The 176,630-nt window shown below is 42.5% G+C and carries 151 protein-coding genes, 2 tRNA genes and 1 pseudogene (1 of these 154 running past the window's edge); 79 read left to right on the top strand and 75 right to left on the bottom strand.

The window, feature by feature from the left end:
- The 3 genes and pseudogenes from F0145_RS08630 to F0145_RS08620 all read right to left on the bottom strand — a co-directional run.
- Nucleotides 1-426, bottom strand: a pseudogene (locus tag F0145_RS08630) (hypothetical protein); the annotation flags it as partial.
- A gap of 193 nt (nt 427-619) precedes the next feature.
- Nucleotides 620-2,125, bottom strand: a complete 1,506-nt coding sequence (locus F0145_RS08625) for an ATP-binding cassette domain-containing protein (protein ID WP_150087909.1) — start codon at nt 2,123-2,125, stop codon at nt 620-622.
- Between the two features lie 142 nt (nt 2,126-2,267).
- Nucleotides 2,268-2,675 carry a lipocalin family protein gene (locus F0145_RS08620; protein ID WP_190277503.1) on the bottom strand — a complete coding sequence of 136 codons (408 nt, stop codon included), beginning with the start codon at nt 2,673-2,675 and terminating at the stop codon, nt 2,268-2,270.
- Between the two features lie 290 nt (nt 2,676-2,965).
- Here F0145_RS08620 and F0145_RS08615 point away from each other — a divergent pair, with 290 nt between their 5' ends.
- A complete protein-coding gene (locus F0145_RS08615) occupies nt 2,966-3,253 on the top strand; it encodes a LysM peptidoglycan-binding domain-containing protein (protein ID WP_150087905.1) in 288 nt (95 codons plus the stop codon).
- 366 nt (nt 3,254-3,619) lie between these two features.
- Here F0145_RS08615 and F0145_RS08610 read toward each other — a convergent pair whose 3' ends face one another.
- From F0145_RS08610 to F0145_RS08595, 4 genes are all read right to left on the bottom strand, one after another.
- A complete protein-coding gene (locus F0145_RS08610; RefSeq protein WP_150087904.1) occupies nt 3,620-6,508 on the bottom strand; it encodes a PD-(D/E)XK nuclease family protein in 2,889 nt (962 codons plus the stop codon).
- 363 nt (nt 6,509-6,871) lie between these two features.
- Entirely contained in the window at nt 6,872-7,498 is a 627-nt protein-coding gene (locus F0145_RS08605) for a hypothetical protein (protein ID WP_150087902.1), read from the bottom strand.
- A 327-nt stretch (nt 7,499-7,825) separates the two neighbouring features.
- Nucleotides 7,826-9,145: a hypothetical protein gene (locus tag F0145_RS08600; protein WP_150087900.1), complete on the bottom strand. Its 1,320-nt coding sequence runs from the start codon at nt 9,143-9,145 to the stop codon at nt 7,826-7,828.
- A 190-nt stretch (nt 9,146-9,335) separates the two neighbouring features.
- A complete protein-coding gene (locus F0145_RS08595; RefSeq protein ID WP_150087899.1) occupies nt 9,336-12,698 on the bottom strand; it encodes a UvrD-helicase domain-containing protein in 3,363 nt (1,120 codons plus the stop codon).
- 418 nt (nt 12,699-13,116) lie between these two features.
- Between F0145_RS08595 and F0145_RS08590 the strand changes: the two genes are divergently transcribed.
- On the top strand, nt 13,117-13,878 hold the full coding sequence (locus F0145_RS08590; RefSeq protein WP_150087898.1) for an OBAP family protein: 762 nt from the start codon (nt 13,117-13,119) through the stop codon (nt 13,876-13,878).
- 276 nt (nt 13,879-14,154) lie between these two features.
- Nucleotides 14,155-15,903: a DEAD/DEAH box helicase gene (locus F0145_RS08585; protein ID WP_150087897.1), complete on the top strand. Its 1,749-nt coding sequence runs from the start codon at nt 14,155-14,157 to the stop codon at nt 15,901-15,903.
- Nucleotides 15,904-16,265: 362 nt separating this feature from the next.
- Here the strand turns inward: F0145_RS08585 and F0145_RS08580 are convergent, their stop codons facing one another.
- The 4 genes from F0145_RS08580 to F0145_RS08565 form a co-directional block, all read right to left on the bottom strand.
- Nucleotides 16,266-16,712, bottom strand: a complete 447-nt coding sequence (locus F0145_RS08580) for a ferritin-like domain-containing protein (RefSeq protein ID WP_150087896.1) — start codon at nt 16,710-16,712, stop codon at nt 16,266-16,268.
- Between the two features lie 112 nt (nt 16,713-16,824).
- Complete coding sequence (locus F0145_RS08575) at nt 16,825-18,063, bottom strand: BaiN/RdsA family NAD(P)/FAD-dependent oxidoreductase (protein WP_150087895.1); 1,239 nt, start codon at nt 18,061-18,063, stop codon at nt 16,825-16,827.
- A 15-nt stretch (nt 18,064-18,078) separates the two neighbouring features.
- A complete protein-coding gene (locus F0145_RS08570) occupies nt 18,079-18,900 on the bottom strand; it encodes an SDR family oxidoreductase (protein WP_150087894.1) in 822 nt (273 codons plus the stop codon).
- Nucleotides 18,901-19,324: 424 nt separating this feature from the next.
- Nucleotides 19,325-19,759 (bottom strand): DUF1232 domain-containing protein, encoded by a 435-nt coding sequence (locus tag F0145_RS08565; protein ID WP_150087893.1) that lies wholly within the window; start codon nt 19,757-19,759, stop codon nt 19,325-19,327.
- A 98-nt stretch (nt 19,760-19,857) separates the two neighbouring features.
- On the opposite strand from F0145_RS08565, the gene F0145_RS08560 reads away from it, so the two are divergent.
- Complete coding sequence (locus F0145_RS08560) at nt 19,858-20,391, top strand: DinB family protein (protein WP_150087892.1); 534 nt, start codon at nt 19,858-19,860, stop codon at nt 20,389-20,391.
- Between the two features lie 49 nt (nt 20,392-20,440).
- Here F0145_RS08560 and F0145_RS08555 read toward each other — a convergent pair whose 3' ends face one another.
- Nucleotides 20,441-21,820, bottom strand: a complete 1,380-nt coding sequence (locus F0145_RS08555) for a PhoH family protein (protein ID WP_150087891.1) — start codon at nt 21,818-21,820, stop codon at nt 20,441-20,443.
- A 556-nt stretch (nt 21,821-22,376) separates the two neighbouring features.
- On the opposite strand from F0145_RS08555, the gene F0145_RS08550 reads away from it, so the two are divergent.
- Nucleotides 22,377-22,898: a toxin-antitoxin system YwqK family antitoxin gene (locus tag F0145_RS08550; RefSeq protein ID WP_150087890.1), complete on the top strand. Its 522-nt coding sequence runs from the start codon at nt 22,377-22,379 to the stop codon at nt 22,896-22,898.
- A gap of 12 nt (nt 22,899-22,910) precedes the next feature.
- Here the strand turns inward: F0145_RS08550 and F0145_RS08545 are convergent, their stop codons facing one another.
- The 3 genes from F0145_RS08545 to F0145_RS08535 all read right to left on the bottom strand — a co-directional run bounded on the left by F0145_RS08545 (nt 22,911) and on the right by F0145_RS08535 (nt 24,999).
- Entirely contained in the window at nt 22,911-23,537 is a 627-nt protein-coding gene (locus tag F0145_RS08545; protein ID WP_150087889.1) for an AlbA family DNA-binding domain-containing protein, read from the bottom strand.
- Nucleotides 23,534-24,406 (bottom strand): SDR family oxidoreductase, encoded by an 873-nt coding sequence (locus F0145_RS08540; protein ID WP_150087888.1) that lies wholly within the window; start codon nt 24,404-24,406, stop codon nt 23,534-23,536. The genes F0145_RS08545 and F0145_RS08540 overlap by 4 nt, the downstream gene beginning before the upstream one ends.
- A 197-nt stretch (nt 24,407-24,603) precedes the next feature.
- Nucleotides 24,604-24,999, bottom strand: a complete 396-nt coding sequence (locus F0145_RS08535) for a DUF3127 domain-containing protein (protein WP_150087887.1) — start codon at nt 24,997-24,999, stop codon at nt 24,604-24,606.
- 176 nt (nt 25,000-25,175) lie between these two features.
- Between F0145_RS08535 and F0145_RS08530 the strand changes: the two genes are divergently transcribed.
- Entirely contained in the window at nt 25,176-26,102 is a 927-nt protein-coding gene (locus F0145_RS08530) for an isoaspartyl peptidase/L-asparaginase family protein (RefSeq protein ID WP_150087886.1), read from the top strand.
- 176 nt (nt 26,103-26,278) lie between these two features.
- Here F0145_RS08530 and F0145_RS08525 read toward each other — a convergent pair whose 3' ends face one another.
- Complete coding sequence (locus F0145_RS08525) at nt 26,279-27,169, bottom strand: cyanophycinase (protein WP_150087885.1); 891 nt, start codon at nt 27,167-27,169, stop codon at nt 26,279-26,281.
- Nucleotides 27,170-27,397: 228 nt separating this feature from the next.
- Here F0145_RS08525 and F0145_RS08520 point away from each other — a divergent pair, with 228 nt between their 5' ends.
- On the top strand, nt 27,398-27,892 hold the full coding sequence (locus F0145_RS08520) for a YciE/YciF ferroxidase family protein (RefSeq protein ID WP_150087884.1): 495 nt from the start codon (nt 27,398-27,400) through the stop codon (nt 27,890-27,892).
- 60 nt (nt 27,893-27,952) lie between these two features.
- Here F0145_RS08520 and F0145_RS08515 read toward each other — a convergent pair whose 3' ends face one another.
- A complete protein-coding gene (locus F0145_RS08515) occupies nt 27,953-29,743 on the bottom strand; it encodes a M1 family metallopeptidase (protein WP_150087883.1) in 1,791 nt (596 codons plus the stop codon).
- 223 nt (nt 29,744-29,966) lie between these two features.
- On the opposite strand from F0145_RS08515, the gene F0145_RS08510 reads away from it, so the two are divergent.
- From F0145_RS08510 to F0145_RS08475, 10 genes are all read left to right on the top strand, one after another.
- Complete coding sequence (locus F0145_RS08510; RefSeq protein WP_150087882.1) at nt 29,967-31,652, top strand: L,D-transpeptidase family protein; 1,686 nt, start codon at nt 29,967-29,969, stop codon at nt 31,650-31,652.
- 93 nt (nt 31,653-31,745) lie between these two features.
- Nucleotides 31,746-32,114, top strand: a complete 369-nt coding sequence (locus F0145_RS08505; RefSeq protein WP_150087881.1) for a hypothetical protein — start codon at nt 31,746-31,748, stop codon at nt 32,112-32,114.
- 31 nt (nt 32,115-32,145) lie between these two features.
- On the top strand, nt 32,146-32,298 hold the full coding sequence (locus F0145_RS26155; protein ID WP_190277502.1) for a hypothetical protein: 153 nt from the start codon (nt 32,146-32,148) through the stop codon (nt 32,296-32,298).
- Nucleotides 32,299-32,420: 122 nt separating this feature from the next.
- Entirely contained in the window at nt 32,421-33,791 is a 1,371-nt protein-coding gene (gene xseA / locus F0145_RS08500) for an exodeoxyribonuclease VII large subunit (RefSeq protein WP_150087880.1), read from the top strand.
- Nucleotides 33,775-33,990 carry an exodeoxyribonuclease VII small subunit gene (xseB, locus tag F0145_RS08495; protein ID WP_150087879.1) on the top strand — a complete coding sequence of 72 codons (216 nt, stop codon included), beginning with the start codon at nt 33,775-33,777 and terminating at the stop codon, nt 33,988-33,990. Before xseA ends, xseB begins: the two co-directional genes overlap by 17 nt.
- 520 nt (nt 33,991-34,510) lie before the next feature.
- On the top strand, nt 34,511-34,672 hold the full coding sequence (locus F0145_RS26150) for a hypothetical protein (RefSeq protein ID WP_190277501.1): 162 nt from the start codon (nt 34,511-34,513) through the stop codon (nt 34,670-34,672).
- Between the two features lie 478 nt (nt 34,673-35,150).
- A complete protein-coding gene (locus tag F0145_RS08490; RefSeq protein ID WP_150087878.1) occupies nt 35,151-38,189 on the top strand; it encodes an outer membrane beta-barrel family protein in 3,039 nt (1,012 codons plus the stop codon).
- A 272-nt stretch (nt 38,190-38,461) separates the two neighbouring features.
- Nucleotides 38,462-39,133, top strand: a complete 672-nt coding sequence (locus F0145_RS08485) for a YceI family protein (RefSeq protein ID WP_150087877.1) — start codon at nt 38,462-38,464, stop codon at nt 39,131-39,133.
- An 89-nt stretch (nt 39,134-39,222) separates the two neighbouring features.
- Nucleotides 39,223-39,681 carry a heme-binding domain-containing protein gene (locus F0145_RS08480; RefSeq protein WP_150087876.1) on the top strand — a complete coding sequence of 153 codons (459 nt, stop codon included), beginning with the start codon at nt 39,223-39,225 and terminating at the stop codon, nt 39,679-39,681.
- A gap of 248 nt (nt 39,682-39,929) precedes the next feature.
- Nucleotides 39,930-40,700 (top strand): TerC family protein, encoded by a 771-nt coding sequence (locus tag F0145_RS08475; protein ID WP_150087875.1) that lies wholly within the window; start codon nt 39,930-39,932, stop codon nt 40,698-40,700.
- 218 nt (nt 40,701-40,918) lie between these two features.
- On the opposite strand, the gene F0145_RS08470 is transcribed toward F0145_RS08475, so the two are convergent.
- The 6 genes from F0145_RS08470 to F0145_RS08445 all read right to left on the bottom strand — a co-directional run bounded on the left by F0145_RS08470 (nt 40,919) and on the right by F0145_RS08445 (nt 44,331).
- Entirely contained in the window at nt 40,919-41,344 is a 426-nt protein-coding gene (locus F0145_RS08470; protein ID WP_150087874.1) for a hypothetical protein, read from the bottom strand.
- Between the two features lie 72 nt (nt 41,345-41,416).
- The gene (locus F0145_RS08465; RefSeq protein WP_150087873.1) at nt 41,417-41,656 is read right to left on the bottom strand and encodes a hypothetical protein; all 240 of its coding nucleotides are present in this window, start codon (nt 41,654-41,656) and stop codon (nt 41,417-41,419) included.
- Between the two features lie 193 nt (nt 41,657-41,849).
- Nucleotides 41,850-42,272, bottom strand: a complete 423-nt coding sequence (locus F0145_RS08460; protein WP_150087872.1) for a helix-turn-helix domain-containing protein — start codon at nt 42,270-42,272, stop codon at nt 41,850-41,852.
- 596 nt (nt 42,273-42,868) lie between these two features.
- Entirely contained in the window at nt 42,869-43,297 is a 429-nt protein-coding gene (locus tag F0145_RS08455; protein ID WP_150087871.1) for a hypothetical protein, read from the bottom strand.
- A gap of 447 nt (nt 43,298-43,744) precedes the next feature.
- Complete coding sequence (locus F0145_RS08450) at nt 43,745-44,080, bottom strand: hypothetical protein (RefSeq protein WP_150087870.1); 336 nt, start codon at nt 44,078-44,080, stop codon at nt 43,745-43,747.
- A gap of 177 nt (nt 44,081-44,257) precedes the next feature.
- A tRNA-Asp gene (locus F0145_RS08445) sits at nt 44,258-44,331 on the bottom strand.
- Between the two features lie 239 nt (nt 44,332-44,570).
- On the opposite strand from F0145_RS08445, the gene F0145_RS08440 reads away from it, so the two are divergent.
- From F0145_RS08440 to F0145_RS08420, 5 genes are all read left to right on the top strand, one after another.
- Nucleotides 44,571-45,521 carry an acetyl-CoA carboxylase carboxyltransferase subunit alpha gene (locus F0145_RS08440; protein WP_150087869.1) on the top strand — a complete coding sequence of 317 codons (951 nt, stop codon included), beginning with the start codon at nt 44,571-44,573 and terminating at the stop codon, nt 45,519-45,521.
- A gap of 279 nt (nt 45,522-45,800) precedes the next feature.
- A complete protein-coding gene (locus F0145_RS08435; RefSeq protein ID WP_150087868.1) occupies nt 45,801-46,646 on the top strand; it encodes an MBL fold metallo-hydrolase in 846 nt (281 codons plus the stop codon).
- Between the two features lie 2 nt (nt 46,647-46,648).
- On the top strand, nt 46,649-47,428 hold the full coding sequence (locus F0145_RS08430; RefSeq protein ID WP_150087867.1) for a patatin-like phospholipase family protein: 780 nt from the start codon (nt 46,649-46,651) through the stop codon (nt 47,426-47,428).
- Between the two features lie 81 nt (nt 47,429-47,509).
- The gene (locus F0145_RS08425; RefSeq protein ID WP_150087866.1) at nt 47,510-48,193 is read left to right on the top strand and encodes a hypothetical protein; all 684 of its coding nucleotides are present in this window, start codon (nt 47,510-47,512) and stop codon (nt 48,191-48,193) included.
- Between the two features lie 100 nt (nt 48,194-48,293).
- A complete protein-coding gene (locus tag F0145_RS08420) occupies nt 48,294-48,842 on the top strand; it encodes a 1-acyl-sn-glycerol-3-phosphate acyltransferase (protein ID WP_190277500.1) in 549 nt (182 codons plus the stop codon).
- Between the two features lie 768 nt (nt 48,843-49,610).
- Here F0145_RS08420 and smc read toward each other — a convergent pair.
- A complete protein-coding gene (gene smc / locus F0145_RS08415) occupies nt 49,611-53,138 on the bottom strand; it encodes a chromosome segregation protein SMC (protein ID WP_150087865.1) in 3,528 nt (1,175 codons plus the stop codon).
- Nucleotides 53,139-53,682: 544 nt separating this feature from the next.
- Between smc and F0145_RS08410 the strand changes: the two genes are divergently transcribed.
- Nucleotides 53,683-54,123, top strand: a complete 441-nt coding sequence (locus tag F0145_RS08410) for a VOC family protein (protein WP_150087864.1) — start codon at nt 53,683-53,685, stop codon at nt 54,121-54,123.
- Between the two features lie 148 nt (nt 54,124-54,271).
- Here F0145_RS08410 and F0145_RS08405 read toward each other — a convergent pair whose 3' ends face one another.
- The 3 genes from F0145_RS08405 to F0145_RS08395 all read right to left on the bottom strand — a co-directional run bounded on the left by F0145_RS08405 (nt 54,272) and on the right by F0145_RS08395 (nt 56,380).
- A complete protein-coding gene (locus F0145_RS08405) occupies nt 54,272-54,835 on the bottom strand; it encodes a class I SAM-dependent methyltransferase (protein WP_150087863.1) in 564 nt (187 codons plus the stop codon).
- Nucleotides 54,836-54,991: 156 nt separating this feature from the next.
- Entirely contained in the window at nt 54,992-55,654 is a 663-nt protein-coding gene (locus F0145_RS08400) for a DUF4159 domain-containing protein (RefSeq protein ID WP_150087862.1), read from the bottom strand.
- A 15-nt stretch (nt 55,655-55,669) separates the two neighbouring features.
- Complete coding sequence (locus tag F0145_RS08395; protein ID WP_150087861.1) at nt 55,670-56,380, bottom strand: 16S rRNA (uracil(1498)-N(3))-methyltransferase; 711 nt, start codon at nt 56,378-56,380, stop codon at nt 55,670-55,672.
- Nucleotides 56,381-56,756: 376 nt separating this feature from the next.
- Between F0145_RS08395 and F0145_RS08390 the strand changes: the two genes are divergently transcribed.
- Both F0145_RS08390 and F0145_RS08385 read left to right on the top strand, forming a co-directional pair.
- The gene (locus tag F0145_RS08390) at nt 56,757-58,109 is read left to right on the top strand and encodes a peptide MFS transporter (protein ID WP_150087860.1); all 1,353 of its coding nucleotides are present in this window, start codon (nt 56,757-56,759) and stop codon (nt 58,107-58,109) included.
- A 347-nt stretch (nt 58,110-58,456) separates the two neighbouring features.
- Nucleotides 58,457-59,014: a hypothetical protein gene (locus F0145_RS08385; RefSeq protein ID WP_150087859.1), complete on the top strand. Its 558-nt coding sequence runs from the start codon at nt 58,457-58,459 to the stop codon at nt 59,012-59,014.
- A gap of 98 nt (nt 59,015-59,112) precedes the next feature.
- Here the strand turns inward: F0145_RS08385 and groL are convergent, their stop codons facing one another.
- The 10 genes from groL to F0145_RS08335 form a co-directional block, all read right to left on the bottom strand.
- Complete coding sequence (gene groL, locus F0145_RS08380; RefSeq protein WP_150087858.1) at nt 59,113-60,753, bottom strand: chaperonin GroEL; 1,641 nt, start codon at nt 60,751-60,753, stop codon at nt 59,113-59,115.
- A gap of 71 nt (nt 60,754-60,824) precedes the next feature.
- Entirely contained in the window at nt 60,825-61,115 is a 291-nt protein-coding gene (groES, locus tag F0145_RS08375) for a co-chaperone GroES (RefSeq protein WP_146898221.1), read from the bottom strand.
- Nucleotides 61,116-61,410: 295 nt separating this feature from the next.
- On the bottom strand, nt 61,411-61,830 hold the full coding sequence (secG, locus tag F0145_RS08370; protein ID WP_150087857.1) for a preprotein translocase subunit SecG: 420 nt from the start codon (nt 61,828-61,830) through the stop codon (nt 61,411-61,413).
- 1 nt (nt 61,831) lies between these two features.
- The gene (locus tag F0145_RS08365) at nt 61,832-63,280 is read right to left on the bottom strand and encodes a hypothetical protein (RefSeq protein WP_150087856.1); all 1,449 of its coding nucleotides are present in this window, start codon (nt 63,278-63,280) and stop codon (nt 61,832-61,834) included.
- Nucleotides 63,281-63,387: 107 nt separating this feature from the next.
- Nucleotides 63,388-63,918 carry an LptE family protein gene (locus tag F0145_RS08360; protein ID WP_150087855.1) on the bottom strand — a complete coding sequence of 177 codons (531 nt, stop codon included), beginning with the start codon at nt 63,916-63,918 and terminating at the stop codon, nt 63,388-63,390.
- Nucleotides 63,902-65,176 (bottom strand): sigma-54 interaction domain-containing protein, encoded by a 1,275-nt coding sequence (locus F0145_RS08355; protein WP_150087854.1) that lies wholly within the window; start codon nt 65,174-65,176, stop codon nt 63,902-63,904. The genes F0145_RS08360 and F0145_RS08355 overlap by 17 nt, the downstream gene beginning before the upstream one ends.
- Nucleotides 65,177-65,285: 109 nt before the next feature.
- Nucleotides 65,286-66,716: a tRNA (N6-isopentenyl adenosine(37)-C2)-methylthiotransferase MiaB gene (miaB, locus tag F0145_RS08350; RefSeq protein WP_150087853.1), complete on the bottom strand. Its 1,431-nt coding sequence runs from the start codon at nt 66,714-66,716 to the stop codon at nt 65,286-65,288.
- Nucleotides 66,717-66,919: 203 nt separating this feature from the next.
- Entirely contained in the window at nt 66,920-68,212 is a 1,293-nt protein-coding gene (locus tag F0145_RS08345; RefSeq protein WP_150087852.1) for an anthranilate synthase component I family protein, read from the bottom strand.
- A gap of 473 nt (nt 68,213-68,685) precedes the next feature.
- Nucleotides 68,686-69,417, bottom strand: coding sequence for a zinc ribbon domain-containing protein (locus tag F0145_RS08340; protein ID WP_150087851.1), 732 nt, complete (start codon nt 69,415-69,417; stop codon nt 68,686-68,688).
- Between the two features lie 8 nt (nt 69,418-69,425).
- A complete protein-coding gene (locus F0145_RS08335; RefSeq protein ID WP_150087850.1) occupies nt 69,426-70,523 on the bottom strand; it encodes a Nif3-like dinuclear metal center hexameric protein in 1,098 nt (365 codons plus the stop codon).
- A gap of 69 nt (nt 70,524-70,592) precedes the next feature.
- Between F0145_RS08335 and lpxK the strand changes: the two genes are divergently transcribed.
- The 3 genes from lpxK (at nt 70,593) to miaE (ending at nt 74,425) form a co-directional block, all read left to right on the top strand.
- The gene (gene lpxK / locus F0145_RS08330; RefSeq protein ID WP_150087849.1) at nt 70,593-71,633 is read left to right on the top strand and encodes a tetraacyldisaccharide 4'-kinase; all 1,041 of its coding nucleotides are present in this window, start codon (nt 70,593-70,595) and stop codon (nt 71,631-71,633) included.
- A 25-nt stretch (nt 71,634-71,658) separates the two neighbouring features.
- Nucleotides 71,659-73,578: a putative porin gene (locus F0145_RS08325; protein WP_190277499.1), complete on the top strand. Its 1,920-nt coding sequence runs from the start codon at nt 71,659-71,661 to the stop codon at nt 73,576-73,578.
- Between the two features lie 238 nt (nt 73,579-73,816).
- Nucleotides 73,817-74,425 (top strand): tRNA-(ms[2]io[6]A)-hydroxylase, encoded by a 609-nt coding sequence (gene miaE / locus F0145_RS08320; RefSeq protein ID WP_190277498.1) that lies wholly within the window; start codon nt 73,817-73,819, stop codon nt 74,423-74,425.
- 145 nt (nt 74,426-74,570) lie between these two features.
- Here miaE and F0145_RS08315 read toward each other — a convergent pair whose 3' ends face one another.
- Nucleotides 74,571-75,836 carry an asparagine synthetase B gene (locus F0145_RS08315; RefSeq protein ID WP_150087847.1) on the bottom strand — a complete coding sequence of 422 codons (1,266 nt, stop codon included), beginning with the start codon at nt 75,834-75,836 and terminating at the stop codon, nt 74,571-74,573.
- Nucleotides 75,837-75,976: 140 nt separating this feature from the next.
- Between F0145_RS08315 and F0145_RS08310 the strand changes: the two genes are divergently transcribed.
- From F0145_RS08310 to F0145_RS08280, 8 genes are all read left to right on the top strand, one after another.
- Nucleotides 75,977-77,215: an ABC transporter permease gene (locus F0145_RS08310; RefSeq protein WP_150087846.1), complete on the top strand. Its 1,239-nt coding sequence runs from the start codon at nt 75,977-75,979 to the stop codon at nt 77,213-77,215.
- A 14-nt stretch (nt 77,216-77,229) separates the two neighbouring features.
- Nucleotides 77,230-78,474 carry a family 1 glycosylhydrolase gene (locus F0145_RS08305; RefSeq protein WP_150087845.1) on the top strand — a complete coding sequence of 415 codons (1,245 nt, stop codon included), beginning with the start codon at nt 77,230-77,232 and terminating at the stop codon, nt 78,472-78,474.
- 19 nt (nt 78,475-78,493) lie between these two features.
- Complete coding sequence (locus F0145_RS08300) at nt 78,494-80,944, top strand: TonB-dependent receptor (RefSeq protein ID WP_150087844.1); 2,451 nt, start codon at nt 78,494-78,496, stop codon at nt 80,942-80,944.
- 112 nt (nt 80,945-81,056) lie between these two features.
- Nucleotides 81,057-81,218, top strand: a complete 162-nt coding sequence (locus F0145_RS26145) for a hypothetical protein (RefSeq protein WP_190277496.1) — start codon at nt 81,057-81,059, stop codon at nt 81,216-81,218.
- On the top strand, nt 81,208-81,579 hold the full coding sequence (locus F0145_RS08295) for a type II toxin-antitoxin system VapC family toxin (protein ID WP_150087843.1): 372 nt from the start codon (nt 81,208-81,210) through the stop codon (nt 81,577-81,579). The genes F0145_RS26145 and F0145_RS08295 overlap by 11 nt, the downstream gene beginning before the upstream one ends.
- 20 nt (nt 81,580-81,599) lie before the next feature.
- On the top strand, nt 81,600-82,187 hold the full coding sequence (locus F0145_RS08290; RefSeq protein ID WP_150087842.1) for a YdeI/OmpD-associated family protein: 588 nt from the start codon (nt 81,600-81,602) through the stop codon (nt 82,185-82,187).
- A 269-nt stretch (nt 82,188-82,456) separates the two neighbouring features.
- Nucleotides 82,457-83,095 carry a hypothetical protein gene (locus F0145_RS08285; RefSeq protein WP_223815893.1) on the top strand — a complete coding sequence of 213 codons (639 nt, stop codon included), beginning with the start codon at nt 82,457-82,459 and terminating at the stop codon, nt 83,093-83,095.
- Between the two features lie 65 nt (nt 83,096-83,160).
- Nucleotides 83,161-84,009 (top strand): GNAT family N-acetyltransferase, encoded by an 849-nt coding sequence (locus F0145_RS08280; protein WP_150087841.1) that lies wholly within the window; start codon nt 83,161-83,163, stop codon nt 84,007-84,009.
- 100 nt (nt 84,010-84,109) lie between these two features.
- Here the strand turns inward: F0145_RS08280 and F0145_RS08275 are convergent, their stop codons facing one another.
- Nucleotides 84,110-86,539, bottom strand: a complete 2,430-nt coding sequence (locus F0145_RS08275) for a TonB-dependent receptor (protein ID WP_150087840.1) — start codon at nt 86,537-86,539, stop codon at nt 84,110-84,112.
- Nucleotides 86,540-86,663: 124 nt separating this feature from the next.
- On the opposite strand from F0145_RS08275, the gene F0145_RS08270 reads away from it, so the two are divergent.
- Entirely contained in the window at nt 86,664-87,296 is a 633-nt protein-coding gene (locus F0145_RS08270; protein ID WP_150087839.1) for a MarR family winged helix-turn-helix transcriptional regulator, read from the top strand.
- Between the two features lie 61 nt (nt 87,297-87,357).
- On the opposite strand, the gene mtaB is transcribed toward F0145_RS08270, so the two are convergent.
- Nucleotides 87,358-88,680: a tRNA (N(6)-L-threonylcarbamoyladenosine(37)-C(2))-methylthiotransferase MtaB gene (mtaB, locus tag F0145_RS08265; protein ID WP_150087838.1), complete on the bottom strand. Its 1,323-nt coding sequence runs from the start codon at nt 88,678-88,680 to the stop codon at nt 87,358-87,360.
- 464 nt (nt 88,681-89,144) lie between these two features.
- Nucleotides 89,145-90,986 (bottom strand): LTA synthase family protein, encoded by a 1,842-nt coding sequence (locus F0145_RS08260; RefSeq protein ID WP_150087837.1) that lies wholly within the window; start codon nt 90,984-90,986, stop codon nt 89,145-89,147.
- Between the two features lie 256 nt (nt 90,987-91,242).
- Here F0145_RS08260 and F0145_RS08255 point away from each other — a divergent pair, with 256 nt between their 5' ends.
- A complete protein-coding gene (locus tag F0145_RS08255) occupies nt 91,243-93,432 on the top strand; it encodes a glutamine synthetase III family protein (RefSeq protein ID WP_150087836.1) in 2,190 nt (729 codons plus the stop codon).
- 92 nt (nt 93,433-93,524) lie between these two features.
- Here the strand turns inward: F0145_RS08255 and F0145_RS08250 are convergent, their stop codons facing one another.
- Nucleotides 93,525-93,983: a hypothetical protein gene (locus tag F0145_RS08250; protein ID WP_150087835.1), complete on the bottom strand. Its 459-nt coding sequence runs from the start codon at nt 93,981-93,983 to the stop codon at nt 93,525-93,527.
- A gap of 210 nt (nt 93,984-94,193) precedes the next feature.
- Between F0145_RS08250 and ispG the strand changes: the two genes are divergently transcribed.
- The 5 genes from ispG to F0145_RS08230 all read left to right on the top strand — a co-directional run bounded on the left by ispG (nt 94,194) and on the right by F0145_RS08230 (nt 97,660).
- The gene (gene ispG / locus F0145_RS08245; protein ID WP_150087834.1) at nt 94,194-96,173 is read left to right on the top strand and encodes a (E)-4-hydroxy-3-methylbut-2-enyl-diphosphate synthase; all 1,980 of its coding nucleotides are present in this window, start codon (nt 94,194-94,196) and stop codon (nt 96,171-96,173) included.
- 23 nt (nt 96,174-96,196) lie between these two features.
- Complete coding sequence (locus tag F0145_RS08240) at nt 96,197-96,715, top strand: hypothetical protein (RefSeq protein WP_150087833.1); 519 nt, start codon at nt 96,197-96,199, stop codon at nt 96,713-96,715.
- A 197-nt stretch (nt 96,716-96,912) separates the two neighbouring features.
- The gene (locus tag F0145_RS26140) at nt 96,913-97,080 is read left to right on the top strand and encodes a DUF6728 family protein (RefSeq protein ID WP_190277495.1); all 168 of its coding nucleotides are present in this window, start codon (nt 96,913-96,915) and stop codon (nt 97,078-97,080) included.
- Entirely contained in the window at nt 97,080-97,460 is a 381-nt protein-coding gene (locus F0145_RS08235; protein WP_150087832.1) for an MmcQ/YjbR family DNA-binding protein, read from the top strand. The genes F0145_RS26140 and F0145_RS08235 overlap by 1 nt, the downstream gene beginning before the upstream one ends.
- Nucleotides 97,461-97,471: 11 nt before the next feature.
- Nucleotides 97,472-97,660 (top strand): hypothetical protein, encoded by a 189-nt coding sequence (locus F0145_RS08230; RefSeq protein ID WP_150087831.1) that lies wholly within the window; start codon nt 97,472-97,474, stop codon nt 97,658-97,660.
- A 367-nt stretch (nt 97,661-98,027) separates the two neighbouring features.
- On the opposite strand, the gene F0145_RS08225 is transcribed toward F0145_RS08230, so the two are convergent.
- The 3 genes from F0145_RS08225 to F0145_RS08215 form a co-directional block, all read right to left on the bottom strand.
- On the bottom strand, nt 98,028-100,910 hold the full coding sequence (locus tag F0145_RS08225; RefSeq protein WP_150087830.1) for a leucine--tRNA ligase: 2,883 nt from the start codon (nt 100,908-100,910) through the stop codon (nt 98,028-98,030).
- 252 nt (nt 100,911-101,162) lie between these two features.
- Complete coding sequence (locus tag F0145_RS08220) at nt 101,163-101,870, bottom strand: spheroidene monooxygenase (RefSeq protein ID WP_150087829.1); 708 nt, start codon at nt 101,868-101,870, stop codon at nt 101,163-101,165.
- Between the two features lie 107 nt (nt 101,871-101,977).
- Nucleotides 101,978-102,475: a pyridoxamine 5'-phosphate oxidase family protein gene (locus F0145_RS08215; RefSeq protein WP_150087828.1), complete on the bottom strand. Its 498-nt coding sequence runs from the start codon at nt 102,473-102,475 to the stop codon at nt 101,978-101,980.
- 138 nt (nt 102,476-102,613) lie between these two features.
- Here F0145_RS08215 and F0145_RS08210 point away from each other — a divergent pair, with 138 nt between their 5' ends.
- The 6 genes from F0145_RS08210 (at nt 102,614) to F0145_RS08185 (ending at nt 109,558) form a co-directional block, all read left to right on the top strand.
- Nucleotides 102,614-103,195, top strand: coding sequence for an acyl carrier protein phosphodiesterase (locus F0145_RS08210; protein WP_150087827.1), 582 nt, complete (start codon nt 102,614-102,616; stop codon nt 103,193-103,195).
- Nucleotides 103,196-103,570: 375 nt separating this feature from the next.
- On the top strand, nt 103,571-104,953 hold the full coding sequence (locus F0145_RS08205) for a hypothetical protein (protein ID WP_150087826.1): 1,383 nt from the start codon (nt 103,571-103,573) through the stop codon (nt 104,951-104,953).
- Between the two features lie 11 nt (nt 104,954-104,964).
- Nucleotides 104,965-106,041 carry a hypothetical protein gene (locus F0145_RS08200; RefSeq protein ID WP_150087825.1) on the top strand — a complete coding sequence of 359 codons (1,077 nt, stop codon included), beginning with the start codon at nt 104,965-104,967 and terminating at the stop codon, nt 106,039-106,041.
- A 1-nt stretch (nt 106,042) separates the two neighbouring features.
- Nucleotides 106,043-107,584 (top strand): membrane dipeptidase, encoded by a 1,542-nt coding sequence (locus tag F0145_RS08195; RefSeq protein WP_150087824.1) that lies wholly within the window; start codon nt 106,043-106,045, stop codon nt 107,582-107,584.
- 10 nt (nt 107,585-107,594) lie between these two features.
- On the top strand, nt 107,595-107,912 hold the full coding sequence (locus F0145_RS08190) for a hypothetical protein (RefSeq protein ID WP_150087823.1): 318 nt from the start codon (nt 107,595-107,597) through the stop codon (nt 107,910-107,912).
- Between the two features lie 11 nt (nt 107,913-107,923).
- Entirely contained in the window at nt 107,924-109,558 is a 1,635-nt protein-coding gene (locus tag F0145_RS08185) for an FAD-binding protein (protein ID WP_150087822.1), read from the top strand.
- A 245-nt stretch (nt 109,559-109,803) separates the two neighbouring features.
- Here F0145_RS08185 and F0145_RS08180 read toward each other — a convergent pair whose 3' ends face one another.
- The 3 genes from F0145_RS08180 to F0145_RS08170 form a co-directional block, all read right to left on the bottom strand.
- On the bottom strand, nt 109,804-110,319 hold the full coding sequence (locus F0145_RS08180; RefSeq protein WP_150087821.1) for an FKBP-type peptidyl-prolyl cis-trans isomerase: 516 nt from the start codon (nt 110,317-110,319) through the stop codon (nt 109,804-109,806).
- 204 nt (nt 110,320-110,523) lie between these two features.
- Nucleotides 110,524-112,488, bottom strand: coding sequence for an AAA domain-containing protein (locus F0145_RS08175; RefSeq protein WP_150087820.1), 1,965 nt, complete (start codon nt 112,486-112,488; stop codon nt 110,524-110,526).
- Nucleotides 112,489-112,611: 123 nt separating this feature from the next.
- Complete coding sequence (locus tag F0145_RS08170; RefSeq protein WP_150087819.1) at nt 112,612-113,211, bottom strand: hypothetical protein; 600 nt, start codon at nt 113,209-113,211, stop codon at nt 112,612-112,614.
- Between the two features lie 238 nt (nt 113,212-113,449).
- Here F0145_RS08170 and F0145_RS08165 point away from each other — a divergent pair, with 238 nt between their 5' ends.
- Nucleotides 113,450-114,244 (top strand): thymidylate synthase, encoded by a 795-nt coding sequence (locus tag F0145_RS08165; protein ID WP_150087818.1) that lies wholly within the window; start codon nt 113,450-113,452, stop codon nt 114,242-114,244.
- A gap of 585 nt (nt 114,245-114,829) precedes the next feature.
- Here F0145_RS08165 and F0145_RS08160 read toward each other — a convergent pair.
- The 5 genes from F0145_RS08160 to F0145_RS08140 form a co-directional block, all read right to left on the bottom strand.
- Nucleotides 114,830-117,772 carry an FAD-binding and (Fe-S)-binding domain-containing protein gene (locus F0145_RS08160; protein WP_150087817.1) on the bottom strand — a complete coding sequence of 981 codons (2,943 nt, stop codon included), beginning with the start codon at nt 117,770-117,772 and terminating at the stop codon, nt 114,830-114,832.
- A gap of 575 nt (nt 117,773-118,347) precedes the next feature.
- Nucleotides 118,348-119,169, bottom strand: a complete 822-nt coding sequence (locus tag F0145_RS08155; RefSeq protein WP_150087816.1) for an aminotransferase class IV — start codon at nt 119,167-119,169, stop codon at nt 118,348-118,350.
- A gap of 1 nt (nt 119,170) precedes the next feature.
- The gene (gene dprA, locus F0145_RS08150; RefSeq protein ID WP_150087815.1) at nt 119,171-120,286 is read right to left on the bottom strand and encodes a DNA-processing protein DprA; all 1,116 of its coding nucleotides are present in this window, start codon (nt 120,284-120,286) and stop codon (nt 119,171-119,173) included.
- Nucleotides 120,287-120,323: 37 nt separating this feature from the next.
- On the bottom strand, nt 120,324-120,776 hold the full coding sequence (locus F0145_RS08145) for a YybH family protein (protein ID WP_150087814.1): 453 nt from the start codon (nt 120,774-120,776) through the stop codon (nt 120,324-120,326).
- A 76-nt stretch (nt 120,777-120,852) separates the two neighbouring features.
- Nucleotides 120,853-121,191, bottom strand: a complete 339-nt coding sequence (locus F0145_RS08140) for a MerR family transcriptional regulator (RefSeq protein WP_146903602.1) — start codon at nt 121,189-121,191, stop codon at nt 120,853-120,855.
- A gap of 218 nt (nt 121,192-121,409) precedes the next feature.
- On the opposite strand from F0145_RS08140, the gene alaS reads away from it, so the two are divergent.
- The 3 genes from alaS to F0145_RS08125 all read left to right on the top strand — a co-directional run bounded on the left by alaS (nt 121,410) and on the right by F0145_RS08125 (nt 126,825).
- Nucleotides 121,410-124,052, top strand: a complete 2,643-nt coding sequence (alaS, locus tag F0145_RS08135) for an alanine--tRNA ligase (RefSeq protein ID WP_150087813.1) — start codon at nt 121,410-121,412, stop codon at nt 124,050-124,052.
- 83 nt (nt 124,053-124,135) lie between these two features.
- A complete protein-coding gene (gene gatB / locus F0145_RS08130) occupies nt 124,136-125,596 on the top strand; it encodes an Asp-tRNA(Asn)/Glu-tRNA(Gln) amidotransferase subunit GatB (RefSeq protein WP_150087812.1) in 1,461 nt (486 codons plus the stop codon).
- A gap of 101 nt (nt 125,597-125,697) precedes the next feature.
- On the top strand, nt 125,698-126,825 hold the full coding sequence (locus F0145_RS08125) for a TlpA disulfide reductase family protein (protein WP_150087811.1): 1,128 nt from the start codon (nt 125,698-125,700) through the stop codon (nt 126,823-126,825).
- Nucleotides 126,826-127,186: 361 nt separating this feature from the next.
- On the opposite strand, the gene F0145_RS08120 is transcribed toward F0145_RS08125, so the two are convergent.
- The 3 genes from F0145_RS08120 to F0145_RS08110 form a co-directional block, all read right to left on the bottom strand.
- Nucleotides 127,187-127,756, bottom strand: coding sequence for a hypothetical protein (locus F0145_RS08120; RefSeq protein ID WP_150087810.1), 570 nt, complete (start codon nt 127,754-127,756; stop codon nt 127,187-127,189).
- Between the two features lies 1 nt (nt 127,757).
- On the bottom strand, nt 127,758-128,282 hold the full coding sequence (locus tag F0145_RS08115; protein WP_150087809.1) for an acyl-CoA thioesterase: 525 nt from the start codon (nt 128,280-128,282) through the stop codon (nt 127,758-127,760).
- Between the two features lie 70 nt (nt 128,283-128,352).
- Nucleotides 128,353-129,006 carry a protein-L-isoaspartate(D-aspartate) O-methyltransferase gene (locus tag F0145_RS08110; protein WP_150087808.1) on the bottom strand — a complete coding sequence of 218 codons (654 nt, stop codon included), beginning with the start codon at nt 129,004-129,006 and terminating at the stop codon, nt 128,353-128,355.
- A gap of 273 nt (nt 129,007-129,279) precedes the next feature.
- Between F0145_RS08110 and F0145_RS08105 the strand changes: the two genes are divergently transcribed.
- Nucleotides 129,280-129,867: a riboflavin synthase gene (locus F0145_RS08105; RefSeq protein WP_150087807.1), complete on the top strand. Its 588-nt coding sequence runs from the start codon at nt 129,280-129,282 to the stop codon at nt 129,865-129,867.
- 214 nt (nt 129,868-130,081) lie between these two features.
- On the opposite strand, the gene F0145_RS08100 is transcribed toward F0145_RS08105, so the two are convergent.
- The 3 genes from F0145_RS08100 to hemF form a co-directional block, all read right to left on the bottom strand.
- Complete coding sequence (locus F0145_RS08100) at nt 130,082-130,348, bottom strand: hypothetical protein (RefSeq protein ID WP_150087806.1); 267 nt, start codon at nt 130,346-130,348, stop codon at nt 130,082-130,084.
- Between the two features lie 94 nt (nt 130,349-130,442).
- The gene (locus tag F0145_RS08095; RefSeq protein WP_150087805.1) at nt 130,443-131,027 is read right to left on the bottom strand and encodes a phosphatase PAP2 family protein; all 585 of its coding nucleotides are present in this window, start codon (nt 131,025-131,027) and stop codon (nt 130,443-130,445) included.
- Nucleotides 131,028-131,032: 5 nt separating this feature from the next.
- Entirely contained in the window at nt 131,033-131,929 is an 897-nt protein-coding gene (gene hemF / locus F0145_RS08090) for an oxygen-dependent coproporphyrinogen oxidase (RefSeq protein ID WP_150087804.1), read from the bottom strand.
- A 360-nt stretch (nt 131,930-132,289) separates the two neighbouring features.
- Here hemF and F0145_RS08085 point away from each other — a divergent pair, with 360 nt between their 5' ends.
- Both F0145_RS08085 and F0145_RS08080 read left to right on the top strand, forming a co-directional pair.
- A complete protein-coding gene (locus tag F0145_RS08085) occupies nt 132,290-134,302 on the top strand; it encodes an alpha-ketoacid dehydrogenase subunit alpha/beta (protein ID WP_150087936.1) in 2,013 nt (670 codons plus the stop codon).
- A gap of 124 nt (nt 134,303-134,426) precedes the next feature.
- Nucleotides 134,427-135,254, top strand: coding sequence for an energy transducer TonB (locus tag F0145_RS08080; RefSeq protein WP_150087803.1), 828 nt, complete (start codon nt 134,427-134,429; stop codon nt 135,252-135,254).
- Nucleotides 135,255-135,275: 21 nt separating this feature from the next.
- On the opposite strand, the gene tamL is transcribed toward F0145_RS08080, so the two are convergent.
- A complete protein-coding gene (gene tamL / locus F0145_RS08075) occupies nt 135,276-137,756 on the bottom strand; it encodes a translocation and assembly module lipoprotein TamL (protein ID WP_449369390.1) in 2,481 nt (826 codons plus the stop codon).
- A gap of 14 nt (nt 137,757-137,770) precedes the next feature.
- Between tamL and F0145_RS08070 the strand changes: the two genes are divergently transcribed.
- The gene (locus tag F0145_RS08070; RefSeq protein ID WP_150087801.1) at nt 137,771-138,523 is read left to right on the top strand and encodes a TrmH family RNA methyltransferase; all 753 of its coding nucleotides are present in this window, start codon (nt 137,771-137,773) and stop codon (nt 138,521-138,523) included.
- Between the two features lie 239 nt (nt 138,524-138,762).
- Here the strand turns inward: F0145_RS08070 and F0145_RS08065 are convergent, their stop codons facing one another.
- From F0145_RS08065 to F0145_RS08035, 7 genes are all read right to left on the bottom strand, one after another.
- Nucleotides 138,763-139,878 carry an outer membrane beta-barrel protein gene (locus F0145_RS08065; RefSeq protein WP_150087800.1) on the bottom strand — a complete coding sequence of 372 codons (1,116 nt, stop codon included), beginning with the start codon at nt 139,876-139,878 and terminating at the stop codon, nt 138,763-138,765.
- A 13-nt stretch (nt 139,879-139,891) separates the two neighbouring features.
- Nucleotides 139,892-140,719 carry a hypothetical protein gene (locus F0145_RS08060; RefSeq protein WP_150087799.1) on the bottom strand — a complete coding sequence of 276 codons (828 nt, stop codon included), beginning with the start codon at nt 140,717-140,719 and terminating at the stop codon, nt 139,892-139,894.
- 3 nt (nt 140,720-140,722) lie between these two features.
- Nucleotides 140,723-141,256: an RNA polymerase sigma factor gene (locus F0145_RS08055; protein WP_150087798.1), complete on the bottom strand. Its 534-nt coding sequence runs from the start codon at nt 141,254-141,256 to the stop codon at nt 140,723-140,725.
- Nucleotides 141,257-141,569: 313 nt separating this feature from the next.
- The gene (locus tag F0145_RS08050) at nt 141,570-141,929 is read right to left on the bottom strand and encodes a CoA-binding protein (protein WP_150087797.1); all 360 of its coding nucleotides are present in this window, start codon (nt 141,927-141,929) and stop codon (nt 141,570-141,572) included.
- Nucleotides 141,930-142,051: 122 nt separating this feature from the next.
- Nucleotides 142,052-143,620: an NAD(P)/FAD-dependent oxidoreductase gene (locus F0145_RS08045; RefSeq protein ID WP_150087796.1), complete on the bottom strand. Its 1,569-nt coding sequence runs from the start codon at nt 143,618-143,620 to the stop codon at nt 142,052-142,054.
- Nucleotides 143,621-143,828: 208 nt separating this feature from the next.
- A complete protein-coding gene (locus tag F0145_RS08040) occupies nt 143,829-144,173 on the bottom strand; it encodes a hypothetical protein (RefSeq protein WP_150087795.1) in 345 nt (114 codons plus the stop codon).
- Between the two features lie 66 nt (nt 144,174-144,239).
- On the bottom strand, nt 144,240-145,202 hold the full coding sequence (locus F0145_RS08035) for a tryptophan 2,3-dioxygenase family protein (RefSeq protein ID WP_150087794.1): 963 nt from the start codon (nt 145,200-145,202) through the stop codon (nt 144,240-144,242).
- A 273-nt stretch (nt 145,203-145,475) separates the two neighbouring features.
- Here F0145_RS08035 and sdaAB point away from each other — a divergent pair, with 273 nt between their 5' ends.
- The 9 genes from sdaAB to F0145_RS07990 all read left to right on the top strand — a co-directional run bounded on the left by sdaAB (nt 145,476) and on the right by F0145_RS07990 (nt 153,456).
- Nucleotides 145,476-146,150, top strand: a complete 675-nt coding sequence (sdaAB, locus tag F0145_RS08030) for an L-serine ammonia-lyase, iron-sulfur-dependent subunit beta (RefSeq protein WP_150087793.1) — start codon at nt 145,476-145,478, stop codon at nt 146,148-146,150.
- Nucleotides 146,151-146,153: 3 nt separating this feature from the next.
- The gene (locus tag F0145_RS08025; RefSeq protein ID WP_150087792.1) at nt 146,154-147,629 is read left to right on the top strand and encodes a TolC family protein; all 1,476 of its coding nucleotides are present in this window, start codon (nt 146,154-146,156) and stop codon (nt 147,627-147,629) included.
- A gap of 11 nt (nt 147,630-147,640) precedes the next feature.
- The gene (locus F0145_RS08020; protein ID WP_150087791.1) at nt 147,641-149,023 is read left to right on the top strand and encodes an efflux RND transporter periplasmic adaptor subunit; all 1,383 of its coding nucleotides are present in this window, start codon (nt 147,641-147,643) and stop codon (nt 149,021-149,023) included.
- Between the two features lie 14 nt (nt 149,024-149,037).
- On the top strand, nt 149,038-150,027 hold the full coding sequence (locus tag F0145_RS08015) for an NAD(P)H-dependent glycerol-3-phosphate dehydrogenase (protein WP_150087790.1): 990 nt from the start codon (nt 149,038-149,040) through the stop codon (nt 150,025-150,027).
- 128 nt (nt 150,028-150,155) lie between these two features.
- Nucleotides 150,156-150,863 carry a TIGR04282 family arsenosugar biosynthesis glycosyltransferase gene (locus tag F0145_RS08010; RefSeq protein ID WP_190277494.1) on the top strand — a complete coding sequence of 236 codons (708 nt, stop codon included), beginning with the start codon at nt 150,156-150,158 and terminating at the stop codon, nt 150,861-150,863.
- 93 nt (nt 150,864-150,956) lie between these two features.
- Nucleotides 150,957-151,292: an arsenosugar biosynthesis-associated peroxidase-like protein gene (locus F0145_RS08005; protein WP_150087788.1), complete on the top strand. Its 336-nt coding sequence runs from the start codon at nt 150,957-150,959 to the stop codon at nt 151,290-151,292.
- Nucleotides 151,293-151,298: 6 nt separating this feature from the next.
- Nucleotides 151,299-152,351: an arsenosugar biosynthesis radical SAM (seleno)protein ArsS gene (gene arsS, locus F0145_RS08000; protein WP_150087787.1), complete on the top strand. Its 1,053-nt coding sequence runs from the start codon at nt 151,299-151,301 to the stop codon at nt 152,349-152,351.
- A gap of 12 nt (nt 152,352-152,363) precedes the next feature.
- Nucleotides 152,364-152,864, top strand: coding sequence for a rhodanese-like domain-containing protein (locus F0145_RS07995; protein WP_223815889.1), 501 nt, complete (start codon nt 152,364-152,366; stop codon nt 152,862-152,864).
- On the top strand, nt 152,857-153,456 hold the full coding sequence (locus F0145_RS07990; protein WP_150087785.1) for a TIGR04282 family arsenosugar biosynthesis glycosyltransferase: 600 nt from the start codon (nt 152,857-152,859) through the stop codon (nt 153,454-153,456). Before F0145_RS07995 ends, F0145_RS07990 begins: the two co-directional genes overlap by 8 nt.
- Here the strand turns inward: F0145_RS07990 and F0145_RS07985 are convergent.
- Nucleotides 153,453-154,250, bottom strand: a complete 798-nt coding sequence (locus tag F0145_RS07985) for an SDR family oxidoreductase (RefSeq protein ID WP_317133169.1) — start codon at nt 154,248-154,250, stop codon at nt 153,453-153,455. The two genes, F0145_RS07990 and F0145_RS07985, sit on opposite strands and share 4 nt — an antisense overlap.
- An 88-nt stretch (nt 154,251-154,338) precedes the next feature.
- On the opposite strand from F0145_RS07985, the gene F0145_RS07980 reads away from it, so the two are divergent.
- Nucleotides 154,339-155,541 carry a lysophospholipid acyltransferase family protein gene (locus tag F0145_RS07980; protein ID WP_150087783.1) on the top strand — a complete coding sequence of 401 codons (1,203 nt, stop codon included), beginning with the start codon at nt 154,339-154,341 and terminating at the stop codon, nt 155,539-155,541.
- A 194-nt stretch (nt 155,542-155,735) separates the two neighbouring features.
- Here the strand turns inward: F0145_RS07980 and F0145_RS07975 are convergent, their stop codons facing one another.
- On the bottom strand, nt 155,736-156,794 hold the full coding sequence (locus tag F0145_RS07975) for a VOC family protein (RefSeq protein ID WP_150087782.1): 1,059 nt from the start codon (nt 156,792-156,794) through the stop codon (nt 155,736-155,738).
- Nucleotides 156,795-156,796: 2 nt separating this feature from the next.
- Nucleotides 156,797-157,495, bottom strand: a complete 699-nt coding sequence (locus F0145_RS07970; protein ID WP_150087781.1) for a TIGR04283 family arsenosugar biosynthesis glycosyltransferase — start codon at nt 157,493-157,495, stop codon at nt 156,797-156,799.
- Nucleotides 157,496-157,690: 195 nt separating this feature from the next.
- On the opposite strand from F0145_RS07970, the gene F0145_RS07965 reads away from it, so the two are divergent.
- The 3 genes from F0145_RS07965 to ggt are packed head-to-tail and all read left to right on the top strand — an operon-like array spanning nt 157,691 to nt 161,142.
- Nucleotides 157,691-158,431, top strand: a complete 741-nt coding sequence (locus F0145_RS07965) for a DUF547 domain-containing protein (protein WP_150087780.1) — start codon at nt 157,691-157,693, stop codon at nt 158,429-158,431.
- 49 nt (nt 158,432-158,480) lie between these two features.
- Nucleotides 158,481-159,452, top strand: a complete 972-nt coding sequence (arsM, locus tag F0145_RS07960; RefSeq protein ID WP_150087779.1) for an arsenosugar biosynthesis arsenite methyltransferase ArsM — start codon at nt 158,481-158,483, stop codon at nt 159,450-159,452.
- A gap of 58 nt (nt 159,453-159,510) precedes the next feature.
- Nucleotides 159,511-161,142, top strand: coding sequence for a gamma-glutamyltransferase (ggt, locus tag F0145_RS07955; RefSeq protein WP_190277493.1), 1,632 nt, complete (start codon nt 159,511-159,513; stop codon nt 161,140-161,142).
- A 200-nt stretch (nt 161,143-161,342) separates the two neighbouring features.
- Here ggt and F0145_RS07950 read toward each other — a convergent pair whose 3' ends face one another.
- A complete protein-coding gene (locus F0145_RS07950; RefSeq protein ID WP_150087777.1) occupies nt 161,343-162,314 on the bottom strand; it encodes an aldo/keto reductase in 972 nt (323 codons plus the stop codon).
- A gap of 155 nt (nt 162,315-162,469) precedes the next feature.
- Here F0145_RS07950 and F0145_RS07945 point away from each other — a divergent pair, with 155 nt between their 5' ends.
- A complete protein-coding gene (locus tag F0145_RS07945) occupies nt 162,470-162,880 on the top strand; it encodes a T9SS type A sorting domain-containing protein (RefSeq protein ID WP_150087776.1) in 411 nt (136 codons plus the stop codon).
- Nucleotides 162,881-162,952: 72 nt separating this feature from the next.
- Here the strand turns inward: F0145_RS07945 and F0145_RS07940 are convergent, their stop codons facing one another.
- The 3 genes from F0145_RS07940 to pdxH form a co-directional block, all read right to left on the bottom strand.
- The gene (locus F0145_RS07940; RefSeq protein ID WP_150087775.1) at nt 162,953-163,519 is read right to left on the bottom strand and encodes a Maf family nucleotide pyrophosphatase; all 567 of its coding nucleotides are present in this window, start codon (nt 163,517-163,519) and stop codon (nt 162,953-162,955) included.
- On the bottom strand, nt 163,455-164,783 hold the full coding sequence (locus F0145_RS07935) for a DUF1015 domain-containing protein (protein WP_150087774.1): 1,329 nt from the start codon (nt 164,781-164,783) through the stop codon (nt 163,455-163,457). The genes F0145_RS07940 and F0145_RS07935 overlap by 65 nt, the downstream gene beginning before the upstream one ends.
- Before the next feature lie 253 nt (nt 164,784-165,036).
- Nucleotides 165,037-165,693 (bottom strand): pyridoxamine 5'-phosphate oxidase, encoded by a 657-nt coding sequence (gene pdxH / locus F0145_RS07930; protein WP_150087773.1) that lies wholly within the window; start codon nt 165,691-165,693, stop codon nt 165,037-165,039.
- 334 nt (nt 165,694-166,027) lie between these two features.
- Here pdxH and F0145_RS07925 point away from each other — a divergent pair, with 334 nt between their 5' ends.
- The 8 genes from F0145_RS07925 to F0145_RS26820 all read left to right on the top strand — a co-directional run bounded on the left by F0145_RS07925 (nt 166,028) and on the right by F0145_RS26820 (nt 175,460).
- Nucleotides 166,028-166,579: a YqgE/AlgH family protein gene (locus tag F0145_RS07925; RefSeq protein WP_150087772.1), complete on the top strand. Its 552-nt coding sequence runs from the start codon at nt 166,028-166,030 to the stop codon at nt 166,577-166,579.
- Between the two features lie 35 nt (nt 166,580-166,614).
- Nucleotides 166,615-169,083, top strand: coding sequence for a DUF349 domain-containing protein (locus F0145_RS07920; protein WP_150087771.1), 2,469 nt, complete (start codon nt 166,615-166,617; stop codon nt 169,081-169,083).
- A gap of 123 nt (nt 169,084-169,206) precedes the next feature.
- Nucleotides 169,207-169,279, top strand: a tRNA-Thr gene (locus F0145_RS07915).
- A 300-nt stretch (nt 169,280-169,579) separates the two neighbouring features.
- Nucleotides 169,580-169,891 (top strand): N-6 DNA methylase, encoded by a 312-nt coding sequence (locus F0145_RS07910; RefSeq protein ID WP_150087770.1) that lies wholly within the window; start codon nt 169,580-169,582, stop codon nt 169,889-169,891.
- 59 nt (nt 169,892-169,950) lie between these two features.
- Entirely contained in the window at nt 169,951-170,790 is an 840-nt protein-coding gene (locus F0145_RS07905) for a Hachiman antiphage defense system protein HamA (protein ID WP_150087769.1), read from the top strand.
- Complete coding sequence (locus tag F0145_RS07900; protein ID WP_150087768.1) at nt 170,787-174,158, top strand: DEAD/DEAH box helicase; 3,372 nt, start codon at nt 170,787-170,789, stop codon at nt 174,156-174,158. Before F0145_RS07905 ends, F0145_RS07900 begins: the two co-directional genes overlap by 4 nt.
- Nucleotides 174,159-174,685: 527 nt before the next feature.
- Nucleotides 174,686-175,063: a type I restriction enzyme endonuclease domain-containing protein gene (locus tag F0145_RS26825; protein WP_317133168.1), complete on the top strand. Its 378-nt coding sequence runs from the start codon at nt 174,686-174,688 to the stop codon at nt 175,061-175,063.
- Nucleotides 175,041-175,460, top strand: coding sequence for a type I restriction enzyme endonuclease domain-containing protein (locus F0145_RS26820; protein WP_394349577.1), 420 nt, complete (start codon nt 175,041-175,043; stop codon nt 175,458-175,460). The genes F0145_RS26825 and F0145_RS26820 overlap by 23 nt, the downstream gene beginning before the upstream one ends.
- A 537-nt stretch (nt 175,461-175,997) precedes the next feature.
- Here F0145_RS26820 and F0145_RS07890 read toward each other — a convergent pair.
- A protein-coding gene (locus F0145_RS07890) for a sterol desaturase family protein (protein WP_150087767.1) crosses the window boundary here: on the bottom strand, nt 175,998-176,630 show its 3' portion. Its footprint extends 246 nt past the window's final position; the window shows 633 of its 879 coding nt (coding positions 247-879); its start codon lies off the right edge, out of view — the gene reads right to left on this strand; its stop codon occupies nt 175,998-176,000.

Below are 176,630 nucleotides of genomic sequence, written 5' to 3'. Positions count from 1 at the left end.
ATCTGGCGCCATTGCTTCTCTACTCCAGACCTGCACATGGCTGTAGCCCAGGCAGCGGCCAGTATCCGCTTGCACCACCAGCGAAGGATGCAGGAAAAAGCCCAGCGACTGCTTATCTCCAATCACCCCGAGCTGCTGCTGGTCGGAAATGTTGTGCCGGTTGCGTTCAAAGTTAGGCTGCGTCGTATCCTGAAATACTAAATAATGGGCGCCCACCTCCACTTGCCGCGCACAGTCCGCTTCCAAGTACGAAATGATTTGACTGGTCTGCAAACGGGGGTTATGCAGCAGACGGTAGTAACTCCGCTGCTCGGCTTCGCTCGCACTTAGCTGATGTATCACCACACTTTGCTTTTCTATTATCTTTTCTACTACTTGCTTGACCCGTCGCGCTATCCGAATGTTGCTAAATATTGCATCTGCCATTTACCTCCAACAGCTCCCCGCTCCATTTTGTGTCCTAATCGTAGCTCCTAAAGGCGAGGGACTTGAGTTACCTTTATCTGATAAATTGTTTTCTAAATAATCTATTATCTATCTTAGCCAGAAGAGTTGTAATTCAATAACCGTCAGGCGGTCTCCCCTTCGCCTTGAGGAGAAGGGGTTGGGGGATGAGGTGCTAAATCAACTCTTTCATTTGGCCTTGTTCCAGGTATATTCTTTTGTTTATCCAGGTGGGTATTTCGTGCTCGTAGTGGCTCACAAATATTACGGTTTTGGCGGGTGTGGCGTAAGCAGATAATAATTCCTGGGTTTTCTGAATTAAATCAGCGCTTAATCCTTGAAAAGGCTCGTCCCAGATTAACATTTCCGGATTTTTCACCAGCGACCGGATTAACAATACCAGCCGTTGCTCACCGGCCGAAAGCTGCAGAAAATGCTTTTTTTGCAGATGTCCTATTTCGTAATAGGCGAAAAAATGATGCAAGGTTTGTTCCTGTTGTGGGGTTAATTGCCCTTTCGGAAATAAAGTATCGGTGTAACCGGTGGCGGCTACGGTTTCGGCCAGCAAATTCTGCCGGAAATACAGGTGCAGTTCCGGCGAAATAAAACCTATTCTTCTTTTAATATCCCAGATACTTTCGCCGGTACCTTTGCGCCGATCAAACAAATATATTTTATTCGCAAAAGCCTGCGGATTGTCGCCATTAATTAAACTTAGCAAAGTTGTTTTGCCGGAACCATTAGGACCCAATAACACCCACTTTTCGCCTTGATTTACCGTCCAGGTTATATTATTTAATACTCTTTTTCCATCGTAGGTAATAGTGGTGTTTTCCATTTTTACCGCCACTTTAAAATCAGGCGCGGCTTGGTGGTTTTGAAATATAGTATTTACCCCCGGTAAATTATTTCGCTTTTCTTCTGCGGTATCAGCAATATTTTTATTTAAATATTCGGCCCGGGTATAAGCCCCTTGAATGCTAAAATTATTTAAGTGCAACACGTGGGTGGCCCAAACCGGAATATCGTGCTGGTCGGTTATTAAAATTAATTCGGTGTCGTGCTGAATCAGGTTTTTAACTAAGGCCTCTAAATCGTGGCGGGCCTGCTTATCTAGTCCGGCAAACGGATTATCCAGGATAAGTAATTTGGGTTGCCGCAACAGCGCCTGGGCAATGAGCATTTTCCGGGTTTGCCCATTCGACAGCTTTATTATTTCCAGGTGAAGCAAATCCCGGAGATTCATTAATTTAACTACGTGTGCCCATAGTTCATCCTGAGCCGTTACGCCGGTTGTATTCTGTAAAAATTCAGTTACCGAAACAATGCCTTCGGTATCGGAGCTGTTGAAGCGTTGCTGGTAATAAAATTTGCCGTAGTTAATCAGGCGTTCGGAAGGCGGAAAAGAAATAAAGCCCACGTATTTTTTGAGGTTCCAGGTATTTTCCTGTTCCGGCAGAAAGTAATATTTTAAAGTACCTTTGGTAATCCGGTGCTGACCCACCAATGCTTCGGCCAAGGTAGTTTTGCCGGAACCGCCGGGGCCTGTAATCACCCAGGTTTCGTTTTGCCGCACATGCCAGTTCAGGTTATTAAAAACCGGTCCCTTAAATTTATTAAACGAAACATCCTGTAAACTTAGAAAAGGCTTATTAATATTTGCTGTTGGCGGGTTACGCATGTATAATATTTAAGTAATATATCAACCGCAATTTAAAAATTAAGCTGTAAAAACGGCGCATTTCCAGGTTTATTGATTGGTTGGATTAAAAAACAAAGGCCGGAAATTTCCGGCCTTCAGGTAATATATTTTTCAGGTTTAATTATTCTGCTTCCAGGTTCATGGTGCCGCTAGGGCTTTGCAGTTTCATTTCATCCTCGGTTAAACTTACCACCTGGAAATTTTCAGTCATGTCGGAGCCCACAAATTGCAGCACTAAACTCCGGGCCATAGCATCGTAAGTCCATTTGCCCGAAGCATTTTGGGAACTGGAACGCATGCTAAAAGAACCGTTCGCGTAAAATTGAATTACTTCGCTCTTTTCGGCCCCGGTTATTTTGTCTTTATCGCCGGCAGCATTGGTTTCGCGGGTAGCTTTCCAGGTTTTACTGGTGTCGCCGGAAATCATGGAAGCCGTAGGTGTTTTATTTTTATCCTGACAACTGGCAAGTACCAGCATAATAAATAAAGTTAGATAAGTGAAATAATTTTTTAAGGTTAATAGCTTCATAGTTTTAGGTTTATAGTTAGAATTCATCTTGGTTAGGTGCCCTTAATTGCACTAAAATACATAACGTTTTTTGAATGTTACGGCACTCTTCTGCTTTAGGTTGAACTCCTGGTTTGTTTTTGTTTATAGCCATCCGTAATAATTCAGCTAATAAAAATAAATACGGGTGGTTCTATGAGAATACAAGTTTAATGATAGAACAAATTCTGAGATGGGGGCGTATGGTTTAGAGAGAAAGCCTTGTAAAAAGCTTTTAATAAATAGGTTAAAAATATTAAAGAAATAAAACTATGGGATTATTTGATTTTCTTAAAAAAGGTGAGGAGAAACCGGCCCAGCCGCAAGCCAAACCAGTTCAGCAGGTGCATCAGCCCGCTGCCCAACCCGCTCAACCGGCACAACCTGCTTCGCCGCAAAAAGAATATTATACCGTAAAAAGTGGCGATTCTTTATCTAAAATTGCCAAGCAATTGTACGGCGACGCTAATAGCTGGCACAAAATTCACCAGGCTAACACAGACCAGATTAAAGACCCGAACCTGATTCATCCGGGACAGAAACTGGTTATTCCACGCTAAGTATTGGTATTTATAAAACAGAAAAGGAGCTCCGTGAAGCTCCTTTTATTATTTTAAGGGAGTCTATCTCTCCATACTATGGCGCGGAAGTTACTTCCGTGACTTTTGAATAGTTCACTAAAAAGTATTCATCCATTTTTTAGCTATTTTCCAAAAAACATTAGAAAATCTATTCACAGTTATTTAATAAGTCACGAAAGTAACTTCCGCGCCATAGTAGTCTCACACCTGTCATTCATGAGGAATCTATTTGGCAGCCTGCTACATAGTTTCTTTCTGAATGACAGGTGTGTACATCTGGGACTCACTGTTAACTAAATTTTAAAGATAACCTTTTTCTAATATAAATTACTTTTAAACTTGATTTTACCTCGCGCAAATACCGCGATAAGGGCAATACTGGCAAACTTCTAAATCCTGCGTTTTATGAATGGGTACATTCGGGTCCAGCATGTTGCGCACAAATTCTGTTAAATATTCTTCGGTGGTTCTGATAAAATCGACCTGGCTACCGGTTGTTTCGTCGGTAAAAGCAATATCGGAGGTCATTAAACCGGCGTTCAGGTTCCGGAACGAAATAATGCCGGCTTCAACTTTTTGGGCCGGAATATTACCATCTAATTTTCCATCCGCCTCCAGTTGTTTAGCCATTAAATAACGGTATAGCCACAATTGGCGCACTTTGGCGTATTTGCGGTCGATGAGCAGGTGTTCTTTTACGTGTTCGGGTTTAATTTTAAGGTCGGCGGGTTGAACCAAACCGGTTTTATAATCGATTACCCGTACGGCTTTTTCGTTGGCATCAATGCGGTCGGCTTTACCAGCAATTTTTACCGGCACCATATCGCCATCTATTTCAACCGCCAGAATGGTTTCCATGGTTTGTTCCAGGCTTAAAATATGCAGCGGCAAATCCGGTGAGGCGGCTTGTTTTTGCAGATAGTTTTCCAGCACCTGGGTAGCAATTTTGGCGAGCAAATAATTCATACCTTGTTCCGGCATGTGCTGCAGCGGCCCAGCTTTAAAAGCTTTTTTTACCTGCTGCGGCAAAGTCGCCAACATTTTGTTTATGTCGGCGGCGGTCAGTAATATTTTCCCTTCTTGGAATGGCCGGAAATAATCTTCGAGCACTTTGTGCACAATATTTCCGAACTGGTCGGCGCCAATTTCTTCTTCCACTTCCACCGTTTCCTGGATGCCGGCAATTTTCGCGAAATAATATTGCAACGAGCAGTTAATGTACATGTTTAAATGAGAGGGGTACAAGCCTTTGGCCAAAGCTTTTTTCAGGCTGGCCAGCACCTGCTCGTCTTTCTGAATAATAATATCGGGCTCGTAATTTTTGCTTTCCTGCTGATCCACCACGGCGGTTAAATCGCGGAAAGTAATATTGGGGTTAGCCGGAACCAGGTGGTGCTGCAGTTGCAATATAAAACGGCTTTTTTCGCCGGACCCGTAGGTATCGGATGGCAGTACGTAGAGCAGGTTTATCTTTTTGGCCCGCTGCAACAGCCGATAAAAATAATACGAGGTCATACTTTCCTGCTCGGCGTAGGTGGGCAGCCCGAAGGTTTTCAGTACATCGAAGGGCATCAGCGACTTATGCTTTTTGGGCTGCGGCAATATATTCTCGTTTACCGATAAAATAATCAGGTTCTCAAAATCGAGCGCCCGGGTTTCCAGAAAACCCATTACCTGGATATCCGAAATGGGTTCGCCGCTGAAAGGCAAACGGGTTTGAGCAATATTTTCGTAGAGGAATTTCTTAAAACTGCGTACCGATATTTTCTGCTGCCGGCAATCGAAAATGGTGTCCAGCTTTTTTACCAGCGTGTAAAAAATATACAGGTATTCGGTTTCAATATGGTTCTCCTGCTGAAATTGGTACACCGTTTTGAGTAAATCAATCAGGTCGTAGAACGAGGCCACAATATCGTCGCAGTTGCGCCAGGTTTTAAACAGGGCCACAAACAACGGGTGCTCCTGGCCCAGTTGCAATAATTCCCGCGCCGACAACAGCACCCGGTTTGTCCGGATTATTTCGGCGGCAGCGTTACTAATCAGGTTCTGGTGGTTTTCGTCTTCTTTGCTGTTTAGGTAAGCTTCGTAGCGCCGGATAAACGGGTGACTCAGGATTTTATTTACCGTGAGGTGGTGGTACATGTTTACCTTGTACCCGCTGGCGTGGGGCTGCAACACACTGGTCAGGTGCAGGTCGAAAAGTAAATCAATCAGGTTAAAAAGAGGCGTACCTTTAAAGGTTAAACCCATGGTTACGTTGTAATCCGGAATGTCTTCGCTGATAGAGTGCAGCACCGACAGCAGCATGGTTTCGTCGGGCAGCACAATGGCTACCTGCGCGTTGGGGTTTTCGCGCCGAATATCCTGGAGTAACTGGCCTGCAATTTTGCCCTGCATGCTGGCGTTGGCTACGGCTATGGCGTTTATTTCTTTGGTGTCGGTTTGCAGCAGGTTTTGCTGCCATTTCCAGTCGGGCAGGGGCCACCGCTTTTTGTACCGTTTAAGAAAATGGCCGGCGCGGTTCTGCGAATCTCCCTCCATGTAAAAATCATCCGAATCAAACAGCACTTCCGCTTTTTTGTCGTTCAGGAGCGTCCGGATAATGATTTCTTCGGAGCGGGTTATGGCATTGAGCCCGATAAAAACAAATTGGTGGCAGGTGGTGCGGGAAACGAGTTCGGTAATGTGTTCGGCTACGTAACGGTAAGCCATGCCGCTATAGGCCTGCTTTTCGGCTTTCAGTTTTTGCCGCAGCTTTTCGTAGGTTTTCTCCAGGTTATCCCAGAGCTTAAAATATTTCTGCACCAGCGGCGAAATTTCGAAGCCCATCCGGTGCGGGTCCCAACGCTCCAAAGCTTTAGCTTCGCTTACGTATTCAAACAGCTTTTTCGTATCTACCACTTCCTGGTCCATGCGGCTGAAATCCTCGAGCAGGGTACTCGCCCAGGTAACAAACTGGTCGAAATCCAGGTGCTGGTCCAGGTCCAGCATGATATCGAATAAATCGAGTTGCAGGTGAATGGGTTCGAGTACTTCTACCTTGGCCAGCCGGCAGATAAAGTCTTCCATAGAAGATACCTCCGGCGACCAGATGCCTTCGGTGGCTACCTGGGCCAGCGCATTTTTAAAATAAATGCTCGCCCGGCGGGTAGGCAGTACCACGCAAATTTGGCTAATGGTTTCGGGGTATTTGTTGTAGATATATTCGGCTGCCTGGTGCAGGAATGATTTCATTTATTTAATTTTTGTAATGGCTGCTGGTTGGTACATCTAAAATAATGGTTTTTAGAATATGAAAGGGGAGGCAGGCCTGGTAAAATTAGTTATTTTATAAAGTTAATAAGAATTGAAGTATCGTCGTTTCCAGTATCTAGAAGAAAAGCCAGGATTACGTAAGCTGCTTAACTTGATTAATCCAACGTACAGATAATACGGTTTGATTTTCATAGTAAAGAAAACTGACTTGGATTTGTGCAGTGGCGGTATTCTTTGTTTCGTTGACCCTGAAATAAAGTTTAAAATAATTTACTGATGAAGTTACATTTATTGTTCAAAAGCATTGGTTCAGCCGCATTTGTTCCCTACTGGCTGTAGTAATTAGTCGGCTTTAAGAATCATTGTGCTATCATTAACTACATCAATATTGAATTTCCCTTTATTAGCTGCTAAAAAGCCATAAACAATATCTTGTGAAAAATAATTTTTTACATTTCTAATAGTTGAGTCATCTTGAAATAGTAGCATTACATTAACCATTTTTTCCGATTTAAGCTTTTCTCTGATGTAAGCATCAAAAAGTGCATAGTTATGGTTAGTGACATGCTTCTTTACTAAAGAATCAACACATACAATATTAGGTCCGCTCTCAAGGAATTCATTAGGATAATTATATAGGATTTTGTCTAAAGTTTCATCTGAATAACCTCTTTCGTTTAATGAAGTCCTATAATAATAAAGATAGCCGTCATTTTCATAAAGATGTTTTAGGCTTAAAGCCTTTTGCCGAATTGTTTCCTCTTTGTATTCACCAATTTTAAGAATAATTCCTCCTATAATAAAAAGTGTTAAAGAGGAATAAAATACAGCCTTGTCACCTTCATTTGAAAGCCCAAAGAGCTTTTTAAAAATAATCCAAATTATCGGAAAAATAAGAGAAATAAGAAGAGGAAACGCAAAGCGATTTACAGATTCTATTAAATCAAAAACTGATTTGGCTTGGTTCACTGAAAATTACATAAATGTTAATTTGAAGGTCGTAAGTTATTGTAGTCAACGTTCGAGGCTGACAAAAGAATGAATAGCTCTTTCATATTTGTTTCTTTTGATTAAGAAAGAGGATAATTATTTTAGGTCATTATGTTCCAGCAACTCTTTAATTAGCTTAATATTGATTACACACACTTCAGCTAATGTGTAAAATGACTTTGTAATAAAAGTGAATTATTATTTTTTATTAAGCTTATTTGAAGTAGGCCACTAATATTTTTTAAATATTATCTTTAGTATTCAGTAGAGCATTGTGAAGTATTTGTAAAGCATAATACAAAATACTTACTTAGCTTTATTTAAATTTAGTGAAGAAACAGGTGTTAAAACATCTAAGAAGTTTCTTAAATCAAATACTTTTGATAATGTATAGTTAAATTGTGGGAAAATGCCTAATCTATTGTACATGTCGAAACCAAAACTAATTCCTTGTTTTTTGGCTGTTGCAAAAACTCTAATTTGATGATAAAATTGTGGCTCACCCTTCTGGTAACTTACGGTAGGTTGAGTAGAACCACGTGGAGTATATATTCTTGCACCCTGGAAAAAGCTGGTTCCAATGGTTACATGCGCTTTTATATTAAAACTACTATTATCAAGTATCCACAATAAACCTAAATTATAATTGTATACAGGCAATTGAAATGATAAACGTTCATCTCGAACTGGAAGTGGGAAGAAGACTTCACCTCGCCCTCCGGACCTAGGCTGTTTTAGTAGAATAGTTGTCGTATCAATATTCGTAAACTTATTTTCAAGTGTAATAAGTTTTGTACTTATATCAAAACCTACTGTACCAAAGAAGTTTGAGTTACCCTTCGTTTCTTCATTTGTTATTTTGTAAAAAAAATCAAGTTGAGCACCTACAGGGTCAATTTTTTGAGATATATTTCTCTGGTAAGTTCCCTGAGTATAACTATATGAGGTATCGGTACCTTGAATAATTCGATTTGGTGAGTTAGGATAAAATACTTGAATACTGGCGGTCGAGTCAGCCGTAAAGTACCTGTTTTTGTAAAATCCAATTTGACCATATAATTTATTTGAAATTTTAAAAACAGTGTTAGCTCTAAAAAAGAATTCTTGAGGTTTGGCTCCTACGAACGGGTCGAAGTTCGTTCCGGTGAACAGCCAAAGTTCCCATGTGTCATTTGTCGTCAGCGAATCTGCAATCAGTGGCTTTATGTAAATAGTAGTTTTTGTATTACCCTCGGCTAATTCTACTCGCCTACCCAAGCTATCATAAGCTTGTAGTTCCAAGCGTACAAATTTATCGTCAATTGCATCTCTAGGAACCCTAATTGCATATCGTGCCCGCAAAGTATCTTCAAGGGCTCCAATTTTAATATCATTTCCTATTTGCACTTTGACGGCCCTGAGGTTAGCTGAAGATGCATCCTCGTTTATGGAAATCACAACTTTTCCATTTTGCAAGCTTTGCCCTTTAGGAACAATCACATATATAGCTGTATCAATTGTAGTGGCTGATGAGGAGCTAAGCCTTATTATATTGCTCTTGAAGTAAGCTTTAAATTTATTCTGGGCGTTTGAAACATTGAACAATAAGCAGAAGAAAATTACAATAAGCAACCTGAGCGCTCTCATTTAATTATATGTTTGATTGTAAATTTTATTCAATGAAAATACTAAAGCAGTTTAATTATTTAGGAATAGCGGTGCAATACTGAAAAATCAGTATTTTTAGTTCTCATAAACAAAAAACCTCCCTGTTAAGGAGGCTATCCATTTTAATTTAAATTCTAATGACTTATGGTTTACGAATACAATAAAACTTTTAACGCTTTACCTCTTCCACATAAACCCATTGCTCCACTTCTTCCACATCAAAGTAATACAATACACATTTAATCTCTGCAAAAAGTAAATCCTTAAACAAGCTAGCATAGTAGTTCAGGTTATCGATGTGTTCCTGCACCAAAGGGGGGGCTTTAAAGTCCAGGAGAACGACGCGGGTGCCGTCGAAAACTATGCGGTTGGGTTTGTAGCGGGTGGCTTTGGCGTGCAGGATTTCTTTTTCGTTTTCGAAGGCTACGTCTTTGCTGAAATAGCGGGCCAGTTGCGGGTGCTTTACTACTTTCTTCAGCATGTCGCGGAGTTCCGGCAGTTCTTTGCTGCTGATAATGCCTTCGTTTACCAGCATTTTCGTGACGAAATTCAGCTCGTCGGCGGTGGTAATGCGGGAGAGGGCGTAGTGCAACCGGCGATTCCATTTGCGGTGTTCCTGCTGGGTCTGGAAATCGAATACGTTGTTGGCGTGCTGTTTTATCTGGAGCCGCTGCTGCCAGTTGTAGGAGCTAAAGGTATCGAGGTGAAAAACGGCTTCGGTAACAGGGGCCGCGGCCTTTTGTGAAACGTGGCCTTTGGCTAACTGGTAGCACAACTGGTCGTCCTGCCACAGTTCTTTGTGCTGCAGGTACAGGTAAAGCAGGTAGCTGATGGTTTTCTGGTTGGCACCCGAATTAAAATCTTTTTTCTGGCTCACGATGTAAAGGCGGTCCTGGGGACGAGTAAAGCCTACGTACAGCATGTTCAGGTTTTCGATAAAGGTTTTTTCCAGTTCGGCCTGGTACTGGGCGGCTAAAGGCGTTTCGTCCAGCTTTTTACTCATGGTTACCACCGCCGAGGCCATTTTACCTAAACCCGGCAGAGCCTCCGGGAGGTTACCCCACAGCAAAGCACCCCGCTGCGGCTCAATAGACCAATCGGCAAACGGAACGATAACCACCGGGTAGGCCAGACCTTTGGCTTTGTGAATGCTGGTAATGGTGATGGCGTTGCGGTTTTTGGGCGAGTTGATGCTCAGCTTTTCTTTGTGGGTTTCCCAGTACTCCAAAAAATTGTTCAGGTTATTGCTTTGGTTCAGGCTGTACTCCAGCACCACATCCAGGAACCGGAAAATATATTCGCACTCGTTGTTTTTGCCCAGCAAATCAAAAATCCGGATGAGTTTTTCGGTGAGCTCGTACAGCGATAAATTGCCGGTTTCTTTTTCTTCGAGGTTAAAACTCAGGGTGCGCAACTGGTCGAAGAAGAGCTGGTTACTGCCGTAATTGGCCACATCGGCAATCAGCTGGGTCATCTGGTTATCGGGTTGCACCTGTAGCACCACTTTACAAACCAGGTACATGGCTTCGGAGCGGGCCAGGGTATCGTCGGGACGGTTAAATACCCGGAACAGCGATATAAGTAGGTTCACCACTTCGGCAAACTGCAGGGCCAACGAATCCTGTGAAATAATATCGAACTTCTTTTCCTTTAAATAGTTAGCCACCAGCTTGCTGTTGCGGTTGGTGCGGCACAGCACGGCAATATCCTGGGGTTCGTAGCCATCGGTCTGAGCCTGTCGCACCAATTGTAGAACAATTTGTAGCGTGCTTTCCTGGTAAGTCAGGATTTCAGGTTTTTCGTAGCCTTCGTACAGGGTTTCGGTGCGGCAGCAGTTGTCCAGGTCGTGCTGATAGTTAGAATCGTCGGGGTGGGTAAAGAGCAATTGAATGTGGCCGCCGGTGCGGGCCGCGCCATCGGGTACCGCCTGCTTGAAGTTCTCGTCGTAAATATTCCGCAGCATCTCGTAGTTGGGGTACGACGCGCTGATGAACTCAAACAGTTCGTTGTTGAAGTCGATGATTTCGCGGGTGCTGCGGTAATTGGTATTCAGGTCGGCCGGGGTGAGGCTTAAATCCAGGGTGTCGTAGCGGCTTTCGAGTAAGTCCTGGTATTTGCGGTTCTGGTACAACGCCGGGGTATTGCGTTTGTACAGGTGTAAAATCTGGTCCATGTCGCCGCCGCGCCACCGGTAAATAGCTTGTTTAGCATCGCCCACGGCCATGTTAAAGTAGCCCGAAGCCAAAGAGTTTTCGATGAGCGGCAACAAATTATTCCACTGGAGCGAGGAGGTGTCCTGAAACTCATCAATCAGGATATGGTTGTATTTCTCGCCGAGGCGCTCGTAAATAAAAGGCACCGGCTCTTTCAGTACAATTTCCGAAATGCGCTTGTTAAACTCCGAGATGTGCACCAGGTTTTTATCCTGCTTTATTTCCTGGATGCATTTTTCCAGTTCGTTCAGCACCGAAACCTGGTACAGGTGCTTCAGCAGCTCGGTAATCAATATATAATAAGGTGCCTGCTCTTGCCGGATAGCTTCAATCTCCCGGAAATATTTTACCAAAGTAGCCTTGATGGTATCAAGCCGGGCTTCTACGTCTTTCGGTACTTTGGCGCCGGTCCACTTATCGTCGTTAATAGCCTGCCACGCGTAAGCGTTGGGTTCGTAAAATTCAAAAGCTTTCAGGTATTTACTAAAGAAGCCAAAAATGCCACGCTCCTTGTAATGCAAATGCGCCGGTTCTACCTGGGCCTGTTGGAACAAATCTATGGCAGCTTGGGCCCTTTCTAGAATTGATTTTTCAATTTGATTTTTCTGCGCGTACAAGTCCTGCCGGATTTTCTTAAAATCTTCCAGGCTTAGCTTCTGCAATTCCGAAATGGCTTCGTAAACCTGTTCGTTCAGGAGATTGTTTGCAAAAGCGGCCAGTTCGGCAGGTAAATTATTCCAACTACGGCCTTCGTCGGCTTTTTCCAAGGCATAATTTTCGAAGGTGCGCGACAGCAGTTCGTTGTCCTGGGAGTTGTTTACTTTATCCAGCAGCAACGACACGGCCGTGTTCAGCAGGGTAGTGGTATCCAGGTCTACTTCAAAGTTGTAAGGAATATTCAGCTCGCGGGTAAAAGCCGTAACCACCTTGTTTACAAAAGCATCGATGGTACTCACGGCAAACTCCGAGTAGTTATATAAGATTTGCTCAAAGGTGCGGGCCGCCCGCGCCCGGATTAGCTCTACCGAAACTTCCTGGCCGGAATATTCCTCCTGAATTTCGGCGGTAATAGAAGTCAGCAAAGTTTCGCTCTGGGCTTTTTGCTTTTCGCCCAGGTTCGGATCGTTGAACTGCCGCAAGGCCGACATAATCCGTTCTTTCATTTCATTGGCCGCATCGTTCGTAAAAGTAATGGCCAGCACCGAGCGGTAATAACTGGGATTGTCGCTTTGTAGCGCCAGTTTCAGGTATTCTTTGGTTAGGTGATACGTTTTGCCGGAACCCGCCGAGGAAGAGTAAATTTTAAATTGCTGAGGCACAGATGGTAGTTGCTTAAGGCTGTAGGAGGGAAGCTTTCACTTGGTATGGCTTCCGAATGCAATATTAAAATTACGCCTTTTCCGGTTGATTTAAAAGCGGAATGTTGATTGAGCCTTTATACAAACATTATATGTGGCAGAAATTACTTCCGTGACTTAAAGGAAAACTTTTTTAGATGGTTTATTATGTTTTTAGTGAAAAGTAAAGTCAATATTTGATCTATATAGATACATCCAGGCCTAAACAGAAAATCCTTAAATTTTTAAATGAGACAATCAGCTTAATTTAAGAAAGGCATGAAAGTAACTTTCGCGCCATAATAAACAATATTGGTGGTTACGGACTAAATACTTCTAAGAAAGTGAAAAACCTATAAAATTTACTGCCGTTGATTTTAGAATACTAATCTCAACAACTATGAAAAAATTATCTTCTCTGGTGGGCAGCTTTTTTTTAGGTTTATTGTTGCTAGGCTGCGGCGGCGAGAATACTGGTTCCAAAGTAGAGGCTCCGGGAGCGGAAAAATCAACCAAATCTGAGGTGTTGGAAACCGGCGCGGCCTTGTTGCAGGATAAATCGCCGCTGAAGAAAGTGAATATGTATTTGGATGGCTTTCATTTTTACGGCGGCCAACTAGCAGGACAAATGGAAGCTCACCATTATGTAACGCAGCTGAACGAAGATGTGCACCAAGCCATTATTTTCGACGGCAACGACGAAAATGCGAAGCTGATGGGGGTGGAATATATTATATCCGAAAGACTATTCCAGAAATTACCCGCAGAAGAAAAGAAACTCTGGCACAGCCACCACCACGAAGTTAAATCCGGTACGTTGATAGCTCCTGGTATACCAGAGGCAGCAGAGCACGAATTAATGGAAAAATTGGTATCTACGTACGGCAAAACCATACATACCTGGCACACCGACCGCGATTTGGAGTTACCCATGGGAGGACCGATGCTGATGATGGGCTTTACGAAAGAAGGACAATTAAAACCCGGACTGGTAGCCGAACGGGATAAAAGGTTTAATATTTCTACGGCCGAAAAGAAAAAGAACCGTGCCGATATCCCTGTACCAAATATTGACCCATTAGCAAATGCTTGGGAAAAAGGCGAAATCAGGCAATTTGAAATAACGAATAAAGCACCAATTTTACACAGTCCGGGTCATTAAGCCCGCAATTATAAGCACTTTAAGTTATCGCCAAAACAACCTTCCGAAATAAATTATTATTTTATAAATATATATTATTTATTCAGGCTAAATAAGCGTACCTTTGTGCATTATTTTGAAATCAGCAGTCGAATTTCCGTTTGCGGCTTGTATAGTAGCCACGTTTCCGTTAGCATCAATTTTCTCCTCGTCGGTAATTTTCTTACAAAACGTAGTTAGAATAAGTATCTGCTCATTTCAGATAGCGTATAACCTTTTTTTAACAAAACAATTTTTATGAACAAATTACGATTTGATGAGCTTTCGCTTTCCCCGGAAATGCAGCGTGCTATTGCCGACATGGGTTTCGAAGAAGCTTCTCCAATACAAACCGAAGCCATTCCGGTTATTATGCAGGGCCGCGATGTAATTGGCCAGGCGCAAACCGGAACCGGTAAAACAGCGGCCTTTGGTATTCCAGCCATCGAAAGCATCGATCCGAAAGATCGTCGGGTACAAACCCTGATTCTTTGCCCTACACGCGAATTAGCCGTACAGGTTTCTGAAGAAATAAGCAGATTAATAAAATATAAAAACGGTATAAGTGTGGTGCCTATTTACGGTGGCCAATCTTACGACCGGCAATTACGCGCTCTGAAGCAAGGCGTGCAAATAGTAATTGGAACGCCTGGCCGGGTGATGGACCACATTGAGAGGGGCACCCTGCAACTGGATGCCGTTAAAAAAATTATCTTGGATGAGGCCGACGAAATGCTGGACATGGGTTTCCGGGAAGACATTGAATTTGTCCTGACCAAAATACCCGCCGAACGCCAGACCATTTTCTTCTCTGCTACCATGTCGAAGCCGATAATGGAGCTGACAAAGAAATATCAGCGCGATCCGCAGATTGTAAAAGTGGTTCACCAAACCTTAACGGTAACCAATATTGAGCAGGTTTACTACGAAGTCCGCAACAACATGAAAATGGAAGTGCTGTCGCGGATTATCGACATGTACAACCTGAAGTCGCTGATTGTGTTTTGTAACACCAAGCGGATGGTAGACGAACTGGTTAGCAACCTGCAAGCCCGCGGTTATTTTGCCGATGGTTTGCACGGTGACATGAACCAGACGCAGCGGACGAATGTAATGGCCAAATTTAAAGCCGGCACCCTGGAAATATTAGTAGCTACCGACGTAGCTGCGCGGGGCATCGACGTGGAAGATTTGGAAGCCGTATTTAACTACGACTTACCGCAAGACGAAGAAGCTTACGTACACCGCATTGGCCGGACTGGTCGCGCCGGTAAATCTGGCCGTGCTTTCTCGTTTGTGTCTGGCCGCGATATTTACAAACTGAAAGATATTATGCGGTTTACCAACGCCAAAATTAAACTGGCGCCGGTACCGAGTTACGAAGACGTAGCCGAAATTAAAACCAATTTATTCCTGGATCAGATTAAAGAAGTTATTCAGCAAGGCAAATTAGAGAAACAAATTGCCCGGATTGAACGCTTACTGACCGAAGATTTTACTTCTCTGGAAATTGCGGCTGCTTTACTTAAAATGAACCTGAAAGAAGCAAAAGCTCAGGCTGCTTCCGAAGAAATGAAAGGTCCGCGTGAAGGCTTTAACCGGTTGTTCGTTACAATGGGTAAAAAAGATCGCATACACCCCAAAGATATTATTGAAGCCCTGACTGAAAACACCAGCATTCCGAGCAGCAAAATCGGCGACATTGATTTGTACGATAAATTCAGCTTTGTAGAAGTAGCTAAAGAATATACCTCCGAAGTATTGGATCGCCTGGGCCGCACCACTTTATTGGGTAAACCGGTAAGTTTCGAAAAAGCGCAAAGCAAGAACGCGATGGGCGAGAAAGAAAGAGATCGGGATGGCGGTAGAGAAAGGGACAGAGACAGAGAAGGTAGCCGTGGTAGTTTTGAAGAAAGACCCCGTAGCGGTGGTGGTAGCTTCCGCGACCGGAACGACCGGGAACGCAATAGCCGTTTTGGCAAAAGAGAAAAAACAAGAAGATGGTAACTTTTTTTCCTGAGGCTCGTAAAATAATATATTAAAAGAGCATAAGGATTAAAAGAGGAACTGCTCTAAAAAAATAGCTTAACTTAAAAAGTTAAGCTATTTTTTTAGTGCCCTACCAAGCGCAAAATTTTATAAATACATTTTTATATAATCTGGCGAGAGGCTCTGCCTCGTGTCTTTTTATTTTCAGGTTTCTAGCCTGTTTGATTACAAATTTTGGGTAATTTAGTCTAATAAGTAGTGGCCATAGGCTAGAAGAAAAACTCACAAGCGGGACGCTTGCGGGATAAAATTTAGACCTGTTTTCAGAAAATAAAAAAAGGAGCTTACAGGCTCCTTTCTTAATTTTCTGAAAACAGGTATTATTTTGTTTGATCCCGTAAATCCCGGATGGTATCGTGGGCTTCTTTTACCTGCTGGTATTGTTTCTGCACAATCGTTTTTAGTTGGCCAGGCAAATCGGCTTTTAAAGCTTTATCGTAGGCGGCAACCGCATAATCTTCGCCACGTTCGCATTCGTTTAATACTTGTTTGCGGTCCTTGCTTAATAAAGCCGAAGACAAATCCATCCAGGTCCGGTGCACTTTCCCCTCTAAAGAAGGAGCCTCACTTTGGGTTTGACCAATCTGGTGCAGGGCATCCTGCAGTTCGGTAATCATAGTATCGCGCTGAACAGCATACTTACGGAATAATTGTTTCAGGTCCTGATCTTCCACATCATCGGAAGCGTGCTTGTATCCAACAGAGCCGTCTTTGCAGCGTTCAATCAGGTGGCTTACCACCGATACGTATTCATTATTTCTTTCCATAGGTTTATAGTGACGAATGACACATTAAGGTTCTGGCCTATTTTACTACGGAACCGGGTATTTTGTTTTACCCCAAATGAATTTAATGTATTTACATCAAATTAAGTAAGGATTAACTGGCCATTGCTTTGCCCGCCAGGTAACCAGTAGTCCAGGCGGCCTGAAAATTAAAGCCTCCGGTAACGCCATCTATATCCATTACCTCGCCGGCGAAATACAGATTGTTTATTAATTTACTTTCCATGGTATCCGGATTAATTTCTTTCAGGTCCACGCCGCCACAGGTTACAAATTCTTCTTTAAAAGTAGTTTTACCTTTTACCTCGAATGGTGCGCGCAATAAATGTTCTACCAATTTATTCTGATTTCTGGCCGGCAACTCGGCCCAAATAGTTTTGTCCGGAATTGCAGCCAATTCGGTTAAAGCTTTCCAAAGACGTTGGGGAATATTAAATAATGGGTTGCCGGCTACTATTCGTTTCGGATATTGCTGCCGGTAATCGGCCAGTTCCTGGCGCAAATTATTTTCGGTAAAAGCAGGGGCCAGGTTCAATAAAACCTGAAATTTGTAATCTAAATCGTGCAAGGCGCGGGCGGCCCAGGCCGAAAGCTTTAGCACGGCTGGTCCACTGAAACCCCAGTGCGTAACCAGCAAAGGTCCTTCGTTTTCCAATGCTTGGCCAGCAATTTTTACTTTGGCCTGATTTACCGATATACCTTGCAATTCTTTCAGTGGCGAACCGGGCACATTGAAAGTAAACAAAGAAGGTACCGGCCGATTAATGGTGTGGCCCAAGGCCTGCAACCAGGCATAACTTTCGGGTTTGGGATTTCCGCCGGTACTTACTAAAACTTTGACTACATTCATTTCCTGTCCGCCCGAAAATATTAGTTGGAAGCCGGCAGCACCTTTTTGGAGTGGAATAATTGCCTGTACCGCCGTACTAATATTTATTTTAACCCCAACTTTTTGCGCCTGGTTTAAAAGGCAGTTTACAATGGTAGCGGAGTCGTCGGTTACCGGGAACATACGGCCATCGGCTTCTGTCTTTAGCTGTGCACCGCGTTGCTGAAACCAATTTACCGTATCTTCTGCACCAAATATTCTGAACCCGGTTTTCAGAAATTTACCACCGCGCGGATAATATTGGGTAAGCTGGTGCGGATTAAAACAATGGTGCGTAACGTTACAACGACCACCACCCGAAATTTTCACTTTCGAAAGCAGCTTGGAAGTTTTTTCGAACAGGTAAACGGTTAGATTAAGGTTTTGCTGGGCACAGGTAATCGCGGCAAAAAAGCCGGCTGCCCCGCCGCCAATTATGGCCACTTTAGTTTTATTTTCCGGCATTATCTTTTAAATAAATTATAAGAACAACATCGGATCCGGATGTTTAAACACGTACGACAGCAGGTTCTTTACTTTTTCGTTGCTGATTATTTTAAAACCATCTGCGGGAGAAGCCGGAGCAAAATGCGGAGCTGGTAAATTTAGTTTTTGCGCCGCTGCGGTGTAAAAAGACATGCGGCTGGGATGCTCATCGGCGCAACCGTTAAAAATTTCGCCCCATTTATTTTTTTCTATAATAGCCGAAATAATTCCTACACAATCTTCCTGATGAATCAGGTTAACGGGCGCTTCAGGGTTAGGAATATTTTGTTTACCAGCTAAAAAGCGACCGGCTTGCCGGGTACCGCCTACCAAACCACCCATCCGCAAGATGCTAACCTTTTTGTTTTCCGAACTAGTCAAAAGGTTTTCGGCTTGCAGCAAAATATTATCTGGTAAGTACGGGCGCAAATCTTCGGTTTCGGTAACTACCCGTTTTAAATCCGGATAAACAGAAGTTGAACTTATAAATAATATTTTTTGAACAGCAGCTGTTCTTAAATGCTGGTTTAAGATTACAATTTGTTCTAAATATTTAACTCCGTTGCCAGCGCGCAAACCGGGCGGGAAAGAAATTATTAAAATATCAGTTTCCAGAAAGGCTGGTAAATTTTCTGAAGGCGGATTATAAGCTAAATCTATTAAATAAGCCTTAATCTTTTTCTCACGCAAATAATCTAGTTTAGCTGGGGTAGTAGTAGACCCATGAACTTCGTAACCGGAAGCTAATAAATGCTCAGCTACCGGTAAACCCAGCCAGCCACAACCCAAAATACTTATCTTATTTTCTTTTGCCATACAATCGGCAAAATTACAAAATGCGCCAGGAATAATCCGAGTTTTGTTTCGACTTGTTTTGACTCACTCTTGCTTATACAAAAGCTTTAATTTCTGGAGGAATGAATAATAACAGGTGTTAATTAAAAAATTTAAGAAATAATGGTTAAAGAAATCCATCCCTGTCATTCAGGAGGAAACTATTTAGCAGGCAGCCAAATAGTTTCCTCCTGAATGACAGGGATGGACACCATAGCCTTGTAAATATTATATAAGCAAATTTTGCGTATCACCAGTTTTTAGTTCAACCACAAAAGCAACTAGCCGGTCAAAGGACACGGCCAGGGCTGAGGTTAAACCAGATCAGACAATTAATAATATATTCAGGTAAGTTTAGAAGGTAGATTTTATGCTTAAGCGTTTTGACATTTTTCAAGACAATAAATTAAGTTGGCATAATGCCCTGGGTTTGTTCCCACTCGCGGTATTTGGTTAGCTCTTCCTGAAACGATTTGATAAACCAGGCCATTAAACTAATATCATCGGCGTAGCCCAGAATCGGAATAAAATCAGGAATGATATCAATCGGAAATATAAAATACAGCAAAGTGGCAATTCCAACTATGATAGATTTTTTAGATACATTCCGGTAATCGCCCCGGAAATAACTCCGTACCAGCCGGATAAAGGAAAACATGATTTCCCGAATTTGGCCAAAGCCAGATTTATCGCTTTTTACATCAATCAGCTTGGTATAAGCATCGCGTAGGAGCAAAAGTACTTTTGCTTTCTTGCCAAATAAACCCGTTGCTTTGCGGAGGAAATAAGAGAATATTGCGTTCTGTGATATTTTTAGTCCTTGTTCTGCCAGGCTTGCCATAATATTTTATCTTTATTTTTGTATGCCCACCTATACGATTTGGTTTCTATTTAGGTAATATTTGCTTAAATTAAATTTAGTTTTAAAATCCTGCCGCCATGCTCACAAAAAACCAACCCGGACAATACCCCGAATATTTTGACCGCTATGTTTCGCAGTTACCCAACAACACGGATGTATTCGAAATATTAGCAGCGCAGCCCCAGCAACTAAGCGACCTTTTAACAAATATGAGCGAACTAAATGCCGAAAAAGGTTATGCCCCCGGCAAATGGAGCATTAAAGAAGTTATCGGTCATTTAATTGATGCCGATCGGGTTTTTGCTTACCGCTGTTTATGCATCAGCCGCCGAGAAGGCCAGTCGTTGCCAAGTTTCGACGAAAATACCTACGTGGAATACGGCAATTTTAATAGCCGCTCTTTAAGCAACTTACTCGAAGAATTTAGCATAGCCCGGCAATCGCACCTGGCGTTGTTTAATAGCCTCGACGAAGAAATGCTAAACCAAATGGGAGTTGCCAGCAATAAACCCATAATGGCCAAAGCCCTGATTGTAATTACGGCGGGCCATGCGCTGCACCACCTAAAAATATTAGAAGAACGCTACCTGAATAAATTATTACCGGCATAAAAAAAGCCGCCTGCCGGGCCGGCTTTTTTATGATTTTATTAGCAACTCATTATAATAACTCGTTGGCCAAATTAGCCAGCTCCGAACGTTCACCTTTTAGCAAAGTTATGTGAGCGTATAAAGGATGGTTCTTGGCTTTATCGATTAAGTAAGACAAACCATTACTTTGGGTATCGAGGTAAGGCGTATCTATCTGGTAAATATCGCCGGTAAACACAATTTTGGTATTTTCGCCGGCCCTGGAAATAATGGTTTTAATTTCGTGGGGCGTTAAGTTCTGGGCTTCATCTACGATAAAGAAAATATTAGACAAACTCCGGCCGCGGATGTAAGCCAGCGGCGTTATCATGAGTTTTTCCTGTTCTACCAGTTCTTTTATTTTTTGGTTTTCTTTCGTGTTCTCCGGAAACTGGTTCTGAATAAATTTCAGGTTGTCCCAGAGCGGCTCCATGTAAGGGTTCAGTTTCGATTTTATATCGCCGGGCAAATAACCAATGTCTTTATTACTCAAGGGCACAACGGGCCGGGCCATATATATTTGCTTGTATTCGCGGCGCTGCTCCAATGCTCCGGCTAAAGTTAGCAAGGTTTTGCCGGTACCCGCCATGCCCTGTATAGTTACCAGCCTAATATTGGGGTTCAGGATGGCGTGTAAGGCAAAGGTTTGTTCGGCGCTGCGGGGTTTTATGCCGTAGGCCATTAACTTATCTACCCGTTCTATCTTTTTATGGGTGGGGTTGTAGTAAGCCAGTATAGAATTTTTGTAGCTTTTCAGTACAAAATAATGATTATCGGTAGGGGGCTCCGCTAATACGGCGCTGCTTTCGCAACTACCGTGGTCGTACAACTCGTCAATGGCTTCGGGTGCTACATCGTTTAATATATCGTTGCCGGTATATAAATTATTAACGTTTTGTACCTTGCCGGTTTCGTAATCTTCGGCGTTTAAATTTAAAGCCCGGGCTTTCAGGCGAAGGTTAATATCTTTGGTAACCAAAATTACCTTGCGCTCGGGGTACTCGTGCTGCAGTTGCAACGCCGAGTTTAATATTTTATGATCTGCTTTTTTCTCCCCGAATATTTTTTCGGCATCTACCTGGGTATTCTGGATCATAAGCACTTTAAAGTTGCCTTTCTCGGAACCATTAATGGGCAGCCAGTTTTGCAGCATCATTTCGTGCGATAACTTATCGATGAACCGGATAAACTCCCGGGCCTCAAAGTTTTTGATTTCGTTCCCTTTTTTAAAGGTATCGAGTTCCTCCAGCACGGTTATGGGTATAGCTACATCGTGTTCCTGAAAATGCTCGATGGCGCTGTGATCATAGAGAATAACCGAAGTATCTAAAACAAATATTTTTTTATTGATTGCCGGATCTGCCTGTTGCTTCCGGGGAGCCGCCGACCGGGCCTTTTTGGTTTCACTCATAAGGTAACTTAAACGGTAAGAAATCGGTAATTGCAGGTTATTAAGCAAAACAGCTTAAACGGATTTATTATACGTAAAACCTTGGGCTAGTATAAGATTTAATATTTAGATTTTAGGCGGCAGTTGCATAAATATTTTTGCTGCGTTTAATACCTTATTTTATTGCCTTGATAATGAACAAAATGTATATTTAAACTTTCGGCGGGATATTTACCCCAGCTAACAAGAAACCTTTTTGCTTAAATTATTTATCAGGTATTAAGCAATTATGGTATAAAATTCCGTTAATTAATTTTCTACATCTTAAATTAAACATAAAGTTATGGCCAAAGCACAAGACGCTCGTAAAGAAGACAAGAAAAAGCCCCAGAAAACTGCTAAAGAGAAAAAAGCAGAGAAACAGGAAAAGAAAAAATCTTACGATTAATCCGGAATAAATAACAAGAAGTCTCGTTTTAAACGACGAGACTTCTTGTTATTGAAGCTATTCGGCATTATTTAAAGGCATACCCAAAAGAGCATATATTTAAAAAATTATTCAGCATAATTAATGAGCATGAAAAAGTTTGTGGGATTGGCGCTGTTGCTGCTTTTTTGGGCTAAAGCTCCGGTGCAGGCGCAGTTTCTGAAAGGTATTATTATAAACCGCTACGATCGCAATGCCATGCACCATGGTAAATGGAAATACCTGGATCGCTCGCATGGCCGCCGCTTAATTTGCTTTGGCCGGTTCGACCACGGCAAACAGGTGAATGAATGGAAATATTTTTACCCGAGCGGTAAGTTGCGGATGGAAGAAAAATATACCTGGGAAGGCACTAAACGCTTGGTAGACGTAACTTTTTACCACGAAAACGGTCAGGTTTCTAATAAAGGATTGGCCCGGGTAGAAATACAAAATGATAAAACCCATTATTACTGGTTCGGCGATTGGGTTTATTTTGATACAGAAGGTTCTTTTGAAAAAACCGTAACTTACAACAATGGTCAGCCTATCCAATATTTATACCCCGATGGCCGGGTGGAAGTAATTCCCCAAAAATTACCTTCTACAACGGTAGAATTTATGGGCCGCTAATCTTTAAGGAAATTATTTGAGGGTATAATAAGGTTCTTTTTCCTGGTCGTGCACCCGGATAATATTATGCAGTACCAGGTTTACCAAAATGCGCGAAGCCCGCTCCTGCGAGATATGCGCTAAACTCATAAACTGCTTTAACGTAATGCGGGGTTGTTGCTGCAATTGCAACAGCAACATACTTTCCTGATAGTTTTCCGGCTTATACGGCTGCTGCGTAACTTCTTCGGCTGGCGCTGTTCGCAACAACTGTTTATTTGTTTGCACCGATTCGTCTTTTATTCGCACGTAATTTCGCCAGTCGTTATCTTTTGATTTGGCCAGGTGGGGTTTGTACTGGCTTTCGGGTACAATGGTTTTTAATACGGTAAGGCCATCGGCATCTTCTACTTCTTTAAAAAATAACCGCACTGGCGGAGCGCAATAAAATTGAGCGGCTTTTTGCAAACTATGTTTTTCTTCTTCCGGATCGATGCCGCAAATTTTGCCGTTATCCAGTACACCCACCAATATTACCCCGCCTTTGGTATTGGCAAAAGCCGTAAGGGTGCGGGCAATTTTATCTAAGTGGTTAATGGTTTTCTTAAATTCCAACCGGTCGCCTTCCCCGTGGGCAATTAATTCTTCTAAATCACTCATGTTAAAATTTCTTCTTCGTCTTCGTGGCCAACGTATAAACCGGTTTGGGCCGCGCTAAACCGCCAAAGGCGTTTTGCCAAAGCAGTATTATAAGTTTCTTTAGAAGATTTAACAGGTTTTTTCTTTTTAAAATATTTGCCGGTTACTCCCGTTACTTCCGGCGAAGTGGCCAGGTAAATTACGGTTTCGGCCCCTTTGGCAGCACTTTGCATAAAAGGTCGCCCCAAGCGGAATATCCATTTAAGCAAGCCAAACGAGGTAGTACCAAAATTACTCGCAATAACGCCGGGGTGCAGGCAATTGGCCGTAATACTGGTTAACTCCAGGCGCTGCGCCAGTTCGTAAGTAAATAAAATATTAGCCAGTTTAGAATCGCAGTAAGCTGTAAACGAAGAATAATTTTTAACCGTATGGGTTTGGTTAACATCTATTTGGCCCAGCCGGTGCGCTTCCGACGAAACATTAATAATGCGGGCGGCTTCGGCGTTCAGGAGCTGCTGCCACAATAAATTGGTTAATAAAAATCCCGATAAATAATTGGTGGCCCAGCTTAGTTCATAGCCTTCGGGGGTTAAGGTAAACTTGCCCGGCAAAATTCCGGCATTATTTATTAGTACATCTATATGATTAAACCGGCTTTGAATTTCCAGGGCCAATATTTTTACGTTAGCCATGCGCGATAAATCGCAGGGAATAAAAGTAACCTGCTGGTTGCGGGTCTCCTTTATAATTTCGGTCATGGCGGCATTACCCCGGGCTGCATCGCGGCTAACCAGCACAACCTGGGCGCCCTGGCGGGCTAATTCTGTTGCGGTTACTTTGCCTATGCCGGTGCTGCCGCCGGTTATAATAACTATTTTGTTCTTCATAGAATTTTTAACGGTAAGTTCGGCGGTACTTACCTCATAAAAGAGCTGTAAACATTCCGCAAAGAATATACCATTATATTAGTTTAAGGTTTTGTAAACCGGATTATTGCCTTTGGCATTCGCCTTATTTAAAATATTGGCATACAAAAAAAGCGGGCTTTCGGCCCGCTTTCGTATAAATATCTAATTGTTAATAATTAGAAAGGAAGGTCGTTGTCTGCTTCGTCGGAAAGGAAAGAGTTTGCGGCTGGTTGCGCGGCCGGGGCTGCCCGGAAGTTACCATTATTATTGCCGGTGTTGGCCGGAGCCGCTCCGTTAGCACTTTCTACGCGCCAGGCGCTTAAGTTGGTAAAGTACATGGTGGTGCCGTTTTTGGTAAATGGCTTGCCCGACAGATTAAAAGTTACTTTTACTTCGTCGCCTATTTTGTATTGATCCAGCACGTTGCACTTATCCTGGGTAAGCTGAAACTTGATATATTGGGTATAGGAACCGTCCGGAATTTCCAGAACAAACTCTCTTTTCCGGAATTTGTCGCTTACCTGGGTCTCGTCGAATATTTCGTGCAATCTACCTTGAACATCAAAAGACATAATATTTTAATTTAAATTTTAGCTAATTGTTATTTACAAATATACGAATTTCAGCGCACAATAATTCCTTTCGGGATTATAAATTTAGTTGGTTTTATGCATCGGAGCGGGGCCGATTGCCGTAGTTGTAGCTTTAAAAAACTGGTTTTTCGGCCTGATATATAAACTAAAATTACATGAAAAATATTGCTCTTGCTATTCACGGCGGCGCCGGTACCATTTTACGAACAGCCATGACACCGGAGAAGGAACGGCAATATTTAACTGCCCTGGAACAAGCCATAGAAGTGGGTCACCAAATATTACGTTCGGGCGGAACAGCCGTGGAAGCAGTAATTAAAGCGGTTCAGCGCCTGGAAGACAACCCGGTTTTTAACGCCGGTAAAGGTTCGGTTTTTACCCACGATGGTCACCACGAGATGGATGCCGCTCTGATGTGCGGCCGAACCTTGGAAGCCGGTGCCGTAGCCGGCGTGAAAAATGTGCGCAATCCTATAATATTGGCTAACGAAATCAGAGTTCACTCGGAGCACGTTTTATTAACCGGCAGTGGCGCCGAAGAATTTGCCCGGGAAAGAAATTTACCTTTTGAGCCTGATACTTTTTTTTACGACGAATACCGCTATCAGCAATGGGTACAGGCCCAAGCCACTAACACCGTTTCATTGGACCACACCGAAGATCGCAAATTTGGCACAGTAGGAGCAGTGGCCGTAGATTTGGAGGGAAACTTAGCCGCTGCTACATCTACCGGCGGCATGACGAATAAAAAATACAACCGCATCGGCGATAGTCCCATTATTGGTGCTGGTACTTACGCCAATAACGAAACCTGTGCGGTATCTTGTACCGGCCACGGCGAATATTTTATGCGGGCCGTAGTGGCCTACGATGTTTCGTGTTTAATGGAATACAAAGGTTACTCGTTACAGCAGGCTTGCGATTACGTGGTAAACGATAAGCTGGTAAAACTAGGCGGCGAGGGCGGCTTAATAGCCGTAGATGCCCAGGCCAATATTGTTTTAAGTTTTAATTCCGAAGGCATGTACCGCGCCGCCCGTCGCAACCAGGAACCAACTTACCTCCGCATTTATAATGATTAGCCCGTTTATAGCAATTATACTTGTTTATTATTATAAGGCTATGGTGCCCATTGTTGTCATTCAAGAGGAAACTATTTGGCTGCCTGCTTAATAGTTTCCTCCCGGAATACTTGTATTCCCAGGATGACTCGTGTGGATTGCTTGAATTCTATTTTGTAAGATTTGCTTAACAATAGTTAATAGGCAATATCTTCCCGTTTCAGGTGGGTTTCTTTATCTCTATAAAATGTGCGTTCAATAATATCGTACAAATTACCTTTAGCCAGCACGTGCATAATCAGGTTTTCGATGGATAATGCCGTGCCTTTCGGAACCTGGCTGGTATTATTATGATTAATATGATGCCCATCGATAATAATAACCAGGTTAGAGCCAATGGTTTCTATTTGGTTGCCGTTGGTAATGAGCACGCCGGTATCTTCGCCTAAGCCAATACCAATGGCTTTGGGGTGGGTGCTTACGGCTTCAATTAACCGGCCAAACCGGCCACGTTTTACAAAATGCGAATCGATGATGACGTTGCGAATTAAGCCTAAGCCTTCGCGCAGCTTTACAGCGCCTTTCATTAAAGCTTCGGTGCTGCTGCCGCCTTTTATCATTATTTCGGACATGGCCATAGCCCCGGCGCTGGTACCCGCAATTACAAAAGTAGGTTCCTGCAAATAACGCTCCTGGCAAACCTGTAAAAACTGGCTTTGCCCAAAAATATTCACGAGCCGCGACTGATCGCCGCCGGTAAATAAGATGCCATTGGTGGCGCGGAGCCGCTCCAGGTATTCCGGCAAAAGGGCATCTTCGGGCGTGCGGATATGCATGAGTCCAATATTGGTACAACCCAAAATACTAAAAGCCCCAATGTACCTGTCGCCAACTTCTTCCGGAATCATGGATGCCGACGTAATTACCTCGATGCGCGGATTCGGAACCTGCAATTCGGTTATGATCCTTTTTAAAATACCGAGTTCAAAAAAATCGAGGTAATATTTTTTTTTAGAAGTAGGGTTCGGATAAGTGCCTTTATCCTCATTTCCGCCAATAGCAATTAGTTTTCCTTTGGGTATAGTCACGTAATAAATTAAATAATTGTAAGCCGCCGTTCAGCTAATAAAAAAATATTCTTTGCAAAAGTAAAAATAAACCTTTTATAAACTTCTTTAAACCCATTGTTATTCGCAAATAACTAAACAGGAGTCGCCTGGTAGATAAGTGCCTTGCATTTAAACAAAGGTTTATAAACCTATATTAAAAGCAGGGCGTATAGAAAGGCAAACGGAAGAGATTTAAAAACTACAACTATGGAATTGAAAACATTGAACGACCTGTTTGTGCATCAGTTAAAAGATTTATACGGTGCCGAACAACAACTGCTGAAAGCAATGCCGAAAATGCAGGCCAAAACTACTTCAAAAGATTTGCAGCAAGCCTTTACCAAGCACATGGAAGAAACCCAAAACCAGGTAAAACGCCTGGAACAGGTATTTCAGGCATTAGGCATTAAGCCCGAAGCCGAAAAATGCAAAGCCATGGAAGGTATTTTAAAAGAGGCCGAAGAGTTTATGACTTTTGATGCCGATAAAGCAGTAATGGATGCCGGCTTAATTGCCTGCGCCCAACGCGTAGAACACTACGAAATTGCTGGTTATGGTACAGCTTGTACTTACGCTAAATTTTTAGGCCATACCGAAGCTTTAAATTTATTGCAGGAAACTTTGAGCGAAGAAAAGAAAACCGATGAAAAACTTTCTTACCTCGCCGAGACTTCCATTAATATTAAAGCGGAAAATCATTAAGCCGCTTGAATAAACAAAAAAGCCCTGGTTCGTTAAAAATGGACCAGGGCTTTTTTTTGTTTAGGTTAGCAATAATTTATCGAGGGAACTGGTGGCTACGGCGTGGTAATTAGCACGCGCCGATTTATATATTTGCGTAGCCCAACCAGGATTTTTAGCTTTTAAGCCTTTGTATAAAGGCATCAGAAATTTACGACGGCCTACGGTGCTCAGGAATTTTTCCAGGGCCGGGTAAGCTGGTTTATAATCGTGCTGAATGGCAAAGCCAAACCATACGGCCAATATTTCGGCGTTGCCCGAATTGGTTAAGTTAAAAGCCGCGTCTAAATCCTTAAGTTGTTTTGGATCTAAGGTTGGCTCCAGCAGGTGTAAAAAATAAAGCCACTCGTGCGTAGACCAGGCAGTTGTGTTTAGTTCGGTTACCAACCAGTCTGTTTTATATTTTTCAGATTGCCCTGCAACTTCGCCAAAGCGCCGGGATTTTAGTTCGGGTTTATTCTCCGGTAAATTAGCTTTATAAATCCATTCTTCTGGTTGTACCTGCAGTTCCAGTTTGCCGGGCTGGGTTAGCAAATTTTCCTGTAAAAATTTCAGAAACAACTCCGTATCCATCGCCCGGAAGGCATGCTGCGTAAAATATTCCCTAATAAACTTATCTAAATATTCCCGGCCATATTTTTCTTCCAGCGCCAGCAAAAAGTAGTTTCCTTTTTCGTACGCTATTTCGGTTAGCCCTTCGTCAGGGTCGCGGTTAGTTAAATTTAATTTTAAATGCGTATCCGGCGAATCTGGTCCAAGTTCCTGTAGGATTTGTTTTAAATCCTGGTACCCCAGCACTTTTAGCATATCCGCGTAATCCTGGCCGTTTAAAGCCTCCATAATACGTCGTTCAAAATAAACCGTAAACCCTTCGTTCAGCCAGAAATCGTTCCAGGTAGCATTGGTAACCAAATTTCCCGACCACGAATGCGCCAGCTCATGGGCCACCAAACTTGTAAGCGAACGATCGCCGGCAATAATAGTAGGTGTTACAAAGGTAAGCATGGGGTTTTCCATGCCGCCAAAAGGAAAACTCGGGGGCAGCAACAGCAAATCGTAGCGGTTCCATAAATAAGTGCCGTATAAATTTTCGGCGGCGGTTACCATATCGGGTAATTGGGCAAATTCCTGGTAAGCAGCTGCCAACTGCTCAGGTTCGGCGTAAACGCCCGTGCGGTTATCTAACGGCTTAAACTCCAGGTTGCCAACCGCCAGCGCCATTAAATAAGACGGAATAGGACGCTCTTGCTTAAAAGTGTAAATACCAGTTGGGTTTTTACGCTGGGGATTCAGGGCACTCATTAAGGCTAAAAATTGAGGCGGCACTGCTACCTGGGCTTCGTACGTAAACCTGATGCCGGGGCTATCCTGGCAGGGTAACCAGGTTCTGGCCAGAATTGCCTGCGATTGGGTAAATAAAAACGGATATCTTTTACCGCCGGTTTGCGCGGGACTAAGCCATTGTAAAGCTGCCGCATCGGTTGGGGTTTCGTACCAGATGGTAACTTTTTGGGTACCAGGCAGCAGTTTTATTATTAATGGCTGGCCCAGATAAGGCTGCGAATTGCCCACTTTATAGGTGGCTTCCGTTTTATCATCCAGCAATATTTTTAATATTTTTAAATTATTTATATCGAAAATAATTTCGTCAGCATTTGGAGCAACCTTAATGTTGTAGGTTGCCTGGCCGCTAATTTTTTGGTTATCAAAATCTACTTTTATGGCTAAGTGCAGGTGAGTTACAACTGCTTTTTGCGGTTCGGCAAAAGAATGGGTATCCGTTGTTTGCTGGTATAAATATTTATCGTGCATCAGAAAAAGAAATAATAATTATTAAAATTAAAACTTGGTACGAGCCTGTTTAAGCCTTAAAACAGCAGGATTAAAGGTAAAGTATTAGGATTTAGCATTATTTCTATAATAACATTTTTGGGTTTAAAACAGTAATAGTAGAAGTATCGGAGAAAGTACATATAAAGTTTTTAATCTTTAAAAAGTACAGTTCCGGTTTAATATTCTTACAGTTTTATAACATATGCATCACCCAAAAGATAGAACATTTTTTTATTGTTTGTTTTTACTCATTTTAGCCATTGCTTTTAGCTGCGGCAAAAATAAAGGCAATAAAGGCGGTAATACGGCCCAAAAAACTCTAGAACAAAAAGAGGCCCACACCGATAGCGCTTTTGTAGAAACTTATGTGCGGCAGGAGCCCGAATTTAAAAAGCACCGCAATATTGTAATGAAGTTTTACCGGGACAGGAACTTTAGGTTAGGCTGGTTTAAAAAAGATAAACTGGTACCCCAAGCCAATACCTTAATTTCGGTGGTAAACCGGGCTTACCGCGAGGGCTTAAACCCCGAAGATTATAAAATAAAAAACTTTACCCAGCTATTTAAATCTTATGAACAGGTTAAAGAGAATGATTCGCTGCGGTTTAAATTAAAACAGGAGATAGATGTTGCGCTAACCGCCTCTTACATGCATTATGCTTCGGATTTTTACCGCGGTACGGTTAACCCCAAAGAAATAGACCAAATAGATTGGAGCGTCCGGAAAAATAAAATTAAACTGAACAAAGCTTTAGAAACTATTTTACGGGAACGCGACAGCCGTTATCCGTATTATCAGTTCGAGCCGTTGCACGAAGAGTATAACCGTTTGCGCACCGCCCTGCAGCAATACCGCGAAATAAGTAAAGCCGGAGGGTGGCCAAATATTCCTAATGTTAAACGACTTAAGGTAGGCGATACCACCCGGGTGGTGCCACTCCTCCGCAAACGCCTGCTTCCCCGGGAGCGGTGGGCTGTTGCCGGTCCGGATTCAAACCGGTTTACCGAAGAAGTTAGAAATGCAATTATGGATTTTCAGGTAAGGCATGGCTTAAACGCCGATGGTTCTTTGGGCAAAGAAACCCTGAAAGCCATGAATGTGAGCATAGACGATCGCATAGACCAGATTATTATCAATATGGAACGCTGGCGCTGGATACCGAAACCCAAGAAATTTGAAGAAAAACACATTTTTGTAAACGTGCCCGAGTACATGCTTTATGCCCGCGAAAATGGCGAAACGGTCTTGGATATGAAGGTAATTGTTGGGAAATCCATCAGTTCGACGCCGGTTTTCAGCGATAAAATTGAATATATTGTTTTTTCGCCTTACTGGAATGTGCCTAACTCTATTATTTTTGAAGAGTTCCTGCCCAAACTACAAGCCGACCCGGGTTGGTTGGAAAGAATGGATATGGAATTGCTCAACGGGCTCGGTAAAAATGCCCAACCCATTTCGCCTTATTCCGTCGATTGGTTTGCGGTAAATGAAAAAGCGTTTAAATACCGCATCCGGCAACGGCCCGGCCCGGAGAATCCTTTAGGCGATGTAAAATTTATATTTCCGAACGAACACGAGGTATACCTGCACCATACCGCTTCCGAAACACTGTTTAGCCAATCGCAGCGCGGTTTTAGCCATGGCTGTATTCGGGTAGAAAAACCGGTAGAACTGGCAAGATTTTTATTATCCGATCAGCCCAGTTGGACCGAACCGCTAATACTGGAAGCCATGCACGCCGGCGAAGAAAAGTACGTAAATCTAAAAGCAGAAGTACCAGTATATATTGTATACTTTACCAGTTGGGTAGATGATAGAGGCGGTGTTCATTTCCGGGACGATATTTACGGACACGACAAAGTACTGGAAAAGGAATATTTTAATTAATTGTAAGTGAATTATTTAACCTTTTCAAGCAACTATTTGTAAAACTAAAGCAGTAATATTTTCTAGAATCTTAAAATTTAAATAAACACGACTATGAAAAAAACAGCATATATTATATTAATTTCGCTCGCGTTTTTAGGGTCAAGTTGCGGCGGCGCGGGCCAGAATGCGCAGGCGCCCAAAGAAGGATACGGTGCTAACGAGAGCGGATTGCAGGATGATAACCAATCGGGCGGTGGCCAGGTAGATGATAACCAGCGGGGAGCCAATGCAAGTAGTAACGGCGGCACCATGAATAATACGGCTGCTTCTGACACTATGCACGCACCGGGTAGGGTAAACGAAACAGAAGCGGCCCGGGCAACCGAGAAAACCCAGCAACAGGTAGGCTCATCGGTTACCAGAGGTGAAACCAACGAGTCGAAAAGCCGGACTACTGAAAACAGAGAAATAAAAAAATAAAGAAGATTTATATATTTATTTAATTGTTTTTATGAAGAGAAAAGTAATAATGATGTTTTGCCTGGGCAGTTTGCTGCTGGTACAAGCTTGTGGTTCTATTCCGGAAACCGATCCGGATAAAGATGCGGCTCATAAAAGAGCCAACCGGGAAGAATATTCCGAGCAGGCTCAGTCTTCTCAGTAAACCCAAAATATTAAAAGGCAGCCCACCGGCTGCCTTTTTTATGTATCTTTATTATCTGAAATATTCTTTTGTTTTTAAAAACGGCTATACAAGCTATTGTACAAGCGTACGTTTAACTTTACATGATTGCCACTGCTAACCCTATCCGTTTATCGCAACTGAACCAGTTAATTCAGTTTACCCTGGAAGATGCCTTTCAGGAGCAGCGGTTTGGGGTTATTGCAGAAACCACTAATATTTCGTTATACCCCAACAAAAACCAATGTTACTTAACCTTAATAGAAAAATGCGAGCAAACCGATAGGGTAGTAGCCTCTATGAAGGCGCGCATTTGGGGTAACAGTTATAAATGTATTCAGTGTTTCGAAGAAACAACCGGGCAGCATTTTAAAGATAATATACAAATATTACTTAAAGTACGGGTAAACTACCACGTGCAATACGGCCTATCTTTAGAAATAGAAGATATTGACCCTAATTATACCATCGGGCGTTTGGCTTTATCGCGGCAGGCTGTTATCCAGAAACTGCTAACTGACAACCCCGATCATATCTGGGAGCAGAACGGCGAATTTATTACCCACAACAAAAGCCTAACGTTTCCGCCGGTTATTCAGCGCATTGCGTTAATTTCTTCGGCCCAGGCCGATGGATACGCCGATTTTATGCACGAGTTGTATACCAACCGTTATGGCTTTAGTTTTACTGTTGATGAATATTTAGCGCCGGTGCAGGGCTTGGATGCGCATAAAGCTATTTACCAGCAATTAGTCCGGATTTATGAATCTAATATTAACTACGATGCCGTAGTGCTGGTGCGGGGTGGAGGCAGTCAGCTCGATTTTCAGGCTTACGATACGTATTTGCTTTCCCGGGCCGTAGCGCGGTACCACGTACCCATTATTACCGGTATCGGGCATGAAAAAAACGAATCGGTTTGTGATTTAATGGCCAAGCTCAAAACCAAAACACCTACTAAAGCCGCGGCCAGCATTGTGGCGCATAACCAAAGCTTTAACGAAAAACTGCTGCAACTGCAAAAGCAACTGGTGCTTAAAACCAACGAAATATTAATTTCGCAGGAGCTTATTTTAAACGAATGCCGTACTACCATCAGCAGCCTCGTTAAAGATTTACTAAACCAGGAGCAACGCTTTTTAAGTACCCAAATGAATGCGGCAGTGTTGCTAACTGAAAAGCGCTTGCAGCAGGAGAAAATGAATTTATTAAAACTTAAATTTAACCTTAGCTGTAATGCCGATAATCGGTTGAAAGAAGAAAATTTTAGGTTAAGGCACTACTTGCAATCGGTTAACCACCTCGATCCGCAAAATATATTAAAGCGCGGTTACGCCATTGTTTATAAACACGGAAAAGCCGTAACTAACCTAAATACCTTACAGGCCGGTGATAAAATTAAAACCCGCTTCTATGCCGGCGAAGTAGAAAGCCAGGTACTACCCAAAACTACTCCAAATGAATCAGGAACTTAATCTTACGTACCAGCAAGCCCTCGAAGAACTAACCGATTTGGTAAACGAACTGGAAAACGAAAATATACCCATCGACGATTTGGCGGAAAAGGTAAAAAGGGCTTCGGATCTAATTCAATATTGTCAATCCAAATTAACCTACACGAATACCGAAGTAAAAAAGATTATCGCCAAATTAGATAATCCTACGGATCTATAACACCATCCTTAATTAAATATTGGCTTACATTATTCCTGTCATGTTGAGCTTGCCGAAACATCTATAAAGTTATGATATTGTTATAGATCCTTCGACAAGCTCAGGATGACCAAAATGCTTTTTTTAAGCACAGTCTCTATTTAATAGGGGTATAAAGTACCTGCATTTATACTTTAATGGTAGGTTATTGATCTCAAGCTAATTAAAATTCTGTTGTGACAACATCAGAAATTGATTGTAATTGCTGCTAAAATATTCAGAATCAGCGGGTATTAATACTTACAACTTGCCTAGTTAACCGCACTATTGTTCCGGTAAATACTTAATTTTACAAGATACATTGTAATTAAGGAACAAATTTTGGTATTTATCAGCTATACTAATGATTATTTCGTAACTTTTAACGAATAATCCAGTAAAGTATTATTTAGTTACAGTAATTGGTGCGTAAAAATTAAATCTATATATATTAAGTAAGGGAGTGCAGGTTATGAAAACAAACAATTGGATTAATGAAAATTTGAGTAAGAATGAGTCGAAAGTAACAAAATCTGAAGAAAAAAATTGCAATGTTTGTGGACGCACCTACAACGAAGAAGCTTCTTTTTCTCAGATAAACTTCCAGACTTTTCAAGATATTCTGGATAAACGTAATGAATTATTAGGCTCGGTGAAGCACTAAAAATTTAGATACAATATTTTAATGAAAACGCCTGGTACTTTACCAGGCGTTTTTTTTTGCCCAAAAAAGCAGCTACAGGAGCTATCTCATTCCAGCTTACTTTTATTTATTCTCTTGCACACTTCCTCGTTATTTAAATCCTGCCACGAAGGCCACTTCATTTTTCTTTAATTAATATTTAGCACACAGCTTGCCCTAAGTTACGCAGGCAACCCCGAAATGCCTTATAAGTTAGTAAGTCACTTCTATTTTTATTTAGCTTCATCTTTAAACTTCTTCCCAACTTAATTGTCTATAGCATGCCGTTTCGTCGACAATTATTGCCAATTGGTCTATTTCTTCGTGTGAATACTTTAAAGTTTAGTTCTTTTGTAATGAAAAGGCCCAATAGGTAAAAGGTATATGCGAAAATGCCTTGATGTTTAAACAAAAAACAACGATCTAACTATTACATTTTAAATTACTTCGATTAAAAATTATGAAAAACAAAATTACCCTGTTACCCTTATTAGCTTTGGCTTTAAGCACCCAGGTTTCTTTGGCCCAGGCACCAGCAGGGGGTGGGCCCGGCAACGCTACTGCCATTACCGGCACGGCAGCGCTAAAAGGCAATAGCCGCATTACCGGCACCGTAGTAGATGCCACCAATCAGCAGCCGGTGGGCTTTGCCACCATTACCCTCGCCGACCCTAATACGGGCAAACCGTTAGATGGCGCTTTGGCCGATGACAAAGGAAAATTTACCATTGCTAAAATTGGGCCAGGTAATTACCGGGTTATTATTTCTTTTATTGGCTACGAAACCCGCAATATTGATGGTGTTAAAATAAACGACCGCAACGACGATGTTAATTTGGGTGCGGTGAAAATTAATACCAGCGCTACTGCCTTAAAAGAAGTGCAGGTGCAGGGCCAGCGGGCCATTATAGAAGAAAAAGTAGACCGTACCGTTTACAACGCCGAAAATGACATGAGTAACCGCGGCGGCGACGCTACTGATGTATTGCGTAAAGTGCCTATGCTGTCGGTAGATTTAGACGGTAATGTTTCGATGCGCGGTAGTTCTAATTTGCGCGTTTTAATAAATAACCGGCCATCTACCATTACGGCCGGCAGCGTAGCCGATGCCTTAAAACAAATTCCGGCCGATTTAATTAAATCAGTAGAAGTAATTACGTCGCCCTCGGCTAAGTACGATGCCGAAGGATCAGCGGGTATTATTAATATTGTACTAAAGAAAAACACGCTGCAAGGCGGTAACTTAAATATTGATGCGGGTGCCGGTTTACGGGGTTCTAACCTGGGCCTGAACGGCAGCTACAAAAAAGGCAAAATGGGCTTTTCGTTAGGTGGTTTTGGCCGGGCAATGTACAACTCTACCGGTAGCTTCCTGAATACCCAAATTACCAAAGACAGCAACGGCAATCCCGTAACAACTAACATTCAGGAAGCAGACACCCGCAATAGCGGTATGTTTGGCCGCTACACCTTTGGCTGGGATTATGATATTAATAAAAATAACTTCTTATCTACTTCTATTCAGTACGGTATCCGGAACGGGCACAATTTCCAGGATAATTTAACTGGTTTACGCATTCAGAACGATGAATCTTTTAGAAGCTTACGCGATGTAGAAGTTACCGATAACTCTGGTACCGTAGACGTAAACGTTAACTACACCCATACCTTTGACAAGCCGCAACAAGAGTTTAGCATTTTAACGCAGTACAGCCGCAACAACCGGACAAATAATTTCTTTAACGATATTTTTAACAGCGATTTTTCTACCATTGATCAACGGTTAAAAAATATTAACGAAAGCTTTAACCAGGAAAGTACCATTCAGATAGATTACCAAAACCCGATTGGCAAAAACCAGTTGGTAGAACTAGGCGGTAAACAAATTGTGCGTCAGGTAACTTCCGATTACGAAACCTTTAATGCTATAGGCGCCAATGGGCCTTTTGTAAAGAACCCGAATGCCGTATTAAGCAATATTTTTAATTACAATCAGAATGTAACCGGTGGTTATCTTTCTTATACTTTAACCACACCTTCGCAATTCAGCTTTAAAACCGGCGCGCGTTACGAGTACACTACCATTACCGCCGATTTTAAAACCAGCAATAATGGCGAAGTAAAAATACCGGCTTACGGCGTTTTAGTGCCCAGCATTAACCTTTCTAAAAGGCTGAAAGAAGGTAACACGGTTAAAGTATCGTATAACCGCCGAATTCAGCGGCCATCGTTGCAATTCCTGAACCCGAATCCGCAGGCGCCAAACCCCTTAAGCGTAACCATTGGTAACCAATATTTAGATCCGGAATACACAAATAACTTTGAATTGGCTTACAGCACCTATATAAACAGAACCTCGCTGAACTTTTCAACTTATTACCGCAACACCAACAATGCCATCCAGAGCATCCGCGACACTGTAGCTAACCCGTTAGATTATAATGTGCAGCCAGGCGCCATCCGTACTACTTTCCAGAATATTGGGCAGGAAGATGCGTATGGTATTAGTCTTTTCGGTAATATCAATATTTCGGATAAACTAAGTTTAAATGCTGGTACCGATTCTTATTATTCTGTTTTAGATAACAATGTAAGCGACCCTAATTACCGGGCCACCAACAAAGGTTGGGTGTTTAACATACGGGGTATGGGTAATTACACTTTAGGTAAAGGCTGGGGACTGCAAGGTTTTGGTTTTTACCGGGCCCGTCAGGTGCAGTTGCAAGGTACACAAGGCGGCTTTGGTATTTATAGCTTAAACTTCCGCAAATTCTTTAACGATAAAAAAGGAACCATAGGTTTTGGCGCCGAAAACTTCTTTGGCACTTCTATTAAAATGGTGAACGAACTGGAATCGCCGTTACTGAGCCAGAAAAGTACCAACGTTATGAATAACCTGAGCTTCCGGGCAACGTTTAGCTACCGTTTAGGCAAAGTTACTACGGATGCAAACCGCCGCAGAAGAAAATCGGTTAACAACGACGACATGAAAAGTGGTGGCGATGGCAACGGACAAGAGGCCGCAGGCGGTGCACCAGCCGCTGCTTCCCCTGCTGGTGGTGGCATGCCAACCGGTGGCGCTCCGGTACAAGGCCAAGGCCAAATGCAAAGACCAGCCGGTGCTCCCGGACAATTCAATCGCCCAGTTAACCCTGCTGGTGCCCCGCAAACTACTGCGCCGGGTACCCAAACTACCCCAGACAGCGCTGCTGTTGGTCAGCCCGCCAATGCAACCGGCACCTGGCAAGGACGCATGGGCCAGTTTGACTTAACGTTGAAATTAGCCGCCGAAGGCGAAACTTTAACCGGTTCGGTAGTAACCCCAAGAGGCGAAAGCCCCATAACCGATGGTAAAATTACCGGCAGTGATTTAAGCTTTAATTTATCTTTTGGCCCGAACAAGATACCGTATCGCGGCAGAATACAAGGTGACCAACTGAGTTTGCAGGCTACTTTCCAAGGGCAACCGGTTGAAGCAGTTTTGAACCGGGTTAAATAAAATACCCTGCTTTTTAACAAACACCTGGTTTATTTTAAAATAGAAATAAGCCAGGTGTTTTTTTTAACACTTATAAATCCTATATTGGTTTTAATATTTATGTTAAGCTATAAAAGTCAGTAGGGCAGGATCATTTAAAAAGTGAAAATATTGGCCGCATAAACCAAATGCTTTTTAGAAATTTTGTAATAAAAGCTTATAGATAATATTAAACCAATCAACATTTCATTTGTCAATGTTTTAAATATCATCAAACCAAAACTTAACCCCTTATGAAGACCGCATTTATTTCTGCAGGAGCATTGGCTCTGGCCCTATTATTTAATTATTCGGATGTAACCGCAACTGGTAATCCCGTTAATAAAACCGAAGTAAAAGCCCCGGTTAAAGCTACCTCCCTGGCCGTTGATACCGAAGCCAGTTCTATTAACTGGAACGCCAAAAAAGTAGGCGGCGCTCATAACGGTACCGTTAAGTTATCTAAAGGAACTTTAAACTTAGATGGCACCAAATTGATTGGCGGTAGCTTTGTAATGGATATGACTACAATTAAGGATTTGGACGTTACCAATGAAGGCATGAACCAGAAGCTAACCGGTCATTTAAAATCAGAGGACTTCTTTGGGGTGGAAAAAAATCCAACTTCTACTTTTAACATTACCAAAGCCACGCCGGTAGGTAAAGCTAAAAGCGGTTTAGCCAATTACAATATTACTGGCAACTTAACCATTAAAGGTATTACGCACCCGGTTACTTTTCCGGCTACTGTAAAAGTAACCGGCAATAGCGCAGAAGCCACCGCTAATATTACCGTAGACCGTATTAAGTACGACATTAAATTCCGTTCAGGCATTATTGGTACTGCTGCCGATAAAATTATTGAGGATACTTTTACGCTCGACGTGAAATTAGTAGCTGGTAAATCAAGCACCGCTAAATTATAAGTAGCTTATATCTTCTTAAAAAATTAAAAAATATTCCTGTCTGGTTTCTCAGGCAGGAATATTTTTGTTTAACCTAAACCGCATTCCGGATGAGAAAGAAAATATTATTAGTACTACTCGTTGTATTTATATTAATTCAGTTTATCCGGCCCGAAAAAAATATAGGCCAAGCCAGTACCAACCAAGATGTTTCGCATTTTGTGGCAGTGCCCGCCAACATCCACAATATTTTAAAAGCTTCTTGTTACGATTGCCATTCCAATCGCACCAATTATCCGTGGTATGCCAATGTTAACCCGGTAGGCTGGTGGTTAAATCATCATATTGAAGAAGGCAAAGCTGAAATTAATTTTTCTGATTTTTCCGGTTACGATAAAAAAAAGGTGGACCATAAACTAGAAGAAATAGCCGAGGAAGTACAGGAAGGCCACATGCCGCTGCCTTCTTACTTATGGCTGCATACCGATGCTACCCTGAACCCACAACAAGTTTCGCAATTAGTTAGTTGGGCAGAACAAGAACGCCGAAAGTTAAATATTCCTAAATAAGTTTTATTACCTACATAGAAAGCTGGTTAATTTGGTTTAAGCTTAGATTTTAAATGCAATTTAATAGCACCTATTTTAAACCCAGACCAGATTACACCGGGTTATATAATAAAATCTTGCAAAATTAAAAGTAAGCTAATACTAACTTTATGCTTATACTTGAAGGCAATTTTTCCGGAGAGCTTACTGCTGCCGGAACAAGTAATTTTAATGTTTAATCTTTAAGCACAAACTGCCTTCTAAATTTTATGTACGAGCAATTTTTAGATATTATAAATAATCCCCTATCATCGCTGGCCATTATTGGTAACCTAATTATTATAGAAAGTTTATTGTCGGTTGATAACGCTGCCGTACTGGCTACCATGGTAATGGATTTGCCAAAAGAACAACGACAAAAAGCGTTGCGCTACGGTATTATTGGCGCTTACGTTTTTCGGGGTATTTGCTTGCTTTTTGCTGCTTTTTTAATTCAAATCTGGTGGTTAAAACCATTAGGCGGCTTTTACCTGCTTTTCCTGGTTTTTAATTATTTCCGATCCAAAAGCACACCCGATAAAAGCGATGATTTACTAAATAAAAAAGAACATTGGTTTTACAAAGCCACTGTGGGTTGGATGAACCAGTTTTGGGCAACGGTTGCGTTGGTAGAAATAATGGATTTAGCTTTTTCGATTGACAACGTTTTTGCAGTAGTGGCTTTTACCGAAAACCTAATCTTAATATGGTTGGGCGTATTTATTGGTATTTTGGCAATGCGGTTTGTGGCCCAATGGTTTGTGCAACTTATGGGCAAATATCCGTTTCTGGAGCCGGCAGCTTTTTTAGTAATTGCTGTGCTGGGTCTAAAATTAGTACTATCGGTTTACGAGCATTTCCGCCCCGGCGATGCTGTAAGTAAGTTTTTAAGCGGCCATACCGCCGACTGGATGACTTCGTTAATTACGGTTCTAATATTTGTAGTGCCTGTTATTACTTCGTTGTTATTCAATTACCCCAGACACGCCCAACGCGGATAGATTTATCATTAATTTTTCAGAAGTTTAATAAAAACAAAAAGCATCAACTTATAAATTGATGCTTTTTGTTTTTATTTCTTAATGTAAAGGTCTATCATATTTTAAATAGAATATTATACACGCGCCAGGTTATGCTTAAAGCTAATTCAACTAAAAGCTATTGAGCAGCAAGAATAAGGCTTTAGATAAGAACGTATTAATTAAAAGAATTGCGGTTTTTAGATTATTTCTGTCCCTACTAACCACTCCAGGGCATCGGCTAAGTCTAAAAAAATCTCTATATGCACATTGTGCTTCAATGCCGGATTGTTAAACACGCTGTCATGTATCCGGAAAGTATCCATTATTTCTAAACCAACAGAATTTACCAGGTAAGCTATTTTTATATGCCGGTTGTGAAACAATGGAAAAATATCGCGCACTAACCAGTTTTGGTCGGAAACTTCCAGGTAATCTCTTTTTCTGACATCGAACAGCGATTTGTTGAAATCATGTATGAGCGCATAATCTACTAACTTTTGAGTTTCTTCCCGAAAAAGTACACTGCTAGGTTGTTTTAGCCAGTTTATCTGAATATACTTAAAATCACGGTTCTCTTCTATTTTAACAAAATCAGTTTCATAAATTAAGGTTACCGGTATCATGCAAAATGGCCTGCGCTGCTTATATCGTTTAACTAAAACCTGTACTTAACAGAGAAGTTAAAGTTAAAAATATTAATCCAGTATAACAGAGTTAAGATAAGCTTCCAGGCACTTTTTACTCGTAAAAGTTCTGATTTTAAAAATATTCTCTTGTAGGCCATGGTACCAGATTTCGGCGAAAAAGTCTTTTACCCGGTATAAGTTTATTTTATGGCCTTCTTCCTGTCGGGAAGCCAGGTAAGTTCCTTCTGCCCAAATGTAGCTAACCTGGTTATAAAAAGGTAAGGTTTTAAACTTATACTGATCTAACATAGGCTTACATTGTTTAAGATTAACTTTAAACCAATTTAAAAATATTTGCCTTTTAATTGGTTAGGCAAATAAATGAAGCCCCATCGTTCTGGTTTTTTATAAACTTGGTTGATGGTAAAAGTTGCTGTTAGATTAATCAATAAACTAATCTGCTAACAAAGAAAATTTAACTCAATGAATAAAAAGAATTTATTTAATAAGGTACATTATGGTTTAGCAAAACCATAAAGAAGAAGGAATTTACTTTATTTTCCTGAATAACGAAAGTAATTTGTTCGATTGTTTTAGAAAGCTCCCGCTTTAAACGATCGATTTCGACGTGGCATAATTCTAATTGGCGGTGCAAACCCTGAATATTTTCTTTCACCAAATGCAAGTCGGAAGGGGAATAAGTACTGGTATTTTCGGATTGCTGACCCGGGTCGAGGTCAGATAAGAAATATGATAACGGTAAATTTACCCGTTGTGCTATTTTTCGGAGGTACTTCAGCTCAATAGAATCTAATTTGTAAAAACTAAGCAATCTGGCGTAGCTTACTCCCGCATACATGGCTACATCCTGGGGTTTCAGGCCAGATTTCTTAATTGCTTCTTCGATTCTTTTTCCTATTAACATTTAAATTAATTTTAGTTAGTCTTAAATGAGGTCAGACGTTAAGGATATTTTGTCTTTAAATCATACGGCTTTACTACATCTATAACAGCCTCAATGGTGTTTATTTTATACTATCTGTTTAACTGTTCAGCAGTTCTCTTTATTTTAAAAAAGGCAGCAAATTAAACCTGATTATATTTTAAATATAAAACGCGATTACAATTACTGCAGTGTGCATTTTGCTTTACACTAATCTGATATAATGTATTAAACGGATTGCGTAAATATTTAGAAAAAATATTAAAATGTCAAGAACAACTATTTTAATTATCTTAAATATTTGTAAATTTCCTTTATTACAAACTTAAGATGAGAGCTTTAATATTTAAAATAGTTATAAAGTATTGAAGAAGCTGTATTAGCTTCTTAATACTGATTTTATAAAGAGGGAACTTGATGGAAAATAGAAAGCACAGAAAATATAAAGTACTATGTAATAGTAATTTTATATTTAAATACGAAGGAAAATACGCTTATAATAGAGATTAAACACGGGTAAAAACCAGTGTGCTACAACCTTAATGTATACTCTTTTAAATTCTAGTTTTGTGTAATATCTAAAGATACAAACCTATTTCCAATAGCCAGTTTTGGGCTTCTTCTTCGTTTAGAAAAATCATGCCGGCTACATGCTTTTGGTATTTAGGATTAGTTAAAATATGGTCGTGAATCTGGTAAGTATCCATAATATCAAAGTCTTCTAGACTAACCAAATAAGCAAACCGGATACTCTTGGTTTTAAATAAAGGAAACACTTCCCGAACCAGCCAATCCTGGTCTATTTCTTTTAACGAAGTTCTTGCCCTAACATCAAACAAGAAGTTATTTAAATCGTTTTTTATGGCATAATGGGTATACTGCAAAGTTTCCTTCCTGAAAGTTTCACTATTAGGTTTTTGTAACCACGTAACTTTAATGTAGCTGTATTCTAAATTAGCCTCCACTTTAATGTAATCGTTCTGGTAGGCTGTCTCTAAAGGAATCATGAAGGGGCAACTTTTTGTATTCAATGTTTTAGCTAAATTATATGTGAGTTTTTCTCTATAATTTGGTTGTGCAAAAGTATTAAATATTTTACATATTTAATTATTTTATTCTTATTATTTTACATTTTATTAAACATTTTGAATATATTATTTAATAGTTTTTAGCTGATTTGTCTACTAGCTTTAAATAAATGTCATCTATACAACAGTATTGATCTATGATAAAAATATACTTTTTATAAATATATTAAATTTAATATATTAATGCAACATTAAGTACTCTTTTTCATATATATAAATTTAAAATGTTGTATAGTACTAATAAGATGTTAGTTATTTATATAGCAGCTAATCATAAGCCCTAGAAATAAATACGTATTACAAAGTATTTACATGCACTTCTTAGTTGTACTTAAAAGTATGTTGGTAATTCTAATCCTAAGCAGGTTAGTCCTGTAATACAATGCGGGAATGCTTTAGGGTTTGCACCAAAATATCAATAACTTTTACCAGCTTATCAACTGTTTCACTCAGAACTTCCGGGTTATGGGAAATTAAAAAACGAGCATTATTCTGGAACAAAGCCAAATCGTGTTGTACTTCTACTACCAAGGTTAAAGCTTTCGATTTGGCTAATAACGTATTAAGATTATTTTCTAATTTATTTGTTAGTTGCCAAACTTCGTCGCAGGCATTTGAAACAATCTGGTAATTCTTGGTCTCTGGCCAGCTTCTGGATTGTAACCAGGCTTTTAACGAAATAAGCTCCTGATAAACTTGCATAGGGTAGGGGTTATTAACTTTTAGATTACTCAAAAGTAACCAGAAGTAGACGGCATAGGAAACCGGAAAAACACCCTATTTAACAGGAGATATACAGAGCAGCTATATAAGCTTTAAACCTATGAAAAATAGATATAAAGCAAAAAAGCCCCTCAGAATAAACTGAGAGGCTTTTTGCGGTCCGGACGGGACTCGAACCCGCGACCTCCGCCGTGACAGGGCGGCATTCTAACCAACTGAACTACCGGACCTTTTTTCTTTAATTTCGCGCCGCTTTGTTGCGTTGTTCCTTTAAAGTGATGCAAATGTATAGGGTTAATTTATACTATGCAAGTGCAGGCTTAATAATTTCACTAATATTTTTCTGAATATATTGTAAATTATAGATAATCAGCCACATAATTTTTATCTTTTTTTGTAAGCGGCTCCCATACTTTTAATTCTGATAAACGTTTAACTTTGCACCAACGATCTAACCTATAAAATTTTTATGCTTCTAGATTTTGAACAGCCCATCGCGGCTTTGGAAGGCAAACTTCGCGAAATGAAAAAACTGGCCGAAGACAGCCAGGTAGATGTATCGGAGGCAGTAAAGGCTTTAGAAGAAAAAATAAAGCAGCTTAAAAAAGAAACTTACGCCAATTTAACCCGGTGGCAGCGGGTGCAGCTTTCGCGCCATGCCGATAGGCCTTATACATTAGACTACATTGAAGGCTTTACTACCAAGTTTATAGAACTGCACGGCGACCGAAACGTGCGCGACGATAAGTCTATGGTAGGTGGCTTCGGCGAAATAGACGGCCGCACCATTATGTTTATTGGGCAGCAAAAGGGGCGCAACACCAAGCAGCGGCAGCTGCGTAACTTTGGTATGCCCAACCCCGAAGGATACCGGAAAGCTTTGCGGTTAATGAAAATGGCCGAAAAGTTTAATAAACCTATTGTAACTTTTATTGATACGCCGGGCGCTTTTCCGGGTATGGAAGCCGAGGAACGCGGACAGGGAGAAGCCATTGCCCGCAACCTGAAAGAAATGTTTATGTTAAAAGTGCCGGTAATCTGTATTGTTATTGGCGAAGGCGCTTCTGGTGGTGCTTTAGGTATAGCCATCGGCGACCGGGTTTTTATGCTAGAAAATACCTGGTATTCGGTTATTTCGCCGGAAAATTGCTCTACTATTCTCTGGCGGAGCTGGGATTACAAAGAACAAGCCGCCGATGCTATGAAAGTAACAGCTAAAGACATGCTCGAATTTAAATTGATAGACGGCATTATTAAAGAGCCATTGGGCGGGGCGCACACCGAACCAGAAAAAATGATTAATACCTTGCGCAAGCATATTCTAAAAACCCTGGACGAACTGGAGCAAATTCCGGCTCAGGAACGCATTAGCCAGCGCATTGATAATTTTTCGTCGATGGGTGTGGTACAGGAACTGTAACACAATTATGCTTTTTGAAAGCGTGCAAAGCCATTTTAAAATCAGCTTCTAATAAAAAGCCCTGTAAGTTAGCAGGGCTTTTTTATGCTTTATTAATAAAATATTCCTTTATCATTATTATTATATAGTCATCATAAAACGCAACTTTATTAAAACAAATCAAATAAATTATATTCCACATTAATTTTATTTCATATAATTTTTGCTATATTACCTAATAAATTTTAATTTCCATCGTTCTTGCTTGAGTTTAGTACCTGAACGGCAAAATTTAAGCTTATGCAGCTATTTTCGATAGATACCGGATATTTTAAATTAGATGGGGGAGCTATGTTTGGGGTGGTACCAAAAAGCATCTGGCAAAAGACCAATCCGGCCGATGAAAATAACCTTTGTACCTGGGCCATGCGTTGTTTGCTCATTCAGGATGCAAATAAACTTATTTTAATAGATACCGGCTTTGGTACTAAAATGGAGCCTAAACTGGCCAGCTATTATTACCTGCACGGCGAAAATACTTTGTTGGGATCTATTCAAAAATTAGGTTTTTCGGCTACCGATATAACCGATGTTTTTCATACACATTTACATTTTGACCATTGCGGGGGTAGTGTACAGTATAATACTGACCATACCCGCCTGGAACTTACATTTCCGAATGCCCGCTACTGGACCAATGCCGAACATTACGAATGGGCCACTAAACCCAATGCCCGGGAAAAAGCCAGCTTTTTAAAAGAGAATATTCTGCCAATGGCCGAAAGCAGCCAGCTTCATTTTACTCCGTTGGGAGCAGCTTCGCCTTTCACACAGTTCGAAATTATTTATGTGAATGGCCACACCGACAAAATGATGCTGCCGGTTATCCGTTATAAAAACAAAACAATTGTATATATGGCAGATTTATTACCCTCGGTCGGGCATTTACCAATTCCGTATGTAATGGGCTACGATACCCGTCCTTTACTTACTTTAGAGGAAAAAGCTGCTTTTTTACAGGAAGCTGCCGATAAGAATTATATTCTCTTTCTGGAGCACGATTCGGTACACGAGTGCTGTACAGTAAAACATACTGACCGGGGTGTACGTTTAGACCAAAGCTTTTTACTAGCCGACGTTTTATAATTATGCGCATTGGTCTTACATTGTCCGGGGGCGGAGCCCGCAGTTTTGCCCACTTAGGTGTTTTAAAGGCGCTGGCCGAACTACAATTATCCGTTGATATAATTTCGGGTACCAGTTCCGGGGCAATTGTCGCAGTATTGTACGGTATTGGCCTATCGCCGGAAGAAATATTTCAGAAGGTAACCGAAACTAAATTTATGCGCTTGATTAGGCCTGGATTTAGCCGCTACGGTTTAATTAACCTGACCCAGCTGGAAGATACCTTTAAACCTTACCTGGCGGACAAAACCTTTGCTGATCTTACACCTAAAGTAATCATCAGCGCTACCGATATTAACCGGGGCACCACTGTTTATTTTTCGAAAGGTGAAATTATAAAACCTTTGGTTGCTTCTTCTGCGTTGCCTTTTTTGTGCCAACCTATTAGCTACCAGGGGCACCTACTCGTAGATGGCGGATTATTAAATAATTTGCCGGTTGAATGTTTAACCGGTTACGCCGACTTTACCATTGGGGTACACGTAAATCCAATTGACCACCAGCGAGATGTAAAATCGTTAAGAGATATGGTGGAGCGAACCTGCCAATTAGCTATTAATAATAATGTTACGCCACGTATGAAGCTGTGTAATTTTTTAATAGAGCCGCCCCAACTCAAGCATTACCGTTTGCTAAGCATAAAACAAGCACGCGAAATGTACGATGCCGGCTACGAACACACCATGAGTTTGTCCGAAAACCTGTTAGCCCAGCTCAAACAAATTGCCTATCAGCAGGCATAATTCATAAGCAGCATAGGCAAAAAATTGACCTTAAATTATTAGTGAGTAAATTATTAAATTAAAATATCTACCCCCAACAGAATGCAAAAGCTTTTATCGTTTATCGCCTGCTTTCTTTTAACTTATTTTACTTATGGTCAGAATAATTCGGGCCACATGGTAAATGCGTATATTCTTAAAGGAAGTTACATGCTTGGAGGAGGCATAAGTTCTTCTTTTAACGGGTTCAACTACAAAACGCCCAATAACAATGGCGATAAAGGTTCTATAATACGGGTAAATACAGACTTAAAAATAGGTTATTTTAACTGGGAAGATATTGGCATTGGGCTTAAAGCCGATTTAAACTATTATAACCGGCAAAGCGATTCTACCACCAACGATCTAAAGCAAACTATTTTATTAGTGGGCCCTTTTGTTAGAGGATACCTGGACAACGGTATTTTTGGAGAAATTAGCGCCGGCTGGGGTTTAAATAATACTTTCCGTATCTCGCAATCTAATTTGTTTCAGGGCGAAGCTGGCGTAGGCTATACTTATTTTTTAGGGCCTATTGGTCGGCAAAATTATTGGTTAAGGAACAAGCAAATAGCCATAGAGCCTATGGTTTTATTTAAATATTACCGGCAAAATTTTGGCGCCAAGAAAAACAGCGACAACTACCGTGCAGAGTACGGCCCGGAACTGCGGATTTCGGTACAGGTATTTTTCTTACGCCAAACCATGATGCTGCCAAACCCAATCAGAGGCAAAAGACCTGAATAATTTATAAAAATTAATGAGCTTAAAAATTTTTAGGAAGAGCCAGTTTCAGAAGTTTGAAGCTGGCTTTTTCTCTTGTGGCTAATCTTGTACCTTTGCCTCTATGATCGCAAAATTTTTATCCAGAATAATATTTAAGATTTTTGGCTGGCACGTAGCCGGACAAATTCCGCCCGATTTGAAAAAAAGTATGATGATTGCGGCCCCACATACCAGCAACTGGGACTTTTTATTTGCCCGCTGCGCCTTTTACCTGATGGATGTGGATTTGCGTTATACCATTAAAAAAGAAGCCATGGTTGGGCCGTTGGGCTGGCTGTTAAAAAAAATGGGCGCTTTGCCCGTCGATCGTTCCCGTAACAATAGCCTGGTTAGCTCTATGGTGAATATTCTGAATAATTCGGAACAAATGGTAATTATGATTACCCCCGAAGGTACCCGCAAATACCAGCCCCGTTGGCGCAAAGGCTTTTACTATACTGCCTTAGAAGCCAATGTGCCTATTATTTTGGGCTACCTCGATTATCCCAAAAAAGAAGCTGGTGTTGGCCCAATTTTTTACCCCACCGGCGATGTAGAAGGCGATATTGAAAAAATAAAAGCTTTTTACCGCACAAAAAAAGGCAAATACCCCGAGCAAGGCGTAAGGTAGTTTCGTTATTCGTTGATTGTTATTCAAATTCAAAATAAAAATTCGAATTTGGGTTAGCTACTTTAAATTAATGTAATTAATATAAAAGGAACCAGGTTATGGTTCCTTTTATATTTTACTCAGGACTTTCGCCGCCGCTGCTCTTGCCTGGTGTTCTCACCATAGCCGTCAAGCAAAGGAATACTTAGCAGTAGAAAGGCTGATTACCCCGGCCAGTGCCCTCACAGGCTGGAACATGATTAGTTGGGACAAATTTGCAATGGCATTGCGTTGGCTTGTCAGGGGACAAGCCAAGGAAGGGGTAGAGTCATTATTGGTAGTTTGTTAATCACTATTCGGGTATTTATAACAAGTATAGTTTTTCTGATTCGATAAGCACATGGCGCTATGGATAGTGTTATCACCGCCAATTTTAAAGCCATTGCTTAATTACTTGTTTATCAAAACACGACATAAAGGCAGCGGCTTCAACAACGAATAAAGAAATTGGTAAATGGCGCGGGCGTCCTCGCCCGTGTCTTCTTCTTTGGGCCTCTGGCCGCTAGTGTTTCTATATGAAATTTACCAGGCTTGTTTATAGCGGCCAGAGGCCGGAAGTTAATTATCACCGGCGGGACGCCGGCGATAACAATATCTATAGAGCAATCATAGTTAAAATTAGTATAAAAATATTGCTACAATTATAAAAGGAATTGATAAAAAAGGAGCCAACTAATAGGCTCCTTTTTTATCAATTCCTTTTTAGAAATCGGACAACGAATAACGACTCTACGCCAGTTGCCTTAAATCTACCGGAATAACCCGTGAAACGCCAGGCTCCAGCATGGTAATGCCGTAAATAACATCGGTAGAAGCCATGGTGCGCTTGTTGTGGGTAACTACAATAAATTGCGAATCACCGGAGAAGGTTTTCACAATGTTGTTAAACTTATCAATATTAGCATCATCCAGCGGGGCATCTACTTCATCGAAGATACAGAAAGGCGCCGGTTTTAAGAGATAAATGGCGAATAGCAGCGAAATAGCGGTTAAGGTTTTTTCGCCACCGGAAAGCTGGTTAATGGTTAAAGGTCGCTTTCCTTTGGGCCGGGCCATAATTTCAATTTTCGATTCCAGCGGGTTATTCATATCCGCTATTACCAAATCGCAGGTATCTTCATCCGAAAAAAGCGAACGGAACACGCGGGTAAAGTTCTCCTTTATCATCTCAAAAGATTCCAGAAACTTATCTTTGGCCACCTGGTCTATTTCGCTGATGGTTTGCAGCAAAATATTTTTAGCATTTATTAAATCAGCTTTTTGCTCTTTAATAAATTTATCGCGCTGGCTTATTTCTTCGTAAGCTTCGGCCGCCATGGGGTTTACCGGACCCATGCTGTCGAGGCGGGTTTTAATACTGTTTATCTGGCTGCTAAGTTCTTCGTTGCTATGTTCCAGCGGTTGCGATGGTAATTGGGCCAAATCTTCTTCGGTAATATTAAACTCAGCCGCTAAGCGTTCCTGAATAGCCACCAGTTTTATTTTAGAATCCGAAATAGCCTGCTGCATCGAAATAAGCACCTCATCGGCGTTCTGGCGTTTGCGTTGAATTTCCCGGATAGTTTTATCTTTGCTGTCGATTTCGCCGCGCAAACTAAAAAAGTCTTTTTCCAGTTTGTCCAGTTCTTCGCTTAATAATTTTCGCTCGGCTAATAATTGGTTCAGGGTTTCGGTATTGTCCAGCACAAATTCTTCGGCCGCAATAATTTCGTCTTCGGCCCGCAGCAACTCATCTTGTTGCGCTTGCTGGCGTAAGTAGCCGGTTTCCAAAGATTTTTGCCGGTAGTTAATTTCCTGCTGCACGCTGGTCAGCCGGTTTTTCAACTGGTGGTACCGAATATTTTCTTCGTTAAACACCTGGTTAACTTTCTGAATTAAATCGTTGTGCCGGTTAAGTAAATCCTGATAAGAACTCAGCTCCGATTCAATGCGTTGCAGATCCTGCTGTAACATTTCGGCTTGCGGCACCAGTTCGTAGCTTTTGTACCGCAAATCCTCCAGCCGTTCGGTTAGTTCGGCTTCTTTGTTGTGGTTGGTTTGCTGCGATAAGGCGTGTTGTTCGTGCCGGATGCGAATACCCATCAGCTCCTGTTGCTGGGCCGAGATAATCCGCTCTGTCTCTTTTATAACCTGCTGGCGCGTTTCTCCTTTCAGGTTTTGAATAACCTGCTGTTGCGTATTAATTTTAATTTTCAGCGTTTCGGCTTCTTTTACCAGCGTATCCAGTTCCTGGGCCAGGTTGTCGAGGTTTTGTTTCCGGCCAATGCGGTTACCGTCGAACAAGCCCACCGAACCACCCGAAATACTCAGTGGCTTTTTAATAACCGAGCCATCGCGCAAAATAAACGTGCGGTGATCGCCGCTAAAAAAATCGGAAGGCAGCTCCTGCGAAATATAAACTTCGTTTAGAATATATTGCCGTAGCTTTTCGTAGCGCTCAGAAGTGGAAACCACCTCGTAAGCCGCTTTTAATTTAGTTGTAGAAAGGGTAGGGCCGGTATCTAAATCTTCGAGTTCTGCCAGCACAATAAAATTAGCCCGGCCTTTGTTTTGGTTATTCAGCAGCTTAATAGCCTCTACCGCATCTTCGGTGGTATCTACCACAAAAAAATTCATGTAAGGCTCCAGGTAACTTTCTATCAGCGATTTATATTCCTGCTGGCAAACAATAATATCCGAAAGGAGCGGGGCCGGCTTTTCCCAGTTTTTAGATTTGTATAAAAATTTGATTGCGTCAGGAAAACCTTCCAGGTTATCTACCAGCGATTTGGTTAGGTTGTATTGGTTGCGCTTGGCATCAATTTTCCGGTTTAGTTCGGTTAAATTGGTGCGTGTTACTTGCAGATCGGTTTCGGTTTGTTCTATGCTGGCCTGCAATTCGTTTTCCTGCTCCACCAAAGCGTCCAGCTCAGACCGTCGTTCGAGCAATATTTCTTCTTGTTCGGCCATGTCAGCCAAATATTTATCGGCGTTTTCGGCTTCGTTTTGCTTCTGGGCCGTTAAGCGTTCCAGTTCCGAAGTTAAGTTAACCACCTGCACCTGGGTAACCTCAATATCTTTGCGTACCTGGTAAAGGCTGTGCTGTTTTTCGCGTTGCTGATTTATTACATCCGTAGATGATTTTTGTAAATCGGCTTTATGGGCATTGGCTTGTTCTATTTCCTGGCGAAGTAAACTTACCTGCTGCTCAGACTCTACGTATTCCTGCTGAATCAGAATAATATCTTGCTGCAGTTGGCCAATGGTTTCCTGGGTTTGTTCCAGGACCATGTTGTCCTGGCTAATCTGTTGCCGCAGCAAGCCCATGCGTTCCTTTAAATAATTTGTGCGCTCGGCTTTTAGCTTTATTTCGTTTTCGAGCTGGCGAATGTTATAGGTTTTCTCGTTGGCTACTTTTTGTTGCGCGGTAAGTTGTTCCTGCAAATCGTTGGCAGCCGTTTTATGGCCGGCCAGTTCTTCTTCCAGAGCGTCCAGGTGCTCGGCTAAGGTTTTCTTTAATTCGGTTTCCTGCTGCAGATTGCCTTCCAGGGTAGCCAACGTGGTTTGATGGTGCGCAATGTTGCGCCGGGCGTATTCCAGGCTCAGGGTTTTATGCTCTTCTTTCAGGCCGAAATATTTCTCGCACAACTTGGCCTGCCGTTCCAGCGATTTCAGGTTTTTGGCAATTTCAAACAGCACGTCTTCGAGGCGCTCCAGGTCGGCATCGGTTTCTTCCAGCTTTTTAAGGGTTTGCTTTTTGCGCACCTTAAACTTAGAAATACCGGCGGCTTCTTCGAATAATAAACGGCGGGAGTTTTCCTTGTCATTTAATATTTCGTCTACCATTTTCAGCTCAATAATGGCGTAACTATCAGAGCCGATACCGGTGTCGAGGAATAATTCGTTAATGTCTTTCAGGCGGCAGGGAATGCCGTTGAGTTGGTATTCGCTGTCGCCGGTCCGGAAATATTTGCGGGTAACAATTACCTCGGAATAAGCGCTGGGCAAAATGCCTTTAGTATTGTTAAAAGTTATTGAAACTTCGGCCAGTTGCTGCGGCTTGCGGTTTTTGGAACCGTTAAAAATAACGTTCTCCATTTTATCGGAGCGGAGATTCCGGGTTTTTTGCTCGCCCAGTACCCACCGGATGGCATCTACAATATTGGATTTGCCGCAACCGTTGGGGCCCACAATACCCGTAATACCTTCGTCGAAGTTAATAACAACCTTATCGCCGAAGCTTTTAAAACCTTTAATTTCTAATCTGGATACTTGCATTAATCTAAAGCCGTACTTACCAATCTACCCCACAAAAATACATATTTTCCGCCACAGTAACTAAGTTAGCCGTTGATTGCTCCTTATTCCGGATGAACGATTACCGGTTGTGGCGGGTAGTGAAACTTTAGACAATAATAAACCAGGGGCAGTTCCGCGGTGCTGGTTCTAATTACCAGATATTAGGCTGACTCATGTTGCGAGGAGCCAAGCCAGAGACTAATGTTTTTGCCGAAAATTTTAAATACTTTAAAAAGGTATAGTAATTAGATGATAAAATCTTCTTTTGTCTTCATACTCGTATTTATATATAGTATATTGGTTATTCCAGTTCCGGTTAACTGCAACTACTAGAATATTGCGGATAAGCCGAATTTTCGGTTTATCCTCTGGTTGGGCATCATTATAATCGACAACTTTTGCGAAACCAGGCTGACATAACCCTATAACTTTGGCGCAATCAACCTCTTTTTTGACGCGATTATACCCTGATTATTTAGAACTTAAGCAGTATGTTTGAACCTTAAAAATAAGTTTAATAACTATGGCACTAATCAATCCTCACATTAATTTTAACGGAAATGCCGAAGAAGCATTTACCTTTTACAAATCGGTTTTCGGCGGAGAGTTTGCAAAAGTTATTCGTTTCAAAGACCTTGCAAGTCCTGAATTCCCGGTAGCAGAAAAAGAAAAAAATAAAATTATGCATATTGCTTTGCCTATTGGAAAAAATAATATGTTGATGGCAAATGATGTTCCGGAAATTTTGGGAAAAACTAACGAAAATGAGAACAGAAGTAAAATTGTAATAATTACTGAAAGTAGAGAAGAAGCGGACAAATTATTTGATGGGCTTTCAGTAGGAGGACAAATAGAAGGGCCTATTGGTGACAGTCCCTGGGGTTCATATTTTGGTTGTTTTAGAGACAAGTACGGAATTGAATGGATTGTGGAGTTTGATCCAGAATATAACGGAAAAGTATAAGCAGAATACAAAGAACGCCCAACAGTGGGCTTCTAAAATTGTGGCTTGACCTTAAGCATTCGACTTTGAATCGCGATTTTGCTTTCGTGGTTATTTGAACCTTTAGTTTTTCAAATGCCACAATTTTATAAACACTTACCGTTACTGGTTACTTTATCGCTTCAAAAATGCGGATAGGCGGGGCATTGCGGATGCAGAACTCGGTTTTTACTTTTTTAAAGTGCAGTTCCAGGTAATCTTTCAGAAATTTATCTAACTGGAAAAAAGTTTGGTAGGCCAGAAATTTACCACCAGGGCGCAGGCACTCCGCTGATTTTTGCACAATATTATTCCGGAGCGGATGCGGCAGGAAAGAAAAAGGAATGCCCGAAATAATATAGTCGGCGTTTTTAGCCCCGCTGCGGGCCAGTAACTCCACCACATTTTCGGCGCTTTCGTGGTATATAACCAACCGTGGGTCGCGAAAAGAGCTTTGCAGAATATTTACAAAATCCAGGTTTCTTTCGATTAAAATTAAGGTAGAATCGGGCGTTAAATGATTGAGGAGGTAGCGCGTAAAAACGCCGGTGCCGGGGCCATACTCAATTATTACGTTTTTCTTCCGAAAATCTATTTTATCGCAGACTTTTTTAATGCCAAAGATAGAAGTAGGGGTAAAAGAAGCGACCTGTTTGTCGCGCAACATGTTTTTTAAATAAACAATGGTATCCATTCGCTATCTTTTGCTGGGTGTTTTTGTCAGGTGTTGGTACTTTTATAAACCGTTTTTTTCGGTAATATATTTAAAATAATCTAATTTCCGCGCGTTGCCCAAAAGGAATATATTACGGGATTTCAGGAAGGCCGGATGTTAGCGGCCGGTTATTTATTAATCGAAATTAGTGAGAGCATAAGACAAAATATTGGCGCCCATGCGTAAAGCTAATTGGCGCTTTTCTTCCGGATCGTTGTAAATTTCCTGATCTTCCCAGCCGTTGCCTAAGTCGCACTCGTAAGAATAAAAGCAAACCAACCGGCCCTGGTAAATAATACCAAACCCTTGCGGCGTTTTATTATCGTGCTCGTGAATTTTAGGCAAGCCTTTCGGAAACTTATATTTCTGGTGATAAATAGGGTGGTTAAAGGGTATTTCTACAAAACTCAGTTCCGGAAAAACTTTCTTCATTTCGGTCCGGATGTATTTGTCTAAGCCATAATTATCATCAATATGCAGAAAGCCGCCGTTTACCAGGTATTTTCGTAAGTTTTCGGCTTCGGCATCGGAGAAAACCACGTTGCCGTGGCCGGTCACGTGCACAAACGGGTAGCTAAATAATTCGGTGCTGCCAACCTCCACAATAGCTTCGTCTTTGTTAATATTCATGCTCAGGTTCTGGTTGCAGAACTTAATTAAATTGGGCAAAGAAGTTTTGTTGGCGTACCAATCGCCGCCGCCATTGTATTTTAATTTGGCAATCTGGAAACTAGGGTTTTGCGCCAGGCTGCCAATGACGGTAAACAAGGTTAAAAAGAAAGAGAATAAATATTTCATGATTTATAAATGCAGTTAAGCAATTTTCATTTCGTATAATAAATTTAAGGTATGGCAGGCTACCAGCGCCGCCGTTTCGGTACGCAACCGGCTGTTGCCCAAGGTTATGGGTTTAATATTTTTTTCATAAGCCAGCTTTATCTCGGCGGGGCTAAAATCACCTTCAGGACCAATTAGTACACAAGCCGAATCGCGTAAGTTTATTCTGTGCAAAGGGGTTCTGTCGTGCTCTTCCAGATGCGCTATATACGTATTATCGGGTTGAATATTTTTTATAAACTCTTTAAACGGAATAATATCGGTTAACACCGGCTTATAAGCTTTTACGGATTGCTTCATGGCGCTTACCACTACTTTCTCCAGCCGATCCAGATTAACCTGCTTTCGTTCTGAACGTTCGCAAAGCAAAAAAGATATTTGATTTACCCCAATTTCTGTCGCTTTTTCGAGAAACCATTCTATCCGATCAATATTTTTAGTGGGTGCTACCGCCACGTGAATATGAAATGGCCGGTAACCAAATTGCTTAACCGTTTCTACAATCCGTAAAACACATTTTTTAGGATTATCCTGCTCAATAGTTGCTTTGTAAAACCCACCACTACCATCTACTAAATTTACGAAATTACCTTTAACCAAGCGCAAAACTTTTATGGCGTGCTTCGATTCTTCTTCGGGTAAAATAACGGTTTGTTCGTGCAGAATGGGAGTATAAAAAAGGTGCATTTTTGTTTTGTTTAGGAGCAAGTTTAAAATTTATCTTTTGGGCTGCAAAGGTTTGCTATTATAACCTGACTTTGTCTATTTTCCGGGAGGTAGCGCTGCTATGCCCCTCAAAATGAGTTTTGTCAGATCCTAATACCAAACCTTTTCGCTTTCAAAAAATAAAATTTATTTAAGCTCTAAGCCAATATACTAGCTGTACATTATTTTATTGCTATTAACGTTAACAAAATATTATTGCAGCAGGTTAAAAGAATAATTTAGTTTAAGTAAGTTGCCCGCTATTTATAGTAAAAGAATAATATTTGGCATTTTGCGGTATAGCTTGTAGATTTACTTAACTTGTAAAAAAATACTCTTTTATTTTAAAATTTTTTAAATGGAACAAACGCTAGCGGAAGAAAGACTCGCCGGAGAAATAGCAGAAAAACATCCTAGTTCGCTTTACATGCTCTTCTTTACCGAAATGTGGGAGCGGTTTAGTTATTACGGCATGCGGGCCTTGCTTACTTTATATTTAATTTCAGAAGTATCGAGAGGGGGGTTGGGCTGGACCTCAGCCGAAGCCGGCCAGCTTTATGGCATTTATACGGGTTTGGTTTATGTTACGCCCTTAATTGGCGGTTACCTAGCCGATAAATTTTTGGGTTACCGGTCGGCGGTTATTATTGGGGGCATCTTAATGGCGCTGGGCCATGCTTCGCTGGCTATTGAACCTATGCCGTTTTTTTATGCGGGCTTAGGTTTATTAATTATTGGCAACGGTTTTTTTAAACCCAATATTTCTTCGATGGTGGGGCAGCTTTACCCCGAAGGCAGTAAGTTAAAAGACTCGGCTTATACCATTTTTTACATGGGTATAAACATGGGAGCCTTTTTAGGTTCTTTAATATGCGGTTACTTGGGCGAAAATATTGGCTGGCATTATGGTTTTGGCGCCGCCGGCGTTGGCATGGTGTTGGGCTTGGTGCAATTTTATATTGGCCGCCACCGCTTAGGTAAAATTGGCTTAAAGCCCGAGCGAAAGGCCGCTAATGTGGTAAATACGCCTAAAGAACCTTTAACCAAAGTAGAGCGCGACCGCCTGGTAGTAATATTAACGCTATCTTTCTTCTCTATTTTATTCTGGCTGGCTTTTGAACAGGCTGGTTCTTCCATGAATATTTTTGCTTATAAATTTACTGATCGTACTATTTTCGGCTGGGAAGTACCAGCTACCTGGTTTCAATCCATTAATGCGTTCTTTATTTTTACCTTAGCGCCGTTCTTTTCTATGTTATGGGTAAAGCTGGCCAAAAAGAATTTAGATCCTTCCGGTCCTTTTAAGTTTGCCATTGGTTTGTTTTTGCTGGGCTTGGGCTTTGCGGTGCTGGTATTTGGTTCATTATCTATTCCTCAAGGTGCTGAAACGGCCGGTGTGAGTATGATTTGGCTGGTACTGGCTTATTTGCTGCATACCATGGGTGAGCTTTGTTTATCGCCGGTAGGTTTGTCTTTTGTAAATAAATTATCGCCGGCCCGCTTAATTGGCGTTATGTTTGGAGTATGGTTTTTTGCTTCGGCTATTGGAAATTACATTGGCGGTGCTTTAGCCGGTATGATCGATGAAATGGCCAAAACCCAGTCTATGTCTAGCTTCTTCCTGATATTTGTGGGAATTGCTTTTGTAGCGGCTTTCCTGCTTTTTCTGTTATCGCGCAAGCTGGTTAAATTAATGCACGGCGTACACTAATTTATAAATAACTTCCTTTTTAGAAGCCTCTGCCCTAATCTGTGCAGAGGCTTTTTATTTATATAAATGGCAAATAATACCATTATAAAGCGAAACGTGTATATTATTGGTCATCCTGAGCTTGTCGAAGGAACTATTACAGCATTATAAATCAGATTTAGATGTTTCAATAGGCTACCTATGACATACATTATAATGTCATTTCTCCTTCAGCGTTTGAAAATAAATCCCCTCTCAACATAACCAATTAATAATAGTAGCATTTATTTTCTTTCTAATCTGGGTTGCCCTATAACCCATCAGGTCCTGGCCCGTTTACCCCTTTATAAAACTTCACAGATATTAGGATGAAACGGAACTACCTATTTTTTACGCTACTGTCTTTTACGGTTCTGAATAGTTGTACCACCAACAACCAAATTAGCCAAGAGAACCCAGCCGCAATACCATTAAGCTCAAATCCGAATTTTCAGGTAAATAATGTTCCGGAGCCAGGTAGCATAAATAACCAGGCGCAAAAAATATTCGAGCGGCACATTAAAGTTTTAAATGAGAAAGCACCTGAGAACCTTGCGGTTTATTCCCAATTGGTAGATGTGCCCGGTAAAACCACTTATACGGCTATGGGAAACCCGCTTGCTACCGCTGATACTACTAAATTTAAGAATACCGGCTTTGTAACCCGACAACTGAGTGGCCTGGCCTATTTGCACAAGCGAGGGGTAGATAGAAAAGGTAAATTTATTTCAGCCGAATATTTATTTAAAACCGCTAATGGCTATTATTATTTGCTGGGCTATGCGCCGGTGCAGCATCTGATCCCGAACGAAGAAGATGTAATAATTGCCCAGGACAGCTTAGACCGGAAATCTACCGGGCTAATGCGCACATTGATAATTAAGTAAGCTAAAATATTCAATCTGGAATTTCTTCTATAGCGTAAAAACAAAAAGCCCCGGCATACACCGGGGCTTTCTTATGATTAAACAGAAGGAGGGGTGAATTACATCATGCCACCCATACCGCCCATGCCACCTGGCATTCCGCCACCAGCACCAGCTTTTTCTTCTTCCGGCTCGTCAGAGATTACGCAATCGGTAGTTAACAACATACCAGCGATAGACGCAGCGTTTTCTAAAGCTAAACGGGTTACTTTAGTTGGGTCAATAATACCAGCAGCAAACAGGTTTTCAAATCTGTCTTCGCGGGCATTGTAACCATAATCGTCTTTGCCTTCGCGTACTTTCTGAATAATTACAGAACCTTCGCCACCAGCATTAGAAACGATAGTTCTTAAAGGAGCTTCCAAAGCAGTCCGGATAATATTAACACCGGTTAATTGGTCGTCGTTATCAACTTTAACGTCTTTCAATACTTCAATGGCGCGTACCAAAGCAACACCACCACCGGCTACAATACCTTCTTCAACGGCAGCGCGGGTAGCGTGTAAAGCATCATCAACACGGTCTTTCTTTTCTTTCATTTCTACTTCGGTAGAAGCACCAATGTAAAGAATAGCAACACCACCCGATAATTTAGCTAAACGCTCTTGTAATTTTTCGCGGTCGTAGTCAGAAGTAGTTGTTTCCATCTGCGCCTTAATCTGGTTCACACGGCCAACAATTTCTGATTTCTCACCTTTACCATTTACAATGGTAGTATTGTCTTTGTCGATGATAATTTTTTCGGCCTGGCCTAAATATTCTAAAGTAGCGTTCTCCAGTTTGTAACCACGCTCTTCCGAAATAACCTGACCACCGGTTAATACGGCAATGTCTTCCAGCATAGCTTTACGACGGTCGCCGAAGCCAGGAGCTTTAACAGCAGCAATTTTTAAAGAACCACGCAGCTTGTTTACTACCAAAGTAGCTAAAGCTTCGCCGTCCACGTCTTCGGCCACAATAACCAAAGGCTTACCAGTCTGAACTACCTGCTCTAATACCGGCAGTAATTCTTTCATGGTAGATACTTTTTTGTCGTAGATCAGAATGAAAGCATTGTCCAGATCGGCTTCCATTTTCTCTGGGTTGGTTACGAAGTAAGGCGACAAGTAACCGCGGTCGAACTGCATACCTTCTACGGTTTTTACTTCGGTTTCGGTACCTTTTGCTTCTTCAACGGTAATAACACCATCTTTACCAACTTTGTCCATCGCATCGGCAATCATCTGACCAATTTCGGAATCGTTGTTAGCAGAGATAGTACCTACCTGCGAAATTTCGCTTGAATTTTCAATTTTTTTAGATTGTGATCTCAGGTTTTCAACTACAGCCGAAACCGCTTTGTCGATACCTCTTTTCAGATCCATTGGGTTGGCACCAGCGGCTACGTTTTTGCTACCGGCAGTATAAATTGCCTGGGCTAAAACGGTAGCAGTAGTAGTACCATCACCAGCTTGGTCAGCAGTTTTAGAAGCAACTTCTTTTACTAACTGCGCACCCATGTTTTCGATAGGGTCTTTCAGCTCAATTTCTTTAGCAACAGTTACACCATCTTTGGTAATAGCAGGTGCGCCAAATTTTTTATCGATAACCACGTTGCGGCCTTTAGGACCTAAGGTTACCTTAACGGCATTCGCTAATTTATCAACGCCGGCTTTAACTTTATTACGGGCTTCGGTATCAAACGAAATGTTTTTAGCCATAATATTAATATTTTTAAGTTTTGGTTTAAAGATTGATTTGCTTTAAGGCAAATTTGATTCTAGATATTAAATTACAATACAGCAAAAATGTCAGACTCTTTCATAATCAGGTAGTCTGTACCTTCAATCGAAATTTCGGTACCGGCATATTTGCCATATAAAACCTGATCGCCAACTTTTAATTGCGGCTTTACCAACACACCCTGATCTGACATTTTACCTTCGCCAACGGCTACGATTTCGCCACGCTGTGGTTTTTCTTTGGCGGTGTCCGGAATAATAATACCAGATTTAGTTTTTTCTTCGGCTGCTGCAGGAGCTACAATTACGCGGTCTGCTAACGGTTTAATATTTACTGCCATAGTTTTTTAATTATTTGTTTAAGTTAATAAGTTAAATTTAATATCTACAAGTAGTGATGGCTTTATCCAGGTTTTTAAACCTATTGCCTTTCTATCATTTCTTGTGCCATTCCTAATTTTCTGACAGTTCAGGTCAAAATTTCAGTTTTAGCCGCCGGGTTACTGACAGGTAAGAGTGAAACTTTGTCACGGCTTACGTCAGTTTTTTTAAATCAATATTTTTAAATATTCGGTAAAAAAAAATCCGGTGATGGAATAAATCAAATCACCGGATTCTCTTTTCAGGAAAAAAATATTACTGCTGTGTTGTATCGGTAGTAGCTGGCGTAGTTGCGTTAGGAGTAGCCGGGGCAGGAGCGGCATTATTAGTGCCGGCCGGGGCATTACCTGCATTCGGAACGGTTTGCGGTACCACGGGAGCGGCTGGTGCGGCACCTTGCTGGCTGGCCCGTTCCTGGTTCACGCTTCTGGCTCTTAAGGCACCAGCATTCTTATCAATTATCATGTTAGAGCTTAACGAAAGTACTACTAACCCAATGGCTAAACCCCATGTAAGGCGCTCAAGTAAATCTCCGGTTCTTTTAACACCTATCAGGTTGCTCGAACCAGCGCCAAATTGGTTAGATAAGCCGCCGCCTTTAGAGTTTTGCGATAATACCACCAAAACCAGCAGAATAGAGATAAAAATAATGATACTGATAAGAGCAATGTACATTTTAAGTCAGCTTTTGTAATTTTTCAATTTGAGATGCAAAGTAAGCCTTTTTTTCCGGAATTTTCAATATAAGGTGCTCATATATTTTTACGGCTTTCTTTATTTTACCTTGCTTTACCAGAATATTGGCCAAGGTTTCGGAGGCCATGTTTTTCTTTATTTTCGTGCTTTTCGAAGATAAATCTTCCTGAGGTTCGGCCTTGATTTTTACGTTGGCCATCGATTTCAGCTTTGGATTCTGCCTTAAGAACTGATCAATTATATCAAACTGCGGGTTTAAAGAGGGAGCAACCGGGGCGGCATAACTTTCGAGTTGGTGTTGCTTGCTGTATTCCAGAATTAATTCCGGCTGAAAATAATAAGGCTCGGCCGGCGTTAATTCATCTTTCAACTGAATAGTTTCGCCTAAACGGCTGGAAGCCATCCAATAACCCAGCTCGTTTTCCCGGAATACTTTATAAACAATTTCTTCTTTATAAGAAGTTTTCTGTTCGGGTGCGGGTAATTCCTCCTCGTCTTTTTCCGGCTTAAATAAATATTCATCAAACCGCGCCAACGTTTCGTCTGCGTCTTCCGGCTGTGGGCTGCTAATATTTTCAGTTAGGGCTTCCGCCGTAATAACCCTGGGTTCCGCTTCTGTTAAATATTCTTCCTTATTATTTTCCGGAATATTATCCGTTTCTGCCGGTGCAAAATCAGAATTTGTTAAAACTTCTGCCAGCAGGTTTTCGGGTTCGGTAATTACCAGGCTGTTTACAAAGTCAGCTACGGGGTCGCGGTAAGGCGCGGCCGGGGTTAGGTTTTCAATGGCAAAAAGGGTGTCCTGATCTTCAAAAAAATCATAGGCCAGCACACTATCTGCTTGCTCAACCTTTGCCGGCAATTCCGGCTGAATAATTATTTCTGCTGCGGGTTCGTTTAAGAAATTTTCGGGGGTAACTGCCGATTGTATTTCGGTTTCTAACGGAGGAAGTAATTCTGTTGCAATTATTTCCTCATCTGCCGGGCTTTCATTCTCAACTTCAACAGTGGTAACTTCTTCAATAACTTCCGCAGTTGGGTAATCTTCAACTACTGCTTCAAGCGCTAACTGCTCTGTTGCTTCTGGTTCAGGGCTTTCTGCTATAATTGGTGCGGCAACTACTATACTCTCTTCGGCCGTAACTTGGTGTTGATTAACAGATGCTGGTTCAACGGGGGCTACCACCAGTTCTGGAGCTGAAGTATAAATAAGCTTTTTCAGGAGCTGCCGGTTAGTAGCACAGGCTGCTGCCCGCCGGATGCGCTGGTTCGAGAGCATGCTGCCATGGTCGTAAGCGGCCTTGGCCAATAGCAGATGCGCCGTTTGGCAGTAGGGAAAGCTTGCTGCCAGTTTTTCCAGTTCGGCTACTTCTTGCTCCGAAATAGAAGATACATGATTAATAATATTTAGAAAAGCCGCTTTATTCATTTAATCTTCTCTCAACTGCCCAATTTTTACTGCGGACAATCTTAATGGCTGAATGTTGTTTGTAGTGCTAAAGGTTAAATAATCAAAGATATTATAATATTAAATATTTACCAGTTTGCCAGCGATCGGTTAAAAACATCCTGCACCATTCTTTCTAAAATATCCCGAATAGCCCGTTCGTCTATCTGCGAAATATTCTGCGATTGCGGAAAGTCCCGGAAAGAAGAAAAAGCCTGATCAAAGTCTTGTTTTGGATCTTTGTTATTGTGGTATTTCACCTGCAACCGGATGGTCAATCGGTTAGCACCGGCAATATCGCCGCGGGTATCGTCGTTCTGGATGGCCGCCGGACTAAAATTATAAGACAGTATCTGGCCTTCGAGTTCAATATCGCCGCCATCCTGGGCTAGTTTCAGATTTGAATTCCGTTGGAAATAAGTTCTGAATTCTTCGCTTACCAGGTTAGTTAAAAAAGAAGGCCCTTCTCCGGAGTTATTTTCAAAATTCCGGATGGTCATTGTTTTTATACTCGGGTCTATGTTGGTACCGGTGAAGGAATATTTAATACAGCCGGTAAGTGTAAAAAGCAAAGTAAAAAAGGGAATCAGTAATAATTGCTTTTTATTCTTCCAGTCCATATTGTTTTAATTTGCGGTATAACGTTCTTTCGGAAATGCCTAAATCCTGGGCCGCATACTTGCGTTTGTTGTTATGCTTCCGGAGGGCTTTCATAATTAATTCTTTTTCTTTGCTTTCCAGCGACAGCGTTTCTTCTTCGGTTTCGTGCGGAATATCTTCTACTTTGTTTGCTTCGTAAGGCGCCGGATTTCCTTTTACCGATAAAATAAAGTTATCGGGCCCATCCTGGTGGGCTTTAAAAGGCCGCGGCTCAAAAGAACCCATATTCTCGAAAAGGTGGCCGTGGTCTTTTAAGTAATCGTGGTGCTCGCTTTGGCCCGGGCTAATCAAATCAAAAACCAGCTTTTTCAGGTCGTTTACATCTTTCTTCATGTCGAACAACACCTTATACAAAATGTCGCGCTCCGAAAAATCTTTATCAGGTTTTTTACTCGAACCAATTAGCATGGGCAATTGATTATTTTGTTCCTGGGGTAAATATTCCCGTAGTTTCACCCCATTTATTTCCCGGTTCTCATATTCCAGAACGGAAATCTGCTCCACAATATTCTTTAGCTGCCGGATATTTCCGGGAAATCGGAAACGCAATAATTCGGACACGGCATCGGGCGTCAGCGTAATTGGCTTAACCTTGTATTTATCTGAAAAATCAGAAGCAAATTTCCTGAATAACAAATATATGTCTTCGCCGCGTTCACGTAATGGTGGAACCTGAATAGGTACTGTGTTTAACCGGTAGTAAAGGTCTTCGCGGAAAGCACCTTCGTTAACCGCGTTTAATAAATTTACGTTGGTTGCCGCTACCACCCGCACATCGGTTTTCTGTACTTTAGAAGAACCTACTTTAATAAATTCGCCGTTTTCCAGCACGCGCAATAAGCGGGCCTGCGTACCCAAAGGCATTTCGCCAATTTCGTCCAGGAAAATGGTACCGCCATTAGTTACTTCAAAATAGCCTTTGCGCAAATCGGTAGCGCCAGTAAACGAGCCTTTCTCGTGCCCAAAAAGTTCCGAATCGATGGTGCCTTCCGGAATAGCGCCGCAATTAATGGCAATAAACTGGCCGTGTTTGCGCGGACTTAAATGGTGAATAATTTTAGAGAAAGATTCTTTACCGCTGCCACTTTCACCGGAAATCAGCACGGTCATGTCGGTAGGCGCTACTTGTACGGCCACTTGTATGGCGTAATTGAGTAACGGCGAGTTACCGATAATCCCGAATCGTTGTTTTATACTTTGTATTTCAGCCGGGTTCAAATTTTAATTTTTTAGTGAGTTTAAAACCTAAAAGGCTATTGCTTAATAGGAGTAAGGGCTGATAAAGATTATTTACCAGCCCCTGCGTCTATAAAAACTAAAGCGCAATTTAGTTTATGGGTTGGCCAAACAGCGTACCTACCGAGCAGGAATTTACCAGCACATCCACGTAATCGCCTTTCTGGTAATTACCTTTCGGGAAAACTACTACTTTGTTCTGGTCGTTACGGCCCTGCAGGTCTTCGTCCGATTTCTTAGAAAAGCCTTCTACCAGCACCCGATGAATTTTGCCTACATCCTGTTGGTTGCGCCGCAATGATAATTCGCGTTGTTTGTCTATAATTTCCTGTAAGCGCCGTTTTTTTACTTCCAGCGGAATATCATCTGCAAATTTCCGGGCGGCCAATGTACCGGGTCTTTCGGAATAAAAGAACATGTACGAATAATCGTACTGCACAAAATCCATCAGACTCAGGGTATCCTGGTGTTCTTCTTCGGTTTCGGTGCAGAAGCCCGCAATCATATCCGAAGAAATACCGCACTCCTGACCTAAAATCCGGCGGATGGCGGTTACCCGGTCTATATACCAGGCCCGGTCATAAGTTCGATTCATCAGTTCCAGTACGCGGGAGTTGCCGCTCTGCACAGGCAGGTGAATATATTTGCAAATATTGGGGTACTTTTTAATCGTATACAGTACCTCGTCGGTAATATCTTTGGGGTGCGAAGTGGAAAACCGAACCCGTAAGTTGGGACTAATTAACGCAACGCGCTCCAGCAAACCGGCAAAGTTTACCTGTTCGGTGGCGTCGGCAGAAGCCCATTTATAAGAATCGACGTTTTGGCCGAGTAAGGTTACTTCTTTGTAGCCTTCGGCAACCAGGCTTTGAGCTTCGGCCACAATCGAATGCGCATCGCGGCTGCGTTCGCGGCCGCGTGTAAACGGCACCACGCAAAATGAACACATATTATCGCAGCCCCGCATAATAGAAATAAAGGCACTGACACCATTTGTATTTAAGCGGATCGGGTTAATATCGGCGTAGGTTTCTTCGCGCGAGAGCAGCACATTTACCGCCCGCTGGCCGCCATCTACTTCGTTTATTAAATTAGGCAGTTCGCGGTACGCATCCGGACCCACTACCATATCCACGAGTTTCTCTTCTTCCAGTAGTTTCGATTTTAAGCGTTCGGCCATACAGCCCAATACCCCCACCACCAAACCGGGACGTGATTTTTTAAGCGCATTTATTTGCTTTAAACGGGCGCGTACCGTTTGCTCGGCTTTTTCCCGGATAGAACAGGTATTCAGGAAAATCACGTCTGCCGCATTTAATTCCGAAGTTGTATCAAAACCTTCTTTGGCCAGAATAGAAGACACAATCTCGCTATCGGAGTAATTCATCTGACACCCGTAGCTTTCGATATACAATTTGCGCAACCGACCGGTATTCTGTTCCGGGGTAACCTTGGTTTCGCAAGCTTCCGGTTGTGCCGGGGCTTCGGGAATAAAATCTATATCTGTTAAAAGCGAATTCATAAGCATTAAAATTGGGTGCAAATATAAGGAGATTTTCGCAAGTAAATGACAGAATGGCAGTAAAAATTCACCCACGAACTGTAGTTACTTCTTTTTACCTTTTCACTAAACAAACCTATTTCTTATCTCAAATATTTTTGATGGAACAAGTTTTAGCCTTATGCATGCTTAATTAAGTACAGGAAAGTTATTATTAAGAAACATCAAGGGCATTGTAAAATATTCGTGATGGCTTTTACTTTGAGCAGGCACTCTTCATATTCTTGTTCCGGGTCAGAATCGTAGGTAATGGCGCTACCGACCATGTAAGATAGATATTTGGTACTGGCATTGTATTGCAGGCTCCGAATAACCACATTAAAGTCAAAATCGCCGTTGGGTTTAATAAAGCCTAAACTGCCGGAAAAAAGTCCCCGCCGCGTAGTTTCGTATTGGTCTATCAGTTCCATGGCTCTAATCTTGGGCGCGCCGGTCATGCTGCCCATCGGAAAAGCGTTTTTAATAGCCTCCGGAACAGAACAGTCGGGCCGGACGGTGGCGATTACCGTGGTAATCATTTGGTAGAGGTGCTGAAAACCGTAAATGCCAAACATTTCTTCTACCTTCACCGAACCTATTTCTGATGATTTAGCCATATCGTTCCGCACCAAATCCATGATCATCATGTTTTCAGAAATTTCTTTTTCGCTGGTCCGCAATTGTTCGCGCAACTGTTCATCTTCTTTGGGGTTAAAACTGCGCCTAATGGTTCCTTTAATGGGTTGGGATATTAATTTAGAACCTTCTTTTTTTAAAGAACGCTCCGGGGAGGCGCAGAGTAAATATTTATCTTTTAGTTTAAAATAGCCGGCAAAAGGGGTAGGCGAGGCTTGGTTTAAAGCCCAAAACGTACTAATGGGATTTATAACAACATCTAAAGCAAAAAATTCAACGCAATAATTCAATTCGTAAACATCGCCTTCCAGAATATTGTCTTGGATTGCTTTTACCTGGTTTAAATATTCTGGCCGGGAAGTACGGTTTTGAATAGTAAAATTGTTTGGGGAAGCAGTTGTGTTAATTTGGAAGTTTAATATTTCGGTTAAAATCTGAGTTGGATTGGCGTGGTTGCTTTTTATATTAAATCCTGCTGGTTCCAGGGTTATAATTATTTCGGGTGCAAAAAAATATATCAACGGAAAACCCAGCAAATCCGGATTACGGCTGTTTAGCTTTTCTACCTGGTTTTTTAAGTCATAACCCAGAATTCCGCACAAAATATCATCAGCATTGGCCAGCGCATCTGAAAGGCTTGAAAAAGCATTAGCCGGATCTATTAAGGGTTGTGTAGCATTGCTTACCGCCAATATATTTTCAAAACCATGATAAGGGTAGGCAATATTATTGTGCTCATAAAAAGCAACAAGTTCGTAAGTATTTGCCCAAGCCAAGGCTTTTTGCTTAAAGCTACTGGGGGTAAGATTAAATTGCGCAAACGAAAAATATACTGATGGCATTAAAATAACGCTAACTAAACTTTAAAAAGCAAAGGGAATAAAAAAGAAAGGGAAAAACTATAAACCCCGCTTTTATCCGGTAAATATTTTACCAGAATAGCGGGGTTTATGGCAGGATTCAGGTACAGAACAATGGGAAATCTGATTTTAAAACAGGCAATTTATAGAATTGTTTACCCATTGGTTAATTATTTCAAAGGTTATGCAACAGCCTTGAGTTACAGCTAATACTAATATCAGTTGGTTAATGCGCTTAATTTATTGCGGTTATGTTGAGCCTGTTGGAATAACTGAATCTACTTTTTCATAGTTGTAATAGATCCTTCGACAAGCCCAGGATGACCCGGTAGCAAACACTTAAGCGTAAGTTTCGTTTTATAATGAAACTAATATTTTTGCTTACCCGAAATATATAGAAACAAAAAAGGATGACTTTAATAGGTCATCCTTTTTCTTTAATATTTACTTTATAACTAGGCTATTTTTTGCTCAACATCGGCGAAAATACGGCCGCAGTGCTCGCAAACAATAATTTTCTTATGAGAAGCAATATCTGACTGGCGTTGTGGCGGAACAGTATTGAAGCAACCGCCGCAGGCATCGCGTTTAACCGTTACTACGGCTAAACCGTTACGCACATTCTGGCGGATGCGGGAGTAAGCGGTTAATAAGCGGCTTTCAATATGCTTCACAGCTTCTTCGCGTTCCTGCATTAAAGCTCTTTCTTCTTCTTCGCTCTCCGATACAATTACTTGTAATTCACCATTTTTAGAATTCAAGTCTTTGCGGCGCTCTTCCAGTTTTTGCTTGGTACCGGCAATTTCGTTGTTTTTCTGTTCTATCTGGTAGTAGCCTTCTTTTATCTTTTTTTCGGAAATTTGGATTTCTAAACGCTGCAGTTCAATTTCTTTTGTAATGGCGTCATACTCGCGGTTGTTCCGAACGTTGGTTTGCTGATCTTCGTATTTGCGGATTAAGTTTTCTGAATCTTTAATCGCTTGTTTACGAGCAGCAATATTATCGTTAATTGCCTGAATTTCTTCATCAAATTTATTTACGCGCACCTCGTACCCGGCAATTTCATCTTCCAGGTCCCGAACTTCTTCAGGTAAATCGCCCCGAACCCTTCTTATTTCGTCTAGCTGAGAATCAATGGTTTGAAGCCGCATTAAAGCTTCTAATTTGTTAGCAACGGTACTTTCCATGTAGTGCTTTAAGTGTATCTGACCGGATTAGTATTGACTTTCGATTTTAAGACTGCAAAATTACTAAACTTTTTTCTAATAATATCATAAAATATTTCCTTTGTAAAAACTTCACTTTCATAGTGCCCAATATCGGCCAGTAACATTCGGCCTTCCGGCGTAAAAAACTCGTGGTATTTTAAATCAGCGGTAATGTAGGCATCGGCTCCCTGGCGCAGCGCATCTTTAATTAAAAAACTACCCGCGCCGCCACATACTGCCACTTTTTTAATTTTATTTCCCGAAAAGTCGGTGTGCCGCACTAAGTTTAGCTCCATGCGTTCTTTCAGGTAAACTAAAAATCTATCCTGCTCCATTTCTTCGGGCAAAAAACCAATTATGCCGGCCCCAATCTCCTGGTTAGTATTTCCGAGGCGGTAAATATCGTGAGCAACTTCTTCGTAGGGATGCGCTTGGAACAAGGCATTTAAAACTTTGTCTTTTAAGTAATCGGGCAATATTACTTCCAGGCGGTTTTCGGCAACTTCTTCTTGTTTTCCGGCTTCGCCAAGGTAAGGGTTAGCGGCAGCCGAAGGCATAAAAGTGCCGGTGCCACTTACCCGGAAGCTGCAATTCTGGTATTCGCCGATTTGCCCGGCTCCGGCGGCGTACAGCGCCTCCAGCACATCAGCCGAATTTTCCAGAGGCACAAACGTTACCAGCTTCAACAAATTTCCGGTTTTTGGGCTTAATATTTTAATATTTTCTAAACCTAATTTTTCGCTAATTTTAGCATTCACACCGGGCAATACATTATCCAGGTTGGTGTGGCAGGCGTAAATGGCTATGTCGTGCTTAATGGCTTTAATGATGATTTTTTCCACTTCGTCGCGGCCGGTAAGCTGTTTTAAAGGCCGAAATATTACCGGGTGGTGCGCCACTAACAGGTTACAACCCGCCGCAATAGCTTCATCCAAAACGGCCAGTGTACAATCTAAAGTAACCAGCACACCCGTTACTTCGGTATTTGGGTCGCCGGTTTGCAGGCCCGAGTTGTCGTAGCTTTCCTGGTAGTTGAGGGGTGCCATTTGCTGCAGCAGATTAGTTATTTCTTTTATTTTCGTCATCAGGATAAAAAGGGTAATTACAAACTGCGTTAAAAATAATGTTAATTTTGCCGCCGAAAGAATGCCGGCATGAAAAATTCTGCTTATCCGCTTTTACCTTTTTCTTTATTATACGCTGGTATTACGCGGGCCCGCAATTGGTTATACGATAGGCAGGTTTATACTTCCCATAAATTTGCAGTGCCGGTAATTAGTGTAGGCAACTTAACCGTAGGCGGCACCGGCAAAACCCCTCACGTAGAATATTTAGTACGCTTGCTGCAGCCCCGCAAAATAGCTATTCTTAGTCGGGGCTATAAGCGTAAAACTACGGGTTTTGTATTGGCCGATGAAAGCGCTTCGGCGGCAAGCATTGGCGATGAGCCTTACCAGTACACCCAAGCTTTTCCGGAAATAACTGTGGCCGTTTGCGAAGATCGGGTCGTTGGCATTCAAAAATTATTAGCTTTAAACCCGCCGCCCGCGGTAATATTGCTGGATGATGCTTTTCAGCACCGGCCCGTGCAACCCCATTTAAATATACTAATAACCGATTATTACCGTTTGTTTTACCAGGATTACGTGCTGCCGGTGGGCCGTTTGCGCGAAGGCCGGGCGGGCGCGGCCCGGGCCGATATAATATTGGTAAGTAAAACACCGGAAAATATTACCCAGGACGAAAAAGACAATATTCAGCAGCAGATTCAGGTGTACGCCCGGCCGGGAGTGCCAATATTTTTTACAACTTACGCCTACCAGCCGCCCGTAAATTTTGGCAAGCCAGCACAGCTAGTGCACAATGTAGTTTTGGTTACCGGTATTGCCCAGCCGCAACCTTTATTAAATTATTTAACAGCGCAAGGTTTTAACCTGCTTAAACATTTTAATTACCCGGATCATTATGCCTTTAAGCCGCAGGATATACAGGAAATTTCTAATTTTGTGAAAACCGAAACAGTAGCACCCGTAAGTATTCTGACAACGCAAAAAGACTGGACCAAATTAGTTAGCCCCGAAATAATGCCGTTAGTTAAAGATTTACCGTTTTTCTATGTGCCCATTCAGGTGCAGTTTACCCATGACCAGGCTTATTTTGAAAGACTAATTTTAGAAACAGTCGTAAATTCCTGATAATTTGCTAATTCCTCCCAATCGCGTGAAGAGATACTTTTTATATTTATTACTATTTTCCCTGTTACCCGTTTTAAGTGCCTCGGCGCAAATCCTAAACGATTCGACGCAGAATGTATATGGGACTAAAACCACCAAAACTTACCTGGAGAACGATTTTTTACGCGGCGATTATACCTTGCGCCGCGTAGATACGGCCCTCACCAACATGCACCAGGCCCGTAACTGGTACCACGACACTACTTTTCACCAGGATTTGGGCAACGTGGGCACTGCCGCTAAACCTATTTTATGGCAATTTCCGCAAAAAATAGGGGTAAGGCTGGGCAAAAATGCTTTCGACAGGTATGCTTACAAACCCGAAAGTATTACGTACTTCGATACAAAATCGCCTTACACACATTTATTTTATGTACAAGGTGGGCAGGGCGAGCAGGTTTTTGAAGCCAAGCACAGCCGGAGCATTACCAAAAATGCTAATATTGGTTTTGCTTTTGAGCGGATGTCAGGCGAGAAGCAATTTGGCGTACAGCCAAGCTTGGGCAAAGAAACGCAAACGCAGCACACCGGTTTTGTTTTATTTACGCACTTGCAGGATAGCACCGGCAAATACCACTTATTCTCGAACTACATTCACGTGGATCATGACCTGGCCGAGACCGGCGGGATTAGAATTGGTGCGGAAGCCACCCGCGATTCGGTATTTGGTGTATTTTCGGGCGGTGATGCGCCGGCCTGGTTAATGCAAGCAGCCAACGAAGAAAAACGGAACAGCTTCCACCTCACGCAGTTCTATACCCTGGCCAAAGAATATATTAAAGTATTTCATACCCTCGATTTCCGGCATCAGTACAATAAATATTTCGATAACCAGGTTAACCGGTATGGTGCCAAGCAGCCACCATTGCTTTACCCGGCCATCGAGGTAGATTCTACTAAAACCGACGATCGCAGTTGGTACCGGGAGATGGAAAATACCGTTGGCATAACCGGGAACCACCCTTTGTTTGTCTATAAACTTTATGCCCGTCGGCGCGATGCCAGCATTAACCTGAATACGCGCTCGCAAATAGACCCGATTGATTCTACGCGGGTAACAGAAGGTTACCGAAGGAGCTTTGGCCAGAATTTTATTGGCGGCGAAACGCAGTTCCGGTTAAAAGATATTTTTAATATTACGGTAAACGCCGAATATCAATTATTTAAAGATTATTTGGCAACAGCTTCGGCCCGGGTTAAATATTTTACCTTTTCTCAAACCCGGAGTTCGTATTCGCCCACGCTTGTGCAGCAGTTTATGGCTTCTAACCATTTTAACTGGAATAATAACTTCGATAATATTGTGGCCGACCGAACCGCCGCCTCGGTACAAGGTACACTTTGGCGCAATACGTTAACCGCCGAATTAGCCCGGGTAAATTTGCAGAACTATGTTATCTATAATAAATTAGCCGAGCCGGAGCAACTAAGTAAACAATTATCTTTTTATACCGCCTTTGTACACCATCACCTGGCTCTGAAAAACTTTCACGCTGATCATGTTTTTTCTTATAACCAGTTAAACAATGCTGAAGAAATCCGGATGCCCAAATGGCTGGTAAACTCCCGTATTTATTACCAGGGCTCGCTGTTTAAAAACGCTTTGTTTGGGCAGGTGGGCGTAGAAACCTACGTAACCGACAGCTATTATGCAGATGCTTATATGCCGGTAACACAGCAGTTTTATTTGCAAGACAATTTTCGGGTACCCGGCTCAAACTTTACCAGTAAGCCTTACCCCGTAGTAGATTTATTCTTGACGGTAGATATTAAATCTTTTAACGGTTTTGTTAAAATGTCGCACGTAAACCAGGGTTATCCGCAGGCGGGTTATTTTTCCAGCCCGTATTATCCGGGCATGGGCCGGAGCTTTGTGTTTGGTATTAAATGGATGTTTTTTGATTAAACCGATTTGATAATAGCATTTCATTATTCTAGTAAAAATACCCTTTTGCAATATTTGGGCCATTACTATTTTAATGTGGGGTCCACATTTGTCATTCAGGCGGAAACTATTTAGCAGGCAACTACATTGTTTCCTCCTGAATGACAAATGTGAATTACTTAGATTTCTTACCTTTTGGCTCTTGCTAAATATTAGAATAAAAAGCAGGATAGATTTTAATAGATATCTGATTTAAAAAATGGCCGACATTAATCCAAATAAACCGATTCTGAAACTGAAATTACCAACCGACCCGCGTTGGGTAAATATTGCCGAAAAAAATATTGAAGATATTCTGGTTGACCATGCTTACTGCGAGCAAAAAGCGGCTACTTCGGGCATTTCGTTAATTGTTAAGTACCCCGATAAAACCAAACTGGTTGAAGAAATGACCGCATTAGTTGCCGAAGAATGGAGCCACTTTGAACGGGTAATGGAGCAATTAAAGAAACGCGGCTACGGCTTGGGTCGCAACCGGCCCGATGAATATGTTGTGGAATTATCGAAGCACATCCGGAAAGGCGACAAACGGGAGCGGCAACTCATGGACCATTTGCTGGTAAATGCCTTAATTGAAGCCCGCAGTTGCGAACGGTTTAAATTGCTCTGGAAAAATATTCAGGATGAAGGACTGCAGAAATTTTACTACGAGCTAATGGTTTCGGAAGCCGGCCATTTTGTAAGCTTTGTAAAACTAGCCAAAGAATACATGCCCCCCGAAGTAGTAGATACCCGCTTACAGGAACTCCTCAAAATAGAAGCCGATATTATTGCCAACCTTGAACACCGCCCCGATAGAATGCATTAACAGTTAACAGTTGTCAGTAAACAGTTATCAGTTATTAGTAATTGGTAAAATTGAATAAAAACAGTTTAGAGCTTACCAAGAGATAATAATTACAATTTCCTCTATTTGTTTATTGATAACTGTTAACTGATAACTGTTCACTGCATCAGGTTTTCTGCTTTTTCTTCTTGGCTGCTGGGAACAGAATATTATTTAAAATTAAGCGGTAACCGGCCGAGTTAGGGTGTAGTTTTAAATCGGTGGGTTCTTCGTCTACCATGTGCTGATAATCTTCGGGGTCGTGGCCGCCGTAGAAAGTCCAGGTGCCTTTGCCCATAGTGCCGTGCATATAACGCACTTCGTTGGCCGCCTTGGTTTCACCCATTAAAACCACATCCGATTTAATAAATTTTTTCTTAAAAGCGGTAGTTTGGCCCATAAAGCCCTTAATGGTTTTCTCGTGGTTTTGGGTAAGCATGGTGGGTATGGGGTCCCATTTCGCCGAAAAAGTAAACAACTGGAAAAAGTCGTTGCTTTGCATTAAGCTCCGTTCGGCTATTTGGTTATCTATATCCGAGAATTCTACCTCGTAAGGATTCCGGCTGATTTTAAAATCTTTAAAAGCAAACGTTTTACTATAATCCAGCTTTTCCTGCGCCTGCGGGTCCATGCCATCGCCGTCGAACATTACATCGGCAATATCGGTGCCTTCGGCGGCTAAAGCAATATCGTAGGTATCGGTAGCGGAGCACATGGCAAACATAAAGCCGCCGCCGGCACAAAACTCTTTAATTTTTTTTACGACTGATAATTTCAGTTGGGTTACTTTGTTAAAGCCGTATTTTTTGGCAATGGTCTCGGCTTCTTGTTGCTGGGCCCGGTACCACGGATAATTGCGGTAATACGTATAAAACTTACCGTACTGGCCGGTAAAATCTTCGTGGTGAAGGTGCAACCAGTCGTACTTAGGTAAGTTGCCATCCATTACTTCCTCGTCAAATATTACATCGTAAGGAATTTCGGCGTAAGTAAGCACCAGCGTAACGGCATCGTCCCAGGGTTGTTTCGATTTAGGCGAGTACACCGCAATTTTTGGTACTTTCTCCAGTTTCATTACATCCATGTTGGCATCGGGGCTGGCAATCTGCGACAAAATGCTGCCGTACTGCGAATCCGAAATAACCGTATAACTCACGCCCCGTACTACCAATTCGTTTTCTAAAGCCGGGGAGTGTTTAAAAGCAAAACTGCCGCCCCGGTAATTCAGGAGCCAATCTACTTCTATTTGTTTCGTTAAAATGTAATAAGCCACACCGTAAGCTTTTAAGTGATCTTTCTGGGCATCGTCCATCGGGATTAATACTTCGGAGGCAAAAGCCGGACGATTTAGTATAAACAGCAGGGAGCATAATAAAAGAACTCGATTTATCATATTTTTAAGGCAAAACGCGCCGCAACAAAATTAAAAATAGATTACAATATATCAGAATTACGTTTTACCTTTAAAACAGTAAACCTGAAGTTTGTATAACGCAAGGCAGCGAGGCAGGTATATAATTTTTTTCTTAATTTATGCATTTACTCGAAAATATAAAAGAAGGGCTGCGGGCAATTCAGGGTAATTTACTGCGGACCATATTAACGGCGCTGATTGTTTCTATTGGCATTATGTCACTGGTAGGAATATTAACCGCTGTGGAAAGTATCAAATATTCTATTAACGAAACTTTTTCCAGTTTCGGGGCTAATTCTTTTGATATTGAAAGTAAAGGCTATTCTAACCGCTTCCGGCAAGGCGGCCGGGCCGAAAAAGTTTATCCGCCAATTTCTTATTTGCAAGCCCGTAAATATAAAGAATCGGTGAGCCAATACATGCGGGTTAGCCTTTCGGCCGATATTGCGGGAGCAGTGGTAGTAAAAAATAACAATGTTAAAACAAACCCTAATATTTCGGTTATTGCCGGCGACGAAAACTATCTTTTAAACGAAAGTTTTAACCTGGCAGCCGGCAGGCCTTTTTCGAACCAGGAACTGGAGAACGGCGCCAACGTGGTAATTATGGGCCAGGAAGTTGCTACAAATTTATTTAAAGAAAAAAGCCCGATTTATAACAATGTATATTTTCTGGGCAAGCGTTTTAAAGTAGTAGGGGTTCTGGAAAAAAGCGGTAGCAATATGGGCGGCGGCGGTGCCGATAGGCGCATGCTGATACCCTTGGTTACCGGCAATCAATTACCCCGTTCCCGAGCCCTCACTTACAACATTAAAACCACTATTTTAAATAACGATAACATTGATTACGCCATGGCCGAAGCGACCGGGATTATGCGCAAAGTGCGGCAGGACCAATTAGGCCGGGAAGAATCTTTTGAAATTAACCGCAGCGATTCTATGCTAAAGTCCCTGAACGATATTTCGGGATATTTAAAAATTGGCGGTTCGTTGGTCGGGTTTATTACGCTGCTGGGCGCTTCTATTGGCCTTATGAATATTATGATGGTATCGGTAACCGAACGAACCCGCGAAATTGGCGTACGTAAAGCCTTAGGTGCTACCAAAAAGCAAATCAGGCAGCAATTTTTAGTTGAAGCCATTGTGGTTTGTATGTTGGGTGGCATTTTTGGGGTTTTACTGGGGGTGCTCATGGGCAATGGTATTGCCAAATTAATTGGCGAAGGCTCTTTTTTTGTACCCTGGTTCTGGGTATTTATTGGCTTAGTAGTTTGCGTGGTGGTTGGCTTAGTTTCGGGCTACTATCCGGCCTTTAAAGCATCTAAACTAGACCCCATAGAATCGTTGCGTTATGAATAAATAATTAACTTCTTATGGCTGAAAAACCCGGTATATTTCCTACTTTCTTTATTTCGGGTTTTGAGTGTTCAACTTTTGTCTGGAAAGACCAGGGCCGCCGCAATCTGACCTGCGAAACCCAGCACCACCTGTACGCTCGCGAAGATTACCAGATGTTGCGCTCTTTGGGCATAGCCGTTGCCCGCGAAGGCATACCCTGGCCCCTGGTAGATAAAGCTGGCAGTTACGATTTCTCCTGCATCGATCCTTTTTTAGCAGCCATGGCCGAAGCCCAAATAATGCCCATCTGGGATTTGTGCCACTACGGCTACCCCGATGATTTAGCTCCTTACACAGATGAATTTACCCGCCGCTTTGCAGATTATTGCCGGGCCGCAGCGGCTTACGTAACCGCGCGTTTACCGGGCCAGCACTTTTTTACGCCCATTAACGAAATAACTTTTTTCTCATTTGCCGGCGGCGAGTGGGGTTGGGTAGCTCCTTTTAAAAATACGAAAACCGATCGGTTTCAATTGCGGTTAAGTTTGTGCCAGGCCGCTATTGCCGGCGTTAAAGCTATCCGGGAAGTAATTCCGGAAGCCCGTATGGTCCATATCGATCCCTTGGTACAGGTAGTAGCCCCCTTGGATCGCCCTGATCAAATTCCGGCAGCTTACCACGAAACGTACGTAGATACCTTTTTGGCCTGGGATATTCTGGCCGGAAAGAAACATCCGGAACTGGGCGGTTCACCCGAAATTCTGGATATAGTAGGGGCTAATAATTATTCTTTCGGGCAAATGGAGTACCGCGAACACGGCCCACATGCCGCCCTCGAACCGCACGATGACCGGATTAAACCGCTGTGCGAATTACTAAAACTAGTTTGGGAACGCTATGAACGACCCATGATTATTGGGGAAACCAGCGGCATGGAAGGCGGGCGCGCAGCCTGGCTGAAAGACGTAATAGAAGAATCACTGGCAGCCGTAAACTTAGGGATTGACTTACATGGTATTTGCCTGTTTCCGGCTGTAGATATGCCCGACTGGCACACTGGCGCGTGGCTGCACAACGGTATTTGCGATTTGCATCCCGAAGGCGAAAACCTGAAAAGAATATTACACCAGCCTTATGTACAGGAACTGCGGCGGTGGCAAAAAGAATTAAACCGGGTTACCGAACTGGATACAAATCCGTTTAGCGACCCCGTGGAATTGCAGGATGTAATTAAGGCGGCCAAACGTTTGCAAACCCAACCAGATCAAAACTGGCATTAACTATTCCGTTTATTAAAATATGCTATTGTTTAGCTTAAGAACTTATACCTACCTGCCGTTGCGAATATTTTTATTAACTATATTTTTCTGGTTGTTGCTGGTTGCTGGCCTACAAGCCCAAATTATTACCGTTGTCGATAAAACAACTGAGCAACCTGTTGCCTTGGTAAACTTAATCAGTCCGGATGGTAAAATCACCGCTACTACAAATGCCAAAGGAAAAGCTGACATTTCGGAATTTAAAGCGGTCAATGAAATAAATTTCAGCCTCGTAGGTTACCGTACGCTTACCCTGGCGTATGCGGCCGTTGCGCAGATGAATTTTACGGTGGCCTTAACCCCCAGTAGCTATTCTTTAAATGAAGTAGTGGTTTCGGCGAGTAAGTTTAATGAAAAGCGGGAAGAAGTGCCGCAGCAAATTCAGGTAATAAACGCCCGCGAATTAAAATTTATGAGTCAGGCTACTACGGCCGATGTGCTGGCGCAAACGGGCAATATTTTGGTGCAAAAAAGCCAGTTAGGTGGCGGCAGCCCCATTATTAGGGGTTTTGAAGCCAATAAAGTTTTGCTGGTAGTGGATGGTGTCCGGATGAATAATGCCATTTACCGGGCCGGCCATTTGCAAAATGTAATTACTTTAGACAATGCTGTGCTGGATAGGGCAGAAGTAGTTTTTGGTCCGGGCTCGGTGGTGTACGGCAGCGATGCTTTGGGTGGCGTGATGCATTTTTATACCCGTAATCCAATATTAGCCACTACCGAAAAAAGCAAAAATATTCAGGTAAATGCATTTAGCCGCTACGCCACGGCAGCCAACGAAAAAACAATTCACGTCGATGTAAACCTGGGCTTCCGCAAAATTGGCTTCCTGTCGAGTTTTACTTATACAAATTTTTCAGATTTGCGCCAAGGTAAACGCCGCAATAAATTTAACGAAGCCAATGGCCTGCGAACTTTTTATGTGCAGCGGGTAAATAACCAGGATAGTATATTCCGGAATGCTAATCCCAATCAACTCCGGCCATCGGGTTACCGCCAGTACGACATTCTTCAGAAAATAAAATATCAACCTTCTGAAAATATTAGCCACCTGCTGAATATTCAATATTCCACTACCACTGATATTCCGCGTTTTGATAGGCTTACTTTGCTCCGGAACGGCAAACCTCGCTTTGCCGAATGGTATTATGGTCCGCAGAAAAGATTATTAACCGCTTATACTTTAGATAAAAAAGGTGCCGGCGCTTTTTACGACAACTCCCGTTTAACAGCCGCTTACCAGCACATTGCGGAAAGCCGCATGGACCGCGATTTGAATAATGTATTCCGGAACAACCGCCTAGAAGCCGTGGATATTTATTCGTTTAATTGGGATTTTGAAAAAGATACCGGCAAGAACGAGTTCCGTTACGGCGTAGAAGGCAACCACAATACTGTTCAATCCAGTGCTTTCAAATATAACGTAAATACCTCCGAAACCAGCCCGCTGGATACCCGCTACCCGGATGGTGGTTCAACTATGTCGTCGGTAGCGGCCTATATTACGCACGCGTACGAAGCTTCGCCCAAATTTATTCTGCACGATGGCTTGCGCTACAGCCAGGTAAAATTAACGGCTAACTTTAAAGATAAAACCTTTTTCCCGTTTCCTTTCGATGATGTAACCCAGCAAAACGGCGCGTTAAATGGCAACCTGGGCCTCACGTTTTTACCCGGCAAAGAATGGCGGCTGGCTGGTTTAGTTTCCAGTGGTTTCCGGGCACCTAATGTAGATGATTTAAGCAAAGTATTTGAGAGTGTACCGGGTACTGTTATTGTACCTAACCCCAATTTAAAACCCGAATATACCTACAATGCGGAATTAACTTTAACTAAAGGTTTTAACCAGCGGGTGCGGGTAGAAGGTACGGGTTATTACACTTGGTATCGGCAAGCCATTACTACCCAACCCGGCGCTTTTAACAACGAAACCCAAATAAATTACAACAACCAGTTAAGCCGGGTTTTAACCAATGTAAACGCCCAGAAAGCTTATGTTTATGGCTTTAGCGGCAATTTAGTAGCCGATATTTCCGCCGCCGTTTCTTTAACCAGCAGCCTCAATTATACTTTTGGCCGCATCCAAACCGATTCAACCGATTATCCTTTGGATCATATTCCGCCGGTTTTTGGCCGCACTGCCGTAAACTTAAAATTAAATAAGTTTCAGGGCGAGTTTTTTGCCCAATACAACGGCGCCAAAGCTTTGCGCCACTACAATTTATTAGGCGAAGATAATTTTGCTTTTGCCACGCCTACCGGTATGCCGGCCTGGTACACACTTAACCTCCGGACGGCCTACCAGGTACATAAATATATTCAACTTCAAGCTGCTCTGGAAAATATTCTGGATAAACATTACCGGGTTTTTGCCTCTACCATTAGTGCGCCGGGTCGCAACTTTAGCCTTACTGTAAGAGGAAGTTTTTAGGGTTAACGGAATAAATTTATATATCCAGTAATAGAGGTAAGATAGAACAAAATCAAAATAGGACTGTAAAAATCCCTATATTTATCTACTGTTTACAATTAGTAAATGCAATATGGTAACTGTAATAAAAAAAGGGGCAGATAAAATTATTATTCAAAAAGCACTTGAAAGCATTAAAATTAAAAAAGGATTAAATGCCTTTAAATATTGTGGTAAAGTTAAGTTAGAAAAAGAGCCGCTCACCATTCAGAAGAATTTTAGGAATGAGTGGTAATAGCCTTTTTGTTGATACTAACATTTTGCTATACCTCATCTCCGGTGATGAAACAGTTGCTGAACTACTTGATGGAAAGCACATCGCCATTTCATTTGTTACTGAATTAGAATTGCTGGGCTATAAAGTATTAGCTGAAAGCGACCTTAAAATTATTCAGGAGCTTATAAATGAAGCAACCATTATCGACATCAATGCAGAAATAAAACGGCTTGTAATCTCATTGCGAAAAAATTACAAGATAAAATTACCAGATGCAATTGTTGTTGCTTCCGCTTTATATTCAAATCTTCCGCTTGTTACTGCCGATAAACAGTTGTCTCAAATTAATGAGTTAACTATGTTGCTGTACAAGAAATAAGCGCTATTTATTATGAAATAATGGAGATTAAGACCGAAAAGAAAGTAGAAACTATTTGTCCGGTGAACCAGCAAGAATGGCGATCCTGGTTAGAAGAAAACCATTACTCAAAGCAGGCAGTCTGGCTTATTTATTATAAAAAGAAGTCTGGCAATTTCACAATCTCCTGGAGCGAAGCCGTGGACGAAGCGCTTTGTTTTGGCTGGATAGACAGCAAGGCAAAACCTTTGGATGCAGAACGTTTCATGCAATTCTTTACTAAACGGAAACCCAAAAGTGTTTGGTCGAAGATAAACAAAGAAAAGATAAAGCGATTAACCGACGAAGGACTAATTACACCAGCCGGTTACGAAAGCATTGAAATTGCCAAACAAAACGGCTCCTGGACAATATTAGATGAGGTAGAAGAATTAATTATTCCCCCGGATCTGGAAAAAGCTTTTCAAATACATACCGGTTCAAAAGATTATTTTCTAAGTTTAAGCAAGTCTGTTCGGAAAAGTATGTTGCAATGGCTCGTTATGGCCAAACGACCCGAAACCAGGCAGAAACGTATAGACGAAATAGCAGTTCTATCCGCCCAAAAGTTAAAACCAAAACAATTTTAAGAATCCGCAGTTAGTTTATGCTAGCTGTTCGGTATAAAGTTAGCTGTATTACTTCTTATACAAGTATTAACCTAAATTTGTTGGCATTCATATAATAGTCGTGCTTAAACTATTGCTAGTAGTATTAACTTTCTTTTACTAATTGCCGAATAACAGGATAGAAAATTATGCTGGTACAGCAAACCTTCTTTAACCAAAGTTGTTTTAAAAGTTCTCGTTTAAAAGACCACGATTAATTTATTCGTGCTCAAAAGATTACCTGCAAATACATGTTTACCAATTTGCCTATAGTTAAATATTTTTTATTTACGTTGCTAGCTTTATTAATTGCCGGGCAAGTTGAGGCACAAAGTAATTTAAATCTTAAATTTTTTGGTTTAAGCCTGCATCCCAAAGGCGATGTAAATGCCCCTTTAATGCCGCTGAACCCCGATAAAAAAGGCTATTTTGTTTTTAATTTGGGTGGTACGCTGGGCTACGAACATTTCCTGAAACCAGATAAATTTTCGCTGAAAGCTATTCAGGCCGTTTATTCCGATTGCGCGGCGCAACTCGGTGGCTTTACGCATTTGGGGGTGCGGTGGGTAATATTTAAAAAAGGCAAGCATTCGCTTAATGGCGGTTTTGGACCTACTTTGGTTTACCGCCGCAATTGGTACGAACTGGATAATTACGAAGATTCCGGTTTTTTCAAAGGCGGGCAAGATGTCAAATATCAATATAAATTTATTCCGTATGCCGGCGAGTTTGAGTATAACCTGGCCTTAAACGAGCAATACGAATTTTCTACTACTTTTATACCGGGTTTTCCCAGCCTCATGAGCTTATCTTTTGGCATAAGGTATTGGCTGCCGCAAAAGAAAAAAACGGAAGCTCCTTTACCTGTGCAGCCGGCTGTGCGGCGCTAATTATTTATGCTTACCGGGTTATTTTGGCAAAGCAAAATTTAAGATATTTGCCGCAAAATTAACTTATGCATTTCGGTACTTTACAGCACACGTCTTTACAAATTATTGCCGATACCTTTAACCTGGCTTTCTCGGATTATGTAATTCCGATGCATTTTACGGAAGTACAGCTCATAGAAAAACTCACCCGCGACGGAATACATCTGGAACATTCGGTGGGTGCTTTCGATGGCGATAAATTGGTGGGTTTTATTTTGCAGGGATTAGGTCCGTGGGAAGGAGCACTAACGGCGTATAATGGCGGCACTGGGGTAATTCCGGATTATCGCGGTCAAAAACTTACTCAGCAATTATATGCTTACAGTATACCCCAATTAAAAGCGGCGGGCGTAAAACAATGTTTGCTGGAGGTAGTTACCCGCAACCTCGTAGCCCTTAAAACTTATAAAGCTATTGGGTTTAACATTGCCCGCACCCTGGAAAGCTACAAAGGTGAATTAAATATGAAAGCTTTTCCTTCGTTACCAACCGGATTTATTTACCGGGAAGTAATCGATCTGGATTGGGAATTAGCCGAATCATTCTGGGATTGTAAACCTTCCTGGGGATATAATTTTGCAGCTATACAGCGCATTAGGCAATTTACCCAGCTAGCGGGCATATACTATAAAAATAACTTAGTTGGGTACGGCGCTATTCATGAAAATACCAACCGGATGGCCCAGTTTGCCATTGCACCGGCTTATCGCCGACAAGGCTTGGGGTTACACTTGTTCCAGAAATTGGCCGCCGGTAAAACTGTTCCGCTCTCGGTTATTAATGTAGACGAGAAAAGTGAATCAACGCTGAATTTTCTGGAGGATATTGGGCTTACCGCTTTTTTGCAGCAATACGAAATGACTTTAGCAATATAAAAAAAGAGAACTAATATTTTCCTTAAATGATGAATATATTAGTTCTCTTCAGTGCTGTTTAGTTTAGAATAAACAAAAATAATCCGCTGCTTAATAACAATTAAAACTCCAGGATAAAGCCTAAAGTTGGTACCAGGTTGCCATCGTCGTTATTCAAGATAAGCGGAATGGCGTTGCTGCCGTCTTCGCGCAAAAGTCCGCCATCGGTAGTGGCAAAGCCGTTGTTCCCGGTGTTGCGTTGAAATGTATAACGATCGTAGCCGGGTGTTTTGCTGCCCAACACGTTGGCAATATCCAGGAACAAATCCAGGGTAATACGGTTGAAGTTCCATTTTTTATCCAGACGCACATCCAACTGACTGAAAGAGCGCAACCGCTCAGAATTTAGGCGCGAATAATCCAGAATGCCTACCCCTAAGGCTCCATAATTCCGCTGCGAAGCTTCTAAATCGAAAGGCGTGGTAGGCGCGCCGCCGGCGTAGCGGTATTTCGCGCCAAATTCCCAGTTGCGCGGCAATTTTTTACCCAATAACCCCGAAATCAAGTGACGGTAATCCCAGGAACTGGAAATATATTGCCCGTTGGTACCAGCAAATTCGCTTACCACGTAAGTATAAGAAAGTACTGAGAAAACAGATTTGGTAAGTTTTTTCTGGAGGTAAAATTCAAGGCCGTAAGCGCGGCCCTCGCCATTGGTGTTAACCGCTTCGTTGCCGATAGAACCAAAATCGCCGCCCTGGTTGGCCAGCGAAATGCCATCGCGTATAGAAACCGGATACTGGTTGTAATCTTTATAAAAACCTTCTAAAGTAAAACGCAAATCGGGGCGAGGCAAATATTCGGTACCCAACACATAATGAATCGATTTAATGTAATCGGCCGTTTTATTTAAATACTGATTATTTTGTTGGAAGCCCAGCACCGTGTAAGTCGGTAATTTGTAATAAATACCCGACGAAGCATTCAGCGTCCATTTATCGGATAACACGTACGAAATGGCACCCCGGGGCGAAAGCGTTTTAAGCGGATTCCGGCCTTCTTCGGTAAATGAATTCAGATCTGAGCGAATACCGAAAGATAAACCCAGTTTATCGTTTAAAATTGATCTGGAAACCTGGCCGAAAGCTCCGTAACGGAAAAAATCGAGGTTGGTATTGTAATTAACCGTTAGGCCGGGCTGCACCAAATTGCCCTGGTCGTCGCGCAGTTCCGGCCTGATTACGTTAAATACATTGTTCTTAAACTGCACAAACTGACCAGATACACCATAAGCATATTTAAATCCATTCTGGAATTTATTTACATCCAGCCGCAATTTATTTTCAGTTTCGCGCGAGTTCGATTTTAAAGTGCGCAAAGCATTGTTGTTGTTCTGCGCGTCTTCAAATTTTTCCAGGTCTATGTTAAAGGCATTCCGGCTCAAAGCTAAATTTATGTAGCCGTCGTTTATTAATCTTTTGGCCGCTACGCCGGTGGTATAATTCCATTGGTTATTCAGCGGAATAGAACGCAAAATATATTCGTTTTCGGGAGTGCTGTTGCGCGGTACGCCAAAGGAAAACTCATCTATGGCCCCCACGCCCAGGAAGGTAAGCGAAGTTTTATCGTCTAGTTTATGATCTACTTTGTACTGAAAATCCCAGTAATTAGGCCGGATAGGTAAATCGAGCAGTTTAAACAAAAATTGTAAATAAGAGCGCCGCGCCGATACCAGGTAAGTTGTTTTGGGCGAAATAGGCCCTTCGAACGTAGTGGAAAATTCAGAACCGCTTAACCGGATGTTACCGGAAAAACGCTCGGGATTACCATAGCGCTGCCGGAACTGAAACACTGAGGCCAGGGCATTATCGTAACGCGCATCAAAAGCCGATGAACTTACTTTCATGTCTTCGATAAACGATACGTTGAGAATACCCGTAGCACCGCCCGCGCTGCCTTGGGTAGTAAAATGGTTAATCAGCGGAATTTCAATGCCATCGAGGTAATAAACGTTTTCGCTGGGCGCGCCACCCCTGATTATTAAATCGTTGCGGCTACCCCCGCCGGTACCGCTGGTGGCCACACCCGGCAACACCTGCACTACTTTCGAAATATCAAAATTTCCACCAGGGTTGCTCCTGATTTCTTCGGTACTCAGGCTTTGCACCGATAGCGGCGTTATTAAATCGGCTACAGCAGCACTTTGGCGCCGGTTAGCGGTAATTTCTACTTCCTGTAATTTATTTGCAGCCGGCGCTAGTTCAAAGTTTACAATTTGGGCGTTACCGGCCGTAACGTTAATATTAAATTTGCTTTGTGCTTGGTAACCCAAATAAGAACTTTGCACTGTATAGCTGCCCAACGGAATATTCTCCAGGCGGTACCGTCCGCTTTCGTTACTTACCGCACCTAATTGGGTATTAGTTAACTGAATGGTTACGCCAATTAATGGCTCCTGGGTATTTACATCTCGCACGGTACCCGTAATTACACCCGTTTGGGCCAAAACAAACCCTGGTAAAAAAAAGCAGAGTAAAAGAATTATCCTCATTTCTTATGTTATCATATTAAAACATTATAGTAACATAATACTTAGGTAATTGTTTTAAGGATGAAAATCAGGATAATCCTTTTGAATAATTTTTGCTTCAACTTTAAAGTCAACCTAAAATACTATGTCCGCTTATAAATATAATTTATTACAAGACCTGTTGCCCTGGCTCGAACAATATGAGCAGGAACAAGGTGCAGCAAGCGGAAATTTACCTGATTTTCAGAAATGGCTGGGCGAACGGTTGAAGCAAGCAACGGAGGCATTGCCACCAACCAGTCCGGAGGAAGCGTTGGAAGGCGAAATTGCCCGTTACTTTTCGATGCTAAACCGCTACACCAAGTTTTACATAAAAAAAGCTTTACACCAAACCAGTTTTGTATCGCTAGACGATTTTGGTTATTTAATGCATTTGCTCGATGGCGGCAGCATGACCAAATCGGCCTTGATTTTAAAAAACATGCACGATATTCCGTCTGGTACCGAAATTATTAAGCGGCTTATCCGGCGGGGTTGGGTAACCGAAACCCGCGACGAAATAGATAAAAGAAGAATATTTTTAGCGATTAACGAAGCCGGGAAAGCAACTTTATTCTCTTCGTTGGGTCAGTTCCGGAAAGTTTCGCGCATCTTAAGCCGAAATTTAGATATTACAGAAAAGCAGCAGTTGCTCCGGATTTTAAAGAAGTTGGAGGCATATCATCACCAACGGTTTACTTCTGATAAAAATAAATCTATAGATGATATTATAGATTAACAGGCAATTTGATGTGACTTTGTATTACAGATTAATAATTTAATTATTTGATTTTTAAGCATTAATGCTGCAATACTTCTAAAAATGCTTCTTCTACTTCCATCAGACCTTTTTCGTTAAGGCGGGTTAAACGCACGTGTTTGGTTTCGTTAACGAGCAACGGATCGTATTTGGCTACTACCCGCACGTAATTTTCCGTAAAACCTTCCATTAACCCATTCTGAATATCGGCTTCAAACAAGACGGTGGCTTGGGTATTTACATTTTGTTCGTAAAAAAGCCGTTTCTTTTTCTCCGATAATATGCGCAGCATATCGGCCCGGAGGTTGCGCTCTTTCTGCGGTACAGCGCCTGGTAAGGATATAGCGCGCGTATTATCGCGCTCCGAATACGGGAATACGTGCAAATAACTTACTTCGAGTTCGTTTAGGAAATTATAAGTTTCTAAAAAGTCTTCTTCCGTTTCGCCGGGGAATCCCACAATAACATCAACCCCAATACAGCAATGCGGCATTAAGCTTTTAATGGTTTGTACCCGGCTGGCATACACCTCGCGCAAATACCGGCGGCGCATTAATTTTAATATTTTGTTAGAGCCCGACTGGAGCGGAATATGAAAGTGCGGCATGAATTTTTGCGAACTTGCTACAAACCGGATAATATCATCGGTAAGCAAGTTAGGCTCGATAGAAGAAATCCGGAAGCGGTTAATGCCCGCTATTTTATCCAATTCCTGAACTAGTTCGTAGAAATTTTCCTGGCGGCCTAAACCAGCCTGAATCCCAAAATCGCCGAGGTTTACGCCGGTGAGCACCACTTCTTTCACTTCGGTTTGGGCAATTTCTTCGGCGGCTTTTATTACTTCGGCAATAGAATTGCTCCGGCTTTTGCCGCGGGCCAGTGGTATGGTGCAAAACGTACAGGAATAATCGCAGCCATCCTGTACTTTTAAAAACGTGCGGGTACGGTCGCCGAAAGAATAAGCGGTATGGAATGTATTGGCTTCACTAATGGCACTGGCATACACCTGCGCCTTCTTCGGTTTCACAAAGCCATCCAGCATATCTACCAGCCGGAATTTTTCGGCGGCACCTAGTACGGCGTGTACCCCTGGTATTTCGGCAATTTCCTGCGGTTTTAACTGGGCGTAGCAACCCACAATGGTAATAAATGCTTCCGGCGAATGCTTTAAAGCTTCTTTAACTACCTTGCGGCATTTTTTATCGGCATTATCCGTTACCGAACAAGTATTAATAACATAAATATCCGGCGTATCTTCAAAAGCTACTTTCTGATAACCTCTTTCCTGGAAAAGCCTGGAAATGGTAGAGGTTTCGGAGAAATTAAGCTTACAACCCAACGTATAAAAAGCCACTTTTTTCATAAGGCCGCAAAGATACAAAAATCTAAGCAAAAGCGATAAGCATCAGGTTATTCTATTTAATATTAACGTGTATAGCCGCAAGATTAACAATGCATTATACTGCCTAATAGAAATACTTACCTTAAATAATAGCTCTACATAATTTTTAATTATTTTAAACCTTAGATTGGTAATATTATTACTCTTATTTAAATTTAAATGGCGCTTTAACCTTCTTGTACATATTTTCTCAAAAGTCCCTGCTCACCGCCGTCATTCTGAAAGAATCTTATTAGCAGGCCACCAGTAAGATTCTTTCAGAATGATGGCGGTGGGTGGTATGGCCTTTGCTTTATTTTAAATAAGGAGTATTAATTTGATAATGATATCATTTAAAATGCACCCTGTTAATGGACAGTTCGCAGGTTCGAGTCCCGTCCGGACTGCAAAAAACTTTTATGTTAGCAGTTTCAAATCGCTAAATTCTATTTAGCTAAAAAATCTTTGAAAGATAGTTGCATGTAAGCTTTTCCGTAATCAATTTGTTTGGGGGATACCTGCGCATCTTTCCGGATTATTTTTTTGGCTACGTTATCAAAGGTTACGGCTCCCTGGGGGGTAATGTACCCGAAACCATCGTTAAACACATAAAAGGCAAAATCCTGGGTCTGCGGATCTAATAAATTTTTACTCCACTGGTAATTGGCTTCATGTAAATTTAATTGCGCGAGTACGGTTGGTACAATATCGGTTTGGGAGCCTACTTTGGAAATAACCTGATTTTGCATAGCGATGGCCCCGCCCGTTAAAATAAAAGGTATCCGGAACTTACTGGGTGCGTCATTCGGGTCATCGCCTGGGAAACGATGTCCGTGGTCGGCGGCTAATATTACCAGCGTATTTTGCCACCAGGGTTCTTTTTTTGCTGCTTCTACAAACTGCCCAAGCGCATAATCGGTGTAATAAACAGAATTCCGGAAACGGGTGGTTTCATCGGCACCTTTAAATTTAGCCGGCATCGGAACATCGTAAGGCTCGTGGCTGCTGAGCGTGAATACGGTGGTAAAAAAAGGTTGCTTTTCTTCTTTTAAATCCTGAAGTACCCTTTGTAGCAGCACATGGTCGTGTACGCCCCACTTGGAGTTATAATCTTTGGCTTCAAAATCGAATTTACTAATCAGGTGGTCGTAGCCGGCGTTTAATAAATAAGATTTGATGTTGGCAAAGGCCAGTTCGCCACCGTAATAAAAACGGCTGCGGTAACCTTGCGCTTCCAGTACGTGGTTTAAGTGGGGGAGGTGCTCGGTTTTACGGGGCGTTTTCACGATAGAGGTAGTTGTTTGCACCGGGTAGCTGCTGAGTAAAGCCACCAATCCTTTTTCGCTCCGGTCGCCGCTCGCGTAAATATTATTAAATAAAATGCCTTCTTGGGCCAACTTATCTAAGTTTGGCGTGGCGCTCAGTTCACCTGCTCCCAGGCAGCCTACTACTTTGGCTGTATAACTTTCCAGGATAATAAATAATACATTGGGCTGCTGCTTATGCAGTACTTTAGGTAAGGCGGTAGTTTTAGGCGTTTTATATAATTCCGATACGAGCCGTTGTGCGGTAGAATCCGGAAAATATTCGTAAGGGTTTTGGTTTTCGTAGTTCCTTTTACTTAAGGAGTACATAACATTCCAGGGCAAATTAACGGCCGCGTGGTTCGCGAAAATATTATCGGAAAAATATACATCGCTTTGGTTAATAGGAATGTGCTGCAAACCACCCCGGATGGGCACAATTAAAAAAGCAAACCACCACACCGACCAGATAATAAAGAATAATTGACTTTTCGCACCAAAAATGATGGCCGGAACCAATTTGCGTAATAAAACAAAGCCCAGCAAGCTCAGTAATAAGAACAAACCCACTAATAATAGTACCGGTGCATTCCCGGACGAAGCTGCCATTTCGGTGGGCGTAGCTAAATATTGCAGGGGAGTGGCATCCAGCCGGAATCCCCAGGCATTATACAATTCCAAATCAACGGTTGTTAGCAGCGCAATTAATACGATGAAAAACCAGGTATAATATTTAATTGGCTTTAAAATGTTAAGCTGCGGAAAAAATGCTTTTACCAGCAAAAGTAAAAACGGAATAATGCTCAGGTAGCCGGCAAAAGAAATATCCATTCTTAAGCCGTATATAAATATTTTAGAAACTTCTGTTCCGGATAACTTACTGCTGCGGGAGAAATGATAGAGCAAAAAAAATGCTTTGGCTCCAATAAAAAAGAATATCCAGGTTAAAAAATACCTTGCGTGCAAAAACCACTTGTTATTCATGCCGCAAATATACTTTAAGGTAGTTTCAATAACTAAAAGTATAAGCTTAGTGAATGGCTTGGGCAGACATCCTTAATTTAAACCCTTTTACCCGAAATTAGATAAATTTTTAGCAATGATGCTCTTTTATAAAAGGGTAAATTTAAAGTTTTGCTAAATTTTTACAGAATTGGTAAAAAAATTAAAGGTATTTGTTATGAAAATTAAAACAATTATTACCTTTGGCAAACCTATTAAAAAAACTGTATTAAAAACTATGGCAGTACTTCGTTTTAGAGCACTTGAGGTAGCTGAAAGCCGTCAGCCCGTTGAAGTGATAGCTCCCGCCCCCAAAATTTCTGATTATTATGGTAAAAACGTATTTGGCCTGGAAGCCATGCGCACTACCATGTCGAGCGAATATTTTAAAAAACTTACTTCTGCTATTAAGCACGGCACCAAAGTAGAGCGTAATGTGGCCGATGCGGTAGCAGCCGCCATGAAAACCTGGGCTTTATCGAAAGGTGCTACCCACTATACGCATTGGTTTCAGCCATTAACCGGCGCAACCGCCGAAAAACACGATAGCTTTTTTGATTTAAACAGCGATGGCCAGGCCATTGAAAATTTCAAAGGTTCGGCCCTGGTACAACAAGAGCCAGATGCTTCTTCTTTCCCGAACGGTGGTATCCGCAATACCTTTGAAGCCCGCGGTTATACGGCCTGGGACCCAACTTCACCTGCTTTTATTATTGAAATTGCCGGTGCCAAAACCCTTTGTATTCCTACTATTTTTGTAGCGTACACCGGCGAGGCCCTGGATTATAAAGCGCCTTTGCTTAAAACTTTAGTGGCCCTGGAATCGGCTGCTGTAGAAGTATGCCAATATTTCGACCGCGATGTAACCAAAGTAAGCGCTACTTTGGGTATTGAACAAGAATATTTCTTAATTGATAAGGCCCTGTACGCTGCCCGCCCAGACTTAGTAATGACCGGCCGCACTTTATTTGGTCATTCACCGGCCAAAGGCCAGCAGTTAGAGGATCATTATTTTGGTTCTATTCCTACCCGGGTGCACAACTTTATGGTTGATTTTGAGCAGGAAGCGCATAAATTAGGCATTCCTTTACGGACTCGCCACAACGAGGTAGCGCCTAACCAGTACGAGTGCGCGCCTACTTTTGAAGATGCAAACTTAGCCGTAGACCACAACCAATTGTTGATGGACCTGATGAGCAAAGTTGCCGAGCGCCACAACTTTAAGGTGTTGCTGCACGAAAAACCATTTGCCGGCGTAAACGGTAGCGGTAAGCACAACAACTGGGCAATGTCTACCGACACTGGGGTAAATTTATTAGCGCCGGGCAAACGTCCGAAAGAAAATTTACAATTCTTAGCGTTCTTTGCCACTACTTTAATGGCCGTACATAAAAACGCCGATTTATTACGTGCCAGTATTGCATCGGCCAGCAACGACCACCGTTTAGGTGCCAACGAAGCGCCACCCGCAATTATTTCGGCTTTCATTGGTTCGCAATTAACAGAAGTATGCGAGGAGTTAGAAAATAATTCTTCTATTGCTATTGACAAAGGCGATAACATGTACCTGAAACTGGGTATTGATAAAATCCCGGAAATATTACTGGACAACACCGACCGTAACCGGACTTCGCCTTTTGCCTTTACCGGTAATAAATTTGAGTTCCGCGCAGTAGGTTCTTCGGCCAACAGTTCTTCGGCCATGACTATTCTGAACGCTATTGTGGCCGACCAGCTGATTGAGTTTAAGAATGTGGTAGATGCCCAGATTGAAAAAGGTAAAAAGAAAGAAGTTGCCATTATTGATGTAATCCGGGAATATTTAAAAGCATCTAAACCAATCCGGTTCGAAGGAAACGGTTACTCTAAAGAGTGGGAAGAAGAAGCCGAACGTCGTGGTTTATCAAACGTAAAAACTACGCCGCAAGCTTTAGACTTCCTGGTTACAAAACAAGCCGAAGAATTATTTACCCGTTTAGGTGTTTATACCAAAGTAGAGCTGCACGCCCGGCACGAAATATTGCTGGAAGAATATATTAAGAAAATTCAGATTGAAGGCCGCGTATTAGGCGACCTGGCGCTGAACCATATTATTCCGACTGCAGTTGCTTACCAAAACAAACTTATTACCAATATTAAAGGTTTACGCGAACTGGGTCTGGAAGAAGAATTTACCAACGCGACTTTAGATACCATCAAAGATATTTCGAAACACGTTTCTATCATCAAGAAAAACGTAGAAGAAATGGTTGAGCGGCGCAAAGTAGCGAACAAAGTAGAAAATACCCGCGATCGCGCTATCATGTACTGCGACGAGGTAAGACCTTACTTCGATACCATTCGTTACAGCGTAGATAAATTAGAATTAATGGTCGACGACGAAGATTGGCCATTGGTAAAATACCGCGAAATGCTGTTTACCCACTAGTAAGCAACATTGTATAAAAATAAAGAAGGCTCCGATACCGGAGCCTTTTTTATAAACTTAAACCTAAACATTAAAATTACAACACTCTTTTATCAGGCTGCTTTGCCTGGTGTAAACTTATCTTTAACCTGATTTTTCAGGATATTCAATTTTTCCAGTTGGCTGGTTACGCCGAGTGAGTTTAACAAATCCTGCACCTTGCCGGTTGTTAAAGCTTTTTTGCCAATTCTTTTCAAAATAAAAGGCAATAATAAGGTAGCAATATTTAAAGCTGCGCCGCCAGGTAAGCCAAAACGCAATATTAAGCGGCTAACTAACCGCTGCATTATTTTATCTACCAACAGGTTGGTACCAATTTGCCCGGGCTTACTTTTTAAGAAAGTAACTACTCCATTGTAATTACCATTCTTCAGTTCGGCCTGTAATATTTCTTTTACAGTACTAGAAGTTAACGCAATAATATCAAAAGCCTGTTTTCCTTTTAGGCCAAATTGCTCGGCCTGGCTTTGAATACGCTCCCGAAAACCATTACTTAAGTATTTATTAACCATTTGTGTAAAATTCCCCATCTTATTTACAAGTAAAGCAAAAACCTTTCCAGTTTAATTAATCTGCTTTCATTAATCTAATTAAGAACGCTTATATTGTTAAAACAACGGTTAAATAGCCTTAATTCAATAAATTGGTTTTAATTTTACAGCCAGCAAGCCGAACAAACCTGGCCTGATTTTAGTTAAGAATTAGATCCTACTCGTATTCCTATGAACTTACAATATTGTCCGAGCCTTACCCAATATATCCGGCGGGAAACCCGCGAAGTTGCCATTGGCGAGGTGGCTGTGGGCGGCAAAAACCCCATTCGGGTACAATCGATGACTACTGTTGACACCATGGATACTCTGGGATCGGTGGAGCAGACCATTAGAATGGTAGAGGCCGGCTGCGAGTACGTGCGCATTACCGCGCCAAGCGTGAAAGAAGCAGAAAACCTCCGCCATATTAAAGCCGAACTGCGCCGCCGGGGTTACAACGTGCCTCTAATTGCCGATATTCATTTTACGCCGAACGCTGCTGAACTGGCCGCCCGGATTGTAGAAAAAGTGCGGATTAACCCCGGTAATTACGCCGATAAAAAGAAATTTGAAGTAATTGAATATACCGATATAACCTACCAGGCTGAGTTAGACCGGATACGCGAACGGTTTGTACCGCTGGTAAAAATCTGTAAAGAGTACGGCACCGCTATGCGCATCGGCACCAACCACGGCTCTTTATCCGACAGAATATTAAGCCGTTACGGCGATACTCCGCTAGGAATGGTTGAAAGTGCCTTGGAATTCTTGCGCATCTGCGAAGACCTAAATTATTACGATATTGTTTTATCGATGAAGGCGAGCAATACGCAGGTAATGGTGCAAGCTTACCGTTTGCTTGCGCAAAAACTAGCCGAAGAAGGTTTGCAGCCTTACCCGTTTCATTTAGGTGTTACCGAAGCCGGCGAAGGAGAAGATGGCCGCATTAAATCGGCGGTGGGTATAGGTACTTTATTGGAAGACGGCATTGGCGATACCGTACGGGTTTCCTTAACCGAAGCCCCGGAGTTTGAAGCGCCGGTTGCCCGCATGCTTATTGATAGGTACACTAACCGGACTGGTCACGCCGAAATTAAGCCTATCTGCAACGTGCCCATTAATCCGTTCCAATATCATCGCCGCGAAACTTTTGAAGTTGGTAACCTGGGCGGTCAAAATGTGCCGCGGGTAATGGCCGACCTTAACCGCCTGACCAATGTGCAATATGCTGATCTGAAATGCGTGGGCCACTTGTACTCGATGTTGCTGGATAAGTTTAACATGAACGACTTGGGCGCTGATTATATTTATACCGGAAGTAACCCCATTGCTTTTATGTTGCCCAACGGCCTGAAAGAAGTAGTTGATTATGCTGCTTGGTTAGCCGGCGGTCAGCGCCAGGAGCATTACCCGGTTTTAACCCAAACCGAGTATGCTAATACCGGGCCGCGCCACCCGGAACAGAATTTTGTTTTTCAGAATATTAATTCCTTAACCAACGAGGCTGTTGCCCAACTGCGCGCAGATAAAACTGCGGTAATTATCTTATACACCGAAAACAAACACGCTATGGCCGAGTTGCGGAAAGCTTTTTTCCGGCTGATGAATAATGGCGTAGCGAATCCGGTAATAATAAACCGGCAATATTCCGAAATGAGCCTGGAGCAAACGCAGTTATATGCCTCTACCGATGTGGGTGGTTTGTTACTGGATGGCTTAGGCGATGGCGTGGTACTCAGCACCGAATTATTACCCGAAAAAAGTAAAACCGAGTGGTTGAGCTTGCTGGATAATTTAAATAAATTAAGCTTCGGCATTTTGCAGGCGGCGCGTACGCGCATGAGCAAAACCGAATATATTAGTTGCCCGAGCTGCGGCCGCACCTTGTTTGATTTACAGGAAACCACCGCCATGATTCGGAAACGCACCGACCACCTGAAGGGCGTAAAGATTGGCATTATGGGTTGTATTGTAAACGGTCCCGGGGAAATGGCCGATGCAGATTATGGTTACGTAGGAGTAGGCAAAGGCAAAATTGCCTTGTACCGCGGCCAAAACGTTATTAAAAAAGCGGTTCCCGAAGACAATGCCGTAGATGAATTAATACAGCTAATTCGGGAAGACGGCAAATGGATTGAACCTGTGTTTCTGGAGCAGGAAGTAGGCTAAAAAATTTATTAATATTTATACTGATGAAAGCACCGTTAAAAGCCAAAACAACAGTTTTGTTCTTTTTACCGGTGCTTTTATTATTTAACTGCTCTGAACCGAAGAATTCTAATCCGGTGGTTACAAAGGCTGTTCCAGTAGAATTACCCAAATGGACCTGGGCCATATTAGAAGCAGAAAACTTTAAAGAGAAGTACGAATACAACTTCCAGATTAATCCTTTTTACCTGCAAGCCGATTTTGATAAAGATGGTTTTTTGGATATTGCTATTCTAATAAAGGAAAGCGCAACTAGTAAAACCGGCTTAATGGTTTTGCGGCAACAGAAAGAGCAGCCCGAAATATTTGGCGCCGGACAACAAAACACTTTGGGCACCGAAGATTGGAACTGGCTACAAACCTGGAAAACCGAAAACGTTTTGCCCGCCGGAGCAGACGTGCAGCCGGCTGGTGCCGTTCTAATTTTATTGCCGAAAGCTAAAAATCAAATTGCTCCCTGGCTGTTCTGGCAGGAAGAAAAGTGGCAATGGAAAATAGATTAAATATTCCGGTAAGCCGGTAATATTACCTAACTAAAACACTTTTATTTACTGCCATTACAGTTATTAAATAGCTGTAAATATCAGCAATAAGGCTTTACTTTACCAAACTTCTTTACTTACTTACATGTTCTCTAAATAGAACAATCGTTTTTGATTATATTAACTAGAGATTAATTTACATCTATAAATATTCGGGTATGAAAGGACTTTTTGATTTTTCGGAAGTAGCAACTTATTTTTTCCGGAAAAAAGATCCCAAGCGGAAAACAAATTTTAACCTGCGCAGCATGCATTTTATTAATAAATTGTCGATGCTGATGTTTTTGGTGGCGCTGTTTATTCTAATTTTCCGCCACGTATTATAATGCACATCGAAGAATTTCGGGAATATTGCCTTGCAAAGCCGGGGGTGACCGAAGAAACACCCTTTGGAGTAGACACCCTGGTGTTTAAAGTAGGCGGCCGGATTTTTGCTTTAACCAATATTAATACTTTTGAAAGCATTAACCTGAAATGCGATCCGGAAGTGGCGGTACAGTTGCGGGAGCAATATGAGGCGGTACAACCGGGTTACCACATGGATAAAAAACATTGGAATACCATTCGGGTGCACAATAATATTCCGGATTTGGTTTTAAAGCAATGGATTGATCAGTCGTACTACCTGGTGTATGCCAAACTAACCCGGGCGCAGAAGTTAGCCATTACCCTACACGACGAACCGCCGTTAGATACTCCAGCTTAATAAAATTTGGTATGAATAAAAAGGTGCTGCTGGTCAGAATATTGCAATTGGTGTTTTTTGCCGCAGTTGGTTTTGCTAACTGGTATAAAGCCGGAAATTCTAATGATTCTTTTTACCAGATTGTAATGGCCGTTTGTGCAGTTGGTTTTGTGGCTGTACTCTTTACATTATTTTATTCCGGACGGAAAAACAAAGTTTAAATATTCTTTACTTTGGGTTGTGTTTACCTGGTTAGCCTATATAACAAGAAAGCCGCTTAAAGTAAGCGGCTTTCTTGTTTTTTGTAAGTGATATACCAATATCAAATGAAAACTGCACTTTCAAATAAAGTAAAGGCTGTACCACCCACCACGGTCATTCTGAAAGAATCTAATTGGCTACTTGCTAATAAGATTCTTTCAGAATGACCGCCGTGAGAGGGTGTTTGGTTGTAATTATTTTATTGCTTTAAAAGCAAATTTTGGTCATCCTGAGCTTGCCGAAGGATCTATAACAGCATTTTAGCTATTTCGACAGGCTCAACATGACTGCAATATTTTAAACGCTAGATGCTAATAACAGTATTAATTAAACTACTACGTTTACAATTTTATTAGGTACCACAATTATTTTTTTCGGCGCTTTGCCTTCTAAATATTTATCAATTACGCCCGAAGAAATTACTTCTTTTTCGATTTCTTCTTTAGGTTTATCCGTTGGGAAAGCCAGTTTACCTCGCATCTTACCATTTACCGAAATTGGGTATTCGAAAGTGCTTTCGGTTAAATATTTTTCTTCCCAGGTTGGGAAAGGCTCGTACGCAATGCTTTCGGCGTGGCCCAGCAACGACCAGATTTCTTCGGTGATGTGCGGCGCGTAAGGGGCCAATATTACGGTAAGCGGTTCCAGAATCGCCCGTTTGTTACACTTCAGGGTAATTAATTCGTTCACGCAAATCATAAAGGTACTTACGGAAGTGTTAAACGATAAACGCTCCATATCTTCCTCTACCTTTTTAATGGTTTTGTGCAGCGTTTTCAATTCGGCCGGTGTTGGCTGATCATCTGAAACCAAGAAATTGCCGTTGCTATCGAAGAATAATTTCCAGTAACGCTTCAGGAATTTATGCACCCCGTCGATGCCGTTGGTATTCCAGGGCTTAAATTGCTCCAGCGGGCCCAAAAACATCTCGTACATCCGCAGCGTATCGGCGCCCACGCGACTTATAATATCATCTGGATTTACTACGTTTCGCTTAGATTTGGACATCTTCTCAATTTCTTGAGCAAGCGGCATATTATCACTTTCCCAAATAATAATAGGAACTCCTAGTTGTTTTGAATATTCTATAAATAAGGGGTCCTCTTGATACTTTATTTGATTATCCTTAGATATTGTCCCATCTAAATTAACAAAATCTATTGGCACCCTAAGTTTATAATCATTTAATAGAAAATACTTTTTAGCTTCACCATTAATATTAATTATTCGCTCTGAGTTTTTCTCATAAGGCTTCGATGAGAAAATATAAACCATATTGTTAGATTTCATATCATCGCCAGTATATCCATATACATTAGCATAGACAAAGCTAGAAACACCTTGGATCATTCCCTGGTTTATTAACTTCCGGAAAGGCTCCACTTGCGAAACCAAACCTAAATCGTGCAGGAACTTGTACCAGAAGCGGGAATATAACAAGTGACCGGTAGCGTGCTCCGAGCCACCAATATATAAATCTACGTTCTGCCAGTATTGCTCGTCTTCGGGCGTAACAAATGCTTCCTGGTTATCCGGCGACATGTAGCGCAAATAATACCAACTGGACCCCGCCCAGCCTGGCATGGTGCTTAGTTCGTAGGGATATTCCCCTTTGTACTTCCAATCTTTGGCGCGGCCCAAAGGCGGTTCGCCGGTTTCGGTGGGCAGGTAAGCATCAATTTCGGGTAAAACCAACTGCAGCTCCGATTCCGGCAATGGTTGCGGAATGCCGTCTTTGTAATATATTGGAATGGGTTCGCCCCAGTAGCGCTGGCGGCCGAATATGGCATCGCGCATCCGGTAATTTACCTTGCCCTGGCCAATGCCCATTTCTTCGAACTTAGCGGTGGCGGCTACTAAAGCGTCTTTTACTTCCAGGCCGTTCAGGAAGTCCGAATTAATCATTTTGCCTTCTTTGGCTTCGTACACCTCGTCAATATTAGAGCCTTCGATAACCGGCACAATGGGCAAATTAAAGTGTTTTGCGAAATTAAAGTCACGAATATCGCTGGCGGGTACGGCCATTACCACACCAGTACCATAGCCGGCTAGTACGTAATCGGCCACCCACAGCGGAATTTCTTCGCCGTTCAGCGGGTTCAGTACGTACGAACCGGTAAATACGCCGCTAATGGTTTTTACATCGCTCATGCGGTCGCGCTCCGAGCGGTTTTTGGCGGTGCTCACGTATTCTTCTACCGCCTGGCGCTGCTCCGGAGAAGTTAATTCCGGCACCCATTCGTGTTCGGGGGCAATGGCCAGGTAGGTAACACCGTAAATGGTATCGGCCCGGGTGGTAAATACTTTTAGTTGCCGTTCCGAATCTTTTACTTTAAAGTTCAGCTCCGCGCCTAAAGATTTACCAATCCAGTTACGTTGCATTTCTTTAATAGCCTCGGTCCAGTCCAGGCTTTCAATATCGTTTAGCAAACGTTCGGCATAGGCCGTAATGCGTAAGCTCCACTGCTGCATTTTTTTGCGTTCTACGGGGTAACCACCGCGTTCGCTCACGCCGTCTTTTACTTCGTCGTTGGCCAAAACCGTACCCAAAGCCGGGCACCAGTTTACAGTAGCTTCCGATAAAAAGGCTAACCGGTATTGCAGCAACACATCCGATTGTTGTTTTTCGGTCATCGCTTTCCACTCATCGGCCGTAAAGAAAGTGCGCTCCTCTTCGTCGCAGGCGGCTTTTACACCATCAGTTCCGTTTTGCTCGAACTTAGCTACCAGCGTAGCAATCGGTTCGGCTTTATCAGTTTCCTGGTTATACCAGGCATCGTATAGTTTCAGAAATATCCACTGGGTCCACTTATAATAATCCGGGTCGGAGGTGCGCACTTCGCGGCTCCAGTCGTAAGAAAAACCCAGGCTGCTTAACTGCTCTTTGTAACGGGCAATATTTTCTTTGGTGGTAATAGCCGGGTGCTGACCGGTTTGAATGGCGTACTGCTCGGCCGGTAGTCCAAAAGCATCGAAACCCATAGGGTGCAGCACGTTAAAGCCCCGCTGCCTTTTGTAGCGGGCCATAATATCCGAAGCTATATAACCCAGTGGGTGCCCTACGTGTAAGCCGGCTCCCGAGGGGTACGGGAACATATCCAGCACGTAGTACTTGGGTTTGCTGTTATCGGTAGTGGTTTTAAAGGTTTGCTGCTGGGCCCAGGTTTGCTGCCACTTTTTCTCTATCTGACTAAAGTTGTAATCTGACATGCTTTTGTTTATGAAATCGAAAATTGGCTTCCGGTAAAGTTTTGCAGAACCAGCCAGCCGGGTTGTTCGGTTTTGTTAATTTCTGCAAGTTAAAAGAAATCATTATAAATATTCAACCAAAAGGCATTTCCATTTCTAAAATAATAAGGTGCTAAACAATTTTTAATACAGATTTAAATAGGCAATGTCTGAATCAGGGAATTATTCAACCTAATATTTTCAACCCAGTAGGAGAGAAGCAATGGATTATTTTTAAATAATGGCTAAAGGATTGCGTCCTTTCCAGGTACCAGTAGCGGAAATTACCCGGAAACGGGCAAACAATTCTTCGTGGTACCAGTTGTCCTGGCGGGTTTTGCGTATTACTTGCTGGTGGAGGGCATTTTTGTAAGCGTATTGCATCATTTGCGGTTCGCTTTCCCAAATGCTAAAAGTAGCCTGCCGGATAAAAGGTAATTCGCCTAAGCCCACGGCTGCTAAAAGGCCGGGCGCATTTTCTAAGGCTTTGCTCGTTTCTTTGCCGTGTTTCCAGAAAGCAGGCAATGCCCGCAGGTTAATAGAGGCCCGGGTTAATACGGCTAATGGTCCGGCTGGAATATTGGTATCGGCAGCAGGAACAAAGGGACTTTGGTTATCCCATAACCCATGCGCTTTAATGGGTTGTAATTTCACCGTCCAGGTTTCGTTGCAATGTTTCTGATATGCCTTCATAATATCAGAATGATTAAAGAAATCATCGGCCTGTACTTCAGTTTCCCAAACGGCCATTAAGCCATACAAATAAAAATCGGGGGTTAAACTAAATACGCGGCCTTTGCCGCTGCCCAATAATTTAAAGAACTGCAAACCGGGCGTTTGTTGCAAACGGAGTGGCATGGTTCCCATTTGGGCCAGGCCCCAGCGCCAATGGCCTTTCCGGATGCCGAATAAACTAAGGGTGGTAATAGATGGGGGAAGCAATTATTTAAAGAATGGCGTTGAATAAACGTTGAGTAAAAGAGCTAAAGCAAATTAGCTGAATATTTAATAAAAAAGGAGAACTGGTTCTCCTTTTTTATCTTAGTAAATTATTTGGTTACATTAATTTTTTCGTTGTCGCCGGGGTGGTAGGGCTCGCCGGTAACTACGGCTTTGGCGTAGCCAATTAAATGTACCACCGGGCTGGTAGGCGTATCCCAATATTCGGCCTGCGTAATTTCTACCCGTATGGCCGCAATATTCGGGTCTTCTTTACCTTCGGGGAACCAGGCTTTAAAGGGCTCACTCCACAACTCATCTATTTTCTGGCGATCGCGGCTTACGGTGGCAACACCCGAAACCGAAACATATAATTTATTACTTTCGTCGGCAAAACTTAAGTTTACATGGCTTTCGTTGCGTATTTCGTGCGACTTCGGCGAATTTATAGCGGTTAAAAACCATAGGTAATTGCCTTCTATTTTTAAAGTTTGCATGGGCCGGGCCCGCAAGGTGCCGTCTTGTTCGGCGGTAACCAGCATGGCGGTTTTAATATTATTAATTTTTTCTGCCAGCTTCTGCAGATTTTCGCTTGCGTTATTTTCCATAGTTTTAGGTCTGTAATTATTGTGTAGGGTACGCGGTCAAAAAGCAAAAGTTCCGTTTTACCTTCTGGCGGCCCCATAGACCATAAACCTAAACGTATCCGTATTGTTTATTTTACATTCATACTAAACCCTGATAACTTGAATTATTTAGCACATGCCTTTCTTTCCGGCGCCGATGAGGAATTATTAGTAGGTAATTTTATTGCCGATTCGGTGCGGGGTAGCCAATTACAATTATACCCGGATAAAATAGCCCAGGGCATTATTTTACACCGCCAGATAGATACTTTTACCGATACCCACCCAATAGTACAACAAACAAAAGAACGGCTGCGCCCTACTTACCGGAAATACGCCGGCGTTATTGCCGATATTTATTATGATCATTTTCTGGCCATTAACTTCGACCAATATTCCGATGCAGGTTTGGCGGTTTATACCCAACACGTGTATAATTTGGTGCAGCGGCACCACGCTATTTTGCCCAAAAGAGTATTATATTTTTTGCCTTACATGATAGAACAAAACTGGCTGCTAAACTACGCCAACCTCGAAGGCATCCGGCGTTCGCTTACCGGTTTAAGCCGGCGTACAGCTTTTGTCTCTAACATGGAAACGGCCGCCGATGAACTGCGTGAAAACTACCACCTTTACCTCTACGAGTTCAATATTTTCTTTCCCGAATTAATGGCTTATGTAATAGAACAGCAGAAAGCTTAGTCTATATTAATTGCTTGTTAAATCAAATAAAGATTAATTTAATATAGTAATACTCAATTTTAGGTATTGTACTTACCAATAATATTCTTTATCTTAGATTAATTAAAATTATTATCCTTTAAAATACTCCTAAAATATTTTAGAGGCATTCTCCTTTAAAAAAAGTATAAAGTGCGGGTAGTCAAAACCCGACGATTTTCTCCTGCTGTCTGGCCCATGCCAGGGTATTTTGATGCTTCACTTTTATTGAAAGTTTTCCAAAGCCCAATATCAAAATCAATTTTTAAATATTATTAAACTACTGATTTATATTAATTTAAATTTTGATTAAGCTGGTAAACTTTCTGCTGATAGGAAATTTTAGTTTTCCTGAGCATGAAAAACTTTTACACAAGAATTTTTCAGATAGGGTTTGTTGCCTTATTTATTTGTAGGCTTTCTGTTCGGGCCCAAGTACCGGATAGTTTTCCTACGCCGCTAACCCCAGAAAACCGGCCTATAAATTTATACCTCGCCGATTATCCGCTCAATTTCGACGATGGCTATTACTGGCCTAGTTTAAATCAATCTATTCAGAATACGGTAGCGGTACACCAGGTAGTAAATACTAGTTTGGGTAAAGCCCTGGAGCCCATTCATCCGTTCTGGGGAAAAGTACTAACCACCGGTTCTATCCTGGCTTTTAATGTGGTTTACACTTATTTACCGGGCGGAACGGCCTGGCAACACCAGGAAGCCCACCGGGCCGTGCTGCGTCTGCGGGGAATATCCAGTTACAACCAGGCCAACGATTTCCGGTTTTTCAAAAAAAGAATTGCTACTAAAAATGTAAAAGACCAGGATCTTATAAATTTTAAAAGAGATTACCCCGCCGATTTTATCCGAAACCGGGGAATTGGTCACGAAGCGCAGTTGGAAATGATTGAACAGCTTAAAAAAGATGCTTTTTATTACGGCACACCCGGTTACCGTGATATTGTACCCAACCTGCTCAACACCATTGTTACCATTCAGTACGTGAATGAGTTCCGGCAAAAAAATTACGATACAGATATAGATGAGCGCAATAAAGTAGAGCTAACGCCGGATGTCCGGGATATATCGGGTGTGGAATTTACGCCTTGGGTATACGATTTATTTCGGCCCGACGAGCCTTATCAGAACCGCGGTACCAATGGCGGCGCGCATCCATACGGCAGCGGCGTAGACCGCTACATTGGCAAAGAAGATTTAACCGGCGAAGAGTTAGATTATTTAAAAAAACAATCGCGCCTGGTGTGGCTGAACCTGGTATCGCCGCACAATTTTGGCTTTGCCCGGTTCCGGGCCATGAGTCCGTTCAACAGCCAGCCTTTTCATTATAACTTTAGTTTGGTGCACAACTTGGTTTCGTTTGGCCGGGTTATCGATTACAATATTTACCTGCAACAAAACAAATGGAATTTATTTTTTACCTACCACGACTATAAAAACCGGGAACGGCACTTTCCGGGTATAAACCTAGAAGTTTACCGCTTCCCGATGAAGAAAATATTTTTAACCGGCGCCATGGGCTTGTGGATGCAACCAAAAGACCAATTATTCCGCTCGGAAGGCAGCACCGCCGGCGGTATTTTAAAGTTGGGCATCGCAGCCCCTTTATCGAAGCGGTTTGAGTGGTTTTTAGAAGGAGACCGCAAAACAAACGGGTGGTCTTCGGGCAATGTTTCTTTAGAACCCATAACCCAAGTGCAGTTTGGCCTTAACCTGATTTACTAAACCCACGCACTATGAAAAACGGTTATTATTTTCAGAAGCTTTTACAACTTTCGCTGCTTGGCCTGGTGCTACTTTGCGAACAAAGTCATGCCCAACAAATAGCTTTTGCTCAAAACTGGGCGGCTGATAGTAGCGCTCGCTCTAATATTATTGGTTTAATGCCAACAGTGCCCACACCCGGCATATTTAATATGCCAGGTTTAGCTCAAACCAAAAAAATGATGAACACGCCTTTGCGGGGAGCTTTAACCGGCTTTGCTATTGGGGGTGCCGGCGGCATTATACTGGGCCTAACCGGTAAAGACTGGGTGCTGAGTAACGGCAAAGTAGTATCACGGCCCATTCATGCCGTAGTAGATATGTTTATTGTGGCCACGCCTTTAACTATTATGGGTTTGGTGGTAGGAGCCCGGCAGGAAAGAAGCACCCTGGCACCTTCGCGGTGGCATTTTGCTTTAGGCGGTGGCTGGGCCAGCGTCATGACTTACCGCAGCATTAAAAATGCGTACGCCATTTCGGGTATTCCTAACCACATACCGCATTGGTTTGGCTATTTACATTACCCCAACGGCGAAAACTCCAGTACTCCCTACACCTGGAACATCACCGCCGATTATAGCCTGAGCCGAAAATTTGGGTTAGGGTTATCGTTTAATAATTTTGTAAAGCAGCAAATACAAGGAGGCACCGATCACCATGAACCGGGTCCGGAATACGAATCGGCGAAAGGCGAAACTTACAGTTTGGTGGCCAACTACGTTATTAACCCGATAATGCCGGAAAATAAAACCCGGCTGGAATTTTCGGTAGGAGCCGGGCCAAGCTATCATAATTTATTGGTACAAGGCTCCTTGGGTACGGACGAATACGAAAAGCGCCGCAAAACCTTTACGGCCCACTACCGGGCTGCCATCGATTATTATTCCCGGCGAAATTTATCGTTGCAATTAAAGGGCAGCTACCGGCCGCGCCAGACCGTACGGGTGCCCGAACAGGAAGAAGGAACCACCAACCTGATTGCCCACGCCGTTAATTTCCGCTCCCTTGATATTACCATTGGTGTTCGCTATCACTTAAAGCCATTTTAATATGCCACATGCCGAAGTTTTTGCTGATATTCATTGCCATACGCTACTGAAATATATTCAGAACGATGTGGTGGACTTATGGGAGCCCATTGGCCGGCCCCGGATACTAGAAAATTTGGTGGGAGCAGTTAGGTCAACGGCCGCCGATTTAAAGAACTTAGCGCAAGGCGATGTGCAGATAGCTTGCGTAGCGTTAACGCCGCCGGAACAAAAAATATTAGCCTTTCAGGGGCCAATTTCCAAAAAAGTACTTGCCGAATTTTCTTCTTTTTTAAGCACCCTGCCAACCGATAAAATCAAGCATTATCAATCAGAAAAATACGATCATTTCGATCAGCTTAATAAAGAAGTAAGATTATACCTGGGTGGCCAGAATATTTCCAAAAGAATAAAGTTAGATTCTACGGGCAAAAAAACCCGTTGCCGCTACATTGTAGCCCGCAATTATGCCGATATTCAGCAAGTGCTGGATGCCAACAATGGCAATAAATCCGATAGAGTAATTGCCCTGGTGTTAACCATTGAGTCGTCGCACGCTTTAGGCACCGGCCATTTAGATTTTAACGGCACACCCAACGGCTTTAATGCGAGCGAAGATTTAATCCTGAAAAGAGTAGACGCCCTAAAAGGTATTAGCAGCCCGGAAGCGGCTGCCTGGTCGCACCCGCCCGTCTGGATGACCATGACCCACGCTTTTTACAACAGTATTTGTGGCCACGCGCAGCCGTTAACCGGTTTGTTCCGGAAAATTCTGGATTTTGCCGAACCCTTTCCGCCCGAAAAAACGCTTCCCCGGTACCAGCCCGGTATAAACGCTGGCCTTTCGGATTTAGGTAAAAAAGTTATTCAACGGCTATTGGGTATCGATGAGGTATCGTTGGCCCGCGCCGACCGGGGCAAACGCATTCATATTGATATTAAGCACATGAGCACCCGGAGCCGCCAGGATTATTACGATTTGCTGGATGCTTACCAGGCCACTAATCCTACGGATGTAATTCCGGTAATTATGAGCCACGCGGCCGTAAACGGTAAACCCAGCTTAAACGATCAAGCATTTAATCCGGCCGATTTAGATAAGGAATGGGAGGAAAGCAATTCTTTTAACCCCTGGAGCATTAATTTGTACGACGATGAAATAATCAGGATTCATCAATCTAAGGGCTTAATCGGGTTAATATTTTACGAACCAATCTTATCGGGCAAGAAAAAACGCAAAGGTAAAATTCTCTGGAACGAAGAAGACTGGGCCGAATTATTTGCCGATCAGATAGAACATATTGTAAAAACCGTGTACAACACCGGCGCGGCCAATAAACACGAAATCTGGGACCGGATTTGCATTGGCTCTGATTTTGACGGCACCATAAACCCCACCGATAAATTTGCTGCCTCCGATCAATTGCCCACTTTTAAGAAATTTCTGAAAAGGTTTCTGAACCAGGACCGGTTTAACCTTTACCGCACCAGCGCTGAGGTAAATGAACTGGCGGAAAAAATTTGCTATAAAAATGTGGTGGAATTTTTTAAAATTAATTTTTAACCCTGCCACTATGCCGCGCCCCTTTTTGATTATTCTCTTGCTGGTAGGTACTACTTTTAGTTTTACAGGTTGTGTGAATACCAGGCTCGTTGCTTTTTACAGCACCGATAATATTCAGTCGAACCAGGCTACCCGGGTTAGTTATTTGTGGGGCATTGTACAACCGCAGGATATTCCGGCCCAATGCGAATCTAAAACTATTTGTAAAGTAAATGCCAAAACTAATTTGGGTTATATCCTAGTTTCGGCGGTTACCTTGGGCATAGTAGTACCCCAAAAAATAGTTTGGGATTGCTGCCCCAGTTCCGAAACCGAAGAGAAACTTTAACGCTTTACACCATGAATTTACCTTTAGGCATTAAGCCCTTAAAAATAAATAAATGGAAGTGGACCAATGCGCACGCCAATTTTACGCAGCATTTAAAGAAAGACGCTTCGTTTGAGCTAACCGTTTCGGACCCGGAATTCAAGCAGCAGTTTCCAACGTTTAAAGAAAAATATCACCAAACCACCCGCAACATGCAATGGCTGATTAAATACGCCATTGATCATAAAATTAAGCTGCGGGCCATGGGTAGTGGCTGGTCGTTGAGTAAAGTGGGCGTTACCGACGATGGGCTTATTAATACCAAAAAACTCACCTTAAAAGCCGAATTATCGGAATCGCAAGTAGCCCCTGAATATTTAGCTAAAGGCGGTAGTGCCAATGATTTGTTATTTGCCCAGTGCGGCAACGAAATAATTAGAATTAACGATTTATTGGAAAAAGAACGGAACCCGGCTAAAAGTTTACGGGTATCGGGCGGGAGCAACGGCCAAACCATAGTTGGCGCTTTTAGTACCGGTACGCACGGGGCAGCTTTTAAATACGGTTCGGTTTGCGATTGTGTGGTGGGCATGCACCTGGTGGTGGGGCCCAACCGGCACGTTTGGCTCGAACGAGCATCTTACCCGGTTATTTCGGATGCATTCAGAGCCTGGCTGCAGGCCGAAGTAATACAAGATGATGATCTGTTTAATGCGGCCTTGGTAAGCTTTGGCAGTTTTGGCATCATGCACAGTGTGCTGATAGAAGTAGAGCCAAAATTTTTATTACAACAACAGTTAACCCAAATTCCTTACAACAGCCAACTGGAAAAAGCCATTATTTCCGGAGACTTTTCGGACTTGGCACCTATTCTGAAAGGTCCGGTGCCGGACTTGTATCATTTTGAACTGGCTATTAACCCGCACAATTTCCAGAAAAATAATCAGCCGGACGCGGTTTACTTCCGGGTTATGTACAAGCGGCCTTACCAGCCCGGTTACACGCCCTTCGACCCAAGCGCCAAAGGCAAGTTTACTTACGGCGACGATGTATTGGGCTTGATGCAATCAGTATTAGATGCGATAGATAAATTTCCGGGCAACAAACTGGATTTAAAATTAATACCCAAAACAGTCAATTCGCTTTTTAAACTAGCCTATAACCGGCCCGAAGCTGCTTTGGGCACGATTGGCGAAACGTTTCGGAATACCATCTTCCGAGGACAGTTGTTTAGCGCGGCTTACGGGTTTAGCCGGGAAGTGGTACCCCAATTAATTGATATTTTTCTAGAACTAAATAAAAAAATACCCTTCGTTGGCATTATGGCTTTTCGGTTTGTGAAAGGTTCGCCGGCTACGCTGGCCTTTGCTAAGTTCCCCAATACCTGCGTACTGGAGTTAGACGGCGCTGATACCCAAATTAATTATAAGTTTGCCGAAGCCTTTATCCGGGAAGTGGAAAGTAAAAATATTCCTTACTCGGTGCATTGGGGAAAAATTAACCACGTACTAAATAAAGAACGGGTAAGAAAAATTTACGGCGATGCCACTATTGATAAATGGCTAGGCCATCGGCGGCAGCTTTTAGCCGATGAAGCGTGGCAGGTGTTTAACAACGAATTTTTAGAGCTTTGCGGTTTAGACCGGTTCCAGGAAGCGGTGGTGTAAAGCATCCAAGTTAAACCACTTGCAAGTGGATTAAGCGCAATCTACAGGCGTCATGTTGAGCTTGTCGAAACATCTAAATAACTGTAATAGATCCTTCGGCAAGCTCAGGATGAGCAATAGTGTACACTTATGCGCAATTACTAGTTGATAGTAGTATTATTTTGAAAAATGCTACAGTGTTATTAACTAATAAAAAAGCCAAGATAATTATCTTGGCTTTTTTATTAGTTAATATTATAAGAAGATTAGTGGTGATGACCGCCGGCACCGTGTACGTGGCCGTGGGAAATTTCTTCCGGGGTAGCTTCCCGCACCGATAATACTTTGCCTTCGAAGAACATTTTCATGCCGGCTAAGGGGTGGTTAAAATCCATTACTACTTCATCGTCCTGAATTTTCATCACCCGGCCTTGCATGTGGTTGCCTTCGTTATCAGCCATCGGAATATAATTTCCTTCCTGTAGCATTTCGTCGTCTATTTTGCCGTCCACTTCAAAAACGTTCTTCGGAATCGGCACCAGGGCGTTATCGTCGTATTCGCCGTAGCCTTCTTCTGCTTCCAGCGAAAAAGAAAAACTTTCACCTTCCTGTTTGCCGTCCAAATATTCTTCAAACTTTTCGGGTAATCCGCTCACACCGTACAAAAACACCATTGGGTTGCTTTCATCGGCTGTTTCTACGAGCGTTTGTTCGCCGTCGTCGTTTAATATTTTAAGCTCGTAGGTGAGCGAAACCACTTTGTTTTCACTTATTGCTGTCATAACAGGTTTGGTTTAATATGTAAGCCGATATGGCGCTTTTATGGTTTTACCTAATCAGGTAGAAATTGTTTACAGTCATGGCCTAAAAAAGCGCAACTTGATTTTAAGCTAATCACTTTTGCTCAACTTATTACCAGGTTTGCAGACCATTTTCTGTTTTAAAAGTTCACAACTTACTATTTATAAATCATACCATAAAATTTTCTAAGAAATATTTAGGGCATCCATTAATTCCCAGGCACTCCGGTAAGCATTAATGTTTTCGGTATAACCTACAAATGCGTGGTAGAAAGGGTGTCGGGTTAAAGTGGCGCTATCACCCAGTATTACCAGCTTTTTACGGGCGCGGGTCATGGCAACGTTCATACGCCGGATATCACTTAAAAAGCCAATTTCGCCCTCGTTATTGCTGCGCACCATGCTAATGTAAATAATATCGCGTTCTTGCCCCTGAAAGCTGTCGACGGTGCCAATGGTTAACAGACGCTTATTTTGCAAATCGTGCAGCCAGGCGTTGTGCTCTACTTCGTCTTTTAAATAATTAATTTGAGCCCGGTACGGCGAAATAATTCCTATCTTCAGTGGAGATTCGTTTTCGGTTGCTTCGTAATCTTTTAATAAATGTTGCAAATGCCGCAACAATAAATCTGCTTCTTCGGGGTTGGCCGTGCTGGCGCCTTCGGCAAAAGATTGTTCATTGTAACCACAGCCGGCCGTATCTACAAATTCAACTGCCAGTTCGGCCGGGAATATGGGGTTAAAGGCGTGTAAATCGGTTTGCACTACACTTTCGTGCGCTTCCAATTGCCCGTTGTAAAATTGCTGGTTCGAGAACTGCATAATATTTTCGTGCATCCGGTACTGCGTACGCAGCATAACGGCCACACTAGGCTGCCGCTGAATGCATTTTTCGAACAGCGTAACCTCTAAACCACCTTTTTCTGCTTCTAAAGATTTAACGGTAGGCGGTAATTGGCAGTGGTCTCCGGCCAGCACCACGCGGTTCGCACGGGTTATGGGAATCCAGCAAGCGGGTTCCAGGGCCTGGGCCGCTTCATCAATAAATACGGTGTCGTAGGTTAAGTGGCGGATTAAGCGGTTGGCCGAACCCACCAATGTACAGGTAATTACCTGCACCCGGTCCAGTAAATCGTCAGTAATATAGCGCTCGATGTGGTCGGCTTCAGCTAATAAGGCGCGGCTTTGTTCTTTTAAGAGGCGGCGTTGTTCGCGTTCTTCCCAGCCAAATTTGCGTTTAAACTGGTAAGCCATGCTTTTATATTCCTCGGCTTGTTTCCGGTATTCTTTTACTTCTTTGTAGGCCTTATGCTCCATAATCTGCGCATCCAACGTATGGTGCAGCAAAATATCCGAAACCCGCGATGGGTTACCAATCCGGATAACGTTAATGCCTTGCGCCGCCAGTTTTTCGGTAAGTAAATCTACGGCCGTATTGCTGGGAGCCGTTACCAACAAGCGCCTTTCCCGCTGCAAGGTGCGCAAAATGGCCTGCACCAAAGTAGTAGTTTTACCAGTACCCGGCGGACCGTGAATAATAGCTACATCCTTCGCCGCTTCAATATTTTTAATGGCTTCGTTCTGCGAATTATTTAATAAAGAATCCGGCGAATAATTATTATTAGGGTAAAAAGTTGCGGGTTGCGCACCATACAAAATATCGCGGAGCTGGGCCAAACGGTTATCTTCGGCTTCAGTAACCTTGCGCATGGCAATTTCCATCTCCTTGTAACTCATCTCGTCGAAGGTCAGGTCGATGCCCAGCTTGCCGTCTTCAATCCAGTCCGGTAAATCTTCTTTGGTAGTAGCCAGCGTTAGTTTATTGCGCTTCAGGGTCATGATAACCCCGCTTAGCTGTTGCGAATCGTGGCCCTGGCTGCCGTTGGCGTTGCTGAAAATAGACGCCCCTTTGCCGGTCTGAAACAAATGCAGTTGATCGCGGCTACCCGTGCGCTCAATTTCCACTACTACTTTGTTGCCAAAACCAATTTCGGTTTTGGTTATCGTAACGGGGTACCAGCACAAACCGCTTTTTTTACGCTCTTGAATAGAGCTGCGGGTACTTTTTATTTTATATTGAGCGAGATCTTCTTCCTGCTCCAGCTTTAATAATTTGCTTACTTTAAATAACTCTTCTTGTATCTCTAACATGAAAATCTCACAATGCCGGTGCAAGTTAATTAATATATAGCCTGCTACCGATTTTTATAATCAGGTGAACAGTATATAAGGTTGCCGCAGGAGAAAAAGTTTCGAAATAAGGTATATAAATATTTATATTTTTTTGCGCTTGCTTTTATTGGTTCGGGTAAAGGCAAAAATGGCCAAGCCCAGTATGGCTACTACCGAAACTGCAATTAATTGCTCTAGTTTTTGAATGGTTTCTTTAGAAATGGTTAAACTTTCCTCTAGGGCATTTATCTGGCGCTGTTTCACTTTTTCTTTGTTCTCCATGTTCTGAATTTGGGTTTTTAAAGCGTACAGATTATCCGATACTACCCGTTTATCATCTATGGATCTAAATTCAATTTGTTTTTTCTGGTTCTCGGCCTGCGCGCGTGCCGCTTTTATCTCGGCTTGTTTTCTCAGGTTCACCAAATTTATTTCTCTTATTATTTCCGAATCTTTATTGATAACTTTCTTTAGTACATCTATTATGTTAAGCAAGTCTTTCTTCGATTTTTTACCCCAAAAATTGCTGTTTTGCGCATTGTAATACTCATAATCTTTTATCATCTGCGCACGTTCATGCAACAGCCGGTTTAAGTTTTCGGTAGCTGTATTAGGCGCCGTTTGGGTAGCAGCAGAGTCCTGGGCTAGGGTTAGGTTTACATTAAAAAGAAATAGGGCGAATAGGAGCAGGATTTGGCGCATTTAATAAATTATTTATAAGGAATTGAAGTTATGCTAAAAATAAATTTTAATTTATTCTGTTGGGCCATTAAGCTTTCAGTAGTCTAACGAACCAGTTAAGGCAATCATTTTAATGCCGGGGCAAAAGGTTAATATTTTTCATCGTTCGAACAAGGGTACAAAATCTAAAAATTATTTAAAATAAACATTCGATTCGTCAGGATACTTCTTTATTTTTGACTCCTTTAGATTTAAACCCATGCAGCAATACCAGCAACTTCTCCGGCATATCTTAGATAATGGCACGCGTAAGGAAGATCGTACCGGCACCGGCACCCTTAGTGTTTTTGGTTACCAGATGCGGTTTAACCTGGCAGATGGTTTTCCGTTGGTTACCACTAAAAAGGTACACCTCAAGTCAATTATCCACGAGTTGCTGTGGTTTTTAAAGGGTGAAACTAATATTAAATACCTGAAAGAAAACGGCGTTAGTATTTGGGATGAGTGGGCCGATGAAAAGGGCGAATTAGGACCGGTTTATGGCTCGCAATGGCGTAGCTGGCCAACGCCGGATGGTGGCCACATCGACCAAATTACGCAGGTAGTAAACCAGCTAAAGAACAACCCGGATTCGCGCCGCATTATTGTGAGTGCCTGGAACGTAGCCGAAATTAACCAGATGAAGCTGCCGCCTTGCCACGCTTTTTTTCAGTTTTACGTGGCCGATAATGAATTATCCTGCCAATTGTACCAGCGCAGCGCCGATGTATTTTTAGGTGTGCCTTTTAATATTGCTTCTTACGCCTTGCTTACCCAAATGATGGCGCAGGTTTGCGAACTTGATTTAGGTGATTTTATCTGGACTGGCGGCGATACGCACCTGTACCTGAACCACCTGGAACAAACCGAACTGCAATTAACCCGGGAGCCTCGCTCGTTGCCGCGCATGGTGTTAAACCCCGAAGTGAAAAGTATTTTCGACTTTAAATACGAAGATTTTAAACTGGAAGAATATAATCCGCATCCGGCCATTAAAGCCCCGGTAGCTGTGTAATACCACATCTCCTTAACGCTATTCTATAAATAGCTTGGTCTTTCTGTTTCTCTTTTGAAAGATTTCATCTTTTAATGCCTTGGTGCTAATTAAATATAGAAGCCTAAGTTTCTCCCGGCCGCGAGGCCCCGTTTGGTCATTCGGGCTGTCTAAGCTTGTTTTCCTCCTTCGTCGGAATGCTAAAGCACCACAACCTTAGAAGGCCCTCATCGCCCAAACTGATGTAGTTTGCTTCGTAGCTACGGTCTTCTAGGTTCTATAATCACTATTAAAAATTAATTGACAGCCAGCTCAACAAAACTAATGCGCAACGTGTTGGTTTGGCCGAACTCCTTCCCTAATTTAGGGAAAGTGCCCGGAGGGCGGAAGGGTTAAGCTACTCCAGAAGTAAGGCCGCACTGATAAAAGCTAAACAGGCTGAAAAAGTACCGCAGCATACCAAAGCATCCTGAATGCACAACAAATAACCTTTACTTTAAAATAATGCCTGTTCAACCTTCCTTTGGTATAATATTTATTATTTGGATTTAGCCATAAACAAAAAGCAGCTTCTAAGGCTGCTTTTTTGTTTATCAGACTTTTTCTTTATTTTATTAAAGCATCCCATAACACCTCTAGTGTATGGATGGCTTTTCGGCCCGTGCCATCTTTTATTTGGTGGCGGCAACTGGTGCCGGGGGCGGCAATTATTACATCCTCGGGCGTTTTACGCACCGTCGGGAATAATACCAGTTCGCCAATTTGCATCGAGACGTCATAATGTTCTGCTTCGTAGCCAAAAGAACCTGCCATGCCGCAACAGCCCGACGGAATAATATCGACGGAGTAATTGGTGGGCAAGGTTAGCATCTTCTGGGTATGTACCAGCGACGATAGTGCTTTTTGATGGCAGTGGCCGTGGAGTTTGATGTGGCGTTTTTCCTGCGTGAAAGCTTCCGGCGAAATATTGCCTTTAAACCGCTCCATGGCAATGAACTCATCTATTAACCAACTATTAGCGGCAATTTGCTTGGCCGCCGGTAATTGGTCGTCCTCAATCAAATCTAAATATTCATCGCGTAAGGTCAGAATAGCCGATGGCTCAATGCCAACTAAGGGCGCATCTGCATTTACCAACTCTTTTAATAAGGCTACGTTGCGTTGCGCCAGTTTTTTGGCATCCCGTACCAACCCTTTGGAAAGGTAAGTCCGGCCGCTTTCTTCGTGCTTGGGCAGGCGTACTTCGTAGCCCAGTTTTTCGAGCAGCAACACCGCTTTTATGCCAATATCAGTATCATTGTAATTGGTAAATTCATCGCAGAATAAATTGACTACGCCTTTAGTAGCCTTAGTGGCTTTAGTTTCTTTCAGGTGCTTTTTAAACCAAGCCCGTAATGTGGTTTCCTGCAACGTAGGCAAAGAACGCTGCGGAGCAAAGCCCAATATTTTTTTAGTTAAATCGCCGGTTAAGCTGTTTTTGGCAAAGAAATTATAAATACCTGGCGCTGCCGAGGCCAATTGGTTGGCTTTGGTATAATTACCAACCATGCGCGTGCGCAGCGAAATGCCATTGGCATCGTAATAATGCTGCAGGAACTCGGCTTTAAGTTTGGCTACATCTACGTTAGACGGGCATTCGGATTTGCAACCCTTGCAGGAAATACACAAATCCATGGTATCCATTATTTCCTGGTGGTCGAAGCGGTTGGCTTTGGGCGAGTTGGTTAAAAACTCCCGGAGCATGTTGGCCCGGCCGCGGGTAGTATCTTTTTCGTTGCGGGTTGCCATGTAGCTGGGGCACATGGTGCCGCCGGTAAGTTGCGTTTTACGGCAATCGCCGGAGCCGTTGCACAACTCTGCTGCCCGCAAAATGCCTTGTTCGTTCCGGAACTTAAATACCGTATCGAACTCCGGTGTTTCCTGGCCCGCCTGGTACCGTAAATTAGTATCCATAGCCGGCGTTTTCACGATTTTACCGGGGTTGAAAATATTATTGGGGTCCCAGGTACGCTTGATTTCTTCGAGTAAGCGATAATTTTTTTCGCCGATCATCCACGGAATAAATTCGCCGCGCAAACGGCCATCGCCGTGCTCGCCGCTCAAAGAACCGCCGTATTTTTTTACCAGCCGGGCAATTTCTTCGGCAATGGTCCGGAATAAACGATTACCTTCTACGGTTTTTAGGTTAATGATGGGGCGGAGGTGCAACTCGCCGGAACCCGCGTGGGCATAGTGCACGCAGTATAAATCGTGCTGCTTTAGAATTAAATTAAACTCCGCAATAAAATCCGGTAAGTCATTAACATCCACTGCCGTATCTTCAATTACCGCCACTGGTTTGGCATCACCCGGAATGTTCGAGAGCAAGCCCAAACCGGCTTTCCGCAAAGTCCAAACTTTTTTTGTATCGGGGCCGGTAACTAAGGGGAAATGATAGCCCAAACCAGCCGCTTTTAAATCGGCAATTAAAGCCTCGGCGGTTTCGTGTACTTCGGCGGGCGTGTGCTTGGCAATTTCTACTACTAATATTGCTCCGGGATCGCCTTGCACGAAAAACCTGTTTTGCCGTTGCTCAATATTAGCTTTGGTGCATTCCAGCACGTAGTGGTCCATGAGTTCGCAGGCGCTCGGGTTGTGCTGCAATGCTATTAGGTTGGCCCGCAACGATTCGTCGATGGTGTTGGTATGGACGCAAAGCAAGCCAATTTCCTTGGGCGGCAGCGCCACTACGTTTAGTTTTATTTCGGTCAGGAAGGCCAACGTACCTTCGGAACCGGCGATTAATTTGCAGAAATTAAAATCTTCAGAGCCAGAAGTAAAAGGATTGGTCTCCAGCAATAAATCAACCGCGTAACCGGTGTTTCGCCGTTCCACGGTTTTCTTCGGAAATTCCTTGCGAATTTCGGTTTGGGTTTCGGGGTGCGACAACATGGCTTTTACGGCCTGGTATACGCGGGTTTCCAAGTCAGATGCGGTGCCTTCACCCTGGCATTTCGCTTCAAACTCGGCGGGGGATAAGCTGGTAAATTCCGTTTCGGAACCATCGCTCAAAATTGCCTTAACTGACAACACGTGCTCGCGGGTGCTGCGGTATACCACGGAATTAGAGCCGCAGGAATTATTACCGACCATGCCGCCAATCATTGCGCGGTTGGCCGTAGAAGTTTCGGGGCCGAAATATAAGCCGTGCGGTTTCAGGAAGAAATTTAGTTCATCGCGGATTACGCCCGGCTGCACCCGCACCCAACCTTCTTCTTTATTCAATTCCAGAATTTGCGTAAAGGTACGCGAAACATCTACCACAATACCGTTGCCCACTACCTGACCGGCCAGTGAAGTACCGGCCGTACGCGGAATCAGCGACGTTTTTTCGCGACGGGCGAAGGTGATTAATTTTTTAATATCCGCAATATTCTGGGGGAAAGCCACGGCCAGCGGAAATTCGCGGTAAGCCGAGGCATCGGTGGCATATAAGGTTCGCATGGTGGTGTCGAAGTGCAATTCACCTTCGAGTTCACCCGCTAATTTTTGTAATAATTCCGTATTCATTTTATCTTTAGTTTCTTGCCCTTTCAGGAAGGGAAAAAACTTTTTAATTTTTAGTTAATATCCCAACTACAAAGAGATTAGATAACTTTTATAATCTAAAATCATCTGCTAATTGGGTTTATGAATATTAGCGAAAACGTTTCGGCGCTTTTAACTTTCATATCATCGCTTTGGCGGTGTAAAGAAATAACATTTTATTTAAAACTGCATTTTTTTTGATGCCTTCCGAAAACAGATCTTTTTTGATGAAATACAAGAATGTATATCTACCCTAAAACAGGAAAAAATTAATTTGAAAAGTGGACAATCTGATAATTAGCAAACATTGTCAAATAAATTATTAATAGTACGTAAATTAAAACGTATAATTTATATTAGTCTCTGGAGTCCACTCGTGTCATTCAGGAGGAAACTATGTAGCAGGTAGCCAAATAGTTTCCTCCTGAATGACACAAGTGAGTTACTTAAACTTCCATAATATTGGCTTTTGTGTAACAGCAGTTAATATTTAGGTAGATTTTAGCTAAAAAATAACTTAGAGGTTTATTGCCTAAGTTAGAGCGGATAATTAAGAATCAGGCCAGTGCCAGTTTTTGTAACTGGGAAATTAATGGGTGATTATTTGCAAATATTTGCTGGCCAATTGCCCATATGGGACGTAAACCGGTAACATTGGAAGTAAATACAGCTTCGGCTTCTGATAAATCGGATCTAGAATAATTTCCTTCCCATACTTCAACTTTTAACATCTGACAGGCGCGTAAAATATTCAACCGCATAATACCGGCAATGCAGCCAGTTTCCAGGCTAGGGGTAAATACCTGATTATTTTTAATCCAGAAAATATTAGAAACCAGGCACTCCGAAATATTTTCCTGCTCGTCCAGTAATATGAGTTCATCTAAACCGGCCTTCTTTTTAGCTATACTTGCCTGCACATAATGCAAGGCATAAGGGCCTTTAAAAAAGGAAAAAGGCGTAAAGCGGTTCGGCAATCCATTATAAAAATCAGCCTGACCAATTACTGCCGGAAAAGGTTGCTGCGGTGCAACCGTAATTAATATTTCTGCTTCTTCCGATTCGGGCGTAAACAAGCCACCGGGTTTTCGCCAAATATTAATTTTTATCCGGATGGTTTCACTGCTAATATTATTTTGCCGGATTAGCTCCAATACTTGAGTTTGTAGAAAACTGGCCGTTAAATGCGGGAGCGGAGTTAAGCTTAGAATCTGCATGGCTCGCTTTATCCGATCCAAGTGATCATCTAAGAAGCGAATCTTCCCCTCGTGAAATATTAAGGTTTCGAAAAAACCGTCGTTGTACTGAAAGCCCCGGTTTGCGTAGGAAAGCCCAAAATCTTGTTCGGTTATTATTCCGAAATTATAGGAAACAAACATGTTAAATTAAGCTGAATTTTTTACCCGGCAAGGCTTTAACCACACCTTTAAACTCTAAACTCAATAACAAAGAAGAAATCTGGTTTATCGGAATTTGGGTTTTCCAGCTCAACGTGTCAATTTGTTCTTCTTTAGTTTCCTGAAGCACCTGAATAATTTTAAACTCTTCCGGCGTAAAATCTTCTGCCTGGTATTTGTGCAAGCCAGATTTGCCCGTTGGGGAATCTCCATTCTCTAAATCCCAGTTCAGCAGCTCCTCTAAATCCTTTAACTCGGTATAAACCGCTGCCTTAAGCGACTTAATCAGGTAGTTGCAACCGGCCGAAACTGGGCTGGTGATGGGGCCGGGCACGGCCATTATATCTTTATTGTAGCTGTGGGCAATATCGGCGGTAATCAGGGTGCCACCTTTTATGGCCGACTCCACAATGATGGTAACATCGGCCATGCCGGCAATAATGCGGTTACGGGCCGGGAAAAAATGGGCATCGGGTTTGGTGCCAAAAGTATTTTCCGAAAGTAATCCGCCATTCTCCAGCATTTTATCGGCAATTTTCCGGTGCACCGCCGGGTAAATGGTATCTAAACCGTTGGCCATAACACCCACGGTAGGCAAATTGTATTGCGTGGCGGCCCGGTGGGCAGCAATATCAATGCCGTAAGCGAGTCCGCTTAAGATTAAGGCCTGGTGCTTGGTTAAGTCTTTTACAATTTGTTCGGTAATTTCTTTGCCGTAGGCCGTGCTTTTACGCGTGCCCACAATGCTCACGATTTTACGTTGGTTTAAGCTGCAGTTACCTTTATAATACAACAGGGTAGGCGCGTCGGCAATTTGCTTTAAGCGGTCGGGGTAATTTTTGTGGGTGTAAAATAATACCTGAACTTCTTCTTTTTGGGCTTGCGCTAAGATGGCTTCGGCTTGCTTTAAAACACTTTTGCCTTGTTTAAGCGAGTTAATAGCCGTGGGACCAATGCCGGGAATTTTTTCTATTTTACTTGGTGGCGCATGCCAAACCTGTTTAGCGGAGCCGCAGTAACTAATAAGCGTTCGGGTTAAATAATTGCCGATGCCGGGTAATAAACCAATGCCTACTTCATACACTAACTCTTCGCCCATACTATCTGATTTTGCTCTGGTAGCTTAAACGCAAAAATTAGCTAGAATGATCGTGCAAAACTTTCCAGCCGGTTTTAGTTTTGCCCAAAACCAAAGAAAAACGGCCGCTTCTTTCGGGTTGGTTACCGCCGCTTAATATAAATTTACCCGTTAGCAGGGCAAAATCTGCTCCCAAAGGCTTAATCTGAATTTCATCGAAAGCTAAATGCTGTACCGGTTTAGAGCCGTTAAAATATTTTTTCTGGAATTTCTCTTTTACCTCAGGTATACTAACTAAACCATTAGCGCCCATAAAAGTAGCCGCCGAATCGTAAATGGAAAGGTGCCCCTCCAGGCTGCCCTCGTTCCAGGCCGTAGCCGAGGAATCCATTAATGCCCGCAAAATTTTAGGGTCTACTGTTGTTGATGCTGCTACCTGCTTTTCTGGTGAGTTACAATTCCACAAGAATATTCCTAACAGGAAAAGAATAAAGGGTATTTTATTATTCATAGAGCCTTAAGATATGAAGAAGACAGGATTAAAGAAACACCTTAAACCATTTAACCTTTAACTTGCAACCAAAATATTAACCTAACTGATTTTTAATATGGGTTAAGAAGTCGCGCACTTTTTCCAGCGATTGAATAATTTCGTATTTATCTCTGGTTTGCACCCCTTTATTTTTTAAAACTTCGCGGGCTCCTTGAATGGTAAAGCCCCGTTCTTTTACCAGGTGGTACACAATGCGCAGGTTTTCGATGTCTTTGGGGGTAAACAGGCGGTTACCTTTTTTGCTCTTTTTTGGCTTCAGTACCTCAAATTCAGTTTCCCAGAATCTTATCAGCGAAGGCGCAACCTCAAACATAGCCGCAACCTCGCCAATGCTATAATATTGTTTTTCTATATCTTTTTCCTTAAAAGGCATAAGTGCTTGTGTAATGTTATTTATTTACCAGTAGCCCGGCATTTGGGTTGCCACTGTATATAAATTAAGGAGTTATTACCGTTTCTTTTTAAAATATACTACTTTTGCCCCCAATCAGAAACAGGCAATACAGGAGAGAAAGTAAGGTGCAAAAATTAGCTTATTTTTTCAGATATCCAATAAAGCTGTTCTGGTAATATTAAGTTAATACAGTATTTATGAACGCAGCAGATATCCGGCAAAAATTTTTAGATTTTTTCGCTTCCAAAGAACATCACATTGTTTCGTCGGCCCCCATTGTGGTGAAAGACGACCCGACGCTGATGTTTACCAATGCCGGTATGAACCAGTTTAAAGATTATTTTCTGGGCAATAAACCCGCACCTTATGCCCGCGTAGCCAATACCCAAAAATGTTTACGGGTATCGGGTAAGCACAACGACCTGGAAGAGGTAGGTTACGATACCTACCACCACACCATGTTCGAGATGCTGGGTAACTGGAGCTTTGGCGATTACTTTAAAAAAGAAGCGCTGCCCTGGGCCTGGGAACTACTCACCGAATTATATAACCTGCCCAAAGAGCGCATGTACGTGAGTGTTTTTGGCGGCGACGAAAAAGATAACTTACCCAAAGACGAAGAAGCTTTCCAGATCTGGAAAAAAATATTAGGCAGCGAAGAGCGGATTTTGTTTGGCTCCAAGAAAGATAATTTCTGGGAGATGGGCGAAACCGGTCCGTGTGGTCCTTGCTCCGAAATTCACATCGATTTACGTTCCGACGAAGAAGTGGCCCGGCAATCGGGTTATGATTTGGTAAATAACGATCACCCGCAGGTGGTAGAAATCTGGAACAACGTGTTTATGGAGTTTAACCGCCTGGCTGATGGCTCTTTGGTGAAACTGCCGGCCCAACACGTAGATACCGGAATGGGTTTTGAGCGTTTGTGCATGGCCATTCAGGGCAAACAATCGAACTACGATACGGATGTGTTTCAGCCGCTGATCCAGTTTATTGCCGGCGAAGCCGGTTACACTTACGGCACCGACGAAAAGAAAGATATTGCTACCCGCGTATTAGCCGACCACATCCGGGCCATTGCTTTTGCCATTGCCGACGGTCAGTTGCCATCCAATAATAAAGCTGGTTATGTAATCCGACGTATTCTGCGCCGGGCGGTGCGTTACGCCTTTACCTTCCTGGGCTTTAAAAAACCATTTTTGTATAAACTGGTGCCGGTACTGGCTGATCAGACTTTGGGAATATTCCCGGAACTGAAAGCGCAGCAGAATTTTGTAGTACGGGTAATTGAAGAAGAGGAATTAGCATTTCTGCGTACCCTGGAAAACGGCTTAAAACGAATTGATAGCCTGCGCGATAAATTTACTTCCAATAATAATATCATCGACGGCAAAACAGCCTTTGAATTATACGACACCTTTGGTTTTCCGGCGGATTTAACAGCTCTTATTGCAAAAGAAAACGGCTTTAATATTGACGAAGCCGGCTTTGAAAAAGAAATGCAGGAGCAGAAAAACCGCTCCCGCAACGCGGCCCAGGCCGAGCAAAGCGACTGGGTTATCCTGAACGACGAAGCCGAAACCGCTTTTATCGGCTACGATAATGTTACGGCCGAAGCCCGTCTGGTAAAATACCGGCAGGTGAAGACCAAAAACAAAACCGAATACCACTTGGTGCTGGATAAAACGCCTTTCTATGCTGAGAGCGGCGGACAGGTGGGCGATACTGGTTTCCTGGAATCCGAACTGAGCCAGGTGCGAGTGCTGGATACGAAAAAGGAAAATGACCTGATTATTCATATTACCCACGATTTACCGCAGGATCTTAATTCTCCTTTAACCTGTTTGGTAGATACCGGCCGGCGTTCGCTGATTCAGAAAAACCACTCGGCTACGCACTTGTTGCACGCCGCTTTAAAAGAAATATTGGGCGAGCACGTAAACCAGAAAGGTTCTTTGGTAAACGAGAAATTACTGCGTTTCGACTTTTCGCATTTTACCAAAGTAACCGAGGACCAGTTGCGCGATGTAGAAAATATTGTTAATGAACGTATTCGCCAGAATATTCCTTTAAATGAGCAACGCAATGTACCAATTGCCGAAGCCAAAGCCTTAGGTGCGATGGCCTTATTCGGCGAAAAGTACGGCGAATTTGTGCGGGTAATTACTTTTGATAAAGATTTTTCGGTGGAGTTGTGCGGCGGTATTCACGTGCCCAGCACCGGCGAAATAGGTTTTTGTAAAATTGTATCCGAAAGCTCTGTAGCCGCCGGCGTACGGCGTATTGAAGCGGTTACGGCGGTGGCTGCTGAGCAATACGTACAGGAGCAAATGCAGCAACTGGAAGCTGTGAAAGAATTAGTAGGGCAGCAGGGTAGTTTAACGAAAAACGTAGAACGCCTGCTCGAAGAAAACATCAGCCTGAAAAAACAACTGGAGCAGTTTGAATTAAAACAACTGGCTAACCAGAAGCATACGCTCATCAGCCTGGCCAAAAAAGTAGAGAACATTACCCTGATTGCCGAAAAGGCCGATGTTAGTTCCGCGGATTATTTGAAGAAACTGGCTTACGATATCCGGAATGTAGTACCCGAAAATCTGGTGCTGGTATTAACCGCCGAAATAGACGGTAAGCCGCAGTTAGCCGTGATGCTGTCGGATAATTTAGTAGCCGAAAAAGGCCTGAATGCCGTGGCGCTGGTAAAAGAACTGGCGAAAGAAATTAAAGGTGGCGGCGGCGGTCAGCCGTTTTATGCCACGGCCGGCGGTAAGGACGTTAGCGGTTTAGCAGCTATTCCAGTCAAAGCCGAAGAACTGATTACCAAAGCAATTGCGGTTTAATATTACAAAGCTGTTTAGCTAGTTGGCTTATTCCTGTTTAAAAAGAATTATTTAAAACGTATAAAAAATATTATCCTCATCCAATGGATAAAGAAATATTAGACAAATACCAGCCTATTATCGGTTTAGAAGTACACGCCCAGTTACTTACCAATAGCAAAGCTTTTACCGCCGATACAACAGAGTATGGTTCGCTGCCCAACACCAATATTAGTGCCATTACGTTGGGGCATCCGGGCACTTTGCCGCGGCTGAACAAACAAGCCGTAGATTTTGCTATTAAAATGGGCTTGGCCACTAATTGCGAAATTACCCGCACCAATATTTTTGCGCGTAAAAATTATTTTTATCCGGATTTGCCAAAAGGCTACCAGATTACCCAGGATAAAACCCCGATTTGCCAGAAAGGGTTTGTGGCTATACAACTAGCCGACGGGCAGGAGAAAAATATTCATATTACCCGCATTCACATGGAAGAAGATGCCGGTAAATCGATGCACTTAGCCGGTGAAACCGAAACTTTGGTTGATTTTAACCGCGCCGGTGTACCGCTGATTGAAATTGTATCGGAGCCGGATATTCATAACTCCGATGAAGCTTATGCTTACCTCGTAGAAATTAAAAAATTGGTGCGCTACCTCGATATTTGCGATGGCAACATGGAAGAAGGTTCGCTGCGCTGCGATGCCAACGTTTCGGTGATGCTGAAAGGCGCCGATAAATTTGGTACCAAGGTGGAGGTTAAAAACATGAACTCGTTCCGGAATGTGCAGCGGGCCATCGACCACGAAATTGAACGCCAGATTGCGATGCTGGAAGCCGGCGAAACGATTGAGTCGGAAACCCGGGGCTTTGATGCCAATACCGGCCTAACTTCCGGCCAGCGCTCCAAAGAATCGATGAACGACTACCGGTATTTTCCAGAGCCGGATTTAACGCCGCTGGTTATTTCGGATGAGTGGCTCGACCGCATTCACCGCCAGATGCCCAGCTTGCCGCACGAGCTCTATGCCAAGTTTACCAAAGAATTTGGTTTGCCCGAGTACGATGCCAATGTATTAACCGACACCAAAGAGATTGCGGAATATTTCGACCAGGTTTGTCAGCATACTACTAATTATAAAGCGGCATCTAACTGGGTGATGGGTCCGGTAAAATCGTACCTGAACGAGTTGGCGCTGCACGTTTCGGAGTTTCCGTTGCAACCCGCCCAAATTGCCGAAATAATTTCGTTGGTAGATAGTAATAAAATTAACCATACCGCCGCTACGCGAAATATTTTCCCGCACCTGGTAAAAAATCCGGCCACAATGGCTTTGGCGGCCGCCGAAGAATTAAACCTGATTCAGGAATCGGATGATAATGCTTTGGTGGGCTTTATAGACCAGGTTCTGCAAAATAATCCGAAGAAAGTAGCTGAATACAAAGCTGGTAAAACGGCATTGGTGGGTATGTTTATGGGCGAAATAATGAAATTGACCAAAGGCAAAGCCGACCCGAAAACCACGAATAAACTGTTGCAGGAGAAACTAAAAGCCCTATAAGTTTTGTAGTGCCATACAGGTTGTTCCGGTTAGTTCGTTCTTAGATTTTAGCCTGGTTAATAATTTTCGAAACAGCCTGTAAAGGTTTTAAAAATATTAAAATGAAAAAGAATTTTGTATTGGCTTGTTTTTTAGCAACCGCTGCTTTTAGTGGTTGTAATAAAATTGGGTCTAAAAACGAAACGAAGGAAGATGGTTTTACCATTAAAGGTAAACTGCAAAACCAGGCCTCCGGCAATATTTACCTGAGTGAATTAGGCGAGCAGCAGTTTGTTTACCGAGATACCGCCGAGGTTAAAAGCGACGGTTCTTTTGAATTTACCGGCAAAGCCGACGATCCGGGCATTTACCGGATTTCGCTGAACGACCAGAACATGGTATTATTGGTGGTAGATACGCAACGGATTGAGGTTACCGCCGATGCCAAAGATTTACGGAAAACCAGCACCATTAAAGGTTCTAAAGAAACCGATAATCTGAAAGCCGTTGAGAGTGTGTTAAATGGTATGCAGGAGGATGGCGCTAAACTGGAAAAACGTTTTGTAGCGGCCCAGAATGCCCGCCAGGAAGATTCGTTGCCGGTATTGCAGCAAAAGTTTATGGATTTGCAAAAAGCCAACAGTAAAAAATTAAAAGCTATAATCCGGTCTAAACCCAACTCGGTGGTTTCGGCTTTTGCCACGCTTAGCCTGATTAACCCCGACGAAGAATTTGCCTTTGCCGATAGCATGGCCACTGCCTATAACAAAACCATTCCGGATTCTAAATTTACCAAAGCGCTAACTTCTAAATTAAGTACGCTCCGGAATGTAGCGGTAGGGCAACCGGCACCGGACATTAACTTACCTACACCAGATGGCAAATCCGTCTCCCTATCTTCGTTGCGCGGCAAGTATGTGTTGGTTGATTTCTGGGCTAGTTGGTGCGGGCCTTGTCGCCAGGAAAACCCAAACGTGGTGCGCATGTACAACCAGTATAAAGACAAAGGCTTCGAAATATTTGGGGTATCGTTGGATGAATCGCGGGAGAAATGGTTGAAGGCGATTGACGCAGATAAGCTTACCTGGCCGCATGTTTCGGATCTGAAAGGGTGGGAGAGCAGCGCCGCCAAATTATATAATATTCAGGCTATACCGCAAACTTTGCTTTTAGATAAAGAAGGTAAAATTATTGCCAAAAACCTGCGCGGCCCTTCTTTAGAAGAAAAATTAGCTTCTTTACTGAAGTAAAAATTAAAGTTTAATAAAAACAAAAATGCCTTCTGTAATGGAAGGCATTTTTGTTTTAAACCAATATGCTAGAAAAATTTACAAGGGTATATAAATATTTATTGGTCAATGGGCTTACATTATTGTAGTCATGACGACCTTGTTGAAACATCTAAATCTACTTTTACAATGCTGTTATAGATCCTTCGACAAGCTCAGGATGACCGCAATATTTTGAGCGCAATACCCAAATAATGCGATGCCTAAATACTATTAAGTAAGGGGACAAAATTACTTTAATATACAAATTTCAATATGGTATTCTATTTCAATAGTTTATACATTTAAAACTTATTACTTATAACTTTCCACTTACTTAGTATTATTTATTTAGAAATATTGCCTGTAAGCCGCTCCACAAATATTTTTTCCGGTTTACATCATTCTCAATGTATTCCAACGGGTCGGCGAGGAGTAAAGGTACTTGCCCAATAGCGGCCGGTTTATATAAGTGAATTTGAAAGCCAGTTGCCAAATCAACTAAATCTTTGCCAAAAGAAACTACCTGCTGCACCTTTGTTTCTTTCGATAAATCAAAAATATTAACCTTATACTTAGGTTCCAGGTTTACGTAAGCCACATCGGCGGGGGTGTGCTGAATAGCGGCTAATATTTTGGTCAGGAAATTATTCTGGGGTAAAACGGCAAACTCTTTTTCGGGTAAAGAAAACAGCAATACCAACCCTTTTTTATTTTCGCCGGTTATGTAAAAACTTTTACTTACCAGAATATCGCCACTAATATCTTCTTCGGTTGTTAATAATGGTGCAGTAGCAGTTTCAGGCGGCACTGATTCTGGACTCCCTGTTTGCGCCAGCATATTTTCCGGAAGAATAAACAAGCTTTCGGAATAAAAATGCTGGTAAAAAGGTAATAATTCCGGTTCGGTCATTTTATTCCTGCTGCAAGTTAAATATTGATTTTAGCTCTACGGCTTCTTCAGGCTTCATGCGGCCAGCCAGCACCAACCGTAATTGCCGGCGGCGCAAGGCCCCTTCGTACAAACGCATATCTTCTTCGGTTTCCGGTATGGCTTCGGGTACATCAATGGGGTTGCCCGATTGGTCCACGGCCACAAAAGTTAAAAATGCCTCGTTCGATTTAAATTTGGTGCCCGACGGAATATCTTCGGCATAAACATTTACGTGCACTTCTATTGAAGAATTAAAGGAGCGGGTTACCTGCGCTTCCAGGGTAACTACGCTGCCTAATTTAATACTGTTTTTAAAAGAAACGTTATCTACCGAGGCAGTAACCACAATGCGGTTAGAATGCTTTTGCGCCGAAATAGCCGAAACAATATCGAGCCAGTGCATCATGCGGCCGCCCATTAAATTATTAAGCGTATTGGTATCGTTAGGTAAAACCAGTTCCGTCATGGTGGTGAAGGATGCTTTTACACTTTTTTGCTTTTTCATGTATGTTGTTTAAAGCTGCAAAGGTAAGCTATAAGATTGCTTTTAAAGAAAGGTAGCCGGAATATTCTGTTTATAAATTCCAGCCGGATTTGCCCAATAAAGGCACAAATTTAAAATTATCGAATTCTTCGCGGGTAAATTCATCGGCTTCCACGCGGGTAACCCGTATCATTTTTTGGTTAGTAGCATCGCCCACCGGAATAACCAATATGCCACCTACTTTTAACTGCGACAGCAAATTTTTTGGAATAACCGGGGCACCGGCTGTAACCAATATTTTATCGAAAGGTGCATACGCCGGTAAGCCCTGCGAGCCATCGCCCAGAAATGTTTTGGGCACAAGATTCATAGCTTTAAAAAAGTTTACCGCCTTCTGGTATAAAACTTTGTTGTACTCGATGGTATATACATTGGGCGTAATTTTAAGCAGAATCCAGCATTGGTAACCCGAGCCAGTGCCAATTTCCAGCACCTTATCGGTAGGCTTCACTTCCAGTAATTCGGTTTGATAAGCTACGGTGTAAGGCTGCGAAATGGTTTGGCCTTCACCAATCGGAAAAGCTTTGTCCTGGTAAGCATGTTCCAGAAAGGCTTTTTCGAAAAAGAAATGCCGGGGCACTTCGGCTACAGCCTGCAGCACCCGCTCGTCGCGGATTCCTTTTTCCCGGATAAGCCGGACCAATCCGTTTCGCATTCCTTTATGTTTGTAGCTATCTGTAAACATGAATTAAAATTAATCTTATTTTTGCCGAATACTTGGTTTTTGCACCAATAAGGTTTTAAATAGCTTCTAAGTTATTTTACGTTAATCGGAAGCTTTTAATAAATGGATTGCGAAATTAGTATTTAGTAACCTAAAATCTAGGTTGCTTTTTAAATTAAAGCAACTTAAACCAATTGTTAAATTGTTAAAACAAATAGTATCAGCAATCAGATAAAGAAATATTATTCAGATAGCTGCTTAAAATATAAATATTCATTATTCAACTAAATAGTAATGTTTACAGGCATAATTGAAGCGCAGGCCCAGGTAATAAATATTCGGGAGGAAGGCACGAATAAGCATTTTACCCTGACTTGCCCTTTTGTAGCAGAATTGAAAATTGACCAGAGCGTAGCCCATAATGGCGTGTGTTTAACCGTAGTGGATTTGCAGCCAAATACTTATACCGTAACTGCCATAGACGAGACACTGCAAAAAACCAACCTGAACGATTTACAGGTGGGCGATGCGGTAAACCTGGAACGGTGCATGGCTGCCAACGGGCGCTTCGACGGGCATATTGTGCAAGGCCACGTAGACCAAACAGCGGTTTGTACGGAAGTTATAAACCAGGACGGGAGTTGGCTTTTTACATTTGCGTACGATCCGGCACCCGGCAATATTACCGTCGAGAAAGGTTCGGTTTGCGTAAACGGCATTAGTTTAACCGTAGTAAACTCCGGCCCCAGTAATTTTTCGGTTGCTATTATTCCGTATACCTACGAGCACACCAACTTAAACAAGGTAAAACCCGGCACCCGCGTTAACCTGGAGTTTGATATTATCGGGAAATATATCGCCCGGATTTTGGCTAATAAATAATATCATTATCAAGTAAATAATTTACTAACGTTATTGTGGTTATGTTGAGCTTGTCGAAATAGCTGAACCGATTATTATAAAACCGTATTAAATCCTTCGACAAGCTCAGGATGACAAATACGCTTTTTAAAGCGCAGTTTCTATTTAACAAGAGTATAATTTAGGAAAACGGATAAACAAAGAAGGCCGCACTAACAAGTGCGGCCTTCTTTGTTTAATCGCGGTTAACCAGTTTGTTAAAGTTGCCGTTGGGGTCGTGGAGCAGCGCTAGTTTGCTGTGGTCAAATTCTTTAAAAAATTCTTCCCAACTTATTTCTTCAAAATTATCGTCCTGATCGCTTTTTTCCGGAAAATGAATCCGCAGTAAACCTTCGCCTTTACCTTTTTTATCGGTGCCCTTAATTATGGTTGGGATGCCACCGTGCTTTTTGGCCCATTCCTGAATTTCTTTTGGGTTGGTTGTTTTCTTTGTTTCGCTCATAGTTTTTTAAAAATTTCAGAATAAGCTATACGCAGGAAAAACCCTAGGAGATAAACCAGTTAATATTTTTCAGAATAGTTTTTAAGCTGGCGTATTATGCTTCAGCGGGCTTTTCGGGGTAATAACGTTTGCGTGCCCACCAGTACAACAAGCCAATTAAATAACCTAATAATATTCCCAATATAGCGCCGCCCAAAATATCGCCGGGGTAATGTACGCCCAGGTAAACACGACTGTATGATATAAAAGCGGCCCATATAAAAAGAAATAATTTAAAATAGAAATACCGCTTATCGAGTAACATGGCGGCAATCATGGCCAAGCCAAAAGTATTGGCGGCATGCGACGAAACAAAGCCAAACTGCCCGCCGCACCGATCAATAATTACGACTATGTCGGCCAGGGCTGCATCGTGGCAGGGTCGTAAGCGGGCAACCAGCGGCTTAATAATTTGGGCCGATATACCATCGGCGGCGGCAATGGTTAAGCCAATGGCTATTAACTTCAGGATGCTTTTATTCCGGAAGGTGTATATCAGGTAAAACAGCAGGAAGGCATACAGCGGAAACCAGAATTTACGATCCGAAATCTGGATCATAAAAGCATCCCAGAACGTATGGGTATAGCCGTTGAGATAATCAAATAATCTAATGTCTAGTTCTTTCAGGTATTCCAGCACGGGCGTTATAAATTAATCCAGTCGATATCTTTTTTCAAATATTGCATTGTTTCGGCTTCCAGGCTGTTAGGTTCGGGTTGGTAATTATATTCCCAGCCTGCCAGCGGCGGTAAACTCATTAGGATAGATTCGGTGCGGCCGCCGGTTTCCAGCCCAAAACGCGTGCCGCGGTCCAGGGCCAGGTTAAATTCTACGTAGCGGCCCCGCCGTAATAATTGCCATTGCTTTTGCTCGGAGGTGTAAGGTAAATCCCGGTTCTGGTTCATAATACTGGTATAAACCGGGGCAAACGTATTCGCAACTGATTGTACAAAGGCAAACCGATCGGCCAGGCTAATTTCCGGGGTAGCCAACAACCGGTCGAAAAATATACCGCCCACGCCGCGGGTTTCCTGTCGGTGCGTCAGGTAAAAATAATCATCGGCCCATTTTTTAAACTCTTCGTAGTAGCCCACGTGGTGCTGGTCGCAGGCCTGTTTTAACGCTTTATGAAAGTTTATGGCCTGAGCTTTATCTAAATAAATCGGGGTTAAATCAATGCCGCCGCCAAACCAGGCTTCGCCGTTGCCTGCCTCAAAATACCGCACATTCATGTGGGTAATGGGCACCATGGGGCTTGTAGGGTGCAACACCACCGAAACACCGGTGGCAAAAAAATGCGGGTCGGGCAATAACAACGCTTTGGCGGCCGGCTCGGGCAACGTACCGGTAACCGCCGAAAATAATACGCCGCCTTTTTCCAGCACGTTCCCGTTCTGAATTATACGGGTGCGGCCGCCGCCTTCTCCTTCGCCTTTATACCACAAATCTTCGGCAAATATTGCTCCGCCGTCGCAGGTTTCCAAAGCACGGCATAAATCATCCTGAAACGACCGGAAAAAGGCTTCTACTTCTTCTTTCATAGTTTTCAAATATTATCTGGAGCAAATTTATACGATAAACGACGCTTCGCAATTTTAGACGGGCGGATTACCCTTATCTTCCGGATTTATTTTTCGTAAGCTTTATATACTGCTGTTATGCAAAAGTTTAAATAATATAGAATTAATAACCCCACACCTGTCATTCAGGAGGAAACTATTTAGTAGGCAGCCAAATAATTTCCTCCTGAATGACAGGTGTGGGTTCAAGATACCAGAAATTAATATTTTCCGAATTTTCGCGGAACAGCAGTTAATAATTAACCTTATTGGGGCCCACCACAAAAATAATTCGATCTCGTGAAGAACGATCCTGCGCTTTTACTGAAGGCATACCGGCTTATGTTAACGGCCCGCTGTATGTCGGATATTTACGAAGAAAATAAAAATATTTGCAGCAAATACGTGCATAGTACTTCGCGCGGCCACGAAGCTATTCAACTGGCAGCCGCCTTTGGGTTAACACCCCACGATTATGCCGCCTTGTACTACCGCGACGAATCTATCTTGCTGGGTTTAGGCTTAAGCCCTTCGGAACTCATGTACCAATTATTTGCCAAAGCCGATGATCCTTTTTCTGGCGGGCGTTTGTACTACGGCCATCCTTCTTTAAAACGCGAAGGCTTCCCCATCATTCCGCACCAAAGTTCGGCTACTGGCATGCAGTCTATTCCGGCTACCGGTATGGCCCACGCCATTTTATACTTAGAAAAGCAAGGCATCTTAAACCCCGATGAAAAACGGGTAGTGCTTTGCTCGCTGGGCGATGGCTCGGTAACCGAAGGGGAGGTGGCAGAAGCTTTGCAAATGTCAGTATTGAAAAAATTACCAATCATATATTTGGTGCAGGATAATGGTTGGGGCATATCGGCGAAGGCTTCGGAAATGCGCGCCATGGATGCGTACGAATTTGCGTCTGGCTTTAAAGGCTTGCATCGCTTACGGGTAAACGGCGCTGATTTTCCGGCTGCGTACGAAACCATGCAGGAAGCTTTTAAATATTGCCGGAACAAAAGAAACCCGGTGCTGGTGCACGCCAAATGTCCGTTGCTGGGCCATCATACGTCGGGGGTGCGCCGCGAGTGGTACCGGGGCGATGATCTGGAACAACAAGCCCACAACGACCCTTTGCCTGTGCTGCAGAAGTTATTAATAAAGGCCGGCTTAAAACCAGATGATTTACTTGAACTTGGCCGGGAAGTGCAGGTTTTTGTACAAGACCAGTACCAGAAGGCCCTAAATGCACCAAATCCCGATCCGGCTACTTTTAATCAGCACATTTTTGCCCCTACACCCATTATTGAAGAAACCGGCGCCCGTAGCCCAGCCAATGGCGAGAAAATTACCATGGTAGATGCAGCCTTACACGCCGTAGAAGAAATATTGCGCCAACACCCCGAAGCCTTGGTTTACGGGCAGGATGTGGGCCGGCAATTAGGTGGCGTTTTTCGGGAAGCGGCTTTACTGGCTACCAAGTTCGGCGATGACCGGGTATTTAATACGCCCATTCAGGAAGCTTATATTATTGGCTCAACGGCGGGCATGTCGGCGGTGGGCGCTAAGCCAATTGTGGAAATTCAGTTTGCCGATTACATCTGGCCCGGCCTGAACCAACTGGTAGAAGAAATATCTAAATCCTGTTATTTAACCAAAGGCAAATTTCCGGTGCAAACGCTTATTCGGGTGCCCGTTGGGGCTTATGGCGGGGGCGGACCTTACCACTCGGGCAGCATCGAATCTACTTTGTTAACCATTAAAGGTATTAAAATAGCTTACCCGTCTAATGCCGCCGATATTAAAGGCTTGATGAAAGCTGCTTTTCTGGATCCGAACCCCGTAATTATGCTGGAGCACAAAGGTTTGTATTGGTCTAAATTACCCGGCACCGAAGATGCCAAAACAATTGAACCCGCCGCAGATTATATTTTGCCGCTTGGTAAAGCAAACGTAGTACTATCAGCCACGGCAGAAAAAGTAAAAACCGGCGATAGTTTAGTAATTATTACGTACGGCATGGGCGTTTACTGGGCCAAAGCCGCCGCTCACAACTTTCCGGGACAAATTGAAATTATTGATTTAAGAACTTTATTTCCGCTGGATTACCCGCTGCTACAGGAATCGGTTAAAAAACACGGCAAGGCTTTAATTCTAACCGAGGAACCCGTTACGAATTCTTTCGCCGAAGCGCTGGCTGGCCGTTTAACCCAAAGTTGCTTCCGCAATTTAGATGCGCCTATTCAGGTGCTTGGCTCCGTTGATTTACCAGCTGTGCCTTTAAATATTGAATTAGAAAAAATGATGTTGCCCAACCCGGAGAAAGTAGCTACCGCACTAAGTAAATTATTAAGAGATTAATATTCTGGCACATCGGCAAATAAAAGCTAAGTTTTCCTTAAAGCCTTAAAGTATTTATGGAATATTTAACCGCAGGCATCCTATAGATAATTAAAGTATCCGCTAAATATTAAATAGGTATGCTATGCCCTTTAACTTACCAGGTATTATTCTGTTTATAATTCTTACTGCCAGGCTATTTTCTGCTCCTGAAAATAAGCAAGAGCCTCCGCAGGAAATATTTAAAAAAGCGGAGTTTCCCGGTGGCCGCCAAGCGCTCAATAGTTACATAGATACTCATTTGATTATACCCGCAATTGCTTTCGAGCGGAGGGACAACAAAGAAGTAATATTTGGCGCAGATATAATCATACGGGTAGCTATGGATGGTTCTGTAAAAATATTAAAACTGCAAAAAATGCATGTTCAGCCGAATGACCCAGCGGTGATTAGTGCAGTTAAAATGGAACTACAAAAATTTATTCAGCAAATGCCCAAATGGATGCCTGCTACAAAGGGCGGAACACCGGTTGCCGCCTTAGACACCATTTCTTTTATAGAAAGCTATGCCCCGGATGTAAACTTTGCAGCCTATCAAAAACTTAAAAATATTCCGCCTGCTGATAAACCGAAAAACACCGTTATCTCTTCCGCTGATTTAAAAACCAAAGATGGTAAACGGGTTTATACCTTTGTTCAAAGTCCGCCAGTTTTTCCGGGCGGCGATAAAGCTTTACAGACTTATTTAGTGCAAAACCTTGCTTATTTGCGGCAAAGTAATGAGAAATTAGTAGTGCTGCATTTAGTTATAAATGAAAAAGGTGAAACGGAAGATATTAAGGTAGTGAAACCTCAGGGCATTACGTTGAATTCGGCAGAAGTAGAGGCGGTTCTCCAAAAAATGCCCATATGGAGTCCAGGGAAACAGAATAACTGGCCAATACCCGTTAGTTATACGTTGCCTATACGTTGATAAATTCTTTTTGCAAAATATTTAAAACGGGTAGCCGATACCCAGGTTAAAAGCCATGTTATAATAATTATCGGTTTTAAAGATGGCCGTTTTATCCAGCACAAACCTTTTGCCCAGCGGCAGGGAAGGGTCGTAAACCTTGGCCGAAAGATCGATGCGGGCAATAAGAAAAGTAAAATCGAACCGGAGACCAAAACCGGTACCTACCGCAAATTCTTTCCAGAAATCTTTAAACTCGAACTGGGAACCGGGTCGGGCCGGATCTTTGGTCAGCATCCAGACGTTTCCGGCATCCAGAAACACGGCACCGTTTACAAAGCTGAACAGGTTAAACCGGTATTCCAGATTACCTTCCAGCAGCAATTCTCCTTGTTGTTCGCTTTGAATATCCCGGCGGTAAGTAACGCCATCGGCTTCTAATTCCAGGCGGCCCAAAGAATCGCGGCTAATCGGGAAATAAGAACCCGGGCCTAGGCGGCGCGGCCGGAATGCCCGCACACTGGTACCGCCACCGGCGTAATAATAGCGATCGTAAGGCAAATAATCGTTTTTATCGAAAGCGCGGGCCAAGCCAATATTTAGCCGGGACACCAAAAAAGTAGTATGGGCTAATTTAAAATAACGGCGGAAATCGGTGTTAAACCGGTAATATTTAAAAACTTTTAAATAATCATTATTTAACGATATAGAATCCTTGCCCCGGAAAGCCAGGCTGCCTAGCAAACCCGATTCTTCTATGAAAAACCGGGTAAAAGTAGCATCCAAGGTATGGTTATAATTATTGGTATTATACACGCGGGTATAATTCATGCTGGAAATAAAAGAAGAGGCAAAACTTTTTTCGTAAGTGGTTGGTACTTCCCGGTTCTGCTCGGGCCGGGCATTTATCAACCGCTGACTAAATCCGGGGTCGATATTATTTGTGGAGTTTATGCTTATATCAAAAGGGGTAAAAACATGTTGCAGTTGGTTCGAAATCTGCCAGATATAATCGAAGGTGGTTTGCTGGTTGGTACGGGTAAATTCCTGACGATCGATGTACGTATAATTTAAATTAACCCGGGTTCGCGGGCTATACCGGACAAATAGCCGGTTGGTGTTAAAAGGCATTAAAAACTGCGGAAAAATAACGGCCATGTTGGCGCCAAGCTCAGTAGTATACACCGATCCGGGTCGCTGGGCATTATCGCGCCGGCCATTTAAAGCAAACTGGCCTTCTAAACCACCCCGTACACCTACTTCAAACAATTCGGCCCCACCAAAAATATTACGGGCCGTTAGCCGCAGATTACCAAAGGGGCCGGGCAGGTTGGCGCTGTAACTCAAACCGGCTTCGGTGGTTTCCTGAAACCGGCGGCTGGGATTGGCATTAATATAAGCTGTTAGTAAAGCTGGGTTAAGGGTATCTACCTGGTAATTAATGCTCAAAAACCGAAACATATCTAAATTGGTCAGGAGCCGGTTGGTAATAGAAGTGCGGCGCAAACTGTACCGCTGACCGGGGCGCAAAGCAATTTTTTTATCGATGATGCGGGGCGAAATACGGTGGTTGTAGGCGAGGTAATAATTGCGGTTAAACAAAACGGTATCGCGTTCCAGGCCAAAGCGTTCTAAATTGGCATCGGCTTTAAAATATACTTTGCCCAACCTGAAAAGCTGGTGCGGAATGGTATCATTATCGTTGTTAATGGTTATTTGCAGCCTTACCTGGTTGGGCTCAAAGCTGGTATCTACATCGGCTACAATATATTGCTTTTTAAACTGGTAATAGCCCAGGTTCTTCAAAAGCAATTCAATGCGGTCGCGCTCTTTTACCAGTAATTCTTCGTCGTAGTGCTGGTTTACTTTCACCAAAGCTTCGGCACGGGTAGAATCTATTATAGCGGCTACGGCCTTGTCTTTTATGTTGTAATTAACCTGCGAATAAGTGTAGGGCACATTTTCCTGAATATTATAATTCAGGGTTAATTTTTTATTCTGCGTTTCGGTGCTAAAAGAAGCGGCGTGCTTAAAATAACCCTTGGAGTTTAAATAATTATGAATCTGCTGGAGGGTGGCCTGGGCTTTAAGCGAATCGTAAATTACAGGCGGTTCGCCAATTAGCATAATGGAGTTACCTTCTTCCAGGTGCTTGGTTATCCGGGAAACTTTTTTCTCGCGTTTTTGCAATAATCTATCAATACGGCTAGTATCGGTACCGGCTCGTTTTATTCGCTGGTCCATTTCGGCCCGTTTTTGCACCAGGCGCTGCTCTATTTTTTTGGGGTTGTAAAATTTCTTACCAAAATAATAAATAGATAAATAAGGGGTTGCGCCCAGCACTTTACGGTTGGGGCGTTGCTGGTACAAAGCTATAATCCGGTTGAGGTCGTTTTCTTCTACGCCCCGCAGCTTTATTTTGTATAAAAGCTTTTCGTTATCGGCCAGCTGCTGGGTAGGAACGCAGCTACCCAAAAATAATATTGTGATTGAAAATAAGAATATGTAAAATCGAAGTTTCAAAAGCAGTTGCCGCTATGTTATCGAAAGCCTTAGTAAAATATATTAACTCCCTGCAAATAAAAAAATATCGGCTAATTCACCAAGCCTTCCTGGTAGAAGGGGCAAAAAGCGTGCGGGAATTGCTGCATTCAGATTTTGTCATTGAAAAGCTTTTTATAACCGAAACATTTTATCAATCCAATACCAAAATCCTGCACAAAGGTTATGCTTATGAAATTATTACGGAAGAAGATTTAATAAAAGCGGGCACCTATGCCTCTAACAACGCGGCGCTGGCCATTGCTAAAATTAAAAAACCAGAACCGTTTAATCCTTCTCAAAATCTTTTTACCATTGCTTTGGATGATATTCGGGACCCCGGCAATTTAGGTACTATTATCCGGTTGGCCGATTGGTACGGTATTAAAAATATTATTTGTTCTCAAACCTGCGCCGATTTTTATAATCCCAAAGTTATAGCGGCCACCATGGGTTCTTTTTGCCGCGTTTCGGCTACCTACGTAAATTTACCCGAATTTTTAGACCAATATTCCAGTAAGTTTAATATTTACGGTGCCGCTTTAAACGGCCAGAATATTCATCGGCTGCAATTGCACCCCGAAGGAATAATAGTAATGGGCAACGAAGCAAATGGTTTAAGCCCAGCCGTGGCCGAAAAAGTAAAAAACCTGATTAAAATTCCGGGATTTGGCCAAGCCGAATCGTTGAATGTGGCTACGGCTACGGCTATTTTGGTAGATAATTTTTATAGGAATATTGAGGAATAATTAAAAAGTTTGAATAATAGTTAAGATACTGATGTACAATATTTTATATTTCAAAACTTTTGATCCCACCTTTGTCATTCAGGAGGAAACTATTTAGTTACCTGCCAAATAGGTTCCTCCTGAATGACACGGGTGAGTTGCTTGAACCGCAATATTAGTAAATCTAAACTTCTTTGTATTGAACAAAAAAGGAGCTTTAATCAGCTCCTTTTTTATTTTCTTTACCAAAGCAACAGATTTTAAATCCGAAAACCAAAGCTGATGACATTCATTTGCGGACCGCGGTTTTCTTTAAATAAATTATTCAGGTTATACTTGGTGTATACTTCGAACTTGCGGTAGCCGATGGCAAAGTTAACGCCGTACTGAAAATCTTCTAAGTTGTAACTGCTGCGTTCTTTGTCTTTTTCGGTGTCGCCTTCCAGTTGGTATTTAAGTTTGGTGTGGCTGCCCAGGCGATAACCTACAAATCCGCCCATGCCAATTTTGAAGCCGTCTTTGCCATTTTTCTCCTGGAACCGTAACTCGGGCATTAAAGACGCATTGATAGACGAAGTAGCCAGTTTACTTTTCTCTAAAGAGCGGGTGGTTTCTTTTACCATTTTAGATACGCCATTATCGTCTACTAAATAATTATTCTTATCGAACATGTAGTTGTTAAAGGTTACCTCTACGCCGGGTTTCAGGTAAAAAGGGCTGTTCTGGTTGCCAATCCGGATGCGGTAATATTGTGCCAGGTTTACAAATCGTGAGCCCAAAGGCCGTAAGTCGTACATATCGCCGTTGTCTTTGGGGGCATTTACAAAAGTGTTTAAACCCACATCCAGGTAACCTTGCGAAGAAGTGCGGCGTCTGGCTTTTTCTTTTTTAACTTCGGCTTTAACCGAATCTTTATCGACGGTGCTGTTATTCTTTTTATTTTCCTGGTGCTCCACAAAAATTTTAATACCTTCTATAAAACCTTTGCTTTTAGCATTATCGTGCATGGTATTAACCGAGGCCGCCGATAAGGTAATAGTTATGGTTTCGGGAGCATTCGGGTTTTTCTGGTCTTTGGCTGGGTAAAAAGTCATGGTTAGCTCTTTGCCTTCCTGGTGCCGATTGGCTTTTTCCATGTTTTCAATTTGCTCCACGTATTTGCCCAGCATTTGCACCAGCGAATCTAATTTATAATCTTGCAGTGATTTTAGTTCATCGGTATTTTTCACAATTAAGTTCATGCCGGCTCCATTGGGTAATTTTATAAAAATGGTGTCTTTCGGGTTGGGGGCAGTAGTTCTAAATATTTCTGCGCGTAAAGGCAAAGCAGTAGCCGCGACCATTAAAATGGCCAGTATAAACTTCAGGGGTTTCATAATTATTTAAAGATTAGAGTGAGATAACTTTGTTTAATTTCTGTTTAATATTTTCTTTTTCGGAGTTTATTTTTTCAGGGTCCAGGCCTAATGCGGCCAGTTCTACCGGTTCGCCGTTTTTAAGATTACGGGCCTGTTTGTAAATATTTTTCAGCAAGGCCCCTTTCTTGCTAATGCTTTCCCGGAGGTCAGTATCTGCGTTATAGGCAAGCGTTGCATCATCGGTGTTGTCCTGTTTAATCAGCACCTGCACCACCTGGTTGTTTGCATTATTGGCGGCAACACTTTGGTTTTCGGCCGGCGCAATTACTTTGTTTTGTACGGCCAGTGCTGGGGCATTTTCAGTTTCAGGCTTTTCCGGCATTGTAACTGGCAATTCTTTTTCGGTTTTTTTACCAGAAGCTTTCGGTTTAGCTTGTGCAATTTTTACCACTTCTTTCTTTTCGGTAGCTTCTTTCCGGATATTAACAATTTGCTTTTCAACATCAACTTCTGCTGCTTTTTCCACTTGGGCAATTACTGCTGTTTCCGAAGTAGATGGCATTTCTGTTGGTGAGGTTGCCTGCGTTGCCGGAATTTCTGAATTATTTTTTTCCGCTGGTTTTTTAACTTCAGTTTGCGCTACCGAAAGTGTTGGGTCCGAATTATAATTCCGGAAAAGCAACAAACCCGATACCAGCAATATGACCACGCTGGCTGCCGCGTAATAAATCCACATGGTGCGCTCTTTTTTGGGCGGTTCCATTTTGGCTTGCAGGCGCATCCAGGCATCGGCCGAGGGCGGTACCGGCAAATTGCCTAAACGGTTTTTAAATAATTTATCTATTTCTTCTAGTTCCATAATCTAATTTGTCCAAACTTCCTGACCGGTTAACCTTTTTTGCAAAAGAGCCCGGGCTTTACTTAACTGCGATTTAGAGGTACCTTCGGTAATATCGAGCATCTCGGCAATTTCTTTGTGCGAGTAACCTTCTATGGCGTACAGGTTAAAAACGGTGCGGTAGCCGGCCGGTAAATCGTGCAGCAGGTTCAATAAATCTTCTACTGCTAAATCCATTTCGGCATTAGCCTCAGCGGCTACCTGTATGTGTTCTTTTTCAATGGCCAAATGCAACGGTTCTTTCTTCCTTAAAAAGCCCAGTGCTTCGTTAATTACAATCCGTTTCATCCATCCCTCAAAGCTGCCTTTATTTTCAAACTGACCAATATTGCCAAATATTCTTACAAAGCCGTTCAGCATTATTTCCTCGGCATCCATTTGGTTTTTGAGGTACCGAATACAAATACCCAGCATTATTGCCGCGTACTTCTCATACACGAACTTTTGTGCTTTGCCTTCGCCTTTCAGAAGTCCTTTAATTATTTCGGGTTCGCTCACGATGGTGGTAAATGTATTTCGATAGCCTAAATATTGCTGTTTGTTAAGTTAGATGTAAACCGGCGTTAGGTGGTTGCCTGAAGATTAAAAATTATTTTAAAATAAATTACCGTTCCGGGTAAAATGCTTGTAAATAAAACCCTAATAATTTCAGAATGAATATTTTAGGGGAATATCTAAAATTAATATTTTACCTAAAAATAGCCAGTTATTATTTAAGCAGGCTTTTGCTCTTGAAACAGAGAAGAAGAGAAAGAATATTTCTATCTATTAAGCGTGGGACTTTATGGAAGGGCATAAAAAAAGGGGATTATTAATAATCCCCCATTGATAACATAACTAATGTACAACCATGTATGGTTTTTATATTGGCCTCCTGGGCCATTTTTTCTAACTCGTGGTTTTCGGTTCCCGGATTAAAAATAATGCGCTTTGGCTTTAACGATAAAATATACTCGTACCAACTAGGTAAATTATTGGTGCCTACGTACAAGGTTACGGTATCTACACCTTCAATTGGTTTTTTTTCCGTAATAATTTGCTCACCAGCTACTTCACCTTTCCGGATGCCTACGGGTATTACCGGATGGCCATAACGTTTTAATTTATTCGCAGCCAAATAAGCGTACCTAGACGGATTATCGGAAGCTCCCAACACAACAGTTTTCTTCATATTTTAAGATTTTAGTAGTTAGTAATTAGTTGTTAGTTTTATTCTGTTCAAAATGAAAAGAAATTACCAGCAACAGCACTAACCATTTTTCAGGAATTAACTTTTAACTCTTAACTTTAAACCTACTTACGTATTTTTGCAAAAACCTTTTCGGCGCAACGTTCGCCGTCCATAGCCGCCGATACAATTCCGCCGGCGTAACCGGCACCTTCGGCGCAAGGGTAAAGGTTTTTAATTTGCACGTGTTCCAGGGTTTCTCTATCGCGGGGTATACGCACCGGCGACGAAGTTCTGCTTTCTACGCCAATTATCTGGGCATCGTTGGTTAAGTAGCCTTTCATTTTGGTGCCAAAGTGCTTAAAACCTTCCTGCAACCGGTAACCAATGTGTTTGGGTAATAATTGGTGCATATCCACAGAAGTTAAACCAGGCTGGTAAGAAGTTTCTAATAAACTAGCAGAAGTTGTGTGCCGGGTAAAATCGAGTAAGCGCTGCGCCGGAGCGGCTTGGGTGCCGCCGCCCATTGTCCAGGCTTTTTGCTCTAAATCCTGCTGCATTTTTAATCCGGCCAAAGGGCCATATTTCTGCAGGTTTAAATCTTCCAGGTCGATGGCTACTACAATGCCGGAATTGGCAAATTTGGAATCGCGGCGGCTCGGCGACATGCCGTTTACCACTACTTCGCCGGGTGCCGTGGCGGCCGGCACAATAAACCCACCCGGACACATACAGAAAGAAAATATACCGCGCTGTTTATTATCCTGGGTTACCTGGTGCACCAGCGCATACGACGAAGCCGGCAAATAAGGGCCGCGGTCGGCACACTTATATTGCACTTGGTCGATGAGCGATTGCTGGTGTTCTACGCGTACGCCCATGGCAAAAGGCTTGGCTTCGATGAGAATATTTTTAGCGTGCAGCAATTCGTAAATATCGCGGGCTGAATGACCGGTTGCTAAGATGACTGCTTCCCCTTCAAATTTATCGCCGGCGGCCGTTATCACGCCGGTCATGGTGTCGCCTTTTAATACAAAATCGGTAACGCGGGTATCAAAGTGAATTTCGCCACCGGCCTGCAAAATGGTTTCGCGCATGTTGGCGATAATTACCGGTAATTTATTCGTGCCAATGTGCGGATGCGCATCAAATAATATTTCGGAAGTAGCGCCGTGCTGCACAAATATTTGCAATACCCGGTTAATATCGCCCCGCTTTTTAGAGCGGGTATACAATTTACCATCGGAATAAGTACCGGCCCCGCCTTCGCCAAAACAATAATTTGAATCAGGGTTAACAAGATGCTCTTTGTTGATGGCGGCTAAATCGCGGCGGCGCGTCCGAACATCTTTGCCCCGTTCCAGAATAATGGGTTTTAAACCTAGTTCAATGCTGCGCAAAGCGGCAAATAATCCGGCCGGTCCGGCCCCCACAATTATTACCGGGCGGGCGTTGCGCACATTGGGGTATTGGTAAACCGGGCTCAGAATATCGGCCGGAGGCGTAGCCGTATAAACATCGGCTTTTACCCGCATCACCACTTGGTGGCCGCGGGCATCAATTGAACGTTTTAATTTATGTATGGCGGTGGCCTCAGTTTGGGGAATACGGGCCGCTTTTAATATTTCCTGGTTTAGCAGTTCTTCGCTATAAGCCACTTCTGGTGTTACCACCAGTTCAATTTCTTTTTTCATGTGTTAATCGTGTAAGGCAGTTAACCTTAAATAGATTAGTTAATTACTATATAGCCTTGTTAAGCAATATTTGATTAAGGCTGTTTTTACCTGAAAGGTATATAAATACTTTATCTGGTTTGATGTAAAACGTATTCCGGCAATAATAAATTCAAAGGAATGTAAAACCCAAAGATGCTTGACCAAAGTGTTTCTTTAAAACGCTTTGTTATTCACCACAGAATATTTTAGTTACTCGTAATGTAATTGGGTCAAAATAAAGTTTCATATTATCGGAGCCTGCAAAAATCATATTGTATTCTAAAGTATACTCTACTCCATTTTGACCTTGCTTCACAATTATTTCTGCTGATTCTTGGTCTTGCGACCAATACTGATATTTTAAGTCTCCAATTATTTGGCGTGCATCCTTTAGGGTCATACCAACTTTTACTTTACCACAGTTGTCCCAGTACTGTCGTGTTAACTTTTCAGTTTGATAAAAGCCAATTACTTTTGAAATCATACTTATCATTCCAATAAAAGCTAAAACATACAACAATTTTATTTTCATAATATTGTCAACTGGGAATAAGAGTTAGGTTGTAAGATTTTCTATAAGTAATGCAGAAAGGAACTGCTATAAATCTTCCAAAACTTTTTCAACCCAACCTTTGCCCCAATCGTCAATTTCCTGTTCCGACCAGATCTCGGGGTAAAATATTCTTTTTTGAAATTTGGGAGGTAAATATTGCCGCCAGTTGGTGCCGCCGGTAGCTGGTAAAGCGCCGGCTTGCCGCTGTAAATACCGCACCGCCGATTTGTAATGCATCAATGGCCAATTTACATTAATATTAGCATCATTTTCTTTTAACCACCTGATTAACTTGGGGTTTTCCTGGTCTTGCTGCGGTAATTCTTTATACTTGGCCCACACATTTTTATTTTCGTATTCCAAGGCGTGCCGCATCAGAAAATCGGTATATTTTTCTTCAAACTGTAGCAGCGTTAAGGTTTTGGTATTGTCTTCTTCCTGGGTGGCGCCGGCTTTCCAGTAAATGCAGCCCATTAATTCGTCCTGGGTGTTTTGCAGGCCCATGGCTTTGCGCTTTTCTTTATCTACCAGGTTACGCAAATCGGTAGCGCAAATTTCTATCATCCGGAATTGTACCGATTGAAACCCACTGGCCGGCATCAGCGACATCCGGAATTGCAAAAACTGCTGCGGATCGAGGCCGTCTACCATTACATCGAAAGAATCTATTAAATTTTCGAAATAACGGTTAATGCGTTTAAGCCGCATCATTAAAGTGTCGGCTGTTAGGTGGGTATCCTTGCCAATTAATTCGTACTCGTTTAAGCAAAGCTTAAAGTATAATTCGGTAATTTGGTGGTATACAATAAAAACCTTCTCGTCCGGAATATTGGTACGGGGCGTTTGCAACGTAAGCAAAGTATCCAGGTGAATATAATCCCAGTAATTAGTAAAATCGGCGTAATATAATCCTTCCAGGTAATGCGCCAAATCCTGACCCAGCGCATTATATTTTTTATCTAACTTTTTAAGTTGTTCCAACACCTCCGGTTTAAACTCCTGTTCCATGTGCATTAGTGGGTTTCAAGCCTATTTTGCTGTAAACATACTAACAAAATAATATTAAGTTGAAGAACTGACAGACAACCTTTGGTAATTTTTAAGCATCTTACCGGGGTAGGAAGTTAACCTGAAGGGAAAAACGGCATTAATACAAAAGCCGCCTTTTCTGCTTTAGCGTCATTTACCGGAAAAAATCGGCTGTTTAGCTACAAAAAAAGAAATCTTGCTAAATATTTACCATAAATTTCTGAATATTGTAGAGTTATATATAAATGGGACATGGCTGAAAAAAGCAGCATATTTGATATGATTGGTCCGGTTATGATTGGCCCATCCAGTTCCCACACGGCCGGCGTGGTGCGCATTGCGCGGGCCGCTATCCGGGTTTTAGGTTGCCAGCCCGAAACCGCCGAAATTACTTTTTATAATTCTTTTGCCCGCACGTACGAAGGCCACGGCTCCGATAGGGCGGTAATTGCCGGTTTACTCGATTTTAAAACCGACGATATCCGGATTAAAGAATCATTTCGTTACGCCGCCGAAGCCGGGCTGCAATATTCTTTTAAATCAGTGGGCAACGCTTCGGCCATGCACCCCAATACTTTAAAATTAAACCTCAGCGGCCCTAACGGGCAAGTAGAAGTAGTGGGCCAGAGCCGGGGCGGGGGCGTAATCCGGATTGTAGAAGTAGATGGGTTTCCTTCGGATTTTTCGGCTAATTTGCATACTTTAATGATAGAAGCCGATGACGTAAAAGGCAGCATTGCTTTTATAGCCGATGTAATTGCCCACGATGATTGTAATATTGCCACCATGACTGTTTCGCGGCGGGGCAAAAACCAGTTGGCCCGTCAATTTATTGAAATGGATACGGCTTTAAAGCCACTAACCCTGGAATACATCCGGCACCTGAGCTGGATTAAAAATATTACCTATATCCCTAATATTGAATAACCCATGTTAACTGCTACCAAAAAAATATTCCCGTTGCTGGTGTTAATGGCCGGCCTGCAACTGCCCCGGCCGGCACTGGCCCAAAACCAGCCGCAAAACCAGGAGCAGCAGGTAACCAAAACCACCTGGACTTTACAAGAATGTGTAGAACATGCCTTAAAAAATAACCTGCGCATTAAGCAAACCCAGCTAGATGCCCGGTTAACCAATATTAACCTGAAAGGGTCGCAAGCAAATATGCTGCCCAGCGTGAATGGTTCTACCAACTACGGGTTTAACTTTGGCCGGTCCATCGACCCTACCGAAAATACTTTTATCAACCAGCAAATTCAGTCTGCCAGTTTTTCGGTTTCGGCCAGTGTACCCATCTTTAATGGCTTCCAGATTCAGAACACCATTAAGCAAAACCGGATAAACAAAGAAGCCGCCGAAACCGATATTCTTACCGCCCAGAACGATATTGCACTAAATGTAGCCGCTGCTTACCTGCAAATTATTTTCAGCGATGCTTTACTCGAAAATGCGCGGGTGCAATTAAGCAGTTCGCAGCAACAAGCCGAACGGACGCAGAAATTATTCCGGGCCGGCAGTGTGGCCGGCAGCAACGTGCTCGAAATTGAAGCCCAGGTAGCTACCGACGAGCTGGCTATTATTAATGCCCAAAACCAGAAAGATATTGCCGAGCTTAACTTAATGCAGTTACTGGATCTAAAAAAAGTAACTGATTTTGAAGTGGTAAGACCAGATATTAAAGATCCGGGCCAGGAAATAATTAATTTTGATCCGGAAGAAATTTATGGCTTAGCTCAGCAGAATATGCCCCAGGTGCGTAGCGCCGAGTTGCGTGTGAATAGCGCTTTAAAAGGCATTGATATTTCCAAAGGCGCTTATTTACCCCGGCTAGCTATTGGCGGCAATTTAAATACCCAATATTCGAGTGCCCGGAGTTTGTTTTTAGGTACCAATACCTTTGTACCGCAGCCGCTTGGTTTTACAGATGCGGCCGGTACCCAGCCGTTTTTGGTATACGTGCCCGGCCGGGTTTCTCAAAAATATCCTTTCCTGGACCAACTTACCGATAACCAAGGTAAGAGCCTTTTCCTCAGCCTGAATATTCCTATATTAAACGGTTTGCAGGTCCGGAATAACGTGGCGCGCTCGGTGCTAAACCACGAAAGTGCGGTGCTGAATACCGAAATTGTGCGGAACCAACTGCGCCAGAATATTCAGCAGGCCTATGCCGATGCTTTGGCGGCGCAGAAAAAATTTACGGCTACCCGCCGGCAATTAGAAGCCCTGGAGCAAACATTTAAAAATGCCGAAATCCGGTTTAACAACGGCGTATTAAACCCTACCGAGTTTAACGTAGCCCGCAATAATTTTATCCGGGCCCAAACCGATCTCATTCAGGCAAAATACGATTACACTTTCCGACTAAAAGTTTTAGATTTTTACCAAGGCAAACCCTTATCGCTTTAATATTACTATACATGGCCAATAAAAACACAAATCGTAAATTTTATATAATAGGGGCGGTATTAATTCTGGTATTACTGGGAGCTTTTGTAGCTAAAAAAAATGGCTGGATCGGCAAGAAAGTAGGCACCGAAGTAGCCGTAGCCAAAGTAAAAAAAACAAATATTATTGAAAAAGTAAGCGCCTCGGGTAAAGTGCAGCCCGAAGTAGAAGTAAAAATAAGCCCCGATGTGCCCGGCGAAATTACGGAATTGCACGTGGAAGAAGGCGACTCGGTGGTTAAAGGTAAATTGCTGCTGAAAATACGGGCCGATAATTACGTATCGGTGGTGCAGATGCAGCAAGCCCAGGTAAATACCCAACGCGCCAACTTGGCGCAGGCCAAAGCGCAGTTGTCCCAAACCACCGCCAACAGCGCCCAAACCGCTTTAACGCATAAGCGCAACACCGATTTATTTAAGCAAAAAGTTATTTCGCAAGCCGATTTTGAAGCCAGTAAAGCTTCTTACGATGTAAGCCGCCAGGAAATTGAAGCCGCCCGCCAGCGGGTACGCGCCGCTGAATATAATTTGCAAAGCGCCCTGGCCAGCTTAGAAGAATCGCGCAAAAATTTAAACAAAACTACTATTTACGCCCCGGTAAGCGGTACTATTTCTAAACTCAGCGTAGAAGTAGGCGAGCGGGTAGTAGGTACATCTCAAATGGCTGGTACAGAATTATTGCGCATTGCCAACCTAAACTCCATGGAAGTACGGGTTAACGTAAACGAAAACGATATTATCCGGGTAAACGTCGGCGATTCGGCCATTGTGGAAGTAGATTCTTATTCGGGTAAAGACGAAAAATTTAGAGGAGTAGTAACCCAAATTGCCAACACCGCCAAAGATGCGGTTACCCTGGAGGCGGTAACAGAATTTGAAGTACGCATCCGGTTACTGAACGATTCTTACAAACATTTAGTAAACGCCAAGCGCCAAACCACGCCTTTCCGGCCCGGCATGACGGCCTCGGTAGATATTATTACGGAACAGCGCAATAATGTATTGGCTGTGCCGCTTTCGGCGGTAACTACCCGCAACGCCAGTGAAGGTAAGGCCGGGGCCCGTATCCGCAACGCCAGTAACAATAATAACACCGAAGCGGAACCCCGCGCAGATGAACCGATTGATGAAATTGTTTTTGTGCACCGCAATGGCAAAGCCCAGGCCGTAAAAGTAAAAACCGGCATCAGCGATTTTGATAATATTCAAATATTAAGTGGTTTAAAAGAAGGCGACGAAGTAATTTCGGGTCCGTTCCGGGCGGTATCGCGGCAGTTAAAAGACGGTAGTATTGTGGTGGTAAAAGACGAAGCCAGCCTGGCAAAATCTGGTAACACCGAAGAAAAGAACGATTAAGGCAAAAAGCAGTATTGGAAAAAATAGCAGTGATAGGCGGTGGCAGTTGGGCCACCGCTTTGGTTAAAATATTATCCGAAAACAAAGCAAGCGTAAACTGGTGGCTGCGCAACGCCAACGATGTAGAACACTTACAAAAATACCACCACAATCCGCGTTACATTAGCGGGGTAAATTTTAACCTGAACTACGTAAAACCAACCACCCATTTAGCAGAATGCCTGCAGGAAGTGCGGTGGGTTATTCTGGCCGTACCGGCGGCTTTTATTCAGTCGGCTTTAGAAAATTTGCCCGCAGATGCTTTTGCGGGTAAAATATTGGTCTCGGCAGTTAAAGGCATGATTCCGCACCAGAATATTTTAATTACCGATTACCTCGAAAATACATTTGGCGTGCCGGCTTCGCACCAGTGTATTATTGCCGGGCCTTGCCACGCCGAGGAAGTAGCACTGGAAAAACAATCTTACCTAACCATTGGCTCCCACGATTTAGACCACGCCGAACAATTTTGTGCGTTGCTGCGCAACCGCTACGTTAAAGCTTCGCCGCTCGACGATTTAGATGGCATTGAATACGCCGCCGTTATGAAAAATATTATTGCCCTGGCTTGCGGCATTGCCCACGGATTAGGTTACGGCGATAATTTTCAGGCCGTAATGGTATCGAATGCCATGCAGGAAATAGATCGCTTTTTGCACGCCGTAATGCCCGTGAACCGCGATTTAAATGGCTCGGCTTATCTCGGCGATTTACTCGTAACCGCCTATTCGCAGTTTAGCCGCAACCGCACCTTTGGCAATATGATTGGGCGGGGCTATACCGTTAAATCGGCCCAGTTTGAGATGAACATGGTGGCCGAAGGTTATTATGCGGTAGAGAGTATTTACGCGCTTAACAAAAAGTTGCGGGTAGCTATGCCCATTACCGATGCCGTGCACCGGATATTATACGAGAAAGTTGCGCCGGCTGTAGAACTTCAAATTTTAAAAGAAAAATTCAGCTAAAAGTTAATATCAACATGGCTTTATAGCTGCGTATTTTGTATTGTTTTAACCTGTAAACTAAAATTAAATCGTATAGGTAAGTATTCTTATATTGTTTTTCCGTAACTTACCTAAACTAACAAATTCATTTGCCGAACCGCTTTTCTGATACTGCCCTGGTTTTATTTACCCGCACCTCCGCAGAAGAGGTTCAGGTTAAAAATTTCGTACCCCAGGGTACTATTACCCAGCAATTAGCCGTAGCCGAAAAGCTTATTCAGCAAGGTCAGCAAGTTTTAGCCGCTACCGGGTTACCTTACTTTATTTATTCTTCATCGGCGCAAAAAGGAGATAATTTTGGCCAGCGTTTACAAAATGTTTTCGCCGATTTATTCTCGCAGGGATTTGAACAAGTAATTGTAATTGGCAATGATTGTCCGGAGCTAAAGCCAACCGATATTTTGCGGGCAGCGCACCAGTTACTGCAGCAGGAGGTTGTGGTGGGGCCCGATTCTTCGGGTGGCGTTTATTTGCTTGGCCTCACTAAAACAGCCTTTAACCAACCGGCCATTTTCGAAAATATTCGTTGGAACACGGCTTGGGTATTAACCGATATTGCCACTGCTTTTAACATAGCGACGCCCGATTTAATTTTTCTAAAACAATACACCGATATTAATACAAGTCGGGATTTTGTTAAAGCCCTGCAACAAAAGCTGTTCCGGTCTAATTTATTGCGGTATTTCCGGCTATTGTTAAACCAGCTTACTACCTGGTGGCAATTGCCTCATGAAAGCCTTATTTCCTTCTTTATCTTTCCTGGTCTCGCACTCCGCGGACCGCCTGCATTAAATTAATCAATTTTCTATCCTTGCTGTAATATTGCCCGATGTAGTTCCTTTTGGCAACTCCTTTGGTTATACCTATATATTTAATATTAAAAAACTAAAATGGAAAAGACTTATTATAACCCCGCCGACTTAAAAAAATTTGGAAATATCAGTGAGTTCTCGCCTGGACTGGCCGAAAAGTTTTTCAGCTATTACGGCGAAGTTTTTGCCGAAGGTGAACTAACCGCCCGTGAAAAATCTTTAATAGCTTTAGCGGTGGCCCACACGGTGCAATGCCCGTATTGTATTGATGCTTACACCGTTGATTCTTTGGAAAAAGGCTCTACTGAAGGCCAGATGATGGAAGCCATTCACGTAGCGGCGGCCATCCGGGGCGGGGCTTCTTTGGTACACGGCGTGCAGATGATGAATAAAGTAAAAGAAATTGTGATGTAGTAAGTAATGCAGCAGTCTTTAAAAAAGAGTAATAACCAACTAGCCGATACCCTGATTCAACTGGAAGTATTAAACCAGGCTACGCAACAGGGAAATCAGTTTCCGGCTTTTACCCAAAAGCTGCGTGATATAAACTTGTTTCCGCTAAAACCTACGCACCTGGATATTTTCCAGGTGAATGTAGGCAAAATGTGTAACCAGGTTTGTAAACATTGCCACGTAGATGCCGGCCCCGATCGCAAAGAAATAATGACCCGCGAAACCATGCAGCAGTGTTTAGCGGCTATTGCGGCCAGTTCCGTAAAAACAGTAGATATAACCGGCGGCGCCCCCGAAATGAACCCGGACTTCCGGTGGTTTGTAGAAGAAATCAGTAAGCTGGGCCGGGAAATTATTGTGCGGTGTAACCTCACCATTATTGTTGCAAACAAAAAATACCACGACTTACCGGCGTTTTACAAAACGCACAACGTGCACATCATATCTTCGTTGCCATATTTTTCGGCGGCCCGCACCGATGCCCAGCGGGGCGAGGGCGTTTTTGCCGATTCAATAAAAGCCTTGCAAATGCTGAATGCGGTAGGTTACGGGCAGGAGGAGAGCGGTTTAATATTAGATTTAGTTTATAACCCGTCCGGTGCATTTTTACCCGGTAGTCAGGCCGCCCTGGAACTGGAATTTAAGAAAAAGCTAAAAACCGGCTTTAACATCTATTTTAATAATTTGTTTGCCATTACCAATTTGCCCATCAGCCGGTTTTTAGATTATTTAATCCAAAGCAATAATTACGAAGCTTACATGGAAAAACTGGTAACGGCTTTTAACCCCGCCGCAGCGACCAATGTGATGTGCCGCAATACCATTTCGGTGAGTTGGGACGGCTATTTATACGATTGCGATTTTAACCAGATGCTCGATTTAAAAGTAGCTAAAGTGGCACCCCAGCATATTAGTGTTTTTAACGAAGCGGCGCTGAATAACCGCAATATTGTGTTAAACCAGCATTGTTACGGGTGTACTGCCGGGGCAGGCTCCAGTTGTGGTGGCGCTACGGCTTAAAGAATAAACAAAATGTTTAGCCGGGTTTTAATAGGTTTAAGTATGTTTTTCAGCCACCAAAGCTTTGGCCAGTTTTTGTACGAACAGCAACTAAAGCTTTTGTATAAAAATACGGTACCGGTAATATCTGCTGCTAACTTAAATAAATTATTGCAGGCGAATAAACTGGTTTATTTGCTGGATATACGCTCCTCCCGCGAATACGCCGTAAGCCACCTGGCCGGAGCCCGTTTTATTAATCATGAAACATTTAAGGCGGAGCAAATAAAAAATATTCCGAAAAACGCGAAGGTAGTGGTTTATTGTTCGGTGGGCGTCCGGAGCGAACAAGTGGGCGAAAAGCTGATAAAAGCCGGCTACCAGCAAGTACATAATTTATACGGCGGCATTTTTAGCTGGAAAAACGAAGGTTTTCCGGTAGTAAACCAGCAACAACAACCAACCGACAGTGTGCATACTTATAATAAATATTGGTCGGTATGGCTCCGCAATGGCATTAAAGTATATGAATAAAGATTTACTGATAATATTTATTAAAAACCCGATTTTGGGTAAAGTTAAGTCCCGTTTGGCGGCCACTGTTGGCCCGGAAAAAGCCCTGGCTATATACCACCAGTTACTGCACCGCACCCAGAAAGTTACCCAAAATTTGCCCGTGGATAAGGCGCTGTATTACGCCGATTTTATTCCGGAGAAAGATTCTTGGGATACGGCTGTTTACACCAAATATTTGCAGGTAACCGGCGATTTAGGCCAACGCATGGAACAAGCTTTTCAGCAGGGGTTCAGCGACAATTATAACCGTATTTGTATCATCGGCAGCGATTGTTATGAGCTTAGTTCCGAAATAATTAAGCAAGCTTTCCGGAGACTCGAAGATAAAGATGTGGTGATTGGGCCGGCCGAAGATGGCGGGTATTATTTACTGGGCTTAACCCAACACCAGCCTTTTTTATTCCAGAACAAACACTGGAGCACCGAAAGCGTTTTGCTGGATACCCTTCAGGATGTAAAAGAAAAAAATTTATCTGTTACCTTGCTGCCAACCCTCACCGATGTAGACGAAGAAAAAGATTTGGTAACTATGCAGTTCGTAAAAAGTTAGGCTGGCTTCATAAACCGTTTTAGGGCCCAGGATAATAAACCCGGAAAAAATCTTTTTAGGTAAACCGCTAGTATTTCTTTGCCGCCAATCACCACTTCTTCTTTGTTGGCGGCTACTGCCTTTAAGATTAAAGTTGCGCAACGTTCCGGTGCCATCCCTTTCTCCTGATTTTTATCCATGCGGTTGTGTTTGTCGCCTTTTTCGGTGAGGGCATTAATAGAAATATTGGTGCGAATATACCCCGGACAAACTATGGTTACCCGAATATTGTCGCGCCAAACTTCGGACCGCAGCGAATCGAAGAAGCCATGCAGCGCATGTTTGGAAGCCGCGTAAGCCGATCGCATAGGCGTGCCAAATTTCCCGACCAGGCTACTGATAACCACCACCCGGCCACTTTTTTGCGCCAGCATAATGGGCAAAACAGCTTTGGTCAGGGCCACCGCGCCAAAATAATTAACCGCCATTATTTTCTGGTCTAAAGCCAGGGGCGAAGCTTTTACCAAACCTCTTTGGCTAATGCCGCCGTTGTGCACCAATATATCTATTCGGTTGAAAGCGTCCATTACCTGTTGCACCAGTTCCGGAAAAGTTTCGGGCTTTTCTAAATCTATGGGCAATACCAGTACCTGCGCCGGGCTAAGGGGTAAACTATTTTTTACCCGCTCTAATTCTTCTATCCGGCGGGCCGATAATATTAAGCTGGCTCCGGCCTGCGCAAAAGCCTGGGCCAAAGCTTCGCCAATGCCTGAGGAGGCGCCGGTAATCCAAACTACTTGCTGGTTAAAATTCAAGATTTATGCTTTTAAAGGTTTACTAAAATTTAAAATTAACAATATTGCTTAAATTGTTGCCGCTGGGGTTAATCCGTTTTCAGGTTAAATGTTATATAAATTTTTACAAAAATTCATGCGGCTGGTGCTACGGGTATATTTCCGGAAAATATTCCTGACGGGCACCGAAAATATTCCCACGGACAAACCCGTGCTGCTGGCCTGTAATCATCCCAACTCGTTTATGGATGCCGTATTGCTGGCGGTATTATTGCCAGAGCCCTTGCATTTTCTGGCCCGCGCCGATGTATTTAATACGCCGCTGAAAAGGTGGTTTTTGCAAAAAATAAACTTAATACCTATTTACCGGCTACAGGAAGGCGCCGAAAACCTGCACCGCAACGAAGAAACTTTTGCGCAATGTTATGCTATTTTAAAGAATAATGGTCGCATTCTTATTTTTAGCGAAGGCCTTTGTATTCTGGAAAAGCGTTTACGTCCGTTAAAAAAAGGTACTGCCCGTTTGGCTTTTGGGGCCGAAGTACAAAATAATTTTAATTTAAACTTGCAGGTAGTACCAATCGGCCTTAATTATACTTATCCCGAAAAATTCCGGGAAGAAGTTATGATAAGCATTGGCGAACCCATTCCGGTTAAAACGTTTGAGCGCTCATATTACCAACAACCTTCCCGCGCCATACTGGCCTTAAATCAACAATTAACCACCCGTTTAATATACAACATGGTTATTATTCCGGAAAAAGAAAAAGAGCCGGCAGTAGAGCAATTGTTGACCCAGCATCGTTTAAGTTCGAAAGTATTTAATAACAATATCTGGCTAGTTTGCCATAACAACTGGTTAACCGAGGAACAAAAAGTAGTAGCCGGGTTTATGGCTAATGCCAAATTAGCCCCTGCTGCTCCTCTAAATCTTACGATTAAACCTGAAAAAGTTCAAGAATTAAATATTGTAGACCAACTTAGAAAGCTTACCCCAAAGTATTTATTACTGTTTTTGCTTTTGCTGCCGTTTTATGTACTGGGCTGGTTGCTTAATATTTTACCTTTAAAGATGGCGCAAAATATTGCCCGCCAAAAAGTAAAATATATTGAATTTTATTCTTCGGTGTTAATGGTAATGGGTATGGTATTCTACTTGTTGTATTGGTTTTGTTTAACCGCGTTCGGATTATTTTTTTCAGGAGAAATAGCGCTCCTGTTTTTCTTTTTATTGCCGCTGAGTGGTTACGCGGCTTTGCACTACCGCGATAAACTGGAATATTTAGCCGCTAAAGCCCAGCTACAAGGGTAATATTTTTAAATATTGGTTTAAAGCATCTGCTTAAAAAGGAATGTTCGTTTGTTATTAATTATAGTAATAATCCAAACCGTATAAATATTCATCCATAACTGCACTATGGTAATAGCTTTTGAACAAACCTCACAGGTCTTTAAAGACCTGTGAGGTTTTAATCTATGGCAACTAATTTATACGATTTGCTATAACTAATCTTTAACCTGGCTAAAAGATAAAGTTTTGAGCATCCAATCAGGCAAGGCTTTCTCGGGGCTACGGTTTTTCAGATTCAGGTACCAGCCTATTTTTTTGAATATGGGAATCCGGTGTGTTTCTACAAACTCAATTAAGGTGCCGTCCGGATCTTCAATGTAAGCAAAATGACCGGCCGCTTCGCCCATTTCAAAAGATTGGCTACTGTTAATCGTAAACGGAAAACCTTTCGCCCGGCATTCCTGCTCCAGCGCCTGCATGCCCACAATATCATAACATAGGTGAATAAACCCCAAATCGCCCCAGTAACGGTTCTGGTATATTTTGCTGGCTGTGCGGTCGCGTACCTGAATTAGTTCTATTTCCGATGGACCTAACAAGCGGCTAAAGCTGCCTTGCCGGGGTTGGCTGTGGCGTAACAGGACGCGCCTGCAAGCAATCTGTCCGCCGGGAAGCGTTGCTAAATCGTTAAATATATCGGTCTGGTCGTATACCACATTATCGTAGCCCAAAATGCCACTATAAAGCGCGCGGGCTTTCTCTATATTCGAAACCCCCAACATACAGCCGCCGGAGCCCCCGGTTAAATTTTTATTCTTTTTAAACCAGGCGTTGCCCGGCACTACCTGGAACAAATTGTTGTAAGGATCGCGCAGAAAAAATTGCAGTTGGCCGCAGGGTGCCAGTTGAGGCGCACTCAAAACATCCAAGCCGCGCTTTTTAAACAATTGATAAGTAGCCGCTACATCGTGGCTTTTAATTTTAGTAGCAAATATGCCGTAATCGCCTAGTTGAATAGGGAAAGCCGGCGGCTGGGGCTTACGGCTGGTAAACTGCCAAATTTCGAATCCGCCGCCGCCTTGCAGGTTAATAGCCAAAACGGCATGACGGCTTTGAGGCGAACCGCCGGTATAAGGTACCATGAGCTTGGCCGTAGCGGCTTCTTCAAAAACCGGAATATTCATGCCAAAGTTTAAACGGTACCAGCGCCAGGCCTCGTGTACATCTGGAATGCCAATGCCAATTTGCTGAATACCACTAATAACTTTCTGCATAGTTAAAATTTAGGATGATGGATCATTCTTTTGTAAGTATTGAGCAGTTGCGCTTGCGAAAACCCGGCAAAAAACATCAGGAAAACCGTTAAGTTAGCCAAATTAACCCGGAAATAACCATTATAATCGTATTTGCGCGCTGATACCAGCACATCTTTCGGAATAATCTTGAACGGATATTTTTTACGAACCCGGATGATGAAATCGTATTCCTCCATAATTACAAAATCGGGTTTGTAACCGTTAAATTCATCGTACACGCGTCGGGTAACAAATAAGGTTTGGTCGCCGCCCCGGCACATAATTCTATCGAAGCGGGTGCAGTAAGAATTTATTTTAAGTAACAATTTATCTGATTTAAACCGGAACCGGTAGCACCCAATCGGAAAGCCTTCCTGCAAGGCTTCGGCAATATCTTGTACATAGGTAGCGGGCGGAAAAGCATCGGCGTGCACAAAATATAATATTTCGCCTTGGGCCAGGGTAGCACCTAAATTCATTTGAACCGCCCGGCCCTTTGTAGGCGCTAAAATAGCCTGGGCACCGGCTGCCTGGGCATAAGCTAAGGTATTATCGGTACTGCCGCCGTCTACCACAATAATATCGGCTACCGATTGGCGGGCGTTGGCCCACAAATGTGTTACCAGGCAACTAATATGCTCCGCTTCGTTATAGGTAGGAATAATAATACTTATTTGCATAGATTTAACCTGGTTAAACCTGGGCCTATGTACAAATTGGTTTTAAGAGCTAACCCGCCGGTATAAATAAAAACTTTTAGCTCTTAAAAATAGCAAATGCTTTTGGGTAATATTTCGGTAAATTGTCTGGTAAGTATAAGCAGCCTAAAAGCGCATGTTTTTTGCTAATACTTCCTGAACCTTAATGTAACTATAATGAAAAAATTATTAATACTGGTGCTCCTGATTTTTTTTGCCGGTTTTTACCGGTTATATGCGCAATCGGGGGTTACGCACGATGCTTTTAGCCGCCTGTTAAAACAGCACGTTGGTAAAAACGGCGACGTTAATTACAAAGGATTTATAAAAGACAGCACCCAACTTAACGCTTACCTGAAACAATTAAGTGCCAATCCGCCCCAGAATAGCTGGAGCACCAACGACCAATTAGCTTACTGGATAAACGCCTACAATGCGTATACCATTCAGTTAATTATTCGCAATTACCCGCTCAAAAGCATTAAAGATATTGGCAGCCTGATTAAAATACCGTTTGTGAATACGCCCTGGGACATTAAGTTTATCCGGATTGGTAAAAACACCTACGACCTGAATAATATTGAGCACGATATTCTGCGGAAAAAATTTAACGAACCCCGCATTCATTTTGCCATTGTGTGCGCCTCGGTTTCGTGCCCAAAACTTTTAAACGAGGCTTACGTGGGCGCCCGCATTAACCAGCAACTAGAAGCCCAGGCCAAAGATTTTATTAACGATCCCACGCGCAATAAAGTAACGCCGGCCAAAGCCGAATTATCCTCAATTTTTAGCTGGTTTAAAGGCGATTTTACCAAAAAAGGCAGCTTAAATGATTTTATTAATAAATACGCCGAAGTTAAATTGCGGCCCAATGCGAAAATATCGTATCTGGATTACAACTGGAACCTGAACGAGTAGCCAACAGCCGGGCTGCTTAAATATTAAAAGTATTAAAAGAATATACCCCATGGATACCTACTTAGAAATAACTAAAGATGTATATAAACAAGCGGCCCTTACGCCCGATGTAGGACTTTGCTGCACTACTACGCCCGTGTGGCAGTTACCGGGTTTAAGCATTCCGCGCATTATGCAGGAAATGAATTATGGCTGTGGCAGCACCGTAAACCCGCGCGATTTGGCAAACAACCCAACCATATTGTACGTGGGCGTAGGCGGCGGCATGGAGCTGCTGCAATTTGCTTACTTTAGCCGCAAACCCAAAGCGGTTATTGGGGTAGATGTGGTAGACGAAATGCTGGAAGCCAGTCGCCGGAATTTTATACAGGCCGAAGCAGAAAACGATTGGTTCCGTTCAGAGTTTGTGGATTTACGCAAAGGCGATGCTTTAAATTTGCCCATAGCCGATGCAACCATTGATGTAGCGGCCCAAAACTGCTTGTTTAATAATTTTAAAGCCGAAGACCTAAATCAGGCTTTAGCCGAAATGTACCGTGTTTTAAAACCGCATAGCCGCCTGGTATTATCCGACCCGATCTGCGAAACCAACATGCCGGAGAACCTGAAAAAAGACGAAAAGCTAAGAGCGCTTTGCCTGAGCGGCGCCATGCCTTTACAAGAGTATATTCAAATGATTACGGCTGTTGGTTTTGGTACCGTCGAAATTAGAGCCAAACGCCCGTACCGCATTCTGGCCCCCGGCCATTATGATACGGAAGAACTAATATTTATAGAAAGTGTAGAAGTTTGTGCCATAAAAGATGCCATGCCCTTAGACGGGCCTTGCGTGTTTACCGGCAAAACGGCCATTTACTATGGCACCGAAGCTTATTTCGACGATGGCAAAGGTCATACCTTGCTGCCAAACCAGCCTTTAGCCGTTTGCGATAAAACAGCGGCAGCATTAGCCGCTCTCGGCCGTAACGATATTTTTATTTCGGAATCTACTTATTTCTACGATGGTGGCGGTTGCTGCTAGTTTTTAGATATTTTGAATTCTTGACTTGGGAGTAGTTTAAATAAACCATAATATTCTTTTGCCACAACTTTCGGTTAAAGCACAAAACGGGGCCGTTGTTTCTATTGATAAATATGCCTCGCAGGTAGGCGTAAATATTCTAAAACAAGGCGGCAACGCCATTGATGCCGCAGTGGCTACGGCCTTTGCTTTGGCCGTAACGCATCCTTTTGCCGGTAATCTGGGGGGCGGCGGTTTTATGCTCATTCGTTTAGCTTCCGGTGAAACAGTCGGGATAGATTTCCGGGAAACGGCGCCGGCGCTGGCTACGCCCGATATGTTTCTGAAACCGGACGGTAGTGTTGATTATGACCTGAGTAATCTTGGTTATTTGGTGGCGGCGGTCCCGGGTACGGTTAAAGGTTTAGAAACCGCGTGGCAACATTATGGCTCTTTGCCCTGGGCTACTTTACTGCAACCCGCTATTAACCTGGCCCAACAGGGCATTTACCTGAATACATACGATGCGGCCAGCCTGCTTAAACACCGGCAAGATTTAGCCCGCTTTCCCGAAACAGTTAAAACATTTTTTAAACCCGATGGCATAACTTATGGGCCTCAGGATTTATTAATACAACCAGATTTAGCCAACACCCTCCAAATTATTGCCGAGCAAGGAGCGCAAGGCTTTTACACAGGCGAACTGGCTGATAAATTAGTAGCCGATATACAAGCTAATGGCGGCATTTTGCAAAAAGCTGATTTACAAGCGTACGAAGCAAAAATCCGAGAACCGATTAAAGGTAATTTTGCGGGCTACGAAATATTAGGCATGCCCCTACCGTCGTCGGGTGGTATTGTGGTACAGGAAATGCTGAATGTACTTCAATATTTAGGCCTAGATACGGCCAAGCCCTACAATCCACAGAGCCTACATTTGCTTATTGAAACCATGCGCTACGCTTTTCTGGACCGCACCACTTACCTCGGCGACCAGGACTGGGTGGCAGTGCCGGTAGCCAAATTATTATCCGAAACGCATGCGGCCAATATTGCGGCTAAAATAAATCCGGCATGCACTACTCCAAGTGTCTTGTTAACCGAGAATGTACTGGTGCAGAACGAAAACATGGAAACCACGCATTTTTCGGTTATAGATAAGGCCGGCAACATGGTTTCGGTAACGGTTACTTTAGAAGAAGCTTTTGGCTCGAAGGCAGTAGTGAAGGATTTGGGTTTTCTGCTTAATTGCGAGATGCACGATTTTAATATTAATCCCCGGCAAACCAATTTTCAGGGAATAACGCCAAATAACCCTAATGGCATTGCACCCCATAAACGCATGCTCAGCTCCATGACGCCTACTTTGGTATTGAAAGCTGGTAAACCATTTCTAATTACGGGTTCACCCGGCGGGCGAACCATTTTAAATACGGTGTTGCAAATAATATTAAGTACTACCTTTTATAAATTGCCGCTGCGCCAGGCTTTAGATTTACCCCGCATCAGTCACCACTGGATGCCGGATGTAGTTTACGTAGAAAAGGGGCGGTGGGAAACAGCAACCACGCAAGCCCTTCAAGCCAAAGGCCACACCATAACCGAAGTAGATTTTTTAGGTGATGCGCACTCAATATTAATTAACCCCGAAACCGGTTGGTACGAAGCCGAAGCCGATGACCGCCGGGCTGGCTGGGCCGAAGGGTATTAGAAAGTTAAGGTTGTTGTTGAATATTGATAATTCAGAGTCGTGTTTTAAAAGCCTTGGAACTCACTCTTGTCATTCAGGAGGAAACTATTTGGTTACCTGCTAAATAGGTTCCTCCTGAATGACAAGTGTGGGTTACTTCAACGATTAACTTTTTAACTTACAATAAGTAAAAAATAAAGGTAAAATATTACCCTAATCTGCTACTGCGACCATTCGGTTGGTTGGCGATCCCAGCGGTGGCTTTGTAGTTGGGCCAGTAATTCTTCGGGTAAATCGTTGCCGTCGCTCACCCGCATATTGGCTTGTACGTTCCGGATTTTGCGCATTCCCGGAATAATGGTTCCTACGGTTTTGTTAGCCAGAATAAACCGTAAAGCCAGTTCTGGCAAATTCATGCCAGGTGGTATTAAGGGTTTCAAGGCTTCAGCGTGATCGACACTGGAATTCAGGTTTTCAGGTACAAAGTAAGTACTCCGCCAATCATCGGCCGGGAAGGTAGTTTCTTTGGTAAGGGTGCCGGTTAAAGTACCTTCATCAAAAGGAACCCGCGCTATTACCCCAATATCTAACCTTTCGCAGGCCGGAAATAATAAATCTTCCGGCGCCTGATCGAAAATATTATAAATTACCTGTACCGCATCAATTAAACCGGTTTCCAAGGTACGCAGGCAGTTGTTAGGTTCCCAACGATTTACACTCACGCCCATGGCCTGTATTTTTCCTTCTTTTTTCAGGTCTTCCACGGCGCGTTGCCAGCGTTCATCGGCAGCCCAGCTATCTTCCCACACGTGAAACTGCTGCAAGTCAATGGTTTCTACGCCCAGGTTCTTCAGGCTTTTTTCGGTATATTCTTTTATATGATCGGCCGGAAAACAATCTTCCAGTTTGTAATCTGCTTTAGAAGGCCATTTAAAATTTTTGGGCGGTATTTTGGTGGCCAGGTATAATTTTTTTTGAGGGTGGCGTTTTTGTAATTGCCCTAACACTTCCTCGCTTTTGCCTGCACCGTAACCCCAGGCGGTATCGTAAAAGTTGCAACCCATTTCCACCGACACATCCAGCGCCCGTTCGTATTCCGAAGCTTCCGAACCGGTCCAGCCAGCTAAGCCCCACATGCCATAACCAATTTCGCTTACTTCCCAATTGGTACGGCCAAATCTTCTGTATTCCATAGTTTATATTTAAATGTTTAATGTATAAGCAGTTCTGAATTGTACTGAAATATTCTTTGAAGGTTAATGCTTTTCTATTACGCGCGGCGCAATTATTGGAACGAAATATGCAATACACCTACCGGCATTGTTATTCACCCAAAATAAAAATTATTATGAGACTACCCCAACTTTTTACCTGTGTAGGATTGGCTGTGGCGTTGGTAATTTCGGCAGGTAATACCTGGGCTTTACAAGCAATCGGCGGTAAAGATAAACCTAAGCTTTCGAATAAAGATAACCCTAAATATAAATTTCACGAAGCTGCCACGCTCTCGGGCATTGAGGTAAAACCGAACAGAAAAACGGGTACTTTCTTGTTAATATTTGACCAATTGCTTACTGAAAAAGGAATATTGCAGGTAAAAAATACAGCTGGCCAGGTTATGTTTGCCAGCACTTTTTTACCGGCTCTCGGTGGAAGTACTCAAACCATGGATATTGGCCGGTTGAACCCAGGACTATATTCCATTGAAGTTAAAACATCCGAAACCACTTTCTGGAAAAAAGTCCGCATTCGCAAATAATTTTTCTAATAGCTCCAAAAGAACAAAGGCAACGCTAATAATTTAGCATTGCCTTTGTTCTTTTGGAAAACCTCAGAATTGCATTAAGTGGGTGTAAACCTGGTGCACAGGTAAGCCCATTACATTAAAATAAGAACCTTCTATGCGATCAATAGCCACCATACCCATCCATTCCTGCGCCCCGTAAGCGCCGGCTTTGTCGTAGGGTTGGTAGGTTTGTACATAATATTCAATTTCTGTTTCTAATAATTCCCGGAAATGCACCCGGGTAACATCGTGAAATAAATCTTTTTTATCCCGACTACGCAAACAAACGCCGGTAATTACTTCGTGTACCTGGCCCGAAAGGTGGCGCAGCATCCGGACGGCATCGGCGGCATCAATGGGTTTATTCAGCACAAGATCATCCAGGCACACAATGGTATCGGCAGTAATCAATATTTCGTCCTGTAAATCGGCCAGGTAAGCTTCGGCTTTATGGTTGGCCAAATATTCGGCTACTTCCTTTCGCTGCAAATGCGCCGGATATTCTTCGGGCACTTCCTTAACTTTTACGGCAAATGGTAAACCTAACTTACCCAATAATTCTTTCCGACGGGGCGAGTTGGAAGCAAGAATCAATTTCCGATTGAAATTCATGTTGTTCGATAGAGCTAAATAAAAAGCCGGTTATGACTTTGGGGTAAAAAAAAGTGGATTTGGGTGGCATTACGGCCCCGCTGTAACATACCTTTTTTACCTGGTTCATGGTTACTTCGTTGGTAATAAAGGCGGCCCGGGCCTGACCCGAATCTACCAAAGTTAAACACTGGGCAAAATTACGGTTATACTGCAAACCCGGAAAACTCCGCTGGCTATTACGCCGGATACCGATGATGCGTTCGAAAACAAAATAATGCAACACCGTTAAATCCAGTTCTTTTACCACTGCCGGCATGTTCCAGTCCATTTCCCCGAATATTTCGGGTTTTAACTTAATTTTAAAAGCTTTTCCGCCCAGGTACAAGCCAAAAGCCCATTGCTTGCCCGCAATTACCTCGTTCAGGCAAAAAGCATCGGCTACGGGCATAATGGTAAAATATTGCTGCAGTTGTGCTAAAAAATCTTCATCCGAAAGCAGTATTTCGGTTAAAACCCGGTGCGTTGGTAATATTTTTAAGTCGTCGCTTTCGGTATTAGTCAGGTAAATAAAATGGTAATTATATGCTTCCTGGCCGGTATGGTTAGGGTTTAACGCCGTCATTTTTTGCCGGTAAGCCAAAGAACTTTCGTACCGGTGGTGTCCATCGGCCAGCAACACCTGTTTAGCTCCTAGCACCCGCACAAACTCCCGAATTACGTTCAGATCATGAATTACCGCCAGCACGTCGCGGGCACCCTGGTAATCTTCGGTCTCGTAGATAGGCGACTGCATGCTCTCGTCCAGGTATTTTTCCAGGCTAAAATGCGGGTCGGTGTACAGGCCGTGCGTGGGGCTGGTTTGTAGCCGCGTTTTTTCCAGGAGTTCCAGCCGGTCGTTTACCGAACCTGGTAAGGTATTTTCGTGGCGCAGCAAAACTTTTTCAGACCAATCGTACGCCCGCATGTGGCACATAAAACCTTTGCGGCAATATTCCTGGTGGCTGCCGGGCAACGTAAAATATTGGTAATACACATAAATGGCCGGCAGCTCATCTTGCTGCAGCACTTCATTTTTTTTCCACTCGTTTAGCAAAGCGGCGGCCTGGTCGGCGGGGTTTGGCCCGGCAGGGACCGATAAATGAATACTATTAAAAGGATGCTGGTAAAGGGCCTGCCGCTGCTTTTCCGACACCACATCAAAGAGGGGAGAAGTGAGTTCGTTTATATCGTGTTCCAGCGCGGCCCGGTAACGCCAGCCTTTTATCGGTCGGATTTCAGCCATTAAGGAGTTGTTAGTTGTTGGTATTTAGTTGTTAGTTGTTATTATAGATAATGTCAGAACTTACTGGAAATAAATATTTGGGAAAAGGTAACTTAGTTCCCCGCCTAAGTTTAGGAGGGGTTAGGGGTGGTTGTTTTTCTTAGATTAATTTCCGGTAAGTGCTGTCACGGCTATATTCGGAAACAGCAAGTATTTATTATTTTCTGATTGATAAAATATTCTGACGGCAGTTAAATTTTACCGGTGTAATATTTTAAGGAGCCAAGCGGTTTAATTGCCAGCTACTTTCGGGGTTGGGGCGGGTAAAAGCTAAGCGGTCGTGGAGGCGGTTGGGCCGGCCTTGCCAAAACTCGATGTATATAGGCACAACGCCGTAGCCGCCCCAGTGGGATGGCCGGGGAATGGCCTTATCTTCGCCGTACTGCTGCTGGTAATTGGCCGTAGTATTTTCTAATTCCTGTCGGCTGCTAATGGGTTGGCTTTGCGGCGAAACCCAGGCCCCAATCTGGCTGCCGCGGGGCCGGCTGGCAAAATATTCATCCGATATTTCGGGGTTTACCTCCGTTACCTGACCTTCAATGCGCACTTGTCGCTCCAGGGCCGGCCAAAAAAAAGTAAGCGCTACCTTGCCGGAGTCGGCTATTTCTTTACCCTTGCGGCTGTTGTAATTCGTAAAAAAAACTAATTTACCGGCTTCCAAAGCTTTTAAGAGCACCACCCTGGCCGATGGCTGACCGGCGGCATTCACCGTGGAAAGTACCATGGCCGTAGGCTCTTCTACCTGGGCGGCAATAGCTTCCTGCATCCAACGGTTAAACTGCGCCAATGGATCGTCTAGAACGGTTTCTTCGGTTAAATCCTGCAAAGAATAATTTTTGCGAATAGCGGCCAAATTTAGTTTTTCGGGCATAATATTTTTTTTGGTTCCGAAATATAGTGGTTTCTGCCAGATACGGCGGAATATTTTCTTTAGCCTATTTTAACTAAAATTCTACGGCTTTTTAAGTATAATAATTGCAATTGGCTTGATTCAGATGGCTTTATGCTAAAACTATCCTGATTATGAGGTGTGCTTTAGCGTTATGAGCAGCTTACTAATATTAAAAACAAAAAACGAAAATAAATTTTATACGAATTATATAAGAAGATGCGTACTAAAGAAAGATGATAAAAATAAAACCCCATTGATATTGCTATAATTTTTATCAGGTAATAATGCGTAAGCATTTAAAATATAGGCTAACATGAAAAAAATTAAAAGTGGCACTATTCTGATTTCCGAGCCATTTATGGGAGATCCGAATTTTGAGAGAACGGTCGTTTTAATCTGCCGGCATGATGAAGAAGGCTCTTTTGGCCTGGTTTTAAACCGGAAATCAAATTTAAAATTATCGGATGTGCTGGATATTGAACAGTATAATACCGATATGGCCCTAAATATTGGCGGCCCCATGCAGTATAACACCCTGCACTACATACACCAACTAGAAGAATTAGAAGAAGCGATTTCGCTGGGAAATAGCGTATATTGGGGAGGAGATTATGAAAAACTAAAACACTTATTAGCTGTTGGCTCTGTAGCTGCCGACGATATTCGATTCTTTTTAGGCTACTCAGGCTGGTCGCCGGGGCAACTGGAAGAAGAAATTGAAAATAATGTTTGGATAGTTAATAATAAAGCAACAGATAATTTATTTAATTTGGATCAGGATACGCTCTGGCGTGAAATTCTGAAACAAATGGGGGGCAAATACAAAGTATTGGCCAACTACCCCATAGACCCCAGCTTAAACTAATTAAGCCGGATTACTAACGACATAAGGATACTATTATGGTGGACACTACAAACAATACCGCGGAAAATCAGGCCGATGATGCAGCCGAAAGTCCGCAGCGTATTCTGGAAAGAAGATTGGCTGAATTGAATGCCCGGAAACCCGAAGAACAAACGCGCCCGGACGAAGACTTAAACAGTACCGGAAATATTATGGGCGGCGCTGTTGCCATGCACGAAGTAATTCCGCCTACGCCGGCAGTTCCGGTTGCCGGCGAAATTACCCCCGATGAATCAGCCGTAACTACTTCCACAACTTCTTCAGATGCGCTGTCACAAACGCCTGCGAATCCGGAAGTTTCCACCGCTCAAAATACTACAACAGCAACCGCAGGAGTAGAAGCAGACTTAGCAACGCCAGCTACACCCGCAGTTGATAATACGGCTAATATTTCTACGCCTGAATCCCTGGGTAATGCTCCGGCTGCACTGTCTTCACCCGAAACTGAAAATCCGGTACTTAACCATAATGCGCCTGAAGGGCCAACTACCGCCGAAGTTGCGGAATCTGTAGCCCAACCCGAAACTAATTTTCAGCGGAATGCTCCGGAGGAAAACTTAAGTACCGCCGGCGTAATACCCGCCGTTAATCCGGGCTCTCAGGAAAATCCGGTAAATGCTACGCCAGAAGCAGCTACGTCCGGAAATATTCCTGCCGCCGAAAATATACCTGCTGGGGAGAATATAACTGCTGGGGAAAGTACGCGCCAGGAACACGAAATGCTGTTGGACGATGAACACCACGAAGAAATTGTAGATACCGATTTCAGTAATTTAAATATTACCGAACTCCGGCAAAAACTTAAACAATTACTTAAAACAGCAGGTCGGCAGGAGTCGCGGCAGGTTTCCGAATTGTACCGGCAGTACGAAGCAAAACTGGCCGTAGAAAAAGCCGAAGCCCTGGATAGGTTTATGGCAGAAGGCAGCAGTGCCGATGACTTTGAGTTTCAGCCCGGTTTTGAGCACCAGGAACTGGAAAAAGCTTACTTTCAATTCCGGGAAAACCGCAGCCGCGAACAACGTAACGACGAAGAGCAAAAAGTAAAGAATGCCAAACGCAAACAAGAATTACTGGACGAACTGCGGGAACTGGTAGAATCGCCGGAAACCAAAAGCAGCGGCGATAAAATCCGGCAAATTCAAACGGAGTGGAAAGCCATTGGTCCCGTACCGCCCGCCGATTCTAAACAGCTCTGGAATTCTTACCACGCCCTGCTGGATATTTTTTACAACAATCGCAGTATTTTTTACGAGCTGAAAGAACTCGACCGCCGCAAGAATTTGCAGCATAAAATTCATTTGTGCGAGCGCGCCGAGGCCCTGGTTAACCAGCCATCTATTAATACGGCCTTGCAGGAACTCCGGAAGTTGCACGAAGAATGGAAAAACGTAGGTCCGGTACCCAACGATCAGCGGGATGCTATTTGGGAGCGCTTTATTCAGGCTTCGGAAAAAGTACACGCCCGTAAAAAAGAATTTATTTCGGAAAGAAAGGCGCAGGAGCAAGAAAATTTAATAAAGAAAACAGCTCTGCTGGATCGCATGGAAGCTTTCCAGAGTTTTGGTACCGACCGCATAAACGATTGGCGCGATAAAACCGACGAAATACAAAAACTAAAAGAAGAATGGGACAGCGTGGGCCTGGTACCCAAAGAACGCGCCGACGAAATTAACAAACGGTTCTGGAGCAGCTACAAAGCCTTTTTTAACCATAAAAACGCTTTCTTCAAAAACCTGGACGAGCAAAAAATGCAGAACCTGCGGCTGAAAACCGAGTTGTGCGAACAAGCCGAAACCTTGCGCGACAGCACCGACTGGGACGAAACCAAAGAAAAATTAATTCAGCTTCAGAAAAAATGGAAAACCATTGGCCGGGTGCCCGATAAATATTCCGATAAGCTTTGGCAGCGCTTCCGTTCGGCTTGCAACGAGTTTTTTGATCGCAAGCAAAACCAGGTACAGCAGCGCGAAAACGAGCTGAACCAGGCTTCGCAAATAAAGCAAACGTATTTCGAAGAACTGGCCAGCCGCATTACCTTGCTGAACACCGAGCCGGGCTCTTACGAAGAATACGAACAACTTCGGAACCGGTGGCTGGGCTTACCTTCGAACAAAGGCACCAACCGCCTCGACGACAAGTATTTTGATTTGCTCGAAAAGTTTGTGAATTCGATTATAGATTTAACCACCGAAGAAAAAGATGCCGTAGTGGCCGAGCTGCAGGTAACCCGCTTTAAACAAGGCCCGGATGCCTCCAGCCGCATTCAGCAGAAAGAGCAGGCTATCCGGCGCGATATTTCGCAACTCGAAAACGATATCCGGACTTTAAAAACCAATATTGAATTTTTTGGACGGAGTAAAAATGCCGAAAAACTGCGCGAAGAGTACCAGGCGCGCATTGCCGAAGCGGACCACCGCATCCAGGTTTTACAGCGGCAGCTCTACGCTTTCCGGAATAGTTAAAATTTTAAATTTGATTATCAGGTAATTAAAAAAATATTGAAGATTACCGGCTACTGGGGTTTGCATAATTAAAACTAAGTACTAATTTTGCTACCGCTTTGAAAGATAAGCACACCAGTAATTGCCTCCATAGCTCAGCTGGTAGAGCAACTGACTTGTAATCAGTAGGTCGCTGGTTCGATCCCGGCTGGGGGCTCTTATTACAAAACCACTTATAGGCTAAAAACTGTAAGTGGTTTTTTGTTTAATAAATATTTTGCTAAATATTAGGTGATGTTTGTTAAACTAATTCCAGAAAGTAAGCAGGAGCTTCCATAGCTGCTAACAGAAATCCACCTTATCACCGGTCATTGCGGAGGAATCTGCTGTATAGAAGGCGTTACAGGTCTACTATCAGCATTAAAAATAATTAATATTCTTTCTGGTAATTTGCCAATTAGCTAAGAATATTTTCCTTACATTAAGACCTTAATAAAATACCAGAACAGCTTTTTAAATGGCCCAAAAGAATACCCCTGTTACCAAACCCAAAGCCAATATAGATTTTGAAAACGAGTTGTGGAATGTCCGCAAACTGGACCAGATGGCCAGCCGCCGCCTGCGCGTTTTCCACGACGAAAATTTTACTAAAGTAGTTGATATCTACCACCAGTGGCGTAACCTGAATGGCAATTATTCGAATATTGATGGCTTCTGCAAAGCCGCTACCCTCCCGGAAATAGAAGCCAATAATTTTGTGCTTTCGCCGGGACGGTACATGGGTTCCGACGTTAGGGGAGTATTATTTGGCTATCATCAAGCAGCTTAAGGTTTTTTTTATCAAATCAATAAAACTTATTGACAATATTTAATAATCAGAATTAAAGAATGGGAAAAACACATCAGGAACTTTTAGGAGATCATCCTTGCCTACCAAATCAATTTGGAAAATGGTTAGTTTGTAACGATGTTGCAAGAACAGCCACAAAATGCCACCGTTCTTTAACTGCAAATGATTCAACATCAGCTGATGAGATGATTGATTGGTTAGCAAGCAAATTAATTCATCACCATTACTCAGATTATAGGCTAAGGAAGCTTAAAGAAAAATTTAGTCAACTTGGTTTTCCGAAATATGCTGAACAACACCGAAAGCTTCCTAGAGTAGATAAAGTTAAAAAAGGAAATGCTACCGAGATTTTATTAACTGAGTATGTAGAAGGATGTTTAAATAAACCACTTGTTAAAGCATTTAAGTTAAAATATAATCCCAATGTAGATCAGGCTATAAAAGGTGATGATACATTAATGGTTGAAATTATTAGAACATCAGATGAAGAAAAAGTTAAAATTTATTTAGGAGAAGCGAAGTTTAGAAAAAAACCAAGTAAAAACGTTGTGGAAACAATTTGTTTGTCACTTGGTAAAGAAAAATTTCCAATTTCTTATTCATTCTTGGTGGAAGAATTAGCCAAAGATGCTTCTACAGAAGAATTAGCTGATATTTTAGATAATCATTTTATTGATGAGATTAAAGGTAAAGGAGATTTGATTTACACTGGGTTCTTACTTAGTAATTCTGAAACACATGATGTTGTTGAAAAACATTTAGGAAGTGATAACCCAACATTTATTCTAGTATCAGTAGGATTGGAAAATCCTGAAGATCTTATTAATAAAGCTTTCGAGAAAGCAGAAGAATTATTATCAAAGCCTTTAGCTTTATGAAAGCAGAAATTGCAATAACTAAACTTGACAATATTGAAAAGGATGGATTAATTCAGAATTTAATTGCACAAGCGAATTCTAGATATATTCTTTTAAATACTTCTGAAAATTCAGACAATTTTCCTCCGTATACAATATCTGATGAAAGCCTTAATTTACTTGGTTTTTACTATTTAAATTTAGGTTGCTCCATCGCCGAAGACAACAATCTTGAAAGTGCTCTGTCACCATTAGAAAAAGGCGCCTCTATTCTTGAATATACTAATAATTATTTAGCAAGCAAGATGTTTGTAAGTAATTATTATGGGCTGATTTCAGCGCTTGCCTATTACGTTTGTTTTCAATATTCCAAATCATATATCCTAACAAAAAAATTAAATTCAGAAACTGTCATTTCTAAGCTTTTGTATCTATTTCTTCGAAGAGATTATTACAACCTGACAATAGAAATTGACAAATTAATGGTTGATGAATCCTATTCCGATGATTATTTAGCATCAAATACTGATAATTTAGAAAGTGACACAAAAGTTTATGAATTAATCATTGCAAAAGCCTTAGACCGTTTGGTTGATTACGCTTATAATGGGCAAGTGGAATCCATTATGGCTGCAAAAGAATTACTGAAAGCTTTAAAGGAAATTGCTGAAGTAAAAAATGATCCTGGAATTTGGTGGATTGTAAGATTACTACTTTTGATTTCTGATAGTTTTAAAGAGGCTTCATTATGGAATACATTAGGTATATTCTTTGACATACAGAACAATATAGTTAAAAAATATATAAATTCTTTGACTAATCTTCAACCAAATGGGGTATTTGAGCTGTTTATTACACAAAGGAAATCTCTTAATAAAGTAATAGATTCTGATGGCATAGGATGTGTGATAAGTATTCCTACAAGTAGTGGTAAAACTAGAATTGCTGAACTTGCCATTTTAAATTCATTAACCAATTTTCCTGACTGTAAAATATTGTATATTGCTCCATTTGTTTCCTTAGCTTTTGAAGTTGAAACTTCCTTAGGTAATATTTTTAGAAATTTAAATTTTACTACTTCTCAATTATATGGAGGAAATTTTTATAGCAAATTGGATGAAAAAGTAATTCAAGAATCCCATATAATAATTGCTACTCCTGAAAAATCAAAAGCTATTTTAAGAGGAAATAATGATATTTTAAATCAGATAAAATTAATAATTGTAGATGAAGGGCATTTATTGGGACCAGATAAAAGACTTATAATAAATGAAATTTTTTATGAGGAACTAAGATATTCATTATCGAAAAACAATGGGAAATTTCTCTTACTTTCAGCTGTTTTACCGAATGCTGAAGAGCTCGCTGAATGGCTCACTACCAAAGATGGGAATGTTTATAAAGATAAATGGAGGCCATCAGATGAAAGACTTGGAACTTTAGAATGGACTGGGTCTGCTGTAAATATTTATTGGAAAAACAATGATTCCGAAAGGGAATCATTCAATAAAAGCTTCATAATAAAGGAAAAACAAAGCTTTTCTAGGAAGATTTATCCTAAAGATAAGAATGAAGCAATTACAGCAACAGCATTTAAATTAAAGTCTTTTGGTAAAGTACTTATTTTTGTTGGCTTAAAGAAGTCTGTATTTAAATTAGCCGAAGCTTATAATAATTGTATTGGTATAGGCGCGCCAAACCATGTCTGGAAAAATAGCCAAGACTGGAAGATTTTTGAATTATCCTGCATTGAGGCATATGGAAACACTGACGATAATCTTTGGCTGAAATATGCTCGCAAGGGGATTCTTTGCCATAATGCTGATTTGCATTCTGACGTAAGACTTCCGCTTGAACGCCTAATGCGGCTCGATAATCCTTTAGTAATAATTTCAACCTCAACATTAGGTCAAGGTGTAAATTTAGGAGTATCATCAGTTATCTTCTCTACATTATCTCAAAGTGGATCACCTTTAACACATCGTGATTTTTGGAATATCGCTGGAAGAGCGGGAAGGGCATTTGTAGATCATGAGGGAAAAATACTTGTTGCAATAGATGTTTCTAAAAATGCTACAAAAAGAGAAAAGTATAGGAATAAATATAAAAGAGAAGAAGTACAAAAGTATTTTAATAAGGAAAAAATTGACAAAGCAGAAAGTGGAATTTTATTTTTACTAAATGCTTTAAAAAATATAGCTAATAATCAGGGGGTTTCGTTTGAGCTTTTAATTCAACTTATAACAGAAAATAAATTAAAGGAAATTGATGAAGAGGCAAATATTATTGAAGAAACACTTGATTGGATTGATGACGCCTTGCTTTCTCTTCATTTAATAAATAATAATGAAAGTGAAGAAGAACTATATGATTATAGTTGGATAGAAGAATATTTTAGGGGTTCATTAGCATATATTCAAGCTTCTAGGCATCCTTCTTTAGACGGAGAGGATGTATTAAAATTCTTAAAGGCAAGAGTTGAAGGAATTGTTAAAAAGGTTGGTAATAGTAAATTTAGATGGAAGTCGTTAATTGATTCAGGTTTACCATTAAGTAGTGATCTTCTAATTGAGAAGATGCTTCCTCAAATAATAGAAGGAATAAATAAATTCTATGAGGAGGGTTGGACGACAGAAAATTTAATAAAGTTATTAAAAAATGTTGAAGAGTTAGTAAAGGATATACCAATTATTCGAGAAGAAGGAGATGAAATTTTAAGTGATAATATAGATCTTATTAGAACTTATTGGCTGAAAGGAATTTCTTTAAATCAAATTCTATTATTGCATAATGCACGGTCTATAATAAAGGGTTTATATACTTACAAATTGCCATGGATATTGAATGGAATAGCAAAAAAATTACGGCTCAGGGATTTAGAAACTGAAGCAGAGGTGTTAGAAGAGTTATCCATTTTAACAGAAGCTGGATTACCAGATTTAAAATCTGTTAAAATTTACCAAGCAGGTATAAGGTCCAGAACAGCCGCAGTGGAAATAGGTAAGTATTTTGAAGATGAAATTTGGAAAAAAAGTATTAGAGAATATAAAATTGCAATAATTCTAAATGAAGGTGGGATTGTAGAAAAGATTTCCCCAAGTACTATGGAGTGGATTAAGATACTTATTGCTCAAAATGGGAAGCAAGGTAATGAAATAAAGAAAATTTCCGATTTTACCTTTGGGAAAGTACATGAGAAAACGGAAATCCTTTTAGCTCGAAGAATCAATAATAAGCAATATTTAGTAAGCCCTGACAAATCCTTCATTAAAGAAATTATTAAATCAGATATAGATTTTAAATCTGTTAGCAATTTTTCTGGAATTTATTTTAAATATAACCAAGAAACGAAATTTTGGCAGATGCAGAAAGATAATCCTTATATATAAGTTATCGCAAAATTATATAGTTAGGGTTTATAATAGTTTGCCGCCGCGCAGTAATAACCGACGATTTTGCCCTCGAAATCCTAATAAAAGGTTTATTGGTGCCGGAGTGCCTGCTGACCTACATCCGGTTTTATATTTTCCACGAATATTATAAAGGCCAACTTTTAAAATAAACGCTAAATAACACCAGTTTTTTGGTAATCAGTTGTAAACTACAGCGGCGAACAGGGCCAGGCTACCATCGATTTAGAAGAAGCCTTTGCCTTCACCCAGGAATTTATCCAGGACCTACAACAGCATTTAACACCCTATTTTTCCACGCCTATTGAACAGTCCCCCTTCGGAGGGGGTAGGGGAGGACAACTACTTATGCCGATGCCAATACCCTAGCCACCGCCGCCGAATCGCCCTTAACCTATACTTCGCCATTAGCCTCCGGAGAGTCGCCGGTTTTAGGTACGCCGGGGCATAATCCTCCCCCAACCCCCTCCGAAGGGGGACAGCACGGAACACCGGATTATGCGGCTTTGACCGGCGAATCGGTTTTGGATCGGTTTGGGTGGAGTTATTATAGTTGGCCGTATTTAAAGGAAGGTGATAAGTTTAAGTTAGTGATGCGGGCGGTTAATATTTTGGTGGCCGATGAGGAAGTGTGTAAGCAATTTATGCAAAATGAGAAGAAGCTAAGCGCCCTGGTGCCCATTGTGAAAAGCCACCCGAATATTAACGAAGTTGCCGTGGATATTTTGTTCTTTCAGCACGTAGGGGCAGCGGTGCGGAAAATAAAATACCCGCAAACCAACATTAAGAAAAAAGAAAGCCAGATTAAAGAACGCATTCACCGCAGCATCGAAAAGCGAAGCCGTAATAGACGTGTTCCAGATGGCCGGCATCGACCGCTTTGATATTTCTATTATAAACGACGATTTTCTGGCCACCGCCAAAGAACAAAAAACCGGCAACGAGCTAAAACTGGAACTGCTGCGCCAGATTCTGAACAATGAAATAAAAGTCCGTTCGCCCAATAACCTGGTTAAATACCGCAAGCTGAAAGAAGAAGTCGAGAAAATTATTCAGGGCTACCACAACCATTTCTTCGATAGCTTAATTGCCATGCAAAAGATGCGGGACTTAGCGTCCAGCCTACAAAACGAGGATAAAGTACAGCAAAGCCTGGGCCTGACCGAAGACGAAGAAGCTTTTTACGAAATATTGGCCAAACACCCCAGCGCCATTCAGGATTTTGAATTAATTAAAGTGATTGTAAAAGACGTTACCAGAGTAATTAAAAAGAATGCGTAGCAGCCGGATTGGTATAAGAAATCCGATACCAAAGCCCAAATAAGGTTATCAGTTAAAAATATTCTTCGGCGTAAAGCATTACGGAGGAATTACAGGAAATTCTGGCCGAAATTAGGGAACAGGCAGAAGAACGGTACAAAGAGTGGCAATTTTTTGTGGCCTGATAAAAATTACCCAAAGCAATATTCTTTCCGGCAAAGTAGGGGCAAGGGCTTGGTTTATTACAGGTATAACCAGTTTAGGCAGAAGATTCTTTTGGAATTCTTCAAGTTTTATAGAACGACAGGTTGGTAAAGCTTTTTATTGTACTGCTATGAAACATCATAGTTATTATTTGGTATTACGATTGGAGTAGTTTGGAGGAATTTAAAACCTAAAATATTCCCTTATAAGCTCAGCACGCAATAGCATAGCATAGCATAGCATAGCATACTTATTTGGGATGGGTTTTTAGAATAGATATGCATTGCAAAAGACCTAGTGCTGCCAGGTCTTTTGCAATAATTTTTTCTGTAGTTGCTTAAGATAATTGCTGACTTATGCATTCAGCTTTTTCGAGCGGAATGGGTAAGTCTGTTGTTCTTTAAAGGAATTGGGGTATTTTTCTACTTCCTCAAAGCCTAGCTCAATATCCCGGCCATCATCCGGCAGGTAAGCCGTTCGGAACAAATAATCCCAGATACTTAAAGTAATGCCGTAATTGGCGCCATATGGGTATGGCATCTGTTTGGCATGGTGCCAGATGTGCATTTGCGGGTTATTGACCAGATAGCGCAATGGCCCCAGAGGAATCTTAAAATTGGAGTGGTTAAAATGTCCGATAGCCGTGGCAAAAATATGAACGACGAAAAAGTCCTGAATGCCTAAACCAATCATGGCCAGCGGAATATATTCTAAAGTCCGGTAAATTACTGTTTCCATCCAGTGAAAACGCAGGTGTGCGCCAAAACCCATTTCCTGCACGGAGTGGTGCAGTTTGTGAAACTCCCAGAGGTAATCTACGCGGTGCAACAACCGGTGTACGTTCCACTGAATAAAATCCCGAACAATGAACAGCGTAAGTAGTTGCGCCCAAATTGGCCAGGAATGAATTTCAAAAGCCACAATATTTTTTAACCTAAATAGCGCCAGCAAATCGTTAAAAGCCTGCACCCCAATGTTTGATACGGC

The sequence above is a fragment of the Adhaeribacter rhizoryzae genome (genome assembly GCF_008629685.1).
Lineage (GTDB): Bacteria > Bacteroidota > Bacteroidia > Cytophagales > Hymenobacteraceae > Adhaeribacter > Adhaeribacter rhizoryzae.
This window is presented reverse-complemented; position numbering and strand designations above follow the sequence as displayed.

Excerpts from the sequence above, each read along its gene's own strand:
- F0145_RS08125 (WP_150087811.1), top strand. The coding sequence starts at position 125,698 with ATGAAAAAGAATTTTGTATTGGCTTGTTTTTTAGCAACCGCTGCTTTT.
- F0145_RS08275 (WP_150087840.1), bottom strand. The coding sequence starts at position 86,539 with ATGAGGATAATTCTTTTACTCTGCTTTTTTTTACCAGGGTTTGTTTTG.
- F0145_RS08185 (WP_150087822.1), top strand. The coding sequence starts at position 107,924 with ATGAATTTACCTTTAGGCATTAAGCCCTTAAAAATAAATAAATGGAAG.
- F0145_RS08590 (WP_150087898.1), top strand. The coding sequence starts at position 13,117 with ATGAAAAAATTATCTTCTCTGGTGGGCAGCTTTTTTTTAGGTTTATTG.
- F0145_RS08050 (WP_150087797.1), bottom strand. The coding sequence starts at position 141,929 with ATGAAGAAAACTGTTGTGTTGGGAGCTTCCGATAATCCGTCTAGGTAC.
- F0145_RS08460 (WP_150087872.1), bottom strand. The coding sequence starts at position 42,272 with ATGTTAATAGGAAAAAGAATCGAAGAAGCAATTAAGAAATCTGGCCTG.
- F0145_RS08005 (WP_150087788.1), top strand. The coding sequence starts at position 150,957 with ATGGAAAAGACTTATTATAACCCCGCCGACTTAAAAAAATTTGGAAAT.
- F0145_RS08140 (WP_146903602.1), bottom strand. The coding sequence starts at position 121,191 with ATGCCTTTTAAGGAAAAAGATATAGAAAAACAATATTATAGCATTGGC.
- F0145_RS07900 (WP_150087768.1), top strand. The coding sequence starts at position 170,787 with ATGAAAGCAGAAATTGCAATAACTAAACTTGACAATATTGAAAAGGAT.
- groES (WP_146898221.1), bottom strand. The coding sequence starts at position 61,115 with ATGGCAGTAAATATTAAACCGTTAGCAGACCGCGTAATTGTAGCTCCT.
- F0145_RS08575 (WP_150087895.1), bottom strand. The coding sequence starts at position 18,063 with ATGCCGGAAAATAAAACTAAAGTGGCCATAATTGGCGGCGGGGCAGCC.
- F0145_RS08250 (WP_150087835.1), bottom strand. The coding sequence starts at position 93,983 with ATGGTTAATAAATACTTAAGTAATGGTTTTCGGGAGCGTATTCAAAGC.
- arsM (WP_150087779.1), top strand. The coding sequence starts at position 158,481 with ATGGATACCTACTTAGAAATAACTAAAGATGTATATAAACAAGCGGCC.
- F0145_RS08340 (WP_150087851.1), bottom strand. The coding sequence starts at position 69,417 with ATGGAAAGTACCGTTGCTAACAAATTAGAAGCTTTAATGCGGCTTCAA.
- F0145_RS08170 (WP_150087819.1), bottom strand. The coding sequence starts at position 113,211 with ATGCGCCAAATCCTGCTCCTATTCGCCCTATTTCTTTTTAATGTAAAC.
- F0145_RS08310 (WP_150087846.1), top strand. The coding sequence starts at position 75,977 with ATGCATTTACTCGAAAATATAAAAGAAGGGCTGCGGGCAATTCAGGGT.
- F0145_RS08165 (WP_150087818.1), top strand. The coding sequence starts at position 113,450 with ATGCAGCAATACCAGCAACTTCTCCGGCATATCTTAGATAATGGCACG.
- gatB (WP_150087812.1), top strand. The coding sequence starts at position 124,136 with ATGGATAAAGAAATATTAGACAAATACCAGCCTATTATCGGTTTAGAA.
- F0145_RS07905 (WP_150087769.1), top strand. The coding sequence starts at position 169,951 with ATGGGAAAAACACATCAGGAACTTTTAGGAGATCATCCTTGCCTACCA.
- F0145_RS08395 (WP_150087861.1), bottom strand. The coding sequence starts at position 56,380 with ATGCACCTTTTTTATACTCCCATTCTGCACGAACAAACCGTTATTTTA.
- F0145_RS08545 (WP_150087889.1), bottom strand. The coding sequence starts at position 23,537 with ATGAGTGATTTAGAAGAATTAATTGCCCACGGGGAAGGCGACCGGTTG.
- F0145_RS08470 (WP_150087874.1), bottom strand. The coding sequence starts at position 41,344 with ATGATACCGGTAACCTTAATTTATGAAACTGATTTTGTTAAAATAGAA.
- F0145_RS08435 (WP_150087868.1), top strand. The coding sequence starts at position 45,801 with ATGCAGCTATTTTCGATAGATACCGGATATTTTAAATTAGATGGGGGA.
- F0145_RS08290 (WP_150087842.1), top strand. The coding sequence starts at position 81,600 with ATGGAGATTAAGACCGAAAAGAAAGTAGAAACTATTTGTCCGGTGAAC.
- mtaB (WP_150087838.1), bottom strand. The coding sequence starts at position 88,680 with ATGAAAAAAGTGGCTTTTTATACGTTGGGTTGTAAGCTTAATTTCTCC.
- F0145_RS07970 (WP_150087781.1), bottom strand. The coding sequence starts at position 157,495 with ATGCAAATAAGTATTATTATTCCTACCTATAACGAAGCGGAGCATATT.
- F0145_RS08100 (WP_150087806.1), bottom strand. The coding sequence starts at position 130,348 with ATGAGCGAAACAAAGAAAACAACCAACCCAAAAGAAATTCAGGAATGG.
- F0145_RS08190 (WP_150087823.1), top strand. The coding sequence starts at position 107,595 with ATGCCGCGCCCCTTTTTGATTATTCTCTTGCTGGTAGGTACTACTTTT.
- F0145_RS08540 (WP_150087888.1), bottom strand. The coding sequence starts at position 24,406 with ATGAAGAACAAAATAGTTATTATAACCGGCGGCAGCACCGGCATAGGC.
- F0145_RS07925 (WP_150087772.1), top strand. The coding sequence starts at position 166,028 with ATGAAAAAAATTAAAAGTGGCACTATTCTGATTTCCGAGCCATTTATG.
- F0145_RS08440 (WP_150087869.1), top strand. The coding sequence starts at position 44,571 with ATGCTTCTAGATTTTGAACAGCCCATCGCGGCTTTGGAAGGCAAACTT.
- F0145_RS26155 (WP_190277502.1), top strand. The coding sequence starts at position 32,146 with ATGAAGAGAAAAGTAATAATGATGTTTTGCCTGGGCAGTTTGCTGCTG.
- F0145_RS08450 (WP_150087870.1), bottom strand. The coding sequence starts at position 44,080 with ATGCAAGTTTATCAGGAGCTTATTTCGTTAAAAGCCTGGTTACAATCC.
- F0145_RS08085 (WP_150087936.1), top strand. The coding sequence starts at position 132,290 with ATGTTAACGGCCCGCTGTATGTCGGATATTTACGAAGAAAATAAAAAT.
- F0145_RS08465 (WP_150087873.1), bottom strand. The coding sequence starts at position 41,656 with ATGTTAGATCAGTATAAGTTTAAAACCTTACCTTTTTATAACCAGGTT.
- F0145_RS08550 (WP_150087890.1), top strand. The coding sequence starts at position 22,377 with ATGAAAAAGTTTGTGGGATTGGCGCTGTTGCTGCTTTTTTGGGCTAAA.
- F0145_RS07965 (WP_150087780.1), top strand. The coding sequence starts at position 157,691 with ATGAAAAAATTATTAATACTGGTGCTCCTGATTTTTTTTGCCGGTTTT.
- F0145_RS08195 (WP_150087824.1), top strand. The coding sequence starts at position 106,043 with ATGCCACATGCCGAAGTTTTTGCTGATATTCATTGCCATACGCTACTG.
- F0145_RS08360 (WP_150087855.1), bottom strand. The coding sequence starts at position 63,918 with ATGGACTGGAAGAATAAAAAGCAATTATTACTGATTCCCTTTTTTACT.
- F0145_RS08535 (WP_150087887.1), bottom strand. The coding sequence starts at position 24,999 with ATGTCTTTTGATGTTCAAGGTAGATTGCACGAAATATTCGACGAGACC.
- F0145_RS08385 (WP_150087859.1), top strand. The coding sequence starts at position 58,457 with ATGAAACGGAACTACCTATTTTTTACGCTACTGTCTTTTACGGTTCTG.
- F0145_RS08200 (WP_150087825.1), top strand. The coding sequence starts at position 104,965 with ATGAAAAACGGTTATTATTTTCAGAAGCTTTTACAACTTTCGCTGCTT.
- F0145_RS08295 (WP_150087843.1), top strand. The coding sequence starts at position 81,208 with ATGAGTGGTAATAGCCTTTTTGTTGATACTAACATTTTGCTATACCTC.
- F0145_RS08060 (WP_150087799.1), bottom strand. The coding sequence starts at position 140,719 with ATGGAACTAGAAGAAATAGATAAATTATTTAAAAACCGTTTAGGCAAT.
- F0145_RS08225 (WP_150087830.1), bottom strand. The coding sequence starts at position 100,910 with ATGTCAGATTACAACTTTAGTCAGATAGAGAAAAAGTGGCAGCAAACC.
- F0145_RS08205 (WP_150087826.1), top strand. The coding sequence starts at position 103,571 with ATGAAAAACTTTTACACAAGAATTTTTCAGATAGGGTTTGTTGCCTTA.
- F0145_RS08555 (WP_150087891.1), bottom strand. The coding sequence starts at position 21,820 with ATGAGTGAAACCAAAAAGGCCCGGTCGGCGGCTCCCCGGAAGCAACAG.
- F0145_RS08425 (WP_150087866.1), top strand. The coding sequence starts at position 47,510 with ATGCAAAAGCTTTTATCGTTTATCGCCTGCTTTCTTTTAACTTATTTT.
- F0145_RS08565 (WP_150087893.1), bottom strand. The coding sequence starts at position 19,759 with ATGGCAAGCCTGGCAGAACAAGGACTAAAAATATCACAGAACGCAATA.
- F0145_RS08485 (WP_150087877.1), top strand. The coding sequence starts at position 38,462 with ATGAAGACCGCATTTATTTCTGCAGGAGCATTGGCTCTGGCCCTATTA.
- groL (WP_150087858.1), bottom strand. The coding sequence starts at position 60,753 with ATGGCTAAAAACATTTCGTTTGATACCGAAGCCCGTAATAAAGTTAAA.
- F0145_RS08045 (WP_150087796.1), bottom strand. The coding sequence starts at position 143,620 with ATGAAAAAAGAAATTGAACTGGTGGTAACACCAGAAGTGGCTTATAGC.
- miaB (WP_150087853.1), bottom strand. The coding sequence starts at position 66,716 with ATGAATTCGCTTTTAACAGATATAGATTTTATTCCCGAAGCCCCGGCA.
- F0145_RS07975 (WP_150087782.1), bottom strand. The coding sequence starts at position 156,794 with ATGCAGAAAGTTATTAGTGGTATTCAGCAAATTGGCATTGGCATTCCA.
- xseA (WP_150087880.1), top strand. The coding sequence starts at position 32,421 with ATGATTGCCACTGCTAACCCTATCCGTTTATCGCAACTGAACCAGTTA.
- F0145_RS07995 (WP_223815889.1), top strand. The coding sequence starts at position 152,364 with ATGTTTAGCCGGGTTTTAATAGGTTTAAGTATGTTTTTCAGCCACCAA.
- F0145_RS08160 (WP_150087817.1), bottom strand. The coding sequence starts at position 117,772 with ATGAATACGGAATTATTACAAAAATTAGCGGGTGAACTCGAAGGTGAA.
- F0145_RS08560 (WP_150087892.1), top strand. The coding sequence starts at position 19,858 with ATGCTCACAAAAAACCAACCCGGACAATACCCCGAATATTTTGACCGC.
- hemF (WP_150087804.1), bottom strand. The coding sequence starts at position 131,929 with ATGAAAGAAGAAGTAGAAGCCTTTTTCCGGTCGTTTCAGGATGATTTA.
- F0145_RS08105 (WP_150087807.1), top strand. The coding sequence starts at position 129,280 with ATGTTTACAGGCATAATTGAAGCGCAGGCCCAGGTAATAAATATTCGG.
- F0145_RS08625 (WP_150087909.1), bottom strand. The coding sequence starts at position 2,125 with ATGCGTAACCCGCCAACAGCAAATATTAATAAGCCTTTTCTAAGTTTA.
- F0145_RS08520 (WP_150087884.1), top strand. The coding sequence starts at position 27,398 with ATGGAATTGAAAACATTGAACGACCTGTTTGTGCATCAGTTAAAAGAT.
- F0145_RS08620 (WP_190277503.1), bottom strand. The coding sequence starts at position 2,675 with ATGAAGCTATTAACCTTAAAAAATTATTTCACTTATCTAACTTTATTT.
- F0145_RS07980 (WP_150087783.1), top strand. The coding sequence starts at position 154,339 with ATGTTATATAAATTTTTACAAAAATTCATGCGGCTGGTGCTACGGGTA.
- F0145_RS07990 (WP_150087785.1), top strand. The coding sequence starts at position 152,857 with ATGAATAAAGATTTACTGATAATATTTATTAAAAACCCGATTTTGGGT.
- F0145_RS08285 (WP_223815893.1), top strand. The coding sequence starts at position 82,457 with ATGTTTACCAATTTGCCTATAGTTAAATATTTTTTATTTACGTTGCTA.
- F0145_RS07945 (WP_150087776.1), top strand. The coding sequence starts at position 162,470 with ATGAGACTACCCCAACTTTTTACCTGTGTAGGATTGGCTGTGGCGTTG.
- F0145_RS08410 (WP_150087864.1), top strand. The coding sequence starts at position 53,683 with ATGGCACTAATCAATCCTCACATTAATTTTAACGGAAATGCCGAAGAA.
- sdaAB (WP_150087793.1), top strand. The coding sequence starts at position 145,476 with ATGGCTGAAAAAAGCAGCATATTTGATATGATTGGTCCGGTTATGATT.
- lpxK (WP_150087849.1), top strand. The coding sequence starts at position 70,593 with ATGAAAAATTCTGCTTATCCGCTTTTACCTTTTTCTTTATTATACGCT.
- F0145_RS08270 (WP_150087839.1), top strand. The coding sequence starts at position 86,664 with ATGTCCGCTTATAAATATAATTTATTACAAGACCTGTTGCCCTGGCTC.
- F0145_RS26140 (WP_190277495.1), top strand. The coding sequence starts at position 96,913 with ATGAAAGGACTTTTTGATTTTTCGGAAGTAGCAACTTATTTTTTCCGG.
- F0145_RS08480 (WP_150087876.1), top strand. The coding sequence starts at position 39,223 with ATGAGAAAGAAAATATTATTAGTACTACTCGTTGTATTTATATTAATT.
- F0145_RS08420 (WP_190277500.1), top strand. The coding sequence starts at position 48,294 with ATGATCGCAAAATTTTTATCCAGAATAATATTTAAGATTTTTGGCTGG.
- F0145_RS08430 (WP_150087867.1), top strand. The coding sequence starts at position 46,649 with ATGCGCATTGGTCTTACATTGTCCGGGGGCGGAGCCCGCAGTTTTGCC.
- F0145_RS07910 (WP_150087770.1), top strand. The coding sequence starts at position 169,580 with ATGGCCCAAAAGAATACCCCTGTTACCAAACCCAAAGCCAATATAGAT.
- F0145_RS08175 (WP_150087820.1), bottom strand. The coding sequence starts at position 112,488 with ATGTTAGAGATACAAGAAGAGTTATTTAAAGTAAGCAAATTATTAAAG.
- F0145_RS08600 (WP_150087900.1), bottom strand. The coding sequence starts at position 9,145 with ATGAGAGCGCTCAGGTTGCTTATTGTAATTTTCTTCTGCTTATTGTTC.
- F0145_RS08215 (WP_150087828.1), bottom strand. The coding sequence starts at position 102,475 with ATGGAAAATAACGCAAGCGAAAATCTGCAGAAGCTGGCAGAAAAAATT.
- F0145_RS08510 (WP_150087882.1), top strand. The coding sequence starts at position 29,967 with ATGCATCACCCAAAAGATAGAACATTTTTTTATTGTTTGTTTTTACTC.
- pdxH (WP_150087773.1), bottom strand. The coding sequence starts at position 165,693 with ATGCCCGAAAAACTAAATTTGGCCGCTATTCGCAAAAATTATTCTTTG.
- F0145_RS07940 (WP_150087775.1), bottom strand. The coding sequence starts at position 163,519 with ATGAATTTCAATCGGAAATTGATTCTTGCTTCCAACTCGCCCCGTCGG.
- F0145_RS07950 (WP_150087777.1), bottom strand. The coding sequence starts at position 162,314 with ATGGAATACAGAAGATTTGGCCGTACCAATTGGGAAGTAAGCGAAATT.
- F0145_RS08035 (WP_150087794.1), bottom strand. The coding sequence starts at position 145,202 with ATGGAACAGGAGTTTAAACCGGAGGTGTTGGAACAACTTAAAAAGTTA.
- F0145_RS08490 (WP_150087878.1), top strand. The coding sequence starts at position 35,151 with ATGAAAAACAAAATTACCCTGTTACCCTTATTAGCTTTGGCTTTAAGC.
- F0145_RS08615 (WP_150087905.1), top strand. The coding sequence starts at position 2,966 with ATGGGATTATTTGATTTTCTTAAAAAAGGTGAGGAGAAACCGGCCCAG.
- xseB (WP_150087879.1), top strand. The coding sequence starts at position 33,775 with ATGAATCAGGAACTTAATCTTACGTACCAGCAAGCCCTCGAAGAACTA.
- F0145_RS08180 (WP_150087821.1), bottom strand. The coding sequence starts at position 110,319 with ATGACAGCAATAAGTGAAAACAAAGTGGTTTCGCTCACCTACGAGCTT.
- F0145_RS26820 (WP_394349577.1), top strand. The coding sequence starts at position 175,041 with ATGGCCGGCATCGACCGCTTTGATATTTCTATTATAAACGACGATTTT.
- F0145_RS08120 (WP_150087810.1), bottom strand. The coding sequence starts at position 127,756 with ATGACCGAACCGGAATTATTACCTTTTTACCAGCATTTTTATTCCGAA.
- smc (WP_150087865.1), bottom strand. The coding sequence starts at position 53,138 with ATGCAAGTATCCAGATTAGAAATTAAAGGTTTTAAAAGCTTCGGCGAT.
- F0145_RS08345 (WP_150087852.1), bottom strand. The coding sequence starts at position 68,212 with ATGCCATCAGTATATTTTTCGTTTGCGCAATTTAATCTTACCCCCAGT.
- arsS (WP_150087787.1), top strand. The coding sequence starts at position 151,299 with ATGCAGCAGTCTTTAAAAAAGAGTAATAACCAACTAGCCGATACCCTG.
- alaS (WP_150087813.1), top strand. The coding sequence starts at position 121,410 with ATGAACGCAGCAGATATCCGGCAAAAATTTTTAGATTTTTTCGCTTCC.
- F0145_RS08080 (WP_150087803.1), top strand. The coding sequence starts at position 134,427 with ATGCCCTTTAACTTACCAGGTATTATTCTGTTTATAATTCTTACTGCC.
- secG (WP_150087857.1), bottom strand. The coding sequence starts at position 61,830 with ATGTACATTGCTCTTATCAGTATCATTATTTTTATCTCTATTCTGCTG.
- F0145_RS08305 (WP_150087845.1), top strand. The coding sequence starts at position 77,230 with ATGGCTGAAAAACCCGGTATATTTCCTACTTTCTTTATTTCGGGTTTT.
- F0145_RS08070 (WP_150087801.1), top strand. The coding sequence starts at position 137,771 with ATGTTATCGAAAGCCTTAGTAAAATATATTAACTCCCTGCAAATAAAA.
- F0145_RS08065 (WP_150087800.1), bottom strand. The coding sequence starts at position 139,878 with ATGAAACCCCTGAAGTTTATACTGGCCATTTTAATGGTCGCGGCTACT.
- F0145_RS08530 (WP_150087886.1), top strand. The coding sequence starts at position 25,176 with ATGAAAAATATTGCTCTTGCTATTCACGGCGGCGCCGGTACCATTTTA.
- F0145_RS08040 (WP_150087795.1), bottom strand. The coding sequence starts at position 144,173 with ATGAAAATAAAATTGTTGTATGTTTTAGCTTTTATTGGAATGATAAGT.
- F0145_RS08400 (WP_150087862.1), bottom strand. The coding sequence starts at position 55,654 with ATGAAATATTTATTCTCTTTCTTTTTAACCTTGTTTACCGTCATTGGC.
- F0145_RS08580 (WP_150087896.1), bottom strand. The coding sequence starts at position 16,712 with ATGGAAAGAAATAATGAATACGTATCGGTGGTAAGCCACCTGATTGAA.
- F0145_RS08315 (WP_150087847.1), bottom strand. The coding sequence starts at position 75,836 with ATGATAAATCGAGTTCTTTTATTATGCTCCCTGCTGTTTATACTAAAT.
- F0145_RS08475 (WP_150087875.1), top strand. The coding sequence starts at position 39,930 with ATGTACGAGCAATTTTTAGATATTATAAATAATCCCCTATCATCGCTG.
- F0145_RS08145 (WP_150087814.1), bottom strand. The coding sequence starts at position 120,776 with ATGAATAATAAAATACCCTTTATTCTTTTCCTGTTAGGAATATTCTTG.
- F0145_RS08405 (WP_150087863.1), bottom strand. The coding sequence starts at position 54,835 with ATGGATACCATTGTTTATTTAAAAAACATGTTGCGCGACAAACAGGTC.
- F0145_RS08390 (WP_150087860.1), top strand. The coding sequence starts at position 56,757 with ATGGAACAAACGCTAGCGGAAGAAAGACTCGCCGGAGAAATAGCAGAA.
- F0145_RS08365 (WP_150087856.1), bottom strand. The coding sequence starts at position 63,280 with ATGAATAAAGCGGCTTTTCTAAATATTATTAATCATGTATCTTCTATT.
- F0145_RS08240 (WP_150087833.1), top strand. The coding sequence starts at position 96,197 with ATGAAAGCACCGTTAAAAGCCAAAACAACAGTTTTGTTCTTTTTACCG.
- dprA (WP_150087815.1), bottom strand. The coding sequence starts at position 120,286 with ATGGGCGAAGAGTTAGTGTATGAAGTAGGCATTGGTTTATTACCCGGC.
- F0145_RS08585 (WP_150087897.1), top strand. The coding sequence starts at position 14,155 with ATGAACAAATTACGATTTGATGAGCTTTCGCTTTCCCCGGAAATGCAG.
- F0145_RS08280 (WP_150087841.1), top strand. The coding sequence starts at position 83,161 with ATGCATTTCGGTACTTTACAGCACACGTCTTTACAAATTATTGCCGAT.
- F0145_RS26145 (WP_190277496.1), top strand. The coding sequence starts at position 81,057 with ATGGTAACTGTAATAAAAAAAGGGGCAGATAAAATTATTATTCAAAAA.
- F0145_RS08110 (WP_150087808.1), bottom strand. The coding sequence starts at position 129,006 with ATGTTTACAGATAGCTACAAACATAAAGGAATGCGAAACGGATTGGTC.
- F0145_RS08235 (WP_150087832.1), top strand. The coding sequence starts at position 97,080 with ATGCACATCGAAGAATTTCGGGAATATTGCCTTGCAAAGCCGGGGGTG.
- F0145_RS08230 (WP_150087831.1), top strand. The coding sequence starts at position 97,472 with ATGAATAAAAAGGTGCTGCTGGTCAGAATATTGCAATTGGTGTTTTTT.
- ispG (WP_150087834.1), top strand. The coding sequence starts at position 94,194 with ATGAACTTACAATATTGTCCGAGCCTTACCCAATATATCCGGCGGGAA.
- F0145_RS08335 (WP_150087850.1), bottom strand. The coding sequence starts at position 70,523 with ATGACGAAAATAAAAGAAATAACTAATCTGCTGCAGCAAATGGCACCC.
- F0145_RS08260 (WP_150087837.1), bottom strand. The coding sequence starts at position 90,986 with ATGAATAACAAGTGGTTTTTGCACGCAAGGTATTTTTTAACCTGGATA.
- F0145_RS08455 (WP_150087871.1), bottom strand. The coding sequence starts at position 43,297 with ATGATTCCTTTAGAGACAGCCTACCAGAACGATTACATTAAAGTGGAG.
- miaE (WP_190277498.1), top strand. The coding sequence starts at position 73,817 with ATGGCCGACATTAATCCAAATAAACCGATTCTGAAACTGAAATTACCA.
- F0145_RS08155 (WP_150087816.1), bottom strand. The coding sequence starts at position 119,169 with ATGTTTGTTTCCTATAATTTCGGAATAATAACCGAACAAGATTTTGGG.
- F0145_RS08515 (WP_150087883.1), bottom strand. The coding sequence starts at position 29,743 with ATGCACGATAAATATTTATACCAGCAAACAACGGATACCCATTCTTTT.
- F0145_RS07935 (WP_150087774.1), bottom strand. The coding sequence starts at position 164,783 with ATGGCTGAAATCCGACCGATAAAAGGCTGGCGTTACCGGGCCGCGCTG.
- F0145_RS08300 (WP_150087844.1), top strand. The coding sequence starts at position 78,494 with ATGCTATTGTTTAGCTTAAGAACTTATACCTACCTGCCGTTGCGAATA.
- F0145_RS08570 (WP_150087894.1), bottom strand. The coding sequence starts at position 18,900 with ATGGCAAAAGAAAATAAGATAAGTATTTTGGGTTGTGGCTGGCTGGGT.
- F0145_RS08610 (WP_150087904.1), bottom strand. The coding sequence starts at position 6,508 with ATGAAATCATTCCTGCACCAGGCAGCCGAATATATCTACAACAAATAC.
- F0145_RS07920 (WP_150087771.1), top strand. The coding sequence starts at position 166,615 with ATGGTGGACACTACAAACAATACCGCGGAAAATCAGGCCGATGATGCA.
- F0145_RS08025 (WP_150087792.1), top strand. The coding sequence starts at position 146,154 with ATGTTAACTGCTACCAAAAAAATATTCCCGTTGCTGGTGTTAATGGCC.
- F0145_RS08020 (WP_150087791.1), top strand. The coding sequence starts at position 147,641 with ATGGCCAATAAAAACACAAATCGTAAATTTTATATAATAGGGGCGGTA.
- F0145_RS08255 (WP_150087836.1), top strand. The coding sequence starts at position 91,243 with ATGGCAGTACTTCGTTTTAGAGCACTTGAGGTAGCTGAAAGCCGTCAG.
- F0145_RS08505 (WP_150087881.1), top strand. The coding sequence starts at position 31,746 with ATGAAAAAAACAGCATATATTATATTAATTTCGCTCGCGTTTTTAGGG.
- F0145_RS08115 (WP_150087809.1), bottom strand. The coding sequence starts at position 128,282 with ATGAAAAAGCAAAAAAGTGTAAAAGCATCCTTCACCACCATGACGGAA.